At 63.6% G+C, this 225,349-nt stretch carries 225 protein-coding genes and 4 tRNA genes (2 of these 229 running past the window's edge); 125 read left to right on the forward strand and 104 right to left on the reverse strand.

Features of this window, described 5'->3' with window-relative positions:
- Positions 1-49, forward strand: the 3' end of a protein-coding gene (locus tag FIU81_RS06160; protein WP_124112688.1) for a CBS domain-containing protein. It extends 491 nt beyond the left edge of the window; 49 of the gene's 540 nt are visible here — the last part of the coding sequence; the start codon falls outside the window, past its left edge; it ends in the stop codon at positions 47-49.
- On the opposite strand, the gene FIU81_RS06165 is transcribed toward FIU81_RS06160, so the two are convergent.
- Complete coding sequence (locus FIU81_RS06165) at positions 46-1,599, reverse strand: alpha-amylase family glycosyl hydrolase (RefSeq protein ID WP_124112908.1); 1,554 nt, start codon at positions 1,597-1,599, stop codon at positions 46-48. The genes FIU81_RS06160 and FIU81_RS06165 overlap by 4 nt on opposite strands.
- Before the next feature lie 118 nt (positions 1,600-1,717).
- Here FIU81_RS06165 and FIU81_RS06170 point away from each other — a divergent pair, with 118 nt between their 5' ends.
- On the forward strand, positions 1,718-3,547 hold the full coding sequence (locus FIU81_RS06170; RefSeq protein WP_124112689.1) for a cation:proton antiporter: 1,830 nt from the start codon (positions 1,718-1,720) through the stop codon (positions 3,545-3,547).
- A gap of 10 nt (positions 3,548-3,557) precedes the next feature.
- On the opposite strand, the gene FIU81_RS06175 is transcribed toward FIU81_RS06170, so the two are convergent.
- On the reverse strand, positions 3,558-4,031 hold the full coding sequence (locus FIU81_RS06175; protein ID WP_124112690.1) for a hypothetical protein: 474 nt from the start codon (positions 4,029-4,031) through the stop codon (positions 3,558-3,560).
- Positions 4,032-4,155: 124 nt separating this feature from the next.
- On the opposite strand from FIU81_RS06175, the gene FIU81_RS06180 reads away from it, so the two are divergent.
- Positions 4,156-4,566: a SufE family protein gene (locus tag FIU81_RS06180; protein WP_124112691.1), complete on the forward strand. Its 411-nt coding sequence runs from the start codon at positions 4,156-4,158 to the stop codon at positions 4,564-4,566.
- Between the two features lie 210 nt (positions 4,567-4,776).
- Here the strand turns inward: FIU81_RS06180 and FIU81_RS06185 are convergent, their stop codons facing one another.
- The 5 genes from FIU81_RS06185 to hisF all read right to left on the reverse strand — a co-directional run bounded on the left by FIU81_RS06185 (position 4,777) and on the right by hisF (position 8,622).
- Positions 4,777-5,541, reverse strand: a complete 765-nt coding sequence (locus tag FIU81_RS06185) for an ABC transporter permease (protein WP_124112692.1) — start codon at positions 5,539-5,541, stop codon at positions 4,777-4,779.
- On the reverse strand, positions 5,538-6,320 hold the full coding sequence (locus FIU81_RS06190) for an ABC transporter ATP-binding protein (protein ID WP_124112693.1): 783 nt from the start codon (positions 6,318-6,320) through the stop codon (positions 5,538-5,540). Before FIU81_RS06190 ends, FIU81_RS06185 begins: the two co-directional genes overlap by 4 nt.
- A gap of 78 nt (positions 6,321-6,398) precedes the next feature.
- On the reverse strand, positions 6,399-7,403 hold the full coding sequence (locus FIU81_RS06195) for an ABC transporter substrate-binding protein (RefSeq protein ID WP_124112694.1): 1,005 nt from the start codon (positions 7,401-7,403) through the stop codon (positions 6,399-6,401).
- A gap of 152 nt (positions 7,404-7,555) precedes the next feature.
- A complete protein-coding gene (locus FIU81_RS06200) occupies positions 7,556-7,864 on the reverse strand; it encodes a phosphoribosyl-ATP diphosphatase (protein WP_124112695.1) in 309 nt (102 codons plus the stop codon).
- Positions 7,861-8,622, reverse strand: coding sequence for an imidazole glycerol phosphate synthase subunit HisF (gene hisF / locus FIU81_RS06205; RefSeq protein ID WP_124112696.1), 762 nt, complete (start codon positions 8,620-8,622; stop codon positions 7,861-7,863). The genes FIU81_RS06200 and hisF overlap by 4 nt, the downstream gene beginning before the upstream one ends.
- A gap of 96 nt (positions 8,623-8,718) precedes the next feature.
- On the opposite strand from hisF, the gene FIU81_RS06210 reads away from it, so the two are divergent.
- Positions 8,719-9,159, forward strand: a complete 441-nt coding sequence (locus FIU81_RS06210) for a DUF302 domain-containing protein (RefSeq protein ID WP_124112697.1) — start codon at positions 8,719-8,721, stop codon at positions 9,157-9,159.
- On the opposite strand, the gene FIU81_RS06215 is transcribed toward FIU81_RS06210, so the two are convergent.
- Positions 9,156-10,145, reverse strand: a complete 990-nt coding sequence (locus FIU81_RS06215; RefSeq protein ID WP_124112698.1) for a LacI family DNA-binding transcriptional regulator — start codon at positions 10,143-10,145, stop codon at positions 9,156-9,158. The two genes, FIU81_RS06210 and FIU81_RS06215, sit on opposite strands and share 4 nt — an antisense overlap.
- A 75-nt stretch (positions 10,146-10,220) precedes the next feature.
- Between FIU81_RS06215 and FIU81_RS06220 the strand changes: the two genes are divergently transcribed.
- Genes FIU81_RS06220 through FIU81_RS06250 form a run of 7 tightly spaced genes read left to right on the forward strand, consistent with a single transcriptional unit; the run spans position 10,221 to position 19,046 of the window.
- Positions 10,221-11,294, forward strand: a complete 1,074-nt coding sequence (locus tag FIU81_RS06220; protein ID WP_124112699.1) for a glycoside hydrolase family 105 protein — start codon at positions 10,221-10,223, stop codon at positions 11,292-11,294.
- Entirely contained in the window at positions 11,291-12,124 is an 834-nt protein-coding gene (gene kduI / locus FIU81_RS06225; RefSeq protein ID WP_124112700.1) for a 5-dehydro-4-deoxy-D-glucuronate isomerase, read from the forward strand. Before FIU81_RS06220 ends, kduI begins: the two co-directional genes overlap by 4 nt.
- The gene (locus FIU81_RS06230; RefSeq protein WP_124112701.1) at positions 12,121-14,592 is read left to right on the forward strand and encodes a hypothetical protein; all 2,472 of its coding nucleotides are present in this window, start codon (positions 12,121-12,123) and stop codon (positions 14,590-14,592) included. Before kduI ends, FIU81_RS06230 begins: the two co-directional genes overlap by 4 nt.
- Positions 14,593-14,639: 47 nt before the next feature.
- On the forward strand, positions 14,640-15,914 hold the full coding sequence (locus tag FIU81_RS06235; protein WP_124112702.1) for an ABC transporter substrate-binding protein: 1,275 nt from the start codon (positions 14,640-14,642) through the stop codon (positions 15,912-15,914).
- A 6-nt stretch (positions 15,915-15,920) separates the two neighbouring features.
- On the forward strand, positions 15,921-16,937 hold the full coding sequence (locus FIU81_RS06240) for a carbohydrate ABC transporter permease (RefSeq protein WP_124112703.1): 1,017 nt from the start codon (positions 15,921-15,923) through the stop codon (positions 16,935-16,937).
- Positions 16,934-17,989, forward strand: a complete 1,056-nt coding sequence (locus FIU81_RS06245) for a carbohydrate ABC transporter permease (protein ID WP_124112704.1) — start codon at positions 16,934-16,936, stop codon at positions 17,987-17,989. Before FIU81_RS06240 ends, FIU81_RS06245 begins: the two co-directional genes overlap by 4 nt.
- Before the next feature lie 10 nt (positions 17,990-17,999).
- A complete protein-coding gene (locus tag FIU81_RS06250) occupies positions 18,000-19,046 on the forward strand; it encodes an ABC transporter ATP-binding protein (protein ID WP_124112705.1) in 1,047 nt (348 codons plus the stop codon).
- Here the strand turns inward: FIU81_RS06250 and FIU81_RS06255 are convergent.
- Positions 19,031-19,879, reverse strand: coding sequence for an alpha/beta hydrolase family protein (locus tag FIU81_RS06255; protein WP_216644281.1), 849 nt, complete (start codon positions 19,877-19,879; stop codon positions 19,031-19,033). The two genes, FIU81_RS06250 and FIU81_RS06255, sit on opposite strands and share 16 nt — an antisense overlap.
- Positions 19,879-20,598, reverse strand: coding sequence for a 1-(5-phosphoribosyl)-5-[(5-phosphoribosylamino)methylideneamino]imidazole-4-carboxamide isomerase (gene hisA / locus FIU81_RS06260; RefSeq protein WP_124112706.1), 720 nt, complete (start codon positions 20,596-20,598; stop codon positions 19,879-19,881). Before hisA ends, FIU81_RS06255 begins: the two co-directional genes overlap by 1 nt.
- 133 nt (positions 20,599-20,731) lie before the next feature.
- Between hisA and FIU81_RS06265 the strand changes: the two genes are divergently transcribed.
- From FIU81_RS06265 to FIU81_RS06285, 5 genes are all read left to right on the forward strand, one after another.
- Entirely contained in the window at positions 20,732-21,121 is a 390-nt protein-coding gene (locus FIU81_RS06265) for a DUF2147 domain-containing protein (protein WP_124112707.1), read from the forward strand.
- Positions 21,122-21,179: 58 nt separating this feature from the next.
- The gene (locus FIU81_RS06270) at positions 21,180-22,001 is read left to right on the forward strand and encodes an alpha/beta fold hydrolase (RefSeq protein WP_124112708.1); all 822 of its coding nucleotides are present in this window, start codon (positions 21,180-21,182) and stop codon (positions 21,999-22,001) included.
- 50 nt (positions 22,002-22,051) lie between these two features.
- A complete protein-coding gene (locus tag FIU81_RS06275; RefSeq protein WP_124112709.1) occupies positions 22,052-23,224 on the forward strand; it encodes a glutathionylspermidine synthase family protein in 1,173 nt (390 codons plus the stop codon).
- A 12-nt stretch (positions 23,225-23,236) separates the two neighbouring features.
- Positions 23,237-23,824 carry a DUF1190 domain-containing protein gene (locus tag FIU81_RS06280; RefSeq protein WP_124112710.1) on the forward strand — a complete coding sequence of 196 codons (588 nt, stop codon included), beginning with the start codon at positions 23,237-23,239 and terminating at the stop codon, positions 23,822-23,824.
- A gap of 96 nt (positions 23,825-23,920) precedes the next feature.
- On the forward strand, positions 23,921-24,151 hold the full coding sequence (locus FIU81_RS06285) for a hypothetical protein (RefSeq protein ID WP_124112711.1): 231 nt from the start codon (positions 23,921-23,923) through the stop codon (positions 24,149-24,151).
- A gap of 109 nt (positions 24,152-24,260) precedes the next feature.
- Here FIU81_RS06285 and FIU81_RS06290 read toward each other — a convergent pair whose 3' ends face one another.
- The 3 genes from FIU81_RS06290 to rimK all read right to left on the reverse strand — a co-directional run bounded on the left by FIU81_RS06290 (position 24,261) and on the right by rimK (position 27,793).
- Positions 24,261-24,620 (reverse strand): SUF system Fe-S cluster assembly protein, encoded by a 360-nt coding sequence (locus FIU81_RS06290; RefSeq protein ID WP_124112712.1) that lies wholly within the window; start codon positions 24,618-24,620, stop codon positions 24,261-24,263.
- A gap of 66 nt (positions 24,621-24,686) precedes the next feature.
- Positions 24,687-26,348: a mechanosensitive ion channel family protein gene (locus FIU81_RS06295; RefSeq protein WP_124112713.1), complete on the reverse strand. Its 1,662-nt coding sequence runs from the start codon at positions 26,346-26,348 to the stop codon at positions 24,687-24,689.
- Between the two features lie 41 nt (positions 26,349-26,389).
- Entirely contained in the window at positions 26,390-27,793 is a 1,404-nt protein-coding gene (gene rimK / locus FIU81_RS06300) for a 30S ribosomal protein S6--L-glutamate ligase (RefSeq protein WP_124112714.1), read from the reverse strand.
- A gap of 160 nt (positions 27,794-27,953) precedes the next feature.
- Here rimK and tgt point away from each other — a divergent pair, with 160 nt between their 5' ends.
- The 11 genes from tgt (at position 27,954) to FIU81_RS06355 (ending at position 37,673) form a co-directional block, all read left to right on the forward strand.
- Entirely contained in the window at positions 27,954-29,084 is a 1,131-nt protein-coding gene (gene tgt / locus FIU81_RS06305) for a tRNA guanosine(34) transglycosylase Tgt (protein ID WP_124112715.1), read from the forward strand.
- 18 nt (positions 29,085-29,102) lie between these two features.
- Entirely contained in the window at positions 29,103-29,639 is a 537-nt protein-coding gene (locus tag FIU81_RS06310) for a hypothetical protein (protein WP_124112716.1), read from the forward strand.
- A gap of 54 nt (positions 29,640-29,693) precedes the next feature.
- On the forward strand, positions 29,694-30,266 hold the full coding sequence (locus tag FIU81_RS06315) for a carboxymuconolactone decarboxylase family protein (RefSeq protein WP_216644282.1): 573 nt from the start codon (positions 29,694-29,696) through the stop codon (positions 30,264-30,266).
- Between the two features lie 179 nt (positions 30,267-30,445).
- The gene (gene lon / locus FIU81_RS06320) at positions 30,446-32,851 is read left to right on the forward strand and encodes an endopeptidase La (RefSeq protein ID WP_124112718.1); all 2,406 of its coding nucleotides are present in this window, start codon (positions 30,446-30,448) and stop codon (positions 32,849-32,851) included.
- 130 nt (positions 32,852-32,981) lie between these two features.
- The gene (locus tag FIU81_RS06325) at positions 32,982-33,383 is read left to right on the forward strand and encodes an HU family DNA-binding protein (RefSeq protein WP_124112719.1); all 402 of its coding nucleotides are present in this window, start codon (positions 32,982-32,984) and stop codon (positions 33,381-33,383) included.
- Between the two features lie 12 nt (positions 33,384-33,395).
- A tRNA-Val gene (locus FIU81_RS06330) sits at positions 33,396-33,470 on the forward strand.
- An 82-nt stretch (positions 33,471-33,552) separates the two neighbouring features.
- Positions 33,553-33,864: an antibiotic biosynthesis monooxygenase family protein gene (locus FIU81_RS06335; protein WP_124112720.1), complete on the forward strand. Its 312-nt coding sequence runs from the start codon at positions 33,553-33,555 to the stop codon at positions 33,862-33,864.
- 31 nt (positions 33,865-33,895) lie between these two features.
- Positions 33,896-34,729, forward strand: coding sequence for a metalloregulator ArsR/SmtB family transcription factor (locus FIU81_RS06340; RefSeq protein ID WP_124112721.1), 834 nt, complete (start codon positions 33,896-33,898; stop codon positions 34,727-34,729).
- A complete protein-coding gene (locus FIU81_RS06345; protein ID WP_124112722.1) occupies positions 34,726-35,724 on the forward strand; it encodes an ArsJ-associated glyceraldehyde-3-phosphate dehydrogenase in 999 nt (332 codons plus the stop codon). Before FIU81_RS06340 ends, FIU81_RS06345 begins: the two co-directional genes overlap by 4 nt.
- A gap of 5 nt (positions 35,725-35,729) precedes the next feature.
- Positions 35,730-36,983 carry an organoarsenical effux MFS transporter ArsJ gene (arsJ, locus tag FIU81_RS06350; RefSeq protein WP_124112910.1) on the forward strand — a complete coding sequence of 418 codons (1,254 nt, stop codon included), beginning with the start codon at positions 35,730-35,732 and terminating at the stop codon, positions 36,981-36,983.
- Between the two features lie 21 nt (positions 36,984-37,004).
- Complete coding sequence (locus tag FIU81_RS06355; RefSeq protein ID WP_124112723.1) at positions 37,005-37,673, forward strand: heme-dependent oxidative N-demethylase family protein; 669 nt, start codon at positions 37,005-37,007, stop codon at positions 37,671-37,673.
- Here the strand turns inward: FIU81_RS06355 and FIU81_RS06360 are convergent, their stop codons facing one another.
- The 4 genes from FIU81_RS06360 to FIU81_RS06375 all read right to left on the reverse strand — a co-directional run bounded on the left by FIU81_RS06360 (position 37,674) and on the right by FIU81_RS06375 (position 41,883).
- Complete coding sequence (locus FIU81_RS06360; RefSeq protein ID WP_124112724.1) at positions 37,674-39,332, reverse strand: BCCT family transporter; 1,659 nt, start codon at positions 39,330-39,332, stop codon at positions 37,674-37,676.
- A gap of 106 nt (positions 39,333-39,438) precedes the next feature.
- Positions 39,439-39,855 (reverse strand): hypothetical protein, encoded by a 417-nt coding sequence (locus FIU81_RS06365; protein ID WP_124112725.1) that lies wholly within the window; start codon positions 39,853-39,855, stop codon positions 39,439-39,441.
- 243 nt (positions 39,856-40,098) lie between these two features.
- Positions 40,099-41,505, reverse strand: coding sequence for a type I glutamate--ammonia ligase (glnA, locus tag FIU81_RS06370; RefSeq protein WP_124112726.1), 1,407 nt, complete (start codon positions 41,503-41,505; stop codon positions 40,099-40,101).
- A 39-nt stretch (positions 41,506-41,544) separates the two neighbouring features.
- Positions 41,545-41,883, reverse strand: a complete 339-nt coding sequence (locus tag FIU81_RS06375) for a P-II family nitrogen regulator (RefSeq protein WP_124112727.1) — start codon at positions 41,881-41,883, stop codon at positions 41,545-41,547.
- Positions 41,884-42,045: 162 nt separating this feature from the next.
- Between FIU81_RS06375 and FIU81_RS06380 the strand changes: the two genes are divergently transcribed.
- On the forward strand, positions 42,046-43,668 hold the full coding sequence (locus tag FIU81_RS06380; RefSeq protein WP_320414794.1) for an NAD(P)H-hydrate dehydratase: 1,623 nt from the start codon (positions 42,046-42,048) through the stop codon (positions 43,666-43,668).
- Between the two features lie 41 nt (positions 43,669-43,709).
- Here the strand turns inward: FIU81_RS06380 and glmS are convergent, their stop codons facing one another.
- Together glmS and glmU are read right to left on the reverse strand one after the other, a co-directional pair.
- Entirely contained in the window at positions 43,710-45,521 is a 1,812-nt protein-coding gene (glmS, locus tag FIU81_RS06385) for a glutamine--fructose-6-phosphate transaminase (isomerizing) (RefSeq protein ID WP_124112729.1), read from the reverse strand.
- 1 nt (position 45,522) lies between these two features.
- Complete coding sequence (gene glmU, locus FIU81_RS06390; RefSeq protein WP_124112730.1) at positions 45,523-46,872, reverse strand: bifunctional UDP-N-acetylglucosamine diphosphorylase/glucosamine-1-phosphate N-acetyltransferase GlmU; 1,350 nt, start codon at positions 46,870-46,872, stop codon at positions 45,523-45,525.
- Between the two features lie 94 nt (positions 46,873-46,966).
- On the opposite strand from glmU, the gene FIU81_RS06395 reads away from it, so the two are divergent.
- Positions 46,967-47,629, forward strand: a complete 663-nt coding sequence (locus tag FIU81_RS06395) for an HAD-IA family hydrolase (RefSeq protein ID WP_124112731.1) — start codon at positions 46,967-46,969, stop codon at positions 47,627-47,629.
- 45 nt (positions 47,630-47,674) lie between these two features.
- Here the strand turns inward: FIU81_RS06395 and FIU81_RS06400 are convergent, their stop codons facing one another.
- Entirely contained in the window at positions 47,675-48,214 is a 540-nt protein-coding gene (locus FIU81_RS06400) for a hypothetical protein (RefSeq protein WP_124112732.1), read from the reverse strand.
- 89 nt (positions 48,215-48,303) lie between these two features.
- Between FIU81_RS06400 and FIU81_RS06405 the strand changes: the two genes are divergently transcribed.
- The 12 genes from FIU81_RS06405 to FIU81_RS06460 all read left to right on the forward strand — a co-directional run bounded on the left by FIU81_RS06405 (position 48,304) and on the right by FIU81_RS06460 (position 60,788).
- Positions 48,304-49,467, forward strand: coding sequence for an acyl-CoA dehydrogenase family protein (locus tag FIU81_RS06405; RefSeq protein ID WP_124112733.1), 1,164 nt, complete (start codon positions 48,304-48,306; stop codon positions 49,465-49,467).
- Positions 49,468-49,595: 128 nt separating this feature from the next.
- Positions 49,596-50,003 carry a lysozyme inhibitor LprI family protein gene (locus FIU81_RS06410; RefSeq protein ID WP_172971411.1) on the forward strand — a complete coding sequence of 136 codons (408 nt, stop codon included), beginning with the start codon at positions 49,596-49,598 and terminating at the stop codon, positions 50,001-50,003.
- Complete coding sequence (locus FIU81_RS06415; protein ID WP_172971412.1) at positions 50,003-50,479, forward strand: lysozyme inhibitor LprI family protein; 477 nt, start codon at positions 50,003-50,005, stop codon at positions 50,477-50,479. The genes FIU81_RS06410 and FIU81_RS06415 overlap by 1 nt, the downstream gene beginning before the upstream one ends.
- 3 nt (positions 50,480-50,482) lie before the next feature.
- Positions 50,483-50,770 (forward strand): hypothetical protein, encoded by a 288-nt coding sequence (locus tag FIU81_RS06420; RefSeq protein WP_124112736.1) that lies wholly within the window; start codon positions 50,483-50,485, stop codon positions 50,768-50,770.
- Between the two features lie 9 nt (positions 50,771-50,779).
- Positions 50,780-52,330: an AMP-binding protein gene (locus FIU81_RS06425; protein ID WP_124112737.1), complete on the forward strand. Its 1,551-nt coding sequence runs from the start codon at positions 50,780-50,782 to the stop codon at positions 52,328-52,330.
- A gap of 79 nt (positions 52,331-52,409) precedes the next feature.
- Positions 52,410-54,014 carry a carboxyl transferase domain-containing protein gene (locus FIU81_RS06430; protein ID WP_124112738.1) on the forward strand — a complete coding sequence of 535 codons (1,605 nt, stop codon included), beginning with the start codon at positions 52,410-52,412 and terminating at the stop codon, positions 54,012-54,014.
- Entirely contained in the window at positions 54,014-54,424 is a 411-nt protein-coding gene (locus tag FIU81_RS06435) for an ASCH domain-containing protein (RefSeq protein ID WP_124112739.1), read from the forward strand. Before FIU81_RS06430 ends, FIU81_RS06435 begins: the two co-directional genes overlap by 1 nt.
- Positions 54,421-55,380, forward strand: coding sequence for an NAD(P)H-dependent flavin oxidoreductase (locus FIU81_RS06440; protein ID WP_124112740.1), 960 nt, complete (start codon positions 54,421-54,423; stop codon positions 55,378-55,380). Before FIU81_RS06435 ends, FIU81_RS06440 begins: the two co-directional genes overlap by 4 nt.
- A gap of 13 nt (positions 55,381-55,393) precedes the next feature.
- Positions 55,394-57,307 (forward strand): acetyl/propionyl/methylcrotonyl-CoA carboxylase subunit alpha, encoded by a 1,914-nt coding sequence (locus FIU81_RS06445; RefSeq protein WP_124112741.1) that lies wholly within the window; start codon positions 55,394-55,396, stop codon positions 57,305-57,307.
- Between the two features lie 167 nt (positions 57,308-57,474).
- On the forward strand, positions 57,475-58,140 hold the full coding sequence (locus tag FIU81_RS06450) for a glutathione S-transferase family protein (protein ID WP_124112742.1): 666 nt from the start codon (positions 57,475-57,477) through the stop codon (positions 58,138-58,140).
- A 90-nt stretch (positions 58,141-58,230) separates the two neighbouring features.
- Positions 58,231-60,342, forward strand: a complete 2,112-nt coding sequence (locus FIU81_RS06455) for a DEAD/DEAH box helicase (protein WP_124112743.1) — start codon at positions 58,231-58,233, stop codon at positions 60,340-60,342.
- Positions 60,343-60,422: 80 nt separating this feature from the next.
- Entirely contained in the window at positions 60,423-60,788 is a 366-nt protein-coding gene (locus FIU81_RS06460) for an NADH-quinone oxidoreductase subunit A (RefSeq protein WP_124112744.1), read from the forward strand.
- Between the two features lie 16 nt (positions 60,789-60,804).
- Here FIU81_RS06460 and FIU81_RS17015 read toward each other — a convergent pair whose 3' ends face one another.
- Complete coding sequence (locus FIU81_RS17015) at positions 60,805-60,936, reverse strand: hypothetical protein (RefSeq protein ID WP_256366153.1); 132 nt, start codon at positions 60,934-60,936, stop codon at positions 60,805-60,807.
- Positions 60,937-61,184: 248 nt separating this feature from the next.
- Between FIU81_RS17015 and FIU81_RS06465 the strand changes: the two genes are divergently transcribed.
- The 26 genes from FIU81_RS06465 (at position 61,185) to FIU81_RS06585 (ending at position 84,650) form a co-directional block, all read left to right on the forward strand.
- Positions 61,185-61,733: a NuoB/complex I 20 kDa subunit family protein gene (locus FIU81_RS06465; protein WP_124112745.1), complete on the forward strand. Its 549-nt coding sequence runs from the start codon at positions 61,185-61,187 to the stop codon at positions 61,731-61,733.
- A 22-nt stretch (positions 61,734-61,755) separates the two neighbouring features.
- Positions 61,756-62,367, forward strand: a complete 612-nt coding sequence (locus FIU81_RS06470; RefSeq protein ID WP_124112911.1) for an NADH-quinone oxidoreductase subunit C — start codon at positions 61,756-61,758, stop codon at positions 62,365-62,367.
- A 5-nt stretch (positions 62,368-62,372) separates the two neighbouring features.
- Positions 62,373-62,558 (forward strand): hypothetical protein, encoded by a 186-nt coding sequence (locus tag FIU81_RS16675; RefSeq protein WP_172971413.1) that lies wholly within the window; start codon positions 62,373-62,375, stop codon positions 62,556-62,558.
- Positions 62,555-63,427, forward strand: a complete 873-nt coding sequence (locus FIU81_RS06475; RefSeq protein ID WP_172971414.1) for a sulfotransferase — start codon at positions 62,555-62,557, stop codon at positions 63,425-63,427. Before FIU81_RS16675 ends, FIU81_RS06475 begins: the two co-directional genes overlap by 4 nt.
- Positions 63,428-63,441: 14 nt before the next feature.
- Complete coding sequence (locus FIU81_RS06480) at positions 63,442-64,653, forward strand: NADH-quinone oxidoreductase subunit D (protein WP_124112747.1); 1,212 nt, start codon at positions 63,442-63,444, stop codon at positions 64,651-64,653.
- Positions 64,654-64,668: 15 nt separating this feature from the next.
- Positions 64,669-64,872, forward strand: coding sequence for a hypothetical protein (locus FIU81_RS06485; RefSeq protein WP_124112748.1), 204 nt, complete (start codon positions 64,669-64,671; stop codon positions 64,870-64,872).
- 78 nt (positions 64,873-64,950) lie between these two features.
- Entirely contained in the window at positions 64,951-66,279 is a 1,329-nt protein-coding gene (locus FIU81_RS06490; RefSeq protein WP_124112749.1) for an NADH-quinone oxidoreductase subunit E, read from the forward strand.
- 62 nt (positions 66,280-66,341) lie between these two features.
- Entirely contained in the window at positions 66,342-67,514 is a 1,173-nt protein-coding gene (locus tag FIU81_RS16950; RefSeq protein WP_254696016.1) for a hypothetical protein, read from the forward strand.
- Positions 67,515-67,591: 77 nt separating this feature from the next.
- A complete protein-coding gene (locus tag FIU81_RS06500; protein WP_124112750.1) occupies positions 67,592-67,813 on the forward strand; it encodes a DUF5337 domain-containing protein in 222 nt (73 codons plus the stop codon).
- 27 nt (positions 67,814-67,840) lie between these two features.
- Positions 67,841-69,124 carry an NADH-quinone oxidoreductase subunit NuoF gene (gene nuoF, locus FIU81_RS06505; RefSeq protein WP_124112751.1) on the forward strand — a complete coding sequence of 428 codons (1,284 nt, stop codon included), beginning with the start codon at positions 67,841-67,843 and terminating at the stop codon, positions 69,122-69,124.
- A 76-nt stretch (positions 69,125-69,200) separates the two neighbouring features.
- Positions 69,201-69,683: a hypothetical protein gene (locus tag FIU81_RS06510; protein WP_124112752.1), complete on the forward strand. Its 483-nt coding sequence runs from the start codon at positions 69,201-69,203 to the stop codon at positions 69,681-69,683.
- A 90-nt stretch (positions 69,684-69,773) separates the two neighbouring features.
- Complete coding sequence (locus tag FIU81_RS06515) at positions 69,774-70,130, forward strand: hypothetical protein (RefSeq protein WP_124112753.1); 357 nt, start codon at positions 69,774-69,776, stop codon at positions 70,128-70,130.
- 131 nt (positions 70,131-70,261) lie between these two features.
- Positions 70,262-70,663 carry a DUF5333 domain-containing protein gene (locus FIU81_RS06520; protein WP_124112754.1) on the forward strand — a complete coding sequence of 134 codons (402 nt, stop codon included), beginning with the start codon at positions 70,262-70,264 and terminating at the stop codon, positions 70,661-70,663.
- The gene (locus tag FIU81_RS06525; RefSeq protein WP_124112755.1) at positions 70,663-71,088 is read left to right on the forward strand and encodes a hypothetical protein; all 426 of its coding nucleotides are present in this window, start codon (positions 70,663-70,665) and stop codon (positions 71,086-71,088) included. The genes FIU81_RS06520 and FIU81_RS06525 overlap by 1 nt, the downstream gene beginning before the upstream one ends.
- Positions 71,089-71,188: 100 nt before the next feature.
- Positions 71,189-73,183 (forward strand): NADH-quinone oxidoreductase subunit NuoG, encoded by a 1,995-nt coding sequence (gene nuoG, locus FIU81_RS06530; protein ID WP_124112756.1) that lies wholly within the window; start codon positions 71,189-71,191, stop codon positions 73,181-73,183.
- Positions 73,180-73,593, forward strand: coding sequence for a hypothetical protein (locus FIU81_RS06535; protein WP_413816227.1), 414 nt, complete (start codon positions 73,180-73,182; stop codon positions 73,591-73,593). The genes nuoG and FIU81_RS06535 overlap by 4 nt, the downstream gene beginning before the upstream one ends.
- Before the next feature lie 33 nt (positions 73,594-73,626).
- Complete coding sequence (nuoH, locus tag FIU81_RS06540; RefSeq protein WP_124112757.1) at positions 73,627-74,664, forward strand: NADH-quinone oxidoreductase subunit NuoH; 1,038 nt, start codon at positions 73,627-73,629, stop codon at positions 74,662-74,664.
- A 3-nt stretch (positions 74,665-74,667) separates the two neighbouring features.
- Positions 74,668-75,168 (forward strand): NADH-quinone oxidoreductase subunit NuoI, encoded by a 501-nt coding sequence (nuoI, locus tag FIU81_RS06545; protein ID WP_124112758.1) that lies wholly within the window; start codon positions 74,668-74,670, stop codon positions 75,166-75,168.
- Between the two features lie 17 nt (positions 75,169-75,185).
- Positions 75,186-75,797, forward strand: coding sequence for an NADH-quinone oxidoreductase subunit J (locus tag FIU81_RS06550; RefSeq protein WP_124112759.1), 612 nt, complete (start codon positions 75,186-75,188; stop codon positions 75,795-75,797).
- Positions 75,798-75,977: 180 nt separating this feature from the next.
- Positions 75,978-76,283 carry an NADH-quinone oxidoreductase subunit NuoK gene (nuoK, locus tag FIU81_RS06555; protein ID WP_124112760.1) on the forward strand — a complete coding sequence of 102 codons (306 nt, stop codon included), beginning with the start codon at positions 75,978-75,980 and terminating at the stop codon, positions 76,281-76,283.
- A gap of 4 nt (positions 76,284-76,287) precedes the next feature.
- Entirely contained in the window at positions 76,288-78,468 is a 2,181-nt protein-coding gene (gene nuoL / locus FIU81_RS06560) for an NADH-quinone oxidoreductase subunit L (RefSeq protein WP_124112761.1), read from the forward strand.
- Between the two features lies 1 nt (position 78,469).
- Complete coding sequence (locus FIU81_RS06565) at positions 78,470-80,020, forward strand: NADH-quinone oxidoreductase subunit M (protein WP_124112762.1); 1,551 nt, start codon at positions 78,470-78,472, stop codon at positions 80,018-80,020.
- 10 nt (positions 80,021-80,030) lie between these two features.
- Positions 80,031-81,467, forward strand: a complete 1,437-nt coding sequence (nuoN, locus tag FIU81_RS06570; protein WP_124112763.1) for an NADH-quinone oxidoreductase subunit NuoN — start codon at positions 80,031-80,033, stop codon at positions 81,465-81,467.
- Entirely contained in the window at positions 81,457-82,194 is a 738-nt protein-coding gene (locus FIU81_RS06575) for a biotin--[acetyl-CoA-carboxylase] ligase (RefSeq protein WP_124112764.1), read from the forward strand. The genes nuoN and FIU81_RS06575 overlap by 11 nt, the downstream gene beginning before the upstream one ends.
- Positions 82,195-82,206: 12 nt before the next feature.
- Positions 82,207-82,983, forward strand: coding sequence for a type III pantothenate kinase (locus FIU81_RS06580; RefSeq protein WP_124112765.1), 777 nt, complete (start codon positions 82,207-82,209; stop codon positions 82,981-82,983).
- Positions 82,983-84,650: a ribonuclease J gene (locus tag FIU81_RS06585; protein ID WP_124112766.1), complete on the forward strand. Its 1,668-nt coding sequence runs from the start codon at positions 82,983-82,985 to the stop codon at positions 84,648-84,650. Before FIU81_RS06580 ends, FIU81_RS06585 begins: the two co-directional genes overlap by 1 nt.
- 67 nt (positions 84,651-84,717) lie before the next feature.
- Here FIU81_RS06585 and FIU81_RS06590 read toward each other — a convergent pair whose 3' ends face one another.
- From FIU81_RS06590 to FIU81_RS06615, 6 genes are all read right to left on the reverse strand, one after another.
- Complete coding sequence (locus FIU81_RS06590; protein ID WP_124112767.1) at positions 84,718-85,338, reverse strand: hypothetical protein; 621 nt, start codon at positions 85,336-85,338, stop codon at positions 84,718-84,720.
- A 66-nt stretch (positions 85,339-85,404) separates the two neighbouring features.
- Entirely contained in the window at positions 85,405-86,931 is a 1,527-nt protein-coding gene (locus FIU81_RS06595) for a DEAD/DEAH box helicase (protein WP_124112768.1), read from the reverse strand.
- A gap of 118 nt (positions 86,932-87,049) precedes the next feature.
- Positions 87,050-87,670 carry a hypothetical protein gene (locus FIU81_RS06600; protein WP_124112769.1) on the reverse strand — a complete coding sequence of 207 codons (621 nt, stop codon included), beginning with the start codon at positions 87,668-87,670 and terminating at the stop codon, positions 87,050-87,052.
- Complete coding sequence (locus FIU81_RS06605) at positions 87,667-89,529, reverse strand: ABC transporter ATP-binding protein (RefSeq protein ID WP_124112770.1); 1,863 nt, start codon at positions 89,527-89,529, stop codon at positions 87,667-87,669. Before FIU81_RS06605 ends, FIU81_RS06600 begins: the two co-directional genes overlap by 4 nt.
- Positions 89,530-89,592: 63 nt before the next feature.
- Positions 89,593-89,994, reverse strand: coding sequence for a hypothetical protein (locus tag FIU81_RS06610; protein WP_124112771.1), 402 nt, complete (start codon positions 89,992-89,994; stop codon positions 89,593-89,595).
- Positions 89,991-91,610, reverse strand: coding sequence for a peptide chain release factor 3 (locus tag FIU81_RS06615; RefSeq protein WP_124112772.1), 1,620 nt, complete (start codon positions 91,608-91,610; stop codon positions 89,991-89,993). The genes FIU81_RS06610 and FIU81_RS06615 overlap by 4 nt, the downstream gene beginning before the upstream one ends.
- Before the next feature lie 82 nt (positions 91,611-91,692).
- Here FIU81_RS06615 and FIU81_RS06620 point away from each other — a divergent pair, with 82 nt between their 5' ends.
- Complete coding sequence (locus tag FIU81_RS06620) at positions 91,693-92,055, forward strand: nuclear transport factor 2 family protein (protein ID WP_124112773.1); 363 nt, start codon at positions 91,693-91,695, stop codon at positions 92,053-92,055.
- Here the strand turns inward: FIU81_RS06620 and FIU81_RS06625 are convergent.
- A complete protein-coding gene (locus FIU81_RS06625) occupies positions 92,052-93,053 on the reverse strand; it encodes a Hint domain-containing protein (RefSeq protein ID WP_124112774.1) in 1,002 nt (333 codons plus the stop codon). The two genes, FIU81_RS06620 and FIU81_RS06625, sit on opposite strands and share 4 nt — an antisense overlap.
- Before the next feature lie 270 nt (positions 93,054-93,323).
- On the opposite strand from FIU81_RS06625, the gene FIU81_RS06630 reads away from it, so the two are divergent.
- Together FIU81_RS06630 and FIU81_RS06635 are read left to right on the forward strand one after the other, a co-directional pair.
- Entirely contained in the window at positions 93,324-94,103 is a 780-nt protein-coding gene (locus tag FIU81_RS06630) for an SDR family oxidoreductase (protein WP_124112775.1), read from the forward strand.
- Between the two features lie 66 nt (positions 94,104-94,169).
- Complete coding sequence (locus tag FIU81_RS06635) at positions 94,170-95,252, forward strand: ABC transporter ATP-binding protein (protein ID WP_172971415.1); 1,083 nt, start codon at positions 94,170-94,172, stop codon at positions 95,250-95,252.
- On the opposite strand, the gene FIU81_RS06640 is transcribed toward FIU81_RS06635, so the two are convergent.
- Both FIU81_RS06640 and FIU81_RS06645 read right to left on the reverse strand, forming a co-directional pair.
- Entirely contained in the window at positions 95,246-96,112 is an 867-nt protein-coding gene (locus FIU81_RS06640) for an endonuclease/exonuclease/phosphatase family protein (RefSeq protein WP_124112776.1), read from the reverse strand. The two genes, FIU81_RS06635 and FIU81_RS06640, sit on opposite strands and share 7 nt — an antisense overlap.
- Positions 96,109-96,939: an HpcH/HpaI aldolase/citrate lyase family protein gene (locus FIU81_RS06645; RefSeq protein ID WP_124112777.1), complete on the reverse strand. Its 831-nt coding sequence runs from the start codon at positions 96,937-96,939 to the stop codon at positions 96,109-96,111. The genes FIU81_RS06640 and FIU81_RS06645 overlap by 4 nt, the downstream gene beginning before the upstream one ends.
- A 143-nt stretch (positions 96,940-97,082) precedes the next feature.
- Here FIU81_RS06645 and purU point away from each other — a divergent pair, with 143 nt between their 5' ends.
- Positions 97,083-97,970 carry a formyltetrahydrofolate deformylase gene (gene purU, locus FIU81_RS06650; protein WP_124112914.1) on the forward strand — a complete coding sequence of 296 codons (888 nt, stop codon included), beginning with the start codon at positions 97,083-97,085 and terminating at the stop codon, positions 97,968-97,970.
- A 201-nt stretch (positions 97,971-98,171) separates the two neighbouring features.
- Here the strand turns inward: purU and FIU81_RS06655 are convergent, their stop codons facing one another.
- Together FIU81_RS06655 and FIU81_RS06660 are read right to left on the reverse strand one after the other, a co-directional pair.
- Positions 98,172-105,506 carry a Hint domain-containing protein gene (locus FIU81_RS06655; RefSeq protein ID WP_172971416.1) on the reverse strand — a complete coding sequence of 2,445 codons (7,335 nt, stop codon included), beginning with the start codon at positions 105,504-105,506 and terminating at the stop codon, positions 98,172-98,174.
- A gap of 543 nt (positions 105,507-106,049) precedes the next feature.
- Complete coding sequence (locus tag FIU81_RS06660) at positions 106,050-106,994, reverse strand: ornithine cyclodeaminase family protein (protein WP_124112779.1); 945 nt, start codon at positions 106,992-106,994, stop codon at positions 106,050-106,052.
- A gap of 90 nt (positions 106,995-107,084) precedes the next feature.
- Between FIU81_RS06660 and FIU81_RS06665 the strand changes: the two genes are divergently transcribed.
- Complete coding sequence (locus FIU81_RS06665; RefSeq protein ID WP_124112780.1) at positions 107,085-109,130, forward strand: FAD-dependent oxidoreductase; 2,046 nt, start codon at positions 107,085-107,087, stop codon at positions 109,128-109,130.
- Between the two features lie 35 nt (positions 109,131-109,165).
- Here FIU81_RS06665 and FIU81_RS06670 read toward each other — a convergent pair whose 3' ends face one another.
- The 7 genes from FIU81_RS06670 to FIU81_RS06700 form a co-directional block, all read right to left on the reverse strand.
- Positions 109,166-110,470, reverse strand: a complete 1,305-nt coding sequence (locus FIU81_RS06670; protein ID WP_124112781.1) for a branched-chain amino acid ABC transporter permease — start codon at positions 110,468-110,470, stop codon at positions 109,166-109,168.
- Positions 110,467-111,477 (reverse strand): branched-chain amino acid ABC transporter permease, encoded by a 1,011-nt coding sequence (locus FIU81_RS06675; protein ID WP_124112782.1) that lies wholly within the window; start codon positions 111,475-111,477, stop codon positions 110,467-110,469. The genes FIU81_RS06670 and FIU81_RS06675 overlap by 4 nt, the downstream gene beginning before the upstream one ends.
- A 45-nt stretch (positions 111,478-111,522) precedes the next feature.
- The gene (locus FIU81_RS06680) at positions 111,523-112,026 is read right to left on the reverse strand and encodes a hypothetical protein (RefSeq protein ID WP_124112783.1); all 504 of its coding nucleotides are present in this window, start codon (positions 112,024-112,026) and stop codon (positions 111,523-111,525) included.
- A 12-nt stretch (positions 112,027-112,038) separates the two neighbouring features.
- Positions 112,039-112,425 (reverse strand): hypothetical protein, encoded by a 387-nt coding sequence (locus FIU81_RS06685; RefSeq protein ID WP_124112784.1) that lies wholly within the window; start codon positions 112,423-112,425, stop codon positions 112,039-112,041.
- A gap of 1 nt (position 112,426) precedes the next feature.
- The gene (locus tag FIU81_RS06690; RefSeq protein ID WP_124112785.1) at positions 112,427-113,251 is read right to left on the reverse strand and encodes an ABC transporter ATP-binding protein; all 825 of its coding nucleotides are present in this window, start codon (positions 113,249-113,251) and stop codon (positions 112,427-112,429) included.
- The gene (locus FIU81_RS06695) at positions 113,248-114,024 is read right to left on the reverse strand and encodes an ABC transporter ATP-binding protein (RefSeq protein WP_124112786.1); all 777 of its coding nucleotides are present in this window, start codon (positions 114,022-114,024) and stop codon (positions 113,248-113,250) included. The genes FIU81_RS06690 and FIU81_RS06695 overlap by 4 nt, the downstream gene beginning before the upstream one ends.
- 66 nt (positions 114,025-114,090) lie before the next feature.
- Positions 114,091-115,287: an ABC transporter substrate-binding protein gene (locus FIU81_RS06700; RefSeq protein WP_124112787.1), complete on the reverse strand. Its 1,197-nt coding sequence runs from the start codon at positions 115,285-115,287 to the stop codon at positions 114,091-114,093.
- Positions 115,288-115,480: 193 nt separating this feature from the next.
- Between FIU81_RS06700 and FIU81_RS06705 the strand changes: the two genes are divergently transcribed.
- Together FIU81_RS06705 and FIU81_RS06710 are read left to right on the forward strand one after the other, a co-directional pair.
- Positions 115,481-115,954, forward strand: coding sequence for a DUF427 domain-containing protein (locus FIU81_RS06705; protein WP_124112788.1), 474 nt, complete (start codon positions 115,481-115,483; stop codon positions 115,952-115,954).
- The gene (locus FIU81_RS06710; RefSeq protein WP_320414795.1) at positions 115,951-117,264 is read left to right on the forward strand and encodes an AarF/ABC1/UbiB kinase family protein; all 1,314 of its coding nucleotides are present in this window, start codon (positions 115,951-115,953) and stop codon (positions 117,262-117,264) included. Before FIU81_RS06705 ends, FIU81_RS06710 begins: the two co-directional genes overlap by 4 nt.
- 17 nt (positions 117,265-117,281) lie before the next feature.
- On the opposite strand, the gene FIU81_RS06715 is transcribed toward FIU81_RS06710, so the two are convergent.
- The 12 genes from FIU81_RS06715 to FIU81_RS06765 form a co-directional block, all read right to left on the reverse strand.
- Positions 117,282-118,277 (reverse strand): ABC transporter substrate-binding protein, encoded by a 996-nt coding sequence (locus FIU81_RS06715; protein WP_124112789.1) that lies wholly within the window; start codon positions 118,275-118,277, stop codon positions 117,282-117,284.
- Positions 118,278-118,309: 32 nt separating this feature from the next.
- Complete coding sequence (locus FIU81_RS06720; RefSeq protein WP_124112790.1) at positions 118,310-119,143, reverse strand: ABC transporter permease; 834 nt, start codon at positions 119,141-119,143, stop codon at positions 118,310-118,312.
- 110 nt (positions 119,144-119,253) lie between these two features.
- Entirely contained in the window at positions 119,254-120,252 is a 999-nt protein-coding gene (locus tag FIU81_RS06725) for an ABC transporter permease (RefSeq protein WP_124112791.1), read from the reverse strand.
- Entirely contained in the window at positions 120,249-120,479 is a 231-nt protein-coding gene (locus tag FIU81_RS06730; protein WP_124112792.1) for a hypothetical protein, read from the reverse strand. The genes FIU81_RS06725 and FIU81_RS06730 overlap by 4 nt, the downstream gene beginning before the upstream one ends.
- Positions 120,476-121,318 (reverse strand): ABC transporter ATP-binding protein, encoded by an 843-nt coding sequence (locus FIU81_RS06735; protein WP_124112793.1) that lies wholly within the window; start codon positions 121,316-121,318, stop codon positions 120,476-120,478. The genes FIU81_RS06730 and FIU81_RS06735 overlap by 4 nt, the downstream gene beginning before the upstream one ends.
- Positions 121,319-121,324: 6 nt before the next feature.
- Positions 121,325-122,779 (reverse strand): dihydropyrimidinase, encoded by a 1,455-nt coding sequence (gene hydA / locus FIU81_RS06740; RefSeq protein WP_124112794.1) that lies wholly within the window; start codon positions 122,777-122,779, stop codon positions 121,325-121,327.
- Positions 122,780-122,789: 10 nt separating this feature from the next.
- Positions 122,790-122,963 carry a hypothetical protein gene (locus tag FIU81_RS16680; protein ID WP_172971417.1) on the reverse strand — a complete coding sequence of 58 codons (174 nt, stop codon included), beginning with the start codon at positions 122,961-122,963 and terminating at the stop codon, positions 122,790-122,792.
- Positions 122,964-123,112: 149 nt separating this feature from the next.
- Complete coding sequence (locus tag FIU81_RS06745; RefSeq protein ID WP_124112795.1) at positions 123,113-124,366, reverse strand: Zn-dependent hydrolase; 1,254 nt, start codon at positions 124,364-124,366, stop codon at positions 123,113-123,115.
- Between the two features lie 302 nt (positions 124,367-124,668).
- Complete coding sequence (locus FIU81_RS06750; RefSeq protein WP_124112796.1) at positions 124,669-125,718, reverse strand: ornithine cyclodeaminase; 1,050 nt, start codon at positions 125,716-125,718, stop codon at positions 124,669-124,671.
- The gene (rocF, locus tag FIU81_RS06755; protein WP_124112797.1) at positions 125,715-126,632 is read right to left on the reverse strand and encodes an arginase; all 918 of its coding nucleotides are present in this window, start codon (positions 126,630-126,632) and stop codon (positions 125,715-125,717) included. Before rocF ends, FIU81_RS06750 begins: the two co-directional genes overlap by 4 nt.
- Before the next feature lie 45 nt (positions 126,633-126,677).
- Complete coding sequence (locus FIU81_RS06760; RefSeq protein WP_320414796.1) at positions 126,678-127,127, reverse strand: disulfide bond formation protein B; 450 nt, start codon at positions 127,125-127,127, stop codon at positions 126,678-126,680.
- Positions 127,128-127,141: 14 nt separating this feature from the next.
- Entirely contained in the window at positions 127,142-127,720 is a 579-nt protein-coding gene (locus FIU81_RS06765; protein ID WP_124112799.1) for a YqaA family protein, read from the reverse strand.
- Positions 127,721-127,802: 82 nt separating this feature from the next.
- Between FIU81_RS06765 and FIU81_RS06770 the strand changes: the two genes are divergently transcribed.
- The 3 genes from FIU81_RS06770 (at position 127,803) to FIU81_RS06780 (ending at position 132,569) form a co-directional block, all read left to right on the forward strand.
- Positions 127,803-128,660, forward strand: coding sequence for a neutral zinc metallopeptidase (locus FIU81_RS06770; protein WP_124112800.1), 858 nt, complete (start codon positions 127,803-127,805; stop codon positions 128,658-128,660).
- Between the two features lie 143 nt (positions 128,661-128,803).
- A complete protein-coding gene (gene mfd, locus FIU81_RS06775; protein WP_124112801.1) occupies positions 128,804-132,283 on the forward strand; it encodes a transcription-repair coupling factor in 3,480 nt (1,159 codons plus the stop codon).
- A 37-nt stretch (positions 132,284-132,320) separates the two neighbouring features.
- Positions 132,321-132,569 (forward strand): excalibur calcium-binding domain-containing protein, encoded by a 249-nt coding sequence (locus FIU81_RS06780; RefSeq protein ID WP_124112802.1) that lies wholly within the window; start codon positions 132,321-132,323, stop codon positions 132,567-132,569.
- Here FIU81_RS06780 and FIU81_RS06785 read toward each other — a convergent pair.
- The 4 genes from FIU81_RS06785 to fabI all read right to left on the reverse strand — a co-directional run bounded on the left by FIU81_RS06785 (position 132,566) and on the right by fabI (position 135,133).
- Positions 132,566-133,108 (reverse strand): methyltransferase family protein, encoded by a 543-nt coding sequence (locus tag FIU81_RS06785; protein ID WP_124112803.1) that lies wholly within the window; start codon positions 133,106-133,108, stop codon positions 132,566-132,568. The genes FIU81_RS06780 and FIU81_RS06785 overlap by 4 nt on opposite strands.
- 67 nt (positions 133,109-133,175) lie before the next feature.
- Positions 133,176-133,697 carry a xanthine phosphoribosyltransferase gene (gpt, locus tag FIU81_RS06790; protein ID WP_124112804.1) on the reverse strand — a complete coding sequence of 174 codons (522 nt, stop codon included), beginning with the start codon at positions 133,695-133,697 and terminating at the stop codon, positions 133,176-133,178.
- A gap of 11 nt (positions 133,698-133,708) precedes the next feature.
- Positions 133,709-134,323, reverse strand: coding sequence for a LysE family translocator (locus tag FIU81_RS06795; protein WP_124112805.1), 615 nt, complete (start codon positions 134,321-134,323; stop codon positions 133,709-133,711).
- 6 nt (positions 134,324-134,329) lie between these two features.
- The gene (gene fabI / locus FIU81_RS06800) at positions 134,330-135,133 is read right to left on the reverse strand and encodes an enoyl-ACP reductase FabI (RefSeq protein ID WP_124112806.1); all 804 of its coding nucleotides are present in this window, start codon (positions 135,131-135,133) and stop codon (positions 134,330-134,332) included.
- An 83-nt stretch (positions 135,134-135,216) separates the two neighbouring features.
- Between fabI and pdxH the strand changes: the two genes are divergently transcribed.
- The 6 genes from pdxH (at position 135,217) to FIU81_RS06830 (ending at position 141,589) form a co-directional block, all read left to right on the forward strand.
- Complete coding sequence (gene pdxH, locus FIU81_RS06805) at positions 135,217-135,822, forward strand: pyridoxamine 5'-phosphate oxidase (protein WP_124112807.1); 606 nt, start codon at positions 135,217-135,219, stop codon at positions 135,820-135,822.
- 93 nt (positions 135,823-135,915) lie between these two features.
- A complete protein-coding gene (locus FIU81_RS06810; RefSeq protein ID WP_124112808.1) occupies positions 135,916-136,515 on the forward strand; it encodes a cold-shock protein in 600 nt (199 codons plus the stop codon).
- Between the two features lie 146 nt (positions 136,516-136,661).
- Positions 136,662-136,973 carry a DUF192 domain-containing protein gene (locus FIU81_RS06815; protein ID WP_320414797.1) on the forward strand — a complete coding sequence of 104 codons (312 nt, stop codon included), beginning with the start codon at positions 136,662-136,664 and terminating at the stop codon, positions 136,971-136,973.
- 44 nt (positions 136,974-137,017) lie between these two features.
- Positions 137,018-137,094, forward strand: a tRNA-Pro gene (locus tag FIU81_RS06820).
- Between the two features lie 475 nt (positions 137,095-137,569).
- Positions 137,570-141,190: a vitamin B12-dependent ribonucleotide reductase gene (locus tag FIU81_RS06825; RefSeq protein WP_124112810.1), complete on the forward strand. Its 3,621-nt coding sequence runs from the start codon at positions 137,570-137,572 to the stop codon at positions 141,188-141,190.
- Positions 141,191-141,589: a hypothetical protein gene (locus FIU81_RS06830; RefSeq protein WP_124112811.1), complete on the forward strand. Its 399-nt coding sequence runs from the start codon at positions 141,191-141,193 to the stop codon at positions 141,587-141,589. It abuts the gene before it with no gap.
- Between the two features lie 110 nt (positions 141,590-141,699).
- Here the strand turns inward: FIU81_RS06830 and glgX are convergent, their stop codons facing one another.
- The 4 genes from glgX to FIU81_RS06850 all read right to left on the reverse strand — a co-directional run bounded on the left by glgX (position 141,700) and on the right by FIU81_RS06850 (position 145,997).
- Positions 141,700-143,700, reverse strand: coding sequence for a glycogen debranching protein GlgX (glgX, locus tag FIU81_RS06835; protein ID WP_124112812.1), 2,001 nt, complete (start codon positions 143,698-143,700; stop codon positions 141,700-141,702).
- Between the two features lie 46 nt (positions 143,701-143,746).
- Positions 143,747-144,823 (reverse strand): sugar phosphate nucleotidyltransferase, encoded by a 1,077-nt coding sequence (locus FIU81_RS06840; protein WP_172971418.1) that lies wholly within the window; start codon positions 144,821-144,823, stop codon positions 143,747-143,749.
- 74 nt (positions 144,824-144,897) lie between these two features.
- On the reverse strand, positions 144,898-145,317 hold the full coding sequence (locus FIU81_RS06845) for a cupin domain-containing protein (protein ID WP_124112814.1): 420 nt from the start codon (positions 145,315-145,317) through the stop codon (positions 144,898-144,900).
- Positions 145,314-145,997 carry a haloacid dehalogenase type II gene (locus tag FIU81_RS06850; protein ID WP_254696017.1) on the reverse strand — a complete coding sequence of 228 codons (684 nt, stop codon included), beginning with the start codon at positions 145,995-145,997 and terminating at the stop codon, positions 145,314-145,316. Before FIU81_RS06850 ends, FIU81_RS06845 begins: the two co-directional genes overlap by 4 nt.
- Before the next feature lie 58 nt (positions 145,998-146,055).
- On the opposite strand from FIU81_RS06850, the gene FIU81_RS06855 reads away from it, so the two are divergent.
- On the forward strand, positions 146,056-146,541 hold the full coding sequence (locus FIU81_RS06855) for a PRC-barrel domain-containing protein (protein WP_172971419.1): 486 nt from the start codon (positions 146,056-146,058) through the stop codon (positions 146,539-146,541).
- On the opposite strand, the gene FIU81_RS06860 is transcribed toward FIU81_RS06855, so the two are convergent.
- Positions 146,538-147,140, reverse strand: coding sequence for a GNAT family N-acetyltransferase (locus tag FIU81_RS06860; protein WP_124112817.1), 603 nt, complete (start codon positions 147,138-147,140; stop codon positions 146,538-146,540). The genes FIU81_RS06855 and FIU81_RS06860 overlap by 4 nt on opposite strands.
- A gap of 109 nt (positions 147,141-147,249) precedes the next feature.
- Between FIU81_RS06860 and FIU81_RS06865 the strand changes: the two genes are divergently transcribed.
- Positions 147,250-148,677, forward strand: a complete 1,428-nt coding sequence (locus tag FIU81_RS06865; RefSeq protein WP_124112818.1) for an MFS transporter — start codon at positions 147,250-147,252, stop codon at positions 148,675-148,677.
- 35 nt (positions 148,678-148,712) lie between these two features.
- On the opposite strand, the gene eno is transcribed toward FIU81_RS06865, so the two are convergent.
- The 9 genes from eno to FIU81_RS06910 all read right to left on the reverse strand — a co-directional run bounded on the left by eno (position 148,713) and on the right by FIU81_RS06910 (position 157,346).
- On the reverse strand, positions 148,713-149,987 hold the full coding sequence (eno, locus tag FIU81_RS06870; RefSeq protein ID WP_124112819.1) for a phosphopyruvate hydratase: 1,275 nt from the start codon (positions 149,985-149,987) through the stop codon (positions 148,713-148,715).
- A gap of 32 nt (positions 149,988-150,019) precedes the next feature.
- The gene (locus FIU81_RS06875) at positions 150,020-150,913 is read right to left on the reverse strand and encodes a DMT family transporter (protein WP_124112820.1); all 894 of its coding nucleotides are present in this window, start codon (positions 150,911-150,913) and stop codon (positions 150,020-150,022) included.
- A gap of 113 nt (positions 150,914-151,026) precedes the next feature.
- Positions 151,027-151,848 carry a PhzF family phenazine biosynthesis protein gene (locus FIU81_RS06880; protein ID WP_124112821.1) on the reverse strand — a complete coding sequence of 274 codons (822 nt, stop codon included), beginning with the start codon at positions 151,846-151,848 and terminating at the stop codon, positions 151,027-151,029.
- Positions 151,845-152,531 (reverse strand): DUF533 domain-containing protein, encoded by a 687-nt coding sequence (locus FIU81_RS06885; RefSeq protein ID WP_124112822.1) that lies wholly within the window; start codon positions 152,529-152,531, stop codon positions 151,845-151,847. Before FIU81_RS06885 ends, FIU81_RS06880 begins: the two co-directional genes overlap by 4 nt.
- Positions 152,532-152,583: 52 nt before the next feature.
- Positions 152,584-154,185, reverse strand: a complete 1,602-nt coding sequence (locus tag FIU81_RS06890) for an acyl-CoA dehydrogenase family protein (protein ID WP_124112823.1) — start codon at positions 154,183-154,185, stop codon at positions 152,584-152,586.
- 26 nt (positions 154,186-154,211) lie between these two features.
- A tRNA-Gly gene (locus FIU81_RS06895) sits at positions 154,212-154,285 on the reverse strand.
- A 125-nt stretch (positions 154,286-154,410) separates the two neighbouring features.
- The gene (locus tag FIU81_RS06900) at positions 154,411-155,472 is read right to left on the reverse strand and encodes a fasciclin domain-containing protein (protein ID WP_124112824.1); all 1,062 of its coding nucleotides are present in this window, start codon (positions 155,470-155,472) and stop codon (positions 154,411-154,413) included.
- Between the two features lie 60 nt (positions 155,473-155,532).
- Positions 155,533-156,114: an NTP transferase domain-containing protein gene (locus tag FIU81_RS06905; RefSeq protein WP_124112825.1), complete on the reverse strand. Its 582-nt coding sequence runs from the start codon at positions 156,112-156,114 to the stop codon at positions 155,533-155,535.
- 224 nt (positions 156,115-156,338) lie between these two features.
- Positions 156,339-157,346, reverse strand: a complete 1,008-nt coding sequence (locus FIU81_RS06910; protein WP_124112826.1) for a GlxA family transcriptional regulator — start codon at positions 157,344-157,346, stop codon at positions 156,339-156,341.
- Positions 157,347-157,494: 148 nt separating this feature from the next.
- Here FIU81_RS06910 and FIU81_RS06915 point away from each other — a divergent pair, with 148 nt between their 5' ends.
- Positions 157,495-158,865: a class II 3-deoxy-7-phosphoheptulonate synthase gene (locus FIU81_RS06915; RefSeq protein WP_124112827.1), complete on the forward strand. Its 1,371-nt coding sequence runs from the start codon at positions 157,495-157,497 to the stop codon at positions 158,863-158,865.
- 147 nt (positions 158,866-159,012) lie between these two features.
- On the opposite strand, the gene FIU81_RS06920 is transcribed toward FIU81_RS06915, so the two are convergent.
- Positions 159,013-159,657, reverse strand: a complete 645-nt coding sequence (locus FIU81_RS06920; RefSeq protein WP_124112828.1) for a PAS domain-containing protein — start codon at positions 159,655-159,657, stop codon at positions 159,013-159,015.
- A gap of 130 nt (positions 159,658-159,787) precedes the next feature.
- Between FIU81_RS06920 and FIU81_RS06925 the strand changes: the two genes are divergently transcribed.
- The 13 genes from FIU81_RS06925 (at position 159,788) to aroQ (ending at position 172,067) form a co-directional block, all read left to right on the forward strand.
- A complete protein-coding gene (locus FIU81_RS06925; RefSeq protein ID WP_124112829.1) occupies positions 159,788-160,666 on the forward strand; it encodes a YicC/YloC family endoribonuclease in 879 nt (292 codons plus the stop codon).
- Between the two features lie 4 nt (positions 160,667-160,670).
- Positions 160,671-161,315: a guanylate kinase gene (gene gmk / locus FIU81_RS06930; protein ID WP_124112830.1), complete on the forward strand. Its 645-nt coding sequence runs from the start codon at positions 160,671-160,673 to the stop codon at positions 161,313-161,315.
- On the forward strand, positions 161,312-161,833 hold the full coding sequence (locus FIU81_RS06935) for a gamma carbonic anhydrase family protein (protein WP_124112831.1): 522 nt from the start codon (positions 161,312-161,314) through the stop codon (positions 161,831-161,833). Before gmk ends, FIU81_RS06935 begins: the two co-directional genes overlap by 4 nt.
- 89 nt (positions 161,834-161,922) lie before the next feature.
- Positions 161,923-163,071, forward strand: a complete 1,149-nt coding sequence (locus FIU81_RS06940) for a trans-sulfuration enzyme family protein (protein WP_254696050.1) — start codon at positions 161,923-161,925, stop codon at positions 163,069-163,071.
- 3 nt (positions 163,072-163,074) lie between these two features.
- Positions 163,075-164,088: a sensor histidine kinase gene (locus FIU81_RS06945; RefSeq protein WP_124112833.1), complete on the forward strand. Its 1,014-nt coding sequence runs from the start codon at positions 163,075-163,077 to the stop codon at positions 164,086-164,088.
- A 127-nt stretch (positions 164,089-164,215) separates the two neighbouring features.
- A complete protein-coding gene (locus tag FIU81_RS06950) occupies positions 164,216-165,262 on the forward strand; it encodes a PstS family phosphate ABC transporter substrate-binding protein (protein ID WP_124112834.1) in 1,047 nt (348 codons plus the stop codon).
- An 80-nt stretch (positions 165,263-165,342) separates the two neighbouring features.
- Positions 165,343-166,803 (forward strand): phosphate ABC transporter permease subunit PstC, encoded by a 1,461-nt coding sequence (gene pstC / locus FIU81_RS06955; protein ID WP_124112835.1) that lies wholly within the window; start codon positions 165,343-165,345, stop codon positions 166,801-166,803.
- Positions 166,800-168,134, forward strand: coding sequence for a phosphate ABC transporter permease PstA (gene pstA, locus FIU81_RS06960; protein WP_124112836.1), 1,335 nt, complete (start codon positions 166,800-166,802; stop codon positions 168,132-168,134). Before pstC ends, pstA begins: the two co-directional genes overlap by 4 nt.
- Before the next feature lie 54 nt (positions 168,135-168,188).
- Positions 168,189-168,950, forward strand: a complete 762-nt coding sequence (gene pstB / locus FIU81_RS06965; RefSeq protein WP_254696018.1) for a phosphate ABC transporter ATP-binding protein PstB — start codon at positions 168,189-168,191, stop codon at positions 168,948-168,950.
- Positions 168,951-168,960: 10 nt separating this feature from the next.
- Positions 168,961-169,674 (forward strand): phosphate signaling complex protein PhoU, encoded by a 714-nt coding sequence (gene phoU, locus FIU81_RS06970; protein ID WP_124112838.1) that lies wholly within the window; start codon positions 168,961-168,963, stop codon positions 169,672-169,674.
- Positions 169,675-169,679: 5 nt separating this feature from the next.
- A complete protein-coding gene (phoB, locus tag FIU81_RS06975) occupies positions 169,680-170,366 on the forward strand; it encodes a phosphate regulon transcriptional regulator PhoB (protein WP_124112839.1) in 687 nt (228 codons plus the stop codon).
- A gap of 38 nt (positions 170,367-170,404) precedes the next feature.
- Positions 170,405-171,490: an AI-2E family transporter gene (locus FIU81_RS06980; RefSeq protein ID WP_124112840.1), complete on the forward strand. Its 1,086-nt coding sequence runs from the start codon at positions 170,405-170,407 to the stop codon at positions 171,488-171,490.
- 142 nt (positions 171,491-171,632) lie between these two features.
- On the forward strand, positions 171,633-172,067 hold the full coding sequence (gene aroQ, locus FIU81_RS06985; RefSeq protein WP_124112916.1) for a type II 3-dehydroquinate dehydratase: 435 nt from the start codon (positions 171,633-171,635) through the stop codon (positions 172,065-172,067).
- A gap of 72 nt (positions 172,068-172,139) precedes the next feature.
- On the opposite strand, the gene tsf is transcribed toward aroQ, so the two are convergent.
- Positions 172,140-173,015 (reverse strand): translation elongation factor Ts, encoded by an 876-nt coding sequence (gene tsf / locus FIU81_RS06990; protein ID WP_124112841.1) that lies wholly within the window; start codon positions 173,013-173,015, stop codon positions 172,140-172,142.
- 81 nt (positions 173,016-173,096) lie between these two features.
- Positions 173,097-173,963 carry a 30S ribosomal protein S2 gene (gene rpsB / locus FIU81_RS06995; RefSeq protein ID WP_124112842.1) on the reverse strand — a complete coding sequence of 289 codons (867 nt, stop codon included), beginning with the start codon at positions 173,961-173,963 and terminating at the stop codon, positions 173,097-173,099.
- A 226-nt stretch (positions 173,964-174,189) separates the two neighbouring features.
- Between rpsB and FIU81_RS07000 the strand changes: the two genes are divergently transcribed.
- The 3 genes from FIU81_RS07000 to FIU81_RS07010 are packed head-to-tail and all read left to right on the forward strand — an operon-like array spanning position 174,190 to position 176,731.
- Positions 174,190-175,068 carry a PfkB family carbohydrate kinase gene (locus FIU81_RS07000; protein WP_124112843.1) on the forward strand — a complete coding sequence of 293 codons (879 nt, stop codon included), beginning with the start codon at positions 174,190-174,192 and terminating at the stop codon, positions 175,066-175,068.
- Positions 175,065-176,000, forward strand: a complete 936-nt coding sequence (locus tag FIU81_RS07005) for a pseudouridine-5'-phosphate glycosidase (protein ID WP_124112844.1) — start codon at positions 175,065-175,067, stop codon at positions 175,998-176,000. Before FIU81_RS07000 ends, FIU81_RS07005 begins: the two co-directional genes overlap by 4 nt.
- A 41-nt stretch (positions 176,001-176,041) precedes the next feature.
- Positions 176,042-176,731 (forward strand): DUF502 domain-containing protein, encoded by a 690-nt coding sequence (locus tag FIU81_RS07010; RefSeq protein ID WP_124112845.1) that lies wholly within the window; start codon positions 176,042-176,044, stop codon positions 176,729-176,731.
- Positions 176,732-176,734: 3 nt separating this feature from the next.
- On the opposite strand, the gene FIU81_RS07015 is transcribed toward FIU81_RS07010, so the two are convergent.
- The 3 genes from FIU81_RS07015 to FIU81_RS07025 are packed head-to-tail and all read right to left on the reverse strand — an operon-like array spanning position 176,735 to position 179,068.
- A complete protein-coding gene (locus tag FIU81_RS07015) occupies positions 176,735-177,262 on the reverse strand; it encodes a DsbA family protein (RefSeq protein ID WP_216644283.1) in 528 nt (175 codons plus the stop codon).
- A gap of 11 nt (positions 177,263-177,273) precedes the next feature.
- A complete protein-coding gene (locus FIU81_RS07020; protein ID WP_254696019.1) occupies positions 177,274-178,284 on the reverse strand; it encodes a patatin-like phospholipase family protein in 1,011 nt (336 codons plus the stop codon).
- A gap of 10 nt (positions 178,285-178,294) precedes the next feature.
- A complete protein-coding gene (locus tag FIU81_RS07025) occupies positions 178,295-179,068 on the reverse strand; it encodes a 3-hydroxybutyrate dehydrogenase (RefSeq protein ID WP_124112848.1) in 774 nt (257 codons plus the stop codon).
- Positions 179,069-179,411: 343 nt separating this feature from the next.
- On the opposite strand from FIU81_RS07025, the gene FIU81_RS07030 reads away from it, so the two are divergent.
- The 6 genes from FIU81_RS07030 (at position 179,412) to FIU81_RS07050 (ending at position 185,607) form a co-directional block, all read left to right on the forward strand.
- Entirely contained in the window at positions 179,412-181,178 is a 1,767-nt protein-coding gene (locus FIU81_RS07030; RefSeq protein WP_254696020.1) for an extracellular solute-binding protein, read from the forward strand.
- A gap of 2 nt (positions 181,179-181,180) precedes the next feature.
- Positions 181,181-181,336, forward strand: coding sequence for a hypothetical protein (locus FIU81_RS16685; RefSeq protein WP_172971420.1), 156 nt, complete (start codon positions 181,181-181,183; stop codon positions 181,334-181,336).
- 56 nt (positions 181,337-181,392) lie between these two features.
- Complete coding sequence (locus FIU81_RS07035) at positions 181,393-181,791, forward strand: hypothetical protein (protein ID WP_124112850.1); 399 nt, start codon at positions 181,393-181,395, stop codon at positions 181,789-181,791.
- Between the two features lie 57 nt (positions 181,792-181,848).
- A complete protein-coding gene (locus tag FIU81_RS07040; protein ID WP_124112851.1) occupies positions 181,849-183,312 on the forward strand; it encodes a class I adenylate-forming enzyme family protein in 1,464 nt (487 codons plus the stop codon).
- Positions 183,309-183,935 (forward strand): DsbA family oxidoreductase, encoded by a 627-nt coding sequence (locus FIU81_RS07045; RefSeq protein ID WP_124112852.1) that lies wholly within the window; start codon positions 183,309-183,311, stop codon positions 183,933-183,935. The genes FIU81_RS07040 and FIU81_RS07045 overlap by 4 nt, the downstream gene beginning before the upstream one ends.
- A 67-nt stretch (positions 183,936-184,002) precedes the next feature.
- A complete protein-coding gene (locus FIU81_RS07050) occupies positions 184,003-185,607 on the forward strand; it encodes a sodium:solute symporter family transporter (RefSeq protein ID WP_124112853.1) in 1,605 nt (534 codons plus the stop codon).
- A 37-nt stretch (positions 185,608-185,644) separates the two neighbouring features.
- Here the strand turns inward: FIU81_RS07050 and yghX are convergent, their stop codons facing one another.
- From yghX to FIU81_RS07100, 10 genes are all read right to left on the reverse strand, one after another.
- Positions 185,645-186,550 (reverse strand): YghX family hydrolase, encoded by a 906-nt coding sequence (yghX, locus tag FIU81_RS07055; RefSeq protein ID WP_124112854.1) that lies wholly within the window; start codon positions 186,548-186,550, stop codon positions 185,645-185,647.
- Positions 186,551-186,638: 88 nt separating this feature from the next.
- Complete coding sequence (locus FIU81_RS07060; protein ID WP_124112855.1) at positions 186,639-187,112, reverse strand: host attachment family protein; 474 nt, start codon at positions 187,110-187,112, stop codon at positions 186,639-186,641.
- A gap of 1 nt (position 187,113) precedes the next feature.
- Entirely contained in the window at positions 187,114-187,362 is a 249-nt protein-coding gene (locus FIU81_RS07065) for a hypothetical protein (protein WP_124112856.1), read from the reverse strand.
- Positions 187,363-187,421: 59 nt separating this feature from the next.
- On the reverse strand, positions 187,422-187,730 hold the full coding sequence (locus FIU81_RS07070) for a hypothetical protein (protein WP_124112857.1): 309 nt from the start codon (positions 187,728-187,730) through the stop codon (positions 187,422-187,424).
- A 67-nt stretch (positions 187,731-187,797) separates the two neighbouring features.
- Positions 187,798-188,397, reverse strand: coding sequence for a superoxide dismutase (locus tag FIU81_RS07075; RefSeq protein WP_124112858.1), 600 nt, complete (start codon positions 188,395-188,397; stop codon positions 187,798-187,800).
- Between the two features lie 91 nt (positions 188,398-188,488).
- Entirely contained in the window at positions 188,489-189,037 is a 549-nt protein-coding gene (locus FIU81_RS07080) for a sarcosine oxidase subunit gamma (protein ID WP_124112859.1), read from the reverse strand.
- A complete protein-coding gene (locus FIU81_RS07085; RefSeq protein WP_124112860.1) occupies positions 189,030-191,984 on the reverse strand; it encodes a sarcosine oxidase subunit alpha family protein in 2,955 nt (984 codons plus the stop codon). The genes FIU81_RS07080 and FIU81_RS07085 overlap by 8 nt, the downstream gene beginning before the upstream one ends.
- Positions 191,985-192,051: 67 nt before the next feature.
- The gene (locus FIU81_RS07090) at positions 192,052-192,381 is read right to left on the reverse strand and encodes a sarcosine oxidase subunit delta (RefSeq protein ID WP_124112861.1); all 330 of its coding nucleotides are present in this window, start codon (positions 192,379-192,381) and stop codon (positions 192,052-192,054) included.
- Positions 192,382-192,456: 75 nt separating this feature from the next.
- Positions 192,457-192,804, reverse strand: coding sequence for a hypothetical protein (locus FIU81_RS07095; RefSeq protein WP_124112862.1), 348 nt, complete (start codon positions 192,802-192,804; stop codon positions 192,457-192,459).
- A 91-nt stretch (positions 192,805-192,895) separates the two neighbouring features.
- Positions 192,896-194,143 (reverse strand): sarcosine oxidase subunit beta family protein, encoded by a 1,248-nt coding sequence (locus tag FIU81_RS07100; protein ID WP_124112863.1) that lies wholly within the window; start codon positions 194,141-194,143, stop codon positions 192,896-192,898.
- 164 nt (positions 194,144-194,307) lie between these two features.
- Here FIU81_RS07100 and ccmI point away from each other — a divergent pair, with 164 nt between their 5' ends.
- The 4 genes from ccmI to FIU81_RS07120 all read left to right on the forward strand — a co-directional run bounded on the left by ccmI (position 194,308) and on the right by FIU81_RS07120 (position 197,141).
- The gene (ccmI, locus tag FIU81_RS07105; protein WP_172971421.1) at positions 194,308-195,510 is read left to right on the forward strand and encodes a c-type cytochrome biogenesis protein CcmI; all 1,203 of its coding nucleotides are present in this window, start codon (positions 194,308-194,310) and stop codon (positions 195,508-195,510) included.
- 41 nt (positions 195,511-195,551) lie between these two features.
- Positions 195,552-195,974 carry a Holliday junction resolvase RuvX gene (gene ruvX / locus FIU81_RS07110; protein ID WP_413816235.1) on the forward strand — a complete coding sequence of 141 codons (423 nt, stop codon included), beginning with the start codon at positions 195,552-195,554 and terminating at the stop codon, positions 195,972-195,974.
- Position 195,975: 1 nt separating this feature from the next.
- Positions 195,976-196,203, forward strand: a complete 228-nt coding sequence (locus tag FIU81_RS07115) for a DUF1289 domain-containing protein (RefSeq protein ID WP_124112866.1) — start codon at positions 195,976-195,978, stop codon at positions 196,201-196,203.
- 104 nt (positions 196,204-196,307) lie between these two features.
- On the forward strand, positions 196,308-197,141 hold the full coding sequence (locus FIU81_RS07120; RefSeq protein WP_124112867.1) for a sulfite exporter TauE/SafE family protein: 834 nt from the start codon (positions 196,308-196,310) through the stop codon (positions 197,139-197,141).
- A gap of 3 nt (positions 197,142-197,144) precedes the next feature.
- Here the strand turns inward: FIU81_RS07120 and lipA are convergent, their stop codons facing one another.
- From lipA to FIU81_RS07135, 3 genes are all read right to left on the reverse strand, one after another.
- A complete protein-coding gene (gene lipA / locus FIU81_RS07125) occupies positions 197,145-198,092 on the reverse strand; it encodes a lipoyl synthase (RefSeq protein WP_124112868.1) in 948 nt (315 codons plus the stop codon).
- Positions 198,093-198,166: 74 nt separating this feature from the next.
- A complete protein-coding gene (locus FIU81_RS07130) occupies positions 198,167-199,243 on the reverse strand; it encodes a histidine kinase dimerization/phosphoacceptor domain -containing protein (protein WP_124112869.1) in 1,077 nt (358 codons plus the stop codon).
- A gap of 84 nt (positions 199,244-199,327) precedes the next feature.
- Complete coding sequence (locus FIU81_RS07135) at positions 199,328-200,353, reverse strand: DUF6456 domain-containing protein (RefSeq protein WP_124112870.1); 1,026 nt, start codon at positions 200,351-200,353, stop codon at positions 199,328-199,330.
- A 240-nt stretch (positions 200,354-200,593) separates the two neighbouring features.
- Here FIU81_RS07135 and FIU81_RS07140 point away from each other — a divergent pair, with 240 nt between their 5' ends.
- Positions 200,594-200,899, forward strand: a complete 306-nt coding sequence (locus tag FIU81_RS07140; protein ID WP_124112871.1) for a DUF6477 family protein — start codon at positions 200,594-200,596, stop codon at positions 200,897-200,899.
- Positions 200,900-200,907: 8 nt separating this feature from the next.
- Here FIU81_RS07140 and FIU81_RS07145 read toward each other — a convergent pair whose 3' ends face one another.
- Positions 200,908-202,449 carry a trimethylamine methyltransferase family protein gene (locus FIU81_RS07145; protein ID WP_124112872.1) on the reverse strand — a complete coding sequence of 514 codons (1,542 nt, stop codon included), beginning with the start codon at positions 202,447-202,449 and terminating at the stop codon, positions 200,908-200,910.
- 136 nt (positions 202,450-202,585) lie between these two features.
- On the opposite strand from FIU81_RS07145, the gene guaA reads away from it, so the two are divergent.
- Positions 202,586-204,172, forward strand: coding sequence for a glutamine-hydrolyzing GMP synthase (gene guaA / locus FIU81_RS07150; protein WP_124112873.1), 1,587 nt, complete (start codon positions 202,586-202,588; stop codon positions 204,170-204,172).
- A 64-nt stretch (positions 204,173-204,236) separates the two neighbouring features.
- On the opposite strand, the gene FIU81_RS07155 is transcribed toward guaA, so the two are convergent.
- Positions 204,237-204,833 (reverse strand): lytic transglycosylase domain-containing protein, encoded by a 597-nt coding sequence (locus FIU81_RS07155; protein ID WP_124112874.1) that lies wholly within the window; start codon positions 204,831-204,833, stop codon positions 204,237-204,239.
- Positions 204,834-204,985: 152 nt separating this feature from the next.
- Here FIU81_RS07155 and ssb point away from each other — a divergent pair, with 152 nt between their 5' ends.
- Complete coding sequence (ssb, locus tag FIU81_RS07160) at positions 204,986-205,489, forward strand: single-stranded DNA-binding protein (RefSeq protein WP_124112875.1); 504 nt, start codon at positions 204,986-204,988, stop codon at positions 205,487-205,489.
- A gap of 54 nt (positions 205,490-205,543) precedes the next feature.
- Here the strand turns inward: ssb and aroB are convergent, their stop codons facing one another.
- Both aroB and FIU81_RS07170 read right to left on the reverse strand, forming a co-directional pair.
- Complete coding sequence (gene aroB, locus FIU81_RS07165) at positions 205,544-206,656, reverse strand: 3-dehydroquinate synthase (RefSeq protein ID WP_124112876.1); 1,113 nt, start codon at positions 206,654-206,656, stop codon at positions 205,544-205,546.
- Positions 206,653-207,201 (reverse strand): shikimate kinase, encoded by a 549-nt coding sequence (locus FIU81_RS07170; protein ID WP_124112877.1) that lies wholly within the window; start codon positions 207,199-207,201, stop codon positions 206,653-206,655. Before FIU81_RS07170 ends, aroB begins: the two co-directional genes overlap by 4 nt.
- 134 nt (positions 207,202-207,335) lie before the next feature.
- On the opposite strand from FIU81_RS07170, the gene FIU81_RS17020 reads away from it, so the two are divergent.
- The 5 genes from FIU81_RS17020 to FIU81_RS07190 are packed head-to-tail and all read left to right on the forward strand — an operon-like array spanning position 207,336 to position 211,948.
- The gene (locus tag FIU81_RS17020; protein ID WP_256366155.1) at positions 207,336-207,470 is read left to right on the forward strand and encodes a hypothetical protein; all 135 of its coding nucleotides are present in this window, start codon (positions 207,336-207,338) and stop codon (positions 207,468-207,470) included.
- Positions 207,460-208,953 carry a hypothetical protein gene (locus tag FIU81_RS07175; RefSeq protein WP_124112878.1) on the forward strand — a complete coding sequence of 498 codons (1,494 nt, stop codon included), beginning with the start codon at positions 207,460-207,462 and terminating at the stop codon, positions 208,951-208,953. The genes FIU81_RS17020 and FIU81_RS07175 overlap by 11 nt, the downstream gene beginning before the upstream one ends.
- The gene (locus FIU81_RS07180; protein ID WP_254696021.1) at positions 208,950-209,855 is read left to right on the forward strand and encodes a site-specific tyrosine recombinase XerD; all 906 of its coding nucleotides are present in this window, start codon (positions 208,950-208,952) and stop codon (positions 209,853-209,855) included. Before FIU81_RS07175 ends, FIU81_RS07180 begins: the two co-directional genes overlap by 4 nt.
- Positions 209,856-209,891: 36 nt before the next feature.
- On the forward strand, positions 209,892-211,196 hold the full coding sequence (locus tag FIU81_RS07185) for an HlyC/CorC family transporter (RefSeq protein ID WP_124112880.1): 1,305 nt from the start codon (positions 209,892-209,894) through the stop codon (positions 211,194-211,196).
- Entirely contained in the window at positions 211,193-211,948 is a 756-nt protein-coding gene (locus FIU81_RS07190; protein WP_124112881.1) for a glycerophosphodiester phosphodiesterase family protein, read from the forward strand. The genes FIU81_RS07185 and FIU81_RS07190 overlap by 4 nt, the downstream gene beginning before the upstream one ends.
- Here FIU81_RS07190 and FIU81_RS07195 read toward each other — a convergent pair.
- Entirely contained in the window at positions 211,940-212,566 is a 627-nt protein-coding gene (locus tag FIU81_RS07195) for a thiamine phosphate synthase (RefSeq protein ID WP_124112882.1), read from the reverse strand. The two genes, FIU81_RS07190 and FIU81_RS07195, sit on opposite strands and share 9 nt — an antisense overlap.
- Before the next feature lie 93 nt (positions 212,567-212,659).
- On the opposite strand from FIU81_RS07195, the gene FIU81_RS07200 reads away from it, so the two are divergent.
- Genes FIU81_RS07200 through FIU81_RS07210 form a run of 3 tightly spaced genes read left to right on the forward strand, consistent with a single transcriptional unit; the run spans position 212,660 to position 216,030 of the window.
- Positions 212,660-213,382 carry an RNA methyltransferase gene (locus tag FIU81_RS07200; RefSeq protein ID WP_124112883.1) on the forward strand — a complete coding sequence of 241 codons (723 nt, stop codon included), beginning with the start codon at positions 212,660-212,662 and terminating at the stop codon, positions 213,380-213,382.
- A 48-nt stretch (positions 213,383-213,430) separates the two neighbouring features.
- Entirely contained in the window at positions 213,431-214,567 is a 1,137-nt protein-coding gene (gene ctaA, locus FIU81_RS07205; protein ID WP_124112884.1) for a heme A synthase, read from the forward strand.
- Positions 214,564-216,030: a carboxypeptidase M32 gene (locus FIU81_RS07210; protein WP_124112885.1), complete on the forward strand. Its 1,467-nt coding sequence runs from the start codon at positions 214,564-214,566 to the stop codon at positions 216,028-216,030. Before ctaA ends, FIU81_RS07210 begins: the two co-directional genes overlap by 4 nt.
- On the opposite strand, the gene FIU81_RS07215 is transcribed toward FIU81_RS07210, so the two are convergent.
- The 3 genes from FIU81_RS07215 to FIU81_RS07225 form a co-directional block, all read right to left on the reverse strand.
- Positions 216,027-216,848 (reverse strand): lysophospholipid acyltransferase family protein, encoded by an 822-nt coding sequence (locus FIU81_RS07215; protein WP_124112886.1) that lies wholly within the window; start codon positions 216,846-216,848, stop codon positions 216,027-216,029. The genes FIU81_RS07210 and FIU81_RS07215 overlap by 4 nt on opposite strands.
- Positions 216,845-217,612: a GNAT family N-acetyltransferase gene (locus FIU81_RS07220; RefSeq protein ID WP_124112887.1), complete on the reverse strand. Its 768-nt coding sequence runs from the start codon at positions 217,610-217,612 to the stop codon at positions 216,845-216,847. The genes FIU81_RS07215 and FIU81_RS07220 overlap by 4 nt, the downstream gene beginning before the upstream one ends.
- A gap of 119 nt (positions 217,613-217,731) precedes the next feature.
- Positions 217,732-217,911, reverse strand: coding sequence for a DUF3553 domain-containing protein (locus FIU81_RS07225; protein ID WP_124112888.1), 180 nt, complete (start codon positions 217,909-217,911; stop codon positions 217,732-217,734).
- Between the two features lie 30 nt (positions 217,912-217,941).
- Here FIU81_RS07225 and FIU81_RS07230 point away from each other — a divergent pair, with 30 nt between their 5' ends.
- The gene (locus FIU81_RS07230; RefSeq protein WP_124112889.1) at positions 217,942-218,523 is read left to right on the forward strand and encodes a histidine phosphotransferase family protein; all 582 of its coding nucleotides are present in this window, start codon (positions 217,942-217,944) and stop codon (positions 218,521-218,523) included.
- Here the strand turns inward: FIU81_RS07230 and FIU81_RS07235 are convergent.
- The 8 genes from FIU81_RS07235 to FIU81_RS07270 all read right to left on the reverse strand — a co-directional run bounded on the left by FIU81_RS07235 (position 218,520) and on the right by FIU81_RS07270 (position 225,171).
- The gene (locus FIU81_RS07235; RefSeq protein WP_124112917.1) at positions 218,520-219,782 is read right to left on the reverse strand and encodes a glutamate-5-semialdehyde dehydrogenase; all 1,263 of its coding nucleotides are present in this window, start codon (positions 219,780-219,782) and stop codon (positions 218,520-218,522) included. The genes FIU81_RS07230 and FIU81_RS07235 overlap by 4 nt on opposite strands.
- Before the next feature lie 31 nt (positions 219,783-219,813).
- A complete protein-coding gene (gene proB, locus FIU81_RS07240) occupies positions 219,814-220,929 on the reverse strand; it encodes a glutamate 5-kinase (protein ID WP_124112890.1) in 1,116 nt (371 codons plus the stop codon).
- The gene (gene obgE, locus FIU81_RS07245; RefSeq protein ID WP_124112891.1) at positions 220,917-221,948 is read right to left on the reverse strand and encodes a GTPase ObgE; all 1,032 of its coding nucleotides are present in this window, start codon (positions 221,946-221,948) and stop codon (positions 220,917-220,919) included. Before obgE ends, proB begins: the two co-directional genes overlap by 13 nt.
- On the reverse strand, positions 221,945-222,490 hold the full coding sequence (locus FIU81_RS07250; protein ID WP_124112892.1) for a GNAT family N-acetyltransferase: 546 nt from the start codon (positions 222,488-222,490) through the stop codon (positions 221,945-221,947). Before FIU81_RS07250 ends, obgE begins: the two co-directional genes overlap by 4 nt.
- The gene (locus FIU81_RS07255) at positions 222,487-223,080 is read right to left on the reverse strand and encodes a LysE family translocator (RefSeq protein ID WP_124112893.1); all 594 of its coding nucleotides are present in this window, start codon (positions 223,078-223,080) and stop codon (positions 222,487-222,489) included. Before FIU81_RS07255 ends, FIU81_RS07250 begins: the two co-directional genes overlap by 4 nt.
- Positions 223,081-223,154: 74 nt before the next feature.
- Complete coding sequence (gene rpmA / locus FIU81_RS07260) at positions 223,155-223,424, reverse strand: 50S ribosomal protein L27 (RefSeq protein WP_124112894.1); 270 nt, start codon at positions 223,422-223,424, stop codon at positions 223,155-223,157.
- Between the two features lie 6 nt (positions 223,425-223,430).
- Positions 223,431-224,168 (reverse strand): 50S ribosomal protein L21, encoded by a 738-nt coding sequence (locus FIU81_RS07265; protein WP_124112895.1) that lies wholly within the window; start codon positions 224,166-224,168, stop codon positions 223,431-223,433.
- 181 nt (positions 224,169-224,349) lie between these two features.
- Positions 224,350-225,171 carry a hypothetical protein gene (locus tag FIU81_RS07270; RefSeq protein ID WP_124112896.1) on the reverse strand — a complete coding sequence of 274 codons (822 nt, stop codon included), beginning with the start codon at positions 225,169-225,171 and terminating at the stop codon, positions 224,350-224,352.
- A gap of 106 nt (positions 225,172-225,277) precedes the next feature.
- On the opposite strand from FIU81_RS07270, the gene FIU81_RS07275 reads away from it, so the two are divergent.
- Positions 225,278-225,349: transfer RNA gene (locus tag FIU81_RS07275), tRNA-Ser, on the forward strand (it continues 18 nt past the right edge of the window).

A 225,349-nucleotide genomic window follows, 5' to 3' on the forward strand; every position in this document is an offset into this window, starting at 1 on the left:
CATGTTGTATACGCTGATCATGATCATCGTGATCGCGGTGGTGCTCTAGCGTCGGATGATCACGCCCTCGGCTGGCTGAAGCGTGTCGAGGGCGGTCACATCGCGACCGGGGATCGTGGACAGAAGCGGCGTGCCGGTGATCGGCAGCGGCTGGTCCGTGTCGCTCATGTTCAACACGACGCCGATCCGCTCCCCATCGACACTGCGGGTGTAGGCCAGCACAGCCTCGTCTGCATGATCAAGGATCCAGTCGCCATGACGCAGGGCGGGGGTCTTGCGCCGCAGGTCGGTGAGAGCGCGCACCAGTGATAGCATGGACGCTGGGTCTTCTGACTGCTCGGCTGCCGATGGGACGGCGGACAACGGCAGGAACGGTGCGCCGGTGGTGAAACCGCGACCTTCGCCGTCGTCCCACGGCATCGGAATACGCACCGGATCGCGCCCAAGGCCAGAGCCGGGATTGTTGATCGCCCAAGGGTCTTGCAGCATGTCGTCGGGCACGGCCTCGTTCACCATCCCCAGTTCATCCCCCTGCCACAGGGTCGGCGTGCCGCGCAGCGTCAGCAGTAGCATTTGCGCCAACCGTGCCATGGGCAGGCCCACGCGGCCCGCGATGCGGGGGCGGTCATGGTTGCCCATCACCCAGTTGGGCCAACCGCCCTTCGGGATCAGCCCCTCGTAGTAGCGGATGTAATCGGCAAGGCGGCGGGGGTGCAGGTCGGCCTTGAGCAGCTCAAAGTTGAACGGCAGTTGGAAGCCGTCCAGCTGATCGCCGTAATACAGCATGATCTCGTCCAGATGACCGTAGGCCTCACCCACCAGCACGCGCCCGCCGTACTCCTCTGCCAGCTTGCGCATGGCGCGGACGTGGGGAAAGACGTCGGGCTGGTGCGAGGTGAAGGTGCGGAACAGCGCGCGGGCAGGCTCTGTGCCGTCCCAATCTGGGTTTGCCGGGTTGTCGCGCAGCTGCGCGTCAGGGGTCAGGTGTTCGACCGCATCGACGCGGAAGCCATCGACGCCACGCTTGTACCACACGCGCATGGCGTCGAGCATCGCGGCGGCCACGTCCGGGTTGCGCCAGTTCAGGGCAGGTTGCTGGCGGGCGTAGATGTGCAGGTAATACTGGCCGGTCGCTTCATCCATTGTCCACGCGGGGCCGCCGAATTCGCTAATCCAGTTGTTGGGTGGGCCACCATCCGCCGCGGGATCGGCCCAGATATACCAGTCGCGCTTGGCGGCGGTCTTGGAGGCGCGGGAGTCGATGAACCACGGATGCTCTTCCGAGGTGTGGGACGGCACGAAATCCAGCAGCACCTTCAGGCCGCGCGCGTGGGCGTCCTCTACCAGCGCGCCAAAATCCGAAAGCGTGCCGAAGATCGGTTCAATCCCAGTGTAGTCGCTGATGTCGTACCCGCCGTCCGCCATGGGTGAGGGGAAGATCGGGGAAATCCAGATCGCATCCACACCCAGCGCTTCCACGTAGTCCAGCCGCTGCCGGATGCCGTTCAGATCGCCGGTGCCGGACCCGGTCGAGTCCTGAAACGAGCGGGGGTAGATCTGGTAGATAATCCCGTCCTGCCACCAATCGCGCGTCGCCATACCGTACCCCTTGCTTGCCTCGGCCCTGATCCCGAGGACACCCCCGAACGTCAAGCCACTTTCCTTGTCCGTGCCGCGCGATAGATAGCGCGTCAGGGATATTTCATCGGAGACGAACATGGCAGTCGAGACCGCACCGGGGGCGCTTGATCCAATAGCGGCCGTGGCGCTTGTGGGCGCGCTGGGCGTCGGCGCGCAGTGGCTGGCGTGGCAGCTGCGGATGCCGGCCATCGTGTTGATGCTGGCCGTTGGGGTCTTGGCGGGGCCGGTCCTCGGCATCTTCGATCCGGCACGCGACATCGGCGAGTTCTATCTGCCGATGATCTCTATCGCGGTCGCGATCATCCTGTTCGAAGGCGGCCTAACTCTGAACTTCCACACCCTGCGGGACGCCGCGGATGGGGTGAAACGGCTTGTCTTCATCGGCGCGCCGCTCGGCTGGCTGCTGTCCACGCTGGCGCTGCGCTACGGCGCTGGCACCACGTGGGAAAGCGCCGCGGTTTTCGGTGGCATCATGATCGTCACCGGCCCCACGGTGATCGCACCGCTTCTGCGATCTGCGCGCTTGGCACGCCGTCCGGCGGCCTTGCTGCAATGGGAAGCGATCTTGAACGATCCCGTCGGCGCGCTTGCCGCTGTTCTGGCGCTGGAGGTCGTTATCGTCCTGCGCACCGCCGAACAGGTCGGCAGCGCGGTGTGGACGCTGGTGATCGGCATCGCATTGGCCACGGTGCTGGGTATCGCGGCGGGATATGCGCTGGCCTGGGCTTTCCGCAGGGCCAAGGTGCCTGAATTCATGAAAGTGCCGGTGTTGTTCGCCAGCGTCCTGGCCGTCTTCGCGGTATCGAACATGGTGCTGCACGAGTCCGGCCTGCTGGCCGTGACGGTCATGGGCATCGTCATCGCAAACGCGAACCTGCCGTCTTACGGAGAATTGCACCGCTTCAAAGAGCACGCGACGATCCTGCTGGTGTCCGGCGTGTTTATCCTGCTGGCCGCGTCGCTCGATTTCGCGGCGCTGTCGCAGCTCACGTGGCGGTCGGTGGTCTTCGTCATCATCGTGCTGAGTATCGTGCGCCCGGTGACGGTGATGCTGGCTTTGACCGCGACAAAACTGCCTTTGAAGGAGAAGCTTCTGGTCGCCACCACCGGTCCACGCGGTGTCGTGCTGGTCGCCGTCGCCGGTCTGTTTGGCAGCCGCCTTGCGGAACTAGGCGTCGAAGATGGCGCGCTGATCGGTCCGCTCGCCTTCATCTTGGTGGCCGCGTCGGTCGTTGTGCATGGCTTCACGCTGGCACCCGTGGCGAAGTGGCTGGGGCTGACGGCGGCAGAGACGCCGGGGGTGATCCTCGTCGGCGGTTCGCACTTCACCACGGGCTTGGCGCAGACGCTGAAGAAGGCCGAGATCCCGGTGCTCGTGACCGACCCGAACCGCGGGCACCTTCGTGGCGCGCGTGAGGCGGGGATCACCACGTTCTTCGGCGATATCCTGTCCGAAGGGGCCGAACTGCGCATCGAGCTGAACGGCTACAAGACCGTCGTCGCCGCGACAGACAACGACGCCTACAACACGCTGGTCGCCACCGACCTTGGCCCCGAGTTCGGGCGAGAGAATGTCTACCAAGTGGGCCGCGAGAAATCGACGAACGCGCGCCACGCGCTGCCATCGACGTTGGGTGGGCGCCACTTCGTCGGCGGAATGACCTACAACGCGTTGAACCGCCTGATGTGGCAGGACTGGGAGTTCCGCCTGACCCGCCTGACAGAAGAATACTCGAAGGCCGACTGGCGCGAAAAACGGCCAGAGGCGCATGTGCTGGCCTACATCGACACTGGCGGAGAGATCCACTTCGTCGAGGATGAAGAGGACGTGCCGGACGTGGCAGATACGCGTATCATTTCACTGCTGCCGGCCGAGCAGGACGATACTGCGAAGACCGTCGCCTGAGGGTGACGGTCTAGCGGCGCACGGCGCGGGCGTTGCGTGCACCCGTCACGGTGATGTCGCGGATACCGGCTAGTTCGCGCTCGGTTAGGCGGATCGCCACCGTCACTTCGCGAGAGCGTTGGGTGGACACGGGCGTCGGGCCTGGTGCCTCTTGCGCAACGAAAGCCAGCGTCAGACGTCCGGGCGTTTCGGTCGGGACGGGAACCAGATCGCCGTCCCAGTTGCCCTGACGCGCCGCCACACCGGTCGCACGGATGATCGCGCCGCCTGTTGTCTGGGCAACATCCAGTGTCAGGATCTGGTCGATCAACCCGCGGCTGTCGGCGAGTTCCGCGCCCTCGACTATGGTGGGGGCGACCGTGACCTCTTCGCTGCTTCGGAACAGGTTAAGCGGGTTCAACCGGCTGTCGGCCAGCCGTCCGCATCCCGCAACGCCCAGCGCCAGCACCAGTGCGATCCCGATCTTCGTCTTCATCTGCGTCATGGCCTGCCCCATCCGTCAAATCCCCGTGATTAGGGCCTAGCCGATACCGCCTGCGGTGAAAAGGCCGTGCGGGTTGCGAGCAGGGGCGCGCTTGCCTAATTCGGTTCTAATCAAGGAGACACCCATGGCCAGCCCCGCCTTCGAAGAGATCGCCGAGACGTTCGAGTTCCTGGACGATTGGGAAGACCGCTATCGCCACGTGATCGAGATGGGGCGCGCGATGGAGCCCTTGGACGACGGGCTGAAAGTCCCCGCCACCAAGGTCGACGGCTGTGCCAGCCAGGTCTGGCTGGTGCCGACAGTCGAGCAGGGGCGCTTTGCGTTTCAGGGCGACTCGGACGCGATGATCGTGAAAGGGCTGATCGCGATCCTGCACGCGCTTTACGCGGGCGAAGAGGTGAAGGACGTGCCGAAAATCGACGCCAGCGCCGAACTTGGGCGGCTTGGGCTGAACGATCACCTGTCGGCGCAACGCTCGAACGGCTTGCGCGCGATGATCGAGCGCATCCGCGCAACGGCGGCCGCGGCGCAGTAGGAGCGCGGCAGGATTGTCGAGGGGCTCTGCCCCTCGCGCCATAGGCGCTGTAGGACTGTAGAGGGGCTCTGCCCCTCGCGCCATAGGCGCGGCAGGATTGTAGAGGGGCGCTGCCCCTCGCGCCATAGGCGCGGCAGGACTGTAGAGGGGCGCTGCCCCTCGGCCTGCGGCCTTACCCCGAGGTATTTTCAGAACGATGAAGAGGCGGCGTCAGCTTTGACGCTCGGCCCAACCCGCGAAAGTCTTTTCCAGGTAGACCACGGCGTAATAAAGCACGATCCCCAGCACCGCGAGCGCGATCAGAACCGCGAACATCAACGGGTAGTTGCTATTTGTCTGCCCCGACAGGAACAGCGCGCCGAGGCCGCGCCCGTGGGGAGAGACGATTTCCACCAGATTGGTGCCGATGAAGGCTAGCGTGACCGATACCTTCAGCGCGCCGAAGAACTCCGGCAGGGTTTTGGGCAGCGCGATCTTGCGGAAGATGGTCATTTTTGATGCGCCCAAAGCGCCAAGAATGTCGCGATACTCCGGCTCTAGCGTGGACAAGCCGATGCCGACCGACACCGCGATGGGAAAGAAAGAGATCAGGGCGGCCATTAGCACCGTGTTGAAGTCGTGCTGGCCGATGAACAACAGCGCCAGAACCGGCACAAGCGTTGCCTTGGGAATGGCGTTGAAGCCCACAAGCAGCGGGTAAAGGCCATCGCGGGCGGTGCGCGAAAAGCCCATGACCATGCCCAGCGCAAGACCCGCGACGACAGCGATCAGAAGGCCGACGACCGTGCGCCACAGCGTTTGCCATCCGCCGATCAGGAACAGCTCCCAAAAGCGGATGTAGGCGGCAGGTAGGTCAGAGGGCGACGCCATGACGAAGTTGGGCCAGTCGTTGATCCAGACCAGCGCCTCCCAGAAGGCGAGGAACAACAGTAGGGCCGTGACGGGAACGGCGATGGCGCGCATACGGTCGCTCATGCCGCGTCCCTCCCTTGGGCGATCTTGATCTGGTCGCGCAGGATATGCAGCATCTTGCCGGTCTTTTCGGTGTAAAGGACGTCGAGGTCGCGGTCAGCGGGCAGGTCCACGTCCAGCACGTATTGGGTGCGGGCAGGGCGGCCTGACAAAACGATGACCTGATCCCCGAGGAAGACGCTTTCGCGCAGGTCGTGGGTGATGAGAACGGCGGTGAACGGCTCTGCCGCCTTCAGCGCGCGCATGGTCTGCCACAGGTCTTCGCGGGTGAAATTATCCAGCGCGCCGAAGGGTTCGTCCATGATCAGCACGTCGGGTTTGTGCACGATGGACCGGCAGAGCGACGCGCGCTGACGCATACCGCCCGACAACTCAGAGGGGCGCTTGGCTTCGAAACCCTCCAGCCCAACCATGCTCAGCAATTCTTCGGCGCGGGCGACCCGGTCCTTGCGGGACATCTTCGGCGCGACGATCTCGAGGGGAAGGATCACGTTGTCGAGGATGCTGCGCCATTCCAGCAGGACGGGGTTCTGGAAGGCCATCCCGACCGTTTTGCGGGGCGAGGTGACGCGCGTGCCGTCCAGCCAGACTTCGCCCGCATCGGGTTTCATCAAGCCCGCAACAAGGCGCGTGAGCGTGGACTTTCCGCAGCCGGAAGGACCGACGACAGCGGCGAAGCTGCCCTTGGGCACTTCCACATCCAGCCCGTCCAGCACCGGCAAGGGGCCTGCCTTTGTGGCGTAGGCGTGACGGACCTGTCTGATGGAGATGAAGTCTTTCATTCGGTGTGCGCCCCTTTGATGTGCGTCGCCCGGCAGCACGCCGTGCTGCCCCTCGTTGTCCGAGGGGCAGACTGCTTCCTAGTTCAGCATCCGCGCTTCGGCGTCCGGCAGGTAGCTGTTGTCGAACACGTCTTCGGGCGTCGGGACGGTCTGGAACTCGTAGACCGTCTGCGTCTGCTCGATGGCGCTGGCCATGCGGTCGGCGTCGACGCCACCCAGACCGTTCTCGGCCACGTAGTCGGTCAGCACATTCGCATCGATCGCCATCAGCAACCGGCGTTTTTCCAGATCGGCGTCGGCGGCGGGGTTGCGCTTGAGCAGGGCTTCGATGGCGGCATCGGGATCGTCCATAGCCGCCTGCCAGCCCATCGCGATGGCGGTCAGAAAGCCGGTCACGGCCTCTGGGTTCGCCTCGGCGAAGTCTGTGTTCACGATGATCGCGTTGCCGTAGAGATCCACGCCGTTGTCTGCCATCAGGATCACCGAGATATCCTCGGGATCGACGCCAAGACGTTCCAGATTAAGCGTGGACGAGAACGAGAAGCCTGTGACCGATGCAACCTCTCCTTGCGCCAGCATCGGCTCGCGCGTGGGGAAGCCGACGGGCTCTACCGTGATGGCATCCATGTCCAAGTCGTTGGCGGCGGCGAAGATCGGGAACTGTGCCCAAGCGCCATCGGGCGGCGGGGCGCCCAGCACCTTGCCCTCCAGGTCGGACGGCGCTTCGACGCCCAGCGACTTGCGGCCCACGATGGCGAAGGGGGGCTTGTCGTAGATCATCATGACGGCGGCGACGGGGGCGTCAGGGTTCTGATCCTTGAAGCGCATCAGCGAGTTGATGTCGGCGAAGCCCACCGGGAACGCGCCGGTGGCGACCTTCGGGATCGCATCCAGCGAGCCTGCGCCCTCGGTGATCGAGACATTCAGATCCTGATCCGAGAACAGCCCCTGATCGACGGCCAGCGTGTAGGGTGCGGCAGGGCCTTCGAACTTCCAGTCCAGCGCGAAGGGCATGTCTGTCTGTGCGGTGGCGGCGGTCGCGCCAAAGGCCATCAGCCCGGCCAGCGCATATGTGATCTTCATTGGTGTCTCTCCCGGTTCTGCGATGCGGGAAGATGGCGGGATGTTCCGCCGATCTTCAAATCGAAGGGGCGGTCTTGTGCCGCTTGCCGTCAGGAAGCCGGATCGACATGCAAGAGTCGAGAGATTCGATGAAAATTTTGGCAGAAGCCGATTCAGCGGGCGGCTTTCTCGTCGATCCCGGACCGGCCTTCGCGCCGGGCGAGCTCAGCCTCGATGTCGTCAAGGCTCACATCCTGTGCCGCGCACATGACCAGCAGGTGATAAATTACATCGGCGGCTTCGGACGTCAGCCGCGTCCGGTCGCCCTTGACCGCTTCGATAATCGCCTCGACCGCTTCCTCGCCGAATTTCTCGGCGCATTTCTCGGGGCCTTTCGCCAGTAGCTTGGCCGTCCAGCTTGTGTCCGGGTCCGCGCCCTTGCGGGTTTCGATGGTGGCCGCAAGGCGGGATAGGGCGGTCATGCCAGCCTCATGGGGATACCGGCAGCCGCCATATGAGCCTTCGCCTCGCCGATGGTGAAGTCGCCGAAGTGGAAGATGGAGGCGGCCAGCACCGCCGATGCGCCCCCCTCGATCACACCATCGACCAAGTGATCCAATGTGCCGACCCCGCCAGAGGCGATCACGGGCACCGACACCGCATCGCTGATCGCGCGGGTCAGGGGCAGGTTGAAGCCCGCCCGCGTGCCGTCGCGGTCCATACTGGTCAGTAAGATTTCTCCAGCCCCTTTGGCCACGACCGTCCGCGCGAACTCTACAGCGTCGATGCCCGTTTCGCGACGCCCGCCGTGGGTGAAAATCTCCCACCGGCCCGGCGCGACGCCTTTCGCGTCGATGGCCACCACGATGCACTGGCTGCCGAAGCGTTCCGCCGCCTCGGACACCACATCGGGGCGGGCAACGGCGGCGGAGTTGAACGATACCTTGTCGGCGCCCGCCAGCAGCAGGTCGCGCACATCGTCAGCCGTGCGTACACCACCGCCGATTGTCAGCGGCATGAAGCAGTGTTCCGCCGTGCGGCGCACCAGATCGAACATCGTGCCACGGTTTTCGTGGGTGGCGTGGATGTCAAGGAAGCACAGCTCGTCCGCGCCGGCCGCATCGTAGGCGATGGCGGCTTCCACCGGATCGCCAGCGTCGCGCAGGTCAACGAAATTCACGCCTTTGACCACGCGCCCGTCGGCCACGTCAAGGCAGGGGATGATGCGTGTCTTCAGCATGGGCAATCCTTTCGGGTGTCCAGATGCCCCACGCGGGCCAGCGGCGCAAGGGAACCCGCGCGCCCGCCAAAGGTTGGCCGGTAAATGGAGGATCACATGAACCGCACAATTCTAGCCACCGCCCTTGCCCTGACCGCCGCCCCGGCCCTGGCCGAAATCGAACGGATGGAGGCGCAAGGCTCTGTCGATGACGCGTTCTCGCGTCTCGAAAACGCCGTTGAAAGCGCAGGCGCCACTATTTTCGCCACCGTCGATCACGGCTCGGGCGCCGCCGATGCCGGGATGGAGCTGAACGCGTCCAAGCTTCTGATCTTCGGCAATCCGCAATTGGGCACGCCCGTGATGCAGGAAGACATGCTGGCTGGTCTGGTCCTGCCGTTGAAGATGCTGGTCTATTCCGACGGCGATCAGACCTACGTCGCCTATGAAGAGATCGAAGAAAGCCTCGACGATCTGGACGTGGATGACGACCTGGAGGTTCTGGAGAAGATCGAAGGCGCCTTGCAGAACTTTGCAACCGCAGCCGTAGGCAACTAGGTCCGCGCAGGGCCGGTCGAGCCGCGTTCGACCACCCGGCAGGCCAGCTCGACCCGTTTGGCGGGCTGGTCGGGTTTGGCAACCGTATCGCGCAGCAGGTCCAAGGCCACCGCGCCCAATTCGGCCATCGGGATTTCGACAGCTGACAGCGGCGGCGATTGCAACGCGCATTGCGGCATCCCGTCGAAGCCCATCACGCTGACATCGCCGGGCACGTTTATTCCAATCCGCGACAGCGCCATCAACGCGCCCACCGCCAGACTGTCGCCCGCCGCCAAAAGGGCGGTGGCGTCGCGTCCGCCCGTGAACCACTCCGTCACCGCCTGCGCCGCAAGGGCGGGCACCCAGTCCGACACCTCTATTATCGTATCCGGCACCAGGCCCGCGATCTCCATCCGCTCGCGCCACCCAGCCCGCCGCCGTGCGATGGTGCGCCGATCGCCACAGGTCAGGAACGCGATCCTGCGATGCCCCAGCGCGATCAGCCGATCCGTCGCCCGCGCCGCGGCGATGGAATTGTTCGGCGCGGCAGAAGAGAGTTGCATCTCGGGATCGTCCGCGTTGACGAGCACGCAGGGCAGGCCGGTCGCCCGCATCTCGGCGATCTGGTCATCACCGGGAGACAGCAGCAGGTAGCCCATCGCATCGTCGTCTGGTCGGATCGCATCAATGAGCCGCCCATCGGCTGCGCGCAATTCCAGCGTCAGATCGTGCAGCGCCGCGCGGGCGCGCAGGCCCTCCAGCACATGCAGGGTGAACTGGCTGCGGGCGGCGTCGGTCATTGCGGCTTGCCCGGCGATCAGGATCGCTTTGCGACCGGCCATCGCCAAAGGCAGGGGATAGCCCAGCGTCACGGCAGCGGCGTGGATCTTGTCGCGTAGATCGGGGCGCACGCCGGGCCGTTTCGCCAGCGCCCGGCTGACCGTCGCAGCCGACACGCCGCAATGGCGCGCAAGGTCGTCCAGCGTGATCCGGCGTTTTTCCATGTAAACCGACCTGCAAGAATCTTACGTCTTGCGCAAGGCGAGGGCCGGGATCAGCGTGCAAGGGCGGAGGAACCGATGAACGTCAAGACTACCCTGTCCCCCACGCTAAACCAGCTTGTCGCCGGTCTGACCGGGCTGCGCCATGAAGGTCAGTTCGACGAGCCGAACCTTGACGGGACAGCGGGCGATTACATCAGTTTCGATGGATGGGAATGGCCGCAGGGCGTTGGCCTGTTCGGTCTGGCGAAGCTGTGGCTTGCGACCGGTGATGACAGGTTGCGCGACGTGCTGGAAGGCTATTACGCAAAGTGGCTGGAACGCGGTCTTCCCGAGCGGAACGTCAACACTACGGCCCCCATGCTTGCCCTATCGATCCTGTGGCGCGAGAATCAGGATGATCGCTGGCAGCCCGCTATGGACGATTGGGCCAATTGGCTGATGCGTGACGCCCCCCGCACGCAGGAAGGCGGCTTCCAGCATGACGTATCCGACAAGATCAACGACGGAGAGTTGTGGGACGACACGCTCTACATGGTTGCCCTGTTTCTGGCGTCCTACGGCGACTCCTCTGGCCGCCGCGATCTGGTGGACGAGGCCGAGCGTCAGTTCCTGGTCCATACACGCCACCTGTCCGACCCCGAAACAGGTCTTTGGTTCCACGGCTGGACCTTCCATGGCCGTCACAACTTCGCCCGTGCCCTATGGGCGCGCGGCAATGCTTGGGTGACGGCGGGGCTGGTTGACCTGCCGGAACTGTGCCGGCTGTCGCCCTCGGTCTCTGCTTATCTGCAGGACGTGCTCACGACCCAGATCGCGGCGCTGTTGCCGATGCAAACCGAAGATGGCGCGTGGCGGACCCTGCTGGACGATCCGAGTTCCTACGAGGAAACGAGCGCCACGGCGGGCATCGCCTATGGGCTGATGAAGGCGGCACGGCTGGGACTTGCGGGCCGCGATGCCGCGCAGGCCGGACGGCGCGGCGCGGCCTACGTCGAGCGCCAGATCGACGCGGCGGGCGTTGTCGGCGGCGTGTCCTACGGCACGCGCATGGGCCACGATCTGCAATTCTACCGCGACATTCCCATCCAGCCCACCGGCTACGGCCAGGCGCTGGCGATACTCTGTCTGACCGAGGCGATGCACCCATGACCACAACCTGGACCACCCGCTACGGCGCGTCGCCTGCGCAGATCGACGGCATGTCGACCGACGCGCTGCGCTCCGAATTCCTGATGCCCGCGCTGTGGGCCAACGGCGAAGCGCGCCTCGTCTACACCCACGTTGACCGGATGGTCGTGGCGGGCATCTGCCCCGATGACGCCCCGATCCAGATCGGCGACGGCACAGAGGTCGGCACCGATCATCTGTTCCAGGCGCGTGAGGGTGGCATCGCCAACCTTGGCGACAAGCCGGGCACCGTGACCGTGGATGGCGAAGCGTTCAATCTTGCGCCCCGCGATATCATTTACGTCGGGCGTGGCGCGCAGGACGTCGCACTGTCGGGGCAGGGCGCGCGCTTTTATTTGAACTCGGTGCCCGCCGGTGCCGATCACCCGAACCGCCTGATCACCAAGGCCGAGTCCAAGCCCGTCACGATGGGCGACGAAGCAAAGTCCAACAAGCGCACCCTGCGCATGTATATCCACCCCGAAGTCTCGCCCTCGTGCCTGCTGCTGATGGGGATCACCGACCCCGCGCCCGGCAGCATCTGGAATACCATGCCACCCCACACGCACGAACGCCGGATGGAGGCGTATTTCTACTTCGACATGTCCGACGAAGACCGCGTCATGCACTTCATGGGCAAGCCCGACTGCACACGCCACATGGTCGTGGCGGCGGGTGTCGGCGTGCTGTCCCCCGCCTGGTCCATTCACATGGGCGCGGGCACTGGCCCCTACGCCTTCGTCTGGGGCATGACGGGAGAGAACCAAGTCTATCAGGAAATGTCGCCCGTCGCCGTGAAGGACCTGAAGTGACCCATCTGACCCGTCCATTGGTCCATGGCGCACCCGTCACCCTGTGGCGGCACTCGGATGTGACCGAGCAACCATGGGACGTGGCCGAGCGCCCCAAGGAGGGCGAGATGGATCCGTTCTTCTTCATGACGAAAGAGCGCAACTTCATCCCGCACGAATACCCCTGCCGCACCGAGTTCGCCGAACGCTACCGGGGCGCCGCGGTCGAGGAGCGCGCGACGGGCTCGGCGGATCGCAACTGGCTGGGCTTCGGCTCGCCCCGGTTGGATCTGTCTGGCTTTTGGTTCCGCGCGACCCGGATCGCGGCGCGTGCGGAAGTTCTGCTGATCGCGGATCGTGCCGGACGGGCGACGCTGCGGCTGGCCACCTGTGGCGGCGCTGTGCTGCGGGTGAATGGCGCGCCCGTGCTGTCGATGTCCGACTACCGACGCAACTTCGAGACGGAGGCGGAGGTCTTCGTCGACCTGGACGAAGGCGAAAACCGCGTCGTTCTATTCTTCGATGATCTGGCCGAGCGCGATACGCGGTTCTATGCGCAACTGACCTACGTAGACGGCCCGGACGCCGCGCAAGCCATCGAAGCGCCACAGGCCGCTGCGCAGATCGAGGCGCTTCTGGGTGAGATGCACTTCGAGCGCGTCGCCCATGATGGCGGTCCGCTGACGATCCTGCTGCCGCGACCAACCTCCGTGCCGCTGACTGCCGACGTGCGTATTGCGGGTGACTTCATGTCCCACGATACCGCACCCCAGCGGCGCGCAACGCTGGCAGCGGGGGCGGACCGGATCGAATTGGGCGACGCGTCAGACCTGCCCGCAGACTTCCGTCACGTGGAGGTGACGCTAGAGACCGACGGCTTTGCCGCCACGCGCGTTTTGGGCACCGAGATTTCGCACGCCACCGCCCAAGGCCCCGCCCCGACAGGCGAAGCGGCCCGCATCGCCGAGGCGCTGGCCCATGTGGCACAGCATGGCGAGGCAGACACCGTCGCAGCCCTTGCACGGCTTGCCACCGGCGATGGCGGCGCGAGCACCCGCGCGATGATCGAGGCCAGCTTGCCGCGGATCGACGCCTGCTGGGATTGCGCCGATTTCGCTCTGGTCCCGCTGATCGTGGGCCGCACGCTGTACCCAGAACTGCTGGGCGATCTGGCCGACCGCATCGACCAGACGATCCAAGGCTACCGATACTGGATGGACGAACCGGGCAACGACGTGCAGTGGTATTTCTCTGAAAACCACGCGCTGCTGTTCCACACCGCCGCTCACCTTGGGGGCGCGCTGCTGCCTGATGCAACCTTCCGCCGTTCCGGTCGCTCCGGCGCGGAGCAATCACGGATTGGAGCCGAACGCCTGCGCGCCTGGTTCGATCATTTCGAGCAGTGGGAGATGGCGGAATTTAACTCCTCTCCCTACTTCCCCATCGACCTGAAGGGTCTGACTGCGATCCATGCGTGCTCGCCCGACGCCGCGCTGCGTAACCGCGCCGCCAAGGGCATCGCGCGGCTGATCGAGTTGGTCGCGAACAGCGCACACAATGGCATCCTGACGGCAGCGCAGGGGCGCAGCTACGAGCATTCCTTGCGCGCCACATGTACCGCCGAACTGTCCGCCATCGGGCGGATGCTTTGGGGCACCGGCAGCTACGGCGCGCGGTTCCATGCTTTGCCCGGCCTGGCCATCTGCATCCGCGACCGTGGGCTGGTGCTGCCTGATCTGACCGACCGCGCCACGTGGGACCGCGACGACGCGCAGGAGTGGACGTTCGCGCAAGGCGAAGGCCGGATCGCGAAGCTGTATCATCACAAGACACGCGATCACGCGATGGGGTCTACGGCGGCCTACCGCTGGGGCGATTGGGGATACCAGGAAACGCTGATCCATCTGCGCATGGGCACCGATCCCAATGCACAGGTCTGGATCAACCACCCCGGAGAGGTCATCCATTCGGGCTACGGTCGCCCATCTTACTGGGGCGGATCGGCCAGTGTGCCGCGCGTCCAGCAGTATCGCGATCTGGCTCTCGTCCGGTTCAATGGGCACCCCAGCCAACCGGATTTCACCCATGCATGGTTTCCCCGCGCGGCCTTCGACGCCAGCCGCGTGCAGGGCGATATGGCTCTCGCGCAGGCCGGGGGGGCGCAACTGATGCTGAAAGCCTCCGGCGCGCTGGAAGAGATGATCCAAGGCCCCACCGCCGGAACCGAACTGCGGCTTGCCGGTCGGGACGGGTGGTGGCTTGTGCGGTTGGGTTCTACGCGCCAGCATGGCGACAGATTCGCCAAGCGCTTCGAAGGGCTTGCACCGATCGAACAGGCAGACGGCACCATAGCTCTGGACGATCCTGACTATGGAGCTGTCCGCTTTCATCCCTCTGGCCGGATCGACGCCGAGGGAAGACAGATCGACCCCGCATCGTTTACCGTTGTGGGAGAGCGTCGGACCCTGCCGCTGAACGGGCAGGATTGACGTCAACCGAAAGGCCCCGAAAAGGGGCCGACCAAGGGAGGAAGACCATGAAACTGAATACACTGATGGCCACCGTGGCACTTGCCGCGCTCGGCACCGCCGCCACTGCGCAGGACACCACCGAACTGCGCATGATGTGGTATTCGGACGGGATCGAGGGCGAGGTCATGCAAGACCTGCTCGACCGCTTCGAGGAAGAGAACCCCGACATCGACGTGGTGCTCGACAATGTAGCCTATCAGGTCATTCAGGAGCAGCTGCCGATCCAGTTGGCTTCCGGTCAAGGCCCCGACATCGCACGCGTCACGAACCTGAAAGAGCAGGCGCAGCACTGGTTGGACCTGTCCGATTACGTGGAAGACGCCGCTTATTGGGAAGAGAACTTCGGCAATCGCTTTGACTGGATGCGCGAAGACGGATCCGACGCGATCCCCGGTTTCCTGACGCAGCTGACCATGGTTGGAGGCTACGCCAACAAGACCCTGTTCGAACAGGCGGGCGTCGAAATGCCCGGCGACGATGCAACGTGGGATGACTGGGTGAACGCCGCCGATGAAGTGCGCCAAAGCCAAGGCACCGCCGCGGCCTTCGCCGTGGACCGCTCTGGCCACCGTATCTCTGGCCCGAACGCGTCTTTCGGGGCCAACTACATCGCAGAAGACGGCACGCCCGCGCCGGTCGATGACGGCACGATGGCTTTCGTCGAAAAGCTGGTGAACTGGACGAAAGAGGGCAAGCAGCTGCCCGAAGTCTGGGTGTCGGCCGCTGGCACGACCTATCGCTCTGGCGCGGATGACTTCATCAACGCGCAGATCCCGTTCCTCTACTCCGGCTCCTGGCAGGTGGCGAACCTGTCCACCAAGATCGGCGATGCCTTCGACTGGGTCGCCATCGGATCGCCCTGCGGCACGGCGGGCTGTTCGGGCCTTGCGGGCGGCGCGGCGCTGGTCGGCATCAAGTACACCGAGCACCCCGAAGAGGTGGCACGCGTGATGGACTTCCTCGCCTCTGAAGAAATCGTGCGCGAATTCTCCGAGCGTACACTGTTCCTTCCGGCCCACGCGGGCATCGTCGAAGCCGGCGGTCTGAATTTCCAGTCCGACGATCCGAACGTGCCCCCGGCGCTGGACCGTTTCGTGCAAGCCTCCGGTGAGACGCTGCCGCTGGCCGACCAGCTTCCCGCCTGGAAGTGGGCCAACGCCTACTACGGCGCGCTCGTGACCCGTGCCTCGCAAGCCATGGCCGACGAGATCACGCTGGAAGAAGCGCGGATGCTGATGGATCAGGACATCGCCGACGCGGTCGAGAACGCGTCGCAGTAAGCGCATATGTCCGCCATTGGAAAAACCTTGGGCAGCGTGGTCACGCTGCCCTTGATCTGGCTCGCGCGCGCCGTCGATTACCCCTTGCGGTGGTGGCAGCGCAAAACCGGGCAGGGCGGGATGGCGGCTGCCTTCCTTGCCCCCAACCTTGCGATCTTCGGCGTCTTCGTGCTGTTCCCGCTGGCGCTGAACTTCGTCTACTCGACCACGGCGGGCACCAACGTGCTGCTGTCGGACCGCACCTTCGTCGGCGCTGATCAATACGCACGGCTGCTGGCCTGCGAGGATTACACCCGCGCCATCACCTGCCGCGAAGACCTGTTCTGGCGTGCCGCTGGCAACACGTTCTTCTTCGTCATTCTACAGGTCACGATGATGGTCGTCGTCTCGACGATCACAGCGCTGATCCTGAACCGCAACATCGCCGGTCGCGGCTTTTTCCGCGCGGTCTTCTTCTTTCCAGTCCTACTGTCTCCGGTCGTCGTCGGCCTGATATGGCGGTGGATCCTGCAACGGCAGGGCCTGCTGAACCTGATCATGGTGAACCTTGGGCTGGACCCAGAGGTCTGGCTGAATGACCGCACCTACGCCTTCGCGGCCACCATAGGCGTGTCGGTCTGGGCGCATATGGGCTTTTACACGTTGATCCTGCTGGCCGGTCTGCAGGCGATCCCGCGCGATCTGTACGAGGCGGCTGAGATGGACGGCACGCCGCCGGGCCGCGTCTTTTGGCGCATCACGCTGCCGCTTCTGGGGCCGAACCTTGCGGTGGTGCTGGTGCTGTCGCTGATCAAGGGCGTGCAGATCTTTGATGAGGTCTACGTTCTGACTGGCGGCGGGCCGGGCACCTCGACCCTGTATCTCACGCAATATATCTACGAAGTCGGCTTCGCCTCGATCCTGCGCAATCCGGGGCTGGCGGCGGCGGCGTCGATCCTGATGGGGCTGGTGCTGGTGGTTCTGACACTGGTGCAGCTGTGGCTGTCGCGCCGATCCGAAGGCAAGGGGAGGCGTGACGCATGAGCCACGTGTCGCAATTCCTTTTCCGCCGCCGGGGCCACAGCAATCGCTGGCATTGGACCGATGTGGTCACGTGGCTGTGGCTGATCGGCGGCACGATCCTGATGTTCGGGCCGGCGCTGTGGCTGGTGTCGTCGTCCTTCAAAGGGCCCGCCGAACTGGCCGAGTTCCCACCCACGCTGCTGCCCTACCAACAGATCACGATTGCCGTGGACGGCTACGACGACCCGCTGCCCCTCTACACGGTTCAGACCGAGGACGGCGGCACCCGGCGGCTGGCCGAGATCCGTCGGATCGGCACCAATGCTCAGATGGTCGACCCTGATGCGCCGGACGAGCGCATCGACGTCAACATCGCCGACCGCACCCCGGTCCGCGAGATTGGGCTGGCGACCGAAAACTACATCGAACCCTTGCTCGCAAACGACTTCCTGCGCTTTTTATGGAACTCGGTCTTCGTCACCACGATGGCGACGATCATCACGCTGCTGACCAATTCCATGGCCGCCTTCGCCCTGTCTAAATACCAGTTCCGGGGCCGGGATGCCGTGATGCTGATCATCGTCGCCACACTGATGGTGCCGTTGTCGGTCATCCTTGTGCCGCTGTATTCGGTCGTGAACGCGACCGGGCTGCTGAACTCACTTTGGGGCGTCATCCTGCCCACGGTCGCCACGCCCACGGGCGTCTTCTTGCTGCGCCAGTACATGTTGACGATCCCCGACGAATTGCTGGAAGCCGCACGGATGGACCACGCGAGCGAGTGGCAGATCTACTGGCGTATCGTTCTGCCATTGGCCGCGCCCGCGCTGGCCGTGCTGGCGATCTTCTCGGTCGTCTGGCGCTGGAACGACTTCCTGTGGCCGCTGATCGTGCTGTCGCAGCGCGAGACCTATACGTTGCAGGTGGGCCTGAACACCTACGCGGGCGAATTGAACGTGCAGTGGCACTACATCCTTGCGATGACCGTGGTGACGATGATCCCGGTCGTCCTTGTCTTCGTCTTCCTGCAACGCTTCATCACCACCGGCATCGCCGGCGCTGGCATCAAGTAAGGGGCTGCGCATGGGCCGCATCACGCTATCGGACATCCGCAAGAGTTTCGCGGGCACAGAGGTCATCCACGGGGTGAACCTAGAGGTGAACGAGGGGGAGCTTGTCGTCTTCGTCGGCCCGTCCGGCTGCGGCAAGTCCACCCTGCTGCGCCTGATCGCCGGGTTGGACAAGCCGACCAGCGGAACCATCGCCATCGATGGGGTCGACGTGACGCGGCAGTCGGCGGCGAACCGGGGGCTGGCGATGGTGTTCCAGTCCTATGCTTTGTATCCGCACATGACCGTCCGCCAGAACCTGTCCTTCGGGTTGGAAAACACGCGGATGGACAAGGCCGAGGTCCGCAAGCGGGTCGATGACGCCGCGACCATGCTGGAGATCGACGAGTTGCTGGACCGTCGCCCCACGCAGCTGTCGGGCGGCCAACGCCAGCGCGTCGCCATCGGGCGGGCCATCGTGCGCGAGCCATCGGCCTTCCTGCTGGATGAGCCTCTGTCGAACCTGGATGCCGAATTGCGTGTGACGATGCGGGCCGAGCTGGCACAACTGCACGCGCGGCTGGGGACCACGATGATCTACGTCACCCACGACCAGATCGAGGCGATGACATTGGCCGACCGCATCGTGGTGCTGCGCAAGGGCGTGATCGAGCAGGTGGACACCCCTCTGGGTCTGTATAACAGTCCCGCCAACCTGTTCGTCGCAGGCTTTATCGGTGCGCCCAACATGAACTTCTTCCAGTGTACCGCGACGGACGGCAAAGCGACCCTGCCGGGCGGATTGCACGTGGACGTGCCATCGGACGGTGCTGTGACGGTCGGCATCCGGCCCCAGCACCTGCGGTTGGCGCAAGAGGGCGAAGTGGCCATCGCAGGCACGGTGACGCTGGTGGAATCGCTGGGAGCGGAGACGGTGGTTCACGCTAAGGCCGAAGACGGGACGGTCATGGTCACGGTGCTCGACGGCCAGCCGGGTGTGAAGCTGGGCGATCCGGTGCGCGTGGCGCTGGATCACGCTCAGGTGCATCTGTTCGATGCGGATGGTCAGCGGATCAACTGACCGGTCAGGAACTGAAGCACGGCGGCGCGCATAGCGGGCGTTTCCTCGTGCCCGTGGTTCGGCTCCACGGTCACGGACAGGGCGGTGGGCGCATCGGCATAGCCTTCTGCCACATCCCCGAGCGCGATGCCCCTTGAGTCGTCGGGTGTCAGCGGGTCGAGCGCGCCCAACCCGATGAGCTGCGGACGCGGCGCGATCATCCCGGCGATCTGGCCGTTGCGGGCCAAGGTGGGCAGGCCGGGAATCGTCAGGTAAGGCCCATGCAGATCATGCGCGCCACTGGCCATTAACGCGTCCAAGTCGGCGAGGCAGCACAGCTGGACTACGGCGGAGACACGCGTGTCTACGCCCGCCAGCCAATAGCCCAACGTCGCCCCCATCGATATTCCGTAGATGGCGACCGACCCGAAGCGCGCATCGCTTTCCAGCCAGTCCAGTTGTGACGACAGCTCGCCCAGCATCCGCCCGGCCAGCGAGCCGCCACGCCACAGCGCGGCCTTCGCGGCGGCGTTTTCCTTTTCATGCTGGCGGGTGCCGAAACACGGCAGGTCGATACAGACAGAAGCGATGCCAAGCTGCGAGAGAGCAGGGCCAAGCGGCGCGGGGCTGGCGGGGCGGCCTTGGGTCAGTTCCCGCGCGCCGAGGTCGTAGCGGTTCCCATGGGCGTGGATCATCAGGACGGTGGGCCAGGGCGGCGGGGTGTCGGGTGTCACCAGCACGCCGCCGACCACGTCGCCATTCGCAGCGGCGAAGCTCAGCCGCCCGGCATCCTCGGACACAAAACGCAGTGGATGGCGGCCGATTTCGAACCGATCCGCCAGTCGCTGTCGCATCAGCCCTGCAGAGCCTTCAGCGCCGCGCGAAGGTCGATCGCGCCGTCATAGAGCGCCCGGCCAGAGATCGCGCCCGCGATGACGCCAGTGTCGCGCAGGGCCAGCAGGTCATCCATCGACGACACGCCGCCCGATGCGATCACCGGAATGTCCACCGCGCGGGCCAGGGCCCCGGTCGCCGGGATGTTCGGGCCCGCCATCGCGCCATCGCGGTCGATGTCGGTATAGATGATCGCCGCGACGCCTGCGTCTTCGAACTGGCGAGCGAGGTCCGTCACCATCACGTCGGTCTCTTCGGCCCAGCCGCGGGTTGCAACACGGCCGTTGCGCGCATCCAGACCCACCGCCACTTTGCCGGGAAACGCCCTTGCGGCCTGCCGCACAAGATCGGGGTCTTCCACGGCGACGGTGCCAAGGATGACCCGCGCCAGCCCTTTGTCCAACCACGACTCGATGGTAGCCATATCGCGGATACCGCCGCCCAATTGGCAGGGCACGTCCACGCGGGACAGGATCGCCTCGACCGCCTCGGCGTTCACGGGACGCCCGGCGAAGGCGCCGTTCAGGTCCACCAGATGCACCCAGGCGCAGCCAGCGTCGACGAAGGTGGCCGCCTGTGCGGCGGGGTCGTCCCCGAACACTGTCGCGGCCTCCATGTCGCCTTTCAACAGGCGCACGCATTGGCCGTCCTTCAGGTCGATGGCGGGATACAGGATCATTGGCGGGACTCCGGTTCTGAACGCTGCCGCTTGTGGCACCGTGCCGCGTTACTTGGCAAGCCGACCTCACGTCACTCTGGACAACGCACGCGGCCCCGGCACGATGAAGATACATCTTTGGGAGGAGACCCACATGAAACGTATCGTTCTTTCCGCCATCGCGGTTCTTGGAATGGCCGGAATGGCCAGCGCCGACCCGATCGAGGGCACATGGCAGACCCAGCCGGATGACGGCCGCGTCGGTCACATCCAGATCGCCCCCTGCGGTGGCGGATATTGCGGCACGCTCGTCCGCTCGTTCGACACGTCGGGCGCGGTCGTGCAGACCGGTAACGAAGGCAGTCAGATCGTGCGCCAGATGTCGCCGACGGGCGGTGGCAACTACACCGGCAAGGTGTTCCGCCCCTCGAACGGCAAGGTCTACAACGGCAAGGCGGCGGTGTCGGGCAACTCGATGAAGCTCTCGGGCTGTGTCGCGGGCGGTTTGTTGTGCTCGTCGCAGACCTGGCAGCGCGTTAATTAAGGGAACGCTGCTCGACAATCTTCGTTGGTCCTTCGAAATTCAATCGGAGGACCGACACATGCCGATCGTGCAAACGACCGACAAGACTGAACTTTTCGTCAAGGACTGGGGCGAGGGCCGCCCCGTCGTATTGATTCACGGCTGGCCGCTGAACGCCGACAGTTGGGAGCATCAGGCCCTGGCGTTGGTCGATGCAGGCTTTCGCGCCGTGTCCTACGACCGCCGCGGCTTCGGTCGGTCCGGCCAACCCTTTGGCGGCTACACCTACGACTGCATGGCCGACGATCTGGCCAGTGTGATGGATGCGCTCGACCTGCGCGACGCGACGATTGCCGGTTTCTCCATGGGAGGCGGAGAGGTCGCGCGCTATGTAAGCCGTCACGGGACCGCCAAGCTGCGCTCGGCGGCGCTGATTTCGTCCATCGCGCCCTTCATGAAGAAAACGAAGGACAATCCAGACGGCGTGGACGAGAGCGTCTTCACGGATATGAAGGATGGCGTACGCAAGGATCGCCCGCAGTTTCTGGCTGACTTCTTCCCCGGCTTTTACGGAAATGACACCGATGCCGGTGGCGTCAGCCAAGCTGTGCTGCAGTGGACGTGGAACATGGCGATGATGGCCAGCCCGAAGGCGACGCTCGACTGCATCGACGCCTTCGGCCACACCGATCTGCGCCCGGATATGGAGAAGTTCGATATCCCCACGCTGGTCGTTCACGGCACCGGCGATCAGGTGGTGCCCATCGACACCTCTGGACGGGCCGCCGCCAAGGCGATCAAGAAATCCACGCTGAAGGAATACGATGGCGCGCCGCACGGGTTGACCGCGACCCATGCCGAACAGTTGAACCGCGACTTGGTCGACTTCCTGAAAGGCTGACCTTTCACTGCGCCTCCCGCCCGCTTAAGTGACGGGCGGGAGGCAGTCACATGCAACGGATCGATCTGGGCGCGCGGCCCGACTGGAAAGAAAAGGCAGAGGCCGCGGGCTTCACCTTTCACCACATGGACGGCGCCCAGTACTGGGACGAATCCAGCGCCTACGCCTTCACGCTGGAACAGATCGAGCGGGATCTTGAAGCTCCGGCGGAAGAGTTGCACGCCATGTGCCGCGAGGCGGTCGCGAAGATCGTTTTGTGCGAAGACCTGCTGACCCGTCTGTGCATCCCACGCGCGCATTGGGATCTGGTGGAGCGGTCTTGGGCGAACGCCGACCCCGAATTGTACGGCCGGATGGACTTCGCCTACGGTGGCCCCAACCACGGCGACGGCAAAGCCAAGCTGCTGGAATACAACGCCGATACCCCGACCACCCTGTATGAGACCAGCGGCTTTCAGTGGCATTGGCTGGAGGACATGATCGCCGCCGGTCGCCTGCCCGAGGGCACAGACCAGTTCAACGGACTGCACGAGGCTCTGGCGGCGCGCTTCGCCGAGCTGTTCCCCCAAGGCACCGATATCCACTTCGCGGCCTTCGAGGATGCCGTGGAAGATTACGCCACCGCCGAGACCATCGGCTGGGCCGCGCGAGAAGGCGGAATGGGCGCGCATTTCACCGACATCCGCAAGATCGGCGTGACCGAAGCGGGGCAGTTCGCCGACAGCGACGACCGGGTGATCGGCACACTCTTCAAGCTGTATCCGTGGGAAGACATGCTGCGCGACGATTTCGCGGATGCGATCCAAGAGGCGCAGTGCCAGTTCCTGGAGCCGGCGTGGAAGGCCGTCGTATCGAACAAAGGTATCCTGCCCGTACTGTGGGAGATGTTTCCCGACCACCCCAACCTGCTGCCCGCCGTCTTCGCCGATCAGAACGCCGACGCGCTGGGGCCGAACGTGGTCGAAAAACCGATTTTCAGCAGAGAGGGTGCTGGCGTTCGTATTCGGGCGGAGGGCGCGAACGAGGCCTCTAGCGACACGTCCTACGATGCACACCCCCGCATCCTGCAACAATACGCCCCGTTGCCGACCTTCGGCGACGACAATACGGTAACGGGAGTCTGGATGGTCGGGTCAGAGGCGCATGGCCTGGGCTTGCGCGAAGACCGCTCGCTTATCACGCAAGATACCAGCCGTTTTCGTCCGCACTACATCGAAGCCTAAGAGGATCAGCCAATGACCACCCGTAAACGCTCCCGCACCGCCCGCGTGGTTCTTCTGGGCTCTGCCGCCTTCGGTCTGGCCGCCTGTCAGCCCGAGGAACGGGTCGAGGCCGAAGTCTTCCCGACGGTCGAGGAATGCCAGGCCGTCGCCGGTCTGGGCGACAACGACTTCACCGCAGAAGACTGCGCGCAGGGCTTTGCCGAAGCGGAAGCGGTCCACCGTGAAAGTGCACCGCGCTACGCGGATCAGGACGTCTGCGAAGAGCAGCACGGCGGCGAATGCATCGTCGAGCAACGCACTGACGGCACATCCATCTTCCTGCCGCTGCTGGCGGGCTACATGATCGGCAACATGCTGGGCGGGCGCGGCATGGCTGCGCAGCCCTTGTATCGCACTGGAGCGGGCAACTACTCGACACCGGGCGGACGCACCACGCTGTCGGGCCTGCGCGGATCGACCCAAGTGCGCCCCGCATCCTTCGCCGCCAACCCCTCTACCCGCACGGCAGCCCCGTTATCGCGCCAAGCGGTGCAATCGCGTGGCGGCTTCGGCGCGTCTCGAACGGGGGGCGGTTTTGGGTCGCGCTCGTTCGGGGGCTGAACACGTCAGGATTGCACGACAAAGTCATGTATCAACCTTTGAAACGGCGCGGACCGGGAAGAAACCCTGCTTCGTGACATCAAGTTAGAAGTTGAGATGAAAAGACTTTTGTTGGCTGCGGGCCTTCTATCGGGCTGCGTGGCGACGCCTGAAGAAACTGGATCAATCGAGGTGCGGATGCTGCGCATAGCTTGCGTCGCTGGCGATATGTCGGCTTGTGCGGCGAACGAGCGTTTCGCGTTGCAGCGCGAACAGGCTGCGATGCTTCAGCCAAGCCCGGATTTCGCGGCACCGGTTCCGCAATACACGTTCCGCCAAGTGAACTAAGGTCGGCGCCTGAACCTGAAAAGCAAAAGCGCGGCGGGGTTCAATGACCGCGCCGCGCTTAAACTCCGTAGCGTCGTATGCTCTGCAGTAGAGCCCGCAGGCGATGCCCCTACATGAACCCCAGTTCAAGCCGCGCTTCGTCGGACATCATGTCCATGCCCCATGGCGGCTCCCACACCAGATCGACGTCCACTTGCTTGACGCCGGGCACAGAAGACACGGCGTCTGCGACCCAACCGGGCATCTCTCCGGCGACGGGGCAGCCGGGGGCGGTCAGGGTCATGATGACCTTCACGGCGTTCTCGTCGTCGATCAGGATCGTGTAGACGAGGCCGAGATCGAAGATATTCACCGGGATTTCCGGGTCGTAGACGGAACGGCAGGCTTCGACCACGTCCACATGCAGGGCGTGGTCGGTCGAGGAGGGCTGGATCAGCGGTGTGCCTTCCAGTTGTTCGGTCTGGGACATGGGGTTTCCTGTCGGTAAGTCTGACGGAATAGATAGGGATTCCGGCGCGCAGGGTCCAGTGGGCGATCAGGCGCGGGTCAGATCGTCCATGCCGACGCGGGCGAGCATCTTGATGCCGTCTTCGCGTTCCTTGGCCTGAACCTCTTTCACGACGGCTTCCAGCATGTCGTATTGTGCCTGATAGGTCTTGTTCGGATCGTCCACGCGGAACCGGAATTCCATCGTGATCCCGAACGCGTCTTGGGAATAGGCAACGGCGGCGTTGTCAACGCTTTCGACGACATCTTCGTTCTCGCCACACAGGCGGTCGAAGATTTCCTGCACCGCGTCGATATCCACGTCCTGTTCGAAGGTGATCGGCACGCGGCACACCATAGAGCCGGTGACCATCGACCAATTCTCGAACTCGTCGCCCACGAACTTGCTGACCGGCACGATCATGCGGTTGTCTGTCCATGTCTTCAGCTGAATGTAGGTGAAGTGGATGCGCTCGACGGTGCAGTAGCGCCCGTCATAGATCACACGGTCCCCGATCCGGGCCGAACGGTTCAGCGCGATCTGCAAGGACGCCAAGATATTGCCCAGCACATGCCGCGCGGCAAAGCCAAGGATCAGGGTCAGCGCACCGGCAGAGGCAAGAAGCGAAAAGCCCAGACTGCGGAACACGTTGGCCGAGGCCAGCACGATGCCCAGACCCACGATCACGCCGATCACCATCACAAACCGTCGACCGGCGGTCATCAGGGTCGCGTAGTTGCGAATGGTCGAATTCTCTGGATCGGCAAGCTTGTCGCTGTCCAGCGTCACCACACGGTCAAGAGCGGTGTCCAGCAGCGATAGCGAGAACATCAGGAACGCCACGACGTAGCCGATCAGCGTCAGCGGCGTCAGTACGGCGGCTAATCCGCCAGAAACATTGAAGATCTTCAGCGCCACCAATAGCACGACCGTCGTGGTGAACACGATGATCAGCGGCCAGCGCAAGGCTTTCAGCGCGATCGTGGACCAATAGCCCTTGGCCCGACGCGACAGACGTTGGAACACGTCATAGGTCAGTCGGGCGGTGATCCATGCCAGCAACAGCGTCAGCGGCAGACCGAACAACTCGAACGCGCGCAGCCCCACCAGGGTCTCCATCTTCGTCCATTCGGGCAGGGCGCGTTCCATGCGGGTCGGGCCGTAGCGCTGATACAGTTCAGGCACGCGCTGCACCGTGCGGTTCGAAAACACCCAGACCGGATCGCCGCCGTTCGGCCGCACCCTGTTCAGACGGATTGCCGCTTCCCGTCCGTTGATGCTCAGCACGCCAAGGATCAGGGAGCGGCGCGGCTGACCTGCCATCGCGGCCGAATCGGGTGCGCGGCTGTCCACGCCATCGGGCCGTTCCAGCAGCATGGACCACGACAGGATCGCCCGGCGTTCCAGAACCGAGTGAAGTTGCATGGCCAGCACCGGCCCGCGCAGGGCCTGATCTTCAGGTGGCACCGACGTCAGGTCCAGCAGATGCGCCGCGGCATCCAGATCGCCATCGTCCACAAGGTCCAGAAAGCTTTCGACAGCACCTTGCGGCGTGTCGCGCAACACGTAGTCGGGCACCGGTGCGAGACCCGCATTCAGAGTCTCTACCGGGAACCACGTGCCCGGCGGCTCGATTCCGTCACCTTCTTGCGCGATGACGGGCAGGGCTGGCAGGCACAGGATCGCCAGAAGAAGCAGGAAACGTCTCATGGCGAGCTATATGGCGCGACGCGGTCCGAAGTCGCGTGGAATCAGACGCTGGACTTCTTTAAGCGGGTCGAGCGGCGGGCCGGAGCAGGGCGCACGCGCTTTTCGATCATCTCGTAAAGCGCGCCGGTGATGTTCTTGCCGCTGGCCGTCTCCGCCCCCTCCAGACCGGGAGAGGAGTTGACCTCTAGCACCTTCGGCCCATCGTCCGAGCGCAGCAGGTCGACGCCCGCCAGCCCCAGCCCAAAAGCTTTTGCGGCGCGGATCGCGGTGTCGCGCTCTGTCTTGGTGATCTTCACCGCAGAAGCCGATCCCCCCATGTGCAGATTCGAGCGGAACTCTCCCGCCGCCGCCGTGCGCTTGATCGCGGCCTCGACCCGGCCGCCCATGACGATGCAGCGAATGTCTTCGCCGTTCGCTTCCTTGACGAACTGCTGAACAAGGAAGTTGGCCTTGAGGCCCCGGAAAGCGGAAATGACGGATTCGGCGGCCTTCTTCGTCTCCGCCAGCACGACGCCCTTGCCCTGGCTGGATTCCAGCAGTTTCACGATCAGCGGTGTTGTGCCCACGATGTTCATCAGGTTGGCGGTATCCTTCGGAGATGAGGCGAAGGCCGTGACCGGCATCCCGATCTTCTGGCGCGCCAAGACCTGATGCGCGTGCAGCTTGTCGCGGCTGGACGTGATCCCGGCGCTGGAGTTCAGAACGTAGGTGCCGATGGTCTCGAACTGGCGGACGATGGCGGTGCCGTAGGGCGTGATCGACGCGCCGATGCGCGGGATAACCGCGTCATACCGGGGCAGGCGCTTGCCGTCGTAGTGAATGTCGGGCGCCATGGCGTTCAGCGTCATGTAGCAGCGCGTCGTGTCGATCACCTCGACGGTGTGTCCGCGCTTCTCGCCTTCGGCCACGAGGCGGCGGGTGGAGTAGGTGTCGGGCTCTCGGCTGAGAACAGCGATACGCAGGGCGCGGTCGGGCGCGATCTCTTTTACCTTGGCAGAGGTGTAGACGTCGTAATCCAACTTGGGCTGGCAGAAGCTTTCCTGCGGCGTGACGACGGCATCCTCCGGGATTGCCTGACGTCCGATCAGCATCCTATAGGCCATCGCGCCACGGTCCGTCAGCGTCAGCTCGATCGGCCACGTGCGGTCGGAAATCTGGAGCGTCGTCTGGATGACATACCGCAGCTCTGCCTCGCCGTTGGACGATGTGACTTCACGGCGATCCACGACCGGGGCCGAGCAGGCGATAGCCATCTCCGGCCGGGCGGGATCCGGGTACATCAGGAAACGCACGCGTGGGGCAGAGGCCGGGCCGAAGGGCTCGATCTCGAACGCGTGCAGGGCAGAGGTGCGCGCACCGGTATCGACCTTTGCCTTCAGGGCGGGCAATCCCAGATCGGGCAAGGACAGCCATTCTTCCCAACCAAGACGCAGCGGTTCCGACATGGTGACGTTCCTTCCAGTGACGTGCCGCTTATGTGGCCTGACCCGTCCGGTCGGCAAGCGACGATTGCCCGTTGGGTCCGCTGCGCGTAAGGCACGCGGAACACGCGCATCGACGCGGTCGACATGAGTATTTGGGAAAACAAAGAAGGCGGAGCGGTAAGTGACGGAACGGTTTTCCTTCGAACTCGGGGCGACGGACGGGGCGGCGCGCACGGGTGTGATTCACACCCCGCGCGGCGACATCCGCACGCCCGCCTTCATGCCGGTGGGAACGGCGGCGACCGTCAAGGCGATGCTGCCCGAAAGCGTGGCGGCGACGGGCGCCGATATCTTGCTGGGCAACACCTACCACCTGATGCTGCGACCGGGGGCCGAGCGCGTGGCGCGTCTGGGCGGTCTGCACCGGTTCATGAATTGGTCGGGGCCGATCCTGACGGATTCGGGCGGCTTCCAGGTGATGAGCCTGGCCGATCTGCGCAAGTTGACCGAAGACGGGGTGACGTTCCGGTCCCACGTGGATGGCTCGAAGCATTTCCTGTCGCCAGAAACCTCGATGGCGATCCAGCGCGATCTGGGGTCTGATATCGTGATGGCCTTCGACGAATGCCCCGCACTGCCCGCCAACCGCGACCGGATCGAGGAGTCCATGCGCCTGTCGATGCGGTGGGCGCGGCGGTCGCGCGATGCCTTCGGGGACCGGCCCGGCCACGCGCTGTTCGGCATCATGCAGGGCGGGCTGGAGCGTGACCTGCGCGAGGAGTCGGCCGCCGCGCTGCGGAGCATCGGGTTCGAAGGCTACGCCATCGGGGGGCTGGCCGTGGGTGAGGGGCAGGCGGCCATGTTCGACTGTCTGGACTACGCGCCGGGTCTGCTGCCGGATGACGCGCCGCGCTACCTGATGGGCGTGGGCAAGCCCGACGACATCGTGGGCGCGGTGAAGCGCGGGGTGGACATGATGGACTGCGTGCTGCCGTCACGCTCTGGCCGCACGGGGCAGGCCTGGACGCGGCGTGGGCAGGTCAATCTGAAGAACGCCCGCCACGCCGACGACCCGCGCCCGCTGGACGAAGACTGCACCTGCCCGGCCTGTCGGGGCTATTCGCGCGCCTACCTGCACCACGTGTACCGCGCGGGGGAGATGATCGCGGGGATGCTGCTGACCTGGCACAACCTGCACTATTACCAGCAGATCATGGCCGGGATGCGGGGCGCCATCGCAGACGGCACATTTGCCGCGTGGGAGTCCGACTTCCATAGCCTGCGCGAGGTGGGCGATATAGACCGGCTGTAGCCGCTTGAAGGAGAGACCATGCGCATTCTGATCCTGGCCTGCCTGTGTGCATCGCCCGCTGTCACCGATAGCCTGTGCGGCGAGACGGACGCCGCGCGTCTCAACGCAGTGTTGGCGGGAGAGTGGGATCGAGAGGCGCATATTCAGCTGGAAAGCGAGACGCTGTCGATTCTGCGCCAGACCGCGCCAGAGATCGTCACGCTGGGCGCCGACGGCACCCTGCAGACCGCTTTTATCGACGACCAGATCGGCAGTTCGCTGCCCTTAATGCTGGCGCATGACACGCCGTACGACGTAGACGCGGTGGACGACATGCTCGACACCACTGAAACGCCGGAGTTCGCCGATATTCTGTCCGACACGCCCTGCGGGCCTGAAGATCTGCCGCAACTGCAAGGCATGCTGCCCGAAACCGAAGGCATGTCCGTCGCCGGAACCATTACACTCATCCCCTATTTCGATGACCGTATCCTTGAGATCACCGAGCTTGAGTTGAAATCAGAGGGCGCGCTGATCTTCATGACGGCCACGGCGCTGTTGACCCCGGCGCGCTGACGGACCTTGTGCCGCGCCGCAGCGTTGCCGATGCACCCCTTGCAAACGGAGCGCATGATGAGACTTCCCCTGATCGACCCGACCACCCTGAGCGGATCGCAACGCGATCTGTATGAGGACATGAAAGAGGGCATCGAAAGCGGCTTTAACTCGTTTCGCGCGATCAATGACGATGGTGCGCTGATCGGCCCGTGGAACCCGATGCTGCGCTATCCGCGTCTGGGTGGGCCGACATGGGAGTTGATCAAGGCGATCAGCAACGACTCGCAACTGCCGGCAAACGTCCGCGAGATCGCTATCCTCGTGACCGGCACTCACTACGATGCGGCGTACGAGCTCTACGCCCACGTCGCCGCTGCCGAAAGCAAGGGCATGGATCCCGATTGCGTGGCCTCTATCGTTGCGGGCACGCGGCCCGACAGCCTGAGCAAGGAAGAGCGCGTCGCCTACGATACGGCGCATGCCCTGAACGAAAGTCGCCTGTTGCCGCGCCCCGTCTATGATCGCGCGGTCGAGGCATTCGGCGATGAAGGTGCGGCAGAGCTGATCTATCTGATCGGTCTCTATTGCATGGTTTCTGTCATGCTGAATGGATTCAACGTGCAGGTGCCAGACTACGCGACCTGACACCCATCGCGCCGCACCAAACCCGGATCGGTGCGGCGCGCCCCGCACAAAGGGGTATGAGGAGAGTGGCAGGCGCTTGCGTCCGCGCGCCCTAGCCCCCACATCTGGTGCCATGACCGGAGGGCCCTTCGCGTTGCCGCAAAGCGGGACGTGGCCGCCCTTGCCAAGAAGGACAAAAGATGACCGAGCATACCTATCCCGTCCTGCCGCTGCGCGACATTGTCGTGTTTCCGCACATGATCGTGCCGCTCTTCGTCGGCCGCGAGAAATCCGTCCGCGCCCTCGAAGACGTGATGGCTGATGACAAGCAGATCCTGCTGGCCGCGCAGGTCGATCCCGGCGTGGACGATCCCGATGCCGACGGCATTTACCGCACCGGCGTTCTGGCCAACGTGCTGCAACTGCTCAAGCTGCCCGACGGCACCGTGAAGGTGCTGGTCGAGGGTCGCGTGCGCGTGAAGATCGCCGAGTACCTGGAAAACGACCGCTTCTTCGAGGCGCGCGCCGAAGAACTGTCCGAAACGCAGGGCGACGAAGACACCGTGGCCGCGTTGCTGCGCTCTGTCTCTGAAGAGTTCGAGCGTTACGCCAAGGTCAAGAAGAACATCCCCGAGGAGGCGCTGGTCGCCGTGGGTGAGACGACCGATCCCGCCAAGCTGGCCGACCTTGTGGCCGGGCACTTGGGCAATGACGTGGCGCAAAAGCAGGAACTGCTGGAAACGCTGACCGTCGCCGAGCGGTTGGAGAAGGTCTACGGCCTGATGCAGGGCGAAGTGTCGGTCCTGCAGGTCGAGAAGAAGATCAAGACCCGCGTGAAGTCCCAGATGGAGCGGACGCAGCGCGAGTATTATCTGAACGAGCAGATGAAGGCGATCCAAAAGGAGCTGGGCGACGGCGAAGAAGGTGCCGGCGAACTGGCCGAGCTGGAGGAGCGCATCGCCGAGACCAAGCTGTCGAAAGAGGCCCGCGAGAAGGCGGAGGCCGAATTCAAGAAGCTGAAGTCCATGTCTCCGATGTCCGCCGAATCCTCGGTCGTGCGAAACTATCTGGATTGGATGCTGTCGATCCCGTGGGGCACCAAGTCGCGCGTGAAGAAGGATCTTGGCCGCGCCCAGAAGGTGCTGGATGACGATCACTACTCCTTGGAAAAGGTGAAAGAACGGATCGTCGAATATCTGGCCGTGCAGCAACGCTCGTCCAAGCTGAAGGGGCCGATCATGTGCCTCGTCGGTCCTCCGGGTGTGGGTAAGACATCGTTGGGCAAGTCGGTCGCGAAAGCCACGGGGCGTGAGTTCATCCGCATCTCGCTGGGTGGCGTGCGCGACGAATCCGAGATTCGCGGCCACCGCCGGACCTACATCGGCTCCATGCCCGGCAAGATCATCCAGGCGCTGAAGAAGGCCAAGACGACGAATCCGCTGATCCTGCTCGATGAGATCGACAAGATGGGCCAGGATTTCCGGGGCGATCCCGCGTCGGCCATGCTGGAGGTCTTGGACCCCGAGCAGAACGGCAGCTTCGTCGATCACTACCTCGAGGTCGAATACGACCTGTCAAACGTGATGTTCCTGACCACCGCGAACTCCTACAACATGCCGGGCCCGCTTCTGGACCGGATGGAGATTATTCCGCTGGCTGGCTACACCGAGGATGAGAAGGCAGAGATCGCAAAGCGTCACCTGATCGCCAAGCAGGTCAAGAACCACGGCCTGAAGAAGGGCGAGTTCGAGATCACAGACGAGGCGCTGATGCAGGTCATCCGCACCTACACCCGTGAGGCGGGCGTGCGGAACCTGGAACGTGAGCTGGCGAAATTGGCCCGCAAGGCGACGACGCAGATCGTTAAGAAAGAGGTTGAGAAGGTCGTCGTAACGCCTGAAAATCTTTCGGATTTCCTTGGCGTCCAAAAGCACCGCTACGGTCTGGCCGAGGAAGAGGATCAGATCGGTGTCGTGACCGGCTTGGCTTATACCTCCGTCGGGGGAGAGCTTCTGCAGATCGAAGCGCTGCGCCTGCCGGGCAAGGGCCGGATGAAGACGACCGGCAAGCTGGGCGATGTGATGAAGGAATCGATCGACGCGGCCTCCAGCTTCGTACGCTCGATCTCTCCGCGTATCGGTGTGAAGCCGCCGAAGTTCGACGCGCTGGATATCCACGTCCACGTGCCGGATGGTGCGACGCCCAAGGACGGGCCAAGTGCCGGTTTGGCCATGGTCACGGCCATCGTGTCGGTGCTGACGCAGATCCCCGTGCGCAAGGACATCGCCATGACGGGTGAGGTTACGCTGCGGGGCAACGCGTCGGCCATCGGCGGTCTGAAAGAGAAACTGCTCGCGGCCCTGCGTGGTGGCATCAAAACGGTGCTGATCCCGAAGGAAAACGAGAAGGATCTGGCCGACATCCCGGACAACGTGAAAGAGGGGCTGACGATCATTCCCGTCACTCACGTGAACGAGGTGCTGGAACACGCGCTGGTCCGCACGCCAGAGGCCGTCGAATGGGACGAGGCGGCACAGGAAGCCGCCGACGCCGAACGCGCGGCGCGGGCTGCGGCGGCACAGGGCGCGGCGCAGGTCACACACTAAGCAAATCAAAGAGGCGCGGGGGAAACCTCGCGCCTTTTTTCGGTGCGCACCGAATGCGGCATCGCTCGCCTGCCTTCATTTCGCCGCAAAGTCGGGGCAGGATGTGTCTAACCTTTCTGAAGGATTTGTTATGACGACCAAAACCACGCCGAAACCGTCGGCCCAGAAGCCCGCTCCGAAAACAGCAGAGGCGCCGGCCGCGAAGGTTGTCGAGGAAATCGCACCGACGGTGACGAAAGAGTTGAAAAAGCCAGAACTGATCGACCGCGTCGTTGCACTGTCTGGTATCAAGAAGAAAGACGCCAAGCCGGTAGTCGAAGCGATGCTGTCGGTCATGGGCCAGGCGATAACGGATGGAGAGGCGCTGAACGTCCAGCCTTTCGGCCGTGTGCGGATCGTCAAGGCCAAGGACCTGCCGAACGGTCAGGCGATCACCCTCAAACTTCGTCGCTCAGGCCCCGCACTGTCGGAATCCGAAGCCGGTGCCGAACTCGTGCAAGAGGCTCTTGCAGACGAGGAACAGGAAAGCTAGGACGCGTCCACCGGGCGATTAGCTCAGCGGTAGAGCACTTCGTTCACACCGAAGGGGTCACTGGTTCAATCCCAGTATCGCCCACCATCATTTGAAAAGGCGCGCCCCGGTCGGCGCGCCTTTTTGCGTCTGTCGCTCGCGCTAGGTGGCGATGCAAAAGGAGATGACAATGTATCTGACGATGAACCGCTTCCACGTGACTCGTGGCCAGGAACAGGCGTTTGAAGAGATGTGGGCCAGCCGCGACAGCCATCTGAAAGAGGTACCGGGCTTTGTGTCCTTCCACCTGATGAAGGGGGAGACGCGGGAAGATCATACGCTTTACGCCAGTCATACCGCCTGGAAGACCGAGGCTGCATTCCGAGACTGGACGAAGTCCGAGGCCTTCCGCAAGGCGCATTCCGGCGTGCGGCCCAACACCGAAATGTATCAGGGTGCTCCGGTGCTGGAGGTCTTCGAGGCAGTTCAGACTCTCACTTGACAGGTTCTGTCGTTTCTATATTTCACGAAATATGGAAGCGATGGTCGAATCCCTGTCTGCGCTTGCTCACCCTCAGCGGTTGGAAATATTCCGGTTGCTGATGCGGCGCTATCCTGATGCGGTTTCCGCTGGCGAGATCGCTGCGATCCTCGATGTGCCTGGCAGCACGCTCTCCGTCTATTTGTCATCGCTGCGTCATGCAGGACTTCTATCGCAGACCCGTCAGGGTCGATCCCTTCTGTATCGTGCGGATGTGAACCGCGCCGCGAAAGTGATCGGCTACCTGCGCGACGATTGCTGTAGGGGGCGCCCCGAGATGTGCGCTTCCCCCGATACCTTGTCCGAAAAGGAGAGCGCCGTGGGCGATACGCCATTTTCCGTTCTGTTCATCTGTACCGGCAATTCCGCCCGATCCATCATCGCAGAAACCATCCTTCGAGATCACGCGGGCGACCGCTTTACGGCATATTCGGCAGGCACCAAACCTCGGTCAGAGCTGAACCCCTTTGCCGTTGCGCTACTGGAGGGCAAGGGACACGACGTATCGGGCTCGCGGGCCAAGACGGTCGCAGAGTTCCAGGGGCCCGATGCACCGAAGCTGGATTTCGTCTTCACGGTCTGCGACCGCGCGGCAAACGAGGAGTGTCCCCCTTGGCCGGGTCAGCCCATCAGTGGCCACTGGGGCATGGTCGATCCCGTCACGGCGACGGGAACCGAGGCCGAGAAGAAGCTGGCGTTCCAGCAGACATATGCGGGCCTGCGGAACCGTATTGCTGTCTTCACGGCCTTGCCGCTCGACAGTCTGGATCGGAAGTCCCTGCAGCGGGCTGTTGATGACATTGGCGATACGGAGATTGCCCGATGACCACGTATGCGCTGAATGGCTTGGGTCGCATTGGCAAGCTGGCGCTTCGCCCTTTGCTTGAGAGCGGCGCAGAGATCGCATGGATCAACGACGCTGTTGGAGATCCGGCCACGCACGCACACCTGCTAGAGTTCGATAGCGTTCACGGAAGGTGGGACGCTGCGTTCTCCGCCGACGTCGACAGCCTGACCATCGACGGGGTGCACCTGCCGGTTCACGGGGCGCGCCGGATCGAAGATATTCCGCTAGACGGCGTCGATGTGGTCATCGACTGCACCGGTGTCTTCAAGACCGAGGCCAAGCTGCAACCCTATTTCGATGCGGGCGTGCGGAAGGTGGTTGTCTCCGCTCCGGTCAAGGACGGGCCGACCGCGAATATCGTTTACGGCGTGAACCATGATACATACAACGCGGACGCCCATCACATCGTCACGGCGGCCTCTTGCACGACGAACTGTTTGGCGCCGGTGGTCAAGGTCATCCACGAAGGGCTTGGTATTCGACATGGGTCGATCACCACGATCCACGACGTGACCAACACGCAGACTATCGTAGACCGGCCCGCCAAGGATCTGCGGCGGGCGCGGTCTGCCTTGAACTCGCTGATCCCCACGACGACCGGATCGGCGACGGCGATCACGCTGATCTATCCCGAACTGAAGGGCCGCTTGAACGGTCATGCTGTGCGTGTGCCGCTGCTGAACGCCTCTCTGACGGACGCGGTGTTCGAGGTCGAGCGCGCCACCACCGCCGAAGAGGTCAACGAGATGTTCCGGGCCGCCGCCGATGGCCCGTTGAGTGGCATTCTGGGCTACGAGACTCGCCCATTAGTGTCGGCCGACTACGTGAACGACACGCGGTCGGGCATCGTCGATGCGCCCAGCACGATGGTGGTGAACGGCACGCAGGTGAAAGTATACGCTTGGTACGACAACGAGATGGGATACGCCCATCGGTTGATCGACGTGGCGCGTATGGTGGGCAGTTCGTTGTGAGCAAGATGCGCGACGGAGTGGCGGCCTATATTGCCGTCACAGCGGCCTATTGGGCCTTCATGCTGACCGACGGCGCGCTGCGGATGCTCGTTCTGCTGCACTTCCACACGCTTGGCTTCAGCCCGGTTCAACTGGCCTACCTGTTCGTTCTGTATGAACTTGCGGGCATGATCACAAACCTCTGCGCGGGCTGGATCGCCGCGCGGTTCGGGCTGACTTCGACGCTATATGCGGGGCTTGGGTTGCAGGTGGTGTGCCTGGCGGCTCTGACGCAGCTGGACCCGGCTTGGTCCGTGGCGACTTCCGTCGTGTTCGTCATGGTCGTGCAGGGCCTGTCGGGCGTGGCGAAAGACCTTTCGAAGATGTCGGCGAAGTCGGCGGTGAAGGTGCTGGCCCCGAAAGCGCAGGGTGGTTTGTTCCGCTGGGTCGCGGTCTTGACGGGATCGAAGAACGCGGTGAAGGGTTGCGGCTTCCTGCTGGGCGCGGCGCTGCTGGCAACGTTGGGTTTCGATGCGGCATTGCTGGTGATGGCCGTGGTGCTTGGCGCTATCTTCGCAATCGTTGTCGTGTCGATGCCGTCCGGTCTGCCGCAGGGTCGCAAGGGGCGCGCCTTCACAGAGGTCTTTTCCAAGAACCCGAACATCAACTGGTTGTCGGCCGCGCGCATGGCGCTGTTCGGCGCGCGGGATGTGTGGTTCGTCGTCGGTATCCCGATCTATTTCTACGCCGTCCTGTCCGACGGGACAGAGGCTGGCAACAGAGCCGCCTTCTTCACCATCGGCACCTTCCTTGCCGTCTGGATCATCCTCTACGGTGCGGTCCAAGCCACTGCGCCGCGATTGCTGCGCGCTGCCAGCCGTCCAGAGGCCGAGATCGTCGAGGAAGCACGTCGCTGGGCTGCGATCCTTCTACCGATCCCGATCATACTGACGGCGCTTGTCTGGGTTGCGGGCGACCCCGCACCATGGCTGACGGTGGCGTTGATCGTGGGGCTACTGGTGTTCGGCGCGGTGTTTGCGGTGAACTCTTCACTGCATTCCTACCTTGTGCTGGCCTTCACCGAAGAGGATCGGGTCACGATGGACGTGGGTTTTTACTACATGGCCAATGCGGCCGGGCGGCTGCTGGGCACGGTGCTGTCGGGCCTGTCCTACCAGTTGGGCGGCTTGCCCTTGGTGTTGGGCACCGCCAGCGTGCTGGTCGCCCTGTCGTGGCTGGGCGCGACACGGCTGGACAAGGCGCAGCTTGCGCCGGCTTAGGCGGCCCCGCAGACTGCGCGGATGGACCCGCTGCAAGACAGATTGCCTGACGATGCGCTTGCTCATCCACTTCCAGGCACGCGGCCCTGCGCGCCGGGGGATTGGCTGCGGCGGGACGAGGCGTTCGCCGCCCAGATGGACTTGCGCGACCGATTGATCGCTCAGCAGCGCGATGCGGTGATCGCGATGCGACCCGAAGGGCAGGCGGCGGCGCAAGAACTGCTGGCGCTGGTCGCGGCAGAGGTTCCGGATCATCGCGTTCCGCCAGACCCCACCGACCCACTGGGCAGCCTTGGCCGGATCGCGCAGGAGGACTTCGCAATCATGCTGCCGGGGCAGGGCGAGCATTGGCTTGGCGCCGCCGTCATCTGCTTTCCGTCCCGCTGGCAGCTATCGCAGAAGATCGGGCGTCCCCTGACGCGCATACACGCCCCGGTGCCCGACTACGACGCCCCCATCGCCGCGCGCGTGCAACGCCTGTTCGATGGGGTGCGGGCCGATGCGCCGCTGGTGCGGTGGAACCGGCTGCCCTATTGGGAGCCGGTGCTGCACAACCCCAAACCCGAAGAGGAACCGCGCGCGCCCAACGGGCCTCGGCCCTACATGCGGGCCGAACGGCAGGTCATTCTGCGGCTGCCGCAGACGCGCGCTGTGGTGTTCTCGATTCACACTTACCTTGTGCGTGCCTGATTATTCTGCCGGTTGGCTTTCTCCGGGCGGATCGTCTGCGTCCACGTCCGCGGCATCACCGGGCAGTTCGGACGGCATGTTGTGGTCGGCCTCTACGTCATTGCGATACCGCATGTTGTGCCGGTGGACGATCAACGGATCCCAGCGCAGCGCTTTCAGCAGACCGAAGGCGATCAGCGCGATGACAACGGCAAAGGGGAAGCCCGCAATGACGGCCGCTGCTTGCAACGCAGACAACCCGCCCGCGAGCAACAGCACAGAGGCCACCGCACCCTCGGAAATCGCCCAGAAGATGCGCTGCACCTTTGGCGGATTCGGATCGCCGCCCGCCGTCAGCATGTCGATCACGTAGGACCCTGAGTCCGACGAAGTGACGAACCACAGCACGATCAGGACCACCGCGAAGACGCTGGTGACGGACGACCACGGGAAATACTCCAGCAGCGCGAACATAGTGTTGCCGTAGCCTTCCTTTGTCGCTTCGACCAACGCCGGATCGCCGCCCAGCGAGATGTCGATGGCGACGCCGCCGAAGGCGGAAAACCAGAAGAACATGATCGAGCAGGGCAGCAGCATGACGCCCGCGATGAACTCTCGTATGGTGCGGCCGCGGCTGATGCGCGCGATGAACACACCGACGAAGGGCGACCAGCTGATCCACCACGCCCAGTAGAAGATGGTCCAGGAATTTTGCCAGGTGTCGTTCGCGTCCGCTGGCGTCCAGGTCTGGGTCCAGGTCGAGATATCCAGGAAACTTTGCAGATACAGGCCGTAGTTTTCCACGAAGCCGTCGAAGATGAACAGCGTGGGGCCGACGATCAGGATGAAGGCCAGCAGGCACATGGACAGGACGACGTTCAAGTTCGACAGCCGCTTGATCCCGCCATCAAGCCCCGCGACCACGGATACGGTCGCCAGCCCGGTGATCACCGCGATCACGGCAATCTGTACGAAGACGCTGGAGCCGATGCCGAACACGGTGCCCAAACCATCGTTGATTTGGATAGCGCCTAGGCCCAGCGAGGTGACGATGCCGAACATCGTGCCGAAGACGGCCAAAATATCCACCAGATCGCCCCAGCGTCCGTAAATGCGGTCTCCGATCAGGGGATAGAGCGCGGAACGGATTGTCAGCGGCAGGCCACGACGGTAGTGGAAGTAGGCAAGCGATAGGGCCACGACGGCATAGACGGCCCAGCCGTGAAAGCCCCAGTGTAGGAAGGTCAGGGCCATCGCCTCTCGGGCGGCTTCAAGCGTCTCAGGCTCGGCGCGCGGCGGCGAGAAGTAGTGATACATGGGCTCGGCCACGCCCCAGTAGATAAGGCCAATGCCGATGCCCGCGCTGAACAGCATCGCGGTCCATGAGAACAGGTCGTATTCGGCTTCCTCGTCCATCGCGCCAAGTCGAATGTCGCCGAAGGGGCCGAGCGCCAGATAAAGCACGAAGAGGATCAGCAGATTCACTTCGATGATCAGCGCCCAACCGAGGTTGGATGCCAGAATATCCTGCAGGCCAGCGAAAATCGTATTCGCAGTTTCCGAAAACAGGGCGCCGAACAGGATGAATCCGACGATCAGGATCGCCGATGTCGCAAAAACGGTTCGATTTACTCTGGGGAATATCCAAAGCGAGTCTTGGGAAATCTTATTGTCGTCCACGTGTTACGACCTTCCACTCATGCACAGGAATGGCGCGCGAGCGCCTTGAACTCCATTTATCTTAGGTCGGTCTTGGTAGGTGTAAACGCCGCAAAGCAGTCTCGCCTCAAGAGGCGAGACGCTTCGGGGCGGCTTCGAGATCGGCCCAGGTGAAGTCGGTGGGCACGATTCGCTGACGTGTGGGCTGCCAGTAGATCGAAGAGACCTTCGTGCGCGCGATCAGGCGACGGACGATCTGGAAGCAAAGCTGACGACCGACTTCCCGGTTACCGCGCACCAGCGCGGTGCAGGCGATGTCGATCTGGCGTGTGCCGTCTTCGGTGCCCCGGATTTCCAGCGTCAACCGGCCGTGGTCGGTCATGTATTCGAGGGTCTCGCCGGTCACGCCAAGACCGAGGCTGTGCACCTGAACGTCGGACTGCATCAGCAGCCAGCCGACGATCCCGGGCAGGTCGTTCAGGGTCACGTCGGCCTTGGCATCCAGCACAACGGCAGCGGCGGTCTTGTGGGAAATTTCGATCACTATCCTGTCCTTCGAATTGAGTGTTATTGTTCCTATTCGAGAAACATCATCGGTGATTGGGGCAGGATCGTGTCCGGTCCACGCCAATCCTGCGGTTTTGTGCAGGGGTGATGAAAAAAATTTTCCGGGCACGAGAAGACGAAAATTGCTGAGGAATGATGAAGGGGACGGACTGCCGAAGGGGCCGCCACGAAAAAGGGGCGCCCCGAAGGACGCCCCTTGTCTAACAGTGCTGACTGAAAATCAGCAGCTGTAGTACATCTTGAACTCGACCGGGTGGGGCGTGTGCTCCATGGCGTAGATCTCTTCCCACTTGAGCGCGGCGTAGCCGTCGATCTGGTCCTTGGTGAACACGTCGCCTTTGAGCAGGAACTCGTGGTCCTTCTCCAGCTCTTCCAGCGCTTCGCGCAAGGAGTGGCAGACGGTCGGGATCTCGGCCAGCTCCTCGGGGGGCAGGTCGTAGAGATCCTTGTCCATGGCTTCGCCCGGATTGATCTTGTTCTGGATGCCGTCAAGTCCGGCCATCAGCAGGGCGGCGAAGCACAGGTAGGGGTTCGCTGCCGGATCGGGGAAGCGGGCCTCGACGCGCTTGGCCTTGGGGGATTCGGCCCACGGGATACGCACGCAGCCCGAGCGGTTGCGAGCAGAGTAGGCGCGCAGAACCGGAGCCTCGAAGCCCGGGATCAGACGCTTGTAGCTATTGGTGGACGGGTTGGTGAAGGCGTTCAGGGCCTTGGCGTGCTTCAGGATGCCGCCGATGAACCACAAAGCCTCGTCCGACAGGTCAGCGTATTTGTCGCCAGCGAACAGCGGCTTGCCGTCCTTCCAGATCGACATGTTCACGTGCATCCCGGTGCCGTTGTCGCCAGCGATGGGCTTGGGCATGAACGTGGCCGATTTGCCGTAGGCGTGGGCGACGTTGTGAATGACGTACTTGTACTTCTGCAGCTCGTCGGCCTGCTTGGTCAGGCTGTCGAAGATCAGGCCCAGCTCATGCTGGCAGGACGCCACTTCGTGGTGGTGCTTGTCGACCTTCATGCCGATGCGCTTCATCGTGGACAGCATCTCGGAGCGTAGGTCCTGGCCCTCGTCGATGGGGTTCACGGGGAAGTAGCCACCCTTGATGCCGGGACGGTGGCCCATGTTGCCGGTCTCGAACTCGGCATCCGAGTTCCAGGACGCATCCGTGGCGTCGACTTGGTAGGACACCTTGTTCATCTCGACCGAGAAGCGGACGTCGTCGAACAGGAAGAACTCGGCCTCGGGGCCCATGAACGCCGTGTCGCCGATGCCGGACGCCTTCAGGTAGTCTTCAGCGTTGCGCGCGGTCGCACGGGGGTCACGGTCATAACGCTCCATGGTGTCGGGCTCATACACGGTGCAGTGCACCGCGATGGTCTTTTCGGCGTAGAACGGATCGACGTAGGCGCTTTCGGGGTCGACCATCAGTTTCATGTCGGACTGTTCGATGGACTTCCATCCGGCGATGGACGAGCCATCGAACATGAAGCCTTCTTCCAGGAAATCCTCGTCGACCTGATCGGCCATGACGGTCACGTGCTGCAGTTTGCCGCGCGGGTCCGTAAAGCGGATGTCGACGTATTCCGCGTCTTCATCCTTGATCATCTTAAGCATATCAGCGTTGCTCATGTGTCCCTCTCGGTTTGAGTGTCTGGGTGTGTGAACGGGTTACAGGGCGTCTGGCCCGGACTCCCCGGTACGAATGCGGATGGCCTGCTCGACGGGCGAGACGAAGATCTTGCCGTCGCCGATCTTGTCGGTCTTGGCCGCAGCGATGATCGCCTCGATCGCGGCGTCGACCTGGTTGTCGTCAAGCACGACCTCGATCTTCACCTTCGGCAGGAAGTCGACGACGTATTCGGCACCGCGATACAGTTCGGTATGGCCCTTCTGGCGTCCGAACCCTTTGACTTCCAGCACCGACAGGCCCTGAATGCCCACGTCTTGCAGGGCTTCCTTCACCTCATCGAGTTTGAAGGGTTTGATGATCGCCTCGATCTTCTTCATCGGCCCGAATCCTCCACTATCATTCCACAAGCGACAGACCACTTCCCCGACGGGGCCTCAATCAGCTAGCCTTCCGGCAGTGCTGCGCGGTCGAGGCTTTGGTAGGTGCTGCCGATTTTTTGTGCAATCGGATTGTCTGCTGGGCAGTTTGCGAAAGGCGAAATGATGACGGAACTGCTGACTGCCGAACAGATGCGCGAAATCGAGCGCGCTGCCATCGAAAGCGGCAAAGTCACGGGGTTGGAGCTGATGGAGCGCGCAGGGCAGGGCGCGGTAGAGGCGATATTCGCAGAGTGGCCGGAACTGCGCGAAGGCTCTCACCGCGCCGTCGTCCTCTGCGGCCCCGGCAACAACGGCGGCGACGGCTTCGTCGTCGCGCGGCTGCTGAAGGAGCGGGAATGGGACATCGAGGTGTTTCTGTACGGGGATGCACCTGCAGATGGTTCGGACGCATCAACGATGCAGCATCAGTGGGAGCAGCACGGTTCAGTGCTGTCGATCGGAGACAGTTACGGTCCAGACGATAACCATGAACCGGTCGCCCTTCTGATAGACGCGGTCTTCGGCGTTGGTCTCAACCGCAAATTGGAAGGAGCGGATTTAACGGATTTCCTCCCATGGCATCTACTGCATGGTCAGGGTCGTCGGCGATTGCACGACGACAAACGCGTTGTTGCGATCGACATTCCAACCGGGCTTTGTTCGGATAGTGGTAAGCTGTTAGCAAAAGATGGCATGGTTGCCGATCTGACGGTCACCTTCCACACGCAGAAACGCGGTCATGTGCTTGCCAATGGCCCCGAAACATGTGGCTCGGTGCGTGTTGTCGATATTGGCTTGCCGCATCTTCCGCGTATTCCTCCTACACTTCTTTACCAAGAGAATTCAAACTGGGGAGCGACAATATTCCTAGATACCGACGGGGATCGTTTCACCAAAGACAAGGCGATTGTAAGGCAAGTTGGCAATCCCGAATGGCTGATGAAGATAGGCCGCCACAAGTTCGACCACGGCCACGCGCTCGTTCTGTCGGGCGGGGTCGGTCGTGGCGGGGCCGCCCGGCTGGCCGCTAGGGGGGGGCTTCGGATCGGGGCGGGGTTGGTAACGGTGGCGTGTCCTCCGGCGGCGCTGATCGAGAACGCGGTACAGTTGAACGCGATCATGTTGCGGTCCGTGACCGACGGCGATGCGCTGGCCGCGATGCTGGAGGATGCGCGGTTGAATGCGCTTTGCCTGGGACCGGGACTGGGGACCGGGCCGCGTGAGGCGGGGCTGGTGTGGGCGGCGCTCGGAGCGCGGCGGCGTATCGTGCTGGACGGGGACGCGTTGACGTTGCTGGCGAACAACGCCGATCTGATGGCCCTTTTGCACGTTGATTGCGTGCTGACGCCCCATGAAGGCGAATTCGCGCGGCTGTTCCCCGACCTCTCCGAAAGGCTGTCCGAGGACAATACCTATTCCAAGGTCGATGCCACGCGAAACGCCGCTGCGCGGGCGGGCTGCGTGATCGTCTTCAAGGGGCCGGACACGGTGATCGCCACGCCGGACGGCCGCGCCGCCATCCATGCTGCCGCCTACGATCGCGCGGCGCCGTGGTTGGCGACCGCCGGATCGGGGGACGTGTTGGCGGGATTCGTCACCGGGCTACTAGCGCGTGACTTCACGCCCTTCGATGCGGCCTGTACGGCAGCCTGGCTGCATACCGAATGCGCGCTGAAATTCGGTCCCGGTCTGATTGCCGAAGACCTGCCAGAGATCCTGCCGCAGGTTCTTCGCGCGCTCTGACCGGTCTTTGCTTTTCGCAAATATCCGCCCCGCAGGGCCGGTTACTCGACCGTGACGGACTTCGCCAAATTCCGCGGCTGGTCCACGTCGGTGCCCTTTGCCAACGCCGTGTGATAGGCCAAAAGCTGTGCGGGCACGGCGTACAGGATCGGGGCCCAGAGGTCCGGGCAGGCGGGCATCTCCAGCGTGGCCCAAGCGTCTGGCTCTGCCGCAAGGCCTTTCGCGTCCGAGACGAGAACCACCCGACCGCCCCGCGCCATCACTTCCTGCATGTTCGACACGGTCTTGCCGAATAGCGCATCCGACGGGGCGAAGGTGATGATCGGCACGGTGTCGTCGACCAGGGCGATGGGGCCGTGCTTCAACTCTCCGCTCGCATAACCTTCCGCGTGGATATAGCTGATTTCCTTCATCTTCAAAGCGCCTTCCAGCGCCAAAGGATACAGCGCACCGCGCCCAAGGAACAGGATGTCGCGCGCCTCAGACAGATCGCGCGCGATGTCTTCAATCTGTGTCTCGATATTCAGCGCTTGGCTGACAAGCGCGGGCACGCCGCCCAGTGCGTTTAGATGCGCGGCGAAGTCGTCCGCGCCCAGCGCCCCACGATCCAACCCGGCCTTCAGCGCCATCAGGCCAAGAACGGCCAGAGAGGTCGTGAAGGCTTTTGTCGAGGCGACCCCGATCTCGGCACCCGCATGGATCGGCAACGCCACGCGGCTGTCGCGCGCGATGGACGATCCGGGCACGTTGATGACGGACACGCAGAAGGCCGTATCCTTGGCGTAGCGCAACGCGGCCAGCGTATCGGCAGTCTCGCCCGACTGGCTGACGAAGATCGCCAGAACGCGCTCGTTCAGGGGCGGCTCGCGGTAGCGGAATTCGGATGCGATATCGATCTCCACCGGAATGCGGGCCAGCCGTTCGAACCAGTATTTCGCGACGTGGCAGGCGTAAGACCCGGTGCCGCAGGCCACCATGACGATCCGGTCGAAGGCGGTGAAGTCGATCGCACCTTCCAGGAAGGTGATAGTGCCGTCCTTGACGTAATACCTTAAGCAATCGTCGATCACGGCGGGCTGTTCGGCGATCTCCTTGGACATCCAATGCCGGTGGCCGCCCTTTTCCACGCGACCGGCGGTTTCCGCGATGCGGGTGACGGGGCGGTCGACCTCTTGGTCATTCTCGTCGAACACCGTGTAGCCGCTGCGCGACATGACGGCCCAATCGCCTTCGTCCAGGTAGATCAGACGGTCGGACATGGGCGCCAGAGCGATGGCGTCCGATCCGACGAAGGCTTCCGTTCCGTTGTGGGCGATGGCCAGCGGCGATCCCCGGCGCGCGGCGATCATCAGGTCGGGGTGGTCGTCGAACAGGAACGCCAGTGCGAAGGCACCGTCCAGCCGCTTGAGCGTCTGGCGCACCGCCTCTACCGGTGACGCCCCGCCGTCGAGGAAGGACTGGCACAGCAAGGCAACGGTTTCGGTATCGGTGTCCGACTCCGCGCCGTAGTTCTTTGCGCGCAGCTCTTCGCGCAGGGCAGCGAAATTTTCGATGATCCCGTTATGAACCACCGCCACGGGGCCTGCGCGGTGGGGGTGTGCGTTCACCTCCGTCGGTTTTCCATGTGTTGCCCAGCGCGTGTGTCCGATGCCGGATTTGCCGGGCAGGGGATGGTGCACAAGGTGGTCGGACAGGTTCACCAGCTTGCCCACCGCGCGGCGACGGTCCAGCGCGCCGTCGTGGATCGTGGCGATGCCAGCGCTGTCGTAGCCGCGATATTCCAAGCGGCGCAGGGCCTCCAGAATGATAGGAGAGACTTCGTGCTCCCCCAGAATGCCGACGATACCACACATGTCAGTTGGTCCTTTTCGCCTTGGCCGCTTTCAGCGAGGCCATCAGTCGTTTCGCGAAGCCGTCTTTAGTGACCTGCTTCGCGCGGCCCAGTCCCAGCGCGCCGTCGGGCACGTCATTGGTGATCACGCTGCCCGATCCGGTCATGGCGTCGTCGCCCACGCGCACGGGGGCGACCAGCATGGTGCTGGACCCAATGAACGCCCGCTCGCCGATTTCGGTGCGGTGCTTGAAGACCCCGTCGTAGTTGCAGGTCACGGTGCCTGCGCCAATGTTGGCCTTCGCCCCCACAGTCGCGTCGCCCACGTAGGACAGGTGGTTCACCTTCGCGCCTTCGCCGATTTCGGCGGATTTGATTTCCACGAAGTTGCCGATCTTGGCATCATTGCCCAATTCCGCACCGGGGCGCAGACGGGCGTAGGGGCCAACGACGGCGCGCGCGCCGACATGGCAGCCTTCCAGATGGCTGAACGCCCGGATCTGCGCATCCGACTCAACCGTGACGCCGGGTCCGAAGACGATGTGCGGCTCGATGACGGCATCGCGTCCAAGGTGGGTGTCGTATGCGAAGAACACCGTTTCCGGCGCCGTCATCGTGACACCGTCGTCCACCGCTTCGGCGCGGCGGCGGTCTTGGAAAATGGCTTCCGCACGGGCGAGTTCGGCGCGGGTGTTGATGCCCATCGTCTCTGCCTCGGGACAGGTGACGGCAGCGCAATGCAGACCGCGCGCCCGCGCAATGCCGACGATGTCGGTCAGGTAGTATTCACCCGATGCGTTGTCGTTGCCGACCGCGTCGATCAGATCGAACAGCGTGGCCGCGTCGGCGCAGATGACGCCGGAGTTGCATAGTGTGATCGCGCGCTCGGCCTCTGTCGCGTCCTTGAACTCGACGATCCGCTCCAATGTGCCGTCCTCGACGACCAGCCGCCCATAGCGGCCCGGATCGGCCGCCTCGAACCCCAGAACAACGACCGCTGCGCCGCCCGCGCGCGCCGCTGCCATCCGCGACAGGGTTTCGGGTCGGATGAACGGCGTATCGCCATACAGGACGAAGGCATCACCCTCAGCGCCCTTCAGCGCATCACAGGCCTGCGCAACCGCATGGGCGGTGCCAAGCTGTTCGGTCTGGTGAGCGATGCGGATGTCGGGATCGTAGTTGGCGGCTTCGGCCTGCACGGCATCCCCGCCATGCCCCACGACCAGCACGCGGGTTTCAGGCTCCAGCGTTTCACCAGCGGTCAAGGCGTGGACAAACAAAGGCGCATGACCCACGCGGTGCAGCACCTTGGGCAGTTCGGACTTCATGCGAGAGCCTTGGCCGGCGGCGAGGACGATCAGATGCGCGGGCATGGGGGCCTTTCCTTCCGTTTCGCGTCCGTCTACCCGATCCTTGGCCGCGCGCAAGCGTCGCGCCTTCACTGCAGGTTACGCAAGGTTACATATGATGCGCACGGTGGTCTTCGATCTGGACGGCACATTGGTGGACACGTCGGGCGACCTGATCGCCGCGGCCAACAGCTGTTTCCGTGCACGCGGATTGGGTGACGTGCTGGACCCGGTAGCGGATGCGGGCATCGCGTTCCGGGGTGGACGGGCGATGCTGCGAGAGGGCTTCGCGCGGACGGGTGCGGGTGGAGAGGCAGAGGTGGACGCCGATTATGACGCGCTGCTGGCCGCCTATGGCGACTCCATCGCCGTGCATTCGCGCGCCTATGAAGGCGCGTGGTCGGCGGTGGAGACCCTGAAGCAGCGCGGCTTCGTGGTGGCGATCTGCACGAACAAGCCCGAAGGGCTGGCGCGGCAGTTGATGGATGAATTGGGCACCGCCCATGTGCTGCCGACGCTGATCGGCGCGGATACGCTTACAGTCCGCAAACCCGATCCGGCGCCTTTGTTGCGCGCCATCGAACTGGCGGGCGGTGAGGCGGGGCGTGCGCTGCTGATCGGCGACACCGATACCGACGCCAAGACTGCGCGGGCGGCGGGTGTGGGGCTTGTGCTAGTCGGCTTCGGGCCGGAAGGGGACGCCATAGCGCGGCTGGAGCCGGACGCGATGATGCGCCACTTCGATGACCTGCCCGATCTGGCGGAACGGATGTTGGGGTAGGCAGTCCCTTCCAAGGATTGCGATGAAACCTGTGCAAGACTTGTCCTACTGCATGCCGACGATGACCCGGAACTGATCCACGGCCCCCGCCGCGACCTCCTGATCGTAGCGCAATCCGACACGAGCCGAGAACAGGCGGACCGGCACGTCGAACACGTGATCCACCCGACCCGATGCCGCGTCCTGCGCTGCGTAGGCTGCATCTTGCAGCGCGGCGTAGTCAGGCGGCGCTGGTCCAAGTCGCGTCAGATCATAGGGATCGCCCGCATCCCCGCGATGTCCGATCCGCCAGACACGCCGACCGCCCCGCCAAAAGGCGCAGGAGCTGTGCATCGACGTCTCGTTCACGCGCAGGACAAGCGCGTCGGCGTCTCTAGACAGCTCGGGAAGTGTGAATTGCTCGGCCACGTCGGCGATCACCAAGTCTTCGAACCACGCGACGGACCAGCCCGTCGCGCCGACCCGTGCAGCCCAATCGTCACCATCCGGCTGCGTGTCCTCGGTACGGAGAACGTCGCAATCCAGCCCGGAGATCAGGCGCTCGACAGGCACGGTCGCGGCGATCAGGCAGATACGAAATCCCATGGCGACACTTGGCCCCGTGTTCGCAGCCCGGTCAACCGATTGCCAATCCCGCCCGGCGCGATACCGTAGGTACAAAGGGGAGGACCACCATGTTCACGGCATCCTTGACGTTCGATCTTGGCGAGGACATCAACGCGCTGCGCGAGATGGTGCACCGCTGGGCGCAGGAAAGCCTGAAGCCGCGCGCCGCCGAGATCGACAGGAGCAACGAGATGCCCGCCGACCTGTGGCCGGAGATGGGTGGATTGGGGCTTTTGGGGATCACCGCGCCGGAAGCGGACGGCGGCGCTGGGATGGGATATCTGGCGCATGTGGTTGCCGTGGAAGAAATCGCGCGGGCCAGTGCAAGCGTCTCTCTGTCTTACGGCGCGCATTCCAACCTGTGCGTGAATCAGATCGCGCTGAACGGCAGTGCCGAACAGAAGGCGCGCTACCTGCCCAAGCTGATCTCTGGCGAAAACGTCGGCGCTTTGGCCATGTCAGAGGCGGGATCGGGATCGGATGTCGTCTCGATGCGGCTGAAGGCGGATAAGCGGAATGATCACTACCGACTGTCGGGCACGAAATACTGGATCACCAACGGCCCGGATGCGGACACGCTGGTCGTCTACGCCAAGACGGACGCCGACGCCGGGACCAAGGGCATCACCGCCTTCCTGATCGAGAAGACGATGACCGGCTTCACCACCTCGGCCCACTTTGACAAGCTGGGCATGCGTGGCTCGAACACCGCAGAGCTGATCTTCGACGACGTGGAAGTCCCGTTTGAAAACGTGCTGGGCGAAGAGGGCGGTGGCGTGCGCGTCCTGATGTCTGGTCTCGACTACGAACGCGTGGTCCTGTCGGGCATCGGGCTGGGCATCATGGCCGCCGCGATGGATGAGATCATGCCGTATCTGGCCGAGCGCAAGCAGTTCGGGAAGCCCATCGGGTCTTTCCAGCTGATGCAGGGCAAGATCGCGGATATCTACACCAAGATGAACAGCGCACGGGCCTATGTGTACGAGGTCGCGAAGGCGTGTGATGCGGGGCGTGTGACCCGTGCGGATGCGGCGGCCTGCGTGCTCTATGCGTCAGAAGAGGCGATGACCGTCGCGCACCAGGCTGTTCAGGCGATGGGCGGGGCAGGCTTCATGAACGACACGGTGGTCAGTCGGCTGTTCCGGGACGCCAAGCTGATGGAGATCGGCGCGGGCACATCGGAAATCCGCCGGATGCTGATCGGGCGTGAACTGATGGGCGCTATGGGATGACCGGTATGCGGTGGGTTCGAGTACTTGCGAGAGTACAGAGCATGGGCTTGGGGCTACTGGTCTTGGCCGGGCCTGCGTTGGCGGATCGGCCTTATCCGGAACAGTATCTGCTAGTGTTTGAGGCTTGCGTGACCGACGCGACGGCCGACCAATTGATGCAGTGCGTGGGCGACGCCGCGAGCGCTTGCATGGAGGCCGAGCCTGACGGTCAGACCACCTTCGGCATGACGGCCTGCATGATGATCGAGGCCGGTTTCTGGGATGACCGTCTGAACGCTATGTGGCCGGATGTTCAGGCCGCCGTGCGGGCCGATGATGCCGCTGAAGCCGGGATCGCGGAGGGCGCATTCGCCCAGCGCGCAGAGGCGCTTTTGACGGCGCAGCGTGCGTGGATCGCCTTCCGGGACGCGGAATGCGCTTTGGACTACGCGCTGTGGGGTGCGGGCTCCATGCGCTCTATCGCTGCAGCATCCTGCAAGCTGGACATGACAGCGGCGCGTGTTCAGCGGTTGCAAACCCTACTGGAGCCTATGTGATGCGTTGGATCGCGATAGTTTTGGCGGTGTCCGTATGGGACGCGCCCGCGACCGCGCAGGAGCCGGTCATCGATCATTCGATTGTCGAAAGCTGTCAGGCCGATGGCTCTTCGCTTTCCTGTATCGGGACCTCGGCAGAGCACTGCATCGAAACGGGCGGGGGCTCGCAGGTGGCCTACGGCTACTGTTATGGCGCGGAACTGGATTACTGGGATGACCAGTTGAACCGGGTCTATGCCGAGGCTGTAGATGCGGCGCGCGCCGTCGATGCCTCGGGATTTGTGCCGCCCATTGGCGTCGAAAGCCTGCGCGAGATGCAGCGGGCATGGATCACCTACCGGGACGCGCGGTGCGAACTGGTCGGACTGTCCTATGGGGGCGGCACGGGGGCTGGTCCCGGCGGGACCGAGTGCCGGATGCGCGCGACCGCCGAGCAGGTCTTTGTCCTGCGCGACCTGCGCGACCGGCTGAACTAGCGCATGCGTCCGGTCCTGTGGCTTCCTGTGTTGCTCGTGTGTGTGCTCGCCGCTGTCTACGGCCTGCGGTTGCGCGCGCCCGATATGGGTGAGGCGATCGAGCGCGTCGCGCGGCTTCATGCGGATCGCGTGCCCGGCGCGAAGGCGTCAGATTGTGCCGCGACGCCGGGGGACGGGAATGCGTGGCTGGTCGTGGCCTGCGGTGATGCGGTGCGCACGGTCTACCGCCTCGACCGGAGTGGGCGTGTCATCGCGCGACAGGCGATGGACGGCCCCGGTGCGGGGCTGTAGCGTTTGCCCATGTTGACCCGCCGCCCTTACGACGTGCTCTACGATAGGTTCCGCTGGGACCTGCCCGCGGCGATGAACATGGCGCATCAGGCCTGCGATGGCTGGGCCGCGACCGAACCCGATCGGATCGCCATCATCGATTTGTCGGGCGGTATCCGGCGCGAGGTGACGTATCGCCAACTGTGGCACCTCTCGCGTCGGGTCGAAGCCGCTTTGATGCAGAAGGGCATTCGTCCGACCGACCGGGTAGGCGTGCTGCTGTCCCAACGTCCCCTGTGTGCCGCCGCGCATCTGGCGTGCTGGCGGATGGGCGCGATCTCTGTGCCGCTGTTCAAGCTCTTCGGTCGCGATGGGTTGATGACCCGGCTGGAAGACGCAGGCGCGGGCGTCGTGGTCACCGATCAGGAAGGGCAGGCGGCGCTGCAAGGTTCTGGAATCGGCTGCATCACCCGCGCGACCTTGCCTGAAGCCCGCGCAGCATCCAGCGCCGCGCCCGAGTTCGATCCCGACCATCCGGCTGTGCTGATCTATACCTCTGGTACCACGGGGGCGCCGAAAGGCGCGCTGCATGGCCATCGCGTGCTGACCGGCCATCTGCCAGGTGTGGAAATGAGCCACGATTACCTTGGCCAGCGCGGCGATGTGATCTGGACGCCCGCCGACTGGGCGTGGATCGGGGGCCTGTTCGATGTGCTGATGCCGGGCCTTGCGCTGGGTGTGCCGGTCGTCGCGGCGCGATCGCCGAAATTCACCGTCGATGATGCCGTGCGGATCTGTGCTGAAGGCGGCGTGCGCAACGTGTTCTTCCCGCCGACCGTGCTGCGTATGATGAAGGCAACCGACGTTTCGATCCCGAACCTGCGGTCGGTCGCGTCGGGCGGCGAACCTCTGGGGGCAGAGATGCTCGCATGGGGTCGTCGCGCGCTGGGCGTGACGATCAACGAGTTCTACGGCCAGACCGAGTGCAACATGATCGCGGCCTCCTCTGGCGAGATGTTCAAGGCCGTGCCCGGCACCATCGGCCGTGCGGTGCCGGGGCACAAGCTGGCGGTGCTGGATGACGACGGCGTGCCGACCGACGGTGAGGGAGATATCGCCGTGGCGCGTGGTTCGGCGTCTATGATGCTGGAATACTGGCGCAAGCCGAAGGAGACGGAGGCCAAGTTCAAGGGGCGCTGGATGCTGACCGGCGACCGGGGCATCTGGGAGGGCGACCATCTGCGTTTTCTGGGGCGCGAGGACGATGTGATCGCCTCTGGCGGCTACCGGATCGGACCGTCTGAGATTGAGGATTGCTTGTTGACGCACGATGCCGTGGCGACCGTGGGTGTGGTCGGCAAGCCCGATGCGGTGCGCGGCCAGATCGTGAAAGCCTATGTGGTGCTGAAGGACGGAGTGGAGGGCGGCGATGCGCTGGCAGCCGAACTGCAAACGATGGTGCGCGAACGGGTGTCGGCCCACGTCTACCCGCGCGAGGTGGCGTTCCTGGAGGCGCTCCCAATGACAGTGACGGGCAAGGTTATCCGCAGCGCGCTGCGCGAGCGGGCGGCGCGGGAATGAGGGGGAGGGGGGGCTCTGCCCCCGCGCTGGCGCGCGTCCCCGAGGTATTTTTGGAACGATGAAGCATGGGGTGGCTTGAATGAAGCTGCAATCGCAGGTCCTGACGGGGTCCGAGACCTATCGCGCCAATCGCGCCGCGCATCTGGACGCGTTGGACGTGGTGCAACAGGCCGCCGCGCTGGCGATGGAGGGCGGCGGCGAGCGGTCTCGCGCGCGTCATCTGAAGCGCGGCAAGATGCTGCCACGTGACCGGGTGGCCGGTGTGCTCGATCCGGGATCGCCGTTTCTGGAAGTGGGTCTGACGGCAGCGCACGACATGTACGACGGAGCTGCTCCAGCGGCAGGGGCCATCGCGGGCGTAGGCTACGTTTCCGGACGGTTGTGCATGGTGCTGGCCAACGATGCCACGGTGAAGGGCGGCACCTACTATCCGGTCACGGTCAAGAAGCACCTGCGCGCGCAGGAGATCGCGGAAGAGAACCGGCTGCCGTGCATTTACCTGGTGGATTCGGGCGGCGCGAACCTGCCGCAGCAGGACGAGGTTTTCCCAGACCGCGACCATTTCGGACGCATCTTCTACAATCAAGCGCGGATGAGTGCGGCCGGGATTGCGCAGATCGCGGTCGTCATGGGGTCTTGCACGGCGGGCGGGGCCTACGTGCCTGCCATGTCGGACGTGACGATCATCGTAAAGGAGCAGGGCACTATTTTCCTGGCCGGGCCGCCCCTGGTGAAGATGGCGCTGGGCGAGGAGATCGACGCCGAGTCGTTGGGCGGTGGCGATGTGCACACACGCCTGTCCGGCGTGGCGGATTACCTGGCCGAGGACGATGCGCATGCTTTGGCCATCGCACGCGAGGCGGTCGCGTCGCTGGGGCCCGTGCCTGATGGTGGTCTGCAGTGGCAGGCGGCGGAAGACCCGGCCTACGACCCCGAAGAGATCCTTGGCGCCGTACCTGCGTCGCTGACCACCCCCTACGATGTGCGTGAGGTCATCGCGCGGATTGTCGACGGCTCTCGGTTCGACGAGTTCAAGGCGCGCTTCGGTGAGACGCTCGTGACGGGTTTCGCGCATGTCATGGGCTGCCCCGTGGGTATCATCGCGAACAACGGCGTGTTGTTTTCGGACAGTGCTCAGAAAGGCGCGCATTTCATCGAGCTGTGTTCCCAGCGACGTATTCCGTTGGTTTTCTTGCAGAACATCACCGGCTTCATGGTGGGCCGCGACGCAGAGGCGGGTGGGATCGCGCGGCATGGGGCAAAGATGGTGACGGCGGTGTCCACCACCTCGGTGCCGAAGATCACGATGCTGATCGGCGGCTCTTACGGCGCGGGCAACTACGGGATGGCCGGGCGGGCCTATTCGCCGCGCTTCCTGTGGTCTTGGCCGAACAGCCGCATCGCGACCATGGGCGCGCCGCAGGCCGCCGGGGTGCTGGCCTCGGTCAAGCGCACGGCGCTGGAGGCGCGGGGCGAGACGTGGTCCGACGAAGATGAGGCCACCTTCAAGGATCCGATCCGCCAGCAGTTCGAAACGCAGTCGCACCCGCTTTATGCCAGCGCCCGGCTGTGGGACGACGGCTGCATCGACCCCCGAAAGGCGCGCGCGGTTCTGGCCCTGTCCCTGCGCGCCGCGACCAACGCCCCGATAGAGGAGACGCGCTTCGGCGTGTTCCGCATGTGATGGATGAATACCGCGATCTGAACGACGATTATCCCGGCGCGGGGACGTTCCGCTTCGGCGACAGCGCGAAGCTGTGCCGCAAACTGACGGATCTGGTGATCGCCGGGACCAAGACCGCTACATGCGGTGCGTTGCGAGAGTTCGAGGATGACCCCGATAGCCGGCCGGTCGTCGGGCGCCGCGACATTGCCTGCGCGTGGGATGGCACGCCGCGGGTCGTGATCGAGACCACCAAGGTCTTTGAGTGTCGCTTCGATGCGGTGCCGGATGCCTTCGCGCGGGCGGAAGGCGAGGGGACCGTTGCCGACTGGCGTGCCGGGCATATCGCGTTCTTCAAGCGCAACGGCGGCTGGTCCGAAGACATGATGCTGCTGTGCGAGCGATTCCGCGTGGTCGAGGTTCTGGAATGATCGCGACCCGCCTGACCGAACGTCTGGGCATCACGCATCCGGTCGTCTCTGCGCCCATGGCGAAGGCGGCTGGCGGACGATTGGCGGCGGCTGTGTCCGAGGCCGGCGGGCTTGGTCTGCTGGGCGGTGGCTACGGCGATGCGGAGTGGCTGGCGCAGGAACGGCGCGCGGCTGGCAACGCGCGGATCGGTGTGGGCTTCATCACCTGGGCCCTGAGCGATGCGGTGCTGGAGGACGCTCTGGCAAGCGATCCGGCGGTGGTGATGCTGTCTTTCGGGGACCCGGCGGCGTTTGCGTCTCGGATCAGCGACGCAGGTGTGCCGCTGATGTGCCAAGTGCAGACACTGGATCACGCGAAGGCGGCGATCGACGCGGGCGCGCAGTTCATCGTGGCGCAGGGGGCCGAGGCCGGGGGGCACGGTGCTAAGCGCGCGACGATGACGCTGGTGCCGGAGGTGGCCGACCTTCTGGCCGACCGCGCGTCCGATACCGTGCTGCTGGCGGCGGGCGGCATCGCAGACGGTCGGGGGCTGGCAGCGGCTTTGATGCTGGGGGCCGAAGGTGTGCTAGTGGGCTCACGGCTTTGGGCAAGCGCAGAGGCGCTGGTGCATCCCAACATGATCGCGGCCGCCGTAGGTGCGTCCGGCGACGACACGATCCGCAGCAGTGTGATGGACATCGCGCGCAGGCTCGCCTGGCCCGAAGGCTACACCGCACGCGTATTGCGCAACGCCTTCACCGACCGCTGGCACGATGACCTGTCCGGGCTGATTGCCGCGGCAACGGTTGAGGCTGCGCGCTATGCCGAAGCGTGGAAGGCGGGGGATACTGCGACAGCAAATACATTCGTGGGCGAGGCGACGGGCCTGATCCATGATGCACCCCCGGCGGCGCAGGTGATCGCAGAAATGGTGACGCAGGCCTCCGACCTTCTTGGCGGCGGCTGGCGGCGATGAAAGGAATTTTCTCATGTTCAACCGCATCCTGATCGCGAACCGGGGCGAGATTGCGTGCCGGGTGATCGACACCTGCCGCCGCATGGGCGTGCAGACCGCCGCGGTGTATTCCGACGCCGATGCGCATGCCCGTCACGTCCAGATGGCCGACCGTGCGGTTCATATCGGCGGCAGCGCGCCCGCCGATAGCTACTTGCGGGGCGATGTGATCGTGCAGGCGGCGCTGGATACGGGCGCGCAGGCGATCCATCCGGGCTACGGCTTCCTGTCCGAAAACCCGGACTTCGTTCAGGCGGTCGAGGCGGCGGGATTGGTCTTCATCGGACCCAGCGCCGACGCGATGCGCAAGATGGGCCTGAAGGACGCCGCCAAGGCCGAGATGGAAGCCGCAGGCGTGCCCATCGTGCCGGGCTACCACGGGCGCGATCAGGCGGATGTGCGGCTGGCGCAGGAGGCCGCGACGATTGGCTGGCCCGTGATGATCAAGGCGGTCGCGGGTGGCGGCGGCAAGGGGATGCGGCTGGTCGAGTCCGAGGACGCGTTCCAAGACGCGTTGAACAGCGCGCGAGCCGAAGCCAAGGGCGCGTTCGGCAACGACTCTGTGCTGATCGAAAAAGCTGTGACCCGGCCCCGTCATATCGAAGTGCAGGTCTTCGGCGATGGCACACGGGCGGTGCATCTGTTCGAGCGCGATTGCTCTTTGCAACGCCGCCATCAAAAGGTGATCGAGGAAGCCCCCGCTCCGGGCCTGTCCGACGCGATGCGTTTGGAAATGGGGCAGGCAGCGGTGCGCGCGGCAGAAGCCATCGGCTACGCGGGCGCGGGCACCATCGAGTTCATCGCGGAAGGCGACCTTTCCGCCTTCTACTTCATGGAGATGAACACACGACTGCAGGTCGAACACCCGGTGACAGAGGCGGTCACGGGCGTGGACCTCGTGGAATGGCAGCTGCGGGTGGCGTCCGGCGAACCCATGCCCATGGCACAAGACGCACTGACCCTGACCGGCCACGCGGTCGAGGCACGGCTTTACGCCGAAGACCCCGCAAACGATTTCCTGCCGGTCACGGGCACCCTTGCGGCGCTGGATTTCCCCGAAGGCCTGCGGATCGAGACGGGCGTGCGCGCAGGCGACGAGATCACGCCGCACTACGACCCCATGATCGCGAAGCTGATCGCGGAAGGTCCCACGCGCGACATCGCATTCCAGCGGCTGTCTGACGGCCTTCAACGCTTGCGCATCGCCGGAACGGTGACGAACGCGGGTTTCCTGAAAGCGCTGATCGATCACCCTCGGGTGCGGGCCGGGGATGTGGAGACGGGGCTGATCGGGGCAGAGATCGATGGGCTGACGACAGTGGCCGATCCGGAACCCGCCGACGTTGCTGTGGCTGCGATTGCCGCGATGGGATTGGATGAACCCGGCCCCGCCTTGCAGGGCTTTGCATTGTGGAAACCGCAGCCGCAGACCGTCGCTTTGACGGCGGGCGAGACCACACATGACGTGCGGATCACCTGCGACGGTCCTGATGTCCGGGACATCCAGCTGGCCGACACGCATCTTCGCGCCCTCCGCGACGCAAATGGTTGGCGCATCGATGGGAACCGGATCGCCGCCGCCACGCGCCACGGCAATCGCGTGACGACCGGACCGCATACCTTTGGCATCCACGATCCCATGGTCGCGGCCAGTGCCATGCAGGACAGTGGCGACACGGTGCTGGCCCCGATGCCCGGACGGGTCGTGCGCCTGTCCGTTGGGGCGGGTGATACGGTCACCGTCGGTCAGGTTTTGGCGGTGTTGGAGGCAATGAAGATGGAGCACTCCTTGAAAGCCCCCCGCGACGGAACGGTGGCCGAGGCTCTGGTGTCAGAAGGCGATCAGGTCGCGCAGGGCGACGCGTTGGTTCGGTTGGAAGACATCTAGCGGATCAGCGTCATGGCGATGCCTCCCGTTCGCGGGCCTGCCCAGGCGCGATGCATAAACAAGCGGTCTGCGTAATCTCGCCGCGTCTGCTCCGGGCGAAGGGCGTTCTGGTTGCAGCGCGGGCAGGGGCGGGGGATAACCAGTCGAATGGCGAAGGAGCCGATTTGATGATCACATTGCATCACTGCCACGAAACGCGCTCTATGCGGGTTTTGTGGTGCCTGCACGAGTTGGACATGGATTTCAGTCTGCGCGTCCATGCGTTCGACAAATCCCTGCGGGCCGACGAATACCTGACAATCAATCCCGTGGGCCGCGTGCCTGCGCTGGAGATTGATGGTGACGTGATCTGGGAATCGGGCGCAATCCTAGAGGTTCTTTGCGAGCGATTCCCTGAACGCGGGTTGGGGCGTCCGCCCGGCGACATCGACCGCCCCGAATACCTGATCTGGCTGCATTTCGCCGAAACCATCAGCCAGCACGCCGCCGCGCTGACCCAGCAGCATGTCGTCCTTTACGACGATGCGATGCGGTCGCCGATCATCATGAAGCTGGAAGCCGCACGTCTGAAAAAGTGCTACGCGGCGATCGAGGGGCGCCTGTCCTCTCCGGTGGAGAATCGTGATTATCTGCTGACCAGCGGCTTTTCCGCCGCCGATATCGCCGTGGGGCAGGCTGTCTATATGGCGCGCCATTTCGCCACACTCGACGGTTTTCCAGAGACGCAACGCTGGTTTGAGCGCATCACCGAGCGCGATACATTCATTGATGCCTTGCCCCCTGCCGGTAGCGAGCGGCTATATACGCAAGATTTCTATCCCGCCTGGGAGTGATCGGCCGCCCCTATACATCACGGCCCGGTCCCTGTAGGACGCGCTTCTTTCCGGGCGCGGTGTGTGCCCCATGACCGAACGGCCCTTTCCATGATCCAGACCCTGCAAGATGCGCTGTCGGCGCGCGGCTACGACACGCTGACCCCCGTCCAAGAGGCGGTGACCGCCCCAGAACTCGACGGCGCGGACCTTCTGGTCTCTGCCCAGACGGGGTCGGGCAAGACGGTGGGCTTCGGTCTGGCAATCGGGCCGACCTTGCTGGACGACGACGGAAAGATGCCTCCGGCGAATACGCCCGTGGCCTTGATCGTGGCCCCGACGCGCGAACTTGCGATGCAGGTGCAGCGCGAGTTGGCGTGGCTTTACGCAGACACCGGCGCCCGATTCGCCGCCTGTGTGGGTGGCATGGACATGCGCGACCAACGCCGCGCGCTGGAGCGTGGCGCGCATATCGTCGTGGGTACGCCGGGGCGTCTGACGGACCACATCCGCCGCGGCTCGCTGAAGCTGGACGGGCTGAAAGCCGCCGTGCTGGACGAAGCGGACGAGATGCTGGACCTCGGCTTCCGCGAGGATTTGGAATTCATGCTGGCCGAAGCGCCCAGCACCAAGCGCACGCTGATGTTTTCGGCCACCGTGCCGGCGATGATCGCGACGCTGGCCAAGAAGTACCAGAACGACGCCGTGCGCGTGAACACGGTCGGCGGCGGGCGTCAGCACAGTGACATTCAGTATCAGGCGATGCGCGTTCATCCATCGGATGCCGAGAATGCGATCATCAACGTGCTGCGCTTTCACGACGCCGAAAACGCCATCGTCTTCGCCAACACCCGCGCCACTGTCGCGCGGCTGACCGCGCGTCTGGGCAATCGCGGGCTGGCGGTTGTGTCGCTGTCGGGCGAACTCAGCCAGACCGAGCGGACCCACGCATTGCAAGCCATGCGCGACGGGCGGGCAAAGGTCTGCGTGGCGACGGATGTGGCCGCGCGTGGTATCGACCTGCCGAACCTCGACTTGGTGATACACGCGGAATTGCCGACGAACACCGAAGGCCTGTTGCACCGTTCGGGTCGCACGGGCCGGGCAGGGCGCAAGGGCGTGTCCGCCCTAGTCGTGCCGCCGAAAGCCACAAGCAAGGCCGAACGCCTTCTGAAGTGGGCGAAGATCAACGCGGAATGGGTCGCAGCCCCCTCTGCCGACGATATTCTGAAGCGCGATGAAGAACGGCTGCTGTCCGACGAATCTTGGGCCGACGAGATCACGCCAGAGGAAGCCGCCTTCGCCGAAAAGCTGATGGCGCAATACGATGCGGAAACCATCGCGGCAGGCTACCTGCGTCTCTATCGCGCGCATCATTCCGCCCCCGAAGAGCTGTCTGACCCGACGACCGCGCCGAAGCGAGAAGAGCGCAAGCCGTTCGGACCCTCTGCCTGGGTTGCGCTGTCCAAGGGCCGCAACGACCGGGCAGAGCCGCGCTGGATCCTGCCGCTGATCTGCCGCATGGGCGGGCTGACCAAGGATCAGATCGGCGCGATCCGTATCCAGCCTGCAGAGACCTATGTGGAGCTGACGGCGGACAGCATCGACGGCTTCATGGCTGCGACGGGCGGCAAGCTGGAAGATGGGATGACCGTGCGCCGCGCCGATGGCCCGCCCGATTCGGGGCCGCGTCCGGCGAAGCGGTCGGATGGTCCCTCGGATGGGCCGCGTGCGCCGAAGCCGGGCGCACCGAAAGCAGAGGCGAAGTCCGACTGGTCGCCTGAAAAGACCGAACCCGCGCCGTCTGCCGATATGGCGCCGCGCAAGCCACGTGCGCCGAAGGCGGATGCCGGTCCGAAGAAGCGCTGGGACAAGTCTGCCGACGGGGATGCACCGAAGAAGCGATGGGATAAGCCCGCCGATGGCGCTGCGCCCAAGCGGGACAAGCCGACAGGGGCGAAGCCTGCACACGCGCGTGCCGACCGGGACGCATCCGCGCCGAAAAAGCGGTGGGACAAGCCGAAGGGCGGCAAGCCCGGCGATGGTGCGAAGCCGCACCGGGGCAAGCCAGGTCCCGGCGCGACTTCGGATCGATCCTCGGCTGGCCCCTCCAAACCGGGATCGAAAGTGCGGCCCGGTGCGGCGAACACCGGGCAGCGGATGGAGCGTCCGGGCGGCAAGCCCAAGGGCAAGGGCGGCGACAAGGGACCCCGGCGCAAGTGACATGAGCCGTTGATGACGGATCGGTTTGACCGCCACGCCGCCCTTGGCTATTTCGAAACCGAACCCAAGAGGACCCCGCCATGGATGACCTGCTTCGCGACTATCTTCCGATCCTGATCCTGCTGGGTCTGGCCATTGCGCTTGGCATCATTCTGGTTCTTGCCGCCGCCATCGTCGCGGTGCGCCACCCGGATGCAGAGAAGGTTTCGGCCTACGAGTGCGGGTTCAACGCCTTCGACGACGCGCGGATGAAGTTCGACGTGCGGTTCTACCTCGTGGCCATCCTGTTCATCATCTTCGATCTGGAGATCGCGTTTCTGTTCCCGTGGGCCGTATCGTTCAACGTGATGACTGATGTGGCCTTCTGGTCGATGATGGTCTTCTTGGGCGTGCTGACCGTGGGTTTCGCCTACGAATGGAAGAAGGGCGCGCTCGACTGGGAGTGATCGCGCGACCTTAGGTTCACAGAGCGGGCAGGATCAGCGTCACGCCCAGCCCGACGATCGGGACGAACAGGACGCATTGAATTGAGAACAGACCTGCTTCGGTGTGCAGGAATTGCTTGAGGCGTTCGGGGAGGTGGGACTTCAACATGGGGCTCGCGTCTTCTTGATGACACCGGCAACGACCTGTCCGGCCTCTTCCTTTTGACGGGCGTCAGGGGCCGATGTTCGGAAAGTTCGGGACTTAATCGGGATTTCCATAACATCTGATGAATTAACTATTCATCGCGACCTCTGCTGCGGCACTGCCCCGCGTTGACGATTGGCGTGGCCGCTTATAGGTCAATCTCAACAAGGCCGTGGTGTGTTCCCGGCTTTTCCGATGGAAGGACCCGCCCCATGTCTGTGATCCCAGGTGCGACCCCGCAGGGCGCTGTCAAAGCCGGCCCCGATGCCGATTACACAACCCAGAAGCTGAACAACGAGCTGACGGACAAGGGTTTCCTGCTGACCAGCGCCGATGACCTGATCAACTGGGCGCGCACCGGCAGCTTGCACTGGATGACTTTCGGTCTGGCCTGCTGCGCGGTCGAGATGATGCACACATCCATGCCGCGCTACGATGCCGAGCGTTTTGGTGTCGCGCCGCGCGCGTCCCCGCGACAGTCCGACGTGATGATCGTGGCAGGCACGCTGACCAACAAGATGGCGCCCGCGCTGCGCAAGGTCTACGACCAGATGCCCGAGCCGCGTTATGTGATCTCGATGGGGTCCTGCGCGAACGGCGGCGGATACTACCACTACAGCTATTCCGTGGTGCGCGGTTGCGACCGCATCGTGCCGGTGGACATCTACGTGCCCGGCTGCCCGCCGACGGCAGAGGCGCTGCTGTACGGCATCCTTCAGTTGCAGCGGAAGATCCGCCGCACCGGCACCATCACCCGCTAGGAGATTCCCCCCGATGTCTGGCATGTCCGACGACGCCCTGATCGAACTGGGAGAGCACATAAAGGCCGCGCGGCCCGACTGCGTGCTTGGCTACGATGTGGCCTTCGGTGAGTTGACCGTGAACGTGGCGCTTGCCTCGGTGAAGTCACTGGTCGAATTCATGCGGACCGACAAGACCTGCCGCTTCACCTCGCTGATCGACCTGACGGCCATCGACCACCCGGCGCGTGAGGTGCGGTTCGATCTGGTCTATCACTTTCTGTCGATGTGGCAGAACCACCGCGTGCGCATCAAGACGCAGGTGCGAGAAGATGAGATGGCAGCCTCGATCACCGACGTGCATCCTAGCGCGGGCTGGTTCGAGCGCGAGGTCTTCGACATGTTCGGCATCCTCTTCACCGGCCACCCGGACCTGCGCCGTATCCTGACCGACTACGGTTTCCGCGGTCATCCGCTGCGCAAGGACTTCCCGACAACCGGCTACACCGAGCTGCGCTACGATGAGACCGTGAAGCGCGTCGTGTATGAGCCTGTCGATTTGGTGCAGGAATACCGTCAGTTCGACTTCATGTCGCCATGGGAAGGGGCCGATTACATCCTGCCCGGAGACGAGAAGTCGAAGGAAGGGGCGTAGTCCGCATGAATTCGGGCGATCTGATCACCGGTTTCGTCTTCCTTGCAGCGCTTTTGGTGGTGCCGTTCTGGAAACTGCTGCCGTCGCACGGAATCTCGAAGTACTACGCCTTCATCGCCATCCTGCCGGTGGGCGCGGTTCTGCTATTGTGGGTGCTCGCCTTCCGCGATGCATTCAGCGACCGCGCGTGAGCGATCCTACGATCATCCTTGGCCTAGGGGCCACCAAGTCCGGCACAAGCTGGCTGTACGAAAGCCTTGCCGTGCACCCGCAGGTGTACCTGCGGTCGATCAAGGAGTTGCATTGGTTCGACACCTTGGAAAAAGGACATTCGGCCAAGGCGATCGAGCGATTGGAAGACGAGATTGCGCAGATGACAGGTCGGCTGTCGAAGGCGCCGGAAGATTGCGCGCCGAAGATCATGGCCCGGATCGCGGACCGTCAAGCCTTCGCCGATGCACTGCGGGACGGGGGGCAGGACGCCTATCTTGGCTACCTGCGGGATCGGGCCGGTGCGGCGCTGGCCGTGGGCGATGTAACGCCCGCCTACGCGATCCAGTCAGAGCCGGTTCTGCGACGCATGGCCACTATCGCGAATGACGTGCGCGCGATCTATCTTATGCGCGACCCGGTAGAGCGGCTGTGGAGCCACGTGCGCATGATCGCCCGCCGACGCGGCGACGGGGAAACGGTCGATCCGGATCGTGCGCGTCGGATCCTGGCCCGTGTCTTCGCGGGTAAGGAAACGGAGATCGAGGTGCGCGGCGATTACGCTGGCGCGCTAGACCGAATAGAGCGTGCGTTCCCGACAGCCAAGCGCTGGATCGGCACGTTCGATAAGGCGCGCACGTCCGAGGGTTGGGCCTCGATTTGCGCGTTTCTGGGGTTGGACACGTATCCCGCCGAAGAGAAAATCGTCCACGGCGGAGCACCGTCGCAGATGACAGAAGAAGATACACACCGGGCGCGTGCATGGCTCGCCCCGCAATATGACGCCGTCGCGCGCCGCATGCCGCTGCCGACGACCTGGATGCAACACGATACGCAGGCACGGGCCTGACGAGAGGGATCGCCATGAAGGACAACAACTTCGATGACGCTCGCACCGGCGAGCAGAGCATCCGCAACTTCAACATCAACTTCGGCCCGCAACACCCTGCGGCGCACGGTGTTTTGCGCTTGGTGCTAGAGCTGGACGGCGAGATCGTGGAACGCTGCGACCCGCATATCGGCCTGCTGCACCGCGGGACCGAGAAGCTGATGGAAAGCCGCACCTACCTTCAAAACCTGCCGTATCTGGACCGACTCGATTACGTGGCCCCGATGAACCAGGAACACGCGTGGTGCTTGGCCATCGAGCGTCTGACCGGCACCGAAGTGCCCCGTCGCGGCCAGCTGATCCGGGTCCTGTTCTGCGAAATCGGGCGCATTTTGTCCCATCTGCTGAACGTGACCACGCAGGCGATGGACGTGGGCGCCCTGACCCCGCCGCTGTGGGGCTTTGAAGAGCGTGAGAAGTTGATGAACTTCTACGACCGTGCCTGCGGTGCGCGTCTGCACGCCAACTACTTCCGCCCCGGCGGCGTGCACCAGGACCTGCCGCCCAAGCTGATCGAGGATATCGACGCCTGGTGCGATCCGTTCCTTGACGTGCTTGACGACATCGACGGTCTGATCACTGACAACCGCATCTTCAAACAGCGCAACGTCGACATCGGCATCGTCCATCAGAAAATTATCGAAGACTGGAGCTTCTCCGGCGTCATGGTGCGCGGCTCTGGCCTTGCATGGGACCTGCGCCGCGCGCAGCCGTATGAGTGCTACGACGAGTTCGATTTCCAGATCCCTGTCGGCAAGAATGGCGACTGCTACGACCGTTACCTTGTACGGATGCAGGAGATGAAGGAATCGGTGAAGATCATCCGTCAGGCCTGCGAAAAGCTTCGGAACGAACCCGGCCCGGTGATGTATCGCGGCAAGCTGTCGCCGCCGACTCGGTCGGACATGAAGACCTCGATGGAAGCGCTGATCCACCATTTCAAGCTTTATACCGAAGGCTTCCACGTGCCTGCGGGCGAGGTCTACGCCGCCGTGGAAGCGCCAAAGGGAGAGTTCGGCGTTTACATGGTCGCCGATGGGTCCAACAAACCCTACCGCGCCAAGCTGCGCGCACCGGGTTACCTGCACCTGCAGGCGATGGACCACATTACCAAGGGCCACCAGCTGGCGGACGTGTCGGCCATCATCGGCACGCTCGACGTCGTGTTCGGAGAGATCGACCGCTAGGCGTGGTCGCACCGGATGGACATCGGACTTCTGCAAACCGTCGCCCGCGCGCTGATCGCCTTTACGCCGTTGGTCGTCCTGCTGTTCCTGACCTCGTTCCTTGTCTGGCTGGGGCAGGGGACGCGGTCCAACAGGTTTACCCGGTTCTGCGACGCGGCCATGGTGCCCAGCGGCCTGACCGCGCTGGCCTTGGTTCTGGCGACACTGATCTTCTTTTAGCGACACAGCACCACCTTTTCCTTCGCGACGCAGTTCGCTAAGTCACCTTCGATCCCGACCGCCGCGAAAGGCCCGCCCATGCTCCGTCGTCTTCATCCCGAGCAGCCCGACAGTTTCGTCTTCACCGAAGAGAACCGGAAATGGGCCGAAGGGCAGATTTCCAAGTTCCCCGAAGGTCGGCAGGCCAGCGCCATCATTCCGCTGCTGTGGCGCGCGCAGGAACAAGAGGGCTGGTTGAGCCGGAAGGCCATCGAACACGTCGCGGGGATGCTCGATCTCGCCTATATCCGCGCGCTGGAAGTCGCGACCTTCTACTTCATGTTCCAGCTTCAGCCGGTTGGGTCGGTCGCCCACATCCAGATCTGCGGCACGACGTCCTGCATGATCTGCGGCGCGGAAGACCTTGTGGCGGTGTGCAAGGACAAGATCGCCAAGAAGCCCCACGCGCTGTCGGACGACGGCAAGTTCTCGTGGGAAGAGGTCGAGTGTCTGGGGGCCTGCGCCAACGCGCCGATGGCCCAGATCGGCAAGGACTACTACGAGGATTTGACGGCGGAAGGCTTCGCGCAATTGCTGGACGAAATGGCGGCGGGCAAGGTGCCGCAGCCCGGATCGCAAGCGGGCCGTTTCGCGTCGGAGCCTGCGGGTGGGATCACCTCGCTGACGGATATCGAGAAGGTGAATGGGTACAACGCTTCCGTCACGCTGGCGGAAGAAATCGGCGACACGCTCAAGCGGATCGACGGCACGGAAGTGCCGCTGCGCACGCCGTGGCGTCCGGTCGAAGACAGCGCCGCTGCCGCACCGCCCGACGTGAATGACGACCTGCTGCCGCCAAAGGCGCCCATCAAGGGGGAAACGCCGGATCAGAAAGGCTTCGCCGAGGTCGGCAACGGCGCCGTTTCCCGCCAGGCCGCCGAGGCTGACGATGCCGCACGCCCCAATGAGGGGGAGGTCGTGGGCGACGCGATCCCCGAAGGCGGCCACGACAAACCGATGTCCGACGCGCACCACGGTGCGGGCGAGAGCACGACCGATATCTCCGAGGACAGCCGCGAAACCTCCGCGCATTCGGGCAGCGGTCCTTCGGACACGGCCCATGGTACCGATGCAAACAACGCCGCCGCTGCCGATGTGCCGGAAGGCGAAGAGACCAAGCCGGCGATGCTGGACGAAGCGCGCGACAATCGCCCCGACGATCTCAAGCGGATCAAGGGCATCGGACCGGCGCTGGAGCGAATGCTGAACGAGATGGGAGTCTACCATTTCGACCAGATCGCGGGCTGGGCCGCTAAAGAATTGGCGTGGGTCGATCGCAACCTTGAAGGCTTCAAGGGCCGGGCCACGCGGGACAACTGGATCGGCCAGGCCAAGGGTCTTGCGCAAGATGGGCAGACAAACACCTGACCCTACGCTAGCATTCCGCGCGAAGTGACCTAAGAATAAGGTCACCGAACAGGGATGGACCAATGCAAAAACAGACTCCGAGCTCACTTCTGCTCGTCGCGGCCATTGCGGGCGGCGCGGGCTTCGTGGCCTTCGTGGCCCTTATGCTGGTGGGTGGCTTCACCGTTTCACCTGCCGCTTTCCTCGCGATCCTCGTAGCCGGAGCGGTTGCGGTGTTCCTGTTTACCGCCCTGCACAAAGGGCCAAAGGACGATCTGCCGAAGCTGAAGGCGTCTTCCGATGGTAAGCTGGGAGACCGGACGCGCAAGGCGGGCACCGCTGGGGTTGAGCCGGGGACGGCTGGAGTGAAACCGGGCTCTTTTGGGTCCGGAACGGCCAACAACACGATGGCCGCCCGAACCTCGGGCACGGCCCAGACGCCCAGCGATACGTCGACCGCAACCGCCGGTACGACCGCAGCGACAATCGGTGCGCCCAAAGGCAGCAAGGAAGGCGCCAGCCCCACCGGGCCTGCGCATGACGATGTGGATCCGTCCAAGGTGGCGGGCCGCGCCCATCTGATGGAAGACCGTGCGGATGCATCGTCGGGTGCGGATCGTCCGCAGAACAAGGATTCCTCTACCGGGGGATCAACTTCTGATGCGACCAGCTATGCCGCTGCGGGCACCACGGAAGCCGATGCGTCCGGTGCGGCTGTCACGGCCAGCGGCGCTGATGCCACCAAGCCCACCTCTGGCATCGATGGCGCATCGGACGGTGCGGGCACCACGCAAGCCGACGCCGCAAGTTCGGACCAGAAATGGAAATCCACGCAGGTGCAGGGCACCGAAGAACTCGCATCCCGGAAAGGCGAGTGGAAGTACGATAGCGGCAAGGGCGGTGCGGCCACCGCGTCGACCGCGACGGCTGCATCGGCTGGAAGCGCCGCCGAGCCGGAAGAGCCTGTGGGCATCGAGCCCACCCGCCTCGACGCGCCGCGCGAAGGTGGTGCGGACGACCTGAAACGGATCAAGGGCGTCGGTCCCAAGATGGAAACGATGCTGCACGACATGGGCTTCTACCATTTCGATCAGATCGCGAACTGGTCGGACGAGGAATTGGCTTGGGTTGATAGTCGGCTAGAGGGCTTCAAGGGCCGCGCCAGCCGGGATGAATGGGTCAGCCAAGCCAAGGCTTTGGCCTCCGGCGAAGAAACCGACTTCTCCAAGCGCGTGGACGGTGGCGACGTCTACTAACCCTTCTCACAGGAAAACCACGATACGGGCGGCCGGATACTCTGGTCGCCCGTCGTCGTTCGCGTTATGACGCCCCCATGGCAAAGGACGATCTGAAAACCGGCAAGCAAGCCCGCAACATCGGCGTCATCATGGCGATGACCATGATCATGTGGATGGGGCTGCAACTGACCGGCAGCGCGCTGGGATTGCCGCAGCAACTGGTGTTCATCGTCGATATCGCGGCGCTTGCTGTTTTCGTCTGGGCGCTGGTCGCGACATTTCGCATCTGGCAAAAGCGCCGCGACGACGCCAAATAAAGCCGAAGCCCCGGCCAGGAGACCGACATGCTCGACGACAAGGACCGCATCTTCACGAATCTCTACGGTATGGGCGATCGCAGCCTTGCCGGTGCGAAGGCGCGTGGCCAGTGGGACGGAACGGCTGACCTGATCGGCAAGGGGCGCGACTGGATCATTCAAGAGATGAAGGATTCGGGCCTGCGCGGGCGCGGCGGAGCCGGTTTTCCGACGGGTCTGAAGTGGTCTTTCATGCCCAAGGAATCGGACGGTCGACCCAGCTATCTGGTCGTGAATGCCGACGAGTCAGAGCCGGGCACCTGCAAGGACCGCGAGATCATGCGGCATGATCCGCACACGTTGATCGAAGGCTGCCTGATCGCGTCTTTCGCGATGAACGCGCACGCCTGCTACATCTACATCCGTGGCGAATACATCCGCGAGAAAGAGGCGCTGCAGGCCGCGATCGACGCCGCATACGACGACGGGCTTCTGGGCAAGAATGCCGCCGGATCGGGCTGGGACTTCGATCTTTATCTCGCGCATGGGGCAGGGGCCTACATCTGCGGCGAAGAGACGGCACTGATCGAATCGCTCGAAGGCAAGAAGGGTATGCCCCGCCTCAAGCCGCCGTTCCCGGCGGGTGCGGGCCTGTATGGTTGCCCGACCACGGTGAACAACGTCGAATCCATCGCCGTCGTGCCTACGATTCTGCGGCGCGGAGCGTCGTGGTTCAGCAGTTTCGGTCGCGAAAACAACGTCGGCACCAAGATCTTCGCGATCTCTGGCCACGTGAACAAGCCGTGCGTCGTGGAAGAGGCGATGTCGATCTCGTTCGAAGAACTGATCGAGAAGCACTGCGGCGGCATTCGGGGCGGATGGGACAACCTGAAGGCCGTGATTCCCGGTGGCTCGTCCGTGCCGTGTGTGCGTGGCGAAAACATGCGCGATGCGATCATGGACTTCGACTACCTGCGCAACGACCTGCAATCGGGTCTGGGCACTGCGGCCGTCATCGTGATGGACAAGGACACCGACATCATCAAGGCGATCTGGCGTCTGGCCGCGTTCTACAAGCACGAGTCCTGCGGGCAGTGTACACCCTGCCGTGAAGGCACTGGCTGGATGATGCGAGTGATGGAACGTCTGGTGCGCGGCGATGCCGAGGTCGAGGAAATCGACATGCTGCTCGATGTGACGAAGCAGGTCGAGGGCCACACGATCTGCGCCCTTGGCGACGCGGCGGCCTGGCCGATCCAAGGTCTGATCCGCAACTTCCGCGACGAGATCGAAGATCGTATCAAACACAAGCGTCCCATCGCTGCCGAGTAACGCACAGCAATTGTGCGTCCCTTGCCCTAACGGGCGGAACGCCCATCTACGTCTAAAGACAAGGGAGCGTTCCGCCATGATCCGATCTGTTTTCGTGACCATTTTGCTGGTGATCGGGGCGCCCGCCGTGGTGGCCCAACCCATCGCAGACGCTGCCCGCGCGCAGGCGGAATTGATCGCTGGGGCTGTGGATACCGACAACGACCAGCATATCTCTTTGGAAGAGATGACGCTGTTCGGGGACACGGTGTTCACCCTGATCGACGCGGACAGCGACAGCCAGATCACGCGGGACGAGCAGGAAGCCTTCCAACTGGGCATGGTCGAGATCGCAGATTTTCGGGGGCGCCGTCAGGCCTACGATACGGCGCAGGCTATCGTGTTCGACATCTTCGACCGTGACCGAGATGGTGTGATCGCCCGCGCAGAGCATGACGAGGGCTTCGTGCGAGCCCACGCCTTTGCCGATACGGACGGCGACGGCACGCTGACGATCAACGAGTATCTGCGCGGCTTCATCTTCAACATCGCCATGCGAAATGCGATGTCCGCGCCCTGATTGCGGGCGAAGGCAAGAATTGCGCACAGGGGGTCTTGGGTGTAACCCCTTTCGGGACACGTATTTCGACAAGCCCGGAGGCCCCGACCCGTGACGCGCCTGATCATCCTCGTCGCCCTTGCCGCGTCTTTGACCGGTTGCGGTCGGTTCAATCTTCCGAACGTTCCGTTCACCAATCGCATCCAGCCGTCAGAGCCTTTGCCGTTCAAGACAAACTTGGCCGCCGCCCGTGGCGCACAGACTTTCCAAGTGTCCGTGGCGCAGGGCGCTGCTGATCTGGAAGCGGTGCGCGAGTCGGTGCGCTTCCCCGCCACGAACCACTGTATGCGCTACTACGGCTCGTCTCAGATCGACTGGGTGTCCGCCGCCGGTGATCCCAACGCTTGGGTCGGACAGCCAACCGAGAGCGGCGCGACGGTCTATTCCGGTCGCTGCGATCCACGCTAAAGGTCAATTTCCGGTAATCTTTCCGTGGTTTCTGGCGTGATGCGCTTGTCTCGCCCGCCCCAACGTCCATACTTGGTTTACTGAAGACAAGCCGGGTGTGCGGATTCTCGGATGCATGGTCGGAGACCGATATGAAACAATTGCTTTTAGGTGCGGTGCTGTCGGCGACAGTCGGCACAGGCGCCGCAGCGGCGCAGACCGGACTAGAACAGGACCAGACCGTCTTGCAGGGCTTCTACGCCATCGGCTTGGCGGATGAGGTGCGCAAAAACTGCCCCACGATCTCACCTCGATTGGTGCGGGCCTATACGTTCCTGAAGTCGCTTGAGTCCTATGCCAAGAACGCAGGTTACACCGACGCGGACATCGACGCGTTGCGCGACTCAGCCGCGCGCGACCGGCTAGAGGCGCAGGTGCGTTCCGATCTGTCCGCACGCGGCGCGCGACCGGGCAATACCGCTGGTTACTGTCAGGTCGGGCGCGAGGAAATCGCGCGCGGCACGCAGGCCGGCAAACTGTTGCAGTCCAACTGATGCGCTGGCTTGTATCCCTTTTCGCTCTGCTCCCCGGCGCCGCTTTGGCCGGTGGCATGACCGTCATCGTCGAGATGCCGTGTTACCCTGAGGACAAGTTCGATCTGTGTCGGGTGCCGATCGTCGATGGTCACTATGCCGGCTATCTGCCGCGCACAGTGCCGTCGCATGTGACGCTTGGGCCGGGACGCAAGCGTCTGCGGCTGTTCAAAGGTGAGTTCGCGAACCCGGTGGCCAACGACTTCTCGATCTACGTGACCCCGAACATCGTGCCTTATCGCGAGGCTGTGCAGGACGCGGCGATGGTCGCGGCAGCGCAGTGCGGTCGGCAGGGACAAGAGGTGGTGGTCGCACGTATCGTGGATCGTCAGCGTCACGCGCCAGAGAACCTTGAGTCGTGGAAGTTCTCGGCGATCTGCGACTGATCCGCGCCAAAACGCCGTTTGGGGCGCTCTGCGCCTTTTCGACCCGCGGCGAAGCCGTTAGATGGGGCGCAATGACGACCCGCAGCCAGGAGACATGGGTATGAGCGATCTGCGCAAGATCATCATCGACGGAACCGAGGTTGAAGCCGATCCGACGATGACCCTTCTGCAAGCCTGCGAGATGGTCGCCGACATCGAGATCCCGCGCTTTTGTTACCACGAACGGCTGTCCATCGCGGGCAACTGCCGGATGTGTCTCGTCGAAGTCGTGGGCGGCCCTCCGAAGCCAGCCGCAAGCTGCGCGATGCAGGTCAAGGATCTGCGCCCCGGCAAGGACGGTGCCCCGCCAGAGATTCGCACCACCAGCCCGATGGTGAAGAAGGCACGCGAAGGGGTGATGGAGTTCCTGCTCATCAACCACCCGCTCGACTGCCCGATCTGCGACCAGGGCGGCGAATGCGATCTGCAGGATCAGGCCATGGCCTACGGTGTCGATTTCAGCCGTTTTCGTGAGCCGAAGCGGTCCGTGACGAATATGGACCTTGGTCCGCTCGTCGGCACCCATATGACGCGCTGCATTTCCTGTACCCGTTGTGTGCGCTTCATCACCGAAGTCGCCGGGATGCCTGAGTTGGGACAGACTGGGCGCGGTGAGGATGCGGAAATCACCTCTTATCTTGGCCAGACGCTCGATTCGGAAATGCAGGGGAATATCGTCGACCTGTGCCCCGTCGGCGCGCTGACCTCCAAGCCCTACGCCTTCACCGCCCGCCCGTGGGAGCTGTCGAAGACAGAAACCATCGACGTGATGGACGCGCTCGGCTCGAATATCCGGGTGGACACGAAGGGCCGCGAAGTGATGCGGATCCTGCCGCGCAACAATGACGGCGTGAACGAAGAATGGCTGGCCGACCGCTCTCGTTACGTCTGGGACGGCCTGAAGCGTCAGCGTCTGGACAAGCCGTATATCCGCGAAAACGGCAAACTGCGCCCCGCGACTTGGCCCGAAGCGCTTGGCGCTGCCGCCGATGCAATGCGCGGCAAGACGGTGGCCGGTCTGGTCGGCGATCTGGCCCCGGTAGAGGCTGCTTTCGCGCTGAAGCAGATGATCGAAGGGCAGGGCGGTCGCGTCGAGTGTCGTCTCGACGGCGCGAACTTGATCCCCGGCAATCGGGGCGCCTACGCAGGTACCGCCACGGTCGAGCAGATTGAAGACGCCGCCCGCGTGCTGATCGTGGGCGCGAACCCTCGGATCGAAGCGCCGGTGTTGAACAGTCGTATCCGCAAGGCTTGGGTGAACGGCGCAGACATTGCCCTGATCGGCGAAGGCGTGAATTTGACCTACGACTACGCGCATCTGGGAACGGGTGCGAGCGACGTGTCGAAGCTGGACCTGCCGGAAATCGACGGAGAGACCATCGTGGTCGTGGGGCAGGGCGTGTTCCTGCGCGACGACGCGGCAGCGATCCTGTCGAAGCTGGCGGGTGTGGGTGGCATCGTCACGCTGCACCACGCGGCGAGCCGCGTCGGTGCGATGGACCTGGACGCCGTAACCGAAGGCGGTCTGTCCGGCGCTCTGGACGGGGCCGACGCGATTTATGCGCTTGGCGTGGACGAAATCGACATTCCCGCAGGTCCGACCGTGATCTACCAAGGTAGCCACGGCGACCGTGGCGCGCACCGGGCCGACATCATCCTGCCCGCCGCCTGCTACACGGAAGAAACGGGTATCTTCGTGAACACCGAAGGCCGTCCGCAGCTTGCGCTGCGCGCCAACTTCGCGCCCGGTGAGGCGAAAGAGAACTGGGCCATTCTGCGCGCTCTGTCTGCAGAAATAGGTGCGGCGCTGCCCTTTGATTCGCTGCGCGACCTGCGGGCGTCGCTGTTCAAGGCGGTCCCGCACATGAGGGCGATCGACGCGGTGCCGCTGAACGAGATGGGTGATCTGGGCAATGGCACCATCGCGGATGGCGACTTCGCCACGACGATCGACGATCATTACCTGGTGAACCCAATCTGCCGAGCCAGCCAGTTGATGGCCGAGCTGAGCCAACACGCCAAGGAACGCAAACAGGCCCCGCTCGCGGCAGAGTGAGCGGGGTGCGTGCCATCGTCGCGGCGCTGGTTCTGGGGGGCTGCGTGGGTTTAGGTGCACTGCCGGAGGACCTGCCCGAACGCCCCCCGTTCCCGCCCGAAAATGCGCAGTATCTGGGCAGTCAGACACGCCTTCTAGACACGGATCTGGTCAATTTCCTTGTCGAGATGCGCGGCGCGCGAGACGGTCGGGACGCCGGAGCCTACGCGCGTTGTGTCGCGGCCGGGTACGCGCTGATACGGGGCTTTGGTTTCGCACGGCATATCCGCACGATTGCGTCGCAAGAGGGTGGTCTTTGGCGCGGAGATGCGGTTTACACCGTCTCGCCCGCGCTGCCGCCCGGCAAGCGGACACTCGATGCCGAAACCGAAGTGGCAAGGTGCCGCGAGGACGGCATCCCACTGATCTGAGGCCATGTAGGGCCACCGAGTTAGGAACGCCGGATGGACGGATTTTTCACAACACCGCTGGGGATCTTGCTGATCGTCGTCGCGCAGTCCCTGCTGATCGTGGCTTTCGTGATGATCTCGCTTCTGGCGCTTGTGTATGGCGACCGGAAGATCTGGGCTGCCGTGCAGATGCGGCGCGGCCCGAACGTCGTGGGCGTCTTCGGCGTGCTGCAATCGGTGGCCGACGCGCTGAAATACATCCTGAAAGAGATCGTCATCCCCGCCGGTGCGGATCGCTTCGTTTTCCTGTTGGCGCCAATCGTCAGCTTCGTTTTGGCCATGGTCGCCTGGGCGGTGATTCCGTTCTCTGAAGGTTGGGTTCTGGCCGATATCAACGTCGCGATCCTGTTCATCTTCGCCGTATCCTCGTTGGAGGTTTATGGCGTGATCATGGGCGGTTGGGCCTCGAACTCGAAGTATCCGTTCCTGGGCTCGCTGCGGTCGGCGGCTCAGATGATTTCCTACGAGGTGTCGCTTGGTCTGATCATTATCGGTGTCATCATCACCACCGGATCGCTGAACCTGTCGGACATCGTGCGCGCGCAGGACGGCAACCTGGGCCTGTTCAATTGGTACTGGCTGCCGCACTTCCCTATGGTGTTCCTGTTCTTCATCTCGTGCCTGGCGGAGACGAACCGCCCGCCGTTCGACCTGCCAGAGGCCGAATCGGAACTCGTCGCGGGCTATCAGGTGGAATACTCTTCCACGCCGTTCCTGCTGTTCATGGCCGGCGAATACATCGCAATCTTCTTGCTCTGTGCCGTGACCTCGATCCTGTTCTTCGGCGGTTGGCTGTCGCCCATTCCCGGCCTGCCCGACGGCGCGTTCTGGATGATCCTGAAGATGGCCTTCTTCTTCTTCATGTTCGCCATGGTGAAGGCCATTGTTCCCCGTTTCCGTTACGACCAGCTGATGCGCCTTGGCTGGAAGGTCTTCCTTCCGTTCAGCCTGATCTGGGTCGTTATCGTATCGTTCCTTGCCAAGTTTGAACTGTTCGGCGGTGCCTATGCCCGCTGGGCGGTTGGAGGTTAACCCATGTCCGATTCCAGCTTCGACTACGCCCGCGCCGGCCGTTATTGGCTGCTCTTCGACTTCTGGAAGGGCATGCGCCTGGGCTTCAAGTATTTCTTCGCGCCCAAGGCGACGTTGAACTACCCGCATGAAAAAGGGCCGATTTCCCCGCGTTTCCGGGGTGAGCACGCTCTGCGTCGCTACCCGAACGGGGAAGAGCGTTGCATCGCCTGTAAATTGTGCGAAGCCGTCTGTCCCGCTCAGGCCATCACCATCGACGCCGAGCCGCGCGAAGATGGCAGCCGCCGCACCACGCGCTACGACATCGACATGACGAAGTGCATCTACTGCGGCTTCTGTCAGGAAGCTTGCCCGGTGGATGCCATCGTCGAAGGGCCGAACTTCGAATACGCGACCGAGACGCGCGAAGAGCTGTTCTACGACAAGGCCAAGCTGTTGGAGAACGGTGAACGCTGGGAAGCAGAGATCGCCCGCAACCTCGAAATCGACGCGCCTTACCGCTAAGCACTGGGACCGACCGCATGACCCCGCCCGACTTTGCCTTCTACCTTTTCGCCGTGCTTGTTGTGGCGGCTGGCCTGTTCACCGTGATTGCGCGGAACCCGGTGCATTCGGTGCTGTGGCTGATCCTGGCGTTCCTGTCGTCGGCGGGGCTGTTCGTCCTGATGGGGGCAGAATTCGTCGCGATGCTGTTGGTCATCGTCTACGTGGGCGCCGTCGCGGTGCTGTTCCTGTTCGTCGTGATGATGCTGGACGTGGATTTCGCCAAGCTGAAGGCCGAAATGGCGGGCTATATGCCCATTGCCCTGCTGATTGGTGTCGTCATCCTGATGCAGCTGGGGATCGCATTCGGCGTCTGGCAGGCCAGCGATCTGGCCGAGCAGAACGTGGCCGCCTCCATCGCGCGGATCGAAGGGTCGAACACGCAGGCCATCGGTCAGTTGGTCTATGACGACTATCTGCTGCTGTTTCAGCTTGCCGGACTGATCCTGCTGGTCGCGATGATCGGGGCCATCGTCCTGACGCTGCGCCACCGCACGGGCGTCAAGCGCCAGAATGTGATGGATCAGATCATGCGTGACCCGTCGACTGCCATGGAACTGAAAGACATCAAGCCGGGCCAAGGCCTGTAAGGAGAACCGCATGTCGCGAACAACCATCATCGTGGTCGTCGTTGTTGTCATTGTGGCAGTGGGTGGCTTCGGCTTCCTGTAGGCCGCACCGGAAGATCAAAAAAGACCGGCCACCGGCGATGGACCACCGTCGCGTCTAGGGGTAGGACCGGCATCGAAATCGGCCCTGAGGGACAGGACATGATCGGACTAGAACATTACCTGACAGTCGCCGCGGCACTATTCGTCATCGGCATTTTCGGCCTGTTCCTGAATCGCAAGAACGTCATCATCATCTTGATGTCGATCGAGTTGATGCTGTTGGCCGTGAACATCAACCTCGTCGCCTTCTCGACCCATCTGGGCGATTTGGTGGGGCAGGTGTTCACGCTGTTCGTGCTGACCGTCGCCGCCGCAGAGGCCGCCATCGGCCTTGCGATCCTAGTCTGCTTCTTCCGCAATGCAGGCACGATCGCGGTCGAAGACATCAACGTGATGAAGGGCTGATCCCATGACCACGATCATCCTGTTCGCGCCCCTGATCGGTGCCATCATTTGCGGCTTCGGCTGGAAGTTCATCGGCGAAAAGCCGGCGCAGTGGACGGCCACGTCGCTTTTGTTTTTGGCCGCGCTGCTGTCGTGGGTCGTCTTCCTGTCATTTGACGGTGAGACCGCGCGCATCCAGATCTTGACGTGGATCGAGTCGGGCAGCCTTGCGACCGATTGGGCGATCCGGCTGGACCGGATGACCGCGATCATGCTGATCGTCATCACGACGGTTTCCGCGCTCGTGCACCTGTATTCCTTCGGTTACATGGCGCACGACGAGAACTTTCGCGATAACGAGAGCTACCGCCCCCGGTTCTTCGCATATCTGTCGTTCTTCACCTTCGCGATGCTGATGCTGGTGACGGCGGACAACCTGCTGCAACTATTCTTCGGGTGGGAGGGCGTTGGCCTCGCGTCCTACCTTCTGATTGGCTTCTACTTCCGCAAGCCGTCCGCCAACGCCGCCGCCATCAAGGCCTTCGTGGTGAACCGCGTGGGCGACTTCGCCTTCCTATTGGGCATCTTCGCGATCTACCTTCTGGTCGATTCGATTCAGTTCAACGATATCTTCGCCGCCGGGCCGCAACTGGCCGAGACGCAGATTCGCTTCCTGTGGTCCGACTGGAACGCCGCCGAGGTGATCGCCGTTCTGTTGTTCCTTGGCGCCATGGGTAAATCCGCGCAGCTGTTCCTGCACACGTGGCTGCCCGACGCCATGGAAGGCCCGACGCCGGTGTCCGCGCTGATCCATGCGGCGACGATGGTCACGGCGGGTGTCTTCCTGGTCTGCCGCATGTCGCCGATCATGGAATACGCGCCGCAGGCCACCGCCTTCGTCACGATCATCGGCGCGAGCACGGCCTTCTTCGCCGCGACCGTTGGCCTTGTGCAGACGGACATCAAGCGCGTCATCGCCTATTCGACCTGCTCGCAGCTGGGCTACATGTTCGTGGCCGCTGGCGTTGGCGTCTACTCGGTCGCGATGTTCCACCTGTTCACGCACGCCTTCTTCAAGGCGATGCTGTTCCTTGGGGCCGGTTCGGTCATCCACGGGATGCACCATGAGCAGGACATGCGGAACTATGGCGGTCTGCGGAAAAAGCTGCCTTACACCTTCTGGGCGATGATGATCGGCACGCTGGCCATCACCGGCGTCGGCATCCCGTTGACCCACATCGGCTTCGCTGGCTTCCTGTCGAAAGATGCCGTGATCGAAAGCGCTTGGGGCGCAGGCACGGGTGTCGGCACCTACGGCTTCTGGGCGCTCGTCGTGGCCGCTGCCATGACCAGCTTTTACTCGTGGCGGCTGATGTTCATGACGTTCTACGGCAAGCCGCGTGGCGACAAGCACACGCATGAGCATGCCCATGAATCGCCGATGGTGATGCTCGCCCCGCTTGGCGTGCTGGCGCTGGGTGCGGTGTTCTCTGGCATGGTTTGGTACGGCTCTTTCTTCGGCGACCACGCGCAGGTGAACCGCTTCTTCGGCATCCCGGCCCACGCCGAGGCCGAAGCAGCTGACGACCACGGCGCGGAAACCGCCGCCGGGGATGATGCGGGCGAGGGCGCTGGCGAAGCCATCGAAGAGCTGGCCGAGGGTGACGTGGACGAGGCCGTGGCCGACGCCACCGAGCCAACAGCCGATAGCGACGGTGGCGAAGACACGCACGGTGACGTCATGGCGGGCGGCTGGGAGGCGGGCGCAATCTACATGGCCCCCGAGAACCACGTGATGGACGACGCGCACCACGCGCCCAAGTGGGTGAAGGTCAGCCCGTTCGTTGCGATGTTGCTTGGCTTCCTGCTGGCGTTCCAGATGTACATTCGCCGTCCCGCCATGCCGGGCCAGTTCGCTGACGCGATGCGGCCGCTGTACCTGTTCCTGCTGAACAAGTGGTACTTCGACGAGATCTATAACTTCGCCATCGTCCGCCCGGCGGGCTGGCTGGGACGGTTCTTCTGGAAGAAGGGTGACGGCGCGGTCATCGACGGTGGCATCAACGGTTTGGCGATGGGGGTGATCCCGTTCTTCACGCGTCTCGCCGGGCGGGCGCAGTCGGGATACCTGTTCCACTACGCCTTCGCGATGGTCATCGGCATCGCGCTGTTGATCACCTGGATGACGCTGAGCGGGGGGCAGTAACATGGACAGCCTGATTTCCATTATCGTCTTCCTGCCGTCGCTGGCGGCAATCATCCTTGCACTGTTCCTGCGCGGCGAAGACGAGGCTGCGCAGCGCAACGCCAAGTATCTGGCGCTGATCGCCACGGGTGCGTCCTTTGCGCTGTCGCTTCTTCTGCTTGCCGGGTTCGAGGCGGGTGCCGGATTCCAGTTCGTCGAACAGCACGAATGGATCGGCGGCCTGACCTACAAAGTAGGCGTCGACGGCATCAGCCTTCTATTCGTCCTGCTGACCACCTTCCTGATGCCGCTTGTGATCCTGTCGGCATGGGAGGTGACCACTCGCGTCAAGGAATACATGATCGCGTTCCTGCTGCTGGAAACGCTGATGCTGGGCGTGTTCGTCGCGCTCGACCTGATCCTGTTCTACCTGTTCTTCGAGGGCGGTCTGATCCCGATGTTCCTGATCATCGGCATCTGGGGCGGCAAGGAACGAATCTACGCATCGTTCAAGTTCTTCCTCTACACCTTCCTCGGTTCTGTGCTGATGCTGGTCGCCATGCTGGCGATGTACGTGGACGCGAGCACGACCGACATCGTCGCGCTTCTGGATCATGAGTTCAGCTACCAGACCTTCCGCCTTGGCGGGATGCAGATCGTCGGCGGCTTGCAAACCCTGCTGTGGCTGGCCTTCTTCGCGAGTTTCGCGGTGAAGATGCCCATGTGGCCCGTCCACACCTGGCTGCCCGACGCCCACGTACAGGCACCGACCGCGGGGTCGGTCGTTCTGGCTGCGATCCTTCTGAAGCTGGGCGGCTACGGGTTCATCCGTTTCTCGCTTCCGATGTTCCCGGTCGCATCCGACATACTGGGGCCGCTCGTGTTGTGGCTGTCGGCTATCGCGATCGTCTACACCTCTCTGGTGGCGCTGGCGCAGAACGACATGAAAAAGCTGATCGCCTATTCGTCGGTCGCCCACATGGGCTACGTCACCGCCGGTATCTTCAGCGCCAACCAGCAGGGCCTCGACGGTGCGATCTTCCAGATGATCAGCCACGGCTTTATCTCTGGCGCGCTGTTCCTGTGCGTGGGCGTGATCTACGACCGGATGCACACGCGTGAGATTGATGCCTACGGTGGCCTTGTGAACCGGATGCCGGCCTACGCGCTGATCTTCCTGTTCTTCACCATGGCCAACGTTGGTCTGCCGGGCACGTCGGGTTTCGTGGGTGAGTTCCTGACCCTGATGGGCATGTTCCAGGCGAACACCTGGGTCGCTGCCGTGGCCTGTTCGGGTGTGATACTGTCGGCCGCCTACGCGCTGTGGCTGTACCGCCGCGTCGTCATGGGCGATCTGATCAAGGAAAGCCTGAAGACCATCAAGGACCTGACCCCACGCGAGCGCTGGATTTTCGCGCCGCTGGTGGCGATGACGCTGTTGCTGGGTGTCTATCCCAGCCTTGTGACCGACATCGTCGGCCCCAGCGTTGCCGGTCTGCTCGATAACTACGATACCGCGCTCGACGCTGCGGGGCTGATGGATCAGTCCGCCGTCGCAGAAGCCGCCCAGTAAGGACAGCGCCATGACCGCAAATGATTTCTCGATCATCCTGCCCGAGTTCGCGCTGGCGTTCTACGCGCTCGGCGCGTTGCTGGTCGCGGTCTACACCGGCAAGGACAAGGTCGCCGCGTCCCTGACTTGGACGACCGTTGCCGCGTTCCTGGCGCTGGCCTTCTGGATCGGCGTGTCCGGCCCGCGCGATCAGGTGGCGTTCAACGGTCTGTTCATCGACGATGCGTTTTCGCGGTTTGCCAAGGTGACGATCCTGCTGTCGGCCGCTGCCGTCCTGGCCATGTCGAAAAGCTACATGGAGCGGCGCGATATCCTGCGGTTCGAGTACCCCGTGCTGATGGCGCTTGGTGTCGTGGGTATGTTGGTCATGGTATCTGCAGGTGACCTGATGACCCTGTACATGGGGCTAGAGCTGCAGTCGCTGTCGCTTTACGTCATCGCGTCCCTGCGCCGCGACTCGCTGAAATCGACCGAGGCAGGACTGAAGTACTTCGTGCTCGGCGCGCTATCCTCTGGTCTGTTGCTGTATGGCGCATCGCTGACTTATGGCTTTGCGGGCACCACCCAGTTCGCCGGTATCCTTGAGGCCGCGCAGGGCGAAACGCCGCTGGGCCTGCTGTTCGGCCTTGTGTTCATTGTATCGGGTCTGGCCTTCAAGGTCAGTGCTGCACCCTTCCACATGTGGACGCCCGACGTTTACGAAGGCTCTCCCACGCCCGTCACCGCGTTCTTCGCCACTGCCCCCAAGGTTGCGGCAATGGGCCTGTTCGCCCGTGTCGTGCATGATGCCTTCGGCGGCGTGGTCGGCGATTGGCAGCAGGTGGTCGCGGTGCTGTCGGTTGCGTCGATGTTCCTGGGTGCGGTGGCGGCCATCGGCCAGACCGACATCAAGCGCCTGATGGCCTATTCATCGATCAACCACATGGGCTTTGCGCTGATGGGTCTGGCGGCTGGCACGGCCTTCGGCGTGCAGGCGATGCTCGTCTATATGGCGATCTACGTCGCGATGAACATCGGCACCTTCGCCTTCATCCTGTCGATGGAGAAGAACGGCAAGCCGGTCATGACGATCTCTAGCCTGTCGAATTTCAGTAAGGTCGAGCCGACCAAGGCGCTGGCGATGCTGGTCCTGATGTTCTCGATGGCGGGTGTTCCGCCGCTGGTGGGCTTCTTCGGCAAGTATTACGTGCTGACCGCCGCTGTTGGCGCTGGCCTTGGCTGGTTGGCCGTGCTGGGCGTGATCGCCTCGGCCATTGCCGCTTACTACTACCTGCGCATCGTCTACCTGATGTATTTCGGGGCCGAGACCGAAGGCCTCGACGGCGGCACCCATCCGGTGTTGTGGGGCATGCTGGTCGTGTCGGCGCTGGTGATGGTGTTCGGCGTCATCAACCTTTTCGGTATCGAAGGGGCGGCGGCAGCGGCGGCGGACTCACTTGTCCAGTAGTGCCAGCTGGCCAGACGGCTACGGTCGCATCATTCGCGACACCTGCGACAGCACGAACGCAGAGGCTGCGCGTCTTGCTCCGACCCTAAGCCAGCCCACATGGGTTCTGGCGCACCACCAGACAGGTGGGCGCGGGCGTCAGGGGCGGGAGTGGGCCAGCCCCAAGGGCAATTTCGCGGCGACGCTGGCCATGCGCCCCACCGGAAACGCCGGTTGGGCTGCGCTGCGATCCTTCATGATCGCCAATGCGCTGTTCGAGGCCCTGGCCCTGCATGTCCGCCGCACGCGCCTGTCGCTCAAATGGCCGAATGACGTACTGCTGGACAATGGCAAAGTCGCTGGCATCCTGCTGGAGAGCGCCAGCAAGGGCGACCAGATCGACTGGCTGTGCATCGGCGTGGGGGTGAATCTGTCACACACGCCCGGCGGCATCCGTGATGCAGCGTTCCCGCCGGTCGCCGTGGGCGAGGAAATCGACCCAGAGCAATTCCTGACCGAGCTTGCTGGTTTCTACGCCACCGAAGAGTCGATTCTCATGTCGCTAGGCTTCGAGCCGATCCGCGAAAAATGGCTGCGCAACGCCGCGCGTCTTGGAGAGGTCATCACCGCCCGCACACAGGACGCCGAACACACCGGTCAGTTCAAGACCGTGGACGACGGCGGCCGCCTGATCCTCGACACGGCGGACGGCGAAATCCGCATCGCCGCCGCCGACGTCTACTTCTAGAAGGCGCTGCGCATGCTTCTGGCCATCGACGTGGGCAATACCAACACCGTCTTCGCCTTATGGGATGGGGCGGAGTTCCGAGCAACATGGCGCACCGCGACGGAAGTGACGCGCACGGCGGATCAGTATTACGTCTGGCTCTCGACCCTGATGAACCTGCAGAAGATCGACGGCGAGATCACCGAGGCCATCGTCTCCTCGACCGTTCCGCGCGTCGTCTTTAACCTTCGCGTCCTGTGCAACCGCTATTACGATTGCCGCCCGCTGGTGGTTGGCAAGGCCGATTGCCCGCTGCCCGTTGAAGTGCGGGTGGATGCGGGCACGCAAGTGGGCCCTGACCGGCTGGTGAACACTGTTGCAGGCTTCGACAAGTACGGCGGTGATCTGATCGTCGTCGATTTCGGCACCGCCACTACCTTCGATGTTGTGGCTTCCGACGGCGCATACGTCGGCGGTGTCATCGCGCCCGGCGTGAACCTCTCGTTGCAGGCGCTGCATGACGCTGCGGCGGCATTGCCTCTTGTGGATGTGACGATGCCGCCCCATGTCGTGGGCACCAACACCGTGGATTGCATGCAGTCCGGCGTGTTCTGGGGATATATCGGCCTTGTGGGTGGAATAGTGCAGCGCATCAAGGATGAGCGCGCGCGCCCCATGAAGGTCATCGGAACGGGTGGGCTGGCACCTCTTTTCCAGCAGGGTGACACGTTGTTCGACGTGTTCGAGGACAATCTTACGATGCACGGACTGACCGTGATCCATCGGTATAACAAAGGCTTACAAGAATAATGGCAACTGAACGACTGATCTATCTGCCCCTCGGTGGGGCAGGCGAAATCGGCATGAACTGTTACGTTTACGGGTACGGCGCTCCGGGCAAGGAACGCCTGATCGTCGTGGATCTGGGCGTGACCTTCCCCGATATGGATACGACCCCCGGCGTCGACCTCATCTACCCCGACATCACGTGGCTGGCAGAGCGCAAGGACCGGATCGAGGCGATCTTCATCACCCACGCCCACGAAGACCACGTGGGCGCCGTCGGCATGACCTACGGACAGCTGGAAGCACCGATCTATGCGCGCAACTTCACCGCCATCCACGCGCGCCGCAAGATGGAAGAGCACGGCCACGACCCCGCGAAGGTGAATGTCGTCGCGCCTTGGCCCGAGCAAGTGAACGTGGGGCCGTTCACCGTTGGTTTCCTGCCGATCTCGCACTCGATCCCTGAATCGTCGGCCATGGTCATCGACACCAAGGAAGGCCGCGTGATCCACACGGGCGACTTCAAGATCGACTATGCGCCGGGCGTGGGCGAGGCTTTCGACCGCGATCTTTGGGCAGAGGTCGCCAAGGATGGCGTGAAGGCGCTGATTTGCGACTCGACCAACGTGTTCAACACGCATGAGGGCCGCAGCGAATCCTCCGTCGGTCCCGAAATCACGCGCTTCATTGCCGAACAGAAGGGCATGGTCGCCGCGACCACCTTCGCGTCGAACGTCGCGCGCGTTCGCACCTTGGCGATGGCGGGCGTGGAAGCGGGCCGGACTGTGTGCCTCATGGGCCGCTCGATGAAGCGGATGATCGACGCCAGCCAAGAGGCCGGCGTTCTGCCCGACTTCCCGCCTTTCATTCAGCCGGAACAGGCGGGTGACATCCCGCGTGAGAACCTGATGCTGATCGTCACCGGCAGCCAAGGCGAGCGTCGCGCGGCGTCCGCTCAACTGGCGCGCGGCAAGTTCTTGGGCATCAGCATGGATGAGGGCGACACGTTCCTCTTCTCCTCTCGCACGATCCCCGGCAACGAGCGTGGCGTTATCGACATCTGGAACCAACTGTCGGAACGCGGCGTCGATGTGCAGGACGACGACAATGGCCGCTATCACGTCTCTGGCCACGCCAACCGTCCCGATCTCGTAGTGATGCACGAACTGACCAAGCCGCAGATGGTCATCCCCATGCACGGCGAACACCGCCACCTGCGCGAACATGCCAAGCTGGCCGAAAGCATGGGCCGCACGGGCGTTGTTGCTCCGAACGGCACTTGCGTATCGCTGTCGGGTAACAAGCCCGAGACGGTGGAATACGTGGACACGGGCCGCACCTATCTGGACGGTTCGGTCAAGATCGGCGCAATGGACGGGGTCGTGCGCGACCGTATCCGCATGGCGCTGAACGGGCACATGATCGTCTCGCTTCTGGTGGACGAAGACGATGCCCCGCTGGGTGAACCCTGGGTCGATCTGAAGGGCCTGCCGGAGACAAACGAGATGGGCGAAAGCGTGTCCGATATCGTCGAGCACGATCTGGACCAGGCCGTCCGTCGCGCCGGTGACAATGTGCTGCGAGACGACAAGAAGCTGGACGAGCTGCTGCGCCGCGCGGCGCGCAACTCGGCCAATTCGGTGCTGGGCCGCAAGCCCGAAGTGACGGTGGTGGTCAGCCGTCTGTCCTAGGACCGAAGGCGCTTTTCATCGTTCGATAAATACCTTGGGGAGCGCGAGGGGCAAAGCCCCTCGCATCTTAACGACACAACCAGACCGCTCCACCGACAGCCACCACGCTGACGGCCGCCGCACCTGCCACGACGGGTGCGGCCAGGGCTGCGGTCATGGCGGTCGACGCACCTGTCCCGAGTGAGGCTAGGATCGAACCGGCGGACCCCGTCAGGATCGCGGCGCCAGAGGCATGCTTGATCGCCTGCGTGCGCGATTGGTCCGCCCCGCGCCGGGTGAGGATGTCCGTCGTAGTACCTGCCACGCCGACCGCGCCGTCGCGGGCGGTGTTCACGCGCTCACAGGTCGTTGCGGTGCAACGCCCGCGATAATCGCGCGCGCCGGGGGCCAGCAGATAGCCGAACTCCGGGTCGGGCAGAAGGCAATAGCCGTCGATCTCTTCTTCCGGCACGTTCAACGAAAGGAACGAGATCAGCGTTTCGCTGTCACAGGCCGGATCGCGTCCACGCAGGCGGTCGATGGGCTTCGTCGGCCAACGGCCCAGCCGTTCGCGCAGACCGGGCGCGTCCCGGTCCAGCGTATCGCGGTCGATCAGGATTTCGTCGGCGTTGAGCGTCGCGCGACAGTAGTCTTCGGCCAGGGCGGGCGCGGCCAGAAGGGCGAGGGCAATCGTGATGAATTTGAACATGCCCCGCAGGATAGGGGTCGCGCGCGCGCCGACCAGCAGCGCGCGATCACGTTGGCGGCAAGTGGCCTAGCCGTCCATCCGTTCTTCAAAGCTTTTCTCGATGAAGGTTGGCATGTGATCGCCCATGCCGACGACCTGTGCACCGTTGCCACCGTTGCTGCCGTCACGCCGACCGCCGCCGCTGCCACCACGACGGTTGCGACCGCCCCGGCTACGCTCTTGCGGCTTATCGGCTTCTGCGGCCGCAACAGGCTCGGTCTGCGGCGCGGGTGTCGGTTCCGGCGTTGCCTCTGGCTTGGGTGCTTCAGCGGCAGGTGCCTCGGTCGCGACCGGAGCGTCGGCTTTCGCCTCTGCGGCCGGCTTGCGGCTGCGGCTGCGCGTGCGGCGGGGCTTCGGTGTCTCTTCGGCGTCGGCCTTCAACGCTTCTGGTTCTGCGGGGGCCGGAGCCGCGCCAGTGTCGAGACGCGGGATCTCTTTTTGCAGCAAGCGTTCCACGTCTTCCAGGTTCTTCTCGTCGGACGGCTGGCACAGCGTGATGGCCTTGCCGTCGCGGCCCGCGCGACCCGTGCGGCCGATGCGGTGCACGTAATCCTCGGCATGGCCCGGCACGTCGAAGTTGAAAACGTGGCTGACCGAAGGCACATCAAGACCGCGCGCGGCGACATCAGACGCCACGAGGATGCGCAGATTGCCCGCGCGGAACCCGTCAAGCGTACGGGTACGCACGGATTGATCCAGATCGCCGTGGATCGGCGCGCACTCATGCCCGTATTTGGTCAGGCTTTTCGCGACGATATCCACGTCCGACTTGCGGTTGCAGAAGATGATCGCGTTGGTCAGCTTGTCGCCTTCCGCGTCGATCAGCTGACGGAGAAGTTTGCGCTTTTCGCTGGCGGCACGGTCCTTGCGCGACGGGCGGAACATCGCAACGCCTTGCTCGATCGTTTCCGAGGCAGAGGCTTGCCGCGCGACTTCGACCCGGTGCGGGTTCGACAGGAAGGTGTTGGTGATCCGCTCGATCTCTGGCGCCATGGTGGCCGAGAAGAACAGCGTTTGCCGGGTAAAGGGCACGAGGCTAAAAATGCGCTCGATATCTGGGATGAATCCCATGTCGAGCATCCGGTCGGCTTCGTCCACGACCATGATCTTCACGTCGGTCAGCAGTAGCTTGCCACGCTCGAAATGGTCCAGAAGGCGGCCCGGCGTGGCGATCAGAACGTCGACGCCCTTGTCGATCAACTGATCTTGTTCCTTGAAGGATACGCCGCCGATCAACAGAGCCTTCGTCAGGCGCACGTGCTTGGAGTAGGTGTCGAAGTTCTCGGCCACCTGTGCGGCCAGTTCACGCGTGGGGGCCAGCACAAGGCTGCGCGGCATCCGCGCCTTGGCCCGGCCGCGCGCCAGTTGCGTGATCATGGGCAGCGTGAAAGAGGCTGTCTTGCCGGTGCCGGTCTGGGCGATTCCCAGAACGTCGCGGCCTTCAAGCGCGGCGGGAATTGCCTGCGCCTGGATGGGGGTCGGCTCTGTGTAGCCGGCTTCGTCGATGGCTTTCTGGACCTTGGGGCCCAGCTTCAGGTCGCTGAATTTGGTCATGGATGTCCGAACTTGGGCGGGCAGTGCCGCCGGAGGTTGGGACGCCAAATCACGCGTCCCGGCGTAAGACCGCGCGCATCGCGATCGGATGTGGTGCTAGCGAAGATTGACGTGCGCGTCAATCTTGCCCGCCGTGGTGCGACGCTGCAGCGGTTGGATGCAATCGCGGTGTGTAGCCCGCGTGCAGCACCGCGCGGATCGGTGCTGGGGTCAGAACGGTAGCAGTCGTGTCGGGATGCGGGATCGCAAGGCCGTAGCCGTCCGGCGTGTAGGGCAGCAGAGTGCGCGTTTGTACCAGGTGCGAGTGGCCCTGCCAGACGATCATGCTGCCAGGGGGGATGCGATCCATTGGTACCGCGTCGCGTTCGGGCGCTATGCGGGCCGAGTGCAGCGCCTTGTCGATATCAGCGGCGCGCGGGGCGGGGCCGACGGATTGCTGCCACAGCGCCTTGAAGGTCTTGGCCTCGGCCTTGCGGCATTCAAAGCAAGGGCGGTGCCCGGCGGCCAAGGCGACCGCCTCGTCAAGGAAGAACAGCTCGGTGTAGCGTCGTGGCGCCATCAGCTCTCGCTTGCGGCCTTTGAACGACAGAACGCAGGCGATCCAAGCCTTGCTCTTCCAGCGCGCCTTGCCCAAGCGCATTGCGTCGTCGTGCAGAATGCCGCGGTTGCCCATCAGCATCCCGCGCATGGGGGTGTCGGTGATCCGCCCATCGGGCTGAACACGATTCTGTAGCGTCATTCGGCGGCCACCTCGTCGTCCGTGGTCAGGAAACCACCGGACTGTCGCTGCCACAGGCGCGCGTAAAGGCCGTTGTTGGCCAGCAATTCCGCATGGGTGCCCTGTTCCGCAATACGCCCGCCATCCATCACGATCAGTCGGTCCATCGCGGCGATGGTGGACAGGCGATGCGCAATGGCAATGACCGTCTTGCCTTCCATCAGCGCCTCCAGCCGGGACTGGATCGCGGCCTCGACTTCCGAATCGAGCGCGCTGGTGGCCTCGTCCAGTACCAGTATCGGCGCGTCCTTCAGCGCCACGCGCGCGATGGCGATTCGCTGGCGCTGGCCGCCCGACAATTTGACGCCACGCTCACCCACATGGGCGTCCAGCCCGCGCCGCCCGGTGCCGTCGGTTAGGTCGTGAACGAAGCCATCGGCCTCGGCCATACGCAGGGCATCCATGATCTGCGCCTCTGTCGCATCGGGGCGGCCGTAGGCCACGTTGTCACGCACCGAACGGTGCAGCAGGGCGCTGTCTTGCGTCACAACGCCGATCTGGGCGCGCAAGCTGTCTTGCGTGACATCGCGAACGTCCTGACCGTCGACGGTGATTGCACCCTGCTGGATGTCGTGAAAGCGCAGCAGCAGGTTGACGAGGGTGGACTTACCAGCGCCGGATCGGCCCACCAGGCCGACACGCTCTCCCGGTGCGATATCCAGCGACAAATCGGTCAGGACAGGTAGGGGCTGCGCGGTGGCCTGTCCGTCGTAACGGAAGGTCACATTGTCGAAGCGCACGCCGCCGGGACCGGGCTGCAGGGGCAGCGCGCCCGCACGGTCCTGCACATCGCGAGGCATGGACAGCGTCGCCATACCGTCGCGTACGGTGCCGATGTTTTCGAACAGGGCCGCGAACTCCCACATGATCCAGTGGCTCATGTTGTTCAACCGCAGCGCCAGCGGGATCGCGATGGCCACGGCACCGACGGCAATGGCCCCTTGCGACCACAGCCACAGGCCCAGCCCAGCCACACCGCCGACCAACCACACGTTCAGTGTGATCAGCACCATGTCGAGCGAACTTGACAGGCGCATCTGGCGGTAAACGGTCTGCAGGAAGGCATCCATGCCCTCATGCATCCAGCGTTCCTCGCGGTCGGAATGGCTGAACAGCTTGACGGTGGCGATATTGGTGTAGCTGTCCACCACGCGTCCCGTCATGGCGCTGCGCGCATCGGCCTGCGCTTGGCTGACCCGGCCCAGTCGGGGGATGATGACGCGCAGAAGCAGGGCGTATCCGGCGGCCCATGCCAAGAAAGGAAGCGCCAGCCGCCAGTCCTGACTGGCCGCCAGCATCAGCGCGCCAAGGAAGTAGACAGAGACATAGGTGCCCACGTCCATCAGCTTCATCGCCACCTCGCGCACCGCCAGAGAGGTCTGCATCAGGCGTTGGCTGATCCGGCCAGAGAACTCGTCCTGGAAGTAGCCGATGGACTGGCGCAACAGATAGCGGTGGGCCTGCCAGCGGATGCGCTGCGGAAAGTTGCCCATCAGCGACTGGTGCAGCACCATAGACGCCAGCGCGTTCAAAAGTGGCAGAACCAGCAGCAGAACGACCGCCATCATCGCCAATCGCTGGCCTTCCTGCGCCCAGAACACGTCACGCGGCGTGTCGGCCAAGCGGTTGACCAGCTCGCCCAGCCAGCCGAACAGCACCACCTCGATCGTGGCGATGATCGCCGAACCGAGGGCAAGCAGGATCAGCCACGGCAACGCGCCGCGGCTGTAGTGCAGCACGAAACGCCACAGCGTCGACGGCGGCATGTTCGGCGCGTCGTGCGGGTAGGGATCAAGACGGCGTTCGAACCACGCGAACATGGGGGTAGCTTTCGGATTGGAATGCTTTGGTCAGATGGACCCGCACCGCCCCCGGTGCAAGGCTCAGCCGCGCGCCGCTTCGATCCGCGCGAGCAGGAACGGGTGTTCGATTTCGCTGATATCCGCAGCCTGTAGCGCGCGGGTCAGGGCAGGGCGTTTGGCGGCTTCGATCCCAGACATGACATCCGCGCCCGACCGGGTCAGTAGATCCGTCAGCGGGCCCTCGCCAAGCGATTGCGCCTGATCGGGTGCCTTTTCCAGACACGTGAGCAACGCGGCCAGCGCAAGGTCCGGTGCGGCGGTCACGAGGTGGTGGAAAACGTCCACCGTCCAGGCGTCCATTTCGTCCTCGGACGCCAAGGCACCAAGGAATCGCTCGGCGAAGCGGGCGATGGGCAGATCGCCAGGGGGCAGGTCGTCCGCCCCAACCTCCAGCGCTTCGGCTATGGTCGCGCGGGGGATCACACCATCATCTCTTTGGTCGCGGTCAGCGCCAGGTCGGGGTAGTCGCGCTCCACGCGGTCGATGTCCCACTGCAGGCGCGTCAGGAAAACCTGATCGCCGTCGTTGTCGGTCGCCATGTGGCCCTTGTTGGCCTGCGCGAATGCCTCGACCTTGTCTTTCGGGCCAAGGATCCAGCGGGCAGAGGTGAATTGCGACGGCTCGAACCTTACCGGCAAGCCGTATTCAAGCTCGATCCGGCTGGCGAGCACTTCGAATTGCAACTGACCAACCACGCCGACGATGAAGCCCGATCCCAGCATCGGCTTGAAGACCTTGGCGGCCCCCTCTTCGGCGAATTGCATCAGCGCCTTGTCCAGGTGCTTGGCCTTCATCGGATCGCCCGCGCGGCAGTTCTGCAAAAGCTCTGGCGCGAAGCTGGGGATGCCTTGTACCCGCAGAGCCTCGCCTTCGGTCAGCGTGTCGCCGATGCGCAGCTGGCCGTGGTTCGGGATGCCCATGATGTCACCCGCCCACGCCTCTTCTGCCAGTTCACGGTCCGACGCAAGGAACAGAACGGGGTTCGACACGGCCATCGGCTTTTTGGTGCGCACATGGGTCAGCTTCATGCCGCGCTTGAAGTGGCCGGATGCCAGCCGCACGAAAGCCACGCGGTCGCGATGCTTGGGGTCCATGTTGGCCTGCACCTTGAAGACAAAGCCCGCCACCTTGTCTTCATCCGGTGCGATCTGCCGGGGACTAGCCTTTTGCGGCTGCGGCTCTGGCCCGTAGGTCGCGATGCCTGACATCAGCTCCTTCACGCCGAAAGAGTTGATGGCAGAGCCGAACCAGATCGGCGTCAATGTGCCGTCCAGCAGGGCTTGCGCGTCGAAGGGTGGCAGCAGTTCGCGCGCCATCTCGACCTCTTCGCGCAGCTGTTCCAGCATATGCGCCGGGATGTGGTCGGCCATCTTCGGGTCGTCCAGACCCTGCAGGCTGATCGTCTCGGCGACGCGGTTCCGGTCGGCACGGTCCATCAATTCCAGCCGGTCGTTGATCATGTCGTAGCAGCCAAGGAAGTCACGGCCGACGCCGATGGGCCAGGACGCGGGCGTCACATCGATGGCAAGGTTTTCCTGAATCTCATCGATAATGTCGAACGTATCGCGGCTTTCGCGGTCCATCTTGTTACAGAAGGTCAGGATCGGCAGGTCACGCAGGCGGCACACTTCGAACAGCTTCTGCGTCTGGCTTTCCACGCCCTTCGCGCCGTCGATCACCATGATCGCAGCGTCCACAGCTGTCAGCGTGCGGTAGGTGTCTTCGGAAAAGTCGCTGTGACCCGGCGTATCCACCAGATTGAAGCGGTAGTTCGTGTCGCCCTGCGCGAAATCGAACGACATGGCAGAGGCCGAGACAGAGATGCCCCGATCCTTTTCCATCTGCATGAAGTCCGACCGCGTGCGCCGCGCCTCACCCTTGGCGCGCACCTGACCGGCCATTTGGATGGCCCCGCCGAACAGCAGGAACTTCTCGGTCAGCGTCGTCTTGCCCGCATCGGGGTGAGAGATGATCGCGAAGGTGCGGCGGCGTGCGATCTCGGGCGGCAACTGGGCCGAATTATGGGTTCTGTCGAGCATGACGGGCGGTATAGGCCTGTGCAAAGGGACGCGCAATCGGGCAGGGTGCGCATGGGGATCAACCCGATATAGGAGGCCGTTCATGACATTGCAGGACATCGCGACACAACTGGTCGAAGGATGCCGCACCGGGGCCGAGACGGAGAACCTGTCGAAGCTTTATGCGCAAGACGCGGTGTCGGTCGAGGCGACCGACTACGGCACTGGGCGTGAGACCCATGGACTAGAGGGTATTCGCGGCAAACACGCGTGGTGGGAGCAGACGTTCGAGACGCTGGAGCAAGTGGTCAGCGATCCGTTCCTCCATGGCGAAGACCGGTTTGCCGTGACCTTCGACGTGAAGGCGAAGAACAAGGAAGACGGATCCATCATGCCGGTCAAGGAAGTCGCCGTTTACCACGTGGCGGACGGCAAGATCGTGCGCGAAGAGTTCTTCGGCCTTTAACCGACGCTGGCTTGACGCAGCAGAGTTGCCGCGTGGCGCGAATCCAGCGCGCCCTCCGCGACCTCCAGCCCCCGGCGCGCCATATCGGCGGGGCGGGACGGAAGTTCCGCAACAAGGGCAGGGCGCATACTGTCATCGGCCAGCAGCGTTTCGACCGCGATGCCTTCGGCGTAGATGATTTCATGCTGGTCGAATGAGATCTGGTAGTAGTCGACGAAGCCACCAGAGGTGCGCGTCACGGTCTCATCGTTCAAAAGATACTGCGCCTTCACCAGAATTTCCGCTCGCCCGGCGCCCAGACGGTCCTGCCGCTGGTAGACGAAAAGGCAGTGATTGGGGCTGACCACGAGGTCGCCGTCGTTGTTCAAGGTGCCCGCCGCGATGCGAATCGGAGCGAAGGCGCCCGCAGCGCGCTCTGTGCGGCTTCCGATCCAGCGGACAGGTTGCACGCCATGATCGCGCGTCAGAACGCGGTCGCCGACCTTCAGATCCTTTACCGCAACCTGCGCACCCGATGCCATCGTGATCCGCGTGTCGCCCACAAAGGACACGCACGAAGCTTCGGCAAAGCGCACCATCGCAGAGTCGGGGTCGACCGCAACAAGTGCGTAATCGACGCGCGGGGCCAGTTCGATCAACGGATGCACATGAACGGCGGCGATGGTGCGACCTTGGGTGCACATCTCGACCAACAAGAGCATCTCGACCACCGTCCCGTCAGGCGCCATGAATGTCGCGCAGCAATCGAGGTGCAAAACCGCGCCCGGGCGACCGAGTTCGCTTTTCGGTGCAATTTCCAAACCGTTCGCGGTGCGTAGAACGCGCAGCTTGCCAGAGCTTGCAGACGCGCGCAGCTGGTAGACGTCGCCTTCGATCAGATCGCCAGAAGCTGTGAGGGGGTCGCCGAAGTTGGCACCATCAAGCGCCGTGAAATCGGCAGCGGAATAAACCCGGAGCGCCTGGCTCTGGTCTTGCTCGAACACCGGCTGGATGGTCATGGCAGCAACCCCTCGGACATCACACAAACTCAGCAACGCGGCGCGCTCGGCTTCGTTGCGGTTCAACCAAGCCCCCACCTGGTTCATATGAGCGCCTATCGCAAAATGCCGAATTTTGCAACGCGAACGCGCGTTTGGCTGGGTTTGTTGACGAAGCGTCGCAAGTCAGGCGTTGCACGCGGCATTGTCCGCGCATCGGCGTCTGCGCACCCTCGACGCCCCTGCACCAAGCGTTAGTGTCAGCGGGAAATCAACTTGAAAGGACTTGGAATGGATCTGGGTATTGCAGGCAAGCGCGCATTGGTGACGGCGTCCTCCAAGGGGTTAGGGCTGGGCTGCGCGCGGGCGCTGGCCGAGGCGGATGTCGATCTTGTGATGAACGCACGCGGGGCCGACGATCTGGCCCGCGCCGCCGATGCGATTCGCGAGGAGTTCGGTGTTTCGGTGTCCGAGGTGCCCGGCGACATCACCAACGAGGCCGACCGTGAGCGTGTGCTGACAGAGGCGGCGGACCCCGACATTCTTGTGACCAACGCAGGCGGCCCGCCACCGGGCATGTGGACGGACTGGTCGCGAGACGACTTTCTGGGCGCGCTCGATGCGAACATGCTGACGCCCATCGCGCTGATGAAAGCCTGCCTGCCGCAGATGATCGCCAACGAATGGGGTCGGGTGGTCAACATCACCTCGCAATCGGTGAAGTCACCCATCGCCGTTCTGGGGCTGTCGAATGCGGCCCGCGCCGGTCTGACGGGATATGTCGCCGGCACCGCGCGGCAGGTGGCACCCAGCGGTGTGACCATAAACAACCTGCTGCCGGGCATCCATGCCACGGACCGCGCCACGTCGCTGGATACCGGCGTGTCCGAGCAGAAGGGCATTTCTATTGATGAAGCCCGCGCCGAGCGCGAAGCGACGATCCCCGCCCGCCGCTACGGCACGGCAGATGAGTTTGGCGCGACCTGTGCGTTCCTGTGCTCACAGCATGCGGGCTTCATCGTGGGCCAGAACATCTTGCTGGATGGCGGGGCGGTGAACCTGTCGATGTGAGTGGCAATCTTGAAGGGGTCCGGTATCGCTGTTAGCTGACCCCGACAATTCCTGTCGGGAAAGACCATGCCGCAAACCGCTCCGCGACTGGAGATCGACCGCCTGTGCTGCGCTTTCGATGGGCAGCGCGTGGTGCATGACGTGTCGCTTTCGGTCGGCGCGGGGCAAGTGATGTGCCTGCTGGGGCCGTCGGGCTGTGGCAAGTCCACGACGCTACGCGCCATCGCGGGTGTCGAGGTGCCGCAATCGGGCACCATCCGCATCGACGGGGAAGAGGTTTGCGGAGCGAGCGGGCTGGTCCCCCCAGAAAAGCGTGGCGTCGGCCTGATCTTCCAGGATTTCGCGCTGTTTCCGCACCTGTCGGTGGCCGACAACGTCGCCTTCGGGCTGCGCGGACCAAAGGCGAAACGGCGCGCGCGCGTGGAAGAGCTGCTCGCCCGCGTCGAGCTGGGCCGTTACATTGACGTCTACCCGCATGAGCTGTCGGGCGGTGAGCAACAACGCGTCGCCCTTGCGCGTGCCGTTGCCCCGAAGCCCCGTGTCATGTTGATGGATGAGCCGTTCTCCGGCCTCGACAATCGCCTGCGCGACGGTATCCGCGACGAGACGCTGGCTTTTCTGAAGGAAGAGGGCGCGGCGGTCCTGCTGGTCACGCACGAGCCGGAAGAAGCCATGCGCATGGCGGACAAGATCGCCCTGATGCGGGACGGTCGGATCGTGCAAAGCGGCGCGCCCTACAACATCTACAACACACCGATGGATCGCGCCGCTGCCGCTTTTTTTAGTGATATCAACGTCTTTTCAGGCGAAGTTAATGGCGCGCTGACCGATACGCCATTCGGCCAGTTCCTTGCACCAGGCGTACCGGACGGCACAGTCGTGGATATCGTGATCCGGCCCCAGCATGTACGGATCGACTTCGACCGCGCCGGGCAAGGCCCGCGCCCCACGCCGCAGGACGGCACGCCCGCCCGCGCGGTCGTCACTCGCTCGCGCTTCATCGGCAAAGAGTCACTCGTAGAATTCCGCCTCGATGCGGGGCTGGAGATGCAGGCGACGGTGCCTTCGGTTTTCCTGCCGAAACCCGGCACGCCGATGTGGCTGGCGATCCGCCGCGACCGCTGCTTCGTGTTTCCGCGCGCTCAGTAGTCGAGATCGACGATCACGGGATAATGATCGGTTGGCCATTCGCCTCCGAATTGGCGGCGCACGACGATCGGCTCTCCTTGCTGTCTAGCACCGTCATAAGCGATGTGATCGATGGCACCGAAGATGTTGAGGCCGCGGTCGAAATGATAGGTCGATCCCTTCACGCCTGCGAAGGTCAGCCCGGCGTTCTGCATCCGCCGCACGGGATACATGCCGACCGTGCCGTTTAGATCACCCGCCAGGATCGCCACGTCGTCCGAGGCGATGATTGGGGCCATGCGCTCGGCCACCAGATCCATCGCACCGGTCCGGTTCTCGGCGCTGAAGGCGTCGGTGTGAATGTTGGTAACGTGAACGTTCGTGCCGTCGCGCAGATCCTGAAACCGCGCCCAAGATGCGAAGGCGGGATACGATCCGTCGAAGCTGCGTGAGTAGATCACGTCGGGGGTGGTCGAAAAAAAGTACCAGCCTTGATCTAGAAGCCGAAGGCGGTCGGGGCGGTAGAAGATCGGCTGGGTCGAGGGGAACTCTCGTGCGTCTCCCACCGCCGCTTCGGCCAGATCGGGGTTCTGTTGCAGGAGCCAATCCTTCGTCAGATTGACGTTCGGGTCTGCGCCGCGCCCGAAGCTCTCCATCTCCTGAAAGGCGATGACGTCGGCGTTCAGTGCCTTCACGGCCTGATCCATCGGGCCTTTGCGCGTCTCCCAATCGGCGACGGACCAATCGCCTTCGCCGTTCAGGCTGATGTAATGCACGTTGTAGGTCGCCACGCGCAGCACATCCGGGGCAGGCGGCGGCACGGTGTCCGGCCCGCGTGCGCAGGCAGCCAGCAGGATCAGAAGCGACAGCGCGCGGATCATGGGCGCAGGCGCGACAGGATCGCCTGCGCTTGTCTTAGATGCGGGCGGTCGAGCATCTGGCCGTTCAGGCTGGATACGCCGTCACCCTCCATCGCCCTTACGACGGCCCGCGCCCAGTCCACGCGGTCTTGTGCGGGCGTGAACGCCTCATTTATGGGGGCGACTTGTGCAGGATGGATTGCCATCTTGCCGCCGAACCCCACGGTCTCTGCCGCCACGGCCTCCGCGCGGCATCCGTCCGAGTCGCGGAAATCGGTGTAAACGGTATCGATCGCGCCGACGCCAGCGGCCTTTGCGGCGAAAAGCATGGCGTCGCGGGCGAATAGAAACGGGCTGTGATACTGGCCGCGCCCGTCGCGGTTGCCCGTCGCCCCCAGATCGGCGGCAAGGTCTTCGCCGCCCCACGCCAAGGCGATCAAAGAAGGATGAGTCCAGTCTTCGGCCAGCAGCGCACGCACGGCGCGCACCGTTTCGGTCGCAATGGCAAGCACGGGGCGGCCCGGTGCCAGTCGCGCCAACACGTCCAGATCGGCGGGGCCTTCGCATTTCGGCAAGACCCATCCATCCGCGCCTTCCGCAGCCGCCACATCCGCCTGCGTCCAATCGGTGTCCAACGCGTTGACGCGGATGTAGCGCGGCATCGGCGCGGCTTTCGCCAGTTCCGTCGCCACGGCCTCCCGCGCGGCCTGTTTCTCACCGGGGGCGACCGAATCTTCCAGGTCCAGGATCAGCGCGTCGGCACCCGACGCGCGCGCCTTCTCCATCTTCGAGGGACTGTCGCCCGGCACGAACAGCCAGGATCGGGGGAGGGGATGTGATACGCTCATTCCGCAACCGTGCCTGTATCCGCGGGCGGTTTCCAGTGCCTGCGGTCGCATTCGGCGCGGGCAGCGTCGCGGACGGTCTTGCCACCAGCGCCGCGCCGGGTTCCATGGCGCAGCGTTTCGCACATCTAGCCGGAGACCCCCGCATGACTACCTTCGCCCTTCGGGTCCAATGCCCCTCTCGCCGCGGAATCGTGGCGGCCCTTGCCACCTTCCTGGCTGATCAGGGATGTAACATCGTGGACAGTGCCCAGTTCGATGACCGCGATACGGGCAACTTCTTCATGCGGATGAGCTTTCTGTCCGAAGGCGGCAAATCACTGGACGATCTGCGCGAAGCCTTCGCGCCCATCGCCGATACCTTCGAGATGGAAGAGGCCGAGTTCTTCGACGAAAGCGTCAAGCGCAAGACGATCCTGATGGTCTCGCGTTTCGGGCATTGCCTGAACGACCTGCTGTATCGCTGGCGTATCGGCGCTCTGCCAATCGACATCGTCGGCGTGATCTCGAACCACATGGATTATCAGAAGGTTGTCGTGAACCATGATATCCCCTTCCACTGCATCCGCGTAACGCCCGAGAACAAGGCAGAGGCCGAGGGCAAGATCATGGACGTGGTGGATGACACTGGCGCAGAGTTGATCGTGCTGGCGCGCTATATGCAGATCCTGTCGGACCGCATGTGCCAGCAGATGTCGGGGCGGATCATCAACATCCACCACTCATTCTTGCCGTCCTTCAAGGGCGCAAACCCTTACAAGCAGGCGTTCGAGCGGGGTGTAAAGCTGATCGGTGCAACGTCGCACTACGTGACCGCCGATCTGGACGAGGGCCCGATCATCGAGCAGGACACCGTGCGCGTGACGCATTCGCAATCACCGGCTGACTACGTAGCCCTTGGGCGCGATGTGGAGGCCGCCGTGCTATCGCGGGCGGTCCATGCCCACGTGCGCGGCCGCGTGTTCCTGAACGGCGATAAGACCGTGGTCTTCCCGGCATCCCCCGGCACCTACGCGTCCGAGCGGATGGGCTGACGCTGGCCGCGCGTAGCGGTCCGAAGCCAGCTAAGTTCGTGATTGTGAGTGACCCGCCCGAGATGCCGGGCGGGTCATTTGAATAGTGGCCCAGTTCGCGACCACCACACCGACGATACAAAAAACCGCAGCGCCCAACGGCGTCTGCGGTTTCCCTATGCGTGAGAAGGCCCGCACCGATCGGCGCAGGCCCCCTTGGTCTTATTTCAGCAGAAGCCGCGCTTCGTGCTTCTTCAGGCTGCGACGGGCGGATTGGTATCCGTCGATCCCGTCGTGCTGCTCCAACTCCGGGAACAGGGTCAGGATTTCGGCGCGCTGATCGTCGCCGATGCCCTTCAGCGTGTAGTCGCCCGGCTGGAAGCTTTCCGACCACGTGCCATCCGACAGCACCACTTCGTGACGCTCGAACATGAAGTGGATGTAATTCACACCCAGCGCCTCGACCTGGTCCACACCCTTGGCGTGGGTCAGGTGCTTGGCCGACACCAGCACTTCGCGTTCCTCGAAGTAGAGCGCCGTCTCGTCCGAGGCCGACAGCATCCGGTGGTTCGGGCTGACCAGCATGTCGCGCTCCGGCAGGCCGTAGCCCAAGCTGCCCTGACGGATCAGGACCGGCTTGAGTTCGGGCTGGCGGACCAGTTCCTCACGGGACAGGCGCTTGTTGCCCACCCAGCTGATTTCCTGGATGCCGTTGTCACGGGTGATGACCCGGTCACCTTCGCGCAGATCCTCGACCCGTATTTCGCCTTTCGGTGTGGCGATCAGCGTGCCCGGCGTGAAGCAGGGGATGATGCGTTCGATGTTTTCGAACTCAAGACGCCCTGTCTCGTTGCCCGCAGAGTCGAAGAAGACAACCGTACCGTCTTCGCCATCATTCGGGCTGTCGCCGTCAATCGTGTCACCGGGATCGTTGTCCGGCGTCCGGTTGATGATCTGGAAGCCGCCGCCCGCTGGCGTCGAGCCCCGCAGGTCAAGCGTGTCGAAGTCATTGCCACCCGATCCGCCGAGCACGGTGTCGCCGCCACCCACAAGGATGAAGGTATCGGCATCGTCGCCACCTTGCAGCAAGTCGGCCCCTTCAGGATCGCCACCGTTGATGGTGTCGTCACCCGCACCGCCGTCGACGGTGTCGTTGCCTTCCGCGGCATTGATCGAGTCGTTGCCGTCACCACCAAGGATACTGTCGTCGCCCAGACCGCCGACAAGGGTGTCATCTCCTTCACCACCGTCGATGCTGTCGTCAGCAAGGTTGCCGCGAATGAAGTCGTTGCCACCATCACCGTTCAACTCATCGCCACCGGTGCCGCCGACGATCAGATCGTCGCCTTCGCCACCGTTGACCGTATCAGAGCCACCGGAGTCGCCGCCAAGGATGGTATCGTTGCCGTCACCGCCGTCGACCAAGTCGTCGCCGTTGCCCATCCGGATCGAGTCGTCGCCTGCGCCGCCGTCGATGGTATCGGCTCCGTCGCCACCGAAGATGGTGTCGTCGCCCTGACCGCCAAGGATCACGTCGTCACCGTTCTGGCCATAGACGAGGTCGTCGTCGATGCCCGCGTCGATGGTGTCGTTGCCGTCACCGCCGTAGATGGTGTCGTCGTCATCGCCGGTGACGATGCTGTCGTTGCCGGCCCCACCGTCGATCAGGTCACGCCCGTCGTCCGGGTTCGGATCGCCGGTCCCGAAGAACGGGTTGGGCAAGCCGTTGGGCAGGAAGGGCTCTTCACCGGTGTCGGTGAAGGTATCGGTTCCGGCGAGGATGGTGTCGTTACCCTCTCCACCGAAGATCGTGTCCGATCCCTGTGCATCGGTGATGAAGTCATCACCGTCGCCCCCTTCGACGCTGTCGTCGTCGATCCCAGAGTCGATCGAGTCGTCGCCTACGCCACCGAAGATCGTGTCGGCATCGTCACCGGTCAGGATCGTGTCGTTGCCGGCACCGCCCACGATAAGGTCGCGGTCGTTGTTCGGGTTCGGATCCTCGTCACCGATCGGCTCATCGCCCGGTTGGACCAGCGGAACATCGGCGTCGATCTCCGGAACATTACCCGAAGCGTCTATGAAGTCCGCGCCGTCGCCGCCGTCGATCTCATCCGCGCCGTCGCCGCCGTCGATCTCATCCGAGCCGTCGCCGCCCGTGATGCTATCGTCGCCAAGGCCGCCCAGCAGAGTATCGTCGCCGTCTTGGCCGCTGATGGTGTCGTCGTCGTCACCACCATCGATCAGGTCGTCGCCCAGATTGCCATGCAGGCTGTCGGACCCGGCGCCACCGTTGATGGTGTCATTGCCCATCCCGCCCGAGACTTCGTCGTTGCCGTCGCCGCCATCGATGCTGTCATCGCCCAGTCCGGCGCTGATCGTATCGTTGCCCTCACCACCCAGCAGGGTGTCGTCTTCCGACCCACCGAAGACCGAGTCGTCGCCTGCGCCGCCGTCCACGGTGTCGTTCCCGCCACCGCCACGCACTTCGTCGTTGCCATCACCGCCGGTAATGCTGTCGTCGCCGTTGCCACCCTGGATGGTATCATCCCCAAGGCCACCATCGACCACGTCATTGCCAGCACCCGCGTCGACCAGGTCGTTCCCGTCGCCTGCTGTGATATCATCGTTGCCGCCACCGCCAGTGACGGTGTCATCGTCGATACCTGCGTCGATCACGTCGTCGCCAGCGCCGCCGTCGATGCTGTCGGCGTCGTCACCGGTCGTGATGGTGTCGTTGCCCGCACCGCCAAGAACAGTGTCCAAGTCGTCGTTCGGGGTCGGATCGATGGCGTCGTCCAAGGGATTGTTGCCGGACGTGTCGATGACATCGTCGCCGTCGCCACCGATCACACCATCGCTGCCGTCGCCGCCGGTGATATCGTCGTTGCCATCACCGCCGAGCAGGATGTCGTCTCCCGTACCGCCGTCGAGGGTGTCGTCATCGGCACCGCCGTCCAGCGTGTCGTTCCCCTCGTTGCCGAGGATAGTGTCGTTGCCGTCACCACCGGACAGGCTGTCGTCGCCCGGATCTCCGCCGTTCAGATCGGGCGTGGTCACGCCGTCCTGGCCCGGGAAGCCGTCATCACCGACGATCAGGTCATCGCCCGCACCGCCATCGACGGTATCGTCACCGGCACCGCCGTAGACTTCATCGTTGCCGTTTCCGGCTTCGACGCTGTCGTTGCCTTCACCGGCCACGATGATGTCGTCATCGCCGACTTCATCTGTCAGCAGGGCGTCGTTCCCGTCGACAAGATCGCCGTCTTCATCCTCGAAGCCCGGCACAATGACATCGTCATCGTTCGTGCCTTGAACGACACCGTCTGCCTGCACCATTGGCTCGCCGAGGATCTCTTCGATCTCGGTGAAGGTGAAGCTTTCACCGGTCGGGTCGCCGTTGGCATCGAGCAGCACGACCGTGCCGTCCTGACCGTTGCCGTTGGCGTCGGGGCGCAGGTCTTCCAGGCGGAAGTTCCCGATACCGCGCAGGTCGAGCGTGTCGAAGTCCTGGCTGACGCCATCGACCAGATCCGCCCGGTCGTCGATGATCGCGCCACCGGACCCACCGTCGACCTCGTCGCCGTCGGTGCCACCGATGATCGTGTCGGCGTCGTCGCCACCGCGGATGGTGTCCGCACCACCGCCACCGGCGATGTTGTCGCGATCGTCGCCACCGTCGAGCAAGTCGTCGCCCCCGGCACCGCGCAGGATGTCGTCGCCTGCTTCACCGAATGCCGTGTCACCGATCTCGCCGGTCTGAACGTCGCCAAAGCCATCGTCGCTATCGGCCCAGGATCCGGTGTGGATCTCGTCGTTACCGTCACCACCGAAGATGGTGTCGGAGCCGTCGGCGGTCGGGTCGAAGTCCTCGCCCGTTTCGGCGCTGACCCGGCTGTCGTCGTCGCCGGTGATGATGTCATCGCCCGCGCCGCCGTTGATCAGGTCGTCGCCCGCGCCACCGGCGTAGGAGTTGTCATACTCGTCGGCGGGCAGGGCGCCGGACGCACCACCGTCTGCACCATTGGCCACGTTGTCGTCGTCCGCGCCGGCTTCGATCGTGTCGTTGCCGTTGCCACCACTGACGTAGTCTTGGCCTGCATTACCTGTCAGGCTGTCATCACCCTGGTCGCCGATAATAGTGTCCGATCCAGCGCCGCCGGTGACTGTGTCCTCGTCGATGCCTGCATCGATGAAGTCATCGCCCAAGCCACCTTCGATGCTGTCGTCGTCGTCACCCGTGGTGATGGTGTCGTTGCCGGCCCCGCCGAGGACGGTATCCAGATCGTCGTTCGGCGTCGGGTCGAGCGCGTCGACGATCGGGCCGTTGCCGGAGGTGTTGATGACATCGTCACCCACACCACCGTCCACGAAGTCGCTGCCGTCACCGGCGGTGATGGTGTCGGCACCCTCGCCGCCGAGAACGGAGTCGTCTCCTGCACCGCCGTCCAGCGTGTCATTGCCTTCGTTGCCAAGGATGGTGTCGTTGCCGTCACCACCGGACAGGCTGTCATCGCCCGGAGCACCGCCGTTCAGGTCGGGCGCGGTCACGCCATCACGGCCGGGGAAATCATCGTCGCCGACGATCAGATCGTCTCCGACACCGCCATTGACGGTATCGTCGCCCGCGCCGCCGAAGATTTCGTCGTTGCCGTCAAGGCCATCGACACTGTCGTTGCCTTCGCCAGCGACGATGATGTCGTCGTTGCCGTTCTCGCCGGTCAGTAGGGCGTCGTTGCCGTCTACCGCGTCGCCATCGCCATCCACGAAGCCGCCAGAGATGGTGTCATCACCATTGGTGCCTTCGACCAGACCGTTGGACGGCACGAATTCTTCGCCCAGGATCTGTTCGATCTCGGTGAAGGTGAAGCTTTCGCCGGTCGGATCACCATTGGCATCCAGCAAAACGACCGTGCCGTCCTGACCGTTGCCGTTGGAGTCGGGGCGCAGGTTTTCCAAGCGGAAGTTGCCGATACCCGTCAGGTCGAGCGTGTCGAAATCCTGGCTCTGGGTGTCGTCGAGGTCGGCTGCATCGAAGATGATGTCGCCGCCGGAACCGCCGTCGACCTGATCGCCGTCGGTGCCGCCGACAATCGTATCCGCGCCGGCGCCGCCGTCGATGGTGTCGGCATCTGCGCCACCATCCAGCAAATCGCGGCCTTCGTTTCCTTCGAGAACGTCCGATCCATCGCCGCCGAACAGCTCGTCATCGCCGGGTGCTGCGACCGTTTCGCCAAGGATCGGATCGTAGAAGAGGTCAGAGATGTAGACGCCCGAGCGGTCGTCTCCACCGGACAGCTGGTGCGTGATCAGCAAAGACGCGACCGGACCGTCGATCGAAACGACGGCTTGGGCCGACAGATCGTCGCTGTCCACGTAGCCCTGCTGAGAGGTTACGGTGTTGCCAACCGTAGAGAGCCCGGCGCCGGAGGTGATGTTGACCTCCAACGGGTTGCCGTCGGCGTCGAACGCCTGAATGACGACTTGGCTGTCCTCGTCGATGTCGGCGATGCTGAACTCCAGGTTCGCGACGTCTTGCGAGAAATCGAAGGAGTAGACAGCCTTTTCGCCCGTGTTGTCCAAGACGGACTTGAGGCCGGAATTTTCGCCGTCGTACTCGCTGTCGACGTTGACGCCGTCATACTGGACGTCCGTGTTGGTCACGGTCGACTCGACGTGGCCGTGGATGGTCTTGTTGTAGGTGACAGAGACTTCGCCTGTATCCTGCGTGAAGCCGCTGGCGTGGGTGCCGGGGTGGTATTGATCGATCCACTCGAAGCTTTCGCGGGCACCGGTTTCCAACCCGTCGCCACCGTCGCCGATCAACGTGTCGTTGCCGGCCTCACCGACGAGAGTATCGTCGCCGTTTCCGCCGACGGCGCTGTCGTCACCGTCGCCACCGTTCAGGGCGTCGTTTCCGGCACCGCCGTCAAGTTGGTCGTCACCCGTCCCGCCGTCCAGAACGTCGTTGCCCGTGCCACCTTCCATCGTGTCGTTGCCCGCTTCACCCAGAAGCAGGTCGTCGCCGCCGTTGCCCTGCAGCAGGTCGTTGCCGTCACCGGCGTGAAGCGTATCGTTGCCGGCGTTGGAGTCGTCATCGGCACCGCCGCCGAAGTAGTCGCTGTACAGGCTGTCGTAGTCGACGTCCGGATAGGTGCTGACCCGACCGATGAAGGTATAGGTTTCATCCTCGACGATGGGCGCGTCGGCTACGAAGCCGACCGCGTCGTTGCCGTCGAATTCCACGACGTAAATGTTGATGATCTCACCGCCACTCGACTGGATCGAATACTGGTACTCGGGCGTGATGCGGTCGCCGGCGTGCTCGGTGTTGCCATCCAAGGTCGTTCTCTGGTCAAGAACCTGGTTCTTGTCGCCGTCGTTGAACAGGCTGTCGTTGTCGCTTACGCCCACTTGCTGCGGGCCGCTCGTGACGTTGAACGTGAAGTTCTGGATGTCGTGCGTCGGCTCACCGGTAGAGCTGTTCTCCCAGGGCGACTGGTGCGATCCGTTCGAGACGATGTTGCCGTGCGCGTCGCGGACAACGGTGTTGCTGATGTCGAAGACCGCCAGTTGCTTCACGCCATCCGAACCGGAAGCGATGCCGTCCACGTAGTCGCTGCCGTTGCCGTCGCCGATCAGTGTGTCGTCACCGGAGCCGCCTTTCAGCAGGTCGTCGCCGCCTTCGCCGACGAGCGTATCGTGGCCAGAGCCACCGACCAGCGTATCGTCGCCGGCGCCTTCGGCATCTTCGCCGACAAGGTAGCCGTCGGCGATGTCCGAGTAGGCGATGGAGGGATGCTCATCGACCTTCTCGATGAACGTATAGGTCTCACCGGCTTGCAGAGGCTTGTCGGAGACCAGCGCCGCTGCGTTGTTGCCGCCGATTTCAGAAACATAGATATTGATGACTTCGCCAGTGCTCGACTGGATGGAGTACTGGTATTCGGGGGTGAACCGCTCCCCGGCGTGACCGGTCTCGCCGTTCAGCGTGGTGGTCTGGGCGAAGTCCTGGCTCAGGTCGCCGTCGTTGAAATGAGCATCGCCATCGTTCACGCCGACGGCCACGGGCTCGGTGCCTGCATCGAACGAAAAGGTCAGGCCCTGGATGTCGTGGGTGGATTCACCGCTCGCCGAGTCTTCCCAAGGGTAGATGGCATGATTGCTGGGAGAGACGATGTTGCCGTGCTCGTCGCGCACCGTCGTCTTCGACAGGTCCCAGACGGCCAGCGTATACGTGCCGGAGCTGGAGCACTTCACCTCGGTCAGGGCGCTGTCGCCCAGTAGAAGGTCGTTGCCGGTGCCACCGTCGATGGAGTCATCGCCGGATCCACCAAGCACAACGTCGTTCCCGTCCAAGGCATGGACCGTATCGTCACCGCCGCGCGCGTCGATCAGGTTCGCGTTGTTGTTGATCTGATCACCTTCGCTATCGGTGTAGCCGGCCCCCATGTTGTCCGCGCCATCCGTTCCGTCGACGATACCATCCTTGCTGGAGTAGCTCGTCGTCGTGTTTGTCGTATGCCCGAAAAGACCAAAGAGATTAAACAGCGTCATACCCGTCTCCATTCCACCAGCGCAGCCGACCAGTGGTCGAACAGGCGCGAAAGGGTGCCTTTCGGCATCCATTGCAGGCTTGGATCATAGACGATCCAGGCCACCATATGCTTTCTTTGGGAACTTTAACGTTCACCGCAGACATTCGCCTTGATCCCAAGGCAGGCCGTCCCCCAACGGCCATATCGGTTTCCCGATGATCTTGTTTTAGGTCAACTTCTCAGGTTCAGGAAGACAAATCTCTGCATTCTTTAGGCTGACGAAAGAAGGCAGTTGCGTGGCGAAATGGTGCCATCCGCTGCGGAAGATGATGACAGACATTCGGTGTTTTGCCTTTAAAATCGGGCTTTTTCATGAATCAATGCGCCGTTGCGTGCTGTATCTCGCGAGGCTGGAAGCGTTTCTGCGATCAACAAAGATCGTTAACGAATTGGTCATCATGGATAAGGTGCTGACCGTCCACTGTTCAGAAAGTCGAACCAATGTGGCAGTTTGGGCGAGGACGGATAGAAATCGCGAACATCCATACGAATCAAGGATATATTAACGCTTCTCTTGTAGCCCGCGTGCTGACCGCGCAATGTAGGCGGCCATCATCAGGTCCAGATGTGCTCCGCCGCCGTTCTTGAACACGGTGACATCCTGTGGGTCTCGCCGTCCTTGAGTTCCTTCTATCAGGTCATACAGGTCACCCAGAACTGCGCTTTCGTCGATGATCCCGGCCGATATGGGAATGGTCAGTTCCCCGATATGATCGATTGTCGTGTCCCGGCAGTCGACGAACAGGGCAGCGCCAGAGATCAGGGTGTCGTCTGCCTCTCGCATGTCTTTGCGAAACGCGCCGATCAGATCGACATGGGTGCCGGGACGGACCCATTCACCCTTCAGCACCGGCGTGGTCGCCATCGTCGCGGTGGATACGATGTCGGCCTCCGCAACCGCCTGAGGCAGGTCTTCGACGGCGTGGACGGGCAAGGGGCTTTCGACGTTCGCAGCCAATGCTTGCGCCTGCGCGAAATTGCGCGCCCAGACCGATATGCGTTCCAACCTCGGAAACGCAGCGCCGTAGGCATGCACCAAGCTGCGTGCGACCGTACCCGCGCCGACGATCAGAAGGTGCCGCGCATCGGGCCGCGCCAGCAGACGGGCACCCAAGACGGAGTCCGCCGCCGTCTTGTATTCCGTGACCAATCGGCTTTCCACGATAGAGCGCAGCGCGCCGGTCTCCTCATCGAAGACGAACATCGCCCCTTGAACTGATGGCCGCCCCTGCGCCGGGTTGCCGGGCAGGACCGTCACCGATTTTACGCCGTAGCCCAGTCCCGGCAGGTAAGCGCCGCGTGTCAGGAGCGTGCCTTCGGGGGGGCCCAGGAACAGGTCACCGATCTGCGGGCGTGCCAGCCGGTGGCCCCGGCGCAAGGCCTCGACCGCATCGGGCCAAGACAGGTGCGGGGCCATATCATCGTAGGTTAAAAGCTTCGCATCCATGGTCGCGCGGGCCTTCCATCGTGTCGCTGCCAGCATAGACACGGGTGTCGCTCGGATTTCCAGTGGTGCAGTCAGCCACGGAGACCGCGCATGTCCAAAGATCCGCTTCTACAGCCTTACCAATTGAAGCATCTCACGCTGAAGAACCGGATCATGACGACCGCGCACGAACCGGCCTACCCTGAAGGCGGCAACCCGACCGCGCGTTACGTGGCCTATCATGCAGAGCGTGCCAAAGCCGGTGTGGCGCTGGCCATGACCGCGGGATCGGCGGCGGTCTCTCGCGATAGCCCGCCCGTTTTCAACAACATCCTCGCCTACCGGGACGAGGTCGTGCCCCATATCCGCGCGCTGACCGACGCGCTTCACGAGCACGGCTGTGCCGCTATGATTCAGCTGACGCACCTTGGCCGACGGACCGGGTGGGGCAAGGGCGATTGGCTGCCTTCCGTCTCCTCTGGGCCACACCGAGAGCCGGCGCACCGGGCTTTCCCGAAAGTCATGGAAGACTGGGACATCGCGCGCATCATCTCTGACTTCGCGGACGCGGCAGAGCGGATGCAGGCGGGCGGAATGGACGGAATAGAACTGCAGGCCTACGGTCACCTGCTCGATCAGTTCTGGTCACCCCTGACGAACCGGCTGGAAGGTCCGTATGGGGCGGACACGCTGGATAGCCGCTTGAAGATGTCCCTCGACGTGCTCGATGCCATCCGGGCGCGTGTCGGGCCGGACTTCATCATCGGCTTCCGCTTTACCGCCGATGAGGTGCAGGCAGGCGGGATCGACGCGTCCGAAGGGCTGGAGATCGCGCAAAGGCTCAAGGACACGGGCCAGGTCGACTTCCTGAACGTGATCCGGGGCCGGATCTTCACCGATGCAGCGATGACGAACGTGATCCCGGTGCAGGGCATGGCCTACGCGCCGCATCTGGACTTCGCGGGATCGGTCCGCGCAGCGACCGGGATGCCCACATTCCACGCGTCACGTATTCCCGATGTGGCCACCGCACGTCATGCCGTGTCGTCTGGCCTGCTGGATATGGTCGGCATGACCCGCGCCCACATGGCAGACCCGTATATCGTGCAGAAGATCACCGAAGGTCGGGAAGACGATATCAGGCCCTGCGTCGGCGCAACATACTGCCTTGATCGCATCTATCAGGCCGGAGAGGCGCTGTGCATCCACAATGCCGCCACCGGGCGGGAGCTGTCGTTGCCGCATCTGGCAGCCCCTGCGGAGACGGCCCGCAACATCGTCGTTGTCGGTGCAGGACCGGGCGGTCTGGAAGCGGCGCGCGTTGGCGCGGAACGCGGCCATGCCGTCACGGTTCTGGAAGCCGCCAGCGATCCCGGCGGGCAGGTGCGTCTGACCGCACAGATGCCCCGGCGGTCCGAAATGATCGGGATCATTGATTGGCGCATGGCCCAATGCGCCGCCCGCGATGTGGCCTTCCGGTTCAACACCTTCGCGGACAGCGCGGATGTGACGGCGCTGGATCCCGACGTGGTGATCGTCGCCACCGGCGGTTTGCCGAATGTGGAGCTGTTCGAGCAGCAAGGCGAGAGTGATCTGGTCGTATCGGCCTGGGACATCATCGCAGGAGACGTGAAGCCGGGGCAAGACGTGCTGATCTATGATGAGGCTGGCGATCATCCGGGCCTGATGGCGGCAGAGATCGCCTCGGCGGCCGGAGCACGCGTGACGGTGATGACCCCGGATCGCAACATCTCGCCAGAGGTGATGAGCATGAGCCTGACGCCCTACATGCGCAGCCTGCAAAAGCAGGATGTGACCTTTTCGGTCGCGCGCCGTCTGCTGGGGGTCACGCGGCACGGCAACCGTCTTCGCGCCACTGTGGGCACCGACTATTCCGACCTGACGACCGCGCAGGACCACGACCAGATCGTCGTGAACTACGGTACGCGGCCCCTGGACGATCTGTATTTCGACCTGAAGGCGGGGTCGGTCAATCTGGGGCAGGTGGATCACGAGGCGCTGATTCACGGCGCGCCACAGATGGTGACGGGCAACCCCGACGGGGCGTACCAGCTGTTCCGCATCGGTGATGCCGTATCGTCCCGCAACACCCACGCCGCGATCCACGACGCGTTGCGGTTGGTTAGCGCTATGTAAGGGCAGGGGTGCCCGGCACGCAGCCGGGCACCCCTCTACTTTTCGGGGATCAGACCGCGCGGGCTGAACCGCAGCACGACGAGCAGAACTACGCCCATCGTCAACAGCCGGATGTGCTCGGACGCCGCGATCACGCGGCCTTGCAACAGCGAGCCGTCCGGTAGGCCGCCTGCCAGGAACTCCATCGCCAGACGGCCCATCGGCTCGACCTGGATCCACAGGAACCAGATCAGCAACCCACCAAGAACCGCACCAAGGTTCGAGCCCGAGCCGCCCACGATCACCATGACCCAAATCAGGAAGGTGAAGCGCAGCGGCTGGTAGGATGCTGGCGTCAACTGCCCGTCCAGCGTGGTCATCATCGCACCCGCGATCCCGCAGACCGCGCTGCCCAGGATGAACACCTGCAGATGCCTGCGCGTGACGTTCTTGCCCATGGCCCGCGCGGCGAACTCGTTGTCGCGGATCGCGCGCATCATGCGGCCCCAGGGCGAGCGCAGCGCCAGTTGCGCCAGCACGAAGATCACGACCAGAACGACGGCGAACAGCACGCCGTAGTTGATCTTCACCCAAAGCCCCGACGCGGTCACCGGGTCGAGACCAAGCCCCGTTGCCCGCTCCACGAACGCGTCCGACTGCTGCAAGTCGGTCTCGTACGGGACGGGGCGATCCAGGCCGATGACGTTCTTGACGCCGCGCGCCATCCAGTCCTCGTTCTTCATCACGGCGATGATGATCTCGGCGATGCCGAGCGTGGCGATGGCCAGATAATCCGACCGCAATCCAAGCGCCGTCTTGCCGATGACCCAAGCGGCCCCCGCCGCCAACAGGCCACCCACGGGCCAGGACAGCAGGATCGGCAGGCCCAGCCCGCCCAGATAGCCGTCCGTGGCCGCGTTCAGCGATTCCACTGCATCCACGCCCGGATCGAACACCGCGCGGAAGGCGAAGAAACCTACGAACAGGATGGCCAGCAACGCCAGCAGGCGCGCGCGCCCCGCCGCCATCCGCTTCCACAGGACCATCGCGCCCGCCACCGTTGCCGCGCCCAAGGCCAGCCCGCCGATGATGCGCCCGCCACCCGCAGCCCAAGCCGACGGCACGGGATCGGCCGAAACCAGTACGGCCGCCAGACCACCCAAGGCGACGAAGCCCATGACGCCCACGTTGAACAGGCCCGCGAACCCCCATTGCAGATTCACGCCCAGGGCCATGATGGCCGACACCAGTCCCATGTTCAGAATGACCAGCGCGGTGTTCCAGCTTTGCAGAACGCCGGTCAGCACGATCAGCACCCCGACAAGGGCGAACAACCCGGTGTTGCGCAACGTCTCGTTCATACCGATTTCCCCCGGAACAGACCCGTCGGTCGGAACAGAAGCACGACGACAAGGATCATGAAGCTGACGGCGAACTTGTATTCCGTGCTCAGAAGCTGGACGAGCCCGTCCGGCCCCATCCCGTCTGGCAGGGCATAGACCAGCACCAGCTTCCACGCGTAGGTGATCGCCACTTCGGAAAACGCGATGACGAAGCCGCCCGCGATCGCTCCGATGGGCGAGCCGAGGCCGCCGACGATGGCGGCGGCGAAAATCGGCAGCAGAAGCTGGAAATAGGTGAACGGTTTGAACGACTTATCCAGACCGTAAAGGACACCCGCGATCGTCGCCAAGGCCGCCACGATGATCCAGGTCACACGCACCACGCGCTCGGGGTCGATGCCCGACAGCAGCGCCAGATCCTCGTTATCCGAGAACGCGCGCATGGACTTGCCCGTGCGCGTGCGGTTCAGGAACCAGAACAGGATGGCGACCACGATCACCGCCGTCACCAGCGTGATCGCTTGGCTCGTGCGTATGCCCAAGCCTTCCTCAAGCCCCGTCCACGCCTTGAAGTCGCGCACCGTGAACAGGAACCGGGCGCCGTCGGCGAAGATGCGATCCTCTGTTCCGACAGCGATCCGAACGAGGCCGTTGTAGACGAACATCACTCCCATCGAGACGATCACGAGGATCACCGGATTGGCTTTTTGCTCGCGATAAAAGCGATAGATCGCGCGGTCCGTCCCCAACAGCAACAGCGCCGCGCCCGCGATCCCGAAGGGCAGGGCGATCAGAGCGGTGGGAAGGGGCCCAAGCGACACGCCCAGCGACTGCAACAGCACCGTGGCGCCGATGGTCATCATCGTGCCGAACGCCATCGAGTCCCCATGCGCGAAATTGGAGAACCGCAAAATGCCGTAGACTAGTGTGACGCCCAAGGCCCCCAGCGCCAGCTGGCTGCCGTAGGTCACAGCCGGGATCAGCACGTAGTTCGACAGCGCCACGAAGGCGTTCAGAAGGTCCATCGCATCTTTCTCTCTCGCCTGCGCCCGGTTGACCGGGTCGCGTACCTATCCGCCATCGCCGTCCGGCGCCACGGGTGAAATCGTCAGGGGATCGCCTACCAGAGGCACTTGGGGCTCGCTTTCAGGTTCAGATTGTTCCCGTGCTTCACCATCCCGATAGCATCGCCCAAGGAGAAACTGACCCGACCCTGGGTTCGCAGCGTATTGGACTGACAGGATGGCCCCTCCGTCGTGGAACATCGTCATTTGGCTGGCTACGGCTTCGCGCAGCGCGAACACGATGGACCGAGCACGACTCAGGTCTTTCCACCGGGCATCCAATGACAGGATACCGCGCCGGAAGCTGCCATCTCTGCGTTCGGCATAGGCCCGTCCCTCTGCATCGTTCAGCCAGTATCGGGTGGCGCGGTAAGAGGGTTGGCACGGCTGCCCGATGACACAGCGTTCCCGGAACACGCAATCGAGGACGCTGTAACCGCGCGCCTTCAGATCCGCTGCATCCTGTGCCAGCGCCGGAGCGGCCGCCACAAGCGCCAGCGCTGTTGCCACCGCCCGCACGCCTTAGTCCGCCACTTCACAGATGCCGGTGTAGTTCAACATCAGATCGCCCGCTGCCTGATGAACCGACAGCCGCGCGGTCTCGCCCTCCAAACCCGTCAGCAGGCGCACCGCACCATTGGCATGGCCAACCCAAGCGGTGGTGCCGTCTGTTTCGATGGCCTGCAGTGGCACCTCTTCCGACACATCCACCAACACCGCGCCGTCTCCGCGCAACTCCAGCGCGGCCTCGTAGTCCGTCTCTTCACAGCCCTCGGCATCGAAGCATTCGACAGTGAACCGGCACGTCAGCGCACCGCCCTCGAACGCTGCAACGGGGCCTGCGAGCAACATCAGCGCGACGACCCATGCCTCTTTGCTTTTCCAGACACCCAAAACCGGTCCCCTCATCCTATCCGCCCAGAAAGGACCGACGCACTTCTGCATCAGCCAGCAGTTCCTTGCCCGTACCGGTGTGCGCGTTCGCGCCCTGCACCAGAACGTAGCCGCGATCCGCGATTTCCAGCGCTTGCCGTGCGTTCTGCTCGACCATCAGGACGGGCAAGCCGGTGCGCGCCACCTCGATGATGCGGTCGAACAGTTCGTCCATGACGATGGGCGAAACCCCGGCGGTCGGCTCGTCCAGCATCAAAAGCTTCGGCTTCGTCATCAGCGCGCGGCCCACGGCGACCTGTTGGCGCTGCCCGCCCGAGAGTTCACCGGCCATCTGGCGCCGCTTTTCGCGCAGGATGGGGAATAGATCGTAGACCTGCTCCATCGTCGGGCGGATGTCATCCTCGCGGATGAATGCGCCCATTTCCAGGTTCTCTTCGACGGTCATCGAGGTGAAGATGTTGCTGGTCTGCGGTACGAACCCCATCCCCGCCCGTACCCGGTCCTGCGGCGACAGGGCGGTGATGTCCGTTCCGTCCAGCACAACATGACCTTCGCGCAGATCCAGCATCCCGAACAGAGCCTTCATGGCGGTAGACTTGCCCGCGCCGTTCGGCCCCACGATCACGGCGATCTGGCCCGGATCGACCGATATGGTGCAGTCGTGCAGGATGTCCGGCCCCTTGCCGTACCCCCCCGTCATCGACGCGCCTTCAAGGAAGGGGCGAGCAGGGGCGTCGCTGGTCGCGCCGCTTGTCTCATGTGCAGGCGTCATCGTGCCGCCCGTGCCGGGCTTCACGACGGAATTGTCCGTATGGCCGCGACCGGCGTATGCGTCGCTCATGCCGTTTCCTTGTTCTTTAGTCCGGTGCCCAGGTAGGCTTCGATCACCTGCTCGTTGGCCTTGATCTCGGCCAGGGTGCCTTCGGCCAGAACCTTGCCCTCGGCCATGCAGATAACCGGATCGCATAGGCGGCCGATGAAATCCATGTCATGCTCGATGACGACGAAGGTGTAGCCACGCTCGACATTCAGACGCTGGATGGCATCTCCGATCGTGTTCAGCAGCGTGCGGTTCACGCCCGCGCCGACCTCGTCCAGGAAGACAATGCGCGCTTCCACCATCATCGTGCGGCCCAGCTCCAGCAGCTTTTTCTGACCGCCCGACACCTGCCCGGCCTTGTGATCCGCCAGGTGTTCGATCGTCAGGAACTCCAGCACTTCGTCGGCCTTGGCGCGCAGGGCGCGTTCCTCGTCTGCGATGCGCTTGCGACCGAACCACGTGTTCCACAGCACTTCGCCCGATTGACCCGGCGGCACCATCATCAGGTTCTCGCGGCAGGTCATTGACGAAAACTCATGCGCGATCTGGAACGTCCGCAGAAGGCCCTTTCCGAACAGCTCGTGCGGGGGCAGGCCGGTGATGTCTTCGCCCGCCATGGTCACGCGGCCAGAGGTCGGCGGCAGCACGCCCGCGATCACGTTGAACAGGGTCGTCTTTCCCGCGCCGTTCGGGCCGATCAGCCCGGTGATCGATCCTTGCTCGATGCGCAGGCTTGCGCCGTCGACGGCATGGAAGCCTCCGAAATGCTTGTGCAGGTCTTCGACGACGATCATGGCGCGTGTCCTTCAATGCAGCAGCCCGAGGCATGAACCCCGGGCTGCAACCGTCATGCGATGGGTTTAGCGGTATCCGACGGACGACAGCTCGCCATCCTCAACGACGAATTCCTGGTAGCTGCCAGCGGCTTCGCCCGGACCGACCAGCTCGACGCCGGTGGCGCCCTGGTAATCGACCTCACCGCCGTCGGCGATGATTTGCAGCGCCTTCGACAGCTCACCCGGCAGGATCTGCTCGCCCGGAGCGTTGGCGACGTCCATCACGCTGCCCTTGTACTCGTTGGCATCGGTGGAGCCAGAAGCCGCCATCGCCAGCAGGATCAGCGCCGCCGCGTCGTAGCTTTCGCCTGCGTAGACAGAGGTACCGTCGATGCCAGCCTCGGACGCCATCTCCTGGAACATCGCGCCGCCTTCGTTGTCGGAGCCGGGCGCGGTGCCGATGGTGCCGTTCAGGTCAGCACCGAAACGCTCGGTCAGGCTATCGCCGATCATACCGTCGCCCAGCGCGAACATGTCGAAGGCGCCGGTGTCCAGCGCAGACTGGATGACGCCCGCGCCGCCCTGATCCACGTAACCCAGCACGACCAGCGCGTCGCCACCGGCAGAGGCCAGCGCGCCCACTTCGGCAGAGTAGTCGGCCTTGCCGTCCTCATGCGCGGCCGACAGGGTGACGGTGCCGCCCATCTCTTCGAAGGCGGCGGTGAAGGCATCGGCGAAGCCCTTGCCGTAGTCGTTGTTGGTGTAGGTCACGGCGACTTCGCTCATGCCCTGCTCGTTCAGGATGGTGGCCAGAACTTCACCCTGACGGGCGTCGGACGGCGCGGTGCGGAAGAACAGGTCATTGTCTTCGGCGGTGGACAGGCCGGGCGAGGTTGCAGAGGGCGAGATCATCACAATGCCGTTGGGCACGGCGACGTTGGCCAGAACCGCGCCGGTCACGCCGGAACAGTCGGCACCCATGATACCGGCCACACCGTCAGAGGTGACCATGCGCTCGGCGGCGGCCGTCGCGGCGGCGGAGTCGACGCAGGTGGCGTCACCGCGCACGGGCTCGACCATCATGCCGTCCATGAAGTTGGCGTCACCCGAAGCTTCGGAAATCGCCATCTCGGCACCGGCGGCCATGTTCGGCGTCAGGCTTTCGATGGGACCGGTGAAGCTGAGCAGGACGCCCATTTTCAGGCTGTCGGAATGGCTTTCGGCGACGGCGGCACCTGCGGTCAGTGCGATGGCGGCGGTGCCGATCAGTAGCTTTTTCATCTCTATCTCCCATGTGACGGGGCTGTGATCGCCCCTTTCTTGATGCGCGCGACTATTTGCGGTGTGGCGTGGCGATGCAAGGGGATAGCTGCGTCAAGCTTGGTACGCCCGGTTTGTTTGGGTGACGCCCCCGAAGAAGAACGCGCGCTTGCGTCGCGTTGGCCGCGGGCTGCGGCGGCACCATGTATGGCGCATGACAGACCTACCGCCAGAGACCGTGCAGGACTACCCCCGACCACCCGCCTTGCAGCCGGTGCCCCAACGCATCCGCGTGATGCTGGGCGGCGCAGTGGTGGCCGATACGACCCGCGCGCTGCGCGTGCTAGAAACACACCACGCACCGACCTATTACCTGCCGCCTGACGACGTATCGGCAACGCTGACACCTACATCCGGCGGCAGCTTTTGCGAGTGGAAGGGGCAGGCGCGCTACTTCGATGTCACAGCCGGTGGCGTGGCCGCAAAGCGCGCGGCGTGGTTCTACGATACCCCCACGCGTGCTTTCGCAGACCTCACCGGTTACCTCGCCTTCTATGCTGCCCAGATGGAAGCCTGCTTCGTCGGCGATATCCGCGTCGATCCGCAGGACGGCAGTTTTTACGGCGGTTGGGTCACGCCCAATATGCAAGGTCGCATCAAGGGCGCGCGGGGGACCGAGCATTGGTGAAAGAGGATCGTGCCGGCGTCGCCGTGCCCTCTGGCCGCTGGACGCGGATGGCGCGGATGGGCGGTCTTGCCGGTGGCATCGCAGGCGGCGCTTTGGCGCAAGGGTTCGGCCAAGCGGCACGGGGACACGCGCCGCGCTTGGCCGACATGGTGATGACACCCGCCAACGCCCGCCGCATCGCGACAGAGCTTGGCAAGATGCGCGGGGCGGCGATGAAGGTCGGACAGTTGATGTCCATGGACGCGGGCGACGTGATGCCGCCCGAGATCGCCGCGATCCTAGATCGTCTGCGCATGGACGCCGACCCGATGCCACCCAAGCAGCTTCGCGATGTGCTTGATGCGGAATGGGGCACCGGCTGGCAAAAGTGGTTCCAGCGGTTCGACGTGCGCCCCATCGCGGCAGCCTCCATCGGGCAGGTGCATCGCGCGATAACGAAAGACGGGCGCGATCTGGCGCTTAAGGTTCAGTATCCGGGCGTGCGGGACAGCATCGATAGCGACATCGCCAACATCGCGGGTCTGGTGCGTTTATCGGGGGCAGCCGGGCGCGGGATCGACATGGCTCCGATACTGGAAACGGCTCGGCAGCAGTTGCATGAGGAGGCGGACTACAGCCGCGAGGGCGATAATTTGGATGCCTTCGGGCGATTCATGGCGGGAGACGAGGGCTTCGTCGTGCCGAAGCGCCACGATGATTTTTGCACCGACAACATCCTGGCGATGGACTACCTGCGCGGCGTGCCGGTCGAGCAGATGACCGATGCGTCGCAAGAGCAACGGGACGCGCTGGCGGAGCGGCTTATCACGTTGGTTCTGCGAGAGCTGTTCGATTTCGGCGCGATGCAGACCGACCCGAACTTCGCCAATTATCTGGTGGAGCCTGAAACGGGTCGCATCGTCCTTCTGGACTTCGGCGCGGTGCGTTATCTGCCGGACAGTTTGACCGCCGCGTTTCGCGACCTGATGGAGGCCGGGCTGACCCGCGACCCGGCTGCTGCCAAGGCCGCGATGATCGAAATCGGCTTGTTCACCGCCGATACGCCCGCCCACCAGCAGGATTTGATCCTAAACATGTTTGATACCGGAATGAGCGCCCTGCGCGATGGTCCGTTCGACTTCGGCGCCAGCGACTTGGCCCGCCGTCTGCGCGACATGGGCATGGCACTGGGAGAGGGGCGGGACTTCACCCACGTGCCGCCCGGCGACACGCTGCTGGTGCAGCGCAAGGTCGCCGGGACGTATCTGCTGGCCGCACGGCTTCGCGCGCGAGTCGATCTGGCGCAGGTGGTCGCCCCGTTCAGAGGCTAGGCGACCACGCCAGACGATCAGTTCAGCGCGGCGTCCGTGATTTCAGTCGTGTAGGCGCCGGTCGGCTCTTCGGTGATGGCCGGGTTTTCCTCGGACACCGCCGACAGCAGGGTGGACACCGTCTGCTGGTAAGAGCCTTCGTCCAAGGCGCCGTTCGATCCTTCGGTCAATTTAGCCACTTCGCCCATCATGTAGATCTGGTGATCCAGCGTCTGCGCACCGGAGGAGTCGTTGTCGATGACGATCTGGGCGGCCTCTTCAGGGTTCTCCTCGGCGTACTTCCAGCCCTTCATCGAGGCGCGCACGAAGCGGACCATCTTGTCGGTGAACTCGGGGTCTTCGAGGTCTTCTTCCAAGACGTAAAGACCATCCTCCAGCATCCCGAAGCCTTCGTTCAGGTAGTTGAAGTTGACCAACTCGTCCTCGCCATAGCCCGCATCCAGCACCTGACCGTATTCGTTGTAGGTCATGGTAGAGATGCAGTCGGCCTGACCCTGCAGCAGCGGATCGACGTTGAACGCTTGCTTGAGCACTTCGACGCCTTCCTCAGACCCGTCCGTCGGCAGGCCGAGCGATGCCATGTAGGCGTAGAACGGGTACTCGTTGCCGAAGAACCAGACGCCCAGCGTGCGGCCGGGGAAGTCCTGTGGGGTCTCGACCCCGGTTTCGGCCAGACAGGTCAGCTGCAGGCCGCCAGATGCGAATGGCTGTGCGATATTCACCAGCGGCACGCCCCGCTCACGTGCGGCCAAAGCAGCGGCCATCCACGTGACGATCACGTCGGCGCCGCCGCCCGCGATCACCTGTTCCGGCGCGATGTCGGGGCCGCCGGGGTTGATGGTGACGTCCAGGTTTTCCGCGTCATAGAAGCCCTGCGCCTCGGCCACGTAATAGCCTGCGAACTGGGCTTGCGTGACCCACTTCAGTTGCAGCGTAACCTCGTCGGCCTCTTGCGCGTGCAGGGGTGACAGGGCCGTGGCGGCGAGTGCGGTGGCGATCAGAATGGGTCTCATGGGGTAATCCTCTCTGTGGAAACGTCCGGGGTTCAGCCCCGGTTGGACGGATGCCAGAAGGTCACCCGGTTTTCGATGAACGCGATGATGCCGTAGAATAAGCTGCCCGCAAGGGCGGCGACCGTGATTTCCGCCCAGACCATATCAAGCGCCAGTTGACCCACGCTGACAGAGATGCGGAATCCGACGCCTTGGATCGGACTGCCGAAAAATTCGGCAACGATGGCACCGACAAGCGCGAGCGTGGTGGCGATCTTAAGGCCGTTGAAGATAAAGGGCATGGCCGATGGCAGGCGCAGTTTGCGCAGGCTTTGCCAGTAGGACGCGCCATAGGTGTGCATCAGATCGCGTTGCATGGTCTGGCTGTCGGCCAGCCCCGCCACGGTATTCACCAGGATCGGAAAGAAGACCATCACGGTGACAACGGCGGCCTTGCTCTGCCAGTCGAAGCCGAACCACATCACTAGGATGGGTGCTGTGCCGACGATGGGCAGAGCGGCCATGAAGTTGCCAACGGGCAGCAACCCGCGTTTCAGGAAGCCGAAGCGGTCGGCCAGTAGCGCGGTGGCGAAAGCGGCGAGCGCGCCGATCACGTAACCCGACAGCGCGCCTTTGCTCACCGTCTGTACGAAGTCGCCCCACAGCGTCGGCAGGTTGTTTGCAAAGGCGGAGGCGATGGCCGATGGCGCGGGTAGGATGACGCCGGGAACGCCAAAGAGACGGACGGTGGCCTCCCACAGGATGAGGATGGTTGCGCCGAACAGGATCGGGACGGCGGTGCGAGCGGCCACACCGTCGAACCCGGCGAGGCGAATATTCAGGGCCCAGCCTGTAGCCCAGATCGTGATGATAGAGGCGAGACGCATATCAATGAAGGCTAGCAAGAAGATGACAAAGAGTGCGGCATACACGAAAGGCATCGCCGGTCCCCAGAACGCGTGAGCCGGATGCCGCTGCAGGATATCGTATAGGTTCCTCATCGCCGCAGCCCCATGCGCGTCAGCACCGCGCGTTCGATCAGCCCAATAGCCCCGACCGCCAGCCCGGCAAGGATCGCGGCGGCAAAGAGGGCCGACCAGATTTGCACCGTTTGCCCATAGTAGCTGCCCGCCAGCAGCCGCGCGCCCAGACCGGCGACGGCGCCTGTGGGCAACTCTCCGACGATGGCGCCAACAAGGCTCGCCGCGATGCCGATCTTCAGAGATGCAAAGAGGTAGGGGGCCGAGGCGGGCAGGCGCAATTTCCAGAACGTCGCCACGCCTCCGGCGGCATAGGTTCGCAGCAGGTCCAGCTGCATCGCGTCAGGACTGCGCAGGCCCTTCACCATGCCCACGACGAGCGGGAAAAACGACAGATAGGCCGAGATGATGGCCTTCGGCACGATCCCCTGAATGCCGATGGAATAAAGCACCACGATGATCATTGGCGCGATGGCGATGATGGGCACGGTTTGGCTGACGATGGCCCACGGCATGACGCTGCGGTCCATCACGCGGGAATGGACGATGCCCACGGCCAAAAGGATGCCAAGCCCGGTGCCGATGGCGAAGCCAAGAAGCGTGGCGCTGAACGTGACCCAGGCGTGATGGATCAGGCTGCGGTTCGAGGTGGGGGCGACGACGGCGGTGGTATTCCACAGCTCGACCGCCACCTGATGCGGTGCGGGCAGGCGCGGGCGATCTTGCGTAAAGGCACGCGCGGTCGCCGGGCCGGGGTTCAGCGCCGCCAGCGCAATCCCGGACATGCCGCGCCGCTCGCGCGGGCTTTCGGGGCGCACGACCTGATCGGCGCGCGACGCGTCCAGCACGGATTGCGCGGCGTTCATGGGGATGCAGGCGAGATACCAGATGGCGAGGAGGGCGCCGACGACAGTCAGAACAGGCAATGCAGTATGATGCAGGCGGCGAGCGATCCGGGACGCGCGCCCCGACCGCCCGATCCCCGCCGCGGGTGCAGAGAGCGGTGTGTCCGTCATGGAATACGAAAACGCTTCAAAGCAGCCACGACAAACGCGATAATCGCAACGATTGAGATCAGGAATACAGGGCTGACCCATACCGGGATCTCTGTCGTGCCGAACGCAATGTCCATTAGCAGCCACCCGAACAGTACGATGGCGAAGGTGGAGGTTCCGATCGCCCACCACGCCGCTTTGCGCGTATCGGGTTCTCCGGTCCAGCGGTTGTCGCGCCAGCGGCTCATACGTCCTCCATCCCCGCGCGCAGCCCCTCGCGGACGCGGTGGGCGATGGCGATGAACTCCGGGCTGTCGCGGATATCGAGCGGGCGCTCGCGCGGCAAGGGGCTGTCGATCACGTCGGTGATGCGGCCCGGACGGGGGGACATGACGACGATTTTGGTCGACAGGTACACCGCCTCGGGAATCGAGTGGGTGACGAAGAGGATCGTTTTGCCGGTCCGGTCCCACAGCGCCAGAAGTTCTTCGTTCAGCCGATCCCGCACGATTTCGTCCAGCGCGCCGAAGGGTTCGTCCATCAGCAGCAGGTCCGCGTCGAAGGCAAGCGCCCGCGCGATAGAGGCGCGCTGCTGCATGCCGCCCGACAGCTGCCAGGGGTACTTGTTCTCGAACCCGTCCAGATCGACGAGCGCGAGCGTGTCCTTCACGCGCCGGTCCTTTTCGGCCTTGTCAAAGCCCATGATTTCCAGTGGCAGCCGGATGTTTCCGCCGATGGTCCGCCACGGATACAGACCCGCCGCCTGAAAGACATAGCCATAGGCGCGGGCTATGCGGGCCTCGTCGGCGGTCTGTCCGTTGACGGTAAGCGTGCCGCCCGTGGGCGTCTCCAACGCCGCGACACAGCGCAGGAAAGTGGTCTTCCCGCAGCCCGAGGGGCCGATGAAGCTGACAAATTCGCCGGGCGCAACCGACAGATATACGTCCTTCAGCGCGTGGACGGGGCCGTCGTTGGTGCGAAAAGTCAGATCGAGGGACTGGGCGGAGACAACAGCAGGGGCGCTGCCCCCGCCCGTTCCGGGCTCCCCCGAGGTATTTTCGGAACGATGAAGGGTAGCGTCATCCATTCCAGATCAGACGCCGCTCGCCGGAATGCCCGACCGCTCCACCGGCCTTGGCGCGGTGATTGCCTTGTAGCTGGAGAGCGCCTGCGAAACGGCTCCTTTCGGCGGGCGTTTGACGAACTGGCCGTGGCCTTCCTCGGCCCGCAGCTCTCCGTCGTGGATGGCGACGTGGCCTCGGGTGAGGGTGAAGCGGGGCAGGCCTTTGACGTGCTGGCCTTCGAAGACGTTGTAGTCGATGGCGCTGACCTGTTTGTCGGCGGTGATCGTCTTTTCCTTTTCGGGGTCCCACACCACGAGATCGGCGTCGGCCCCCACAGCGACCGCGCCCTTGCGAGGGTAGCAGTTCAGGATCTTGGCGATGTTGGTCGAGGTGACGGCGACGAATTCGTTTGGCGTCAGGCGGCCGGTGGCGACGCCGTGGGTCCAGAGCATCGGCATCCGATCCTCCAGTCCGCCGGTGCCGTTGGGGATCTTGGTGAAATCGCCGACGCCATAGCGTTTTTGTTCGGTGGTGAAGGCGCAGTGGTCGGTGGCCACCACGGACAAAGAGCCCGATTGCAGACCTGCCCAGAGCGAATCCTGATGCTTCTTGTTGCGGAACGGGGGGGACATGACGCGGCGGGCGGCGTGGTCCCAGTCGGTGTTGAAGTACTCGGATTCGTCCAGCGTCAGGTGCTGGATCAGCGGCTCTCCCCAGACGCGCTTGCCCTGCTGGCGGGCGCGGCGGATGGCTTCGTGGCTGTCCTCGCAGGAGGTATGCACGACATAGAGCGGCACGCCCGCCATGTCGGCGATCATGATGGCGCGGTTGGTGGCCTCGCCCTCGACCTGCGGCGGGCGGGAGTAGGCGTGCGCCTCGGGGCCGGTGTTGCCTTCGGCCAGCAGCTTCGCCGACAGGTCCGCGACCACGTCACCGTTTTCGGCGTGGACCATGGCGATGGCGCCCAGTTCCGCAAGGCGCTGGAAGGAGGCGTACATCTCATCGTCCTGCACCATCAGCGCGCCCTTGTAGGCCATGAAGTGCTTGAAGGTGTTGATGCCGCGGTCCTTTACGACCGTTTCCATCTCGTCGAAGACCTGCTCGCCCCACCAGGTGACGGCCATGTGGAACGAGTAATCGCAGGCCGCGCAGCCCGACTTGTTGTCCCACATCTGAATGGCGTCGAGCAGGCCTTGGCCGGGTGAGGGCAGGGCGAAGTCCACCACCATAGTTGTGCCGCCCGCGAGGGCTGCGCGTGTGCCAGAGGCGAAATCATCGGTGGAGTAGGTGCCCATGAAGGGCATTTCCAGATGCGTATGCGGGTCGATCCCGCCGGGCATGACGTAGCAGCCGGTGGCGTCAAGTTCCTCGTCGCCCTTCAGGCCGGGGCCGATCTGGGTGATCTTGCCGCCGTCGATCAGGACGTCTGCGGCGTAGGTCAGATCATGGGTGACGATGGTGCCGTTGCGGATGACGGTGGTCATTTTCTTTCCTTCATTTCACGCCAAAGCCTTTCGTAGCCCAAACCAGCCCAGAACCTATAATGAACAACGACAAAACTGGAAAGAACGCCAACCATGCGAATGTGCGCCATTCTTCGATCGCGATGCTTTTCCTGCGCGCGGCGATGTGTGCGATCGCAATCTCTTTCAGCTGTTCTTCACCCAAACCGTCTCTGTCAATCGACACTTCAGGGATCGGTGCGTGGGATAGAAGTCTAGAGAACGTCGAAATGCTCGGGAGGGCGAGAAGCGAGACCACTACAATCCAAAACAAGCCGATCACCAGCCAAAGTCGAAAGAGCCCTTTCGACCAATTCACCCCTCCACCCCCGCCGTCTCCACCACCGCATGCAACAATACATCCGCCCCGGCCTTGGCCCAATCCTTCGTGATCTCTTCGGCTTCGTTGTGGGACAAACCATCGATGCAAGGGCACATGATCATAGCCGAGGGGGCGACGCGGTTGATCCAGCAGGCGTCGTGGCCAGCGCCGGAGATGATATCCATGTGCGAGTAGCCGAGGCGTTCGGCGGCTGATCGCACGGCGCCCACGCAATCTTCATCGAACGCCACCGGATCGAAGCCGCCGACCTTTTCGAAGTCGATTCCCAAACCCATGTCCTGCGCGATCTGCTGTCCTTCCTCGCGCAGGCGTTTCTCCATGTCCTCGATCACCGAGAGGTCGGGCGAACGGAAGTCCACGGTGAAGACCACCTTGCCGGGGATCACGTTGCGCGAGTTGGGGTAAACGTCGATGTGGCCCGCAGCCCCCACGGCATCGGGGGCGTGGGACAGGGCGATGCGTTCGACCGCCTCCAGCACGCGCGCCATGCCAAGGCCTGCGTTGCGGCGCATGGGCATGGGGGTAGAGCCTGTGTGGCTGTCCTTGCCGGTGATCGTCACCTGCGTCCACGACAGGCCCTGACCGTGGGTGACGACGCCGATCTGGGTGTCCTCGGCCTCTAGGATCGGGCCCTGTTCGATGTGCAGCTCAAAAAAGGCGTGCATTTTGCGCGCGCCCACGGGTTCCTCGCCGCGCCAGCCGATACGGTCCAGCTCATCCCCGAAGCGGGCCCCGGCCGCGTCGGTGCGATGCTCGGCCCAGTCCTGATCGTGGACGCCCGCGAAGACGCCGGACGACAGCATGGCGGGGGCGAAGCGGGTGCCTTCCTCGTTCGTCCAGTTGGTGACGACGATGGGGTGCTTGGTCTTCACGTTCAGGTCGTTCAGCGTGCGCACGATTTCCAGCCCGCCAAGGACGCCCAAAACTCCGTCGTATTTGCCACCCGTCGGCTGCGTGTCGAGGTGGCTGCCCACATAGACGGGCAGGGCGTCGGGGTCCGTGCCCTCGCGCCGGGCGAACATATTGCCCATGCTGTCCAGCCCCATGGTGCAGCCCGCCGCTTCGCACCACGACTGGAACAGCGCGCGACCTTCCGCATCGGCGTCGGTCAGCGTCTGGCGGTTGTTGCCGCCCGCGACGCCGGGGCCGATCTTGGCCATCTCCATCAAGCTGTCCCACAGGCGGTCGCCGTCGATCTGCATGTTCTGGCCGGGGGCGTCTGGCATGGGCGCTGTCCTGTCGGTGGCTGTGCACACGACGCTACCAGCGAAAGGAGGCCAGTCAAGACAAGCGCCGGAGGGATAGGCAAATGGCGCAAAATCGGGCGAGGTTCAAAACGCGATGCGCGATTCTCCAGCGGCAAGAGAGCGTTACAGCTCGGGCGCCATAGACACAGAGATCCAAATCGAAAGCGCTTCGCTTGGGGCTTCGGCGTTCTGTGTTGCAAGCCGTCAGGCCGGGTATGTCATAGGTCCTGTCGTCGGGACATTCTGAAAAGCCGGGCCAGCCCCATGACGGTCTGTTTCGATCAGCGTTCCGCCGCCCGCATGAGCATACCGAACAGGTCGCGCGGGTCGTCAGGGTCGGCCAGAAGGTCCAACTCTTCGAATACGCCGGTCTCGCGCGCTTTCTTCAGCACGTACTTCAACGCCGAAAAGTCCTCGATCGCGAAGCCGACGCTGTCGAACAATGTGACTTGATCCACGCTTACGCGCCCCGGTGCAGTCCCGGCGATCACTTGCCACAGTTCAGTGACGGGAAAATCGTCGGCCACCTGCTGAATCTCGCCTTCGACCCGGGTCTGCGGCGGAAACTCCACGAAGACGTTCGAACGGCCAAGGATATCGCGGTGCAGTTCGGTCTTGCCCGGACAATCGCCACCGACGGCGTTAAGATGGACACCGGCGCCCAGCATGTTGTCGGTCAAAATCGTCGCGAATTGCTTGTCGGCGGTGCATGTGGTGACGATCTGCGCGCCGATCATCGCCTCTTCCGCCGACCCGCAGGACACGACATTCAGGCCGGTACCCGCAAGATTTCGCTCGACCTTGGCTGTCGCCGCCGGGTCGATATCCCAAAGCCGTACCGTGTCTATCCCAACGGTGCCCTTCATCGCCAGCGCCTGGAACTCTGCTTGCGCGCCGTTGCCGATCATCGCCATGACGCGGGCATTCCTCGGCGCAAGCCACTTGGCCGCCATCGCACTGGTCGCCGCCGTGCGCAGGGCTGTCAGCACCGTCATCTCCGACAGCAGGACAGGGTAGCCGTTGTCTACCTCGGCCAGCAAGCCAAAGGCGGTAACGGTCTGGCGTCCCTGGGCCATGTTCTTGGGATGGCCGTTAACATATTTGAACCCGTAGAGGTCTCCGTCCGACGTCGGCATCAATTCGATCACGCCGACATCGGAATGCGACGCGACGCGCGCCACCTTGTCAAAGCTCTCCCAACGGCGGAAATCGGCTTCTATGGCCTCGGCCAAGTCCGCCAGCATTGTCGTCAGCCCAACGCGATGCACCAGTCGCATCATGTCGGCCACCGAAACGAAAGGCACCATGGCCAGCTTTCCAGGGGCGGTCATTGGAAGCTCCGCGTTGGGCGATCGAAGATGCGTTTACCCATCAAGGATGCTGTAAGGTCCACCATTAGCCGGGCTGTTCGGCCCCGTTCATCCAGCGCGGGGTTCAGCTCGACCAGATCAAGGGATGTCACCAGTCCGCTTTCCGACAGCATCTCCATCACCAGATGCGCCTCTCGGAACGTCGCGCCGCCGGGAACGGTGGTGCCAACGGCAGGTGCGATGGAAGGATCAAGAAAATCGACGTCGAGCGACACATGCAGGTCCACGTCACCCGCATCCGCGACCCGCGACAGGAAGGATCGCAGGGGAGCCGCAAATCCCGTTTCGTCGATGCTGCGCATGTCGTGCAAATCGGCCTGGCTGCTTTCAAGCCGGGTGCGTTCGCTGGGATCGACAGAGCGCAGACCCATCATGCTTATGTTTCCCAAGAAGACGGGGGCGGGCAGGGGGGTAAATCCGTCGAACCCGTCCTGCCCCGTGACATAGGCCACCGGCGTTCCGTGCAGGTTGCCGCTTTCCGTCGTGGCGGGCGTGTGGAAGTCGGTGTGCGCGTCGAGCCAAAGCACAAAGAACGCCCGGCCCCTGTCCGCCGCCCGCGCGGCCATTGCAGCAACGCTACCCAGCGCCAACGCGTGATCGCCGCCCATGAAAATCGGCAGCCCGTCAATGCCGCGCCCGGCGTCGATGAGCGTCTCGGTCCAAGCCGCCACCCGACCGGGGGCCACAAGATGCGGACGCCAGTCGTGCTGCACATCCGCGCCGGGCGTCAGATTGCCGATGTCGCGAACCGAATGACCCAAGCCTTCCAGCGTGGGTGCAAGGCCTGCGACGCGATAGGCGTCCGGCCCCATGATGCAGCCCGAGCGGGACTTGCCGCAATCCAAGGGCACTCCGATCAGCGTCACTTCAGCCATCTGCCAGCACCTTTATCGTTGGAAATACCCAAGCCGGCCAGGGGCCTAGCTGCGAAACGCCCGCGTCAAGGCAAGCGCCCAGAACCCGGCCAACACGAAAGACGCCACCGCGTTCCAGGACGCCATAGACAGCCCGGCAAAGGCCCAGGAAACGGCGTCGCACATGATGACCTTGTCCACCGTCTCGACCGACAGCATGTCCGCGCCGGACAGGCCCGACAGATCGCCGCCGCCCGAGCAAGAGGAAGGGCCGGGCCACCAGCCACGCTCGACGCCCGTATGATAGATGCCGATCCCGGCCGTGGTCAGGGCGGCAAGCGCGCCGAGAAGCGCCACCGGCCATCGCGCCCAGACGAAGGCGACCACGCCCAGTCCGATCGCCGCCCAATGGGGCCATCGCTGCCACAGGCACAGTTTGCAGGGGGCGTATCCAAGCGCTTGAAACACATAGGCTCCGGCCAGAAGCAGGGCGGAACCGGCCGCCGCCAGAAGCATCAGACGCCGCGCGGTCATAGGTATTTCACCGCGATGAAGCCGCCGACCAGAACGATGCAGAAGACCACGAAGACCAAGCCCAAGCGGCGCTCGATGAAGTCGCGGATCGGCTCGCCGAAGGCACGCAGAAGCGCTGCAACCAAGAAGAATCGCAGTCCGCGTGCGACGATGGATGCCACGATGAACACCGGCAGCGACAGGGCGGTGACGCCGGACAGTATGGTGATGACCTTGAACGGGAACGGCGTGACGCCCGCGATCAGCACGGCCCAGGCACCGAATTCGTTGTAGCGCGCCTCGAACTCTCCGAAGTAGGCGTCCTTGCCGTAGAACTCCAGAACGGGCCGCCCGACCTGATCCATCAGGCCGTAGCCGATTCCGTAGCCGGCCAATCCCCCAAGCACTGACGATACCGTCGCCACGCCCGCGATCAGCCATGCACGGCGCGGGGTCGCAAGGATCATCGGGATCATCAACACATCAGGCGGGATCGGGAAGATGGACGATTCCACGAAGGCGACGACCGCCAGAACCCATAGGGCCTGTGGGTGGGAAGCCAGCGAAAGGGTCCAGTCGTAAAGGCGTCGTAGCATGTTTGCGAAGGACCATGCGGCTTGGGCTGGGTCAAGCCGCAAAGCGGCGCTATGATCTGCCCGAACAGGTCAGGAGAGCGCGATGCAGTGGCGGGGACGGCGGCAAAGCCGCAACATCGAAGATCGGCGCAGCCGGGGCGGCGGAAGCGGTGGCGCGCGTGTCGTGGGCGGCGGCAGCTTGGGCATCCTTGCCATCGTCGTGATCGGCTGGATCTTCGGGATCGACCTGACGCCGCTGTTGCAGGACGCCTCGGTCCAGCAGCCGCAAGGGGGCGGTCAAATCACCGCCGCCGATGAGGAACGCGCCCAGTTCGTCGCCGTCACCTTGGCAGATACCGAGGAAGTTTGGGCCGACGTCTTCGCCGAACAGGTGGGCCGACCCTACGACCCGGCGACCATGGTGCTGTTCAAAGGCGTCACCCAATCGCCCTGCGGCGGGGCCTCGGGCGCGTCGGGGCCGTTCTACTGCCCGGCGGATGAGAAAGCGTATCTGGATACGGACTTCTTCGTCACCATGGAGCGCCGTCTGGGCGCGGGTGGCGACTTCGCGGCGGCCTACGTCGTCGCACATGAGATCGCGCATCACGTGCAGGACGAGTTGGGCATTCTATCTGAAGCCAACGCCATTCGGCAGCGCGTGTCGGAACGCGAGGCGAACGCGATTTCCGTCAGGATCGAGCTTCAGGCCGATTGCTTCGCGGGCATCTGGGCGGCGAAGGCGGACGAACGCTTCGACTCACTGGACAAGGGCGATGTGGGAGAGGCGATGAACGCCGCCAAGCAGATCGGCGACGACACGCTGCAACGCAACGCGGGCCGTGCGCCCAATCCGCATACCTTCACCCACGGCACGTCAGAGCAGCGCCAACGCTGGTTCGCGCGTGGCTTCGACACCGGCGACATGCGCGAATGCGATACGTTCAGCGCGGATCGGCTGTAGTCGCAGCGCACATTTCAGTGGGACCCTGGCGCGCGTCCGGGGTTTCGTCGTGCCATCGCCATCATTCCCGAAATATGTGTCGCGGGCTGGCAGCGCCTCTGAACCGCATTGACACCCCCGCGCCACCCCTTACCTGACGCGCCATGCCAGACACCAAACGCATCTCGCTCGGCGGAGCACCCGAAGGCTTCGACGCCCATCTCGTCCTGTCCGAAGTCGGCAAGGCGGGGCAGGTCGTCCATGTCGCGCGCGACGACAAGCGGATGGCCGCGATGCAAGCCGCCTTGGCCTTCTTCGACCCCGGCCTGCCGGTTTTTACCTTCCCGGCGTGGGACTGCCTCCCCTATGACCGCGTCAGCCCGAACGCCGACATCTCGGCGCAGCGCATGGCGACGCTGGCCGCCCTGTGCCACGCGATGCCCAAACGGTTCGTCCTTTTGACCACGCTGAACGCCGCGACGCAAAAGGTGCCGCCCCGCGATACGGTGGCAGACGCCAGCTTCACCGCGACCGTTGGGTCGCGGCTGGATGAAGAAGGGCTGCGCAAGTTTCTGGTGCGTATGGGATTTACCCAAGCCCCCACCGTCATCGAACAGGGCGACTACGCGATCCGCGGCGGCATCATCGACGTCTGGCCGCCGGGTCACGACAGCCCCGTGCGCCTGGATCTGTTCGGCGATACGCTGGACGGCGCGCGCCGCTTCGATGCCGCGACCCAGCGCACCACCGACAAGCTGAAGGAAGTCGAACTTGCCCCGGTGTCAGAAGTCATTCTGGATGAGGCCGCCATCACCCGCTTTCGCCAGAACTACCGCATCGAATTCGGCGCGGCGGGCACCGACGATCCGCTGTACGAGGCCGTCAGCGCAGGCCGCAAACATGCGGGGATCGAGCACTGGCTGGGTTTCTTCCACGACAAGCTGGAGACGCTGTTCGACTACCTGCCCGATGCCGCGATCACGCTGGACGATCAGGTCACGCCTGCTCGGCTGGGGCGGTGGGACACCATCGCCGACCAATACGACAACCGCAAAGACGCGATGACGAAGAAGGGCCGCGTAGATTCCGTCTACAAGCCCGCACCGCCAGAGACGCTGTATCTGGACGATGCCGCGTGGGAGACGGCGATCAAGGGCCACCGTATCGTGCGCTTTCACCCGCTGGCACAGGCGACCGGCCCCGGTGTCGCAGATGCAGGTGGACGAATCGGGCGCAACTTCAGCCCCGAGCGTCAGCAGGAAAGCGTTAGCCTTTTCGGTGCGTTGGCCGATCATGTAAAGGCAAAGCGCAAAGATGGGCAGGTCATCGTCGCCAGCTATTCCGATGGCGCGCGCGAACGTCTGCAAGGTCTGCTGGAAGACGAGGATGTTGATGGCGCGACGCTGATCCGCGATTTCCGCGACGTGCCAGAAGGCAAAGGCGGCCTGCATCTCGTCGTCTGGGGGCTGGAGCACGGGTTCGAGGGCGCGATCGACGGCACGCATCTGACGGTGATCTCGGAACAGGACGTTCTGGGCGACCGGCTGGTGCGCAAGAGCCCCAAGCGCAAACGGGCCGAGAATTTCCTGACCGAAGCGCAGTCGCTCAGCCAAGGCGATCTGGTCGTTCACGTAGACCACGGTGTCGGGCGCTTTCAGGGGATGGAAGTCGTCACCGCCGCCGGTGCGGCCCACGAGTGCGTACTGATCGAGTATCAGGGCGGCGATCGCCTGTTCCTTCCCGTGGAAAACATCGAACTGCTGTCCCGCTTCGGTCACGAAGAGGGGATGCTCGACAGGCTGGGCGGCGGTGCTTGGCAGTCGAAGAAGGCCAAGCTGAAGCAGCGCATCCGTGAAATCGCAGATCGCCTGATCCGCATCGCCGCCGAACGCCTGCTGCGCAAGGCCCCCGTGCTGGAGCCAGAGACCCACGCCTGGGAAGATTTCTCGGCCCGATTCCCGTACGAGGAGACTGAGGATCAGATGTCCGCCATCGAGGACGTGATGGCCGACCTTGGGTCCGGCACGCCCATGGACCGTCTGATCGTCGGCGACGTGGGCTTCGGCAAGACAGAGGTCGCCATGCGCGCCGCCTTTATCGCCGCCATGTCGGGCGTGCAGGTCGCTGTTATCGCGCCGACCACACTGCTGGCGCGGCAGCACTACAAGTCCTTCGCTGACCGCTTCCGAGGATTCCCGGTGCAGGTCCGCCAACTGTCGCGCTTCGTATCCGACAAGGACGCCAAACTGACCCGCCAGGGCATCGCCGACGGCACCTGCGATATCGTCATCGGCACCCACGCGTTGCTAGCGAAATCGGTGAAGTTCAAGAATCTCGGCCTGCTGGTCATCGACGAGGAACAGCGCTTCGGCGTGAACCACAAGGAACGGCTGAAGTCCCTACGAACGGACGTGCATGTCCTGACCCTGACCGCGACGCCGATCCCGCGCACGTTGCAGATGTCGCTGACTGGCGTGCGCGATCTGTCGATCATCGGTACGCCGCCCGTCGACCGCTTGGCCATCCGCACCTACGTGTCCGAGTTCGACGCGGTGACGATCCGCGAAGCCCTGTTGCGCGAACATTATCGCGGCGGGCAAAGTTTCCTCGTCGCTCCGCGCATCACCGACCTGACAGAGCTGGAAGAGTTCTTGAAGGAAGAGGTGCCGGAAATCAGCTACGTCTCGGCCAACGGTCAGATGGCGGCGGGAGAGCTCGATGACCGGATGAACGCCTTCTACGACGGCAAGTATGATGTGCTTCTGGCGACGACCATCGTGGAATCGGGTCTTGATATCCCGACCGCGAATACGATGGTTGTGTGGCGCGCGGATATGTTCGGCCTTGCGCAGCTGTACCAGATTCGGGGTCGCGTCGGTCGCGCCAAGACGCGCGCCTACGCCTACATGACCACTAAGCCACGCACCAAGCTGACGCCGACCGCCGACAAGCGCCTGCGCGTTTTGGGGTCGCTGGACTCGCTGGGCGCCGGATTTACGCTTGCCAGCCAGGATTTGGATATCCGGGGCGCGGGCAACCTTGTTGGAGAGGAACAGTCCGGCCAGATCCGGGAAGTGGGCTTCGAGTTGTATCAGTCGATGCTCGAGGAAACGATCTCCAAGCTGAAGTCCGGCGAACTCGAAGGCGCTATAGAGCTCGGCGACAGCGATTGGTCTCCGCAGATCAACCTTGGGGTTCCGGTCCTGATACCGGAAGATTACGTACCCGATCTGGATGTACGCCTTGGACTTTACCGTCGCCTGTCCGACCTGACGACGAAGGTGGAACTGGAAGGCTTCGCCGCCGAACTGATCGACCGTTTCGGCGAACTCCCGCGCGAGGTGAACACTCTGCTGCTGGTCGTACGCATCAAGGCCGAATGCAAGAAGGCCGGGATCGCCAAGCTCGACGCCGGGCCGAAGGGCGTCACGATCCAGTTCCATAACGATAAGTTCGCCTCTCCCGAAGGGCTGGTGGCCTTCATCAAGGATCAGGACGGCGAGGCGAAGGTGAAGGACAACAAGATCATTGTCCGCCGCGACTGGACCAAGGACAGCCAGAAGATCAAGGGCAGCTTCGCGGTGGCGCAGGAATTGGCGCGGCACGTTAGGTCTGAGAAGGAGAAGAGAGCAAAGGCAGGGTAGGGCTTGATCAGAGTTAACCTTTCGTTAACCTTTCGCCATGTTCCGTACGATTCTCGTCTTGGCCTTCATCGCCGACCCCGCTTTCGCCGATCCCAAACCGTTGGCAGAGACGGCCTTCGCACCGTTCCTGACAGCGCAGACGTTCAGTTGCTCGCGCAAGACCTGTGGTCAGATGCGATCCTGCGCAGAAGCCTGTCATGCTCTCGTTGTTTGCGGTGATACGGCACGCGACCGGGACCGCGACGGCATCCCTTGCGAGTCGATATGCGGCAACACACGCTGCTAAAAGAACCGGACACGCTTTCGATAATCTGCATGTGCCGCCCCGTGCCGTCGGGCTAGCGCACGATCTTCAACCCAGCTTGCATAGCCCAGCGCCGCGCAGCCCGCCGCCGCTGCAATCAGAGATGACGGCGCCGCGAACAGTAGCCCCAGCCCGATCAGGCTGACGATCTGGCCTGCGTATTGCGGGTGCCTCCGGTGTGCGTAGGACCCGGTCTTGACCAGCCCCACGTCCCAGCCACTCGTGCCGCCCAGCCCCAGATCCCAGATGCCGCGCCCTTGCACCCAGAAGGACAGCGCCGTCAGGGCCACGCCGCCAATGCCCCAGCGGAACCAAGCGGGCCATCCCAACAGGTTCCACGCCTCTGAACCTGCATTGATAAGGCCGACGTAGATCGCCGTGGTCAGGCCCCACGCCCAGATCGCTGATACCCAACCGCCGCGCCTTGGGGGCCAAATCTGCGCGATGCCGCGATCGGATACGAACAGAATCACGCCCCACGCGGCAGACGCGCCCAAAGACAGCAGCAGCCAGACGCTCATGGCTTCATCGTTCCGCAAATACCTCGGGTGAGCGGCGCAGCCGCGAGGGCAGAGCCCTGAAGTCCCATCAATCGGTGCCGCGGTAGGGGGGCACGTATTGCAGGCCCATGTCCCAGGGGAAGAAGATCCACGTGTCCTGGCTGACCTCGGTGATGAAGGTATCCACCTGCGCGCGCCCCTTGGGTTTGGCGTAGACGGTGGCGAAATGCGCGTTCGGATAAAGCTCTCGCACCAGTTCCAGCGTGCGGCCCGAGTCGACCAGATCGTCGACCACCAGGATTCCGGAGCCGTCGCCCATCATCTCGGAATCTGGCGACTTCAGCACCTTGGCATGGCTTTGCGACTGATGATCGTAGGACTTCACGCTGATCGTATCGACGGTGCGGATGTCCAGTTCCCGCGCCACGATCATCGCAGGCGCCATGCCGCCGCGCGTGATCGCCACGACAGCACGCCAGCCACCGCCCTTGTCGCCCGCATCGCCATCGGGGCCCATGCCATCCAGCCGCCACGCCAGCGCGCGGGCATCGCGGTGCAGCTGGTCCCAGCTGACGTGAAAGCCCTTCTCGTGGGGCAAGCGGTCGGTCATGGCGGTCTCCTTTAAGTCAGTGCGACGCGCACACCCAGTGCGCCCAGTATGGTGCCCATCCCGCGATCCAGCCAGCCTTTCGCGCGCGTATAGACCGCGCGCGGTCCAGGCAGTGAGAACAGGCGCGCGGTGATCAGATACCACGCCACCTCGACCCACAGGATATTAAACAGGACGATGGCCTTGTCCCCCAGCGTCGCCGTCAGTGGCACAAGGCCGACGAAGACAGCGCCGAAGAAGATGGCGGGCTTGGGGTTGGCCAGCTGCGCCAGCGTGCCCAGTCGGATCGCCGACCACATGCCGCGCGGCGGTTGATTGGGCAGGGCGGTCGGCAGCGGCTCTGACGCGTGGCGCCACATCTGTACGCCCAGCCACAGCAGGAACAGACCGCCGCCGATTTTCAGGACGACGAAGAGGGGCGGCACGATCTGGAACAACAGGGCAAGGCCCAACAGCGCCGCCGCCGCCCAAAGCATCGCACCAATCCCGAACCCCAGCGCCAGCCCGGCGGCAGGGCGGAAGCCTTCGGACACAGCCGTGCGGATTTGCAGCACGAAGGATGGCCCCGGAGAGATCGCCGCGAGAAGATGGGCAATCGCCACGCCGATGAAGGCCGCAAGGCTCATCGCGGGTCAGTCACGAGTGATATCGGGCGCGTCGGGGTTCTTCATGCCGACAACATGGTAGCCCGAGTCCACATGCAGGATCTCTCCGGTCACGGCAGAGCCAAGGTCGGACAGCAGATAGAGCGCGGATTTGCCCACCTCTTCCTGCGTCACCGTCCGGCGCAGGGGAGAGTTGTATTCGTTCCACTTCATGATGTAGCGAAAATCGCCGATGCCGCTGGCAGCCAGCGTTTTGATCGTTCCCGCGCTGATGGCATTCACGCGGATACCGTCGCGGCCAAGATCCTCGGCCATGTAGCGCACGCTGGCTTCCAATGCGGCCTTGGCCACGCCCATCACGTTATAATGCGGCATAACCTTTTCGGCGCCGTAGTAGGTCAGCGTCAGGGCCGATCCGCCGTCTGTCATCAGCTTTTCGGCGCGCTGCATCACGGCGGTGAACGAATAGCACGAGATATCCAGAGACATCTGGAAGTTCTCGCGGCTGGTGTCGACGTAGCGCCCACGCAGTTCGGATTTGTCCGAAAATCCAATGGCGTGGACGACGAAGTCGATCTTGCCCCAACGCTCTTTGATCTGATCGAACAGCGCATCCAGGCTGCCCATGTCGGCCACGTTGCATTCGACCAGAAAGTCGGAACCAACCTTTTCGGCGAGCGGGCCGACGCGCTTCTTCAGCGCCTCGCCTTGATACGAAAAGCACATCTCTGCGCCTTCGTCGGCCAGCGCCTTGGCGATGCCCCAGGCGATCGACTTGTCGTTCGCCAACCCCATGATGAGGCCGCGTTTTCCTGCCATCATCCCCGCCATGGTATCGCTCCGTCCTTGTGATCTCTGTTCCGGCGGGATTAGGCCATAGAGATAGAGTCATCAAGAGCGACGGGAACACGGACATGACGCAGGGAACCAGCATATTTGGCGCAAGCGATCCGGTGGCACTGCTGCGCGACTGGATGGAGCGGGCCGCCAAGACCGAACCGAACGACCCCAACGCCATTGCGCTTGGCACGGTGGATGCGAATGGTCTGCCGAACGTGCGGATCGTTCTGCTGAAAGAGATCGAGGCGGATGCCTTCGTCTTCTACACCAATTACGACAGCGCCAAGGGGCTAGAGTTGACGGCCAGCGGGCAGGCGGCCTTCGCGATCCACTGGAAGACCATGCGGCGTCAGGTTCGGGTGCGCGGCACGGTCGAGCGTGAGGACGGCGCACAAGCCGACGCCTATTATGCGTCCCGCGATCTGGGCTCACGTCTGGGAGCCTGGGCGTCCGAGCAGTCGCGTCCCTTGGCAGACCGGGCCACGTTGGAGGCGCGGGTGAAGGAAGCCGCAGATCGATTCGGCGACGCGCCGCCGCGTCCAGATCACTGGGGCGGGTTCCGCATTCGGCCCGTCGAGATCGAATTCTGGCAGGACGGTGAACACCGCCTTCACGACCGGGAACGCTGGGTAAAAATCAAGAACAATGAGCAATGGGATGTGAAAAGACTTTTTCCTTGAGCGATAATTGCGTAGACCTCCTCTATTGATCGGCGGACGGGACAGGTCCGCCGTGACAGACAAGGGGCGATAGAACGCTTCCACGGAGGACATATGCCTGACGACACATCTGAGGAATCTACCGTCCATTCAGGTCTGGTGAAGTGGTTCGACAGTACGAAAGGCTATGGTTTCGTCGTTTGCGAAGGCGTTGCACGCGATATTCTTCTTCACGCCAATGTGCTGCGCAACTTCGGCCAGAACAGTGTGGCAGACGGTGCCAAGGTGCGTCTGCGTGTGGTCGAGACCGACCGTGGTATTCAGGCACAGGAAGTTCTGGAAATCGAAGCGCCCGAATTCGAAGGCGCCGACGATGGCATGTCGCGCAGCCTGCCGTTCGACGAAACGCTCGTCGGTGGCGATCTGGAGCCGGCCCGCGTCAAATGGTTCGACCGCGCCAAGGGCTTCGGGTTTGCCAATGTCTTCGGTCTCGGCGAAGATGTATTCATCCACGTCGAGGTTCTGCGCCGGTCATCCCTGGCCGACCTGCAACCCGGCGAGGCGATCGCGATCCGCGTGGCCGAAGGCGCCCGTGGACGCTTGGCGACACAGGTGAACGCATGGGAACACGCAGTGGGCAATACCGGATTGGCGGAGCTTTCGGCCGAGACCGACAGCGTGGTCGAATTTCAGGGCCGCGAGGCTGCGGAGTAGTCACGGCGTTTCTGGGCGTCGTCGCGTCCGCAGGGTTCGCAACAGCGCAATGCGCGCCTGAGTCTGTCGAACTGCGTGGCGATTGGGGAAAGGCCCGCTTCGCCGTCGATGTGGCCGATGATGATCGCGAACGCGCGCAAGGTCTGATGAACGTTGAATCGATGCCGACCATGCAGGGCATGTTGTTTGTCTACGAATCAGAACAACCCGCCAGCTTCTGGATGCGCAACACGCTGATCCCACTGGATATGTTGTTCATGGACGACAGCGGCACGATCACTCACATCCATGAGAATGCCGTTCCGCTGGACGAGACACCGATCCCCGGCGGGGACAAGGTGCGCGCGGTGCTGGAGATCAACGGCGGGCTGTCCGCGCGTCTGGGGATCGAAGAGGGCACGGTGCTGCGTCACCCTGCGTTGCCGCAAGATGAAGCGGCATGGGCCTGCGGCAACTAAAGTCGCTTTCCTTGAGCGATCTTGCACGTTAGGACGGCGCACGTCGGGGCGTAGCGCAGCCTGGTAGCGCATCTGCTTTGGGAGCAGAGGGTCGGAGGTTCGAATCCTCTCGCCCCGACCATTTTCACTATTCTCGTACGAAGCTTCAGGCGTGGCGTTACATGCCTTTGCACGGGTCGGAGATTCGGTGCCGATTCCGCTTTGCCTCTACCAGATGTAGTGATCATGTCGCAGTCGCCGCCCATGCATTGCGGGTGATCTGCCGAAGATTTGGGCACGCTCGCTAATTGTCCACCCTATACCGACCCTGTGGATAACTTCAGCCGCGACGCCTATCCTCAAGGGATTATTGCGGAAATGGCGGTCGGGTGGCGCGGCGAGGGAATCACTCGATCCCGTCAAGAAAAATTAACGGTGTATAAACGCCAAAATTCGTTTGCGCCGATGGTGGCGACACGTCAAGTTGTGCGAACGAAACGGCAGACCACCACATTTTGTTATCCGGCGCATCCTCGCACATAGCGGGTCCGAGCATCATGTGCGCCCGTCAGAGGCAGGGGTCGGCTTGGGCATTGGATATAAAGGGGCGCATACGCATGAAAATCGATCGTAAGTTCACCAAGGCCGGGCAGGACGCCTACGCCGCGCTGGAATTCACCACCACCGTCAGCGAGATTCGTAATCCCGACGGTACGGTCGTGTTCAAGAACGATGCGGTCGAAGTGCCCACAAGCTGGAGCCAGGTCGCCAGCGACGTCATCGCCCAGAAGTATTTCCGCAAGGCCGGCATCCCCGAAAAGCTGAAGCGCGTGAAGGAAAAGGGCGTGCCTGAATTTCTGTGGCGCTCTGTCCCTGATGGTGACTGCGCACGTGACGGCGAGTCGTCGGCCAAGCAGGTGTTCGACCGTCTGGCTGGTGCCTGGACCTACTGGGGCTGGAAGGGTGGGTACTTCACCACTGAAGAGGACGCGCAGGCCTATTTCGACGAGATGCGCTATATGCTGGCCACGCAAAAGGCTGCGCCGAACAGCCCGCAGTGGTTCAACACCGGTCTGCACTGGGCCTACGGCATCGACGGTCCCAGCCAGGGCCACCACTACGTGGACTGGCAGACAGGCGAGTTGACGGCCTCCAACTCCGCTTATGAGCATCCGCAGCCCCACGCCTGCTTCATTCAATCCGTATCCGATGACTTGGTGAACGATGGTGGCATCATGGACCTGTGGGTCCGTGAAGCGCGCCTCTTCAAGTACGGCTCTGGCACGGGATCGAACTTCAGCCAGTTGCGAGGCGAGGGTGAGCCCCTGTCCGGCGGCGGCAAGTCTTCGGGCCTCATGGGCTTCCTGAAGATCGGTGACCGCGCGGCAGGCGCCATCAAGTCGGGCGGCACCACGCGCCGGGCGGCCAAGATGGTGATCTGTGACGCCGATCACCCCGATATCGAGAAGTTCATCAACTGGAAGGTCATCGAAGAGCAGAAGGTCGCGTCGCTCGTGGCCGGTTCCAAGCTGCACGCCCGTGAGCTAAACGGCATCTTCGCCGCCATCGCCGAGAACGCCGATCAGGGTGACGACCGTTACGATCCCAACGCCAACGCCGCGCTGAAGGCCGCGATCAAATCCGCCAAGTCGGTTGCGATCCCGGAAACCTACATCAAGCGTGTGCTGGATTACGCCCGCCAAGGCTACACAAGCATCGAATTCCCGACCTACGATACTGACTGGGACTCCGAAGCCTATTCCTCCGTCTCTGGCCAGAACTCCAACAACTCGATCCGCGTGACCGACGCGTTCCTCAAGGCCGTCAAGGACGATGCCGACTGGGAACTGCTACGCCGCACCGATGGTTCTGTCGCCAAGACTCTGAAGGCCCGCGAATTGTGGGAGCAGGTCGGCCACGCCGCCTGGGCTTGCGCCGACCCCGGCATTCAGTTCCACGACACGGTGAACGCCTGGCACACTTGCCCCGAAGACGGCCCGATCCGCGGCTCGAACCCGTGTTCGGAGTACATGTTCCTGGACGACACGGCGTGTAACCTCGCCTCCATGAACCTGCTGACCTTCCTGAAGGACGGCGAGTTTCAGTCCGCCGACTACATGCACGCCACCCGCCTGTGGACGATCACGCTGGAAATCAGCGTGATGATGGCGCAGTTCCCCTCGAAAGAGATCGCGCAGCGCAGCTACGACTTCCGCACCTTGGGTCTGGGCTATGCCAACATCGGCGGCCTGCTGATGAACATGGGCTACGGCTACGACAGCATCGAGGGTCGCGCCCTGTGCGGTGCGCTGACCGCGCTGATGACGGGCGTGTCCTACGCCACATCGGCCGAAATGGCGTCCGAGCTGGGCGCGTTCCCCGGCTACGCCAAGAACGCCGAGCACATGCTGCGCGTCATCCGCAATCACCGTACAGCGGCCCACGGCAAGACCGACGGTTACGAAGGACTGGACGTGAAGCCGGTCGCTTTGGACCACGCCGACTGCCCCGATGCGTCCTTGATTGAGCTGGCCACCAGCGCCTGGGACGAGGCTTTGGCCTTGGGTGAGCAGCACGGCTACCGCAACGCTCAGGTATCGGTCATCGCGCCCACGGGTACCATCGGCCTGGTGATGGATTGCGACACCACGGGAATCGAGCCAGACTTTGCGCTGGTGAAGTTCAAGAAGTTGGCCGGTGGCGGCTACTTCAAGATCATCAACCGCTCTGTCCCTGCCGCTTTGGAAAAGCTGGGCTACGGCTCTGCCCAGATCGAAGAGATGGTCGCCTACGCCGTCGGTCACGCCAGCATGGGTAACGCACCGGGCATCAACCACACCTCTCTGATCGGTCACGGCTTCGGAGAGGCCGAGATCAAGGCGATCGAGGCCGCGCTGCCTACCGCGTTCGACATCAAGTTCGTCTTCAACCAGTGGACGCTGGGCGAAGAGTTCTGCACCAAGACGCTGGGCATCCCGGTTGCCAAGCTGAACGACCCGTCGTTCAACCTGCTGCAGCACCTTGGTTTCTCGAAGGCCGACATCGACGCTGCGAACACACACGTCTGCGGGGCGATGACGCTGGAAGGCGCACCGCATCTTGATCCCAAGCACTACCACGTGTTCGATTGCGCCAACGCCTGCGGCAAGATCGGCAAGCGGTATCTGTCCGTCGAAAGCCACATCCATATGATGGCGGCGGCGCAGTCGTTCATCTCTGGTGCGATCTCGAAGACGATCAACATGCCGAACTCGGCCACGGTCGAGGATTGCCAGAAGGCCTATGAGCTGTCGTGGTCTCTGGGCACCAAGGCCAACGCGCTGTACCGCGACGGCTCGAAGCTGTCGCAGCCGCTGGCCTCGGCCCTGATCGACGACGACGATGAGGCCGAAGAGGTTCTGGCCACCGGCACCGCGCAGGAAAAGGCGCAGGTGCTGGCCGAAAAGATCGTCGAGAAGATCATCTACAAGGAAGTCGCGCAGGCCCGCGAAAAGCTGCCCGAGCGGCGTCGTGGCTACACCCAGAAGGCCATCGTCGGCGGGCACAAGGTCTATCTGCGCACCGGCGAGTACAAGGACGGCAAGCTGGGCGAGATCTTCATCGACATGCACAAGGAAGGTGCTGGCTTCCGGGCAATGATGAACAACTTCGCCATCGCGGTGTCGGTCGGTCTGCAATACGGCGTGCCGCTGGAAGAGTTCGTGGATGCCTTCACCTTCACCCGTTTTGAGCCGGCGGGCATGGTACAGGGCAACGAGGCGATCAAGAACGCGACCTCAATCCTCGACTATATCTTCCGCGAGCTGGCCGTGTCCTACCTGGACCGTTCCGATCTGGCCCATGTGAAGCCCGAAGGTCAGTCCTTCGACGACCTTGGCCGGGGCGAGGAAGAGGGCAAGCGCAACTTCACCGAGGTTTCGGGATCGGACGGATCGTCCCCGCTGGACGTGCTGCGTCAGGTCGCATCCTCCGGCTACCTGCGGGGCCGTGCTCCGAAAGAGCTGGTCGTGATGCAAAACGGGGTGCGCAAGGCGGTGTCGCTGACGGACGGCGAGGCGGCGACCCTGTCCTCGCTGGAAACCTCGACCGCCACCATCGCGCAGGTCGACCCCCGCGCGAAGGCCAAGATGCAAGGTTACGAGGGCGACCCCTGCGGCGAGTGCGGCAACTACACGTTGGTGCGCAACGGCACCTGCATGAAGTGCAACACCTGCGGCGGCACGAGCGGGTGTAGCTGAATGACGCAGAAATATAAGCCGAGTGCTATACTCATCGAGGGCTGTACAAACACGACGATCCGTAATGTCAGGGCTTTTGGCTTCGAGAAGATTGTTGAATTAGTTGATAGCGACGATACTTCTGTTTCGCGTATTCACGGAGTAAACTGCGTGTATGCCGTTACTGCAAAGAATTCCAACCGGATCGAAATATCCGAGGTTCGTCTTCTAGATCAATTCCCGCAGCTCGGGTACTTCACCGAAAAAGAGCGTGAAGAAATCATCGCCGTACTGGTAAGCACGACTCCCGAGACAGTCGCTTCAGAACTGGAGCGTCGCGGTTATCGCGAGAAATCAGGATGGTCGCATGTTCAGTCTTGGGCTGAACTCGCAGCTCAATTCATCGAACTATTTCAGTAAACAAGTATGCGGAACACAGAACGCGGATCAGGGCGCAGGCAGAACGCATCACGAGCAGTCAACGAGTGATTCTGATCGGCGAAACTGGGGGGCCAATCGGCCCCCCATTTTCATGTCGGCTCCAGCACCGCCACCGTCTGCCAGCCCATCGAAAAGGTATTATCCGACAGTGTTGTCGTGTCCGGCTCTGACTCGAACGCAAGGGTCCAGTTTCCGTCCGGCAGGACCAGTTCCATATCGTCACCGCCGTTCACCGCGATCAGCACGCGATCGTTGTCATGAGACATATCCATTACGAACGGCTCGCCCGTATCGGTCCAGTCGGCATCCGCCATCGCCTCGCCATCCGCACCGCGCCAGACAATCTGCACCCCGTCGAACTTCCATCCCGACAGCATCGGCATCCGGCGGCGCAGCGCCGTCAGTTGTGCGACTGTTTCGATCAGCTCGGGCTGGGCGTGCCAACGTGTCCAGCCGATCTCGTTGTCCTGCGCATAGGCGTTGTTGTTGCCATCTTGACTGTTGCCCATCTCATCGCCCGCCAGCAGCATCGGCACACCGCGCGAGAGCATCAGCGTGGACAGCATCGCACGGACCCGGCGCAGGCGAGAGGCGGTGACGCCCTCATCCTCGGTCGGGCCTTCGACACCCATGTTGTCCGACAGGTTGTTGCCGTGGCCATCGCGGTTGTCTTCGCCATTCGCAATGTTGTGCTTTTTGTTGTAGGAGACCGTGTCCCACAGCGTGAAGCCGTCATGGGCCGCCACGAAATTGACTGACGACGTCGCGGGCCGGTTCGAGTGGTCGAACTGCACCGGGCTGCCCGACAGGCGTTCGGCCAAAGCGCCCTTGATCCCGTCGCTGCGCTTCCAGAAAGCGCGGGTGTCGTCGCGAAACTTGTCGTTCCACTCCCGGAAGGGCCACGGAAAACCGCCGACCTGATAGCCGCCGTCGCCGATATCCCAAGGCTCTGCGATGAGTTTGACGCCTGACAGAACCGGGTCTTGGCGGATCGCAGCGAAAAAGCCGCCCTCACGCTCGAACCCCGTCGCTTCGCGGCCCAAGGTGGACGCAAGGTCGAAGCGGAAACCGTCGACGTGCATCTCTTCGACCCAATAACGCAGCGAATCCAAAACCATGCGCAGGACCATGGGGTGCGCCACGTTCACCGTATTTCCCGTTCCTGTCACATCGTAGACGTAGCGCGGATCGTCGCCGTGCAGGTAGTAGGTCGCATTGTCGATGCCCCGGAACGACAGGGTGGGCCCGAGTTCCGAGCCTTCGGCGGTATGGTTGTAGACGACGTCCAGAATCACCTCGATCCCGGCCTCGTGGAACCGCTTTACGGCGTCCTTGATCTCTCCCCACGCGCCGGTCTTCAGGTAGCGGCGTTCGGGGGCGAAGAAGTTGAGCGTGTTGTAGCCCCAGTAGTTCGTCAGGTCCTTCTCGATCAGGTGACGGTCCTGCAGGAAGGCATGGACCGGCAGCAGTTCGATGGCCGTCACGCCAAGGGTCTTCAAGTGCTGGATCATCGTGTCACTGGCGAGACCGGCGAAGGTGCCGCGGATGTCTTCGGGGACATCCTCGTTCAGCATGGTCAACCCGCGCACGTGCGCCTCGTAGATCACCGTCTCGGACCACGGCGTCTCTAGTGCGGCATCGGCGTCCCAATCATAGGCGGGATCGGTCACGAAGGCCTTCGGCACGTATGGCGCGCTGTCGCGATCGTCGAAGGTCGTGTCATCGCCGGTTTCGACTTGATAGCCGAACAGCGCGTCATGCCACTGCACCGTGCCGTCAAGCTGCCGCGCATAGGGGTCGATCAGAAGTTTGTGGGGATTGAAGCGATGGCCGCGTTCCGGCGCGTAGGGGCCGTGGACGCGGTAGCCGTAACGCTGGCCGGGGCCGACGTTCGGCAAATAGCCGAACCATACGCCGCCTTCCATCATCGGCAGGTCCAGCCGCGTCTCGGTGTCGCCATCGTCGAACAGACACAGTTCAACCCGTTCTGCGTGCTCGCTGAACAGCGCGAAGTTCGTGCCGCTGCCGTCGAACGACGCGCCAAGCTTATTGGGTGACGCGGCGGATGCGTCGAAAGAGAATGATGTCACTGTGCCGTCCCTGAAAGAATGATCAGAGCGACAACGCTTATCACGCCTAAGGGTTTCCGCGCCGCAGCATTTCCGGTGTGACCAGCCACGTGCCTTTTTCGGTGCGTCTGAAGCGGTCCGCGTCGCTGCGAAAGCCCATTCCGATCATCGTGCCGAAGGGGATGACGGCGCCAGGGGCGACGATGCAATCCTGAAGGATTGAGCCTTTCGACACGAACGCACCCTGCATGATAAGGCTGTCTTGGCAGTCCCGACGGCTGCTTGCGGACTGGTCGGGCAGGGGAAAGGGCGCGTCTGGACCCATGAAATCGAGCGCCGCGTGCCGCAGTGCGTCAAGCGTGCCCACGTCGCGCCAGTAGAAGGGGGCAAGGTCCGCCGGGGTATGCGCAAAAGCACGCCCCTCCAGAATCATCTCTGGCAGAATGTCATGGCCAAAATCGAGGCCATCGGGATGGTCGATCAGTAGGGCCCGCAGCGTTTCCCACTTGAAGACATACAGCCCCATGCTGGCCAAGGACTGACCCGGCGCATTCGGAGCTTCCGGCGGCCTTGCAGGCTTTTCCAGAAAGCGGGTGATCCGCCTGGTGCGGTCCGTATCCAGCACGCCGAATGCGGTGGCCTCGGCTTGCGGGACCAGATCGACGGCGACTGTCACATCCGCTTCCGAGCGGCGATGGTCGGCAATCATGTCAGTGTAGTCCATTCGGTAGACGTGGTCCGCCGCCAGCACCACCACGTCGCGCGGGGCGATCGCGTCGATCTCCGGGATCAGCATCCGCACCGCATCCGCCGTGCCGCGTGCACCCTTCGTAACACTTGCGATGTCCGGGGCGTGGCGGAGGCCGACGTGAACCTTGTCGGCCCAACGACCCATCAGATGCTGGTTCAACTCGTCCGGGCGATACTGTGTCGCCACGAGTATCTGATACATCCCACTGCGCACCACGTTGTCCATCGTGAAATCCACGATCCGCGTTTGGCCGACAAAGGGTACGGCGGGCTTGCAGGTGGCATCCGTCAGTTCGTGCAATCGGGACCCTTGGCCCCCGGCAAGAAGGATCGGCAGAACGCCATCCGACACGTTTTGAATGCCCGAACGGGCGATGAGAGACGACAGTCCCACGCGATCCTCCCCCGGCACACACACGCCGGAATTGCACTACGAAAGGAGAGGTCGCCAAAGCCGGGACGGTTCCATCACTTTGGAATCGTGAAGCTATCCTTTGCCAACTCGAACCCGTCAAATCGGAAGCCCGGACTGACTGTACAGCCAACCAGCGTGTAGTCCCCAATGGTGCGCGCCGCCTGCCAGTGGTGGGCGGGAACGATGATCTGCGGCACCATGCCAGCGGCAAGATCGGGGCCAAGGGTATGGTCCTGCGCGGGACCGGCGTCGGTTTCGGACATCGACAGGATCAGTGGCGCGCCGGCGTAGAAGTGCCAGATCTCGACGGCATCGACGCGGTGCCAATGGCTGCTTTCTCCCGCCTTCAGCAGGAAGTAGATGCAGGTGCCGCTAGGCCGACCATCGCCCTCGGCCTCCCACGTCTGACGGTAGTGGCCGCCCTCTGGGTGCGGCTGCAGGGATAGATGCGCGATGATCTCTTCTGCGGTCATGGGAGCATCTCCGATAGCGTGACGAAGTCGGGCGCGACCGCGTCCCAATCGCCGGTCGGCTCCAAGTCGTCCGCCTGGTCGGGGCCGTATTCCGTTGGGCGTGGCACGAAGGCTGTGCGCAAACCCGCGTCGCCCGCGGCATGCAGATCGCCGTTATGCGCCGCAACCATCATCACGCGCTCTGGCGGAAGGCGCAACGCAGCGCAGGAGGCCAGATAGACCTGCGCCTTGGGCTTGTAATCCTGCGCGATCTCTGCGCCCAAAATGCAGTCCCACGGTAGGCCCGCGTGGCGGGCAAGGCGGGTCATCAAGGCGATGGACCCGTTCGAACAGGGAGCGATGATCCGTCTTGCGCGCATGGCGGTCAGCCCCGGAACGGTGTCGGGCCAAGGGGTCAGGCGTTCCCACGCGTTCGTCAGGGTGTCAGGATCGGCGCAGTTCAGATCGAAACGGTCCAATACCCGATCCAGATTTTCGCGGTGCAGCACCTCCAGCGGAACGTATCCCCGCCCGCCGTCTCGTACCCGGCGCATGGCGGGATCGTATTCCGCGCGCCACGCCAGCGCGACTGCCATGCCATCCGTACCGGGGATCGCGCTTGCGACTTCCGCAGCCACAGGCGTCAACCAGTCCACGCAGGTGCCGAAGACGTCGAAGATAAGGGCGTCGATCTGGCTCACGGGAACTCTCGCTGCTGTGACGCTGTTGGCTGTCGACACATATTTCAAGGATGTTCCCATGTTCCGCAATGCTCTCTTCGCCATCGCCCTGACGCTTCCCGCATCCGTGGCCATGGCCCAATCCGACTCGACCGCGTCAGACCCGAGCGCTTCCGACACCACCCAGATGGAAGAAGCCCAAACCGACGTCGCGCAGACCAAGGAAATGTCCCCCCTGACAGCCGGCATGCTGGAAGATGCAGACGTTGTCTCGCTAGAGGGCAATTACGACGTGCAGATGTGGGAGAACGCTGATCCGCTGAGCACCATGATCGCCGATCTGACGCGCATCGGCGGGGTCGAGGACGTGATGATCGACACGCAAGGCACGATCCTTGGCCTTACCACCGATGTCGGTGGCTTTCTGGGCATCGGCGAAAGCACTGTGATGATCCCGCTGGAAGACCTGCGCCTCATCCGCTCCAGCGCGGAAAGCGATGATGTCACGGTCATCACCCGCCTAAGCCGTGAGCAGCTCGAAAACCTTGAGCCGATGAACGACTAAAGCAACGGCACGAACGGTGCGGCGTCTTCCTCCAATACCCCCAAAGCGCGGGGATCGGGGAAGATGCGCACCTCTCGCCGCGTTGGTTTGAAGCCGTTGCGCATGTAGAAGCGCAGCGCAGTCGGACTGTCGAGCGTGCAGGTATTCAGGTGCACCGCCTCGATGGCCTGCTCGAACAGCATGGTCTGTATGTAGGACATCAGCCACGACCCGGTGCCCTTGCCGATGGCTTGCGGCGTCAGGCCGAAGAAGCTGATTTCCGGATTCAGCGGATCGCGCTGGTCCAGCTCGACCATGCCAAGAGGCGCACCGTCGCCTTCTACGGTGAACAGCGTTACGTCCGGGTCCAGCAGGATCTGCACCAGCGCGTCATCCTCCAACAGAAGTCGGGACGTCCACAGCCAGTCGCGCCCGATCATCTTGAACAACTCGCGGTAGACTCCCGGTTCGATCCGGTTCTCGCGCTTCAGTGTCACCCCGTCGGGGCGCGGTTTCAGCGCCACCGGTGTGTCGCAGGACAGATGGGTGACCACGACGGCCAACTGGCCCTTCGGCACTGCATAGCTGCCATCGGTCAGGGGGCGGGGGGCGATGTCCATGCGGTCTCCTTTCGGCTTGGCTGCTTAGCCTAGCGCAGGGTCGATGGGCGTCCATGCGCGACGGCGGGGAAGGGCCGTGGTAGAGAGCGCCATATTTGCCGGAGCAATCATGTCAGACCCTTTGCCGCCGCCATGCACCGATCCTGCGGGCGTGGCCGCACAATCTGCCGCCGCGATGAATACGCGCGGCACTTTGATCGCAACGGTCGTCGGGTCGAGCCTGGCGTTCATCGTTGGATCCATCGTCAACGTGGCGCTGCCCCGGATGCAGGCAGAGTTCGGCACCGGTCCCACTGGCGCGCAGTGGATCGTGAACGCTTACCTGCTGCCACTGGGGGCGCTGGTGTTGATCGGCGGCGCGCTCGGCGATCGGTACGGGCGGCGGCGTATCTTTCTGACAGGTCTGGCCGTGTTCACGCTGGCCTGTGGGTTGTGTGCGGTGGCATGGAGCTTTCCGGTTCTGCTGGCGGGCAGGGCGCTGGAAGGGGTGGGCGCCGCGATGTTCGCGCCCACATCGCTTGCGATCATTGCAGACGGTTTCCACGGCAAGGCGCGTGGCGCTGCTATCGGGACATGGGCCGCATCGGGGGCTGCGGCTGGGGCGCTGGCACCCCTGATCGGCGGGCTGATCGTAGATTCGGCAGGCTGGCGATGGGCCTTCGGCGCCATCATCCCGGTCGCCGCCTTCGCGTTCTGGCAGGCGTGGCGGTCCGTTCGGGAAAGCCGCGCGCCGTCAGATGACCGTGCGCCGCTGGACCTGCGGGGCGCAGGACTGTCTGGCGCCGGCCTGTTGGCAACGATCTGGGCGTTGATCGCACTGCCCGAACGCGGGGCGACGTTTGTGGTGCTGGCCGCGCTGTGCCTCGGCTTGGCGCTGCTGGCGGCCTTTGTCGCGGTAGAGCATCGTTTGGGCGACCGCGCGATGATGCCGCTCGCCCTGTTCGCCCGGCCCACCTTCGCGGGCCTCTCGCTGTTGACGCTGTTTCTCTACGCCGCGCTTGGAGGGCTGCTGGTGTTGCTGCCCTATACGCTGATCTCGGAACTCGACTACAGCGCCACCCAAGCCGGGGCGGCGATCCTGCCGTTCCCGCTGGTGTTGGGGCTACTCTCTCGCACGGTCGGCGGCGCACTGGCGGATCGGTTCGGGCCGCGTGCGCTGTTGATCGCGGGATCGCTGATGGTGACGGTGGGCTTCGCGCTGTTCGCTGCCGTGCCACCCGACAGCGTCGTCTACTGGCAGCACCTTTTGCCACCGTTGCTGGTGTTGGCCCTTGGGATGGCCGCGTCCGTGGCGCCACTGACGACAGCTGTGCTGAATAGTGCAGGCGCGCGGTTTACGGGCGTGGCGTCTGGGGTGAACAACGCGATCAGCCGTGTCGCAGGCCTGACCGCGACGGCGCTTCTGGGGCTGGTGTTGATCGGATCCGCGGAGAACCTGCTGGTGGGATTCGCCGCCGCCGCATGGGTTGGCGTCGCACTGGCATTGGCGAGCGCGGCAGCCGCGGTCTTCATGGTCGGTGACGACGCGGCAGAGTAAGGTGACGCCCCGGCGGATTGACCGGGGCGCAGCGTTCAGCGCAGGATCGACTTGCCTGCGTAGACGGCGGCTTCGCCCAGCATTTCCTCGATACGGATCAACTGGTTATACTTCGCCAGACGATCCGACCGTGACAGCGATCCGGTCTTGATCTGACCGCAGTTCGTGGCGACGGCGAGGTCGGCGATGGTCGCGTCCTCGGTTTCGCCAGAGCGGTGGGACATGACGTTCGTGTAGCGTGCACGATGAGCCATATCGACGGCACGCAGCGTCTCGGACAGGGTGCCGATCTGGTTGACCTTCACCAGCATAGAGTTCGCACACCCACGCTCGATCCCTTGGGCCAGACGGGCGGGATTGGTGACGAACAGGTCGTCGCCCACAAGCTGAACGCGGTCGCCCAGACGGTTGGTCAGGGCCTTCCAGCCGTCCCAGTCATCCTCGTCACAACCGTCCTCGATCGACAGGATCGGGTAGTCGTTGCACAGCTTTTCAAGGTAATCGACGTTCTCCTCGGGCGTCAGCGACGCGCCTTCGCCTTTCATCTCATACTTACCGTTCTCGAAGTATTCCGTGGCGGCGCAGTCCAGCGCCAGCATGATGTCGGTGCCGGGCGTGTATCCGGCCTTTTCGATGGACTTCATAATGAAATCAAGCGCATCGCGAGTGGACTTGATGTCGGGTGCGAAGCCGCCTTCGTCGCCGATGCCGGTGGCCAGACCGGCGGCTGACAGCTCCTTCTTCAGCGTGTGGAAAACCTCTGCCCCCATGCGCACGGCCTCACGGATGTTCTCCGCCGCCACGGGCATGATCATGAATTCCTGGATATCGATAGGATTATCAGCGTGTTCGCCGCCGTTGATGATGTTCATCATCGGCACGGGCAGGGTGCGGGCAGAGGTGCCGCCAACGTAGCGATATAGCGGCTGCATCGTGAACTCGGCGGCCGCCTTGGCGGTCGCAAGGCTGATGCCCAGAATGGCGTTTGCGCCCAGACGCGACTTCGTTTCGGTGCCATCCAGCTCGATCATCATGGCATCGATGCCTTCCTGGTCGGTGGCGTCGAAGCCCAAAAGCGCCTCTGCCAACTCACCATTCACCGCGGCAACGGCGTTCTGCACGCCCTTTCCCATGTAGCGCGACTTGTCGCCATCGCGCAGCTCGTGCGCCTCATACTGGCCGGTCGAGGCCCCGGACGGCACGGCGGCGCGGCCCATGGTGCCGTCTTCCAGAATAACGTCCACCTCGACGGTGGGATTGCCGCGACTGTCGAGGATTTCGCGTCCGTGGATGTCGATGATGGCGGTCATTGGGGGCTCCTAAGATGGGTGTTAGCGCAGGACTACCGCGCCGTGCGAGAGAATGGAACAATGCGGCGCACCTGTCTTTCGCGCCAGATCGCGTAAAGCCCCGCGCTGACCACGATGGCCGCACCGATCAGGGTCAGCGCGTCGGGGCGTTCGCCCAGAAGCGTCGTGCCGATGGCGAGAGCGAAGATCAGGCGGGTGTAGCGAAAGGGGATGACGGCGGACACGTCGCCGAGCCGGGTCGCCGCTGTCAGCACTGCGTATCCGAAAACGCCAAGCACCGTCGCGAAGCCTGCGGCACGCCAAGCCGTAACGCCGGCGTCCAATGAGACACCGCCCGGCACCATGAGCACGGCGCTGACGACGGACAGAAGAGCATAGGCCCAGAACGACAGTTGGACGGTCGAAATACGGCGGGGAATGCGGCGAGAGACGACGTCGCGCGTGGCCAAGCCCATGGCCGCGACGAGGGCGAGCAACGCTGGCGGCCGGAACCCTTCGAACCCCGGGCGCAGGATCAGAAGCACTCCGAACAGGCCGACGAGAACGGCCAGCCAGCGTCGCCAGCCCACCGTTTCACCTAGCCAGATCGCAGCGCCTGCGGTCACGAAGATCGGTGTGGCTTGCAGGATCGCGGCGGCGAGCGACAGTGGGATCAAGGACAACGCCGTGATGAAGCAGACGGTGGCGACGATCTCTGCCCCGTTGCGTGCGGCGACGCCGGGCAGCAGCAGATCACGTGAGATCAAGGGCATACCGCGCGCCAGGCAGATCGACCCGAAGATGAAGGCGCCGCCCACCGACAGGACGAACAGGACCTGCATCGCAGGCATGCCCGCCGTCGCGATCTTGATGAAGAAATCCTCTGTCGCGAAGAGCGCCATGGAAAGCACCATGAAGAGCATCGCGCGCATATTTTCGGGGTTCATCGGCATGCTCCGCGGGGCGTTGACGCAGGGCTAGTGCATCGCGTCAGGTTTGGACAGCGCGCGTGGTGACTATGAGACTGGGTATTTGGGAAAAGCAAAGAGTGAGGCGTGGATCAGAGGAGAAGCCTACCTGCCATGACGCGAACGGCGTGTCCCGCGATGGTGACGCCGGCAGTGTCGGCTGTGGCGTCGATGCGTGAGGGGCGACCCATGTCTTCGCCTTGTAGGATCGTCAGGTCGAGCGGTGCGCCATCCGCAAGATGCATTGCTAGTGCGGCGGCGGCAGAGCCAGTGGCGGGGTCCTCCGGGATGTTGTCCAAAGGCGCGAACATGCGGGCGTGAGTCGTATCGCCATCGCGGACGTAGGCGTAGACGGCGAAGTCGAAGGACGTGGGATAGCGGGCGTGCGCCTCGCGAAAGGCGGCAATGTCGGTGTCACAGCGCGAGAGCGTGGTGCGGTCGGGCAGGGGCGACATGGTGAAGGGCAGACCGACCGATACGGTGATGCACGGGCCGACGCTGCCGGGTGGCAGCATCAGGCAGCGGGCGACGAGGTCTGGTTCAGGGTGGTGCAAGGTTTCAAGCGTAGTCTCGCGCCGAAAACTGGCATGGCCGTTTCTGACATGAGCGGCGATGTCGCCCGCCGTGACGCGCAGGGTCAGCTCGGACGGCGCGCCTGCGTCATGCAATGCAACCGCCGTGCCGATCAGGGGGTGGCCCGCGAAGGGCACTTCCTGAGTGGGCGTGAAGATGCGGACGCCGGGTCGCGTCGTATCCTCACCCGGATAGACGAAGGTCGTTTCCGAGAAATTGAACTCTCGCGCGATCTTCTGCAGCGCGGCTTCGGAAAGGGCGCGCGCGTCCGGGATCACGGCAAGCGGATTGCCCCCGAACGCGGCGTCGGTGAAGACGTCGTAGACCGCGTAGGCGGTCAAATGGTGTAGAGCGGCGGCTTGCCTTGCGCCTGGTGGATCTCGTTCACCGTCAGTTGATCCAGCTTCAGCGCTTTGGCCAGACGGTCCAGATGCTCGGCCTCGGCGCGGTTGTCAGGCTCGATGGCGACGACGGATGCCGTGTAAACCTCGACCTCGTGGCCCTTGGGCGTGTCACGGGCCAGGCTTTCGGGGTTCACCGGATCAGCCATCTGCTTTTGCACAAAGGCGATTTCATGGCTGTCGCTGTCGCCAATCACTTCCATCAGCGTGGCGCGCTCTTGCTCGTCGATCTCGCCATCCGCCCGCGCGGCCTGGATCATCGCGCGGATCATCAAGCCAGAGACTTGCTCTTCCTCGGGGGTGTCCTCGGGCGTGTCGGCAGTGCTGTCGAGCAGACCTTTCATGCGGTCCGATCCGGCAGCGCCGCCCGAAAGCCCGGCCAATCCGCCCAGAAGACCGCCGAGGGAGTTCGACCCACCCGCGCCGCCGGTCGCATCGCCGGACATGCCCAACTGGCCGAGAAGGCCACCAAGGCCACCGCCCTGTCCGCCTTGGCCACCTGTGTTGGCCTTGGCCAGCTTGTCCTTGATCCCGGACATGCCGCCGGATTTCTGAAACGCCTGCACGCCCTTGGCGGCGGCGAATGCGAGTGCCATCTTCACGGCCATGTTCTTCAACGACATCTATGCGGTCTCCATTGAAACGGTCCCGCTATATCTGGGTCATCCGGCCGCATTAACAAGTGCGTGAAAGGCGGGAGAGCAAGGCCTCGGCGTTCAGATCCGCCACCGATCCGGCGATCTGGCCCCGTGGTTGATAAAGTCGGGTGGCGCAGTAGGCGTCGGCCACTGGCGCGGATGCGGTTTCGATAAGGGTCGCGGCTGTCAGCAACGTGGCAAGGCGTTCCACGTAAAGGCGTGCGAGTGCTTCTTGTGGTGCGCCGGGGAAGTCTGTTCGGAACTGGCTTAGTGCGGCATCAAAGGTCCGATCGGCACCTGCGGGGGCATCCAGCGCGGCCCACAGGGCATCGCGCGCGGCGTCGTCCTTGGCCAGCGTGCGCAAGATGTCCAGGCAGATCACGTTACCGGAGCCTTCCCAAATGCCGTTCAGCGGGGCTTCTCGATATAGCATCGGCATCGGCGTATCTTCGACGTAGCCCATGCCCCCCAGCACTTCCATCGCCTCGGCCACGACCGGGCCGCACCGCTTGTTGGACAGGAACTTCGCCAGTGCCACGCCCGCGCGGGCCAAAGGGGCGTCTTCGTCGAAGGCGCGCGCGATCCGCAGGCCCAAGGCCGTGGCCCCTTCCAGATCGAGCGCGAGGTCGGCCAGCACCTGCCGCATCAGCGGCTGATCGATCAAGCGGCGCTGGAACGTGCGGCGGCCTTCGACCCAGTGCATCGCTTCTGCCAGAGCCGCGCGCATCAGGCCAACGGGAGCCATGGCGGTATCGAGGCGCGTGTGGTGAACCATGCGGATGATGGCATTCACGCCACGCCCCGGTTCGCCGACCAGCAGCGCACGAGCGCCGTGAAATTCTATCTCGGCGCTGGCATTGGCACGGTTTCCCAGCTTGTCCTTCAGGCGCATCAGATGAATGGCGTTGCGGGTATTGTCTTCCAGCCAACGAGGGACAAGGAAACAAGTCAGCCCGTCGTCCGTCTGCGCCAGCGTCAGGAAGCCGTCGGACATGGGCGCAGAGCAGAACCATTTGTGGCCGGTCAGCCGCCAGGCGTTGCCGTCCGGCTCGGCGCGGGTGGTGTTGGCGCGCACGTCCGATCCGCCCTGCTTTTCGGTCATCGCCATGCCCATCGTCGCGGCGCGTTTGGCGGACAACGGCGCGATCGCCGAGTCGTAGTCAGGGGTGGCCAGCTTGTCGGCCCAGTCATCAAATCCGGTAGCCTGCAGGGCCGGGATGGCGGCGTAAGTCATCGTCATCGGGCAGCAGGTGCCCGGCTCGATCTGGCTCAACAGCGCGACCATGGCTGCATGGGTCACGTGACCGCCGCGCGCGCCCGACCACGGGTGGGCGGCGTAGCCATGGGACAGGCCCAGGCGCATGAGGTCGTGGTAAGCCGGATGAAACCGCACCTCGTCGAGCCGTGCGCCGGTGCGGTAGAAAATCAGGGCCTCGGGCGGGTGCTGGCGGGCATCCCGTCCGGTCTGCCAATGACCTGCCAGGGCACCGCCGAAGCGGGCGAGGTGGTCCAGGTCACCGCCTTGGGCGCGCACGTGATCGGCCAGAATGGGGTCGTCGGTGAAGGGATCGCGATCCACGGGCGCACCCGGCTGGTTGTCGACCGTGTGGGTCGCAAGCTGATTTTGCGGCTGGATCATCGACGCCCCCGATGTGGTGCGGACTTTGGAGCGGGTGAAGGGAATCGAACCCTCGTATTCAGCTTGGGAAGCTGCTGCTCTACCATTGAGCTACACCCGCGTCGGGATGTGCTTATCGCCGGTGTGGGCTTCGCACAAGAGCGGCTGGTGTGGCTTGGCTGCGAAAGCGGCAAGGCCCGCTGCGATGACAACGGGCCTTGAGCATTCAGCATAACGCAAAGTGCGTTAGCGCGGCATCAGAACGCCGTCGACCACGTGAATCACGCCATTCCCGGCCATGCGATCCGCCGCAACAATGCGCTGGATCGTGCCGTTTTCATCGAAGACGGCAGGCGGGTCAGAGCGCATCTGGATCGAAATGGCGTCGCCGGACAGGGTGGTCAGATCGACGAAACCGTCCCTTTGCCGCGCGCTGGCCAGATCGGCGGCGGTCAGCGTGCCGGGGACCGCGTGGGCCAGCAGAAGGGCGCTCAGCGCGTCACCCGACGGCAGGGCGCTAGCCGCCTCGAACGCGGCATCGTTCGGTGCGAAGATCGTGATGGGGTCGGGGCCGGACAAGGCATCGACCAGACCAGCCGCTTCCACGGCAGCGGCGAGTTGCGTCAAGTCGTCGGCCCCGGCGATCACATCAACCAACGTGTCGTCCGCGTTCCCGGCTGTCATCGGGTTGTCGGTGCGCATGCCATCTTCGGTGACCTCTGCCTCGCCCTCGATGCTCAAGGCGGCTTCTTCGGGCAACAGGACGGAGTCGATCACGTGGATCACGCCGTTCAATTGTTCGACATCGCGGATCGATACGCGAGCGACGGTGCCGCGCGGATCAGTCAGGGTCAGAGTGTCGCCATCCATCGCGAAGGTCACGTTGCAGCCGCCCACTGTTCCCATGGTGGTCGAGCCTTCCTCGGCCATGGCGCGCTGGATATCCGCGCGCATCATGTCGGCAGCGATCACATGGCAGGTCAGGATCTTCTGCAGATCATCCAGGTTTTGCGGCAACAGCAACGTCTCGACGGTGCCGTCGGGCAAGGCGGCGAATGCGGAATCGACCGGGGCGAAGACGGTGAAGGGACCGGGGCCGGTCAGCGTATCCACAAGTCCTGCGGCCTGAACCGCGGCCACAAGCGTCGTGTGATCGGCCGAATTCACGGCGTTTCCCACGATGGTCTTCTCGGGCGACATCTCTGCACCACCGACAATCGGCAATCCATTGGGTCCGGTTTCCTGCTCTTGCGCGAACGCAGGCAGTGCGGCCAGGCAAAGGCCAAAGGGAATGAGGGCAAGTCGCATGAGAGGCTCCCGTTCTGGTGCATTCGTCTTTCCAGTTACGTAGATCGCCGGTTGAAAGTTTCACCTTCGGGTATCGTTGCGCCGCGCGGCGCGCCACGCGGTCCAGTCTTCTGGTGTATCCAGATCGGTGACGGCAGCGTCGCCCGGCAGGGGCACAAAGATCGGGTCATGCAGAAAGGTACGCGCGCCGGTGTCGCCCCTCAGTTCACCGAAACGCGCAACCAGAGATGCCGGAAACAGAACGGGTTGACCGGGTACGCCAGCTTCGGACGTCGCGCGTACCGGACGCGTGCCATCGCGGGCGGCGATCAAAGCTCCCATGTGTGCGGTCGTAATTTCGGGCATATCGCCGAGGCAAATCAAAAGATCGGTGGTCACGTGCTGGAGCGCCCGGAAGGATGCAGACATGCCTGTGTCTGCGTCGGGAATGGAGATGATCGTTACATCCAATCCATCCAGCGCAGATCTTCGTTTGACGGCATCGGTGGGTATGGTGACGATGACCGGAAAGCCGGTCTCCAAACCGCGCTGTGCCAGCACGCGCAAAAGTGGCAGGCCGTCCACGGGTTCCAGTAACTTGTCGCCGCCACGCATCCGGCTGCCAGAACCGGCCCCGAGGATCGCGATTGTCAGCCTATTCATGGCGCAACAAAGCGTCACCCGCGCCGGGAACCCATTGTCCGACTCGGTGTTGGTCAAGTGACGAATGGCTCTGCCGGGGCACAAGGTCGTTGCTTTCCGCAACGAAGGTTCTGCTCCCCGTAGATCTCCGACCCTGTCCCGGTCGGTTTGCCCCCGGCGCCGCGTCTTTGGCGGTCTCGACTTGTCCCGGTCGAGATCGCCTTTTTCTTTGCCAGTGTCGGCGCTCAGTCGCCCTGACCATGCGATCCACGCTCGCGGTAAGGGGTCGTCTGGTAATGCGCGCGGTAGCACTTCGAGAAATGCGACGGAGAAGTGAATCCGCAGGCCAGCGCCACGTTGATGACGCTCATGTCGGTTTGCATCAGCAGATTGCGCGCACGGCCTAGGCGCAGCTCCATGTAGTAGCGTTTCGGGCTGCGATTCAGGTAGCGCCGGAACAGGCGTTCGAGCTGGCGAGTGGACAGTCCGACCTCTGTCGCCAGCGTGGCGGGGCTGATCGGTTCTTCGATATAGGCTTCCATCCGCTGGATGACCTGCGCCAGCTTCGGGTGCCGCACGCCGATGCGGGTCGGCGTAGACAGGCGCTGCTGGTCCTGATCCGTGCGGATGGATGAATAAATCAACTGGTCGGCCACCGCGTTGGCGATATCCTCTCCCTGATCCCGTGCAATCAAGCGCAACATCAGGTCGATGGATGCCGTGCCGCCCGCCGTTGTCATACGATTGCCATCAATGCAGAAAACGCGTCGGGTCAGTTCGACGTCGTCGAATTCTTCTGCGAACCCGTCCTGATTTTCCCAGTGGATCGTCGCGCGCTTGTCTTCCAGCAGACCCGCGCGGGCCAGCGTGACAGCAGCCGTGCACAACCCGCCAATCACCGATCCACGCCGCGCCTCGCGCCGCAACCAGTTTAGAACGCGCTTGCTGGAGGCTTCGGCCACGTCGATCCCGCCGCAGACCAAAATGGTCGCATCGCGCGGCGGATCGCCCAGATCGTCGTCCAGAGTGAAGGTCACGCCGGCCGAACAGGTCTTGGTCTCACCGCCGTCGCCGGTCAGCGACCATGTATAGAGAGTGCTACCCGCCACACGGTTGGCGATGCGCAGGCATTCGACCGCTCCGGAAAAGCTGAGCAGGCTGAACCGGTCGAGCAGCAGAAATGTCACATGCCGCACGGCACCCTCGGCCAAAGGCGCACGACTGACGGGAGAGGCGGATTGCGGCAAGGGCAGGGTCCTTCGCGGAAATATCGGCGGACGGAACCATCAAACGCGGTCTGCCGCAAGAGCGTGAGAAAGCGGCCCGAACGGATTTGCAAGCCGGGCGGGGCGTGCGTATAGCTGATCGCCGAACAGATTGACGGGGATAGGACCGATGCAGATGTCCGGAATTGAAAGCTGGCGCGACAAAGAGCGGATCCAGATGCCGGTCTATACCGACACGGCTGCGCTGAACGCCGTTGAAGCACAGTTGCGTGGTCTGCCGCCGTTGGTCTTCGCGGATGAGGCGCGACGTCTGCGGTCAGAATTGGCCGCCGTCAGCCGTGGAGAAGCGTTCTTGCTGCAGGGCGGCGATTGCGCCGAAAGCTTCGAGCAGTTCGGCCAGAGCCAGGTGCAGGATTTCTTCAAGGTCATGCTGCAGATGGCCATGGTTCTGACTTATGGCGCCAAGGTGCCCGTGGTGAAGGTCGGCCGTATCGCGGGCCAGTTCGCCAAGCCGCGTTCGGCCCCGACCGAAACGGTCGATGGCGTCGAGCTGCCCAGCTACCGTGGTGACATCATCAACGGTTTCGATTTCGACGAAGCGTCCCGCATCCCCGATCCGAACCGCATGATCGAGGCCTACACCCAGGCCGCGGCAACGCTGAACCTGCTGCGTGGGTTCGCGCGCGGGGGCTTTGCCGACATCAACAAGGTCCACCAGTGGACGCTGGACTTCACCGCCGAGGATAAGGCCGAAGCCTACCGCGGGATCGCCGATGCGCTTCAGGACACGCTGGACTTCATCAAGGCTGCTGGCCTGAGCCCGCGCAAGGCGGAAGAACTGGCGACCGTGGATTTCTACACCAGCCATGAAGGTCTGCTGCTTGAGTATGAAGAGGCGTTGACTCGTGTCGATCCGCGCAGCGGAGAGCTTGTCGCAGGGTCCGGCCATCTGATCTGGATCGGTGACCGCACACGTCAGCCTGACGGCGCACATGTGGATTTCTGCTCCAAAGTGATGAACCCCATCGGCCTGAAGTGCGGTCCGACCACCAGCGCCGAGGATCTGAAGGTTCTGGTCGACAAGCTGATGAACGGTAAGCTGGACGACGCGGGCCGCTTGATGCTGATCACGCGTTTCGGGGCCGAAAAGGTGGACGAGCATCTGCCCCGGCTGATCGAGACTGTGCAAGAGATGGGCGCACAGGTCGTCTGGACCTGCGATCCAATGCACGGAAACACGATCAAGTCCGCCTCCGGTTACAAGACCCGTCCGTTCGAGGATGTGCTGGGCGAGGTGCAGGCGTTCTTCCGTGTCCATCAGGATGCGGGCACCGTTCCGGGCGGCGTGCATTTCGAGATGACCGGTCAGGACGTGACCGAATGCACCGGCGGTTTGCGTGCTCTGACGGACGAGGATCTGTCGGACCGTTACCACACGGCCTGCGATCCCCGCTTGAACGCCGATCAGGCGCTGGAACTGGCGTTCTTGGTCAACCAGCTGATGCGTGAAGGCCGTGGGAACGTGAAGGCGGCGGCGCGCGCCTGATTTGGTGCCGGTGGCGATCTGGCTGTGATGAGCCGGATCGCGCCGGTGACAAGTGGGCAACCGCTTTCACGAGATATGAGAACACGCGCAGCTTGCAATTAAAGCTACGAGTGGTCTTGGATCAATGCGGCTTTACCCACGCGCGATCTAACTTATAACCCGGAACCCCTGGCGGCGGCGCAGAACCTCGCGCGCCCGGTCGGCCGTCTCAAAATCGGGTTCGCCTCTCGGCTCGATAACGGCGCGCAATTTGCGATCGACGCATTGCAACGCGCGGCGGGACTCTCCGCAGATCTCAAACCGTGTCATCGCACCTGTCGCACCTTGCGGCAGTGTCACGAACCCCAGACCAAGCCTTACATCACCGTCGCGATCACGAAGCGGCAGCAGGATCAGCGATGCCCGGTTGCGCTTGCGAAAGGTGCTGCGTGGACCGGCAAGGCCCAATTCGATGCGGGCGGGCTGCTCGAACAGCGCAAGGGTCGCATCGCCCAGCCAGTCGCGCGACGGCGGCACGACAAGGGTGGACAGCGGCATGCCGCGCAGATCGTGTCCGGGAAGCGCCGTGATGCGCTGCCCGGCCAGCCGGATCCGCGCCTGTCGCGGGGCGATACGCTCGATCAGAAGCATCCGGTCAAGGCAGGACGCAATGGCGTTCGGGTCAAGATCGGCACGGTCGGGCACATCGCGTGACCCGCCGATGGCGCGCCAATGCGCTTCCAGTTTGGCGCGGTCCGGATCGGCCAAGCCATCTGCTTGTGTCAGTCTTATGATCTTGTCGTCATGTTTCATCACCCGCACCCCTGCAAGCGCGGTCTTGCGGTGGTATCTTTACCGCGAAGCCGCCATCATCCCCACAACGTGGAAATAGCATGGCGGCTCCAAGATTACCGCCCCTTTACTTAGCAAGAGGTTAACGCCGATGACCCAGTCGATGACCGGATTCGCCAGTGCCACCGGGGCGCACGACGGTTGGAGCTGGTCGTGGGAGGTGCGGTCGGTCAACGGCAAGGGCCTTGATCTGCGGTTGCGCCTTCCCGACTGGATCGGCGAGCTCGAGGCCGGGGTGCGTGCTCGTCTTCAGGCCGCCTTGTCACGGGGGAACGTCACCTGTGCGCTAAGACTGGATCGCGATACACAGGGCGGCATGGACCGGGATGCCGTGCAGGCCGCCATCCGTCAAATCGCGGCGATCGAGGATATGGCCGCCGAGATGGGGCACCCGCTGACGCCCGTGCGCGCCATTGACCTGATGGGTATGCGCGGCGCGCCGTCGAAGCTGGATGAGAGTGCCGAGGCGGCTTTGCGCGACGCGCTTCTGGCGCAACTGGATGCAGAAGTCATGCCGGCTTTCGTCGACAGCCGCTCGGCAGAAGGACAGGCGCTGGACGCCATCCTGATGGGGCAGGTGGATCGCATCGCCGACCTGACCACCCGCGCCGCGACCGCCGCGACAGAGCGCGCGGCGGGGCAGGGGAACGCCCTGCGGGCCGCCATCGCGCGCATCAGCCCAGAGATTGCGGTCGACGAAGGGAGATTGGCGCAAGAGCTTGCCCTGTTGGCTGTGAAACAGGATGTCACGGAAGAACTGGACCGTCTTGGCGCCCATGTGGAGGCTGCGAAAGAGCTGATCCGCGGCGAAGGACCCAAGGGACGCAAGCTCGACTTCCTGATGCAGGAGTTCAATCGTGAGGCGAACACGCTGTGCGCGAAGTCCCAAGACGCCGCTCTGACGGCCATCGGACTTGACCTCAAAACCGCGATAGATCAGTTGCGCGAGCAGGTTCAGAACGTGGAGTGATCCGGTGCCAAAGACCCGCCGCGGCCTTCTCATCATCCTTTCCTCGCCCTCCGGTGCGGGTAAGACGACGCTCGCACGTCGGCTGATGGCGTGGGACCCGTCGCTGAAGTTTTCCGTGTCTGCCACGACCCGCGCGCCGCGCACGGGTGAGCAGGAGGGCCGCGAATACTACTTCCGCGATCGCACCGAATTCGAGCGTATGGTCGAACGTGGCCAGATGCTGGAGCACGCAGAAGTGTTCGGAAACCTGTATGGCTCTCCTGTCGGCCCGGTGGATCAGGCCATCGGCGCGGGTCAGGACGTTTTGTTCGACGTGGATTGGCAGGGCGGCCAGCAGATCCGCAACTCGGTCCTTGGCAAGCACACACTGTCGATGTTCATCCTGCCGCCGTCGATCGCCGAGCTGGAACGTCGCTTGCGCGAGCGGGGGCAGGACAGTGACGAGGTGATCCAAGCCCGGATGCACAAAAGCCGGGACGAGATAAGCCATTGGCCGGAATACGATTATGTTTTGGTGAACGATGATCTGGACGAGACCGAAGCGCGCCTGCGCACTATCATACAAGCCGAACGCCTGCGCATTTCGCAGCAGCCGGGGCTGGTGGACGCGGTGCGCCAACTGAACACGGAATTCGAGGATTATGCATGATCTACGACTTGGGCGGACACACCCCGATGCTGGACGACGCGGCGTGGGTCGCGCCAGACGCGAACGTCATCGGTAAGGTCATTCTACGTGCGCGGTCGAGCGTGTGGTTCGGCGCGACCCTGCGCGGCGACAATGAAGAGATCGTGGTGGGCGAAGGCAGCAACGTGCAGGAAAACTGCGTGCTGCACACCGATATGGGCTATCCGTTGACCATCGGCACGGATTGCACCATCGGCCACAAGGCAATGCTGCATGGCTGCACCATCGGTGACGAGACGCTGATCGGCATGGGGGCGACGGTGCTGAACGGGGCCAAGATCGGACGCAATTGCCTGATCGGGGCAGGGGCCATGGTGACGGAAGGCAAGGTGATCCCCGATGGCTCTATGGTGCTGGGCGCACCGGGGAAGGTTGTGAAAGAGCTGGATGATCAGGCGATCCAGATGCTGAAGGCCAGCGCGCTGAGCTACCAGAAGAACGCCGAACGCTTCGCCCGCGACCTGACGGCGCTGTCATGAGCGTTCTGTCCAAGTTTTTCGGTCGCCGCGACACGCCGAAAGCGCTGCCCGCACCCGATCCCGCGCCACCTGCGACCGCCGTGCGTCGCATGGCGTGGCCCGACGGCACGGGCCGCGCGGTGGGTACGCCGTTGCAACCTTCGGTCGTCTACGGAGCCGAAAGCCCCGATGCGCTGGATGCGATCTACGAAGGCCGCGAAACTGGCTTCACCTATGCGCGCGAGGCGCATCCGAACGCAGCGCTGCTGGCTGCGAAGGTGGACGCTTTGGAGGGCCTTTCGGGCGGTATCGCCACCGGCTCCGGTATGGCGGCAGTCTCTTGCGCGATTATGGGGCTTGTGGAGGCGGGCGATCACGTCATCGGCGGCGACCAGCTGTACGGGCGCAGCCTGCGGATGATGACGGACGAGTTGCCGCGCATGGGCGTGGCGACCACCCGCGTCGATCCCACAAATGCGGCCGCGGTGAAGGCAGCGATCCGGCCGGAGACCAAGTTGATCCTCGTCGAGGTCGTGTCGAACCCTACGCTGCGCATTGCCGATATCGACGGCATCGCGGCTGTCGCGAAAGAGGCGGGCATCTTGCTGGTGGTGGACAACACCTTCACCACCCCGCGCGGCATCCGGCCCGCGAGGCACGGTGCGGATATTGTGATCCACTCGGTCACCAAGCTGCTGGCGGGCCATTCCGACGCGACACTGGGCTATGTTTGCGCCACCGATCCTGCCCTGAATGAGCGGATGCGCGTTTTTGCCGTTACGCTGGGTCTGACGGCCAGCCCCTTCGACTGCTGGCTGGCCGAGCGCGGTATCTTCACGTTCGAAATGCGCTATGACCGGGCAGAGGCGAGCGCCGCGCTATTGGCCGATCACATCGCCGATCTGCCGGGCGTCACCAAGGTGCTGTATCCCGGTCGTGCGGATCATCCCGACCATGCCCGCGCGCAAACCCTGCTGAAGGGGCGCAACGGCAATATGGTAACGTTCGAAGTGGCAGGCGGGCGCGAGGCGGCGAACCGTCTGGTCCGCGCCGCACCCAACATCGCCTTCGCGCCGACGCTGGGGGATGTGGCCACGACGCTTAGCCATCCTGCCACGTCCTCTCACCGTGGTCTGACGCCAGAGGGGCGCGCCGAGCTGGGTTTGTCCGAAGGGTCGTTCCGCGTGTCCGTCGGGATGGAGCCGCCGGAGCTTTTGTGCGCCGAGTTCGAGGCCGCGATCCGGGCGGCGCAGGGGTAGGGGATGCTGGCCGTCGATCTGATCGCGGCCCTTCCCGGCCCGGTGCTGGTGATCGGCCCGACCCAACGGATCGAGGCTGCAAACTCGGCCGCGGCCGCGCTGATCGGCGACGCTTTGATCGGGCGGCACTACGTGGCCGTTCTGCGCCAGCCTGCCGTCGCCGATGCGATTGAAGCTGCACTGCGTGATGGAACGCGGACCGAGACGCGGTTTCTGGGTCGGCGACAAGAGACCGACACCACTTGGTCCGTCAGCGTCCAGCGCGCCGGGCCGCGTGTCGTCGTGGCCTTCGAAGACCGCACGGCCGCAGAGGAAGCCGGTCAGATCCGGCGCGACTTCGTGGCGAACGTCAGCCACGAGTTGAAGACACCCCTCACAGCGCTGATCGGTTTCATCGAAACACTACGCGGCCCCGCGCGCGACGATGTGGCCGCTCGCGACCGGTTCCTGGGCATCATGGAGCGCGAGGCACAGCGCATGAACCGGCTGGTCTCGGACCTTCTGTCGCTCAGCCGTGTCGAGACCGAAGAAAGGGTCCGCCCGCGTCAGGACGTGGATGTGACGATGATCCTTAGGGGGGTTGTTACTCTTCTGCGGCCCCTGGCTGAGGAAAAGAAAATAAAGCTCGTTTTCGATCCACCCGGTCCCGCCACTGTGCAAGGCGACGCGGATCAGCTGCGGCAGGTGTTCTCGAACCTCGTGGAGAACGCGATCAAATATGGCGGCTCGCGGGTCGAGCTGCGACTGGCAGAGCGCAGCCAGATCGCCGATCTGCGCCGTTCAGGTGTGGTTGTGGATGTGATCGATGATGGTCCGGGAATCGACGGAATCCACGTTCCGCGCCTGACAGAACGGTTCTACCGCGTGGACACCCATCGCTCTCGCGAAGTGGGTGGCACCGGTCTTGGGCTGGCTATCGTAAAGCATATCGTGTCGCGCCACCGCGGGCGATTTCGGGTCGCCTCGACGCTCGGCGAAGGCAGCGTCTTCACTGTTTACCTGCCGCGCGAGAATTGATGCGGGCAGGGCGGTAATTGTCATCAATCTGTTACGTTCACGTTACATAACTGTTTTGTATCCCGCGTAGTGACGCGGCAAGGTCACCGAAAAGGGGCCGAATCGAATGACACAGACAGGAGCTTCCATGTCCTTCGCAAAAACCACCGCATCCTTCGCCATCCTGGCCGCCGCCGCCACCGCTGCGTCCGCTCAAGGCCGCGAGCAGGTGCAGGTCGCCGGATCTTCGACCGTGCTGCCCTACGCCAACATCGTCGCCGAAGCCTTTGGCGAATCGACCGAATTCCCGACACCGGTCATCCAGTCTGGTGGTTCTTCCGCCGGTCTGAAGCTGTTCTGCGAAGGCGTGGGTGAAAACACCATCGACATCGCGAATGCTTCCCGCGCGATCCGTGACTCCGAGATCGAGACCTGTGCCGCCAACGGCGTGAACGACATCATCGAAGTGCGCATCGGTTATGACGGCATCGTCTTCGCCAGCCAGACCGACGGCCCCGAGTTCTCTGCTTTCGAGCCCGAGCAGTGGTACAACGCCCTGGCCGCCGAGATCCCGATGGACGGTGAGATGGTCGCGAACCCGAACACCAACTGGACGGACGTCGACGACAGCCTGCCCGACGCCGAGATCCTGGCCTTCATCCCCGGCACCAAGCACGGCACGCGTGAAGTCTTCGAAGAGAAGGTTTTGCTGCAGGGTTGCGAAGACTCCGGCGCGATGGAAACCATGATGTCCGACATGGGCATGGACGAAGATGCCGCCGAAGCCGCCTGCATGTCCGTCCGCACCGACGGTGCGTCCGTGGACATCGACGGCGACTACACCGAGACGCTGGCCCGCATCGAGAGCGATCCCAACGGCGTGGGCGTGTTCGGTCTGTCCTTCTACGAGAACAACACCAGCGTTCTGAAGGTCGCGACCATGGGCGGCGTGTCGCCCTCGACCGAGACGATCGCTTCGGGTGAGTATCCCGTGTCTCGTCCGCTCTACTTCTACATCAAGAAGGCCCACATCGGCGTGATCCCCGGCGTCAAGGAATACGCCGCGTTCTTCGTGTCCGATCAGGTTGCTGGTCAGGGCGGTCCGCTCGCCGACTACGGCCTGACGCCGGATCCGGAGCTGGCCGCGACGCAGGAGAAGATCGCGAACGAAACCACGATGTCTTCGGGCTCGTAAGCCAAGCCTCGTGAACCGAAGGGCGGCCCCACCGACGGGCCGCCCTTCCCTTTGAAGACCGACTGAACCAAGAGGTCGTGATGTCCGTCCCACTTATTCTGATCGTTCTGGCCGGCCTTGCGATCCTTGGCTTCGTGCTGGGCCGCCGCCGGTCTGTGCAACTGGTGGACGGAGACGCGCGCCGCCTGCACTCGCGCCCGAACTACCACGGCACCAGCGTTGCTTTGGCCGCTGTCGTGCCTGCCTTCCTGGTGCTGCTTGGTTGGTTGTTGATCCAGCCGATTTTCATCGAAAGCCGGGTCGCTGCCGACTTTCCCGAGGACGCCATTCCCGAAGGGTCCACCATCGGCTTGGTGATGGGGGACGTGAACCGCCTTGCCGCCGGGCTGCAAACCCTGCGACAGACCGGGGCGCTGACGCGACAGGAGATTGTCAATCTCAACGCGGGCGAGGACGATATCCGCGGTCGATTGGGGTCCATCGGACTGGCATTGGGCTCGGACGTGTCGCCCGCGACGCTGGAAGCCGCGCGCCAGATGCGGCTGACCGAAGATACTGGCCGATTGGCAATGACGGTCGTCGTACTGGCCCTGGCTGCCGCTGGTTTCGGCTTTGTGCTGTCGCGTATCTCGGCTGACGGACGCGCGCGCAACACAGTTGAATCCGTGATCCGCGTGTTGCTGATGCTGGCCGCCACCGTCGCGATCCTGACGACCGTGGGCATCATCGCATCCATGCTGTTCGAGACGATCAACTTCTTCGGGCAATATCCGATCACCGAATTCTTCTTCGGCACCAACTGGGCGCCGAACTTCCGCGGCAACTCTGACCTGGGCATCATTCCGCTTCTGTGGGGCACGATGTATATCTCGCTGATCGCGCTCTTGGTGGCCGTACCGGTGGGCTTGTTCTCGGCCATCTACCTGTCGGAATACGCCAGCCCCACCCTGCGCGGGATCGCCAAGCCGTTGATCGAGGTTCTGGCGGGCATCCCCACCATCGTGTACGGCCTCTTCGCCTTGCTCGTCGTCGGCCCGATGCTGCGCGACTACTTCGCACAGCCGCTGGGGCTGGGATCGTCCGGATCGTCGGTGATGACCGCCGGTCTTGTGATGGGCATCATGCTGATCCCCTTCGTATCTTCCTTGTCGGACGATATCATCTCTGCCGTGCCGCAATCCATGCGCGACGGTTCTCTGGGGCTGGGCGCCACGAAAGCCGAAACGATCCGTCAGGTCGTCGTGCCCGCAGCGCTGCCCGGCATCGTGGGCGCGGTCCTGCTGGCCGCATCGCGCGCTATCGGTGAGACCATGATCGTCGTGCTGGGGGCAGGGGCCGCGGCACGCCTGTCGCTGAACCCGTTCGAAGCGATGACCACTGTCACCGTCAAAATCGTCAGCCAGTTGACGGGCGATACCAACTTCGCCAGTCCCGAAACGCTTGTCGCCTTCGCCCTGGGTTTGACCCTGTTCGTCATCACGCTGGGGCTAAACGTTCTCGCCCTGATCATTGTGCGCCGCTACCGGGAGCAATATGAATGACCGATATTCCTGACAGCCGCGGCACCTCTACCACGCTGCTGGAACCCGACACCCGCACCAAAAAGCGCAATGCGGCAGAGGCCCGGTTCAAGGCCTACGGTCTGGGCGCGATCTGCATCGGCCTGCTGGCGCTGGTGCTTCTGCTGGCCTCTATCTTCTATCGCGGTCTGCCGGCCTTCTGGCAGGCGACACTGACCCTTGACGTGCCGCTGACCGAGCAAACGCTGGATCCCGCTGGCAATCGCAATCTGGAGGATATTCGTAGGGTTATCACCTTCGGCTATGCCGGCCTGATCGAAGACGCGATGACGAACAAGATCGAAGAGCTGGGCATCGACATCGAAGGGCTGACCAACCCCGAAGACATCATTTCCGGTTCTGCCGCTGCACAGGTGCGCCGCTTTGTGCTGGCCAATCCCGATCGGATCGGCACGACAGAGACGTTCACATTCTACGCCACCAGCCGGGTCGACCAATACTACAAAGGCGCTGTGACGATGGAAACGGCGTCCCGCGACAGCCAGATTTCGGTCGAGCAGTTGCAACTTGCGGACGCCTTGCAGGACGAGGGCGCGCTGGGACGGTCGTTCAACAGGGCCTTCATCACCGGCCCCGATGCATCCGACACCCGGGCGGAGTCAGCGGGCCTTGGGGTGGCCATCATCGGTTCCGCTTACATGATGCTGATCGTGCTGGCCTTGGCTCTTCCGATCGGGGTCGCCGCGTCGATCTATCTGGAAGAGTTCGCGCCCACGAACCGGCTGACGGATATCATCGAGGTCAACATCTCGAACCTCGCCGCGGTGCCCTCCATCGTGTTCGGCATCCTTGGCCTTGCGATCTTCATCAACTTCGCCGGACTGCCGCAATCCGCGCCTGTCGTGGGTGGCCTTGTGCTGACACTTATGACCCTGCCCACGATCATCATCTCAACCCGCGCATCGCTAAAATCGGTGCCGCCGTCGATCCGGGATGCGGCGCTGGGGGTAGGAGCATCAAAGATGCAATCGGTGTTCCACCACGTTCTGCCGCTGGCCGGTCCCGGTATCCTGACCGGCACGATCATCGGGCTGGCGCAAGCCTTGGGCGAAACCGCGCCGCTTCTGCTGATCGGCATGGTGGCCTTCGTCACCGAATACCCGGACGCACCGCCCGAAGGCTTCTTCGATCCGGCGACGGCCTTGCCCGTGCAGGTCTACAACTGGACACAGCGCGCCGATCCGGCCTTCGCCGAACGCGCCAGCGGAGCGATCATCGTGCTGTTGGTCTTCCTTGCCATCATGAACATTACCGCAATCTTGCTACGCCGCCGCTTCGAGCGCCGCTGGTAATCCCGAAAGGAGACACCGATGAAGGACATGCACGCGGAAGAAAGAGCAACCACAATGAACGATGTGAAAATCAAGACCGAAAGCGTAGATGTCTACTACGGTCAGAACCACGCCATCAAAGACGTGAATATCGAGATCAAGGACAAGACGGTCACGTCCTTCATCGGGCCGTCGGGTTGCGGCAAATCCACCTTTTTGCGGTGCCTGAACCGGATGAACGACACGATCGACATCGCCCGCATCGAAGGGCTGATCAAGATTGACGGTCAAGACATCTACGACGACCGGATCGACCCCGTGCAACTACGCGCCAAGGTCGGGATGGTGTTTCAAAAGCCGAACCCGTTCCCGAAGTCGATCTACGATAACGTAGCCTACGGCCCCAAGATTCACGGCCTTGCCAAGAACAAGGAAGAGCTGGACGAGATCGTCGAGACCTCTCTGCGTCGTGCTGCCATCTGGGACGAGGTAAAGGACCGTCTGGATGCGTCCGGCACAGGTCTGTCGGGCGGTCAGCAACAGCGCCTGTGTATTGCCCGCGCCGTGGCGACCAGCCCCGAAGTTCTGTTGATGGACGAGCCATGCTCGGCGCTTGACCCCATCGCCACCAGCCAGGTCGAAGAGCTGATCGACGAGTTGCGCGGCAGTTATTCGGTCGTCATCGTGACACACTCGATGCAGCAAGCCGCCCGCGTCAGCCAGAAGACGGCATTTTTCCACCTGGGCGATATGGTGGAATACGGCGAGACAGACGACATTTTCACCAATCCGCAGGACCCGCGGACCGAACGTTACATTACCGGCCGGATCGGCTGAGGAGATTTCCATGAATGAAGGTCAACACATCGTATCGTCCTTCGACCGCGATCTTGAGTCGTTGCAGGCCACGGTGATGAAGATGGGCGGTCTGGTCGAGGCCGCCATCGCCGATGCCGCGCGCTCTCTGGAAACCCGCGACGAGGAACTGGCAATGTCAGTGCGCGATGCGGATAAGCGGATCGACGCGCTGGAAGAGCAGGTCAACGAAGAGGCCGCCCGCATCGTCGCCGTGCGCGCGCCGATTGCCAGCGACATGCGACTGGTGCTGTCGGTCATCAAGATCGGCACCAATCTGGAGCGTATCGGGGACTACGCGAAGAACTTGGCCAAGCGGACGGGCGTTCTGGTCACGCTGCCAACGATCGACGGGGCACCGCAGTCAATCCGCCGCATGGCTCGCGAAGTGGAAGCCATGCTGCACGACGTGCTGGACGCCTACATCCAGCGCGACGCCGACCTGGCCCGAACTGTCCGCGCCCGCGACGAAGACGTCGACCAGATGTATACCGCCATCTTCCGTGAATTTCTGACCTTCATGATGGAAGACCCGCGCAACATCACCGCCTGCATGCACCTGCATTTCATCGCCAAGAACATCGAGCGGATGGGCGATCACGTCACTTCCATTGCCGATCAGGTGATCTACTCGGTCGAGGGTGCGGTACCCGATGAACCGCGGCCTAAGGCGGATCGCACATCGCTGGAAGGCATGAAGGAGTAGGGGGCATGGCGCCTGCGCCGCATGTGTTGATCGTCGAGGATGAGGCCTCTCAACGTGAGATCCTCGCCTACAATCTTGAGGCCGAAGGGTTCGCGGTCAGTCGTGCCGAAACAGGTGACGAAGCGCTGACGATGTTCGCTGAAACTGCGCCGGATATCGTGGTGCTGGACTGGATGCTGCCCGGCGTGTCGGGAATCGAAATCTGTCGCCAGCTCAAGCGGCGCGGTGATGCGAAGTCCGTCCCCATCATCATGCTGTCTGCCCGGACGGAAGAAACCGACCGCGTGCGCGGACTGGAAACTGGCGCCGATGACTATGTCACCAAGCCATATTCCGTCGCCGAACTGATGGCGCGGGTGCGCGCGCAACTGCGCCGCAGTCGGCCGGTGACCGTTGGTGAAGTGTTGGAGTTCGACGGCATCCGTCTTGATCCCGAAACGCATCGTGCATTCCGCGAAAGCACCGAGTTGAAGCTGGGTCCGACAGAGTTTCGCTTGCTGGCCACGTTGATGGAAAAGCCCGGTCGCGTCTGGTCGCGCGAGAAGCTGTTGGATCGGGTGTGGGGCAGGGACATCTACGTGGACAGTCGCACGGTCGATGTACATGTGGGGCGGCTGCGCAAAGCCCTTGGCGTGCCCGCAATGCCCGATCCGATCCGCACCGTGCGGGGCGCGGGATATAGCATCGGGTAACGCCGGAACATCGCGGCGACTTGACGCGTTCGTGAAGCATGGAAACAGAGCAAACGAAACGCCTGCGCGGCGCCGCGCACATCTCTCTTGTGATCGGCGGCATCGTGATCACGTGCTGGGCGCTTTATATTGCAGAGTTCGTTTTTGCGCCCACAGTCCTTGCTCTGGTGTTCGGTGTGGTTTTGTCACCGCTGTCAGACACCTGCGAGCGCCTGGGCGTGCCGCGCTTCCTGTCGGCGCTGATCGGCCTGATCCTGACGCTGCTATTGATTGTCGTCGTCGCCAGTCTGGCTCTCCCGGCGGTCATTCGACTGATCGAGGCGTGGCCGGTCATTCTAGAGGAAACGCGCGCCTTCATATACGGCTTTCAAGCCACATTGCAGGGCATCGAAAGTGCTGGCCAAGAGGTGCAGGAGGCCATCGGTGCGGCAGAGGGAGCATCCGGTGAGGAGGGCGATTCTGGTGAGTCGGGCGGCATGTCGCTGCCCAGCACAACCGACGCGCTGTTTCTTGCGCCGTCGGTGCTGGGCCAGACGATCACCTTCGCAGGCGTTCTGTTCTTCTTCCTGCTGGGACGGTCAGAGATTTACGCATGGCTCGCACAGCACGTCGCGCCGGTTGGCCGCGAGAAGGAAACCGCGCGTCGCCTGAAGTTGGCTGAACGCGAGGTCGCGCGTTACTTCCTGACGATCACGCTGGTCAACCTTGGCTTTGGCATCTGCGTCGTCATTGCGATGACGCTGGTGGGCGTGCCGTCGGCATTGTTGTGGGGCTTGGCCACGGCACTGTTGAACTTCGTTCTGTATCTAGGGCCGGCCATCGTATTCTGCGCGCTGATGCTGACAGGCATGGTCATGTTCGACGGCGGCTACTCTGTCGTTCCGGCGCTTGTGTTCCTCATGCTGAACATGGTTGAGGCTCAGTTCGTCACGCCATCCGCGATCGGTCGCACAATGCAGGTGAACCCGTTGCTGGTGTTCTTGGCGCTGGTGTTCTTCCTGTGGCTATGGGGACCAATTGGCGGCTTCGTCGCCATTCCGTTGCTGCTATGGGCGCTGACACTGACCCGCGAAATCAGCAATACACGAAGGGACTTGCGCGACGAAGTAGATGCCGCGTCTTAACTGTCACCGAACATATGCTTTACATAATCATGATTACTGGACTTATAGAACTCGAACGGGTGCGCGCTGTTGAATAGCGTTGGGCTTGCCAAAGCAGCCCCCCCGCGCCACCACGGCACTGCAACTGATGAAGGTCTCTGCAATGCCGCGTATCCTGATCCTGAATGGTCCGAACCTGAACCTCTTGGGCAAGCGCCAACCCGACATCTACGGCCACGAGACGCTGGACGATGTGATCGCCGATTGTCGAACGCTGGGCGCCGAACTGGGTTTGGAGATCAACGCGCAGCAGTCGAACCACGAAGGCGCATTGGTCGATCTGATCCAGGCCGCGCGGCAGGATGCGGATGGTATCGTCATCAATCCCGGCGCTTACTCCCATACGTCCATCGCGATCCTGGATGCGCTCAACGCCTTCGACGGGCGTGTGATCGAGGTGCACATCTCGAACATTCACGCGCGAGAGGCGTTTCGCCATCATTCGCATGTTTCGGCGCGCGCCGACGCTGTGATCGCCGGATGCGGCACGCAGGGCTACGCCTTCGCGCTGCACCGGTTGGCGAAATTGCTGAGCTGAACCTGACCTGATGACAAATGAAAAAGGGCGCCCCGACCGGAGCGCCCTTCCCTGTTTGTGGTCTGGCGGGTGTTAGCCCTTTGCGGCCTTGGCCACCTCGGCCGCGAAGTCTTCCTTCTCGACCGTGATGCCTTCGCCGACTTCCATGCGCACGAAGCCGGTGACGGTGATGCCGGCTTCTTTCGCGGCGGCAGCGACGGTCAAGTCGGGGTTCACGACGAAGGATTGGTTCTCCAGCGTGATCTCGGCCAGGTATTTCTTCATGCGGCCTTCGATCATCTTCTCGATGACCTGCTCGGGCTTGCCGGACTCGCGCGCGATGTCCATCTGCACGGCTTTTTCTTTCTCGACGATGGCCGGGTCCAGATCGTTCTCGTTCAGTGCGGCCGGGTTCACGGCGGCGACGTGCATGGCGATTTGACGAGCCGTCGCTGCGTCGTCGCCGGTGAAGGCCACCAGAACGCCGATCTTGCCCATGCCATCGGTCGCGGCATTGTGGACGTAGGCCACGACGTTGTCACCGGACAGCTTTTCCATGCGGCGCAGGGTCATGTTCTCGCCGATCTTGGCGATGGCGGTCGTAATGGCTTCCTTCACGGGCTTGCCACCCATGTCGGCCTCGGCGAGTGACTCGACGCTGTCCACGGTCACGGCCACATCGGCGATGCCGCTGACCAACGACTGGAATTCGGCGTTCTTGGCAACGAAGTCGGTCTCGGAATTCACTTCGACCGCGACGCCCATGCCACCGTCGACCTTGACGGCCACGAGGCCCTCGGCCGCGGTGCGGTCAGACTTCTTGGCGGCTTTGGCGAGGCCCTTGGTGCGCAGCCAGTCAACGGCCTTGTCCATGTCGCCGTCGTTCTCTGTCAGCGCCTTCTTGGCGTCCATCATGCCCGCGCCGGTGGATTCGCGGAGCTTTTTCACGTCTGCTGCGGTGATCGCCATATCAGGCTCTCCTCGTGTGATTCAGGTGTCAATCTTGGGGGCAGGCCCCTGCCCGCCCCCTGTAAGCTCGAGTCGTGACGCTTACGCGTCGCTCTTGGGCTTGTTGTCCAGATCGTAGGGCGCATCCTTGGCAATAGCGTCGTCCGACACAGCCTCGGTCGAGACGTCCAGAGTCTCTTCGGCGTTGGCGGGCGTCTCCAGGATCTCTTCCTCGACCGGGGCTTCTTCCATCGCACCCATATCGACACCGGCGGCGTCCATTTGGGCGGACATGCCGTCAAGTGCGGCACGGGCGGCCAGGTCACAGTACAGCTGGATCGCGCGGGCGGCGTCGTCGTTACCGGGGATTACGTAGTCGATGCCATCGGGCGGGCAGTTTGTGTCGACGATGGCGACGACGGGGATGCCGAGCTTCTTGGCTTCGAGGATGGCGAGGTCTTCCTTGTTCACGTCGATGACGAACAGAAGATCCGGCACACCGCCCATTTCGCGGATGCCGCCCAAGGAAGCTTGCAGCTTGGCCTGGTCCCGCTCCATCGACAGACGCTCACGCTTGGTGAGGCCACCGGCGCCTTCGGCCATTTTCTCGTCGATCTCGCGCAGGCGAGCGATGGACTTGGAGACGGTCTGCCAGTTGGTCAGCGTGCCGCCCAGCCAGCGGTGGTTCATGTAGTACTGGGCGCAACGCTCTGCGGCGTCGGCGATGGGCTTTTGGGCCTGACGCTTGGTGCCGACGAACAGGATGCGGCCGTTCTTCGCGACGGTGTCGCGGATGACCTGCAGCGCCTGGTCCAGCATGGGGACGGTCTGCGTCAGGTCAAGAATGTGGATGCCGTTGCGGTCACCGTAGATGTACTGGCCCATACGGGGATTCCAGCGTTGGGTCTGGTGACCAAAGTGCACGCCCGCTTCAAGAAGCTGGCGCAGCGAAAACTCGGGAAGAGCCATCGTTGTATTCCTTTTCCGGTTTCAATCCTCGGCGCGGTCTTGAACGGGATTGCCCGAACCGGTGGACGAACGGGGATGTCTCCCCCGACCGCCCGGACCACGCCTGTGAAGTGCTCGCGCCATTACGCCTGTTGCGCGGCGGTTGCAAGCGTTCGGCCATGAGTATTTGTGAAAACAAAGAAAGGGGGCCTTGCCCTGCCGCGCCCCCTGCCCCAATCAGTCGGCCATGACGCGCATTCTTTGTATCGGATCGGTCCTGTGGGACGTGGTGGGACGCACGCCGGCGCATATGGCGCTTGGCGCGGATGTGCCGGGGCATATCGTGCGCATTCCGGGCGGCGTGGCGCTGAACATCGCCATGGGTCTGCGGCGCATGGGGGTGGATTGTGCGTTGTTGTCCGCTGTGGGGCGCGATGTGGAGGGCGAGACGCTGCTGGCGGATGCCGCGCGGCGCGGCATAAACGTGGCGCATGTCTATGTGTCCGACGATCTTCCGACCGACACTTATATGGCGATCGAGGGCGGCAATGGTCTGATCGCGGCCATAGCGGATGCGCATTCGCTGGAACGCGCTGGCGCGAAGATCTTGGAGCCGCTGGTGGATGGGCGTGTTGCGTCGGGCGATTTCACGGGGATCGCGGCGTTGGATGGAAACCTGTCCGAAACACTGTTGTCCGAGATCGCTTCGGGGCCGTGGCTGGGCCGCGCCGATCTGCGCGTGGCGCCCGCCTCGCCCGGCAAGGCGTTGCGGCTGGCGCCACTGCTCGGTGTGCCGGGCGCGACCTTCTACCTGAACCGTGAGGAAGCAGGGCTTTTACTGGGCACTCCGGTTCGGACAGCCGCCGAGGGGGCGGAAGAATTGGGCCGTCGCGGCGCCGCGCGGGTGTTGGTCACAGACGGTGGTGCGGATGCCGCCATGGCGTCCGGCGGGCGGGTACTGACCGCGACGCCGCCTGAGGTCATGGTCACGCGGGTGACGGGCGCGGGCGACACCTTCATGGCCGCGCATATCGCCGCTGAAACGCGCGGTGCGACGGCCGAGATGGCGTTGGAGGCCGGTCTTCGGGCCGCAGCGCAATATGTTTCTGGAGATGTAAGCCAATGAACGGACCGATGGAGCTGACAGACGAGGTGCGCTCCGCATTGCAGGCGGGCGATCCGGTGGTCGCGTTGGAGTCCACAATCATAACGCACGGAATGCCGTGGCCGCAGAACGTCGAAATGGCGCGCGCCGTCGAGGGCGAAATACGCGCGTACGGCGCAACGCCCGCCACCATCGCGGTGATCGACGGCACGTTGCACGTCGGGCTGGACGAAGCGCGGCTGGAAGCTTTGGCGCAGGCCGAGGATGTGTCGAAGCTCAGCCGCGCCGACCTGCCCGTTTGCATCGCGACCGGGGGCACCGGGGCGACCACCGTTGCCGCCACGATGATTGCCGCGCGTCTTGCGGGAATTGAAACCTTTGCCACGGGCGGCATCGGCGGCGTTCATCGCGGCGCAGAGCTGTCGTTCGACGTGTCCGCCGATCTGCAGGAACTGGCGCAGACGCATGTGACGGTGGTCGCGGCCGGGGCGAAGGCGATCCTTGACCTGCCGAAGACGTGGGAGGTGCTGGAAACGCTCGGCGTGCCAGTCATCGCGGTGGGCCAAGACGACCTGCCGGCCTTCTGGTCGCGCCACTCTCCCTATCCCGCGCCCCTGCGCCTGGACACGGCTGGCGATATCGCCGCGTCGCATGTCATGCGCGGGGCCATGGGTGTGCCGGGTGGTCAGTTGATCGCCAACCCCATCCCGCAGACAGACGAGATTGCCGCCGACGTTCTGGCCCCGGTCATAGAGCAGGCACTTGCAGAGGCAGCCGCGCAGGGCATCGCCGCCAAATCGGTCACGCCCTTCCTGCTGGCGCGGATTTTCGAGCTGACGGATGGGGCATCGCTGCAAGCGAATATCGCTCTGGTGCTGAACAATGCACGTCTGGCCGCCGGGATCGCCCATGAGATCAGCGCGATCCGTGCGCAAGTGGCACGACAGGCATAAGGCGCGTTGCCCATGGGTCCGGCCCGGCCTATCTACACGCCATGAGCCTGAACCCCGATCCCAAGCCACGCCGCGCCCGTCCCTTCGCCCGTCTCCGGGCGAACTTCCTGACGGGACTGGTCGTCATCGCGCCCATCGGCCTGACGATCTGGCTGATCTGGTCGGTGATCGGCTGGGTCGATGGTTTCGTGCTGCCTTTCGTGCCCAACCGTTTCAAGCCGGAGCAATACATCGGAATCAACCTGCGCGGCGTGGGCGTGATCTTCTTCTTCGTCTTCACCGTCGTGATCGGCTGGCTGGCGAAGGGGTACATCGGTCGCTGGGTGCTACGCGTCGGAGAGAACCTTGTGAATCGCACGCCGATCGTGCGAACGGTTTATTCGGGCATCAAGCAGATCGCCGAGACGGTCTTCGCGCAGTCGGATTCGAATTTCGACAAGGCGGTCCTGATCGAGTATCCGCGCAAGGGCATCTGGGCTATCGCCTTCGTATCCACGGGCGCGAAGGGAGAGATCGCGGACGCCATCCCAACCCACGACGGCAAGGCAGCCGTATTCCTTCCCACGACGCCGAATCCCACATCTGGATTTCTGTTGTTCGTGCCGATGTCGGAATTGATCGAGCTGGAGATGTCGGTAGAGGATGCGGCGAAGTTGGTGATCTCGGCCGGGCTGGTCTATCCGAACGAGAAGGACCCCAGCGTTCCGAAGGACAAGATCGCGGCAGAGTAGCCGTCAGACGATCCTGGTCAGCCAGTCATCCACGCTGTCACCACTTTCGATATCTTCGCGCAGAAACCCGTTCACCAAGACGCTTGGTGAGGAATGGATGCCGTTCTGACGGGCATACTTCGTATGCGCCTTGACGGTGTCCGCCAGTTCGGGCCAGTCAAAGGCAACGGCCAGCGATAACCTACTGTGACTTTCGATCCGTTCGATGATGTCGTTTGGCGTGGCGGCACGATTTGGGCCGCCTGCATGATCCGTGAAGGCATAGCTTTCGCGGTGTGCGAAGACCGCCCCAAGCGTATCCCACGCCGCCTCCGCCCCGTGTTCCGCCCAAGCAGCTATGATGCAACGTGTGACCAGGGGTGAGTTCAGGTGCCACGGTTGAGAGTGCAGCCACAGGCGCACGGTCAGCGCGCCATCGGATCGGTCCAGCAAACTATCCAGCTTACCGAAGGCCTTGGACGAAAACGGACACGTCGGTTCCAGGAACCATTCGACCAGCGTGTCGCCCTGCCCTTTCTGTAGGAACTCCATCATCACCTCCGTCAGTCGTACATTTCTGCAAGATCGACGCTGGAGCGTACGTTCACATCGTCCAGATGCGCATCAATGAAACGATCCGCCGCTATGCGCCCGGCGGCGAACAGCCGTTCGACCAGAATCGCAGAGGGGACCATCTTGGTCGCGACCGACAACTCGCGCATTAGCTCATCGTCGGCGATCATGTGAACGTTGATGTAGCTCATCGTGCCTTCGGTCAGTCGCCCATCCTCGATCAGACGTTGCACGAAACGGATCGCGCGCAGGTCACGTAAAAGACTAGAATTGAACGATATCTCGTTGATGCGATTCTGGATTTCCTGCGCCGTGTAAGGCAGCTTGTCCCGTTCCAGCGGGTTGATGTTCACGATGACGATGTCGTCGGGCAGATGCGGCTCGTACAGCGGGAACAGAGCGGGGTTGCCGGTGTAGCCGCCGTCCCAATAGGCCTCTCCGGCGATCTCGACGGCCTTGAACACGGTGGGCAGGCAGGCGGAGGCCATAAGAGACTCTGGCGTGACATCTTCGCCCGTGAATACCCGGATCTTGCCCGTGCGCACATTGGTGGCGCAGACGTGCAGTTCCGGGCCGTCCTTGGCGCAGACATCGTCGAACTTCATGTCGTGGACGATCCCGTCGAGCGGATTTCGGTAGAACGGCCCGAAGCTATACGGGGATGTGGCTTGTGCGAACAAATCGCCCCACCCGGCCGTCGCCTCCAGACTGCGTGCGATGGTGTTCGTGGCTGGCGCCCAGGGGGACATCCAGGCGGCGATCTTGAAATCCCGCACGCCCAAAACACGCGCCCACAGCCACGCTAGGTTGGCGCGCGCCCCGTCGCGTCCGCCGGTCGCCATGCCGGCCTTGAACGCTGCCCCGTTCAATGCCCCGGCAGAGGTGCCGCTGATGCCCGCGATTTCCAGCTTCTCGCAATCCAACAGGCGGTCCAGTACGCCCCAGGTGAACGCGCCATGGGCGCCGCCGCCCTGAAGCGCCATGTTGATCTTCTTGACCACGACCCGCGCCCTACCGCGCCGTCCAGCCGCCATCCACGCTGATGGTGGTGCCGGTGATCTGCGCCGCATCGTCCGAGCACAGGAACCTGGCAACGCCGCCCAGTTGCTCGACGGTGGCGAAGTCCTTGGAGGGCTGACGTTCCAGGATGACTTCCTTGATCGCCGTCTCACGGTCCATGTCGTATTTCTCCATCGTGTCGGGGATCTGGCTCTCGACCAGCGGCGTCATCACGTAACCCGGACAGATAGCGTTGGCGGTGATCGGGTCCTGCGCGGTTTCCAGTGCCACAACCTTGGTCATACCGACGACGCCATGCTTGGCGGCGACGTAGGCCGACTTGTAGGGCGACGCGCGCAGGCCATGGGCCGAGGCGAGGTTGATGATCCGTCCCCATCCATTTTTGCGCATCATCGGCACCGCGACGGCGCTGGTGTGGAAGGCCGAGGACAACATGATCGCGATGATCGCATCCCATTTGGCCGTCGGAAAATCCTCGATCGCGGCAACGTGCTGGATACCCGCGTTGTTCATCAGAATGTCGCAGCGACCGGCCTTTTCGATCAGGGCGCGCGCCTCGTCGCCGTTCGACAGGTCGGCCTTGATGTAGCGCGCAGTGACTCCGTGTTCCTTGGCGATGTCTTCGGCAAGCTGGTGATCCTCGTCGCGGTCGGTGAACGAGTTCAGCACCACGTCCGCACCGGCCTTTGCCAGTTCATGTACGACCCCCAGCCCGATGCCAGAGTTCGATCCGGTGACGACGGCGGTTTTGCCTTTGAGTGACATTGTGATCTCCTTCGCTGTTGCGGCTGAACCTAGATGCTGCGACTGCGAATGCGAGAGGGTGTTGCCAGTCAATCGCGCGGACAGCCTTCAAGCCGATCGAGTGCGCGCAAAAAAAACGCCCGCACGAGGCGGGCGTTAAGTCATTGAGGCAGGTTTCATACAGGCAAGAAACCTATCGAGCAGTGCCCCTTACATACGCCGATTCGGGGAAATTGCAAATGATTAAGTTGAAAACCGGGGGGTTACCCCACTAACCTCATCCCAAAGCAACACAAACACGAGCGGTCTTGAAATGATGTTCTCTTCCAAAGCGAGCTTACGTAGCGTCGCATTCGCCTGCGCCATGACAGGCTTGCCCGGCGTGATTCTGGCTGAACCGATGCACGGCGTCGCCATGTTCGGCGACCCCGCGTTGGAGCCGGGGTTCAACGGCCTGCCGCACGCCAACCCCGATGCGCCACAGGGCGGCAGGATCGTGGCGGGCGAAGTCGGGTCGTTCGACAGTCTGAACCCACACATCCTGAAGGGTAACGCCCCGTGGATGCTACGCTTTCTGGCCTACGAGTCGCTGATGGGCCGCAACTACGACGAGCCGTTCTCACTATACGGATTGCTGGCCGAAACCATCGAGGTGGCCGACGACGGCTCTTGGGTGGAGTTCCAGCTGCGTCCCGAAGCCCGCTTTTCCGACGGCTCTCCGGTCACGCCGGAGGATGTGTTGTGGTCGTACGAGACCCTTGGGACCGAAGGCCATCCACGCTACCGCGGGGCGTGGGCCAAGGTCGAATCCGCCGAGCAAGTGGGCGAGCGTGGCGTGCGTTTCACCTTCAACGTGAACGACCGTGAGCTTGCGTTGATCATGGGAATGCGTCCGATCCTGAAAAAAGCGCAGTGGGATGGGCTGGATTTCGCCGATTCGAACCTTGACGAAATCCCGATTTCATCCGCGCCCTACACGGTGTCCGACTACGAGGCGGGCCGATTCGTCACCCTGACCCGCAACCCCGATTACTGGGGTGCGGACGTGCCCTTCATGCAGGGGCAAGCGAACCTTGATGAAATCCGGATGGAGTTCTACGGCGACTCGACCGCCATGACAGAGGCGTTCAAGGGCGGCGCGCTGACCACCATGCGCGAGACCAACGCCGAACGCTGGGCCACCCAGTACGACTTCCCGCGCGTCCAATCCGGCGAGGTGGTTAAGTCCGAGATCGAACACCAGCGCCCCTCTGGCATCGTCGGTCTGGCGATGAATACCCGCGAAGCGCCCTTTGACGACTGGCGTGTGCGAGAGGCGATGATCCAGGCGTTCAACTTCGAGTTTGCCAACCAAGTGCTGAACGGCGGCAAGCTGCCCCGGATCACCTCTTACTTCTCCAACTCCGAGCTTGGCATGTCGCACGACGCCGCGACGGGCCGCGTTGCGGAATTGCTGGAACCCTACGCGCAGGACCTGCTGCCCGGCACCATCGAAGGCTACGCGCTTCCCGTAAGCGACGGCACAGAGCGTAACCGCGGCAACGCCCGCCGCGCCGTGGGTCTGCTGGAAGAAGCGGGCTACACCATCGGCGATGGCGGCGTGTTGCGCGGTGAGGATGGCGCGGCACTGAAATTCGATATCCTTCTGCAGCAGGGATCGAACGAAAGCCAACAAGTCACGGACCTTTTCGTCGGTGCATTGGGTCGGCTTGGGATCACGCCCACGATCACGGTCGTGGACAGCGCGCAGTTTACCGAACGCACCAACCGCTTCGATTTCGACATGACGTGGTATCAACGCGGCCTGTCGCTGTCTCCCGGCAACGAACAGCTTCTGTATTGGGGCGCCGACGCCGCCGATCAGGAGGGCAGCCGCAACTGGATGGGTGTTAAATCCCCTGCCATCGACGGTCTGGTCCAGACGATGCTGTCGTCCGAAGACAAAGATGACTACGTCGCCGCCGTTCGCGCGCTGGACCGCGTGCTGACCGCCGGGCGCTACGTCATCCCGGTCTGGTACAACCCCGTCAGCTATATCGCCCATGACGCCAGCCTGAAGTTCCCGGACCAACTGCCTGCCTACGGCGACTGGTTCACGTGGCAGCCCGATTTCTGGTGGTATGAAGAATGATCATGCGTCTCGCACTCTGCGCAGCCCTCGTGGCCTTGGCGGGCTGCGCCGTTGTTCGCGTCCCCGTCAAGGTCGTCGGAACGACCGCCGGGGTCGCAACGAAGGCGGTCGGCAGCACGATCATGGCGGTGACCACCGACGCACATCACTGGGACTGACGGAACCGCGCCCGTCGCACTGCATTGGCCCTGCAACAGACACAGGAGCAGACCCCATGCAGTGGAACGCCGTTCAATCCAACTGGCCCGCCTTCACGGAAGCGCTGATGCAGCACTTCCCCGATGCGCAGGAAAACGACTTGCTGGCGTTGGAAGGCAATCGTGACGCGTTGGTCGACTACATCGCCAAGGTGCAGGGCGTCGAACGGGCCGAGGCCGACCGGCAGGTCGGCGAGTGGATGCAGGGCGCGGTGCCTGCCGATGTTGCGATGGACGAGACCCGCGATGGCGACAACATCCGGGCCTCTGCCGCACACATCCCCGTCGGTGAAGACGTTTATTCCGGCGACAAGGATTTCGGCGACGACCAGGCGGCCGAGCCGCCCGTTGGTCGCGAGGTCGGTGAGGGTCAGGACCCCGAGCCGCCCATCGGTCGCCGCGACGACCGGTCCTGAACGATACGTGGGGGCGTCAGAGATTGCGCCCCCGCCGCCCGCCGTTAATCTGCGGGCATGACCCTGCCCCCCTGCCCTTTACCGTTCAACATGGCCGCCCACGTGCTGGCCCATGCCGCATCACAGCCCGATGCGCCTGCGCTGATCGCCATCGGCGACACAACGTGGAGCTTCGTTCAGTTGGAACGCGCTGTGCGCGGCACTGCCACCGGTTTTCTGAACGTCGATCTGCGCCCCGGCGATCGCGTCTTACTGCGTCTTGGGAATACCGTCGATTTCCCTATCGCCTACCTCGGTGCCATTGCGGCGGGTCTCGTGCCCGCCCCGACCTCTGCTCAGCTTGGCAGGTCCGAGATCACCCCGATGGCACAGGCACTTGCTCCCGCGCTGATCGTCCAGGCACCGGACGTGGCCGCTCCTGAACTTCCGGGCGTTCCGGTCATAGCTCCAGATGCGCTGCGACAGATGCGTGATCTGCCCCCCGCCGACTGGCACATGGGCGACCCGAACCGCCCCGGTTACATCGTCTTCACTTCTGGCACCGGCGCCGTTCCGCGCGGAGTAGTTCACGCGCACCGCGCCGTTTGGGCGCGGCAATCCGGGGTCGCCCACTGGGCCGACATGCGCGCGACGGACCGCGTTCTGCACGCGGGTGCGTTCAACTGGACCTACACGCTGGGCACGGGGTTAATGGACCCGTGGAGCGTCGGCGCGACCGCCATTATCCCTGAAAGCGGAACGGCACCGGAGGCTCTGCCCGCATTGTTGGCGGACTACGGCGCGACAATATTCGCAGCCGTTCCAGGCGTTTACCGTCGAATCTTGAAGTCTGCGCCCGCGCCGATGCCAAGTCTGCGGCACGGCCTGTCCGCTGGAGAAAAGTTGCCCGACGCCATCCGCGCAGATTGGCGTCAGGCTACCGGGACCGACATCCATGAAGCCTACGGCCAAAGCGAGTGCTCGACCTTCATTTCCGGTGGGCCTTCTGCCCCCGCGCCGCCTGACACATTGGGACGCGCGCAACCCGGTCGGCGGGTGGCCGTGCTGGATGGCGATGACACACCGGCACCCGTGAACACTCCCGGTGATCTGGCCATCTCGACTTATGATCCGGGGTTGATGCTGGGCTACCTGAACGCGCCGTCGCTGGAGGGCGATTGGAGGCGCACGGGCGATGTGGCCTCGATCGACGCAGAGGGATGGATCACCTACCTTGGCCGCTCGGACGATGTGATGACGGCGGGTGGCTACCGCGTCTCACCACTGGAGGTCGAAGCCGCCGCCCTGACCTGCCCCGGCGTGCAGGAAGCCGCCGCCTATGAGCATCAGGTCAAGCCCGGCGTGCGTATCATCGCACTCGCCTACCGCGCCGATACCGATCTGGACGCAGCCCTGCTCGCGCATTGCACCGAACGGCTGGCCCGTTACAAACAGCCCCGCGCCGTGTTCCGCCGGGACACGATCCCGAAGAATCCCAATGGCAAGGTCCTGCGCCGCGCCTTGCGAGAGGAAACGCCATGAAACTGGATATCCTGTCCGACCCGATCTGCCCGTGGTGCTACATCGGTAAGGCGAACCTGGACGCGGCGCTGCTGGAACGCCCCGGCCATCCGTTCCGCGTCGAATGGCATCCGTTCCAGCTGAACCCCGACATGCCCGCGGGCGGCATGGATCGGCGCGCGTATCTGGAAGGTAAGTTCGGCGGCAAGGATGGCGCGGTGCGGGCCTATGCGCCGGTGATTGAGGCGGCAGAGAAAGCAGGTCTGACCATCGCCTTCGACAAGATCGAGCGCACGCCCAATACGCTGGACGCCCATCGCCTGATTTACTGGGCCGGCGTCGAAGGCCGTCAGACCGCCGCCGTGTCACGGCTGTTCGAGGCATACTTCATAGAAGGTCTCGATATCGGCGATCATGCGGTGCTGGTCGAAATTGCACGCGCCATCGAGATGGACGCCGATGTGACCTCCCGCCTTCTGGCGACCGACGCCGACGCGCAGGACATCCGGGACCGCGATGCCCACGCGCGCGAGCGCGGAGTGCAAGGCGTGCCGATGTTCATCGTGGGCGAGCGCCATGCGTTGCCCGGTGCTCAGCCCCCCGATTTGTGGCGGCAGGTGCTGGACGAAGTGACGGCCTCTTAAGACGAGCCGGAACTCACGCGTCACGCTTCTGTTATCTCTCAGTACGTTATGAGTTTGCGGAGGTTCCATGGGAGAAGCGCAATTTTCACTGGCCTGGATCGATTACCTGATCGTGGCCGCGTATTTCATCGGGATCATCGCCCACGGTCTTTACGTTTCCCGCAAGCGAGGCGGTGAATCAGACGATTATTTCTTGGCGGGTCGGAACCTCGGCTGGTTTGTGATCGGCTTTTCGCTATTCGCGTCAAACATGTCGGGATCCAGCTTTGTCGGCCTGATGGGCGGCGCCTATGCGAACGGCGTTGCGATCTACAATTACGAGTGGACCGCCGCCATCGTACTGATCGCCTTCGCGATCTTCATCCTGCCCAGCTATCTACGCGCCCGCGTCGCCACCACGCCCGAGTTCCTAGAGCTGCGATACGACGTACGCTCGCGCAAGGCATATTCGTTGTTCACCATCCTCGCCGTGATGTTGATCGACGTGGCGGGCGCGCTTTATGCGGGCGGTTTGGTGATCGCCAACACCTTCAGTTTCCTGAACATATGGACCGCCGCCGCAGTTCTGGCTCTGATCGCTGGCATCTATACCGTGCTGGGCGGCCTGGCCGCTGTCGTTGTGACCGACACCGTTCAGTCGATCCTGCTGATCATCGGCGGTCTGATCATCTTCGTGCTCGGCATGAACGAGATCGGCGGCTGGTCAGAGATCTGGACCGATGTGCCAGACGCCAAGCAGCATCTCATCCTGCCCGTTACCAACGATTTCACGCCGTGGCACGGCCTGTGGGGCGTGACGCTGCTGTCGTTCTACCTGTGGACGATGAATCAATTCGTGGCGCAGCGCACGCTGGCCGCAAAGGACCTGCGCAATGGTCAGATCGGCGCGCTCTTCGCCGGTTTCCTGAAGCTGCCCAACATCTTCATCATGATCATCCCCGGCATCATCGCGCTCAAGCTGTATCCTGAGTTGGAAACGCCCGACCTTGCCTTTCCGAAGATGGCCTTCGAGTTGATGCCCATCGGCCTGCGCGGATTAATAATGGCGGCGCTGATCGCGGCGATCATGTCGTCGGTGGACTCTGCGGCGACGGCGCTGTCGTCGTTGGTGGTCAAGGATTTCGTCCAGCCCGCCAAGCCTGACTGGTCCGAACAAAAGCTGGTGCGCATCGGCCAAATCGCGACGGGCGGCTTTCTGATCTTCGCTGCCCTCTACGCACCGCTGATCGGCTCCTTCGACTCTCTGTTCGGCTATTTCCAATCGTCGCTCAGCTACATCGTGCCGACGATCGTGGCGACCTACATGGTCGGCCTTTCGGTGAAATGGTCCAACGGTAGCGGCGCATTCTGGACGATCATCGGCGGTCTGGTCGTGGGCATTCCGACCTTCATCCTGAAGGAAGTGACCGGCGTGTGGGAAAGCATCGGACTGCCCGACCTGCACTACACCGTCATGGGGTCGATCTTGTTTTTCGTCGGCATTGCCACGAACCTAGCGATTTCGGCGGCCACCCGGCAACCGAACAAGGAAGGCGTGGACGCGTTGGTCTGGTCCGCCGACGAGACCAAAGAGATCTTTGGCCAAATCGGCAGCCCGTGGTACTTCAGTCCGCTTCTGTGGTCCGTGGCGCTGGCCATCGCGACGACCGGCTTCCTAGTCTGGCTGTGGTGATCCGGCCGCTTCGAAAACGCGGCCGGAGCAGTCTTGATCAGGCTGTCTGCGCGACGAATTCATCGAAGAAGTTGATTGTCCGCTCCCACGCCAACAATGCGGCATCTTCGTCGTAGCGGGGTGTCGTGTCGTTGTGAAAGCCGTGGTTCACGTCCGGGTAGAAGTGCACACTGAACTGCTTGCCATTCTCTTCCAGCGCCTCGGCATAGGGCGCCCACCCTTCGTTGATGCGCTCGTCCAGGCCAGCATAGTGGATCATCAACGGCGCTTGGATGGCTGGCACCTCTGACGCTTCGGGCTGGCGACCATAGAACGGCGCCGATGCGGCCAGGTCCGGGTAGGCCACTGCCAAAGCATTGCAGACGCCGCCACCGTAACAGAAGCCCACGACACCGACGCGGCCCGTGCTGTCCTCATGGTCGCGCAGGAACTCGAATGCGTTGAAGAAGTCTTGCATCAAAGCGCCGCCATCCAGTTCGCGCTGCATCTCGCGGCCCTCTTCATCGGTGCCGGGATAACCGCCCAGCGACGACAGTCCGTCAGGCCCAAGCGCCAGATATCCAGCCTTCGCTGCGCGGCGTACAACGTCTTCAATATAGGGATTCAGGCCACGGTTCTCATGCACGACCAGAATGGCGGGCAGCGGACCGCTAGCACCGGCTGGCTTTGCCATCAGGCCGTCGATCATCTCGGCCGTGCCGTCGGGGCTCGGATAGCTGATGCGCATGGTCTCGATCTCGGAATCTTCGGGATCGACCTGCTGGGCAAAGGCATAATTCGGGCTGAGCTGCTCCAGCAGCATCGCGCCAGTCACGCCAGCTGCGGTGTAGCGGCCGGCCTGTGCAAGAAACTCACGCTTGGTGACCCGTCCGTGCACGTAGCCGTCGAAGATTTCCAAAATCTTGGGATGGAAGTCGCGGGCAGTCTTTCTGGGTGCAGTCATCGTTGCGGCTCCTGCGCAGGTGATTCTTCCGCAGCTTACGCCAAAAGGGGCGCGCCGCAGCACGCCCCTGTGTCACATCCTCGACAGATCACTTCGCGTCGAGCGCGTCCCGCACGATGGTCTCGATCTCGTCGAGCCCGTGGTTGGTTAACACTTTCGGAACTTCGGCGATGACCTTGTCGGACACTTCTTTATGCATCTTGTCCCGCATCTCACCAAGAACTTGACGGGAGGCGACGATCACAATGCTGTCGAACGCCCCCTTGTGAGCCTTCTTGTAGAGCATATCGGCTAGGTCGGCGGCGAACCGGTCCTTGGCCAACTCGTGCCAATCGGTATCCTCATAGGCCGAACGCTGGCCCATGTTGCCTTGTCCGGGCCCGCCGTCGCCCATGCGCCCACGGCGGTTGGCAGATTGTTCACGGTCGGGTGGATTTTCCTGCTCTTCCTTGGTCAGCACGGTCAGATACGGGTTCTCGTGGTCCGTCTGGTTCTCAAGGATCAAGGCCTTCTCGCCATCGGCGATCAGAACCCACGTGCCTTTGGTCAGTTTCGCGCTCATATCAGCTGCCCTTCCCGTCTTCGTCGCCGGTGCCGTGCAGGCCGCCAAGATTGCCCTCGCCTTTTTCGTCCTCTTTCGTCACACGCTCGACGCCTTCGCCGTGCTTCGCGGCGCTTTCCTCGGCGCGGGTGCCGACTTTACGTTCCAGCTCGCCACCGTCGCGCCCGGACGCCTCGGGGGTCGAGACCTCATTATCGATGTACTGCTCGGTCTCGCTTACGCCGTCCTTGGATCGTTTTCTCTCGGCCATGGAAGCCTCCTGTTATTGTTCAGGAAACCAACCCGTGGCGCGGCGGCGAAGTTCCGTTCTCAATCTTCCGATCTTGCCTTGTCGATCAACCACGCCAGCGCATCGGGCGCGCCGACACGGGCGCGCTGGTCCCCAACCTGCAAGATCAGGGGGGCTGCATCCTCAATCCGGTCCCACAGCCAGTGGGCAGCCTCGGACCCCTTTGCCTCATCCGTCAGGACAAGGCTGGCGGTCAGACGGAATGTCCCCGCGCCATCCAGTTCGGCCTGCATGTCTACCGGCTGGAAGGCCATGCCGCCGGGCATGCGCATGGGCGCGCGCAGCAGGGCGGCGACTTCGGCATCAATGGCTTCGAACACGATCAGCATGGGGGTCCTTCCGAATGCAAAAGGCCCCGCGCGGTGGCGGGGCCTTGGGTCTATCCGTCGCTGCGGATCACATGCGCGACGCGACGTTTTCCCAGTTCACCAGTTTGTCGAGGAAGTTCGAAAGATAGGCAGGACGCTTGTTGCGGAAGTCGATGTAATAGGAATGCTCCCACACATCGCAGCCCAGAAGAGCGGCCTGGTCGAAGCACAGCGGGTTCACGCCGTTCTCGGTGTTCGTGACCTTCAGACCGCCGTCGGTGTCCTTTACCAACCAGACCCAGCCGGACCCGAACTGACCGCCGCCCTTGGTGGTGAATTCTTCCTTGAAGCTGTCGACCGAACCGAAGGAATCAGTGATCGCTTTTTCAAGCTCGCTCGGCATCTTGCTGTCGTCAGGGCCCATCATTTCCCAGAACTGCACGTGGTTCCAGTACTGCGACGCGTTGTTGAACAGGCCCGACTGCGCAACGGCGCCCTTGTCGTAGGTGCCCTTGACGATCTCTTCGATCGACTTGCCTTCCCACTCAGAGCCTTTGACCATGTCTTCGGTCTTGTCGGCGTATGCCTTGTGGTGAATGTCGTGGTGATATTCCAGCGTTTCGCGGCTCATGCCTTTGTCGGCCAGCGCGTCGTGGGAATAGGGAAGATCGGGAAGTGCGAACGCCATTGGTGTTCTCCTTGTCGTCGTGAATTTCGACCCGCATCACACGGGGTGTCCTATGCAAAACGACATAGGACGCGCCCCGTTCCGAGAAAGGTCAGAAGACCCCGATTTCCCCACCTTTGCGCGCGCCCATCGCCATCACGTCGAAGACATATCGCGCGACCGACCGGAAACAGATGACATGCGCGGTTTCGGCATCTGCCAGCCAGATCGCGGCGGGCACCTGCGCGATGCGCGTGCGGCGTATCGTTCCGGGCGGCAATGCGCCGAAATCGACCGGAGACGCCTTAGCCAGTACTTCGCGCGCACCGGCCCCTTTCAGCACGATCTCTGTCCGCATATCGCTGACATCCAGCGCGAGAACATGCGCGTCACCCAGCTTGTGCTGAATGGACGAAAGTGCTTCGGCTGCACTTTCAGGGAACAGCAGCAATTCGTCCGGGGCCATCCAGGCCACCTGCCCCTTGTCGCCGCCGATCACGGATAGCGCCTCGGGGAAATCGCTATTCATTGTCAGGCGCACCGCGTCGCGCAGGCTCTCGTCCGACAGATCGCCTTTCAGCGAGACCATCGGGCGCGGCTTGGCTTCGGACACATGCACGTAGCCCCTGTAAACCGCACCTTGCAAAGCCGTGTCAGACATTCTGCTTCTCCCCTTCAGGATCGAAGAAGACCGGATCGACGATCTTCGCGGTGTAGGTGGTGCCGTCGGTGCCGGGGAAATCGATCGTCTCACCCATGCGGTCGGGGCCGTTCAGTACCAGACCCATGGCGATCCCGCGGCCCAGCGTGGGCGAGTGATAGGACGAAGTGATCCGCCCTTGCGTATTGCGCTGGCCGTTGGCGTTCGTGCCCTCTGCCACCGCATAGGCGCCATCGGGGATGGTGCTGCCGTCTTCGGTCAGTAGGCCGACCAGCTTCCAGCGGTCGTCGCGCCGCATGTGGACCCGCTCCTGACCACGCTTGCCGATGAAGTCGTCCTTCTTCTTCGAGATCGCCCAGTGCATGTTCAAATCCTGTGGGATCACGGTGCCGTCGGTCTCGTCCCCGATCATGATGAAGCCCTTTTCGGCACGCAGCACGTGCAGAGCTTCGGTGCCGTAGGGCATGACCCCGTATGCCTCGCCCGCCTCCATCAGCTTGGTCCAGAGCTCTAGCCCGCGATTGGCGGGCACGGCGATCTCGTAGGACAGTTCGCCCGAGAATGAGATACGGAAGACGCGGGCGGGAATGCCCGCAATCTCTCCATCCGCCCAGTCCATGAACTTCAGCGCGTCCTTGGACACATCCATTCCGCCCAGCTTTTGCAGGACGTTGCGGGCATTGGGGCCGACGACGGCGATCTGCGCCCATTGTTCGGTGACGTTCGCGGTGTGGACTTTCATGTCCCACCACTCTATCTGCAGCCACTCCTCCATGTGGGCATGGATCCGGTCCGCGCCGCCAGTGGTCGTGTGGCACAGGAAGCTGTCATCGCTAAGCCGCGCGACAACGCCGTCATCGGACAGGAAGCCCTGTTCGTTGCACATCAAGCCGTAGCGGCAGCGGCCGACCTTCAGCGTCGACATCATATTGGTGTAGAGCAGGTCGAGGAACTTGCCCGCGTCCGGTCCCTTCACGATGATCTTGCCAAGGGTGGAGGCGTCTAGCAGGCCAAGGTTCTCGCGGGCGTTTTTGACCTCACGATGCACCGCGGACTCCCGATCTTCTCCGTCCCTTAGGTAGGTGTAAGGACGGCGCCAGTGACCCACGGGCTCCCAGTCCGCACCATTGGCGTCGTGCCAGTCGTGCATGGGCGTGCGGCGCAGGGGCTGGAAGATCGGTCCGCGTGCCTCGCCCGCGATGGCACCCATGGACGTCGGGCTGAACGGCGGGCGGAAGGTGGTGGTGCCAGTCTGCGGGATCGGCTCACCCTTTTCCTGAGCAAGAATTGCCAGTCCGTTGATGTTGCTCAGCTTTCCCTGATCCGTCGCCATGCCAAGGGTGGTGTAGCGCTTGGCATGCTCGACCGATACGAAGCCCTCGCGCGCGGCAAGCTGCACGTCGGAAACCTTCACGTCGTTCTGGTAGTCGAGGAACATCTTGGCGCGCAGCTCTGGCCCCGCGCCTTCGGGCATGATCCAAACGGGACGCATGTCGGCCTCGATCGGTGCGCCGTCAGAATCACGCATTTCGCCAAGCGTCAGATCACCGGCAGCAGCCCCAACGGCAGAGACCATGCCCGTCCCGTCAGCGCCGGTGGGCGGGCGGTTGGGGTCGGGCGCGAAGAAGGCGCGCGTCTCGTCCCATGTCAGCTTGCCCCCGCAGTGCGACCACAGGTGCGGAACCGGCGACCACCCACCGGACATGGCGATGGCGTCGCAGGCGATCTTGCGCGTGGGTTTGCCGTCGCCGGAAATGGCGCAGATCTGAACGGCTTCGACGTTCTTCGTTCCCTTGGCGATGATGCCGGAGCCTGTGATAATCTCGATCCCAGCGTCACGGGCGCGGGTCGCCAGATCACCGTCGGCGCTGTCACGCGCATCGACCACGGCGGCAACGGTGACACCCGCGCCCTCCAGAGCGAGCGCGGTGCGATAGGCGTCATCGTTGTTGGTGACGACCACGACCTTGCCACCCGGCGTGACGCCGTAATCGGTGACCATGTCGCGCATGGCAGAGGCCAGCATGACGCCCGGCAGGTCGTTGTTGGCGAAGGCCAAGGGTCGTTCGATCGCGCCGGTCGCGGTGACGATTTCTTGCGTGCGGATGCGCCACAGACGGTGGCGCGGGGCGTCCTTGCCCGGCGCGTCGTCGGTGTAGCGCTCATAGCCGGTCAGGTAGCCGAGATCGTAGACGCCGGAGCCTTGCAGGTTCAGGCGCAGGGTGACGTTCTCCATGCCTTCGAGGCGTTCGATAGCGGCATCCACCCACTCTTGCAGGGACTGGCCGTCCAGCGTCACGCCATCCAGCGCGCCATCGGTGACGCTGCGCCCGCCCCAAACGGTGTCTTGCTCCATCAGCAGGACGCGCTTGCCCGCCTCAGCGGCATCCAGCGCCGCTTGAAGCCCGGCGACACCGCCGCCGACAACGGCCACGTCGCAATGGAAGTGGAAGTGCTCGTAGCGGTCGGCGTCCACGCCTTCGGGTGGGCGGCCCAGACCGGCGGACTTGCGGATAAATGGCTCATACACGTCCTTCCAGAAGGACGCGGGCCACATGAACATCTTGTAGTAGAAGCCTGCGGGCAGCAGTCGCGACAGTTGCGCATTGACCGAGCCGATGTCCGTATCCAGCGACGGCCAGCGGTTCTGGCTGATCGCGGTCAAACCGTCGTGCAGGGGCGTGACGGTCGCGCGGCAGTTCGGCTCGAACCGGGCACCCTGCCCGATGCCCATGAGCGCGTTCGGCTCTTCATGGCCTGCCGTCACGGCACCGCGCGGACGGTGGTACTTGAACGACCGGCCCATCAGCGTCCGGCCCGATCCCAACAGGGCAGAGGCCAGCGTATCGCCCGCGAGGCCCTCGTGGGCCTTGCCGTCGAAGGTGAAGGTCAGGCGGCGGTCGCGGTCGATGCGGCGGCCGCCTTTGGGCAGACGGTAGGCAGTCATGGGCGTGCTCCGTTTGCGGTGCGGGCCGGGGAACCAGGTATTTGTGGAACGATGAAGCCGGGGCGCGTCATTCGGCGGCACCGTATTGGAAGTCGGGGTTCACGGCGCGGATGGCGTCCAGGATGGTTTGCGGAGATTCGGTCGTCTGTGCGGAATAGGTGCCGAAGACCTGCATCGTCGCGGTGTCGCGGGCGGCGTGGAACCACTTGCCGCAGCCCATGGCATGCCGCCAGCGCTCGAAATGGGGTCCGCGCGGGTTACGGCGCATAAACAGGTAGCTTTCGAACGCGTCGTCGTCCGAGCCGGGGCCATGGCGCGTCAGGTGTGCTTCGCCACCGGGCGAAAGCTCGGTCTCATCGGCCTGCACGCCGCAGTAGGGGCATTTTAGGGTCAGCATGGGGCGCTCCGGATCAAGGCCCCGTCACGGGCCGGTTGGAACAGATGTCCGACCGGCCCGAGGGTCAGTCGCAGATCAGTTTGCGGTCGCTTCCGCTTCGGCGTCGGCACCGGCGTCGTCAGCAGGCGCAGCTTCTTCAATCGGGGCCTCATCGGCCTCTGCATCGCCGCCACCATCGGCTGCAGCGCCGCTGGACGCGCTCGCCTCGGGTGCCTCGACATTGATGTTGGTGTCACTGCCGCCGGTAGTTTCGCCACCGGTCGACCCATCGCCCATTCCGAACAGCACATAGCCGATGACCAGAACTGCAACGACGAGACCGCCGACGATAAACGCCATGCCGGAACCGCCGGATTTCTTCTCGATATGTGTTTCACGCGTTGTGGTGTGGGTGTTGCGCGCGTTGGGGTCGTGATCCGCCATGAATTGGGCACTCCTGAAAGGTTACCCGCGACAACTCCGCACAGGCCTATCCAGTTCCAGAACCCTCGATTGTTCGGCAGCGAGAAGCGCATCAGTGCGCCACCCCCGCCGCGACGGACTCATCAATGAAACGGCCTTCGCGGAAGCGTTCCAAGCCGAAGGCGTCGGTGAGCGGCGCGTGGCCCTTGGCCATAAGCTCCGCCATCGCCCAGCCAGAGCCGGGGGTGGCCTTGAAGCCGCCGGTGCCCCAGCCGCAGTTGATGAAGCAGTTCTCGACTGGCGTTTTCGACAGGATGGGCGAGCGGTCGCCGGTCATGTCGACGATGCCGCCCCATTGCCGCAGCATCTTCAGGCGGCTGATCATCGGGAAGGTCTCGACCAGCGCGCGGACGGTTTCCTCGATGTGCTGAAAGCTGCCGCGCTGGGTGTAGGCGTTGTAGCCGTCGGTGCCGCCGCCGATGACCATTTCGCCCTTGTCGGACTGGCTCATGTAGCCGTGGACGGTGTTGGCCATGACGACGATGTCCATGCAGGGCTTGATCGGTTCCGACACCAGGGCCTGCAGCGGCACGGATTCGACCGGAAGACGGAAGCCCGCCATATCGGCCAAGCGACCAGAGTTGCCGGCGACGACGATGCCCAGCTTGCCGCAGTCGATGGACCCGCGCGTGGTGTCGATGCCGGCGACCTTGCCAGTCTCATCCCGGCGGACGGCGGTGACTTCGCACTGTTCGATGATGTCCATGCCCATATCGGAGCAGGCGCGGGCGTAGCCCCAGGCCACCGCATCGTGGCGGGCGGTGCCTGCGCGTTCCTGCCACAGACCACCCAGCACCGGATAGCGCGGACCGTCGATATTCATGATCGGGCAGATCTTCTTCACCTCGCGGGGCGAGATGAAGCGGGTCTTGATCCCCTGCAGCGCGTTGGCGTGGGCGGTGCGCTTGTAGCCGCGCACCTCATGCTCGGTCTGGGCCAGCATCAGAACGCCACGTGGCGAGAACATGACGTTGTAGTTCAGGTCCTGGCTCATCGTCTCGTACAGGGACCGGGACTTCTCATACAGCGCCGCCGAAGGGTCCTGTAGGTAGTTCGAGCGGATGATCGTGGTGTTGCGGCCCGTGTTGCCGCCACCCAGCCAGCCTTTTTCGACCACGGCCACATTGGTGATGCCGTGGTTCTTGCCCAGCCAATAGGCCGTGGCAAGGCCGTGCCCGCCGCCGCCGACGATGATCACGTCGTAGCGTTTCTTCGGCTCGGCCTTGGCCCAGGCGGGCTTCCAGCCGGTGTGATGGCGCAGCGCCTCTCGGGCGATGGCGAAAGCGGAGTAACGACGCATGAATGCCCCCTTCGGTCTCGCCGGTGATAGGCGTGGGTGGCTTGGTGTAATCGGCCAGTCGCGGCATCTTCAACGGGATTTGCGACACGCGGGATGCGGCGCCCTGTCCCATCCGCTTTCCCATGCCGTCGCACCGGGCTAAGGAGGCAAGCGAGGAGACCGTCATGCTGTTCTGGATAGTTGGACTGGGGATTGCGACGCTGGGAGCCGTTCCCGTCGTGCTGGCAATTCTGCGCGCCGAAGATGGCATCGGCGTGGAAAGCGATTTGTCGGTCTACCGCGACCAGATGGCAGAGATCGACCGCGACCTGACGCGCGGCGTGCTGACGGAAGACGAGGCCGAGCGCACGCGGGCCGAAGTGGGGCGACGGTTGCTGGAGGCCGACAAGCGCGGGCCGCGGTCGTTCTCGCAGGCCCCGAAAGCGGCGCGGATCGTGGCGCTGGTCGGCGTAGTGCTGGCGGTCGGTGCGGGGGGCGTGGCCCTGTATGTAACGCAGGGCGCGCCCGGCTATCCCGATCTGCCGCTGCGCGCGCGCATCGCGGATGCCGCGGACCAACGGCAGAACCGGATCAGCCAAGAGCAAGCCGAGGCGCAGGCAGCGGTCTCTCTGCCACAGCCGGTCCAGCCTGCGCCGGAGTTTGCAGCCCTGATGGATCGGCTGCGCGCGGCGGTGGAGCAGCGTCCGGACGATCCGCAGGGGTTCGAATTGCTGGCGCAGAACGAATTACGGTTGGGCCGTCTGAAGGCGGCGCGCGCGGCGCAGGAGCGTTTGCTGGACTTGCGCGGTGACGATGTGACCGCCGATGATCTGGCCTTCATGGGTGAGATCTTCGTCAGCCAGGCGGGTGGATTGGTGACACCGCAGGCCGAATTATTGATCGACGGCGCATTGAACCGGGACCGCAACAATGGCCGTGCTTTGTATTTCAAGGGACTGGCGGCGGCGCAGGTGGGACGCTTCGATGTGACTTTCCGCATCTGGAGCGATGCGTTGCAACGCGGGGTGGGCGAAGGTGCATGGCGAGAAACGATTCTTGCACAAATGCCCGACGTCGCGCGCCGCGCCGGTCAGGACTATACGCCCCCTGCCCCGCGCGGCCCCGATGCGGTGGATATGCAGGCTGCGGCTGACATGGACCCGGAAGCGCGTGAGCAGATGATCCGGGGGATGGTTGAAGGGCTGTCCCAGCGGCTGGCGACGGATGGTGGGGCCGCGCCGGAGTGGGCGCAGTTGATCGGGGCGCTGGGCGTTCTGGGCGAGACAGAGCGGGCTCAGGCCATACTGGGCGAAGCACGGCAGGTCTTCGCCAACCAACCGGATGACCTGCGCCTGATCGAAGACGCAGCTCAGCGGGGCGGATTGTGATCTACGAGACGCTGGACGATCTATCCGCCGACCTGCCCCCCATGCGCGCTCTGATGGGCTTGGACCTTGGCACCAAAACCATCGGTGTGGCCGTCAGCGACAGGATGCTGTCCATCGCGTCGCCGCTGGAGGTCGTGAAACGCACCAAATTCACCGCCGATGCCGCGAGGCTCATCGAGATCGTCGAAGGGCGTGAGATCGGCGGCATCGTTCTGGGCCTGCCGCGCAACATGGATGGCAGCGAGGGGCCGCGCGCGCAGTCCACGCGCAGCTTCGCCCGCAACCTGTCGCGGCTGGTTGACCTGCCCATCGGCTTCTGGGACGAGCGGCTGTCCACCATGGCCGCAGAGCGTGCGTTGCTCGAGGCCGACACGAGCCGCGCGCGCCGCGCGGGCGTGATCGATCAGGTGGCGGCGGGCTACATCCTGCAAGGCGCGTTGGACCGGCTAAGGCATCTGAGGTGACATGAGCGACAAGATCTGGGCCCGCGACGAGATCGAAAGCCCCTGCATCAAGGTCTGCGTGATCCATCCGGCATCGCGTCTGTGTACGGGGTGCTTGCGGTCGATCGACGAGATCACGGAATGGTCACGCATGACGCCAGAGGCGCGGGCGGAGGTGATGGCCGAACTGCCTACGCGGCAGGGCCTGATCTCACAGCGCCGGGGTGGCCGGGCGCGCACCCGGTCGTGACGGTGCTTGCCTTCGCGGCCCGTCAGGGCGATCAGCGTTCGGTATGATGACTTGGCGGAGACTTTCGATGACCAGAACGCATACGCTAATGGGCGTACTCTGACATGGACGCCGCGCTGACTGATCTGATCGCGACGATCCTTCTGCCCGCCATCGCAGCCGGTATCGTAGGCGGTATCCTTGCCGGGCTTCTGGGTGTCGGCGGCGGCATCGTTATCGTCCCTGCCCTGTATTTCGCCCTGTCGCTGACGGGGATGGACGCAGGCTCTGTCATGCAACTGGCCGTCGGCACGTCGCTGGCGACCATCGTCTTCACCTCGCTGAGTTCGGCCTGGGGGCATTACCAACGCGGCGCCATCGACTTCGATCTGCTAAAGCTGTGGGGGCCGTCGATCCTTGTGGGTGTGCTGATCGGCGGCGTATTGGGTGGCGTGGTCTCCGGCATCGCGTTGATCGCAGTCTTTGCGACCGTCGCCCTACTGGTCGCGTTGGACATGATCCTGCGTGGCGGCGGCGATCTCGACAGTCCGCGCAGCTTTTCCAAGCCGGTCTGGGCCGTGTTCGGCGTCTTCGCAGGAGCGATCTCTGCGATGATGGGGATCGGCGGGGGCACGGTCTGCGTGCCGCTGCTGAACTTTCTGGGGTATGAGATTCGGCGGGCCGTCGGTACATCCGCCGCTATCGGCTTCATCATCGGTCTTCCCGGCGCGCTGACCTACATGGTGACGGGTCTTGGCGCAGAGGGTTTGCCGCCCCTGTCCGTCGGCTACGTGAACATCGCGGCGGCGGTCATCATCATCCCGCTGACGGTAATGTTCGCGCGCGTGGGCGTCGCTGTCGCCCACCGCATCCCGCGCCGGGCGCTGCGGCTTAGCTTCGGGGTGTTCCTGCTGCTGACATCGGGCCGGATGTTCTACGATCTGTATCAGGCGCTGTAACGCTTAACCGTACTTCGCGTCCCGCGCGGCTTTGAGCTGCGCAAAGTCTTCGCCCGCGTGATAGCTGGAGCGAGTAAGAGGCGTGGCGGACACCATAAGGAAGCCCTTGCCGCGCGCCGCTTTCTCATACGACGCAAACTCTTCCGGCGTGATGTAGCGGTCGACAGCATGGTGGCGCGAGGTCGGCTGAAGGTACTGGCCAATCGTGATGAAATCGACGTCTGCGGCGCGCATGTCGTCCATGACCTGATGCACCGCTTGGCGATCTTCCCCCAAGCCCACCATGATGCCGGATTTGGTGAACATCGTCGGATCGAGTTCTTTCACACGCTGAAGCAGGCGCAGGCTGTGGAAATAGCGCGCACCGGGGCGGACCTCGGGATAGAGGCCGGGGACCGTTTCAAGATTGTGGTTGAACACATCGGGCCGCGCCGCGACGACCGTTTCCAGCGCTTCAGGGCCGCACTTCAGGAAATCGGGGGTCAGCACTTCGATTGTGGTGCCGGGGGCCTGGCGGCGCGTGGCGCGGATGGTCTGGGCGATATGCTCTGCCCCGCCGTCATCCACGTCGTCACGATCAACAGACGTAATGACCACGTGATTCAGGCCCAGCTTCTTGACCGCATCCGCCACGCGTCCCGGCTCGAACACATCCAGCGCGTCTGGGCGGCCAGTGGCGACGTTGCAGAAGGTGCAACCGCGGGTGCAGATCTCGCCCATGATCATCATGGTGGCGTGGCCCTGGGACCAACATTCGCCCACATTCGGGCAGCCCGCCTCTTCGCAGACCGTCACCAGATTGTGCTGGCGCATGATGTCCTTGGTGGCCTTATAGCCCTCGCCCGAAGGCGCCTTGACGCGGATCCAGTCGGGCTTCTTCACGCGCGCGGTTTCGGCGCGATGGGCCTTTTCGGGGTGGCGTTGGTCGGGGATCTTCAGATCACGGGGCATGGCGGCTCCTTTCCCTACGATCTAGGCACCGAAGCGGCGTCTGTCCACAGCGGTGCGATGCGCGGGGTGCATGGCTAGATGCTGAAATCGATATGAATCGCATAGCCAGGCATATCGCTGTCGTGCGTCAGTTCGCCGTGAATGCTCTCGACCGCGCTATCGATGATCGACAGGCCCAAACCGTCGCCGCTGCGGTCGTTCTCATCCAGTCCGATGCCGTCGTCGCGACAAGTCAAGCGGAACTGACCCGGAGAGATTTGGCGACCTTCGATCACGATCTTTCCGTCGCGGTCATCCGGGAAGGCGTGCTTGAAAGAGTTGGTCGTGAATTCATTGACCACGATCGCAAGGCTGCCGGCATGTGCGGCGGATATGTTCACGTCGGCCACATCAACGTCGATCTCTACCCGTTCCGGCGCAGATGCGCGTATCAGGGTGACTACCGAGCCCAGGAAGTTCGCCAGACCGACCTTGCGGTCGTTGCCGATGCGGTAAAGCTCGGAGTTGAGGGCGGCGACCGTATCGATCCGTCGCGACACTATTTCCAGGGCCTCGCGGGCCTCGTCGCTGGTGACGCGGCGCGATTGCAGGCGGGTCAGCGATGCGACGGATTGTAACGAGTTCTTCACCCGGTGATCCACTTCGCGGCGCATCAGCTCTGCCCGGCGCAATGCGCGGCGCAGGTCCAGGTGGGTCATCACCTGCCGCGAGAGAACCTTGAGCAGTTGGATCTGGTTATCGTCAATGTTGTGAGGTGTATCGTGCGCTACTGTCAGCGTGCCGATGATCCGGCCGCTTTCGGTGACGAGCGGAGATGCCGCGTAAAAGCGTATCGCGTCCGAACCACTACAGATGCCCAACCCTTCGGTGCGGGTATCGAGCAGCGTATCCTCGACGATCTGAATGTCGCGACCTTTCAGGACGTTGCCGCAGATCGTTTCCTCCAGGGGAAGTTCCTCGAACGGCAGATTGTGGCGCACGAGGAAAAGCTGGCGGGACTCCTCGATCAGTGAGATATTACCCATCGAAACGCCACATGCGGCCACTGCCACATCCAAAACGTCCTTCAAGGATGAAAGGTCGGTGTCCGAGGACAGTCCGTAGGCGCGCAGTGCGGCGCGGCGCGAGCGGCGGCTTTCTGTTGTCAGCATAAGGGAAATAGACCCATCGTTGTCGGCGGCAGGTCTATCAGCATTTTTGTGTGAGTTGGAAGTGGTCTATGCGACCGGCGCGATCTAGCCGATCAGACCGCCGCCGGCGGGGCCGTGGGCCGCGAAGTGGCGCGACAATTGCTGCAAACCGATCCGCAACACGATCTTGCCCGATCGCGCGGCCCATCCCATGCGCCGCTCTGTCGTTTCCAACCCTTCCAACTGGCAGCAGACGCGTAGCACGACGTCGGCCAACCCAGGCCCCAGGCTTGCCAAGGCCGCTGCCAGACGGGCCTTCGCACCCTCCGTGCCAGGAGCGTTCGGGTCGCCGTCCGTCGGCTTCAGCGCCAAGGCTTCCCATCCGCCGTCCGGCACGCCGGACATCGCCGCAAGCTCATAGTCTTCGCGTAGCCGCTCGCCGGCACGCACCAGTTCGGGCGACAGAAAGCGCTCCCCGTCGCGGTCTCGGCGACGGGCGAGCATCAGCAATGGACTTTCCGGCGTGCCATATCGGTTGGCACGACTGGGCGTGTCGTCTTCGGTTTCGGCGCGGGTGCGAGCGTTTTCGCCTGCCGCCAGAAGCGCTTTCAGAGCGGAACGCCCTTCCGTGGTAATCCGATAACGCAACACCCGCCCGGTCTCAGCCGAACTGATCCATCCCTTCAGAGACATCACTTCCGCAATGGTGGTGTGAACGGTGCCGGTGCGGATGGTCTGCCCATCGCTGGCTTCGCGCACGACGACCGCATTCTCCATACCTTCGGCAACGGCCAGACACGCCCCCGGTTCAGCAAGGCGCCGCAGAATGCGGGAGGCTTCAGCCTCGATTTTCGCAGTGTCAGGCCAGTCAGTGTCTGAGTGAATGGTCATCGTCTTATGTCCCTTGGTCTTTTCTTTGCGCCCAAAACGATTCAGTGCCGTATCGAAAAGCGGATCGTCGCGGTGATGTTCGCACCGCCTGACCCGGCGCAGCACAGTTGAAGCGTGACAGCCCGCGTTCCGGGCCAGCTCGCGGATCGAAATCCCCTCTTCCACATGCGCGAGGTAGGTTTGGACGTGACCGGGCAGCGACTCGCGAGAAACGGCACTCCCGTCTTTGAATTGTGTCATTGTTTCTATCCCGTATCCCCTGACTGATCGAAAGTCGGCTTACCGGCCAGTTAATCAATCAATGATATCAACCTGTGGTTGAATTAGTTATTGGAAGGTTAACGTCGCAGCGAATACGGCAACAATCCGAGTAAATTGTTAAGATTGTTTGTTTCCATCGCACGCACAATCGTGGCGCTGCGCAACGCAACCCGAAGGTGTGCAATCCAGATGGCAGTTCAGCCAAACGGAGTATCACCCATGTCGATCAACCCCACGCCCCTCGCCCCGCTCGCTCACCTGCGTCGCCCGAAGCTGCTGATTAGCGCCGCGCGGTTCGGTCTGACCAGCTATGAGCGCTGCCACACCCTGCCGCGCCTTTTGGGCGGGCCGGTGCCGCCTCCGGGACGGGCTGTTCTGGATATTCTGATGATGCGGGAAGATCGCATGAACGCGGCGCGCTCGGCGGCTGAAACGGGATATTCCGTCGCGGCCCATGTCGACCTGTTGACCGCACTGATGGCCGAGGCGGATCTCTACGCCTCGACCAGGATACGCGCTGTCTAGTTGGCAATTTAGCTGAAGGAGTCCTTCATCGAGGCCTTGCGCTCATCCACGTATGCCCGCAACCGCCCGGCGATCTCTGGATCGAGTGGCGGTTGCTGGTAATCGGACAGAAGCTTCTGCACCCGGACCGACGCCAGCGTCTCGCTGTCGCGCGAACCTTCGTCCGACCAGGTCTCGAACGGTTTGTAGTCCAGCACCTGAGACCGCCAGAACGCGGTCTTGAAGTTGGCCTGTGTGTGCTGACACCCAAGGAAGTGCCCGCCGGGGCCGACTTCGCGCAGCGCGTCCATCGCCTGCCCGTTCTCGTCGGTGAAAACGCCCTGCGCCATATGGTGCAACGCGCCCAGTTGGTCGGCGTCCAGCACGAATTTCTCCATCGACGCGACAAGCCCGCCTTCCAGCCAGCCGCAGGCGTGCAGCATGAAGTTCACGCCCGCCATCAGCCCCATGTTCAGCGAGTTCGCCGATTCGTAGCCCGCCTGCGCGTCGGGCAGCTTCGATCCGGTGAATCCACCGGCGGAACGGAACGGCAGGCCCAGACGCCGCATCAACTGGCCCGCGCCGTAGGTGATCTGGCTGGCTTCCGGCGTACCGAAGGTGGGCGCGCCGGAGTTCATGTCGATCGAGGTGACGAAAGCCCCCGCGATGATCGGCGCGCCGGGGCGGATCATCTGGGAATATGCAACGCCCACCATGACTTCGGCCAGCACCTGCGTCAGCGTGCCCATCACAGTGACGGGCGCCATCGCGCCGCCAACGATGAAGGGCGATACGATGCAGGCCTGCATGTTCGCGGCGTAGATTTCCAGCGCGCCCATCATCGTCGCGTCGAAGGTCAGTGGCGAGTTGATGTTGATGAGAGAGGTCATCACGGTGTTTTCAGTGGCGAACTCATCTCCGAACAGGATCTTGCACATGTCCACCGAGTCCTGCGCGCGGCTGGGTTCGGTCACAGACCCCATGAACGGCTTGTCGGACAGGGTCATATGCGCCAGCAGCATGTCGAAATGCCGCTTGTTCACAGCGATATCGGTAGGCTCGCAAACGGTACCGCCAGAGTGGTGCAGCCATTTGGACATATAGCCCAAGCGCACGAAGTTCTGGAAATCGGCGATGGTGGCATAGCGACGGCCGCCTTCGCGGTCGCGCACGAAGGGCGGGCCGTAAACGGGCGCGAGGACAAGGTTCTTGCCGCCGATCTCGACCGAGCGTTCGGGATTGCGGGCGTGCTGGGTGAAGCTGGAAGGCGCGGTTTCGCAAAGCTTGCGGGCCAGACCTTTGGGCAGGCGCACGCGCTCGCCCTGCACATCCGCGCCGACCTCACGCCAGCGATCCAGCGCGTCAGGATTGTCCGAGAAGACGACGCCGATCTCTTCCAGCAACGTTTCGGCGTTGGCCTCGATGATCTCCATCGCCTCGTCGTTGAGAATATCGAAGTTGGGGATGTTGCGGGTGATGAACTTCGCGGTCTCGATGCTGACCGCGGTGCGCTCGGCCCGCCGCGCCGCACCGCCGCCCGTACCGCGCCGTCGGGTTCTGGTCTCTTCCATCGCACACGTCTCCCTGCTCTTTCGCGTGGGTTTACGGCGCGCGCGACGATAGTCAGAGCCTGTTTGCGGCCTTTGGCGCGCGAAACCGACATCGCCCGCTCTTGCAGCCCTGCCGCGCTGTGACTAATCCCGGCCCATGACAGATACGCCCATCGCCCCCGCCCATCAGGCCGATCACCAGAAGATGCTGATCGTGGATTTCGGCAGCCAGGTCACGCAGCTGATTGCGCGCCGCCTGCGCGAGCTGAACGTCTACTGCGAGATCCACCCTTTCAACCGTGTGACCGACGCATTCCTCGACGACTTCGCGCCCCGCGCCATCGTGCTGTCGGGCGGGCCTGCCAGCGTGCCGGATGCCGGATCGCCTCGCCCACCCATGCGCGTGTTCGAGATGGGCGTGCCGGTGCTGGGCATCTGTTACGGCCAGCAGGTGATGATGCAGATGCTGGGCGGAGAGGTCGTGCGCACCGCCGGAACGGCCGAGTTCGGACGCGCCTTCATCGAACCCGCAGCGGATCGGTTGGAATTGCTGCACGGTTGGTTCCACGGCGCACGCGAGCAGGTCTGGATGAGCCACGGCGACCACGTGTCCAAGCTGGCCCCCGGTTTCGCGCCCTACGCCACCTCACCCGGCGCGCCCTTCGCCGTGGTTGCGGACCCCGACCGCCGCTTCTTCGGGATGCAATTTCATCCAGAAGTGCACCACACCCCGAACGGCCCGAAGCTGTTCGAAAACTTCTGCGCGCTGGCCGGCTTCACTGGCGACTGGACCATGGGCGCATACCGAGAACAGGCCATCGCAGCGATCCGCGAGCAGGTGGGCGACGCGCGTGTGATCTGCGCGCTGTCGGGGGGCGTCGATTCCTCCGTGGCCGCCGTTCTGATCCATGAGGCCATCGGCGATCAACTGACCTGCGTCTTCGTGGACCACGGTTTGCTGCGCAAGGACGAGGCAGCAGAGGTCACCGGCATGTTCCGCGACCACATGAACCTGCCGCTGGTCGTCGCGGATGAGAGCGAACTGTTCCTTGGAAAGCTTGAAGGTGTCAGTGACCCGGAGACCAAGCGAAAGATCATCGGCGGCCTGTTCATCGACGTGTTCGACAAGCATGCCAAAGAGATCGGCGGGGCCGAGTTCCTGGCGCAGGGCACGCTGTATCCGGACGTGATCGAATCAGTGTCATTCTCCGGCGGGCCTTCGGTGACCATCAAGTCGCACCACAACGTCGGCGGCTTGCCAGAGAAGATGGGCATGAAGCTGGTCGAACCGCTGCGCGAGTTGTTCAAGGACGAGGTGCGCGCGCTGGGACGCGAGTTGGGCCTGCCCGACCGGTTCATCGGCCGCCACCCCTTCCCCGGCCCCGGACTTGCCATCCGCTGCCCCGGAGAGATCACGCGCGAAAAGCTGGATATTCTTCGCGAGGCCGATGCCATCTTCATCGACCAAATTCGTAAGCACGGTCTTTACGATACGATCTGGCAGGCCTTTGTCGCGATCCTGCCCGTCCGCACCGTGGGCGTCATGGGAGACGGGCGCACCTACGATTTCGCCTGCGCCCTGCGCGCGGTGACATCGGTGGACGGCATGACGGCGGATTATTACCCGTTCGACCATGACTTCCTTGGGGAAACCGCAACGCGGATCATCAACTCGGTGCCGGGCATCAACCGGGTGACCTACGATATCACGTCCAAGCCTCCGGGCACCATCGAGTGGGAGTGAGAGTAGCGGTTCGGCGAAGCCGACGAACGCGCGGAGCGCGAACGACCGGTGCCGCTGACCGCTCTCAGCTGCCCATGATCCATTTCACGTAAGCGGTCGTCTCGCGATAGGGCGGGATGCCGCCGTGCTTTTCGACCGCTCCGGGACCGGCGTTGTAGGCGGCCAATGCCAAGCGCCAATCGCCGAACTTGGCGTATTGGCGGGCAAGGTAGCGCGCGCCGCCGTCGAGGTTCTGGATCGGGTCGTTCGGATCGACGCGCAGATTGCGTGCCGTTCCCGGCATCAACTGCGCCAGCCCAATTGCGCCCTTGTGGCTAAGCGCGGCGGGATTCCAGCCGGACTCGCGCTGAACCAGCCGCAGGAAGATGTCTTCGGGGATGCCGTGCTTGCGGGCGACCTGCCGCGCAGGCTCCAGGAACGCGCCCTTGTAGCGGCCAGAAAATCGCGCGGTGATGGGTGCTGCGACAGAGGCGACGCGGCGCTCTGGGCCTTCCTTGACCGTCGGCTTCAGGCGGTCGGACCCGGAATATTGCGAGGCCGCCCTGCCATCCAGAACGCGCAGTTTGTTGGAAAAATCCGCTCCACCTTTCGATCCGAACAGCGTTTCGGCGCTAACGGGTCCCGCGCCGAGTGCAGCGAGAATGGCGATTGTGCGGATCATGCGCGGTCCCCCCAAGGGCGTCACTGAACCCGTTATGCCCAACGATCCAAAATTTTCAAGCCCGACGCTCTAAGCGCGATAACCGGCTGTTAACCAACCCCCCGCTATGTCACCGTCTGCGCCTAACACGAATCGAAGAAATGGAGGCCCCAATGGCCGGTTCCGTCAACAAGGTCATCCTGATCGGCAATCTGGGTCGCGACCCCGAGGCGCGCACGTTCTCCAACGGCGGCAAGGTAGTGAACCTGCGTATCGCCACGTCCGAGACGTGGAAGGACAAGAATACCGGCGAACGTCGTGAGCGGACCGAATGGCATTCCGTCGCCATCTTCTCCGAGCCGCTGGCCCGCGTGGCCGAGCAGTATCTCAAGAAGGGCTCGAAAGTGTATATCGAGGGCCAGCTCGAGACTCGGAAGTGGCAGGACCAGTCGGGTCAGGACAAGTATTCCACGGAAGTCGTGTTGCGGCCCTATACCTCGACGCTGACGATGCTGGACGGACGGTCCGGCGGCGGTGATGGCGGCGGCAGCGGCGGTTATGATGACCGCGGTGGCTACGGTGGCGGCGGCGGTGCGTCCGGTGGTGGCGGTGGCTACGACCAAGGCGGCGGCGGTGGTCGTGGCGGGTTCGACAACGACGACGAAATCCCGTTCTGAGTTTCGAAAGCGGCGTCTTGGAAAAGGCGCCGCTTTTCGTTTCGGAACTTTGACTTACCGCGCGGCCAAGGCGTCCGACAGCACACTACGGATCGCATCGCGCGGCACGTCGGCTGTGACGAACGCGTCGCCTATGCCGCGCGCCAGGATCAGGCGCAGCTGTCCATCCTGCACCTTCTTGTCCTGTGCCATCAGGTCCAGCAGCGCATCCGCATCCGGCAGGTCGCCGGGAATATCGGACAGGTCCCGCTTCATCCCCATATCGGCAAGATGTGCCCGCACGCGGCTGGGATCTTCCTGCGCACACAGACCCAGACGCGACGACAACTCGAACGCCAGAGCGCAGCCAATGGCGACGCCCTCGCCGTGCAACAGGCGGTCGGAGTAGCCGGTCGCGGCTTCAAGCGCATGACAGAAGGTGTGGCCAAGGTTCAAAAGCGCGCGGTCGCCCTGCTCGGTTTCGTCACGCGCCACGATATCGGCCTTCATCTGGACAGAGCGACGCACGGCTTCGGCCCGCGCGGCAGCATCGCCGGCGGCCAGCGCCGGGCCGTTCGCTTCCAGCCAGTCGAAGAACGCGGCGTCACCTAACAGCCCATATTTCGCGACTTCTCCGTAACCGGCCAGAAAATCGCGGGAGGTCAGCGTGCCCAGCGCGTCGATGTCGGCCAGCACCAATGCAGGTTGATGAAATGCGCCAATCAGGTTCTTGCCGCTCGTCGCGTTTACGCCGGTCTTGCCGCCGACCGAACTGTCGACCTGCGCCAACAGAGAGGTCGGGATCTGCACGAAACGCACACCGCGCCGCAGGATTGCGGCGGCGAAGCCCGCAAGATCGCCGATGACCCCGCCACCAAGGGCGATCACGATGTCGCGACGTTCGATCTTCTCGGCCAGCAGCCACTCGACGGTTTGGCCCAAGCGGTCCCACGATTTCGTGGACTCCCCAGCAGGCAACGCGAGTGAAACAGAGGCGATGCCAGCCTCTGCCAAGAAACTCTCCAGCGTCGCCAGATGCAGGCCCGCGACTGTCTCATCCGTCACGATGGCCACACGCGGGCGGGATAGGAGCGGCGCGATCTCTGCTCCGGCGCGCGTCAAAAGCCCTTGGCCGATACGCACATCGTAGCTGCGCTCTGCCAGTTCCACGCGGACCGTTTCCATCATGCGTCCTTTCGTTTCAACACGTCGGGCCGGGTCGCGATGACCTCTATCGTGCGTTCCGCCATCGCTTCGACCGACAGACCCTCTGCCGCCTCGACCCGCAGATCGGCGAGCGCATAGATCGGATCCCGCTCGGCGATCAGCGCCTCCAGTGTCGCGCGGGGATTGGCGGTACGCAGGAGTGGACGCGTGTCCTTGTGGCGCACTCGGGTCCACAGAAGCGCAGGATCGGCCTTGATCCAGAGGGCTACGCCGCGTTCGGTGATTGCGGTGCGGTTCGCCTGTGCCAGATAGGCCCCGCCGCCGGTGGACAGAATGCAGGGCGTGCCGACCAGCAGCCGCGACAGTACCTGGCTTTCCTTCTGACGAAAGAAAGCCTCGCCGTATTCCGCGAAGAGTTCAGGGATCGTGGCGTTGGCCGCGCGCTCGATCTCGGCGTCCGAATCAAGGAAGGGCACGCCCAGCATTCGGGCCACGGCGGTGCCGATGGCCGTTTTGCCGGCACCCATCATGCCGACCATGCACACGGTTTTCTTCAAGCCGGACATGGGCTGCGCGTGTTCCTGCCGCTGCGGATCAATTAGGGGCGTGAATGGCGTGATATTGCCGGAAAGACCAGATATAAACCGGCGGGAAGCCGCGCGACAGACGCAGGCGATGGCCGGGCAAACAGGAGCATCCAATGTTCACAGTGCTGAAGATCCTCGTAATTCTGGTGTTGATCGGGGGGCTGGCCTTTGTGGGGTTCGCCTATGTCGGAGACATGGAGCCGGAGCCGCAGGAGATGACCGTGCCCGTCGACCTGAATGCGAACTAGCGCGCTTTCCCTGATTTGGGCGGTGGCGGCAGGCTGTGTATCCGCGCAGGACGCCCCGCTATCGGCCATCGATTGGTTGTCGGACAGCGTCACGGCGCCGGTTGCTGTCGCCCCCCAGCGGCCCGAGCCGCCGGTGACGAGCTCTGCCGCGCCGGAAATGATCGTCGTGACACCGCTGGATCGCGTGGCACCGGACACCGTGGGGTTGGTCGCGCCGTCGGATGTGGGGCTGCCGGGAGATCTGTGGTCAGCGTCCTCTACTGACACGATCGCGCGTCAGTTGGCAGAGATGCGCACACCGCATAGTGCGGCCATGCAAGATTTATTGCACGATTTGCTGCGTGTTCAGGCGGAACCGCCGCGTGACAGCGCCGGGGGCGAAGCGTTCTTCCTCGCCCGCGTCGATGCGCTGCTGGCTTTGGGCCGGTTCGATATTGCCCGCGATCTGATGGCTCGTGCCGGATCGGAGGAACCCGCGATCTTTCGGCGCTGGTTCGACGTGACGCTTCTGACGGGCGGTGAGACGCGCGCCTGCGCGCGGATGCGCGCGCTGCCGGAAATCACGCCAACCTACCCTGCCCGTATCTTTTGTCTCGCACGATCCGGTGATTGGCCCGCTGCCGTCGTAACGCTGGAAACCGCGCGGGCGCTGGGGGTCACGACACCCGCAGAGACAGAACGCCTGACGCGCTTTTTGGACGATCGCAACGAAGGCGGCTTGTTGCCCCCTCCGTCACGTCCCACGCCATTGGATTTCTATCTGTATGAGGCGATGGGAGAGCCTTTGCGCACCCCATCCCTGCCCCTGCCCTTCGCCCATGCCGATCTGCGCCAGACCTCTGGCTGGAAGGCGCGGATCGAGGCGGGCGAGCGTCTGGCGCGCGCGGGTGCGATTGGGCACGACCGTCTGTGGGCGATCTACGCGGAACGGATGCCTGCCGCGTCGGGACAACTGTGGGACCGGGTCGAAGCGGTACAACGGCTGGACGTCGCGATGCGCAACGGCGATCCAACCGCCGTGACCGCAGCGCTTCCGGGCGCGTGGGAGGCCATGGCGCACGTCGATCTGCAACCCACGCTGGCGCGGCGCTATGCACCACGGCTGGTCCGCTTGCCACTGCAGGGGGATGTTGGCGATCTGGCGCAGCGCATGGCGCTGATGGCGGGCATAGAGGTCGAAGGGCTGGATGGTCCTTTGGCCGCACTGGCGAAGGGCGAGGTTCCCGAGGGCGATCCGACCGACCCAATGCTACTTGCCATCGCCGCCGGTCTGACCGACGGGCCGGATGCGGCGACAAAGGCTTTAGTGGCTGACGGACGAATGGGCGAAGCGCTCTTGCACGCGATCCGCTTGGTCGAGGAAGGGTCCAGCGGCAATCTGGATGCCCTGTCTGACGGGCTGGCCGATTTGCGCGCCGCCGGACAGGAAGACGCCGCGATGCGCGTTGCGATCGAGGCGTTGGTGATCGGGTGGCGCAGGTGAGCACGCCCGCGCGAATCGCCCTGTTTCTTGATGCGCAAAGTGCAGAGGCAGGGGCCGCGCAGAACACGCGGCTGGGCTATGCGCGCGATCTGGCGGATTTCTCGGACTGGCTTGCGGACACGCCACTGGAGGACGTCAGCCGCGACCGGATCGAAGGCTACCTGATCCATTGCGAGGCGCAGGGTCTGGCGCAGGCTACGCGCGCGCGGCGATTGTCGGCAATCAAGGGGCTGTTCCGATTCGCCTACGAGGAAGGCTGGCGCACCGACAATCCCGCGATCCGCATCAAGGGGCCGGGCCGCACGCGCCGCCTGCCGAAGACGCTGACGGTGGAAGAAGTAGATCGCCTGCTCGACGCCGCCCGCCGGACGGGACGGAGTGAGGCGGATCGACTGCGCAACACCTGCCTGATGGAACTGCTCTATGCGACAGGTATGCGCGTATCCGAACTGGTGGGTCTCCCGGTGCAGGCCGCCCGTGGCGATCCAAGGCTTCTGCTGGTACTGGGCAAAGGCGGCAAAGAGCGGATGGTGCCCCTGACCCCCGGCGCGCGGGACGCTCTGGCGGTTTGGCTGGTGCTGCGGGACGAGGCGGAAAATCCGAAGAACCCATCGCGTCATCTGTTCCCCTCTACCGGCAAGGCCGGGCATCTGACCCGGCACCGCTTCTTCCAGATCATCAAGGACATCGCGCTGGAAGCGGGCGTCGATCCCGCCCGCGTGACACCCCACGTGTTGCGCCACGCCTTCGCCACGCACCTGTTGGCAGGCGGCGCGGACCTGATGGCGATACAGGCGCTTTTGGGCCACGCGGATGTGGCAACGACGGAAATCTACACCCATGTTCTGGAAGAAAGGCTGCGCGATTTGGTGCTGGAGCATCACCCATTGGCCAAAGGCTGACTGGACAGCGCGCGCTTGCGCATCATAACGGACCTTATGGAAAACACATCACTGCTGGACGCCGCCTTCTGGACCTCTGCCGGGGCCATTCTGTTTCTTCTGATCTGCTCGGGCTTCTTCTCGGGATCAGAGACCGCGCTGACCGCCGCATCGCGGGGCAAGCTGCGCGCGCAGGCCGACAAGGGCAGCAGCGGCGCCCAGCGCGCGCTCAAGATCACCGAAGATAACGAGCGGCTGATCGGCTCTGTCCTGTTGGGCAACAACCTTGTGAACATCCTCGCCACGTCGCTGGCGACGGCGATGTTCACGCGCCTTTTCGGCGAATCAGGCGTGGCGATGGCGACTCTGGTGATGACGCTGCTGGTGCTGATCTTTGCCGAGGTCCTGCCGAAGACCTACGCGATCACCAACGCCGAAACCGCTGCGGCGCGTGTGTCTGCCCCTATCGCGCTGGTCGTGAAGATCTTCGCGCCCGTGGTCAGTCTCGTGCGGATGCTGGTGCGCCTGATCCTGCGCGCCTTCGGTGTGCAGACTGACCCCGACAGCCAGATCCTGGCCGTGCGTGAGGAAATCGAGGGCGCTCTGAACCTTGGTCATTCGGAAGGCGTCGTGGAAAAGGAAGACCGCGACCGCATTCTTGGCGCGCTCGATCTGGGGGAACGGACGGTGGAAGAGATCATGCTTCACCGCTCGAAGATCGAGATGCTGAACGCCGACGATCCGCCCGCCGAACTGCTGAAGCAATGCCTTGATAGCCCGCACACGCGCCTCCCAGTCTATCGTGAGGGGCATGAGAACATCATTGGCGTCATTCACGCCAAGGACCTGCTGCGCGCCATGTACGCCCGCCGCGCCGCCGCCGATGCGACCGGCGATCCGCTGGCGGATTTCGACATCGCCGAGGTCGCGATGCCCCCCTATTTCGTACCTGAAGTCACCACGCTGGACGACCAGATGCGCCAGTTCCTGCGCCGCCACACGCATTTCGCGCTGGTGGTGGACGAATACGGCGCATTGCAGGGTCTGATCACGCTGGAAGACATCCTGGAAGAGATCGTGGGTGAGATCACCGACGAGTTCGATTTGGACACGCAGGCGCCCTACCGCCGCGTCGATAATGGCGATTATATCGTCGATGGTTCCATGACGATCCGCGATCTGAACCGCGCGGCCGATTGGTCTTTGCCAGACGAAGAAGCGAACACGGTGGCCGGTTTGGTCATCCACGAAGCGCAGACGATCCCAACGCAGGGACAGGTCTTCAGCTTCCACGGCTTCCGGTTCGAGGTGATGAACCGCGTGGACAACCGCATCACCCGCCTGCGCATCCGTCCGCTGTGACGCACCCCTATCTGGACGCCCCCGGCCCCATCGCCTTTTCCCATCGTGGCGCGGCAGAGGGCTGTGCAGAGAACAGCGCAGAGGCTGTCGATGCGGCGGTGGCACTTGGCTACCACTATGTGGAGACGGACGTGCATGCGACGCGCGATGGCGTGGCGGTGTTGTTCCATGATGACGACTGCACCCGTTTGTTGGGGCGGGATGGCTGCGTGGCGGACTACGATTGGTCCGACTTGCAACAGGCCGAGTTGATCGGCGGCGGGCGGATGGCGCGGCTGGACGATGTGCTGTCCGACCACCCCGAACTGCGTCTGAACATTGATGCGAAGACGGACGATGTGGTCGGGCCGATGGGCGATGCCATTGCGCCGCATCTGGACCGGGTGCTTGCGGCCTCGTTCGACATCGCGCGCGTCCAGAAATTGCGGGACCGCTTCGGCGACGCGCTGTGCTGGTCGCCGTCGTCCGGGGGCGTGGCGCGTTTGTGGGCGGCTGGCTGGGGTGCGCCGTTGATGGGCGATGCCGCCCCGGCCTATCAGGTGCCGACCCACTGGAACGGCATCCCGCTGGTCACGAAGCGGGTCCTCCGCGCGGCGAAGCGTCACGGCGCGCAGGTACATGTTTGGACGATCGACGATCCGGCGCAGATGAACGCCCTGCTGGATCTTGGCGTGCATGGCCTTATGACGGACGAGCCCCGCGTGCTGCGCTACGTGATGGTCGCGCGCGGTCAGTGGCCGACGCTACGCTGAGCGCATCGCGGTGAGCAATTCGCCCAACCGTGCGGTGGGGTATTCGGCCGTCCAGATTTCTTCACCGAACGCCACGAAATCCGCGCGGGTAGAAAGACGGGCCAACGCCTCTTCGTCCAGCGCGCCCTCGGCCACCACGGGCACCTCGATCACCTCTGACCACCATTGGAACAGCTCGTCATTCGGCTTTTCCTCGCCCAGATCGGCGCCACCCACGGGGCCGAAGCTGACGTAATCGGCCCCCATCTCTCCGGCGTTCATGCCGTCGTGGCGCGAGGCTCCGCAAAACGCGCCGACGATGGCGTCCGCGCCCAAATCGGCGCGCGCCTTCTTCACCGAGCGAGAGCCGTCCGTCAGGTGAACCCCATCCAGACCGGCGCGCTCGGCCAGTTTCCAATGATCGCTCATCACCAATGCCACGTCGCGCGGTTCGGTCACCGCGCGCAGGGCATCGGCAGCGCGCATCAGGCGATCTTCGTCCCGCGACGCCAGATCAAGGCGCAGGCAGGCGACGGCGTGGGTGTCCAGAAGCGCGCCAAGCGCGTCCACGAAATCCGTGTCGAAGGTGGGCGGCGTGATCAGATACAGTTGCGGCAGATCGTCGGACGTGTCGGACATGGGAAGGCTCCTTGCGCTTGGCCGCCTTCTAGCGGTGCGACGCGCGGTTGACCATGCTGGACGGGGCCGCGACGGACGTCTAGGACGCGGCCCATGTTTCAGACCCCCCGCGTGATCCTCGTGCGCCCCCAGATGGGCGAGAATATCGGCGCCGCCGCGCGCGCGATGATGAACTTCGGACTGTCGGACATGGCGCTGGTCTCACCGCGGGACGGTTGGCCGAACGCACGTGCGACCGCGATGGCCTCTGGCGCGACGCCGGTGCTGGATCAGGCCCGGCTGGCGGGCAGCATTGCCGAAGCGGCAGAGGGCGTGGATTACCTGTTCGCCACCACCGCCCGCACGCGCGACATGGTCAAGCCTGTGTTCGAGCCGGAAAGCGCGATGGCCGAAGCCCGTCGCATGATCGGCGAAGGCCGCCGTGTGGGCATTCTGTTCGGGCCAGAGCGCGCGGGACTCGAAAACGACGACGTGGCGCAGGCGAATGCCGTGGTAACGGTGCCGGTGAACCCCGATTTTCCGTCCCTGAACCTTGCGCAATGCGTGCTGCTGATGGGGTATGAATGGCGGCGCGGCGCGGTTGAGCCCACTACGCAGGACGCGCCGGAACTCGCGGATAATGCAGCCGTGGACCGCTGGGCCGAACACTGGAACGAGAGGCTGGATACCGCGGGCTTCTTTCATCCGCCCGAAAAGGCGGCCCATATGAAGCGCAGCTTTCGCAACCTGTGGTCGCGGATGCCGCTGACGGGCCTTGATGTGCAGCTTCTGCACGGGGCCTTGCGCCAATTGGTGCGACCCAAGGACGACTTGTGAGCGCCCGCGCAGGGGCTTAGCTGACGGATGACCAACAAGGGGACGGGAATGGCCCAACGATCCATCTTCCAAGAGGTCGGCGACACGCCGGAGAAACCCGCGCCCAAGGGCGGCATGATCGACGCGCGGCCCAGGGGCGCGCGCAAGGCGGTGCGGGCGTGGCTGTTCGTGCTGTTCGCGCTGGTCGTCGTGATGATCGCCGTGGGCGGGCTGACACGACTGACCGATAGCGGCCTCGCGATCACCGAATGGGCGCCGGTGACGGGGGCTGTTCCGCCCCTGAACGCCGAAGACTGGCAGTCCGAATTCGACGCCTACCGCCAGATCCCCGAATACCAGCTACAGAACGCGGGCATGACGCTGGCGGAGTTCAAGACGATCTATTGGTGGGAATGGGGCCACCGGCAACTGGGCCGGGTCATTGGTCTTGTCTGGGCACTTGGCTTCTTCGGCTTCCTTCTGACCCGCCGCATCCCGCCGGGCTGGACCGGGCGGCTGCTGCTGCTGGGCGGCTTGGGTGGCTTACAGGGCGCGATCGGTTGGTGGATGGTGTCCTCTGGCCTGACGGGCACGATGCTGGATGTGGCGTCCTACAGGCTGGCCACGCACCTTGGGCTGGCCTTCGTGATCCTTGGCTTGATCGCGTGGTTCGCGCTGCATCTGTCGCGCAGCGAGGCAGAGCTTTTGCAGGCGCGGCGCAATCGCGAGGCGACGTTGATGTCGCTAGGCGGTGTTCTGGTGGCGCTGACCTTCGGCCAGATCCTCATGGGCGCGCTGGTCGCGGGGATTGACGCAGGGCGCAACTACATCGACTGGCCGCTGATGGCCGGTGGCTTCCTGCCGCCCGATCCGTTCCAGATCGAGCCGCTGTGGCGCAACTTCTTCGAGAACGACGGCCTTGTGCAGTTCATCCACCGCATGTGGGCCTATGCGCTGGCGGCGTTCGGTCTGTTCGTCTTCTGGCGCGCCCGCCGCTCGCCCCTGACGGCGACACGTGGCGCCTACACTGTCGTCATCGCGGTGATGGCGCTGCAGGTGCTGCTGGGCATCGTAACGGTGATGTATTCGGCCCCGTGGACCCTGGCGATCCTCCACCAGTTCACCGCCGTGGTGCTGTGGGTTGTCGTCCTGCGCGCACGTCACCAGACGGCCTTCCCGAAACCCCAATCGCTGAGAGCAACATGACCGCATTCGATGACCTGATGGCGCATCAGCGCGAAACGGAAGCGCTGGGACAGATCGCGGGCCGCTTGAGCTGGGATCAGGAAACCGTGATGCCGCGCGGCTCTGCCGATCAGCGGGCCGAGGAGATGGGCGTGATGGAGGGGCTTCTGCACGCCCGCCGTACCGACCCGCGGATCGGCGAATGGTTGGATAAGGCGCAGGCGCCGGATGCCGCTGGTGAAGCGTCGTTGCGCCTGATCCGCCGCAGTTTCGAGCGGACGGCAAGGGTGCCCGCCCGGCTGGCAACCGAACTGGCCCGCGTCACCTCCAAAGCGCAGGGCCAATGGGCCGAGGCGCGCGCGGCCGATGACTTCGCCGCCTTTGCCCCGGTGCTCGCGCAGGTCGTGGCGTTGAAGCGAGAGGAAGCGGCGGCACTGGCCGACGGCGGCGATCTGTATGATGCGCTGCTGGACGATTATGAGCCCGGCGCGACAGCGAAGAGCCTGTCGGCGATGTTCGACGCACTGCGCCCGCGGCTGATGGCCCTGCGCGACCGCGCGCTGGGTGCGCCCACGCCGCCCTCTGCCCTGCCCGGCACCTTCGACCCCAAAGTGCAGATGCACCTGACCCGCAAGCTGGCTATCGCTTTCGGCTATGACATGAATCGTGGCCGGATCGACCGGGCGGTGCATCCGTTCAGCTCCGGCTCTGGTCGGGACGTGCGCATCACCACGCGCACCGACCCCGCCGATCCGTTCAACTGCCTGTATTCGACGATCCACGAGGTCGGCCACGCGACCTACGAGCAGAATATCGATGACGCCTACCTGTTCACACCGCTTGGCGGCGGTGTGTCGATGGGCGTGCACGAAAGCCAAAGCCGCATCTATGAGAACCAGTTGGCCCGGTCAGAGCCGTTTTGCGGTTGGCTGTTTGGCCAGATGACCGAGGCCTTCGGTGATCTGGGTGTGTCCGAGCGGGAGTTCTTCCGCACCGTGAACCGACTGCACAAAGGCTTCATCCGCACGGAATCGGACGAGGTGCAGTACAACCTGCACGTCCTTCTGCGCTTCGATCTGGAACGCAGCATGATCGCCGGGGATCTGGACCCCGCCGACCTGGAAGGCGCGTGGAACGAGCGGTTCGAGGCTGATTTCGGTTACCGGCCAGAGCGTGCGTCGCAAGGGTGCTTGCAGGATGTGCATTGGTCCGTAGGCCTGTTCGGCTATTTCCCGACCTACACGCTGGGCAATGTCTACGCGGGTTGCCTGAACGCGGCGATGCGCGCCGATCTGCCGGATTTGGATGCCGCGCTTGCGAATGGCGATCCCTCACCCGCCACGGCATGGTTGCGCGACAAGGTGCAGGTGCACGGCGGGCTGTATCAGCCGCGCGAGGTCATCACGCGCGCTTGCGGGTTCGAGCCATCAGAGGCTCCGCTGCTCGACTATCTAGAGGCGAAGTTCGGCGCGATCTACGGCTAGGGTTGCGCCTTCGCGCTCTCGAAGCCCGCACGGACTGCAGTCTCGCACGCGCGCGCCAAGGTCTTGCGGTCGCCCGCGTCGGCGACGTTCACGGGCGCATGGCGGATCACCTGCACACGCCCCTGCCGCCCCGTCGCCAACACTTTCAGTAGATTGCGCCCGAAATCCATCTCTCCCCACCAGCCGTAGTAGCGCGGCGCTGCGCCTTTCGGCGGGTGGTAGGCGACCGTCAGCGGTTGCACTTGCAGGCCCGGCACATCCGCGAAGAAGGCCGAGAACAGCGTCGTCTTGAACGGCAGCACGCGCTGGTTGTCGGTGGATGTGCCCTCTGGGAAGAACAGCAGACGGTGGCCCATCGCCAGCCGGTCGCGGATCAGGGCGGTCTGAACCGCGGCCTCTTTCCGATCACGGCGGATGAAGACGGTGCCGGTCGCCTTCGCCAGAAGACCGATACCGGGCCAGCCCGCGACCTCTGCCTTTGAGACGAAATACAGCGGCGCGTCGGCGTTCAGCACGAAGATGTCGAGCCATGAGGAATGGTTCGCGACCAAGGCTCCGGGGCCCGTCATGCGTGGGCCGGATACATCCCGCCGCAAGCCCATGATCGCCAGTGCGCCCCGGCATACGGCGACGGTGATCCACGGGGTGTAGGGCCGACGCGCGCCATAGATGGGCCGCTCGATCAGGCGCGCAAACATATGCACCGCCAGCATCCCGAACACCCAGATCGCCAGTGGCACCCCGCGCAAGACCGCCAGCGCGTAGCCCGCAGAGCCGATCCGCACCCGGTCGGGTGGCGTGTCCGACACCCAGGTCATCCGCGTGGCTTCAGGTAGATGGCCCGCGCCCGTTCGGACAGGCGCGCGGTATCCATGACAAGGCAGACGTCGGTGGTGTTGAAGTGCCGGTCCACCCACGCCCCTTCCCCGACAACGCCGCCGAGTCGCAGGTACCCCTTGATCAGGGCCGGAACGGCACGCATGGCGGCGGCGCGGTCATAGCTGCCATCCGGCAAACGATCCATCGACACGGCCTGCGGTGCGCGTGCGGTCACGCGGCATTCGGGTGGGGCAAGGTGGCGGTGGTGCAGGATCGAAAGCGGCGCGGCCAGTGCATCCACATCCGTTCCGTGGAACGACGCGACGCCGAACAGCGTGTCGATCCCGGCCTCTTCCACATGGGCGGCAAGGCCCGACCACATATGAAACATCGCCGCCCCACCCCGGTAGTCGGGATGAAGACACGAACGCCCAAGCTCCAGAAGGCGGCGGCCAGAGGCGCGCAGGGGAGCAAGATCGTACTCGGTTTCAGAGTAGAAGCGGCCGGCCTGCGCGGCGCTGTCCTGGTCAAGCAAGCGGTAGACGCCGACGACGCGGTCGCCCTCGGTGCGGGCCATATCGCGCAGGATCAGGTGGGTGCACAGGGCGTCGAATGGATCGCTCTCACGGCCCGCGGCGTGATCCACGCCTGCACCTTGTCCGCCCAGTTCAGTTACGAAGACCGTGTAGCGCAACGCCTGCGCCGCAGCGATCTGGTCGGGATCGCGCGTCAGGATCAGGTCGAAATCGGGCGTATGCGTCACGGAAGCGCGGCTCTGGTTGGGTGGGCGCTGTCTAGGATGCGCCTGCGCTTTAGGCAACAGATGGACGGTCGCCTGCGTCTTGACGATTTGTTAACTTCGATCACACAACCATGACGGTATCAATCGAACACAGCGATCAATGCCACCCGAGAGCCATCAATGACCACCTTCCCCTCGTCGCGAAACATCACGGTCACGATACCGCCGATGTTGGACTGCACCTGCCCATCACCCCAATCGGGACGGTCGGGGTGGCGCACGATCATGCCCGGCTCCAACAATGCATTCATCGAATTCACGTCGATCTCCCCTGATTTAGAGCCTTTTGCATGACTCAATCCGACCTTAGCGCGCTGATCGGATCGCGCATCTGCCACGACCTGATTTCACCCCTAGGGGCCATCGGCAACGGATTGGAATTGTTGCAGATGTCGGGCGTCGGTGACAGCCCGGAAATGGCATTGATCCGCGATTCGGTCGAGACGGCGAATGCGCGCGTGCGGTTGTTCCGCATCGCTTTCGGGGCAGCGGCACCAGATCAACGGATCGGATGGCCAGAGGTGGCACAGGGTGTACAAGGCTTTGCGGATCGCAAACTGACAGTCGAATGGACGCCGATGTCAGAGATGTCGCGTGCAGAGGCGCGGCTTGGCCTGCTGCTGCTGATGTGTGCCGAAACATTGATGCCGCGCGGCGGATCCGCTCGCGTGAGGCATCAGCCGATGGGCGTCGAAATGACGGGCGAACGCTTCCGTCCCGAGCCGGAGTTTTTGGGACCACTGACTGACAGTAGCATAGATCCGCCCGCGTCAGAGGTGCACTTTACCCTCGCCCGCCGCGCCGCATCACAGCTGGGCCGACGGATTGAGATTCAATCGGGCGACGGCACCATGACGCTGACGGCCGTTTAGCGCACCTCGCCGACGCCGCGCACCTTGTACTTGAAAGAGGTCAGCTGCTCTGCCCCAACCGGCCCGCGCGCGTGCAGGCGGCCCGTGGCGATGCCGATCTCTGCGCCCATGCCGAACTCTCCGCCATCGGCGAATTGGGTCGAGGCGTTGACCATGACAATAGCGCTGTCCACCGAGTTCAGGAAATGCTCAGCCGCATCGGCGTTGCCGGTGACGATGCAGTCGGTGTGGTCCGAGCCATGGGTGCGGATATGTTCGATCGCGCCGTCGATATCCGGAACGGTACGCGCAGCGACGATCATGTCCAGATATTCACGGCCCCAATCCTCGGATGTGGCAGGAACCGTGCCCTCGACCTGCGCCAACCTTTCGTCAGCGCGCACCTCGACGCCCGCTTCCAGCAGTGCGCGGATCACGCCCTGACCGATGGTGTCGGCCACATCTTCATGGATCAGCAGGCACTCGGCGGCACCACAGATGCCGGTGCGCCGGGTCTTGGCGTTCAGCACGATTCTCAACGCCATTTCGGGCTCGGCGTCCTTGTCGATGTAGATGTGAACGATGCCTTCGAGGTGGGCAAAGACGGGCACGCGCGCGTCACGCTTGATCAGGCCGACCAAACCCTTGCCGCCGCGCGGGACGATCACGTCGATGGTTTCGGTCATCGTCAGCATCTCTGCCACTGCCGCGCGGTCGCGGGTCGGGACAAGCTGGATCGCGTCTTCGGGCAAGCCAGCTTCGCGCAAACCTTCGGTCAGGCAAGCATGGATCGCGCCCGACGAGTGGAAGCTTTCAGAGCCGCCGCGCAGGATGACCGCGTTGCCGGACTTCAGGCAAAGCGCACCGGCATCCGCCGTCACGTTGGGACGCGATTCATAGATCACGCCGACAACGCCCAAAGGCGTGCGCACACGTTGAATCGACAAACCGTTGTCCGGCGTCCACTCATCAAGTACTGCGCCCACGGGATCATTCTGCGCCGCAACAGCACGCAGAGCGTCGGCGATGGAGGCCACGCGCGCCTCGTCCAGCATCAGGCGATCCAGCATCGCCGGGCTCAGGCCCTTGTCGCGTCCGAACGCCATGTCTTTTTGGTTGGCCGCGATAACGTCTGCCGTCCGCTTCTCCAGCATGTCGGCGGCGTGTTCCAACGCCTGCCGTTTTGCTTTCGGATCAGCCGTGGCAAGGAGCGTCGCCGCCGCGCGGGCGCGTGCGCCAATGTCTGCCATCAGGGCGGGAATGTCGTTCTGGGTGCTCATGTCGTTCATCGAAACCTCCTGTCGGGGTTGATTAAATGGCCATGTCGTCACGGTGGACGAGCGAAGAGCGACCCGGATAGCCGAGGATCGCTTCGATCTCGTCTGATCGGTGGCCAGCAATGGCGCGGGCGTGGGCGGCGCTGTAGCGCACCAATCCCATGCCAAGGGCGTGACCGTCGGCCTGTTGAATGGTCACGGGATCGCCACGCTCGAATGTGCCGGTTACCTGTGTGACGCCTGCGGGTAGCAGAGAGTTCCCGGCCTTCAGCGCAGAAACCGCGCCCTTGTCCAACGTCAGCGCGCCCTGCGGCTTCATCGCAAGAATCCAGGCCTTCCGCGCCAGAACCGGGTCGACGACCGGCAGGAACCACGATGCGCGTGCGCCTTTTTCAAGCGCGGTCAAAGGGTTGTCGACCATTCCTGACGTGATGCACAAAGCGCAGCCAGAGCTGGTCGCGGTGCGGGCAGCCACAAGCTTTGTCCGCATCCCGCCTTTCGACAGGCCCGATACAGGGTCGCCTGCCATATCCTCGATCTCTTGTGTGATCGTTTCAACTTCGGGCAAATGGCGCGCGCTGGGGTCGCTTTGCGGGTTCGACGTGTAAAGACCGTCCACATCCGAGAGCAGCACCAACTGATCTGCGCCCACTGTCACGGCGATCTGCGCGGCAAGCCGGTCATTATCGCCGAAGCGGATTTCGTCGGTGGCGACGGTGTCGTTCTCGTTCACGATGGGCACAGCGCCTAGCTTCAGCAGGGCCGTCAACGTGCCGCGCGCGTTCAGGTAGCGGCGGCGGTCGGCGGTATCGTCCAGCGTCAGCAGCACTTGTGCGGCGGTCAGGCCATGGGGGGCGAGTGCCACTTCATAGGCGCGGGCCAAGCTGATCTGACCGGCGGCCGCGGCGGCGCGGGATTGCTCCAAGGGCAGCGCACCGCGGCGGGCCAACCCAAGCAAGCCGCGCCCCAAGGCGACGGCGCCGGAAGAGACCAGCACGACTTCCGTGCCGTTCGCCCGTAGACGCGCCACATCGGCGCAGACGCTTTCCAGCCACTCATGCTGCATCGCACCGGTTTCGGCGTCTACCAGCAAGGCCGAGCCAATCTTTACGACCAGACGCTTGGCGTCGGTGATGTTTAGGGTTGCCATGTTCCGTCCTCTGGCGTTTCGCGGCGGCGCAGTTTGTCTTCCGATATCTGCGCGCGCAAGGCTCGCAACACATCCGTCACGCCTTCACGCGACACGCCGGACATCAGGTGGACGGGGCCCGCCACTTCTTCCAGCGTCTCGCGTATGAAGGCGCGCTCTTCATCGTCGAGCGCGTCGATCTTGTTCAGCGCCGTTACGCGCGGCTTATCGGCCAGTGCGCCGCCGTATTCTTCCAATTCGGTGATGACGGTGCGCCAATCGCCCGCCGGATCACCACTTGTTCCGTCCACCAAATGCAGCAACACGGCACATCGTTCCACGTGGCCAAGGAACCGGTCACCAATACCCTTGCCCTCATGCGCGCCAGCAATCAGGCCGGGGATGTCGGCGATCAGGAATTCGGTATCGTCCACGCCGACGACGCCCAAGTTGGGGTGCAACGTGGTGAAGGGATAGTCCGCGATCTTGGGCCGGGCGTTCGACGTTGCCGCAAGGAAAGTGGATTTGCCCGCGTTCGGCAGGCCCAGAAGGCCTGCGTCAGCGATCAGCTTGAGGCGCAGCCAGATGGTGCGTTCGATGCCTGGCAGACCGGGGTTCGCCTTGCGCGGCGCCCGGTTGATGGACGACTTGAAGCGCAGGTTGCCCCAGCCACCATTGCCGCCTTCGGCCAGAACGACGCGCTGACCGACCTCTGTCATGTCGGCGATCACAGTTTCTTTGTCTTCGTCCAGGATTTCGGTGCCAACGGGCACGCGCAGCACGATGTCGGCCCCACTGGCGCCCGTCTTTTGCGCCCCCATGCCGCCCTGCCCGCTTTTGGCGAAGAAGTGCTGCTGGTAGCGAAAGTCGATCAGGGTGTTCAGGCCGTCCACTGCCTCGACCACCACGTCGCCGCCCTTACCGCCGTCCCCACCGTCGGGGCCACCGAATTCGATATACTTCTCACGCCGGAACGACGCGGCACCGGATCCGCCGGAGCCGGATCGGATGTAGACTTTGGCGAGATCGAGAAACTTCATGCGCGTGCCCTATAGGGTTGTTCGGTGCGGCTCAACCGTCGCCAGTCGGCGCGGCTAAGGGTCAGGACGGCGGATTGGCAGTCTTGGTTGAGCGCGCGGTAATAGTCGGTGCGTTGGCCTACAACGCGGAATCCCAGTTTGGCCAACACCCGCGCAGAGCGTTCGTTCCCGACCATGTGGCGCGCGCCAAGGCTGCGGCGGGTGGGATCGGCGAAGGCGGCATCACGTGCGGCGCGACCCGCTTCGGTCAGGTAGCCGCGACCCCAGCGGTCGCGGGCGATCCAGTAGCCCAATTCGGGCCGGATAGAGACCACGCCGCATAAGCCTGCATCATCGCAGATTGCCCAAGTGACGCGCGGCTCGACCGCCTTCGACGATAGAAACGCGTCGGCGTCGGCGCGTGTGTAGGGAAACGGGACGACCGACAGCCAGCGCGCCACGTCAAGGTTGTTGGCACCATGCTCAATGGCCTCTGCATCGTCGGCGCGCAGGGGGCGCAGGACCAGTCGATCCGTGCGCAATGTGGCGATATCCCGGATCATCGCGGCACCAGCACCCAAGCGACGGAGGCGACGGTGAGGAGCGCCAGAGTCACCATCAGAACTCGCTCATATCGTGTACCCGCGACCGTGGCAGCGACGGCTTGGCCCGCGCCCGCCCAGATCGGGTGCAGCATGCACTGCATCGCGAAAAGGCAGGCCGCGATGGTGGCGGTCGCCTGCAGCGCCGGCGTGCCTGGATCTGTGAAGGCGGTGAAGCCGGTGGCGATCATCGCCCAGGCCTTGGGGTTCAGCGGATGCACGATCAGACCGGCGATGATGCCCGGCACGTCGCCGCCCTGCCCCGGTTGCAGCCGCATCCGCGCCACGCGCCACGCCAACCAGCAGATATAGGCGGCAGAGGCGAACTTCAGCACGGTGAACAGCAGCGGCACCGATTGCGCCAGCGACATCAGCCCAAATCCGATAGGCCAGATGATCAGTTGTTTGCCCAGCACCACTCCCGCCACGAAGGGCAGCGCGCGGCGCAGACCATGCGCGGCCCCCGTCGCCAGAAGCGCCATGTTCGCTGGACCGGGTGTGCCCACCTGGCTGGCCGCGAAGATAAGGAAGGAAGCGACGGCGACGCCCATGATGGCCCTTGCCCGAAAAACGAAAAAGGGGACCGGCCTGCGCCGATCCCCCATGATCTTGACGGAAGCGCGCTTTACTCGGCGGCTTCGGCCTTCGGCAGCACGGACACGAAGGTCCGGCCCTTGAGGCCCTTGTGGAACGTCACGTGACCGCCTTCGGTCGCGAAGATCGTGTGGTCGCGGCCAAGGCCTACGCCCTCACCCGGCCACCACTTGGTACCGCGCTGGCGGATGATGATGTTGCCGGGGATCACGGCCTCACCACCGAACTTCTTGACGCCAAGACGGCGTCCGGCGGAGTCGCGACCGTTGCGGCTGGAACCGCCTGCCTTTTTATGTGCCATTCGGTGTTACTCCTTCTCAGCGTTGAATTGCGTGGCCTGGGCGATCCAGTCGTCGCGCTGGATGCGGCCTTTGAACGAAAGCTGGTCATCCATGTAGGCAATCTCTTCGTCGCCCCAAGCCATAATCTGGTCAAAGTGATACACACCGATGGCGTGCAGCTTCTTCTCGATGACCGGACCAACACCGGAGATGCGGGTCAGATCGTCAGCCGCGCCATCGCGCGGCTCGGTCAGCAGGTTGCCCGGCTTGGACGTTGCACCACCGTCTGTGGCCTCCGTTTTCGCGGCGACCTTTTCTTCCGCACCGCCGGCAGCGACGCGCTTCTTCATCTCGGCCTGACCAGACCGGTTCTTGACGTAATCGCCCTTGTCCGCCTGAACGCCGGTCCAGCCAGCGATCCCGGCACCGACGGCTTCCTTGATGCCGGACTTGTCCGCGCCGGATTCTAGAATGTCGCCGATGCGTAAAAGCGTCAGCTGCTGGCGGTGGCCCTTCGTGCGTTTCGAGCCGTGCTTACGGCGGCGCTTGACGAAGTGGATAACCTTTTCGCCCTTGATCTGTTCGATCACTTCGGCCTGAACGCCCGCGCCTTCGACGAGGGGAGCACCGATCGTGGAACCGACCATAAGGACTTCGTTGAACTGGATTTTCTCACCGGCATCGGCGGCGAGCTTCTCGACGCGCAGCACATCGCCCGATTGGACGCGATACTGCTTGCCGCCGGTCTTGAGGACCGCAAACATGGGCTTCTTCCTTTTTATCCCGCGTCCTGTGGTCCCGTTTCCGGCGTTCGTCGGGGTCTGACCCCCACCTCGGACAGCGCGCCTTCGGATCAAGGCGTCATTGCATAAGCCCCGCAGCGGGATCGTCCCGCTCGGGTGGGCGCGATATGCGGTGTGGCGCGCGCTGTGTCAAGGGCGCAGGCTAGATATCCTCGCCGTCCATGAACCGTGCAGCAGCGCGGCCCAGATCGTATGAGATATCCGTGTAAAGCGCATCGAAGGCTGCGAAGATGGCGGCGTTCAGAGCCTGACCGCGCTCGGTCTCTCCTAGATCGACGTAGTCTTGAAGAACGTCATCATCCAGCGGTGCGTAAGCGAGGCCGAGGTATCCATACAGCCATTCCGTCGTCTCATCACGGATCTCGGGGGCCTGCGCGTAAACGTCAGAGATGATCTGAGCCTCGGTCAACTGCCCGCCCATGGCACCGCCGTCCGACAGGCCGGTCAGGAAGGCGAAGTTTGAGTTCATCGCACCGGAGACGTTCTGTTCGATCAGATCGTTCGCCTCGATGAAGCGGGTCAACTGGTCCAGGCGGTCCGGATCGACGTCTTCAATGGCGTCCCGCGCGGCGTCTTCCACGTCTTGATCGGTCATCGCGCGCCGGGCTTCGACTTCCAGCTCGACGATCTGGGCGCCGGGATCGGAGTTGAAATACTCGGTAAGGATGGCGGCGTCGTCCGCGTCGATCCGATCCTCGAAATCGGACCGCATCCGTTCGGTCATACGCCGGGTGTCATAGATCGCGGCAACGGCCTGCTCCCAGCCCGCGCCCCCCTGCCCGGCCAGCAGGTCTGCGTCGATGTCCGCGCCATACGCCACGCCTTCATCGCGCATGATCTCAAGGACCTCACCCAATCGCAGCACGTCGAACAGAGAAGACTGCTGCTGCGCCCAGGCAGGCACGGCAAGCGGAAGGGTCGCAAGGACAATAGCGGCTCGCAGCATGTAGACGGTTCCCGACATGGTTGGCTGCTTCGATATCTAGACGCTTTGCGCGGAATCGCAACGCAAGCACGCACCACCCCTTGCATCGCCCCACACACCCGTCTATCAGCCCGCCTGTCCCCGCGGAGAGGTGCCGGAGTGGTCGAACGGGGCGGTCTCGAAAACCGTTGAGCCTGCAAGGGTTCCCAGGGTTCGA

The sequence above is a fragment of the Palleronia sp. THAF1 genome, from assembly GCF_009363795.1.
GTDB lineage: Bacteria > Pseudomonadota > Alphaproteobacteria > Rhodobacterales > Rhodobacteraceae > Palleronia.

Coding starts and splice junctions, on each gene's coding strand:
- tsf (WP_124112841.1), bottom strand. CDS start 173,015: ATGGCGATCACCGCAGCAGACGTGAAAAAGCTCCGCGAATCCACCGGC.
- nuoG (WP_124112756.1), top strand. CDS start 71,189: ATGAGCGATCTGCGCAAGATCATCATCGACGGAACCGAGGTTGAAGCC.
- ccmI (WP_172971421.1), top strand. CDS start 194,308: ATGCTGTTCTGGATAGTTGGACTGGGGATTGCGACGCTGGGAGCCGTT.
- FIU81_RS06435 (WP_124112739.1), top strand. CDS start 54,014: ATGGATGAATACCGCGATCTGAACGACGATTATCCCGGCGCGGGGACG.
- rocF (WP_124112797.1), bottom strand. CDS start 126,632: ATGGCTGAAGTGACGCTGATCGGAGTGCCCTTGGATTGCGGCAAGTCC.
- FIU81_RS06640 (WP_124112776.1), bottom strand. CDS start 96,112: ATGATCCGCGCGCTGTCGCTTCTGATCCTGCTGGCTGCCTGCGCACGC.
- FIU81_RS06845 (WP_124112814.1), bottom strand. CDS start 145,317: ATGACCGCAGAAGAGATCATCGCGCATCTATCCCTGCAGCCGCACCCA.
- FIU81_RS06400 (WP_124112732.1), bottom strand. CDS start 48,214: ATGGGATTTCGTATCTGCCTGATCGCCGCGACCGTGCCTGTCGAGCGC.
- FIU81_RS07195 (WP_124112882.1), bottom strand. CDS start 212,566: ATGTCCGACACGTCCGACGATCTGCCGCAACTGTATCTGATCACGCCG.
- FIU81_RS06275 (WP_124112709.1), top strand. CDS start 22,052: ATGCAACGGATCGATCTGGGCGCGCGGCCCGACTGGAAAGAAAAGGCA.
- FIU81_RS07145 (WP_124112872.1), bottom strand. CDS start 202,449: ATGGAAGAGACCAGAACCCGACGGCGCGGTACGGGCGGCGGTGCGGCG.
- FIU81_RS06470 (WP_124112911.1), top strand. CDS start 61,756: ATGTCCGACGACGCCCTGATCGAACTGGGAGAGCACATAAAGGCCGCG.
- FIU81_RS06675 (WP_124112782.1), bottom strand. CDS start 111,477: ATGGACCTTCTGAACGCCTTCGTGGCGCTGTCGAACTACGTGCTGATC.
- FIU81_RS06855 (WP_172971419.1), top strand. CDS start 146,056: ATGTTCCGCAATGCTCTCTTCGCCATCGCCCTGACGCTTCCCGCATCC.
- FIU81_RS06590 (WP_124112767.1), bottom strand. CDS start 85,338: ATGTTCAAATTCATCACGATTGCCCTCGCCCTTCTGGCCGCGCCCGCC.
- FIU81_RS06445 (WP_124112741.1), top strand. CDS start 55,394: ATGTTCAACCGCATCCTGATCGCGAACCGGGGCGAGATTGCGTGCCGG.
- FIU81_RS07015 (WP_216644283.1), bottom strand. CDS start 177,262: ATGGAGTTCCTACAGAAAGGGCAGGGCGACACGCTGGTCGAATGGTTC.
- nuoI (WP_124112758.1), top strand. CDS start 74,668: ATGTCCGATTCCAGCTTCGACTACGCCCGCGCCGGCCGTTATTGGCTG.
- FIU81_RS06700 (WP_124112787.1), bottom strand. CDS start 115,287: ATGAAAAAGCTACTGATCGGCACCGCCGCCATCGCACTGACCGCAGGT.
- FIU81_RS07025 (WP_124112848.1), bottom strand. CDS start 179,068: ATGTCACTCAAAGGCAAAACCGCCGTCGTCACCGGATCGAACTCTGGC.
- FIU81_RS06490 (WP_124112749.1), top strand. CDS start 64,951: ATGCTCCGTCGTCTTCATCCCGAGCAGCCCGACAGTTTCGTCTTCACC.
- ctaA (WP_124112884.1), top strand. CDS start 213,431: ATGGCCCAACGATCCATCTTCCAAGAGGTCGGCGACACGCCGGAGAAA.
- FIU81_RS06660 (WP_124112779.1), bottom strand. CDS start 106,994: ATGGATGCGAAGCTTTTAACCTACGATGATATGGCCCCGCACCTGTCT.
- FIU81_RS06605 (WP_124112770.1), bottom strand. CDS start 89,529: ATGTTCGCGTGGTTCGAACGCCGTCTTGATCCCTACCCGCACGACGCG.
- FIU81_RS06165 (WP_124112908.1), bottom strand. CDS start 1,599: ATGGCGACGCGCGATTGGTGGCAGGACGGGATTATCTACCAGATCTAC.
- FIU81_RS06200 (WP_124112695.1), bottom strand. CDS start 7,864: ATGACCGCCCTATCCCGCCTTGCGGCCACCATCGAAACCCGCAAGGGC.
- FIU81_RS06595 (WP_124112768.1), bottom strand. CDS start 86,931: ATGACCAAATTCAGCGACCTGAAGCTGGGCCCCAAGGTCCAGAAAGCC.
- FIU81_RS07070 (WP_124112857.1), bottom strand. CDS start 187,730: ATGCTGATCGTGTTCGAAGCCATTGATGCCGAAGTCGCCGCCCTGCTG.
- FIU81_RS07200 (WP_124112883.1), top strand. CDS start 212,660: ATGTTTCAGACCCCCCGCGTGATCCTCGTGCGCCCCCAGATGGGCGAG.
- glmU (WP_124112730.1), bottom strand. CDS start 46,872: ATGCCCGCGCATCTGATCGTCCTCGCCGCCGGCCAAGGCTCTCGCATG.
- FIU81_RS06815 (WP_320414797.1), top strand. CDS start 136,662: ATGAACGTTGAATCGATGCCGACCATGCAGGGCATGTTGTTTGTCTAC.
- FIU81_RS06335 (WP_124112720.1), top strand. CDS start 33,553: ATGTATCTGACGATGAACCGCTTCCACGTGACTCGTGGCCAGGAACAG.
- FIU81_RS06425 (WP_124112737.1), top strand. CDS start 50,780: ATGTTGACCCGCCGCCCTTACGACGTGCTCTACGATAGGTTCCGCTGG.
- FIU81_RS06280 (WP_124112710.1), top strand. CDS start 23,237: ATGACCACCCGTAAACGCTCCCGCACCGCCCGCGTGGTTCTTCTGGGC.
- FIU81_RS07170 (WP_124112877.1), bottom strand. CDS start 207,201: ATGTCCGGCTTGAAGAAAACCGTGTGCATGGTCGGCATGATGGGTGCC.
- aroB (WP_124112876.1), bottom strand. CDS start 206,656: ATGATGGAAACGGTCCGCGTGGAACTGGCAGAGCGCAGCTACGATGTG.
- pstA (WP_124112836.1), top strand. CDS start 166,800: ATGACCGATATTCCTGACAGCCGCGGCACCTCTACCACGCTGCTGGAA.
- FIU81_RS06215 (WP_124112698.1), bottom strand. CDS start 10,145: ATGGAAAAACGCCGGATCACGCTGGACGACCTTGCGCGCCATTGCGGC.
- FIU81_RS06235 (WP_124112702.1), top strand. CDS start 14,640: ATGAAACTGAATACACTGATGGCCACCGTGGCACTTGCCGCGCTCGGC.
- FIU81_RS06440 (WP_124112740.1), top strand. CDS start 54,421: ATGATCGCGACCCGCCTGACCGAACGTCTGGGCATCACGCATCCGGTC.
- FIU81_RS07080 (WP_124112859.1), bottom strand. CDS start 189,037: ATGTCTGACACGGCTTTGCAAGGTGCGGTTTACAGGGGCTACGTGCAT.
- FIU81_RS06940 (WP_254696050.1), top strand. CDS start 161,923: ATGGCGTGGCCCGACGGCACGGGCCGCGCGGTGGGTACGCCGTTGCAA.
- pstC (WP_124112835.1), top strand. CDS start 165,343: ATGTCCGTCCCACTTATTCTGATCGTTCTGGCCGGCCTTGCGATCCTT.
- FIU81_RS06695 (WP_124112786.1), bottom strand. CDS start 114,024: ATGATCGTCGTCGAAGACCTGCACAAGCATTTCGGAGGCTTCCATGCC.
- FIU81_RS06760 (WP_320414796.1), bottom strand. CDS start 127,127: ATGCTTCTGGCGGCGGCCGGTTCCGCCCTGCTTCTGGCCGGAGCCTAT.
- FIU81_RS07095 (WP_124112862.1), bottom strand. CDS start 192,804: ATGGCGGATCACGACCCCAACGCGCGCAACACCCACACCACAACGCGT.
- FIU81_RS06905 (WP_124112825.1), bottom strand. CDS start 156,114: ATGAATAGGCTGACAATCGCGATCCTCGGGGCCGGTTCTGGCAGCCGG.
- FIU81_RS06920 (WP_124112828.1), bottom strand. CDS start 159,657: ATGAAACATGACGACAAGATCATAAGACTGACACAAGCAGATGGCTTG.
- FIU81_RS07210 (WP_124112885.1), top strand. CDS start 214,564: ATGACCGCATTCGATGACCTGATGGCGCATCAGCGCGAAACGGAAGCG.
- FIU81_RS06630 (WP_124112775.1), top strand. CDS start 93,324: ATGGATCTGGGTATTGCAGGCAAGCGCGCATTGGTGACGGCGTCCTCC.
- hydA (WP_124112794.1), bottom strand. CDS start 122,779: ATGACCACCGTCATCCGCAACGGCACCATCGTCACCCATGATCTGACC.
- FIU81_RS06580 (WP_124112765.1), top strand. CDS start 82,207: ATGCTTCTGGCCATCGACGTGGGCAATACCAACACCGTCTTCGCCTTA.
- nuoH (WP_124112757.1), top strand. CDS start 73,627: ATGGACGGATTTTTCACAACACCGCTGGGGATCTTGCTGATCGTCGTC.
- FIU81_RS07060 (WP_124112855.1), bottom strand. CDS start 187,112: ATGAGCGCGAAACTGACCAAAGGCACGTGGGTTCTGATCGCCGATGGC.
- FIU81_RS06875 (WP_124112820.1), bottom strand. CDS start 150,913: ATGAACCCCGAAAATATGCGCGCGATGCTCTTCATGGTGCTTTCCATG.
- guaA (WP_124112873.1), top strand. CDS start 202,586: ATGACAGATACGCCCATCGCCCCCGCCCATCAGGCCGATCACCAGAAG.
- FIU81_RS07230 (WP_124112889.1), top strand. CDS start 217,942: ATGACTCAATCCGACCTTAGCGCGCTGATCGGATCGCGCATCTGCCAC.
- FIU81_RS06190 (WP_124112693.1), bottom strand. CDS start 6,320: ATGAAAGACTTCATCTCCATCAGACAGGTCCGTCACGCCTACGCCACA.
- FIU81_RS06180 (WP_124112691.1), top strand. CDS start 4,156: ATGGCCAGCCCCGCCTTCGAAGAGATCGCCGAGACGTTCGAGTTCCTG.
- purU (WP_124112914.1), top strand. CDS start 97,083: ATGACTACCTTCGCCCTTCGGGTCCAATGCCCCTCTCGCCGCGGAATC.
- FIU81_RS06925 (WP_124112829.1), top strand. CDS start 159,788: ATGACCCAGTCGATGACCGGATTCGCCAGTGCCACCGGGGCGCACGAC.
- FIU81_RS16950 (WP_254696016.1), top strand. CDS start 66,342: ATGCAAAAACAGACTCCGAGCTCACTTCTGCTCGTCGCGGCCATTGCG.
- nuoN (WP_124112763.1), top strand. CDS start 80,031: ATGACCGCAAATGATTTCTCGATCATCCTGCCCGAGTTCGCGCTGGCG.
- FIU81_RS07130 (WP_124112869.1), bottom strand. CDS start 199,243: ATGCTGACAACAGAAAGCCGCCGCTCGCGCCGCGCCGCACTGCGCGCC.
- FIU81_RS06750 (WP_124112796.1), bottom strand. CDS start 125,718: ATGACCGCCCCTGGAAAGCTGGCCATGGTGCCTTTCGTTTCGGTGGCC.
- FIU81_RS06325 (WP_124112719.1), top strand. CDS start 32,982: ATGACGACCAAAACCACGCCGAAACCGTCGGCCCAGAAGCCCGCTCCG.
- FIU81_RS06810 (WP_124112808.1), top strand. CDS start 135,916: ATGCCTGACGACACATCTGAGGAATCTACCGTCCATTCAGGTCTGGTG.
- yghX (WP_124112854.1), bottom strand. CDS start 186,550: ATGACTGCACCCAGAAAGACTGCCCGCGACTTCCATCCCAAGATTTTG.
- FIU81_RS06715 (WP_124112789.1), bottom strand. CDS start 118,277: ATGAGACCCATTCTGATCGCCACCGCACTCGCCGCCACGGCCCTGTCA.
- FIU81_RS06420 (WP_124112736.1), top strand. CDS start 50,483: ATGCGTCCGGTCCTGTGGCTTCCTGTGTTGCTCGTGTGTGTGCTCGCC.
- aroQ (WP_124112916.1), top strand. CDS start 171,633: ATGCCGCGTATCCTGATCCTGAATGGTCCGAACCTGAACCTCTTGGGC.
- FIU81_RS06770 (WP_124112800.1), top strand. CDS start 127,803: ATGCAGTGGCGGGGACGGCGGCAAAGCCGCAACATCGAAGATCGGCGC.
- FIU81_RS06885 (WP_124112822.1), bottom strand. CDS start 152,531: ATGTCGTTGAAGAACATGGCCGTGAAGATGGCACTCGCATTCGCCGCC.
- FIU81_RS06500 (WP_124112750.1), top strand. CDS start 67,592: ATGGCAAAGGACGATCTGAAAACCGGCAAGCAAGCCCGCAACATCGGC.
- FIU81_RS07085 (WP_124112860.1), bottom strand. CDS start 191,984: ATGACTGCCTACCGTCTGCCCAAAGGCGGCCGCCGCATCGACCGCGAC.
- FIU81_RS06185 (WP_124112692.1), bottom strand. CDS start 5,541: ATGAGCGACCGTATGCGCGCCATCGCCGTTCCCGTCACGGCCCTACTG.
- ssb (WP_124112875.1), top strand. CDS start 204,986: ATGGCCGGTTCCGTCAACAAGGTCATCCTGATCGGCAATCTGGGTCGC.
- FIU81_RS06520 (WP_124112754.1), top strand. CDS start 70,262: ATGAAACAATTGCTTTTAGGTGCGGTGCTGTCGGCGACAGTCGGCACA.
- kduI (WP_124112700.1), top strand. CDS start 11,291: ATGACCACAACCTGGACCACCCGCTACGGCGCGTCGCCTGCGCAGATC.
- FIU81_RS06860 (WP_124112817.1), bottom strand. CDS start 147,140: ATGGACATCGCCCCCCGCCCCCTGACCGATGGCAGCTATGCAGTGCCG.
- FIU81_RS06890 (WP_124112823.1), bottom strand. CDS start 154,185: ATGATCCAGCCGCAAAATCAGCTTGCGACCCACACGGTCGACAACCAG.
- FIU81_RS07185 (WP_124112880.1), top strand. CDS start 209,892: ATGGAAAACACATCACTGCTGGACGCCGCCTTCTGGACCTCTGCCGGG.
- FIU81_RS06705 (WP_124112788.1), top strand. CDS start 115,481: ATGACAGACCTACCGCCAGAGACCGTGCAGGACTACCCCCGACCACCC.
- FIU81_RS17015 (WP_256366153.1), bottom strand. CDS start 60,936: ATGTTGAAGTCCCACCTCCCCGAACGCCTCAAGCAATTCCTGCACACC.
- FIU81_RS06345 (WP_124112722.1), top strand. CDS start 34,726: ATGACCACGTATGCGCTGAATGGCTTGGGTCGCATTGGCAAGCTGGCG.
- FIU81_RS06210 (WP_124112697.1), top strand. CDS start 8,719: ATGAACCGCACAATTCTAGCCACCGCCCTTGCCCTGACCGCCGCCCCG.
- FIU81_RS06980 (WP_124112840.1), top strand. CDS start 170,405: ATGGAAACAGAGCAAACGAAACGCCTGCGCGGCGCCGCGCACATCTCT.
- FIU81_RS07215 (WP_124112886.1), bottom strand. CDS start 216,848: ATGACCTGGGTGTCGGACACGCCACCCGACCGGGTGCGGATCGGCTCT.
- FIU81_RS06785 (WP_124112803.1), bottom strand. CDS start 133,108: ATGAGCGTCTGGCTGCTGCTGTCTTTGGGCGCGTCTGCCGCGTGGGGC.
- FIU81_RS06615 (WP_124112772.1), bottom strand. CDS start 91,610: ATGCTCGACAGAACCCATAATTCGGCCCAGTTGCCGCCCGAGATCGCA.
- FIU81_RS06290 (WP_124112712.1), bottom strand. CDS start 24,620: ATGTCCCAGACCGAACAACTGGAAGGCACACCGCTGATCCAGCCCTCC.
- FIU81_RS06310 (WP_124112716.1), top strand. CDS start 29,103: ATGCGCATTCTGATCCTGGCCTGCCTGTGTGCATCGCCCGCTGTCACC.
- FIU81_RS07135 (WP_124112870.1), bottom strand. CDS start 200,353: ATGACACAATTCAAAGACGGGAGTGCCGTTTCTCGCGAGTCGCTGCCC.
- FIU81_RS06510 (WP_124112752.1), top strand. CDS start 69,201: ATGATCCGATCTGTTTTCGTGACCATTTTGCTGGTGATCGGGGCGCCC.
- FIU81_RS07235 (WP_124112917.1), bottom strand. CDS start 219,782: ATGAGCACCCAGAACGACATTCCCGCCCTGATGGCAGACATTGGCGCA.
- FIU81_RS06270 (WP_124112708.1), top strand. CDS start 21,180: ATGCCGATCGTGCAAACGACCGACAAGACTGAACTTTTCGTCAAGGAC.
- FIU81_RS06725 (WP_124112791.1), bottom strand. CDS start 120,252: ATGACGGACACACCGCTCTCTGCACCCGCGGCGGGGATCGGGCGGTCG.
- FIU81_RS06405 (WP_124112733.1), top strand. CDS start 48,304: ATGTTCACGGCATCCTTGACGTTCGATCTTGGCGAGGACATCAACGCG.
- rpsB (WP_124112842.1), bottom strand. CDS start 173,963: ATGGCTCTTCCCGAGTTTTCGCTGCGCCAGCTTCTTGAAGCGGGCGTG.
- pstB (WP_254696018.1), top strand. CDS start 168,189: ATGAACGATGTGAAAATCAAGACCGAAAGCGTAGATGTCTACTACGGT.
- fabI (WP_124112806.1), bottom strand. CDS start 135,133: ATGGCGGGGATGATGGCAGGAAAACGCGGCCTCATCATGGGGTTGGCG.
- FIU81_RS07005 (WP_124112844.1), top strand. CDS start 175,065: ATGAACGGACCGATGGAGCTGACAGACGAGGTGCGCTCCGCATTGCAG.
- FIU81_RS06635 (WP_172971415.1), top strand. CDS start 94,170: ATGCCGCAAACCGCTCCGCGACTGGAGATCGACCGCCTGTGCTGCGCT.
- FIU81_RS06830 (WP_124112811.1), top strand. CDS start 141,191: ATGACGCAGAAATATAAGCCGAGTGCTATACTCATCGAGGGCTGTACA.
- FIU81_RS07265 (WP_124112895.1), bottom strand. CDS start 224,168: ATGTTTGCGGTCCTCAAGACCGGCGGCAAGCAGTATCGCGTCCAATCG.
- FIU81_RS07175 (WP_124112878.1), top strand. CDS start 207,460: ATGCGAACTAGCGCGCTTTCCCTGATTTGGGCGGTGGCGGCAGGCTGT.
- FIU81_RS06480 (WP_124112747.1), top strand. CDS start 63,442: ATGAAGGACAACAACTTCGATGACGCTCGCACCGGCGAGCAGAGCATC.
- FIU81_RS06795 (WP_124112805.1), bottom strand. CDS start 134,323: ATGAGCCTTGCGGCCTTCATCGGCGTGGCGATTGCCCATCTTCTCGCG.
- FIU81_RS07040 (WP_124112851.1), top strand. CDS start 181,849: ATGACCCTGCCCCCCTGCCCTTTACCGTTCAACATGGCCGCCCACGTG.
- FIU81_RS06375 (WP_124112727.1), bottom strand. CDS start 41,883: ATGAAGAAGATCGAGGCGATCATCAAACCCTTCAAACTCGATGAGGTG.
- eno (WP_124112819.1), bottom strand. CDS start 149,987: ATGACCGCCATCATCGACATCCACGGACGCGAAATCCTCGACAGTCGC.
- FIU81_RS06745 (WP_124112795.1), bottom strand. CDS start 124,366: ATGCCAGACGCCCCCGGCCAGAACATGCAGATCGACGGCGACCGCCTG.
- FIU81_RS06655 (WP_172971416.1), bottom strand. CDS start 105,506: ATGACGCTGTTTAATCTCTTTGGTCTTTTCGGGCATACGACAAACACG.
- FIU81_RS06915 (WP_124112827.1), top strand. CDS start 157,495: ATGTCCGGAATTGAAAGCTGGCGCGACAAAGAGCGGATCCAGATGCCG.
- FIU81_RS07030 (WP_254696020.1), top strand. CDS start 179,412: ATGACAGGCTTGCCCGGCGTGATTCTGGCTGAACCGATGCACGGCGTC.
- FIU81_RS06240 (WP_124112703.1), top strand. CDS start 15,921: ATGTCCGCCATTGGAAAAACCTTGGGCAGCGTGGTCACGCTGCCCTTG.
- FIU81_RS06685 (WP_124112784.1), bottom strand. CDS start 112,425: ATGAGGGGACCGGTTTTGGGTGTCTGGAAAAGCAAAGAGGCATGGGTC.
- FIU81_RS07115 (WP_124112866.1), top strand. CDS start 195,976: ATGAGCGACAAGATCTGGGCCCGCGACGAGATCGAAAGCCCCTGCATC.
- gpt (WP_124112804.1), bottom strand. CDS start 133,697: ATGACCGACCGCTTGCCCCACGAGAAGGGCTTTCACGTCAGCTGGGAC.
- rpmA (WP_124112894.1), bottom strand. CDS start 223,424: ATGGCACATAAAAAGGCAGGCGGTTCCAGCCGCAACGGTCGCGACTCC.
- FIU81_RS06620 (WP_124112773.1), top strand. CDS start 91,693: ATGACATTGCAGGACATCGCGACACAACTGGTCGAAGGATGCCGCACC.
- FIU81_RS06550 (WP_124112759.1), top strand. CDS start 75,186: ATGACCCCGCCCGACTTTGCCTTCTACCTTTTCGCCGTGCTTGTTGTG.
- glmS (WP_124112729.1), bottom strand. CDS start 45,521: ATGTGTGGTATCGTCGGCATTCTGGGGGAGCACGAAGTCTCTCCTATC.
- FIU81_RS06730 (WP_124112792.1), bottom strand. CDS start 120,479: ATGAGCCGCTGGCGCGACAACCGCTGGACCGGAGAACCCGATACGCGC.
- hisA (WP_124112706.1), bottom strand. CDS start 20,598: ATGATCCTGTATCCCGCCATCGACCTGAAGGACGGCCAATGCGTGCGC.
- FIU81_RS06285 (WP_124112711.1), top strand. CDS start 23,921: ATGAAAAGACTTTTGTTGGCTGCGGGCCTTCTATCGGGCTGCGTGGCG.
- FIU81_RS06485 (WP_124112748.1), top strand. CDS start 64,669: ATGGACATCGGACTTCTGCAAACCGTCGCCCGCGCGCTGATCGCCTTT.
- FIU81_RS06625 (WP_124112774.1), bottom strand. CDS start 93,053: ATGACCATCCAGCCGGTGTTCGAGCAAGACCAGAGCCAGGCGCTCCGG.
- nuoL (WP_124112761.1), top strand. CDS start 76,288: ATGACCACGATCATCCTGTTCGCGCCCCTGATCGGTGCCATCATTTGC.
- pdxH (WP_124112807.1), top strand. CDS start 135,217: ATGACGCAGGGAACCAGCATATTTGGCGCAAGCGATCCGGTGGCACTG.
- hisF (WP_124112696.1), bottom strand. CDS start 8,622: ATGCTGAAGACACGCATCATCCCCTGCCTTGACGTGGCCGACGGGCGC.
- FIU81_RS06430 (WP_124112738.1), top strand. CDS start 52,410: ATGAAGCTGCAATCGCAGGTCCTGACGGGGTCCGAGACCTATCGCGCC.
- FIU81_RS07120 (WP_124112867.1), top strand. CDS start 196,308: ATGGACGCCGCGCTGACTGATCTGATCGCGACGATCCTTCTGCCCGCC.
- FIU81_RS07045 (WP_124112852.1), top strand. CDS start 183,309: ATGAAACTGGATATCCTGTCCGACCCGATCTGCCCGTGGTGCTACATC.
- FIU81_RS06645 (WP_124112777.1), bottom strand. CDS start 96,939: ATGAGCGTATCACATCCCCTCCCCCGATCCTGGCTGTTCGTGCCGGGC.
- FIU81_RS06735 (WP_124112793.1), bottom strand. CDS start 121,318: ATGGATGACGCTACCCTTCATCGTTCCGAAAATACCTCGGGGGAGCCC.
- FIU81_RS07100 (WP_124112863.1), bottom strand. CDS start 194,143: ATGCGTCGTTACTCCGCTTTCGCCATCGCCCGAGAGGCGCTGCGCCAT.
- FIU81_RS06295 (WP_124112713.1), bottom strand. CDS start 26,348: ATGAGACGTTTCCTGCTTCTTCTGGCGATCCTGTGCCTGCCAGCCCTG.
- FIU81_RS06825 (WP_124112810.1), top strand. CDS start 137,570: ATGAAAATCGATCGTAAGTTCACCAAGGCCGGGCAGGACGCCTACGCC.
- FIU81_RS06665 (WP_124112780.1), top strand. CDS start 107,085: ATGTCCAAAGATCCGCTTCTACAGCCTTACCAATTGAAGCATCTCACG.
- proB (WP_124112890.1), bottom strand. CDS start 220,929: ATGGCAACCCTAAACATCACCGACGCCAAGCGTCTGGTCGTAAAGATT.
- FIU81_RS17020 (WP_256366155.1), top strand. CDS start 207,336: ATGTTCACAGTGCTGAAGATCCTCGTAATTCTGGTGTTGATCGGGGGG.
- FIU81_RS07065 (WP_124112856.1), bottom strand. CDS start 187,362: ATGGCCGAGAGAAAACGATCCAAGGACGGCGTAAGCGAGACCGAGCAG.
- FIU81_RS06415 (WP_172971412.1), top strand. CDS start 50,003: ATGCGTTGGATCGCGATAGTTTTGGCGGTGTCCGTATGGGACGCGCCC.
- FIU81_RS06355 (WP_124112723.1), top strand. CDS start 37,005: ATGGACCCGCTGCAAGACAGATTGCCTGACGATGCGCTTGCTCATCCA.
- phoU (WP_124112838.1), top strand. CDS start 168,961: ATGAATGAAGGTCAACACATCGTATCGTCCTTCGACCGCGATCTTGAG.
- FIU81_RS07050 (WP_124112853.1), top strand. CDS start 184,003: ATGGGAGAAGCGCAATTTTCACTGGCCTGGATCGATTACCTGATCGTG.
- nuoF (WP_124112751.1), top strand. CDS start 67,841: ATGCTCGACGACAAGGACCGCATCTTCACGAATCTCTACGGTATGGGC.
- FIU81_RS06865 (WP_124112818.1), top strand. CDS start 147,250: ATGTCAGACCCTTTGCCGCCGCCATGCACCGATCCTGCGGGCGTGGCC.
- FIU81_RS06780 (WP_124112802.1), top strand. CDS start 132,321: ATGTTCCGTACGATTCTCGTCTTGGCCTTCATCGCCGACCCCGCTTTC.
- FIU81_RS07035 (WP_124112850.1), top strand. CDS start 181,393: ATGCAGTGGAACGCCGTTCAATCCAACTGGCCCGCCTTCACGGAAGCG.
- obgE (WP_124112891.1), bottom strand. CDS start 221,948: ATGAAGTTTCTCGATCTCGCCAAAGTCTACATCCGATCCGGCTCCGGC.
- FIU81_RS06170 (WP_124112689.1), top strand. CDS start 1,718: ATGGCAGTCGAGACCGCACCGGGGGCGCTTGATCCAATAGCGGCCGTG.
- FIU81_RS06465 (WP_124112745.1), top strand. CDS start 61,185: ATGTCTGTGATCCCAGGTGCGACCCCGCAGGGCGCTGTCAAAGCCGGC.
- FIU81_RS06340 (WP_124112721.1), top strand. CDS start 33,896: ATGGAAGCGATGGTCGAATCCCTGTCTGCGCTTGCTCACCCTCAGCGG.
- nuoK (WP_124112760.1), top strand. CDS start 75,978: ATGATCGGACTAGAACATTACCTGACAGTCGCCGCGGCACTATTCGTC.
- FIU81_RS06460 (WP_124112744.1), top strand. CDS start 60,423: ATGGATGACCTGCTTCGCGACTATCTTCCGATCCTGATCCTGCTGGGT.
- FIU81_RS07000 (WP_124112843.1), top strand. CDS start 174,190: ATGACGCGCATTCTTTGTATCGGATCGGTCCTGTGGGACGTGGTGGGA.
- FIU81_RS06255 (WP_216644281.1), bottom strand. CDS start 19,879: ATGCGACAGCGACTGGCGGATCGGTTCGAAATCGGCCGCCATCCACTG.
- arsJ (WP_124112910.1), top strand. CDS start 35,730: ATGCGCGACGGAGTGGCGGCCTATATTGCCGTCACAGCGGCCTATTGG.
- FIU81_RS06600 (WP_124112769.1), bottom strand. CDS start 87,670: ATGACGCTACAGAATCGTGTTCAGCCCGATGGGCGGATCACCGACACC.
- FIU81_RS07090 (WP_124112861.1), bottom strand. CDS start 192,381: ATGCTGACCCTAAAATGCCCCTACTGCGGCGTGCAGGCCGATGAGACC.
- FIU81_RS06670 (WP_124112781.1), bottom strand. CDS start 110,470: ATGAACGAGACGTTGCGCAACACCGGGTTGTTCGCCCTTGTCGGGGTG.
- FIU81_RS07075 (WP_124112858.1), bottom strand. CDS start 188,397: ATGGCGTTCGCACTTCCCGATCTTCCCTATTCCCACGACGCGCTGGCC.
- FIU81_RS06585 (WP_124112766.1), top strand. CDS start 82,983: ATGGCAACTGAACGACTGATCTATCTGCCCCTCGGTGGGGCAGGCGAA.
- FIU81_RS06950 (WP_124112834.1), top strand. CDS start 164,216: ATGTCCTTCGCAAAAACCACCGCATCCTTCGCCATCCTGGCCGCCGCC.
- FIU81_RS07255 (WP_124112893.1), bottom strand. CDS start 223,080: ATGGGCGTCGCCGTCGCTTCCTTCCTTATCTTCGCGGCCAGCCAGGTG.
- FIU81_RS06245 (WP_124112704.1), top strand. CDS start 16,934: ATGAGCCACGTGTCGCAATTCCTTTTCCGCCGCCGGGGCCACAGCAAT.
- FIU81_RS06450 (WP_124112742.1), top strand. CDS start 57,475: ATGATCACATTGCATCACTGCCACGAAACGCGCTCTATGCGGGTTTTG.
- FIU81_RS06195 (WP_124112694.1), bottom strand. CDS start 7,403: ATGAAGATCACATATGCGCTGGCCGGGCTGATGGCCTTTGGCGCGACC.
- FIU81_RS06690 (WP_124112785.1), bottom strand. CDS start 113,251: ATGAGCGACGCATACGCCGGTCGCGGCCATACGGACAATTCCGTCGTG.
- FIU81_RS06565 (WP_124112762.1), top strand. CDS start 78,470: ATGGACAGCCTGATTTCCATTATCGTCTTCCTGCCGTCGCTGGCGGCA.
- FIU81_RS06935 (WP_124112831.1), top strand. CDS start 161,312: ATGATCTACGACTTGGGCGGACACACCCCGATGCTGGACGACGCGGCG.
- FIU81_RS06765 (WP_124112799.1), bottom strand. CDS start 127,720: ATGCTACGACGCCTTTACGACTGGACCCTTTCGCTGGCTTCCCACCCA.
- FIU81_RS06945 (WP_124112833.1), top strand. CDS start 163,075: ATGCTGGCCGTCGATCTGATCGCGGCCCTTCCCGGCCCGGTGCTGGTG.
- FIU81_RS06525 (WP_124112755.1), top strand. CDS start 70,663: ATGCGCTGGCTTGTATCCCTTTTCGCTCTGCTCCCCGGCGCCGCTTTG.
- FIU81_RS07270 (WP_124112896.1), bottom strand. CDS start 225,171: ATGTCGGGAACCGTCTACATGCTGCGAGCCGCTATTGTCCTTGCGACC.
- phoB (WP_124112839.1), top strand. CDS start 169,680: ATGGCGCCTGCGCCGCATGTGTTGATCGTCGAGGATGAGGCCTCTCAA.
- FIU81_RS07250 (WP_124112892.1), bottom strand. CDS start 222,490: ATGATCCGGGATATCGCCACATTGCGCACGGATCGACTGGTCCTGCGC.
- ruvX (WP_413816235.1), top strand. CDS start 195,552: ATGCGCGCTCTGATGGGCTTGGACCTTGGCACCAAAACCATCGGTGTG.
- FIU81_RS06265 (WP_124112707.1), top strand. CDS start 20,732: ATGAAACGTATCGTTCTTTCCGCCATCGCGGTTCTTGGAATGGCCGGA.
- FIU81_RS06395 (WP_124112731.1), top strand. CDS start 46,967: ATGCGCACGGTGGTCTTCGATCTGGACGGCACATTGGTGGACACGTCG.
- FIU81_RS07140 (WP_124112871.1), top strand. CDS start 200,594: ATGTCGATCAACCCCACGCCCCTCGCCCCGCTCGCTCACCTGCGTCGC.
- mfd (WP_124112801.1), top strand. CDS start 128,804: ATGCCAGACACCAAACGCATCTCGCTCGGCGGAGCACCCGAAGGCTTC.
- glnA (WP_124112726.1), bottom strand. CDS start 41,505: ATGAGCAACGCTGATATGCTTAAGATGATCAAGGATGAAGACGCGGAA.
- FIU81_RS06380 (WP_320414794.1), top strand. CDS start 42,046: ATGATGACGGAACTGCTGACTGCCGAACAGATGCGCGAAATCGAGCGC.
- FIU81_RS06720 (WP_124112790.1), bottom strand. CDS start 119,143: ATGCGTCTCGCCTCTATCATCACGATCTGGGCTACAGGCTGGGCCCTG.
- FIU81_RS06175 (WP_124112690.1), bottom strand. CDS start 4,031: ATGACGCAGATGAAGACGAAGATCGGGATCGCACTGGTGCTGGCGCTG.
- FIU81_RS06900 (WP_124112824.1), bottom strand. CDS start 155,472: ATGCGACTTGCCCTCATTCCCTTTGGCCTTTGCCTGGCCGCACTGCCT.
- FIU81_RS06220 (WP_124112699.1), top strand. CDS start 10,221: ATGAACGTCAAGACTACCCTGTCCCCCACGCTAAACCAGCTTGTCGCC.
- FIU81_RS06315 (WP_216644282.1), top strand. CDS start 29,694: ATGATGAGACTTCCCCTGATCGACCCGACCACCCTGAGCGGATCGCAA.
- FIU81_RS06455 (WP_124112743.1), top strand. CDS start 58,231: ATGATCCAGACCCTGCAAGATGCGCTGTCGGCGCGCGGCTACGACACG.
- FIU81_RS06250 (WP_124112705.1), top strand. CDS start 18,000: ATGGGCCGCATCACGCTATCGGACATCCGCAAGAGTTTCGCGGGCACA.
- lon (WP_124112718.1), top strand. CDS start 30,446: ATGACCGAGCATACCTATCCCGTCCTGCCGCTGCGCGACATTGTCGTG.
- rimK (WP_124112714.1), bottom strand. CDS start 27,793: ATGTCGGAACCGCTGCGTCTTGGTTGGGAAGAATGGCTGTCCTTGCCC.
- FIU81_RS07010 (WP_124112845.1), top strand. CDS start 176,042: ATGAGCCTGAACCCCGATCCCAAGCCACGCCGCGCCCGTCCCTTCGCC.
- lipA (WP_124112868.1), bottom strand. CDS start 198,092: ATGCCCCGTGATCTGAAGATCCCCGACCAACGCCACCCCGAAAAGGCC.
- FIU81_RS16685 (WP_172971420.1), top strand. CDS start 181,181: ATGCGTCTCGCACTCTGCGCAGCCCTCGTGGCCTTGGCGGGCTGCGCC.
- FIU81_RS16675 (WP_172971413.1), top strand. CDS start 62,373: ATGAATTCGGGCGATCTGATCACCGGTTTCGTCTTCCTTGCAGCGCTT.
- FIU81_RS07155 (WP_124112874.1), bottom strand. CDS start 204,833: ATGATCCGCACAATCGCCATTCTCGCTGCACTCGGCGCGGGACCCGTT.